The sequence below is a fragment of the Rhodococcoides trifolii genome (genome assembly GCF_014635345.1).
Lineage (GTDB): Bacteria > Actinomycetota > Actinomycetes > Mycobacteriales > Mycobacteriaceae > Rhodococcoides > Rhodococcoides trifolii.
This window is the reverse complement of the sequence record NZ_BMCU01000002.1, coordinates 171,684-400,447: the sequence shown is the minus strand read 5'-3', so window position 1 is coordinate 400,447 and position 228,764 is coordinate 171,684. Positions and strand designations below refer to the sequence as shown.

The window sequence follows — 228,764 nt, the reverse complement described above, 5'->3', positions numbered from 1 at the left end:
CGCCATCGCACGCATGTGGCCCACCACCGAACTGCCCACCGACGACGCCGCCGACTCCCTCGGCCTCGCCACCATCGCAGCCCAACACACCAAGATCCCCCTCCCCTTCCCCATCCTCGAACGACACAAGCTCGCCCTCACCAAAATCGACTGGCCGCCGCAGCTCCGAACTGACGCGGATACAGTGATCAGTACCCCCACCACGAACCAGCAAGACCGGATGAGCGGAGACACACCATGACCACTCTGGACCTCGACGCCATTCAAGATCGAGCAGACCGCGAACATCTGACCGCCTGCCCCGAATTCTGCGGGTGCATCTACCTGGATGATGCCGACAGGAACGACTGCGCCTGCGACGGTCCTTGCTGCCAACCCGAGTGGGAGGTTGACACAGCGGTTCTGTGGCGACCTGAACGGGGTGAGCGCCGCGAAGACGTGGAGACGCTCATCGCTCGCATACGCGAGCTCGAAGGTCACAACACGCGGCTGCACACCGCGTACGTCAACGCGATGACTGACGGTGAGGGACCGCGATGACGAACACGACCAGCCCGAACCGGCTGAGTGACCGTGAGAAGGCGCTCGAAGCTTTGCGGATGCGTCGTGACAGTTCCGCGCAGTGGCAGGAAATCGCGGACGCCCTTGGCTACTCGAGCATGCAGGCTGCCCAGCGCGCCGTGGCACGCCTGGCGAACCGGATCGAGACGAAGGACGTCGACTCGTACCGGGCGAAGCTCGACGAGCAGCTCGCGTGGCTGTGGGACCAGGTGGAGGACCGCATCGTCAACGGCGATCGCAACGCCATGGGGTTCGCGCAGACGGTGCAGGCGGGTCGGGCGATCATCGACCGGCGGGCGAAGCTGCACGGTGTCGACGCTGCGGTGAAGGTGGAAGCCTCCGTGGTGGTGTCGTCGCAGTTCGATGCGGAGATTCAGGCGATGGCCGATGCGATCGCGGCGAAGGCTGGTGGGGAACCTGTGTTGCCGGAGCCGGCCGGTGTGGACCTGGTGAAGCACGAGGTACAGGCATGAGCGATGTCCTCGGCAATGTCACGTGCACCACGTGCGGCCACCCTGCGCACCCGCACCCGTTCCGCCACCCGATCACCGTCGCGGGCCCGAACAGCGCGATCGACGCCATCGGTCGAACAGATCCCAAGTCCGCGTTGCACCCGGCCACGCAGCACCTGATCGATCTCTTCGAGTACCAGCACCTGCCGCCGCATCTGCAGGAAGTGTCGAAGCAGCTGGCAGAGGTCGCAGCGTACATGTCGGGTGCATTGGGTTCCGGCCCCGAGCTGACCACGGGCCTCCGCAAGCTGTTGGAGGCGAAGGACTGCTTCGTCCGGCAGGCCGTCATCGACGCCAGGACACGCCCATGAAGGCGTGGGCGGGGATGCACCGCGTGATGATCGAGCTGACACCCATCGAAGCGCGCTCGCTCGCTGCGTCGCGGCCCGAGTCGCTGTGGTCGGCAGACCGTGACCGTCTCGCGTACCTCGCCGACGTGGCCGACGGGATCGTCATCCCAACCGATGCCGCTGACCGTCCCGCGATGGGCGAAGGGTTCGTGCAACCCACCGGCAACGTGACGTTCGGAGCGGAAGTGCTTGAGGACGGACGAGACGATGTTGCCGAGTTCATGTCGCAGCGTCAGGCCCGCAAGTGGGCCGAGGCCGCGTCGCCGCCTGTTGAACTCGAAGGCACCCCATCAAGTGGCCCAGCCGAGATCGTTGTGCGGGACAACAGCGGGCAGGTGGTCCGCGAGGTGCTCTGTGCATGCAGTGAGTGCGTCGCGGCGTACATAGCGAAGTTCGGGCGCTGATGACCGACACCGTGATGGGCGACGGGCCCGGCGTCATCGCTGACGGGCCGCCGCTGTTCTTCCCCACCGACCTGTACGTGGGGAAAGTGCGCTATCCGACGCGGTTGGTGCTGCGCTCCACTCCCGGACTGAAGCGGCCCGCGCCCATCGAGCCACGCCCGCTGTTCCTCACCGCACCCGGTGGCTGGTGCGCACCCGCCGACACCACATGGTCCATCGAAGGTGACCCCGACCCGTGGCTACGCCCCGACCCCATCGACCGCCGCCCCTGGTGGGTCAAGATCCTCAACCAAATCGGAGTCACGATATGACCGCGAAGACATACCGCAAGAAGCCCGTCGAGATACAGGCAGTGTTCTGGGATGGAACCGCTTCAGGTGCCACTCCAATCATCGACTGGGTTCTCTCTCATGGCGGCTCAGCTCGCTACCTGGATCCGCAACCCGAGCACCGCTTCGAAACTGGCGCGGTCCTCGAAGCCGAGGATGAACCCTCTCTGAGCGTTAAAACCCTCGAAGGATGGATCAAGTATCCGCCCGACTACGTGTTCATCCGTGGCGTGCAGGGCGAGTTCTACGCCTGCGAGGGCGGGATCTTCGCCGCCACCTACGAGCCCGTCTGATGGGAATGCGCACCGAGTTCTTCTTCCGAGCCGAACTCGAAGAATTCGACGGCCCGCTCGTCGACTGGTTCGACCGATACGCCAACCACGAACACGTCAACCCCGGCCCATTCGACAACCACGACTTCTTCAAGACCGACCGGTGGCGCTCCGTCATTTGGGGAGGAGAAGCGGCGTACATCCAGACGCGCGGACTCGGCTTCAACCGCGGTAACAAGCAGCACCACGAACGGCCCGAGTTGTTCATCCACTCATCGCTGAAGAACTACGGATCCGAGATCGACAGCTTCGTCGAGTGGATCGTGCCGTTCATCCACGGCTTCCCGGGTGACTTCCTCGGCTACTCACTGTACGAAGACAGCCGCCCCTCAGGTTGGTACGGCGACGACGGGCCGGATCAGGACCGACCCGGCCTCATCTTCTACCCACCGCGCACGTGAAGGCACTCCCCCTCGGCCGTACCGAACGCTTCCGCCGCGCCGTCGAGAAAGCAGGCGGCACCAGGTGGGTGCCGCTGTCCGAACTGCTCGTGTACCTCAACGATCGCTCCCTCACCATCTGCTTCTGCGGTCACCCCGACTGCATGGAAGGGGCAGCACGATGACGGACCTACCCAACTTCATCTGCGGACGGATCCAGCTGAGGCGAGCTATCACTCCCGTGGGCGACCTGGTTGACTCGTTCGCTGGTTCGCGCCTTCTGTCGCATCCGAGAAATGCGTCCCGCGATGAAACCGCCACCCACCCCGATAACGCAGGCGACGGCAATCCCTCCAACGACCTGCCAAGTCGACGTTGCGGGAAACGGGCCGCGTTCGCTCGTCAGAGCGGCGATCAGAGCCACCAACACGAAAGACACTGGCGCAGCACCGTACTGAATTCGCCGAAGCCACGGATGCAGTTTGTCGAACGAGCGCATCTCACGGAGCGCCCGGAGTTCCTCACCAATCGCGGCTTTGAGAACACCCTCGCTGTCGGCGCGAGCCGGCATCTTCTCGGCAATCTCCACCAGCAGCTTCAGCCGCTCGTACGGGTGTTTCTGCGCGTTGCGCCGTGCAACAGACCCGGCGATCAGGGCGGCGGTAACAGCGCCAACTGCGCCAGCCGCCCACGCGAAATCAGAGATAGCCACGGCGTGATCGTCGCAGACCGTTCGCTCCTGCGCACTGCTGTTGGGACGCCCGCATGAGCCTCCTCGAATCGGGTGAGTGGCGGAAACTCCCCGACCGTGAGAAACGCGCTCTCCGCGACAAACTCGCCGAAACATCAATCAAACTGGGTATCCCCATCAACAACGCAATCGAAGGGCCACTCCAACTGGCCCAGAAATGCGACCCCCGCCAAGTGCCGCGCGAGCACCTCATCGCCATCGACAAAGCCCTCGTGCAACTCTCCGCCACACCCGGCGCCGGCCTCATGGTCTTCGCCCCACCCCAATCCGGAAAATCCACCATCATCAGCCGGTGGTTCCCGTTCTGGCTCCTCACCCGCAACCCCACCGACCGCATCGTCCTCTGCTCCTACGCCGCATCCCTCGCCCAAGGACACGGCGCAGCATGCCGAGACTTCGTCGAGGACTACGGCGCCCCCTACGGCCTCCAACTCAAACGCGACGAAAACACCCGCGCCGAATGGACCACCACCGCAGGCGGCGGAATGCTCTCCAAAGGTGTGCGCGGCGGCATCACCGGCAAGCAGATGAACCTCGGAATCATCGACGACCCCTACGCCGACCGCGCTCAAGCCGACTCCCCCGTCATCCGCAAAGCCGTATCCGAGTGGTACTCCTCCGCATTCACCACCCGTAAGCACCCCGAAGCCCGCGAAATCATGACCATGACCCGCTGGCACAAAGACGACCTCGCCGGAGAACGCCTCGAACTGGACGGCACCATCGACGAAGGCGGCAAGTGGATTGTCCTGTACCTCCCCGCCGTGGCAGTTCAGCCGGACCCTGACCGCAACATCCACCCCGATAGCCTGGGCCGCCCCATCGGAACACCGCTGTCGCACCCCCAGATCCCCGAGAACGACCACGATGCGCTGAACCGCCACTGGTCCGGACGCAAAGCATCCGTGTCCACCCGCGACTGGAACAGCCTGTTCCAGTGCTCCCCGTTCGGCACCCAAGGCGTGCTGCTGTCGAAGGACATGATCCGAGACCGCACTGGCATCCCCGGCCCCGCCCGCCGCACCGGCGTGGGCATCGACCCGTCGGGTGGTGGCAGGGACACCGCGGGCATCATCGGCGGCCACCTCGACACGTCGGGCCGGTTCTGGTGGACCCACTCACGCACCGCCCGCATGTCGTCGGACAAGTGGTCGAGGGAAGCGTGCCTACTCGCCCACGAGATCGACGCCGACCGCATCGTGTACGAGAACAACTACGGCGGCGACCAGGCCGGCACCCTCATCAAGCAGGCGTGGCTCGCGCTGCAACACGAAACGAACCCTGACACCGGGGAGTCCTACATCCCGCGTGGCGCGTTGTGCCCGATGGTCACCGGCGTCGCGTCCCGCAAGTCGAAGTTCCTGCGGGCGGAGCCGATCGCGCAGGCGGTGAACACGGGGCGTGCGTGGTTCGGCCCGGCGTTGGAATTGAACGAGCTGAAGTCGGAGTTCGAGATGTGGGAGCCGGGGTCGGAGTGGTCACCGGGTGCGTTGGATGCGGGTGTGCACTTGGCGTACGAGCTGCTGCCCGCGGTGGCGTCGGGGGCGAAGGTGGTGAGTGTGGCGGGGAAGCGGAAGGACGAGGTGCAGCGCGCTACTGGTGTGGCTGCTCGGCGCATCACCCGCTGATCTGTATGCGGTAACAGTGGACACTGTTTCCCCGCGACGGTAGCGTCTCCCACATGACGACACCGACCACTGTTCCCACGCGCAGAATCGAACCCGGCGACCGCCTCGACGTCGAGAAGCAACTGAACGCGTTGCCCATCGGCGCGGTGATCCGCTGCGACGACGGCACCAAGATCGGGCTGGTGTACCAGAAGCTGCACGCCCACCTGCTGCCCTGGTACGAGGCGGGGATGCCGCGGCCGTGCAGCTCGGAGAACATCGCCCGCCACGAGGCGCCCATCGAGGTGCTGCGGTGACCATGAAGGTGGAGCGCCGGCACTACATCACGCGCACAGTCACGTCGACGTCGTTCCACGGCACGTTGCCGCCGCTGGGGATCATGCGGGAATTCCTGATGGAATGCGCCGAGCTTTCGCTGCCCGACGACGCCACCGTCACAACCGAGGGCAAGGGCGGTGGGTGGTGGGCACTGTGCGCCACAGTCGAGAACAACGACGTCACCGACACCCTGTACGACTTGCAGGAGGGCATCGACCCGCTCGAGCCGGGCCGGGTGGAAGCGGTTGTTGCCGAGCTGATGCCGCCCGCGCCCAAGCCGAATCTAGCTACGCCGCCGCCGCGGTTTCAGACGATGGAAGACGTGCCGATTGGGATTGTGGTGCGCGACGGTAACGGTGATGTGCTCTGGCGGAAGGGCGGCACAGGAGAGCGGAAGCCCGGCACAGGAGCGTTGGAATCGGTGCTGCAGTACTCGTACACCTCAATCGACGGGGGACCGTACGTCGGCCGGGACTGGCGCGGTATCGAGGCCGGCCACCCCGAGATGGTCGCCCCGTTCGTGACGTACGCCGAGCTCACCTGATGCGCATCTATTTCGAGGTGGATGTGCCGGACACCGTCGGGTCGTTCGACGCCGAGCAGAAAACGGACGGGCAGTGGCTGGTGCATCTGCGCCGCTTCGGCACCGACGAGCACGCGGGGTGCCTGATCCGCGTGAACAGTGCTGACCCGTTCGAAGTGATCCGCCAGTCCCTCAACCACATTCACCAGCAAGGACCCACATGAACGCACAGCAGCACTACGCCACAGCCGAACGTCTGCTCATCACCTCGGACGAGGTGGACATCGAGGACGGGCACGCACAGCTCGTCGCGACGCAGGCGCTCGTGCACGCCACGCTCGCCATGGCCGCACGACCGGTTGTGGTCATCGCGGCCGATGCGGACCCCGAGATCCTGCGGGCGCTGTCCGAGGCCATGAACATCGACCCGTCCAAAGAGGTCAGCCACGATGAGTGAAGCGCAGGCACTCATCGCGAAAGCGTTGTCAGCACACGAGAACGACGGATGGGGTAAGTGCCGCGACTGCGGATGGAGCATCGACGAGCAGGGTGATGACGACTGGGGCCTGCAGTTCAACCTTCACCAGGCCGCTGTGATCGCAGCCCTCCCCGGCATCGCCATCATCGATTCCCAGCCTGAACCCGAACGGCACGTACTTGCTGTCGAATCCGATATCGAGGATCAGTACGGCGAACCAATCCGCTTTGGGCGCACCACAGACGGCCACTGGTGGAAGGGCTACGTCAACGGCGGCAAAGTTTATTTGACCTGGCCTGAACTCGTACGCAGATACGGGGCCCTCCAGGTCGCTGGGGGTGAGTCATGACCGCCGCCGAGCCTGTTCGTCTGCCGACTGTGCGGGTGTACCGCGACTCCATCGGCGAATGGCGGTGGCAACGCCGCGCCACCAACGGACGCATCCTCTCCGACTCCGGCGAGGGCTACAAGAACCGCGCCGACTGCATCAACGGCATGCGAGCAGCCAACGGCTACAACGGATACCAACTCACGACGGGGGAACAATGACCAACAACAACGACCAAAGCCCGTGGCTGCCGATTGATCTGGTGACCAAGTGGCGGGACAACGCACGGCAGCTGCGCCGACGGTGGGGCACTGACCACATACCGACGAACAACGTGGCCCAAGTTCTGGATCAGTGCGCCGATGATCTGCAGCGGGCCATCGTGTACGACGACGTGAAGATGGCCCACTACCACGCCAACCCGATACTGCCAGGCGTAGGCGGTGGTGGCGGTGGTGGTGGCCTCGGCACGGTCACGTTCGCCGGCGGGGGTTCAGGCGGCGCCGGCGGCGGGTCGTCACGGTTCGGCCAGCCGGTACGCCGACCCTACGACGAGGCGCGCATGGCGTTGGAGGCCCAGCACGTCTATCAAGGGCGCGTCCCCACACCCGAACGGCAGACGGCTGAGCAACTGCAGCGGTCGGTGGCCAAGGTGCTTGACCTGATGCGCCAGTTTGGTGCGCTGGCTGACGTTTTGGATGACGCCCCCTACCCCGGTTACACGTACGGCGCGGTGTGCAGCGGCGGGTCGACGTGCCGAGCCTCGACGCACAGATCGTTCTGCCGCATCGTCAACCGGCCGCAGCTGTGACCGCGTCGTTCACGTTCTACGGCCTCATCGCCCTCGGAGTGGTCGGCGCTGTCCTGACCGGGGTCGGCGTCCTCATCTGGCGCGACATCACAGGAGACGACGAATGACCGCGGCAGGGGTCGCCTCCACCGCATTCATTGGAGTCCTGGTGGTGCTGTACGGAGGATGGACCTACGCCGCGTGGATCGGCTGGCGATGCCGCTACGACTACGCAGAAACCCGATACTTGGTAACTCTCGCGATGGCGTTCTGGATCATCGCGCACGGATTGTTCATCATTATCGTGCTCATCACCGCGATGGTGTGGCTCGGAACAGTCGCGGGGTGGTGGTGATGATCCGTCGCACCGCCGTTGCCACCACCACCCTCATCGGGGCGCTCGCGTTCTTCCTGTCGTTCTCCCAGGTGTCCAACCTCGCAGCACGCGGCGGGTACGGGCACTGGCAATCCCTCGCATGGCCCGTCATCGTGGACGGCCTGGTCGTCGTGGCGGAGCTGGCCGTGTTCACCACCGTCTCGGGTCGCGTGTACGCGTGGGTGGTGCTCATCGGGGCGACCGGGGTATCCGGCGCGGCGAACATCGCGCACGCGTACGTCACACCAACAGAGCTGCCGTTCGCAGTGACCGGACCGATGGCCGCCGTGCCGTCCATCGTGCTGCTCGTGGCCACACACCTGACGGTGAAACTTACCCGCACCCAACCGCCGGCACCCGCCCCGACCGCGGGTGGCCTACTGACCGCCGCACTCACCCGGCCACGCGCAGGCGCCGACTGGGCCATCACAGGAGCACAACCATGACCGACGACATTGGGCCACCGCAGACTCGGACAAGCCACCAAGGCATGATCTGCCAATGACGACGAAGGTCAAGCTGACGTTGCTCGCCCTCTCGGTACCGGCCACTGTTATCGTCCTCGGTTCTCTATGGCAACACCTGATGGACTGGGATTTCACACAACCACAGGCAACGATCATTGCCGGTCTAATTGGTGGCCCGTTCCTCCTCGCTGCCGCAGCAATAGCATTCCAGGGCCAGAAAGAAACCCGGCAGGACGAACGCGACAAGTTCGAGAAGCAACTCAAATTCGAGCGTGACAACTTCGACCGCCAGATGAAGGAACAGCGACGCCAATCCAAAGAACAACTTGAAATGCAGGCGAATGTCGCAGACGCCAACAACGCGACGCTGCTCCGATCGGAGGAGAAGAAACACCGCCGACAAGTCACTTTCGAGACGGTCGGCAAAGCCACCGAATCTTTGATCGCACTACGAACCGCTTACGTCGCGATCGACAAAGCCGTCGATCTCGACGAGCAAACAGCACGCGACCGAAAAGAGTGGCTCGAACTGGAAGGGGCGTTCACGGAGAATGTCGATGCAGCGATTGCTGCGTGTGAAGTAGCGCGCGCCGATTTGACCGCGGTTGCCGCGACGCTGCTGATACTCGAATACGAAGACTCATACCTGGCGCTCATGCAGGCGTCCGAGTACGTCGCCAGGCAGTACCAGGGCGGGACGGCTCGCAGCGCTACATTCGCGAATATTCACGAGTTCGGCATCCTGTTCACCGCCGCGGTTGACTCACTGCGAGGGAAGTACGAATCCGCTTAGGCTTCGCGTGCGCTGAGTGCGGATACTCTTGTCTGTATCCACCTACAGACAACGGAGGCCCTGTGACCGTCACGGTGTTCCTGCTCGCACTCGGCGCCACCGCCAGACTCACCAGGCTCATCTCAGATGACTACGTGACCCGCTACCTCCGAGCACTCGTCATCCGCCGCCGCGGCGCCGACTCCGACAGCGCCTACCTCGTCACCTGCCCCTGGTGCCTCTCCCCCTACATCGGCGCAGCCATCTTCACCACAGCCTGGTTCTACGGCGAACACCCCGGATTCCTCATCCCCGCCATGGTCGCCACCGCCTCCTACATCATCGGCATCGCCGCCTCCTGGCTCGACGGTGACGCATGACCACCCCCGCCCGCCGCCGCGGCCGCCGCCCCGAATCCACCGCCGCCCAAGAAGCCGAAGCCCTCACCCCCTCACGAAGCACCGTCGCCAACACACGCATCCGCAACGTCCCCGGCGCCATCATCGGCCACTACAACCTCCCCAACAGCACCGACGACACCGAAGCACTCACCGCCGCCGCCCAAGTCGTACACGGCCCCAACGTCGCCCAAACCAGCAAAGCCCAGTGGAAGAAAATGCCCTGGCAACAAGAGTCATGGGAACTGCGGAAAGAAATCGGCGAATTCCGCTTCGCAGGTGACCGCGTCGCCCGCGGAGTGTCCCGCGTCGTGTTCTTCGGCGCCAAAGTCGAGAACCCCATGAACGCCCCCACCCCAGTCGAAGACGGCCCCGCCCTCGACCTCGCGCAAGGCATGTTCGGGTCCCGCGCCCGCACGCAGCAAGTCACCAAACGAGCCGCCCAACACCTGTCGTTCGCCGGTGAATCACTGTTCGTGATCAGCGAAGACGAACACGGCAACCACACCCTCGAACCACGCTCCACCAACGAAGTCACCGGATCCGGCACCAACTGGAAACTCAACGACGGCATCGAGAACCGCAACCTCCGCGACGACGAGCTCGTCGTCCGCTGCTGGATCCCCGACCCCGAATACTCCGCCCTCCCTGATTGCCCCGCCCGCGCGGTGCTGTCCAACGCCCGCACACTCCGCGAACTGTCCAAACACACCAGCGCACAAGTCGAATCACGATTGGCCGGCGCCGGGATGCTGCTGGTGCCGCAGGAAATCGAAGCGCTCGCCGGGCAAGGTGCATCAGGGTTCGACGACGAAGACGACATCGACCCGTTCGTCCGCGACCTGATGGTTTCCATGGTCACCCCCGTCAAAGACCGCGACAGTGCGTCCGCCCTGGTGCCGTTCGTGGCGAAGCTGCCCGCCGAACTGATCGACAAGATCAAGCACATCACCTTCACCACCCCCCTCGACCCGCAGGCGAAGGACCTCCGCTCCGAAGAGATCCGCCGCATCGCCCTCGGCATGGACGCACCACCCGAAGTGCTGCTGGGCATGGGATCCGGAGGGGCGAACCACTGGTCCGCCTGGCAGATCAGCGAAGACGAAGTCACCCTGTCCATCTCCCCTGTGGCGGCGACGATCTGCCACGCCCTCACCGTCGGCTGGTATCAGCCGGCGCTCGAGCAGCTCGGTGTGCCCGACTGGGACAAGTACCAAATCTGGTTCGACACATCACCGTTGGCGCTGCGCCCCGACCGGTCGAAGGACGCGCAGTCCCTGTTCGACAAGGACGAGCTGTCCGCCGAGGCGCTGCTGCGGGAGTCCGGTTTCGACGACGACGACGTTCCGGACGACACGGAGCGGACCCGCCGACTGATGATCCGGCTGCTGGATGCGAACCCGAACTTCGCGTACGCGTTGCTTCCCGCGATCGTGCCGAACATCGACCGGTCGGTGATCGACGCGCTGACCGGTGTGACGGCGGCGCCAGCGAACAACCCGGGCGACGAGAACCCGACGCCCAGCCGTGGGGCCGGTACAGCGGACCGCACTGACACCGCGATACCAGACCCACCCGACAGCACCATCACCCCCGACGACGGGGCGACGCCGTGACCGCAACCGTCACCATCGACGAATTCCTCGCCTGCGAAGTGGCGGTGCTTCGCGCGCTCGAGCTCGCGGGGAAACGGTGCCGCGGCCGCCAGAACGGCAACCCCCGTCAGAACCGTGCCCACGCCAACGGCGTACCCGACTACTTGCTGTACACCCGCTTGTTCAACGCTGACACCCCTGACGGGTGCGACCGCTTGCTCGACGGGGCGTGGGACCACCTCGCGTTGGTGTTGCCCGGTCGACACGCGATGTACGAGGCGTGCGACATCTACGTGCGGGGACTGCTGGTGCGGAGGGAGCCGCACACCCGCGATCGGTTGGTGGCGGCGCTGGTGGGTCACGGTGAGTGACCTCGCGGCGGACGCCACACCAGCAGTGGCTGCGCAGTGGATGGTGGACAACGTGCCGTTCACCATCGCCGCTGAGCTGTTGGTGGGTGGGATGTTCTCCGACGACACCAGCGGCACCCAGATGATCGGGTCGGCGATGGCACTGTGGCTCGCGTACAACTCCGAGCAGGTGCGGCAGTTCGAGGATTGGTGCATCGCCCGCCGCATGACGGTGTGGACCGGATGATCGACTGCGTGTTCTGCGACCGCATCGCAAACGAGGAGTACGACGGTACCGACTCCATCGACTCGTTCGGAGTGGTGTGGTTCGCTCCGCTGAACCCCGTCACCCCTGGCCACACACTGTTCGTGCCGACAGCGCACGTCGAGTCCGCTGCCGAGTTCCCGACAATCGCAGGTGTCGTCATGCAGGCCGCATCGCGGTTCGTGCGTGATGATGTCGGACCAGCCAACATCATCACGTCGGTGGGTGCGGCCGCCACTCAGACTGTGATGCACCTGCACATTCACGTAGTGCCGCGTTGCGCAGACGACGGCCTCACGCTGCCGTGGACCGGACAGCGGCGATGATCAGCCTGTGGTGGTCGTTCACCCTCATCGTGATCGGCGTGGCCGGCATCGCCCTGGCGTACCGGTCGCAGTCGAAGCTCGGCCCGACGATCGGGATCGCCGCGCAGTTCCTGTGGGTCGCGTATGCCGTAGCGACGCAGCAGTGGTGGTTCCTCGTATCCGCGTTCCTGTACGGCGGCACCCACGCGTACGGGCTCGTGAAGCGACACAGAGCGGCGCCTGATGAGACGTGACCCGCACCTCCCGCTGCGCCTGCGCAATGAACGGATGATGCGGGCGCAGGAACGACGGGTGCACGCCGCTGTGGTCACCGCGATGACCGAATGGTTGGACGCGGCCCGAGCGCTGGTGTTGCACCAACCGCTACCCGACACGCTCACCGCATCGACGGGTGACATTGGCGGTAAATTTTTTACAGCAAATGTCACCAACCGCCACCCACCTGCGGATGGTGCACGAAAAGGTCAAATTATGACCTCCGATGTAAGGGACACCCTCACCGCCTCATCCGGTGAACCACCCGACGTCGACGCCGCCCAAGCCTCCTTCCACGTCTGGGCGCGCGCACTCACCGAACACATCGAACCCGCCATCACCGAAGCGTTCGGCGAAGCATTCCGCGCCAACGCACGCACCGCCGACCTCACCCCCGTGCACTACCAAGAAGCGCACATGGCCACCGTCCACGACCGCCTCGTCATCTGGCCCGAAGGCGCATTCGAAGAACTCCGACCCGAACTCCTCGAAGCCATCGCCGAAGGCGAAAGCATGGAACAGATCGAAGAACGCATCGGCCGCGTCCTCAACATCGACGCACCAGCACGCCGCATCCGCGCCGACATCGGCGTCATCGACAAGCAACTCGCAGACCCCGACACACCCCGCTCCGAACTGCCCGGATTACGCGGCCGCCGCCGCCAACTGTGGCAGCAGCACGACGAACGCAACGAAGAGTGGCAATGGAAAGCACGCCGCATCGCCCGCACCGAAGTGCAAGGCGCGATGAACGCCGGCACCCTCGCCGCCGCGCAAGCTGCAGAGGACATCACCGGCGACCGCATGTTCAAGGCGTGGCTCGCCACGTCCGACGAACGCACCCGGCACACCCACGCAGTGGCGGACGGGCAGATGGTGCGCCTCGCCGAACCGTTCACCGTCGGTGGCTTCCCGCTGCAGCATCCTGCTGACCCGTTCGGCCCCGCCCACGAAACGATCAACTGCCGGTGCACAATGCGGATCCTCACCGACACCGAGACGCAGTCGGAGCTGCAGGGGCAGTGGGGCGGCCGCGGTGTCGGACCGATGAATGCGCGCCTCGGGCCCGACGACGACGCCGAAGTGGCGGACGCGGTGGACCGGGTGAAGCGGGAGATGGCCGACGAAGTTGTCGACCTGGACGACGTTCCGGAAACGCGGGCGACGCCGGAACCGCCAGTGCCCGATGCGGCAGAACCTGAACCGGAGGACGATCCCACACCCGAGCCTGCTCCGCTTTCAGTGGAGGAGGTCGCCGAGCAGCTCGACGAGACGTTCGCAGACGCGGCGGAGGACGCGTCACCAGAGCAGCAGCAGGCGGTGCAACGGTGGCTCCGCGCACCCGCCGCTGTACAGGGCGAAGCTATCGAATGGGGAACGGACAGCCCCGAACAGTCGGACGAGCCGTCGGATGTTGAGCTGCTCGAGGAACTGATGACGCCGCTGCCCGCCACGGTGGACACAGCGGTTGCGGTGCCCGACGTTCTCCCCGTCCTCGGTGTCCCCACCGCCGACCTTCCCGCCCTGACCGACTCCCAGGTCACCGTGCCGGGGTTCCTCCCCACCAACCTGACGGCCGCACCGCCGATCCGCGTGCCCACCACATCCGGCGGCGGCGCCATCCATCTGCGGGTCCACGCGCCCACCGGAACACCCGCACTGTGGCTCCCCACGTTCGGCGGTGACGACAATGACCTGCTCCTACCCGTCGGCACCGTCCTCGCCATCGGCGCCGTCACCTACGCCCAAGGGCAGGTGCCAGTCGTCGAAGCGACTGTCATGCCACCCGAGGAATCCCCAGAACCATCTATGTAGCTGGATACTCTGGTCTGTGTCCACACACAGGAGGAACCGGCGATGACCGCACCCACGATCGACACCCCGACCGAGGCTGATCGGACGGGCCTGCCCACGGGCTTCAGGGGCCCGATCATGCCGATGAACACCCGCTCCGGTGACCGGCGAGAGTTCGTCCTGGCCGACGGTGCCGAACCGCTGATCCGCCCGCTGCCGCTGCCACTGTCCGCGCAGAAGTCCCTCGCCGAAGGACACGACGGCAGCATCGTCGTCGGTCTCATCACCCGCGCGTGGGTGCAGGACGGGCATCTATGGGCCGAAGGACCGTTCGACCTCGACGACCCCGAAGCCCGCGACTGGGCCGGGCGCGTCGGCCGCGGCACCGCCGGATGGGTCAGTGCCGACATGTCCGACATCACCGTCGAACAGGTTCCCCTCGACGCCGACGACGTCGAGATGCCGGAGGAGATGTTCACCGCCTACGAAACGGCGATGACCGACTGGGAAGCCGCAGGCGGCGAAGGCCCCGCACCCGAACCGCCGCTTGTGGCGAACGTGCTGTTCCGCGTGCCCGGGTGGAAGCTGATGGGCACCACCCTCGTGGCGGGGCCGGCGTTCGAATCCGCTCGCATCGAGCCGGTGTGGGGTGAGGAGTTCGCCCCCGTCCGCGCTCGCGAAGCTCTGGTGGCCGCGGCGGCGGTGCACACCGGGGCGATGGTGGCTCTGATCCCATCGCAGGCGGACTGCGAGCGCCTCGCCGTCGAAGGGTACGAAGCACCGGAGGTGCTGCACACCACGATGGTTTTCCTTGGCGAAGCCGCCGACTGGTCACCCGAAGCGCGGGACCAGCTCGAGGCGGCCGTCCGCGAGCTCGACTTCACGGTGCCGCTGAACGGCACTGTCATGGGGCACGCCCAGTTCAACCCCGACGGCGACAACCCGTGCGCGGTGTACCTCGTGCAGGCGATGGGCCTGTCGGGGATGCAATCGATGATGTACGGCGCGATCGCGGACACCCCAGGGTTGGCGCCGATTCCCGAACCGTACGACAACTTCCTGCCCCACATCACCGCCGGGTACGGCCTCGACGTGTCCGAGCTGAAGGAGACCGGCGCCATCCGCTTCGACCGGATCCGCCTGTCGTGGGCCGACGAGGACGTCCGCGACATTCACCTCGAGCCGCTCACCGAGGGCCTCGTTGCCGCTGGGATCGTGTACGACGCCAAAGACTTCGAGCAGCCCGAACCCGACGAGTACACGATGCTCACTGTGACCGACGACGGCCGAGTCTTCGGTCACGTTGCGCCGTGGGATTCATGCCATGCAGCGTTCCCTGACAACTGCACCACCCCGCCGTACGTCGAGAACGACGACTACAACGCGTTTCACCAGGGTGGGCCCATCGCCACGACCAACGGGATGACCCGCGTCGGGAAGATCACGTTCGGCACCGGCCATGCGGGTGACAAGCTCGGCGCGCAGGGCGCGTTGTCGCACTACGACAACACCGGCACCGTCGGCGCGCTGGTTCGGTGCCGCAACGGTGAGTTCGGCCCGTTCGTGTCCGGGCGCCTCGTGCCTGGCCTCAGCGACGAACAGATCACCATGATCCAGGCATCAGCAGTATCTGGCGACTGGCGCCGTCTCCGCGCAAATGCCAGCTCACCAAGACGCCTGCAACTCATCGCGGTGTTGTCCGTGAACTCGCCAGGGTTTATGGCCCCACCGACCCGCTCGTACACAGCACCTGGGGTGCACACCCTGGTCGCATCGGCCGCACCGATGATTCAAGGCCGCCCGGTGGAGCCGAAACGAGTGGACCTCGCCGCGCTCGCTGCAACACGGGACCGCGAAAGCCGCATCGCCCGTGCAGCGCAGCGAGTGCGAGCTCACCGCGTACAAGCCGCAGCGCACCGCGTAGTGCAGGTGACGATCGGACACACCAGCCTGACCCCCAGTTTCTCCGAGAGTGAATCGGCGTCCGAGCCGGAACCCGAACGAGCCGCCGCCAAGACCGACGACCAGAAGGCGAAGCCGCTGGAGCGGTACTGGACCGAAGGCAAGGGCCTCGCGAAGTGGGCGCGCGGCGCACACCCGTACACCCAGCTCGTGAAGGAACTGACGAAGGTCGCCGGCGACGACATGACCATCGAGCAGATCCACGGCCTCGCCGCGAAGTACTACCACCGGGTGTTCGGCCGGTGGCCCGGGAAGCAGAAGGGTGAGAAGAACGCACTCGCCCGCGCCGCCGTCCGCCGCGTCGAAACCCCTGAAGGTGCACGGTATTACGGGCAGCCGATGGGATCGGTCATCAACACCGATGCACGCCCACCCGGCCCCGCCGGAGGTACACCGTTTCCGGAGTACACCACCAACTACCGGGCCACCGACCTCGCCTCCGCGAAACCCAACACCGGGCTGATGCTCGCCGAAGCGGTTCGCCTCAGCATCTACAACGACCGCCACGAATACGGCAAGAATCGCCCCGACACAGCAGGAATGGAAGACGTCGACGTGAAAGCAGTGGCGGACGACGTCATAGCCGCCGGGCTCAACGTCGAGTTGTTCAGCGATTGGATCGCCGGCGGTGACCTACCCGAAAGCCTGGACGATGACGCCGCAATCGCTGAGGCGCAGATCGACCGCATCGGGGACGACTTCAGCGCGATTATCGACGCACACCGCGGATACGTCGACCCGAGGCCGCTGTCACCGGACCTGTTCGGCGAGAAGCTGACCCGCGCCGGTATGTCCACACCCGAACTGGTCGAGGTGTACAGCGACTTCGGCGCCGCCCTCGACGTGTTCGACCCGGACAGCGGCAACTACGACGACGAGAGCCGAAAGTACCTGTTCAACCGTGTGCTGCGGTCGGGGCTCAATGTGCGCCTCGTGACTCACCCCGACGCAACTCCGGAGCAACGCCAGCGAGCGCTCTACGAGATGGAACGGTTCTACGCCTGACCGAACACCCACCCGCACAACACAAGGAGCACACACCATGGGATGCAACTGCGGCCGCAACCGGTCCGTCACACACCAAGTCCGATTCCCCGACAACACCGTCCGCACCTACCCCTCCGAAATCGAAGCGAAAACCGCCGCCACCTCCTCCGGCGGTTCCTACGAACGCATAGACCGGTAGCTTCACCACCAACACCACCACCACGGGATACAGTGGTGGGCGAATCGCCGCTGGCTCCGGGCCGGGCACTAGTTGCCCGCAACACCCGCAGGAGGCCCACGGTGGACCCCATCACTCTTCAGGACCTGGTCAACAAGGCGCAGGAAGCCGACGGCGGCAAGGCCGTCGAAGCCCTCACCGCGTTCCTCAAGGACAACCCCACGCTCGACGTGTCCGCCCTCACCAAGGAAGCGGTCGCCCAGTTCAACGAAATCCTCGACGGCGCATCGGAATCCGACGACGCCACCCTCGCCGCAGAGCTGCTGGTGGAGGTCATCGACGGGCTGCGCGCCGAGCAGACCCGCCGCGACGAAGTGGTCACCGACCGCGCGTCCCGCCTCGAAGCACTCAAGGCGAAGGTCAACGCCGACCCCGCACCGGCTGACGACGCGCCGGTGGACGACGCGCCCGCAGACACCGCCACCGACGCCCCCGCAGACGCTGCCGGTGCGGAAGGGGATGCCGCACCGGCAGCCACCGTCACCGACATCACCCCCGCCGCAACGGAACCCGCCGCCCCCGCAGCGGACGCACCTACCGGCGACGCCCTCGCAGCGTCCGGACGGCCCGCACCCCGCCGCCGCGTCGACATCGCCTCCCTGCCCCGCCGCCAAGCTCCCGTCTCCACCCACGACGACAACCGCATGACCATCGTCGCCGCAGCAGAGGTGCCCGGCGTGCCCATGGGCACCAAGCTCGACGGAATCAGCGAACTGTCCCTCGCCGCCGTCTCCCGCTTCGGTGCGCTGCCCCTCGGCCCGATGGCCGGCGGTGACGTACCCCCGGAAGGATCGACCGGCACCAAGATCAAGGCCGGAATCGCCTCCATCCGCAACATCTTCCCCGCCGACATGACGCAGTCCCCCAACGCAGGGGACGACGACCAGCTCCTCGACCGCATCAGCAACGAACGCCGCCTCGAAGGCGAGTCGCTCGTCGCGTCCGGCGGCTGGTGCTCCCCATCGGAAACGCTGTACGAACTCGCCGGTGAGCTCGAGGCGACGACCAACCTCATCGACCTCCCCGAGATCGCCGTCACCCGCGGCGGTATCCGCACCACCGAGGGCCCCGACTTCTCCGCCATCTACTCCGGCGCAGGCATCGGTGTGTACAAGACGGAGGCCGAGGCCATCGCCGGGTACACCAAGGCCGTGTACCGGGTGCCGTGCACCAACTGGACGGACACCCGCGCAGGAGTCGTGCACACCGCCATCGAGGCGGGCATCCTGCAGAACGACGCGTACCCCGAGATGACGCAGCGCGTCACCCGCGGCGCCCTCGTCGCGCACGCCCACAAGGTCAACGCACTGTCCATCGCCCAGGTGGAAGCGCAGTCCACCAGCGGCGGCACCGTCACCATGGGGCCGTCGGCAACGACCGCCATCCTCAACGGCCTGAACTTCCAGATGACGCACTACCGGTACCTCTACCGGGCCGCGGACACCATGTCGCTGGAAGTGAAGCTGCCGCTGTTCGCGAAGGAACTGTTCAAGGCCGACCTCGCCGTCGCCTCCGGCATGGACCGCACGCAGGCCCTGAACATCACCGACGAGCAGATCAACGCGTGGTTCACCGTCCGCCACGCCAAGGTGCAGTGGCTCTACGACTGGCAGGACGCCTTCACCGGCGCCACCGGCGCCACCGCCCTCGGCTCCGCCACACTGCCGACGGCATGGCCCACCAGCATCAAGGCGATCATCTACGCAGCCGGAGCGTTCGTCCGAGGCCGCGGCGAAATCGTGTCGCTGAACGCGGTGTACGACTCCACCAACATCAAGGTGAACGACTTCCTGCACCTGTTCGTGGAGGAGAAGCTGCTCGTGCTTCGCCGCCAGTACAAGGCGTACGTCACCACGTTCCCGGTGGATCTGTCCGGCACCACTTCGGCGCCGCAGAAGCTCGACGCCACCGGCAAGATCGTCGCCGCTTAGGCCGCTGCCTCGGGTCACCTGCCCCCCAACTCGGTGACCCGAGGCAGTTCCACCTTCCACTGCTGTTCAGGAGGAACTTGTGGCGACCGCAGCGCCCCCCGTTTACGTACCGGCACCGCCCGTCACACCGTCCCGCTACGGTCTGCTGTCCGCCGCCGACATCATCCCCATCACCGACCCCCACACCCGCAACGGTGTCCAGTACCAGACGGCCCCCGACGGGCCGGCGCATCTGTCGTTCGCCGAGTGCGTCAACGGCAAAGGTGACGACCGATCCGACGACGTCACCGACGGTCTGCCGTGGACCGAAGCGGGACCGATCGTTGTGTACAACGGGTTCGTATGCCGCGCAGTCGGACTCAGCGACGACGAGCGGCAGCAGTACGCCCGCGACGCCCTCGCCGGTGGCGAAGCTGCCGCCGTGGAGAAAGCCATCTGGGCGACCGCGGACCCGCTGCGGCTGATGGAAACGGGACTGACCGACATCCTGTCCGCCACCCCGGTGTCCGTCGTCGCCGGTATCGCGATGCTCGAGCGGCAGCTGGGCAACGCCGGTGTCGGTGTCGGTGTCATCCACGCCCCCCGCGAGGTGGCGCCGCACGCCGCCGCGAAAGCTCAGATCGAATCCGACGGTGCACGCAAGGTCACTGTCCTCGGTACTCGGTGGGCGTTCGGTGCGTACCCGACCACCGACCCTGACGGCGTGCAGGCCGCGTCGAACGTGGCGTGGATGGTCGCCACCGGCCCCGTCGTCGCTCGGCGCACCGAGGTGGTCATTCGCCCCACCACCTACCAGCAGGCGTTCGACCAGCGGAACAACGACGTGTTCTCCGTCGCCGAACGCACGTGGGTCATCGGCTGGGACGACCGTGTCCGCGCCGCCGTCCCTGTCACCCTCCCCACCACTTAGGAGCACATCGATCATGGTTCGTATTCAGCCCGCACCAGACAAGTTGCAGGACATGGCGCAGCGTCTTCTCGACGCCGCTGACAGCCCGTCGGAGGTGGCGACGTGCACCAATGGTTCCGGCGTCGGGTTCGAGGTGTCGGAGGAACTGGCGCGCAAAGCTGGCGTCCTCGACGAAGCGTCCGACGATGAGGTCGAGGACTACGCCGGTCTAGACGACGTCGATGTGACCGCCGATCTGGAGAAGGCCGCCGATGAGGCACCGGACGCGCAGACCGAAGAGCAGACGGAGACGGGTCTCGAGGAGCTGGTGCCCGAGACGGAGCAGACGAACATCGTCGAGGAGCAGGCCGACGACACCGAGACGGAGCAGGAGCCGCCCCGCACCGGCCGCGGATCCAGCGAAGCCGCATGGCGCGAATTCCTCAGCAAGCAGGACGGCTTCACCGTCCCCGACGACGCGGACCGCGGTGACCTCATCGCCGCATGGGATGCGCACCGCTCCACGAACGACTAAGGGGCACCGTGAATGTCGGAGTTCTTAGGGTCGCTGGCCATCGGGGAAGTTGGAGCGGGAACCCTCGTAGTCATAGCGGTTCTCATGCTCTACTTCGGCAAGTTGGTCACCAAGGCGCAACACGATCGGGAACTGGCCGACAGGGACAAACAGATCGCCGCGCACATCGAGGCGGGAGCAGCCAAGGACGCCACGATCGCGGAGCAGGCAACCCAGATCACCAAGCTGGTCGAGTCCGTGTCCACTTCGACGCACGCCATCGAGGCGATGCAGCAGCTCGCCGTGACCCGAAGGGACTCGTGATGCGGTGGCCGTGGAGCAGAAACCCGCAGCCCGATTCTCCCAACGTCCGCGCGGCGGAACGAACAGCTGAACACGCCAAGACGGTGCTCCTCGCTGCGCAGCAACGCGGCCTGGTCGTCGACCGCGTCTCGACCCGATCGAACGAACTTCGCAAACGCAATCACTTCGGTGAGGCAATCGATGCGTGCATGGAAAGGAAATAGGACCCGTGATACGCACCCTCACCTCGGTCGCCGCCACCCTCACCACCGGCGGCGCCTTGGCGTTGGTCACCGACGCCAACCGCACCGCTGACTACTTCCTCGTCGCGTCCGCCCTGACGGCGTGGGCGTTCGTCGGTTTGTACGGCACCCGCTCGAGGTGGCGTCTGCTGAACGCCGGCCGGTCGCTGCTGTACGTGTTCGTCGCGTTGGCGTTGGTGCTGACGCAGAACGCCGCTTCGGTGTTCCTCGGAGCTGATTACTTCGGGCGCGGTGTACTTCGCCAGATCGAGTACTGGTCGCTGTGGGTGGCGCTGCTCGGGATGTTGCACACGCTGTGGGGAATTCAGCGGTCGGAACGCCGCACGTCATGCCCGAACGACTCGAAGTGGAAAGGCAAGCTATGAGCGTCGTTTTCAGCGCCAACTTCAAGGACATCGGGCTCGGTCCGGTGCAGGGGAAGGTGAAGTTCGCGGTGCGGACGATGCGCATGGCATCCGACGGGTCACAAACCGCGATCGTTGGCCCCGTGGTGCGGGCAAACGTCGTCAACGGGGTGATGGAACCGAAGACGCTCGACGGCGGTCTGATGCGGGTGTGGATCGAAATCATCGGTTACACCGAGGGTCCGCTGGACATCGAGGCGCCGACCACGGGAACTGCGCCGCTGCTGCCGCTGCTCCTAGCCGCCAGGGTCAATCCCGCGACGGGGCAGTCGGTCATCTTGGCGGCCATTGCTTCGTATTTCCAGACGAACCCGCCGACCGGGGGCAGCACCAGCAACTCCACGGTCGCGAACTTCGTGACGTCGAACGGCGCAACCAAAACGGCACTAGACGCCTCTTATGCACCGGCCCTGGCACCCGCCACTGACTACACCTGGGACTCCGCGACCGGCTCGATCAAGACCATCACCGAGCACTACCCCGCACCGATCGGTGACCGCGTGACGACCTACGCCGCATACAACTCGGTGGGTGACCCCACAACCGAGACCGACCCGAGCGGCCAGGTGTGGAACCTCGGCTACGACAGCAACGGCAATCTCTCGACTCGAACGAAGGTGGCCTGATGCCCACACCTCCCGGTGTCTCACGCACGCAGGTCAACAAGACCGTCGTCGCCAACTCTCAGGTCAGCTCGAAGCTGGCCTCGCTGCACCGGCTCATGAAGCTCAAGGTGCGCGACACGAACATCCTCGTCACCTCCGACTCGACCGGCGACGGCCTCAACCGCTGGGTGCGACGCCTCGCGACCAGGTATGCCGAGCAATACCCCACCTGGACGATCATCTACGCCCCGTGGGACGACGCCACCAAGACGTACCCGGTGGGCAACCGCGTCACAGTGCAGACCGGATCGGGCTCGACCATCCGCACTCTGATCATCTGGAACGCCGCCGTCACCGGCCAGGTCATCGCCTACTGCCTTAGCAACATGGGCTCGATCACCTCGCCGATCCTCGCCATCAACGGCAACGGACCCGACCTGATCGTCTTCAACTACGGGCACAACTCCCCGCAGCTCGCGGACAACTACCGCCCCGTCGCGATGGAGCCGATCAACGCGTACGCGAACACCTTCGACAAGGCCATGATCGTGGTCTGCACGCAGAACCCACGCGACCAGACGCTGTGGGCGAGCGGTTCCGCCGGCACCACCTACGCCGACGATCAGGGTAAGCAGCAGGTGAACTACGAGGTCGCAGCGGCGAACGGGTTCCTCTGTGTCGACGTCAATGCGGCGTACCTGGACTACGGCAATTACGCCGATCTGCACAACTCGGACGGTCTGCACCCGAACGACGCCGGCTCGATCCTGTGGTGCGACCTGATGTGGGCCGCGCTCAAGCCGGGTCGTGTGATCGCGCAGACTGCGCAGGCGGTGAACGCCACCAGGGACACCAGACTGTGGGTCCCCGCAACGCAGTTCGTGAAGGGCGACGGCAGCCCCGAACTGGTGCAGGTCGACGGCGTCCCCGCGTGGGCGCTCGACCCCGCGTCTCTCGAATCGGTTGTCGCGGTGATCGACTGGAAGTCGCACTGGCGCGTCATGAACATCTGGTTGCAGTTCATCACCGCCACCACCGTGGGAGGTGACGTCCGGTGGCAGGGTCAGCACAAGTACCTCGGCACCCGCAACGGCGTCACCCAGTCGGCGGGCAACGCCCTGTCGGCGTGGAGCACGACCGGTGGCCCGTCGACACTGTCTGTTCAGGGCACCGCGGGCATCCCCTCGGTCAAGCAGCTCTGGACCCGCACGCAGCTCTCGGGCATGCCGGTGGCACTGAAGATCGCCCGCCTCGGTGCGGATGCAGCCGACACCCTCGCGACCGACGTCCTGCTCACCGGAATTCAGATCGACGGACTCTGGTAGCTACGTCGGGATACCGAGCGCCTGCTGCACCGTGTTCGCCCAGATGATCTCGCCCGCATCGGACGGGTGGAACCGGTCGTCGTTGAGCAGTGGGGCGATGTCGCCCTGCTGCTCGAACGCGGCCCACACGTCCACCTCGGCGGCGTCCGACGTGGCGAACTGCGCACGGGTGGCGGCAACGATGTCGGCCTGCCGTTGGGCGTTCTCGTCGAGGCGCGGGTTCTGCAACACGATCGCGGTCGGCTCGGGCAGGGTACGAGCAAGAATGCGCCCGATCCCGCCGACAGCCTGGTCCCCGGTCAGCTCGTTGTGCCCGTGGCTGATCATGAAGAAGTCGGTCGGCTCCGGGACCATCGCGTCCCAGTTGTCGAGGCTGTACTGCGTGGGCTTGCCTGACGCCGAACCGTTCCAGATCACCATCGGCGGACCGTCCGCAGGGCCGAACGACTGCTGCGAGACGTACTGGTTCGTGTCGATCGACCAGTCGTGCACGGTGACGTTTCGGCCGAGGTCCGCGAGATGACGCCCGAGGAGGTACACCCACTCGGCGTACTGGTTGCCGGTGGAGTCTCCTATCACGGTCATGGTGAACGGCTGATCGCCGAGCATCTGCTGCCCGATCGCGGCCAGGTCCGTCTTCGCTCCGACGATGTTGGCCGGCGCGGCCGAGGGCGGGTTGGCGATGACGGTCTCCGGTGTCTCGCGTGTGAGCGAGACGAACAGGGCTCCGACGAGAGCGATGACGCACACGGCGACTGCCGCTGTACCGACGAGTGCCCAGCCGGTGATGCGTCTCGGCGGTCCCGCCTTCGGTCGGTTGGACTGCTTGCTGCGTCTGCGTCGTTCGGCCACGGCGACATCATGCCGTACCGGTTGGTTCGTTCGCACCTGCAACCGGTTCATAACACCGAGTTATGCATCGGCCTGCCGGGAGCTGAGGTCGAAATTCCCTCGCGCTGGTTGCGGCGTCGGATCACGCGCAAGAGTGTCGGCGGCGAGCTTCTCCAACTTGGGGCGCTGCACCGACGGGGAGTAACTCGCGGTCTCGCACCTCACCGCGATCTGCACCACGCCGGGGTCCACGTAATGCGGCACACCGGTCTCGTCCCTAAGTCGGTCCGCGTGAGCCTTCGCATGCTCGCGAAGGCGACTGCCGATGTCCATCCACCCTGCCGCATCCATTCACCGAGTAGAACACCCGTTCGAATCGTGGGCAATACTGAGACCATGGACGAACCGACACTCGACCCGCCGCTCGACGCCGGCCAACCCGGCTGGGTCCGCCTCCCCGACGGCCGCCGCGCCTACCGGTACACCGGCACCGACGAACTGATCTACGAGAAGCCCACCGGAACCGAACAGCCGCCAGCCGCGTCAAACAAGTAGTCGGCCCCACCTAGCCGACAACACGAAGTGCCCCACCTCCGCAGCTCTCCTGAGGTGGGGCACTTCTCACGAACCAACAGATACCGAACAACAACCAGACCACCGACTATCCTCGACCGTGAACATGCTGCTGGCTGCGGGCCGGGCGAACACCGCCCCCGCCCACCGGAGGACACCATGCCCAGCAAGCCCTGGCCCAGCATCCGCGCCGAAGTCATGCGCATCACCAAAGAAGACATCTGCGGCGCCCCCGTCGTCGGCCCCGCCACCACCATCGTCACCGACGGCTTCGTCTCCATCTCCCCCTCTCCCCAGTACGAGGAGGGCACCGAGACTGTCGAGAAGAACGCCAACGGCAAGATCGCGTGGGTCGACAAGCCGAAGGACGAACTCAAATACATCTCCACGTCCATCGCCTTCAACCTGGTGAACCCCGACGTGTTCAACATGATCATGGGATCGCCCATCGTCCTCGACGGCGACGGCAACGCGGTCGGTATCCGCCTCGGCGAAACCGTCAAGACAAGCTTCGGCCTCGAAGGGTGGTCCGACGTGCCGGGTGTGCCGTGCGTCGGCGCCGTCCCGTACGGCTACTTCCTGTGGCCGTGGCTGCAGGGCGGGCGCCTCGCGGACTTCTCGCTGCAGAACGAGAAGGCGTCGTTCACCATCGAGAACTGCCTCACTCAGGCCGGCGCTCCGTGGGCGAAGGGCCCGTACAACGTGGTCATCAACGGCACCGGCGGTACCGCAGCACCGGGCAAGCTGCTCACCGCGATCGGCCCGAAGGAGCACCTGCACATGCAGCAGACGCTGGTGCCGCCTCCGGCTGTCACCGCTGGGCCCGTCGCGCTGGCCGCGTAACGGTGGCCGGGCCTGACGGCTGGGTGATCGCCCCCACCGCAGAGGAGTGGGAGACGGCGTCGGACGTCGACAAGGAGTACGCCACGACGATGGCGGTGCATCTGCTTTGGACGCTGACCGGGAGGGTGCTCGGCACCTTCCCGGCGGCGGTCCGCCCGTGCTTCGGGACGCAGGAGCACACCACCGCATGGCGCGGTAACGGTGTCCGCGACGGGTATTGGTGGCCCGGCCTCGTCGCGGGCACCGGCACGTCCGGTGCGTGCGGGTGCGCCGATGGGTGCGATTGCTTCGGTGTGAACCAGTTGATGCTGCCGGGTCCGGTGGCGTCGGTGACCCGCGTCCTCATCGACGGGGTGGTGGTCCCGTCGTCGGCGTACAAGGTGAAGGACCGCCGCTGGTTGTTCCGCACCGACGGTCAGGGGTGGCCGCAGGCTCAGGACCTCACCGCCGCCGATACCGCGGTGGGGGCGTTCCTGGTGGAATACCAGCGCGGTGTGCCCGTCCCTGCTGCCGGGTTGGTGGCGGCGGCGGACCTCGCGGTGGACCTGCTTCGGGCTCGCCTGAACAAGCCGTGCAAGATCCCATCGCGCGCGCAGAACGTGTCCCGGCAGGGCATCGAGGTACAACTGATCGACCCCTACACACTGTTCGAGTCGGGGCTGACGGGTCTGCCGTCGGTCGATCAGTGGATCAGCGCGGTGAACCCGTCACGGTTGCGGTCCCGGTCACGGGTGTATTCGCCTGACGCACAGCGCGTGTCGAGGTTCCGGTGAGCGATGTCTACGTGGCGGCAGCTCGGTTGCTGGACAGGTTGGTGATCGAACTGGCGTCGTCGCGCGCGGGGGAACCAGCCGTCGCGACGCTGCACACGGGCGCGTCGGTTCCGGACTACGGGTGCTGCATCGATGGCGACCTCGAGGGATTGGCAGTGGTGCGCATCGGCCCCGTCTCCCCGTCGAAGTCGTGGCCCCGCCCGCTGAACGAGCAGGTGCGGCAATCGGATGCGGTGGAGTACTCCGTGCTGCTGGAGATGATCGTGACGCGCTGTTACAGCACCCCCGAAGATAACGGCCTGCCCACGATGGGTGTGCTGGATTCGTCGGTCCGCGACGCGCAGGACGACGCCGCAGCGATGCGCCGCGCCGCCCGATACACATTCAAGGAAGCGATCCCTGGGCCGTGGGCGCCGCGCGGCCCGATGGGTGGTCTGCATGGCGGCACCATGACGGTGACAACGCTGGTGCACCTGGACTGCGGACCCGATGTGATTCCCCCGCCGATCGACGAGGTGGTCATGCCCCTCGACGGCGACCCGCGGTTCTGATCGGGGAAACAGTTTGCACAGTATCCTCGCGGTATGACCATCACCGTGAGAGCTGAGTGCACCACCACCGAGTTCGACGAGGGCGTCGTGTTCGACATCGAACGCGATGAGCGGGTCGACAACCTCATTCGAGACGGCCGCCTGTCGCTCGTGGAGGACGTCGAGGCGAAGGTCGACGCCGCACGAGAGCGCGCCGACTCCACCGAAGTCGAATCCACGCAGGCGCAGGAAGCGTTGGACCAGGCGCGTGAGAAGGCGGAGGGTGAGCTCGCGGAGATGCAGGACGCCCTCGACGAACCCGGTGGGCCGGAGAAGAAGCCGGGCCGCGTCCCCAAGCCGAAGGACTGACACCGGTGGCCGGTCGAGTCGAAATGCACCGGGCGACAATGGAACGCGCTCTGCAGCAGGCCGCCGTGCGGTGGGGTGACCGTGCCGGCCAAGCCGTCGTGAACGCCGCCCGCGCCAACTGCCCCACCGATGAAGGCCGTCTCCGCTCCTCCATCACCCACACTGTCACCGCCTCCCCCGGCCGTGTACGTCTGCGCGTCGGGTCCGGCCTCGAGTACGCCCGGTACGTCCACGAAGGAACCGGCATCTACGGGCCGAAGGGCAAACCCATAGTCCCCGTCACCGCGAAGGCACTGAAGTTTCGGCAACCGAAGATGATGGGCCCGCTGCCCGCCGGGGTGCGCAACCTGCCCCGCAACCGGCGACCTTTCGTGTTCGCGAAGTCCGTGAAGGGTTCTCCCCCATCGCCGTTCCTGTCCGACGCGTTGAAAGACGTGTTCGGCACCGTCATCGTCCGCGACAACCCCCGCACCTAGAACAGGATCCGTTCATGCCACCCACACCTCCCAAGGCCACCGCTTCCCGCACGCCGAAACCCTCCCCTGTGGAGGACGTCGACGCGTCTTCGATCCCCGACGATCTGCAGTTCACCAGCAGCGTCCCCGACGCCGAAGCGCTCGCTGCTCGCACCGTCAGCTTCAAAATCGACAATCAGGTGCTGAAAGCGGTTCAGCCGACCAAGGGCGCACTGACCTTGCTCAGGTCGTCGCTCTCGTCGAACGCCACGGAGTCCGACCGCATCTGGTCCGTCATCAACTTCTTCAACGTCGTGCTGACTCCGGAGTCGAAGGAGTGGCTGAACCGCTACATCAATAGCCCCAGGTTCGACGACGACGTGCTCGGTGACGTCATGACCGGCCTCGCTACCCATTGGGGCGCGGAAGACCTGCTGGGCGCACCGGACGCCGACGCCAGCAAGGGATCGGGACCGAACCGCGCTCAGCGTCGCGCGGCCGCCAAAGACGACTGATCGGTGCCGCAGCCAGCGTGGCGCCGAGAGGTACGCGGGTGGTCGCTGAACGGCGTGCTGATCCGACTTGGTGAGCACCCGCTGGACACGTTGGTGGGGATGCTGCTGATGGACCACCCGATGGGCTGGGTGGTTGGCACCCCCGCCGACCCAGCGGACTCGGACCGCCTTGCGGGCATGATCCTGAATCCGCAGGAGGGCATCACCGACGTGATGCTCGAGGACATTGCTGACCACATCGCTGACGCGTACTTCGCGCGGCCGCGGTGGCAAGCACGCCGGCTGTGGGAGAAGGCTTTCGGGCTGTGGCCAGAGCTGGACGGCGAGCTGTACGGGAACGGGGTCGACATACTGTCGGCCCCGGCGGACCGCGCCACCAACATGGTGTACCGCTTTCTGGTGCACCGGATGCGGCACGACAAGTCGGCGTCCGAGTCGTTCTTCGAGGAGATGTCCCGCCCGCCTGTCGGCGTTGCCGCGCGCGCAGCCCAGCGACCGAAATCGAAAGACGCGGCTGCGGCGGACTGGAACGCCACCGCAGCGTTGGTGGCGCAAGCGCAAGGTTAGGGACGTTTCGGCTGGTAGCCGATACCCTCATGGGTAGATGTCGCTGGCTCCGGGCCGGACAACCAAGTGTTCTGGTTGTTCGAGGAGGCCGTGGCGGTGACGGAGCCCTTCTCAACTGCCGTTGTCGACGCCGAACTGAACTGGGGCAACCTCGACACCGCGCTTGAAGAGAAGGTTCGCCGCGCGGCGCGCAAAGCATCGCAGGTGGCGCAACGCGAGTTCGACCGCGGGCGCCTGACCGCTGAAGTCAAGATCGAACCCATCCTCGGATCGTCGTTCGAGGAGCGCGTCCGCGCCATGGCGAACAGCCGCATCACCCGCGGCATCTCGGTGGAAATCGACCCCGAGTTCGGTTCCGACTTCCAGGCGCGTCTGCGGGCCATCGCCATTGCGCGGAACTTCCGCATCCCAGTCGAGCTCGAGATCGAGAACCTGTCCGAGGTCACCGCCCAACTCGAAGCGATCACCCGCGATCGGACACAACGCATCCGCATCGAAACCACCGGCGGCGGAAACGGCGGAGCCGGAGCCGGAGGTGGTGGCGCAGGGGGAGGTTCGGGCGGGGGCCGGAGCACGATCGATAGCCTCACCGCCGCCACCGAGCGGCTCACACGCGCGCAGATGGCGCAGGAAACTGCAGCCGGCCGCGTGCGCGTGGAAGAAGCGCGCCTCAACGAGCTGCGCAACCAATCGAACGTATCCGCTTCACGGTTGATCGCAGCCGAGGAGTCTGTAGCCCGAGCTCGCAGGGCGAACGAGGACTCACTTCGGTCGGTGCAGCGTGCGCAGCAGAACGTGCGCGAAACCCGAGACCGGACCAACGGTGACGACGATACAACGTCGCGGATCAGTCGGTTGTTGTCGCGATTCGCGCAGAACGGCGCCGTCAGCATCAGCGCTATTGCGTCGGCCGCACGACTCGCCACCGTCCCCCTTCTCGCGATGGGCGCGATCACGTTCGTCCCGCTCATTGCGTCCGCCACGCAGGCGTTGGGCGTTATCGCGCTACTACCCGGAGCGGCTGCTGTCGCCGGCGCCGGGCTGGCGTCGTTGGTCATCGGGTTCAACGGCATCGGGTCCGCGTTCTCAGCCCTCTCCGACGACACCGCGTCCGCAGCGAGCAACGGCGCATCCCAGGCGCGGGCAGTCGAGTCCGCTCTGCGGCAAGTCGAGGACGCCGAGAAGGGTGTCATCAAGGCCAAGAAGGACGCCCGCGACGCGGAGAAGGACGTCACCCGCGCGCGCAAGGACGCTCAGGAGCAACTCGAAGACCTCAACCTCGCGCTCCGAGGGGCGTCGCTGTCGGAGAAGGACGCGGTCCTTTCCTTGAAAGAGGCTCGGCGCGACCTGTTGGAGCTGGGCAAAGATGGGCCCGTCGACCCACTGGACCGGGAACGCGCACAGCTGCGGGTAGCGGACGCGGAGCAACGACTACTCGAGGTGCAGGAGAAGAACAAGGACCTCGCCGAAGAGACCCGCGACGCCAACATCAAGGGTGTCGAAGGGTCGGATCAGGTCACCGAGGCGAAAGAGCGTCTGGCCGAGGCGAACGACCGTGTGCGCGAATCGGAGCAGCGGGTCATTGACGCGCAGAGGGCCGTCTCGGATGCCCAGTCGCAGACGGCCGGCGGGGTCGACAAGGTGGCGGCGGCGCTCGCGAAGCTGTCACCGAACGCGAAAGAGTTCGTGCTGGCCATGCAGGCTCTCGGACCGTCGTGGACCGATCTTCGTAAGACCGTGCAGGACAGGTTGTTCGAAAACCTCGGTACGTCCGTCACCGCGCTGGCCAATGCGCAGCTCCCCGGCCTGAAGGTCGGGCTGTCGGGCATCGCTGACGTCATAAACAAGAACCTCATCGGCGCGCTCGCGTTCCTCTCGACGGAATCAGCGAAGTCCGACTTCTCCCGCATCTTCGAGAACGCCCGCGTCGCCATCGACAACCTCCTTGGCGCGTTTGGCAACCTCGGTGGCGCGTTCCTCGACATCGCCGCCGTCGGCTCCGACTTCCTCCCCGGCCTCACCGGACCGGACGGCTTCCTCGGGTGGACACAACGGTTCGCCGACAAGATCAAAGAAATGCGGGAGAACGGCGACCTGCAGAAATTTATCCAGGGGGCGATCGACAAGTTCGGTGAACTCTGGACCATCGGCGGCCAGATCATCGAGCTGATACGCAACATCTTCGGCGGGTCGAAAGAGACCGGCGACAGCATGCTCGTGTCCATCTCCGACACCCTCACGAAGTGGAACGAGTTCCTCGGTTCCGAAGAGGGACAACAGAAGATGAAGGACTTCTTCGAGGACGTCCGCCAAACGTGCTCTGAAATCGCAGGAATCATCGGCGGCATCGTGTCCGGCATCTCCGAAATCTCGAAGATCAACGACACACTCGGCCTCGGGCAGGGCGGCAACAGCAATTCGCTGCCCGACAACATCGGCTCCAACGGGCAAGAGGTCGTTGGCAAGAACAGCTTCTTCCCCGGTTTCGAGAAGGGCGGTGTGGGCGACAAGATCGGCCAGTTCGGAGGCGACGTCGCGGACTTCTTCAGCGGAGACGCCTGGTCATTCCTTAACGCCAGAGATGGCGAGTCCCCGTTCCAGGCATCGATGCGCTTGGCCGGTGATTCGTTCTCCGAATTCGGCACCAAGATCAGCGACGTAGTCACCGCTGCGCCGGCGCTGTTCGGCCTGCTGAAGGACCAACTGACCGGTCTTGCCAACAACGCCTACGACAACGTCACCACCCGCGTCGGCTCCGTGTTCGACGGAATGGGCACGAAGATCACCGACACCGTCAACAGCATCACCGGCACCGCCATCCCCGCCTTGCAAGTCGGCGTGACCGCCGTCGGTGACTTCTTCGGCGGACTTGGCACTCGCGTCGCGAGTGTCTGGGACGCCATCGTCGCCACCATCAAATCTGCTGTCGGCCGCATCGGGCGGTTCTTGGTTTCGTTGCCCTCGGTGAAAATTCCCGACATCCCTGGCGTTCCCGGCCGAGGCACCAGCATCGGTTTTCAGGACATCGGTCAATCGATGGTGAACTTCGCGGCGATGCGCAGCGGCGGTCTCGCGCGCGGACCCGGCGGCCCGACCGACGACCTCATCCCCACGATGCTGTCGAACGGCGAGTACGTGAACAGGGCGTCGTCAGTGACACCGAAGACGTTGCCGCTCCTCGAAGCAATCAACGGCGGCTGGGTGCCCAGCGCGGACTTCCTGCAGGCAATGGTCTACGGCAACGTACTGCGCCGCGCGGGCGGCGGCCTGGTGTCCGCGCAGCAGGTCAACGACTTCCCCCGCAGCGGCGGGTTAGAGGGTGCACCGTACGTGTGGGGTGGCGTCAACTGGGGTGACTGCTCCGGTGCCGTGTCGGGTGTCGTGAACTACGCCGTCGGTGACGACCCGTTCGGATCCCGCGGCGCGACCGGCAACTTCGACACGTGGCTAGCAAAGAAGGGCCTGCTGCCGGGGCTGGGACCCGCGGGGTCACTGAACGTCGGCTGGTTCAACGGCGGCCCGTACGGCGGTCATACCGCGGCGACACTGCCGGACGGCACGAACATCGAGATGGGCGGCGGCCGCGGCGACGGCCAGGTCGGCGGCGGTGCTGCGGGTGCAGACGATTCACAATTCACTGACCACGCGCATCTGCCACCCGAATTCTTCGCGGGTGGCGACAGGCTGCCGGGGGAAGGTGATCCCTCGTTCGGGTCCGGTGGCGGCACCTACTCGGGCGGCGGCGGCTATGTCGGCGGCGGTGGTACTTCCGCTGCGTACGACCCCGCAGCAGTCCGCATCGGCACCTCCGGTTACTCCCTCCCCGATACCGGACCCTCCATCAGCGGCGCCGGCGGCGCAATGGCCGACCCGTACAGCATCGGCACCGGCTCCTGGGCCGAACGCATCGATGCCGGAAACCGGTGGGCCGCTGACCAGAACTTCGGCACCCAGGCGGAGAAGTGGGGATACGACGCCCTCGGCTCCATCGCGTCGGACTTCCTCGACCCCATCGGCTTGGGCGGCCTCGCCAAGGACCAGATCGGCACCGCGTACGAGGCGATGATGGCCGCCCGCTCCGCCGCCAACTCGCAGGGAACGGGAGACGGAAAGTTGGCCGACACCATCATCTTCGAGGGCATGGACCCGCAGAAGACCGCGCAGGAAAACGAACGGATGATGCGGTCCCGCACCACACCCGCCACCGTCACCACCAGGAACGGGGGCTGACCCAGTGACCACCAGCTTGTGCGCGGATCCCAGCGAAAACCTCGCCACCCCGATGAAACTGATCCTGCGGGACGACGCGGGCAACGATGTCGACACCCTCGACATCCACGGCATCGAGTTCGGCGGCCAGGGCGTCACTCTTCTCGAAGGGTACGAGAACTTCCACCACCCCGACTTCACGTTGCCCCGCGAATCCGGTGCGTACCAGATGGGTTCGACACCAGGCATCCCCCGAATCAACGAGCGGTTGCCGACGTTCATCCTCGGCACACAGGCGGCAACCGCAGCACAGCTGGAAGCGGTGGAGACGCGGCTGTGGAAGTTCCTGTCGATCTTCCACGAGTGCGTGTTGCAGTACCACTCGCACCTGTCGGAGCCCCGCGAGATCCGCATCCGCCTCGAGCGGAAACCGAAGGACCAATTGAAGCAAGGTCCCGGCCTCCGCCGCTTCGGGGTGTGGGAAATCATCTCCCTCGCATGCGATCCGGCGTGGGTGTCGCAAGAAATCAAATTCGCGATCAAGCGGTCCGAGATGACCAACGTCGGCGGCGGGGTGTACGAGGCGACGTTCCCGATGCAGAACCCCGCCGACTTCGGCTGCTACCCCATTTTCGCGTCCAACAGCCTCGAGACGACCACCACGGTGACGCTCCCCGACCGCGATACCGGGCGGGTGGTGAAGCTGCCAGCGCTGACCACCGGCCGCGAGTTCCTGTGCCGCACCGACCCGATGCTCCGCACCCTCCTGGTTCGGGACAACACGTTGGCCCCGTGGGTGGCAATGAACGCCCGCGCATTCGACGACGACCCCATCGAACCCGGCCTGGTCGACCCGGTGAACGTGCCGGTGCGTATCGAGGGCGGAACCGCGAACACAACTGTCACTTTGTATCTCGCGCAGCGGTGGCAACGCTGCGCCGGCGGAGAGGTCTGACCCATGGCACTGAAGGACGACGTCGCCGCGCTACCCACGACGATCACCGGCGGCACGACAATCGGCATCAACAACAACGCGGTGGTGATCCACCGGGCGCTGCAGGACCTCGCGAAGCTGCTGGGGTCCAGCACCATCGGCGCTTCTCTGGTGACCGCCGCCAGCGCCAGCGCGGCACGCGACGTGCTCGACCTCGCCGAATACATCCAGGACACCGTCGCCGGGTTGCTGAAGGCGGGTGCAGGTGTCACCACGACGTACGACGACGCGGCGAACACGTTCACCATCAACGCCACCACCGGTGGTGGATCGACGGACCCGGAGGTGGTGCGAGACACCATCGGCGGGGCTCTCGTCGCCGGGTCCGGTGTGTCCATCACCGTCAACGACGCAGGCGACACCATCACCATCGCGGCGGCCGGTGTCCCCGCGTCGGCACTGACCTCCGCAGTGCAGGCGTCGCTCGCCAAGGCGGACAGCGCGGTGCAAGGAACGGGAACGAACGCGACGGTCGTCCTCACCCAGGCCGCGTACACCGCTCTCGCGACGAAGCTGTCCACGACTACATACCTGATCGTCGGCTGATGCCGCTCGCCGTCGGCTCCGCCACCCCATCCGCGGTGTACCAAGGGGCGCAGCCAGTCACCGCGATCTATCAAGGGTCAGCGCTGGTGTGGTCCGCCGCCTCGGCCGACCCGTGGGCCAACACACCCTTGGGTGTCACGGCGGTGACACTGTCCACCGCACCGACGGATGGCAACACCATCGCCCAGAACCGGGCCGCGGACTTCCAGCAACTGTCCGACCTCGGGATCAAGCACCTACGAGTGCTGGTTCAGTGGCCCGACACCGAGTACAACCAGGGCTCCTACGACTGGACGACCACCGACACGTACGTCAACGGTGCGTACGCGAAGGGCATCAACATCCTCGCGTGCGTCACCTATGCGCCCGGATGGGCCCAAGGCACCCAAGGGCAAGGTGGGGCGCACGGCGCCCCCAACAACCTCACCGCCTGGACCAACTTCGTCACCGCAGCAGCAGACCGCTACGCCGACAAAATCTCTCACTGGGAAATCTGGAACGAAGAAAACATCCAGCCCAGTTGGTACCCCACACCGTCCGCCGCGGCGTACAAGCCGTACCTGCAGGCCGCGTTCACCGCGCTCAAAGCCGAGAACCCGAACAACGTCGTCATCACCGGAGGCACCGCACCCACCCTCACCTCCGGCCCGCAGATCAGTCCACCGAAGTTCATGACCGACTTATACGCGGCCGGCGGGAAGCCGTACTTCGACGCGGTGGCGTTCCATCCCTACGACGTGCCCTATCAGCTGTCCGCGCCGTCATCGGATCAGTGGCGTTCCCAGCAGCACATCACCGGCATCCGCGACGCGATGGTCGCCAACGGCGATTCGGCCAAGAAGATGTGGTTCACCGAGTTCGGCGCGTCGACACCGACACCGCCGGGCGATTACGGCGTGTCCGAGTCCCAGCAGTCGGTGCTCCTCGCGGACGGCATCGACTACATGCGGTCCCTCTCCTACTGCGGGCCGATCTTCATCTTCGACTTCCGTGACACCCACACCGGAACGTCAAACGACCAGGAGAACTACGGCATCTACCGCACCAACCGCACCGCGAAACCCGCTGCCGCGCAGGTACTGCAGAGGACCACCTGATGACCTACCCCGCGAACAACACGTACCCGGCCATCAACACCTACCCCGCCGGCGGAACCACCACCCCCGTCGACCCCGGCACGCCCACACCCGGCGGCCTGACGTGCGACCAGGTGCGCGCCGAGATCGAAGCGATGGAACGGCAGTTCCAGAAGAAGATGCGCTCGAAGGTCACCATCGACGTCTACGACGGCAACTGGTCCGAGGACTCGCACCAACACGTCGTCGGTGAAATCGAAGGCGACTGCGAAGAAATCCTCAACGACACCGGCGAATCCACCATCAAGATGTTCGCCGAGCACAAGCTGGCCGACTGGATCGACGACGAGCTCGACGACGACGAAGACGTCCACATCATCATCACCATCGAAGGTGTCCGGTGGTCCGGACTGGCCGCCGACATCATCGAGCAGGGAACGGAAGACGGCAAAGAATACTTCACTCTGCAGTGCATCTCCGAGTACGAACACATGAAACGCGTTGTGTGCTACTGCAATCCATTCTTCGCCGCAGAATTTCAGTACCCGAAGCTGTACGCGTACGCCGGTCCCTCCGTCACAGGCGTGAAAACGCTGCTGTTCCTGAATCTGCTGCGACGATTCGCGCCGCTGTGGGCTCTTCCAGAGAACCTGTTCGACCCGTCGTCATGGCAGGACAACCTCAACCCGAACAACTGGCCGATCGTCGTTATGCCGGGCAATGTCCTCACCGACACCAGCATGTGGACAGTGCTGTCGACGCGCATGGGCATGTTCCACGACGTCGTGGCCCCCACGCTCTCCGACGCGAAGCTGCGGATCAAGCTGACCCGTTGGATGCCGGGCGACGTCCAACCCGCCCCCAGCCACTTCACCCTGACGAAGCCGACGCTGTTGGTCGACGTCATAGACCAGTCGGGGTACGTCGGACCATCCGGAACTCTGCTGGACGGACTGCTGCACTTCGGATCGTCCGTGGCCGCGGACCTCATCAACGAGGTCAACACCGCGTTCAACTACAACGCGGACGAGCCGGAATACCAGATCCCTGGATTCCTCGGGACGGTGTCCGAACCGCGGTGCGTGTTCCGCAAAGCGCACCGCACCGGAGCGACGGGCATCAGTTCGTGGGAGCGGCACCGCATCAAATCCAATGCGTCCATCGTGATCACCGGCGGTCACAGCCCCGACTGGGTGAACACTGGCCTCAAGCTCTTGGTGAATGGAATTCTCGGCTACATCGGGGCGATGTTCGGCAACCCCGGACTGACCCTGGGCATCTTCGATTCGCAGATCGAAGACGTCGTCCTTGCGTTCCACCGCGTGGGCAATCCGATCAAACAGGCGAAGATGGGCTTGCGTGGCCCGCCTCTCGGCGAGGTGTTCGAGTCGTCCGGCGGGACCGGGTTCAGTCTCACTGCGCTGCAGGCCATCCGCGTGGGAATGTGGCGGTCGCGGCCGATGCAGACGTTCAAGTTCACGGTCCGCAACGGCGCTCCGTACTGGATCGGGTTGGACATTGATCTCGGTGACCGCGGTCTGTTCGAGCACGGACGCCGGCGGAAGTTGCACTCGGAGCGGGTGCATTCGCGGAAGGCTGCTTGGGGTCGCGACCGAGATGCAAAGTGGACGATGTCGATTGGTGACGACAAGCCGATCGATCAGCCGGGTGCAGTGTTGGCCCGATCGGTGGAGCAGGTGCGCGGAATCATTCAGAGTGTCGGCGTATCGAGCTGAGCATCCCAACGCGGATACAGTGTGAACGTATCCAGCGACAGGAGACAGTGAATGCCACGAGGTAGCAACGGACAGGAGTACGTCGAGAAGGACGGCGTGCTCCGTGATCCGAAGACAAATATCGTGCTCGCGCGGCGGCACCCACATCCGTACAAGGACGTGTTCAACGCGATCCCCACGGAAGCCGGAATCGGGTTCGACATCCCAGACGGAATCAAGCAACTGCTCGCGATCCACTGCTTCGACAACCTCGGTATGTCCCCGCCGCAGAACCCGCGGTACGAGTACGTGCCGCCGGCTGGCACTCACACGGTGAACGGCCAGAATGCGGTTGGGTCGTGGGAGCCGCCGGTGCAGGGCCGCAAGACAGCGAAAGAAGCGGACCCGGAGCGGGCAGTGGTAATTCCTGATCCTGCCGGGTGGTCGCAGAACAAACTCGCGGCGATGGAAGCGGCGGTCAAGCGCGAAAAGATGCGGCAGGCCGCGATTCTCGGCGCGGATGCCGGCGTCGCCGCTGAGCTCGCGGCATCCGAAGGGTTGGACGACTACCAGTGACGTCACCCGACAAGCCGACGCCCGCGCGGTCACGGAACTTCAACAACCTGCACACCCTGCAGGATTACGACCAGTCGTCGGCTGCATCGGCGGCGAACCAGGACATGTTCGGCCTGGCGGAAGGCGCTCGCGGGAACCTGCTGTCGAACATTCTCGGTGGGTTCGTCAACGGCATTGGCGGGTTCATCGCCCAGTTCTTCGCCGGGGTCTTCGGTTTGACCGGTGGGTTTCTCGACCTAGTCGGTGGGTTCATCGGAGTTCGCAACGACGCAGAAGATGCGGTGGCTCAGGCCGGCGCAGTCACGGCCGACATCACGGAACTCACCAACCGAGTCGAAGCGCTCGAAGGCGGAACCACCACAATCCGCACATACGCCTTCAACTCCACCTGGAGCAGACCCCCAAATCTCATCGAACTAGGAGTAGCCGTCGAGGGCGGCGGACACTCAGGACGAACTGGAAGTACCACCCGAACTGGCTACGGCGGAGACGGCGGCCTCTCCGGCGGGTACCGGTTCCAATGGTTCAAGGGAGACACACTCACCGTCGTCGGCGCGACGGAAGACGTCGTCATCGGAGCTGGTGGTGCCACCCCGTCGCAGGCCGGCGGACAGAGCAGGTTCGGCAATCACATTGTCTCCATCCCCGGCATCGGGGCGGTGTTGTCGATCGAGGGATCCACCGTCTCAAACTCCGCAGCAGAGCGTGGAGGCTCCGGCGGAAACGGTGCCGACGGCAACACCGGCATCCAGCTCACGGGCGGGCAACCCGGTGGCTCATCAGCATTCGGCCAAGGCGGAACCGGCGGCACCACGTCCGGCGGGACCGGCGGCAATGGAGTCAACGCGACCATCAGCCCACTCACCCGAGGTAACGGCGGGTCGGGCGGCGGAGGCGGCGGAACGGGAGTGTTCGGCATCAATGGAGGACGCGGCGGAAACGGCGCATATCCCAGCGGCGGAGGCGGCGGAGGCGGCGGACGCAGCGCGTTCGGAACAAGCGACGGGCCGGGCGGAATCGCGTCGGACGGACGAGTCACCATCATCGAAATTACGAGCGGAGCGGCGTGATGCCAGTTGCATCGAAGTTGACGGGGCCACTCGAAGGGAAGGCAGGAGAAGCGTTCGGCTACAGGCTGTCCGAACCGTTCAACGGTGTCGACTACCTCATAGTCACGAGGATCGACTGGCCGCAGTGGGGCTGCCAGGAGACCCGCGTAGTCCCAGCCAGTCGGCTCGTAGATGAGGACGGCACCGAGCATGTCGTGCAGCTCGTCGACGGCGAGCACACGATGTCCATCAGTATCGAACTCGCACTGTGTACGCACGAGGAGGCGTTGCAGTCGATCGGTTACACGGTCACCGATGGCTGAGCGTCACCTGCTGACTGTGGAGCAGTTGCAGGACATCCTCAAACACGATGGACCGACGGACATTTGGTTGGTCGAAGACACCGGCGACATCACCGTGGTGCCGGACCAGTCGATCGCACCGTTCATGCGCGTTGGGCACTGGCCCCGCTACCTAGCCCGATCCCTCACCATCGACAAGATCGTGCTTCAGCACATCAACGACCCCAACCCTCAGCGCGGCTACCTCACTGCGCTCACGTTCATCAACCGCGAAATAACGCGCATGACACCGGACAACACCGCCGCCGCACGCATGGGTGAAGCGCTCGGCAAGCTGGTCACGCAACTCTTCACCGCAGGCCAGTAACCCGAATTCGGTCTGTTACCCGTCTATCCTGGACCTACTGCTGCTGGCTGCGGGCCGAGCAACCCGGCTACCCGCTGAGGTGACCCCGCCCGAATGCAGCAACTTCTCGACTTCGCCTCCACCCAAATCGACCCCGCCGCCATCAAGGCCGCCGGGTACGGAGGCGTCATCTCCTACGTCTCCACCTCCCGGCCGGGATCGAACTTCGGCGCGAAACCTTTGACCCGCGACTACGCCGACCGGTTGCGCGCTGCGGGACTTCACGTGGTGTCGAACTTCCAGTACGGCAAACCGGGAGGCACCGCGCCGTCGGACTACACCCGCGGATTTGACGGCGGCGTCGCCGACGCAAAGACGGCGATGCGCATTCACGCCGAGGCCGGAGGTCCGGCGAACGCGCCGATCTTCTTTTCCGTCGACGAGGGCATCACCCTGCTCACCTGGAACGAGGTCGCGTCTCACTGGTTCGAGGGCATCAACTCCGTACTCGGCAAAAACCGCACCGGCATCTACGGCTCATCGCTGGTGTGCGCGTGGGCGATCGAGGACGACCTCGTCGGCCACTCCACCACCGAGGGGAAACGGTGGGCGTGGCAGACACGCGCCTGGTCCAAGGACCAGCGCGAGGACGCGGCGGTGCTGTTCCAGACCGTCGTGGACACCGCATCGAAGCCCGGCCCGCTGGTCGGCGGTACCCGCGTCGACGTGAACGACGTCCTCGCCGACGACTTCGGCCAATGGGATCTGCAGCCCGCGGTCTCACCGACGCCCACCCCCGCACCGCAACCAGCTCCTGGAGGAATCGTGGTCTCACGTACGGGCGACCCGATCTGGATTCCGGACGTGCTCCGCGCCGAGGGTCTGATCTGCCACATCTTCGATGGAGCACTCAACAACGGGCACGGTGACTTCGGCCTGATCTGGGGCATCGTCGGCCACCACATGGGCTCAGCAGGAACCTCTGGACCCGGCTCCATTGCCAGGCATCCGTCCCTCGGTCTTGCTTCTCAGCTCTACCTCGGACGCAACGGCGAGTACACCCTCTGCGGCGTAGGCATTGCCTGGCACGCGGGCGAAGGTTCATGGAACGGACTCCCGAAGAACGACGCCAACTCCCGAACCATTGGCATTGAAGCCGAGAACAGCGGCACCGAGGGTTGGACCCCGGTGCAGTACGACGCATACATGCGCGGCGTGGGCGCCATCCTGCGCGCTCTCGAGTACGGCTCGGACCGCTTCATCGGCCACAAGGAGTGGGGCGCGATCCAGGGCAAGTGGGACCCCGGTGGCATGGACATGAACAAGGCCCGCCGCGACTCCCAGGCCGTCATCGACAGGAGACCCACCGTGGCCATCGTGAACGAGATCGACGAGTCCGCCAAGCGCAACCCGTGGGTCGGCGACCGGGTGCGCCCCGAAGAGATCACCATCGGCGCCGACCAGCTCGGCCGCCTCGGCGTGTTCACCAACGCGCACATCTACTTCCACCCCACCACCGGCGCGTACCCGATCCCGCACAAGGACCCGGCGATCGAGAAGTCCGGACTGTTCGAGGCATACGGAGCGCTCGGCTACGAGCGCGGCATCCTCGGCTACCCGGTCCGCGAGTTCTCGCCACTCGACACCCCCACCGGCAAAGGTGCGGTGCAGGCCTTCCAGGGCGGTGTGCTCTACCGCAAGGACGGTGCCGACGGCTACGTCGTGCACGGCGAAATCGGCAAGCGCTGGGCGGCAGAGGGTTACGAGAAGGGCGACCTCGGGTGGCCCATCTCGAACGAGACCGTCGACGCCAACGGCAACCGCGTCCAGCTCTTCGAGAACGGCTCCCTGTACTGGCACTCGACGTCGGTCGTGAAGCTCACCCGCCGCTGAACCCAACACATCTCGGCGCAGACAGCGCAGAGAGTCTCCACCAACCAGAAAGCGAAAACTGATGTCCGCACCAATCACTTCTCTCGGCTCCCGCGTATTTCTCCTCGACGTACTCGACCGCACCATCAAGACGTTCATTCAGAACGTGCTGCTGTTCCTCGGCGCCGGCGCAGTCGTCACCACCGTGTCGTGGCAGGCAGCGTTCGGATCCGCCGGACTCGCCGCCCTCGTGTCGTTCCTCATCGCTCTCGCCTCCGCGACAGCGATCACCTCCGGCAACCCACTCGTCGACATCCTCGACCGAGCAGCGCGCACGTTCTTCGGATCCCTCGTCGGCGCCATCCCGGTGACCGGTGGCCTGCTCGACGTGCACTGGGGTGACGCGCTCACTATCGCCGGAACCGCCGTCCTCGTGTCCGTGCTGACATCGCTTCTGTCTCTGAACCTTGGTGCCACCAAGGGCATCCCGACGCTCGCACCTGTCGCACCCGCGGTGCCGCAGACGATCAACCCGACGGGCAGCATCACCGAATTCCGCAGCTGATGCAGCCCTACGTGTTCCGCGTCATCCGCGAGAAGGTCGGGGGACAAACGGTCCGCGTGCTGCTCGAGCCGTACACGGACACCCAGCGCGTCAACCTCAGCGACGGCGACGAGTTCATCGCCGGCGCATTGAAAACCGATCCGTGGGACGAGTCGTGATCGACTTCTTCATGGTCGGGGGAACGTTCAACCCGGGCGGTGACGGCGTCACACGCGCTTTCACCGACCGGCTCGACAGGAGACGCATCAACGTCCGCTACGTCGCGTACCCCGGCACCGCTCAGTTCGGTGACAGCGTCCCCGCCGGGGAACGCGCCTTGGCCAACGCGATCGACCGGTCCAACGCAGCCTCCCAGATGGTCGGCGGTTTCTCGCAAGGCGCGATCATCGCCGGGAACGTCGCCGCGAAACGCCCGCTCGCCGGGTGCGCACTCATCGCTGATCCGCTGCGAGCTGAGGGGACCGAACCGCTGAACCGTGGCGTCGGCGGGTACGGCATCCTCGGCTCCCGACGCGTCCTCCCCACCTGGCTGTGGCAGGTCGCAGCAGCCGGTGACCCCATCTCCGCGCTGGTGAAGGGGTCACCACTTCGGGGCCTGGGGGACGTCGCGGAGTTCGCGTCACAGAACCCTGACGTGTGGGTGCGCGGAATGCTGGACAAGGCGCAGCACAACGGGTTTCAGCCGTGGTGGAACCCCGCGTACTGGCGTGACTGGGGCACCGCAGCCGGGTGGCTGAACAACTACCTCACCCAAGGCCGGCACACAGCGGCGTACGTCGACGAAGGGCTTTGCGCCCAGCTGGCCACCAAGGTCAATCAGGCTGCCGCCCGCCGCCCATGAACCAACCGTCCATCGTCGTCGGGGAAGGAGGTGAACCCGCCATGTTCTTCACGTACCTGCAGCTGCTTCTCAACAGTTTCCTGTCGCTGATCCAGCTCGGCTTCTGAGGTCGCGAACTGTCGCACTGTCTCCCCTCCGTCTGTACTGTATGTGGATACAGACCCGAGGGGAGACAGTTGTGTCAAGGCCGTACGGCTACGCCGACAACCGCACAGACATCGTCGAGCAAGAAGCCGCAGTGATCCGCCGCATGGCCGAACACCTCACCACCGGTGGCCACCTCCGAGCCCTCGCCACACAACTCAACGACGAGCACATCCCCACCGCCTCCAACTCCTCCTGGCACCCCATCACCATCAAGCGGGCGCTCACAAACCCTCGCATCATCGGCATGGCCGACCAGGACGGCGAACTCGTCCCCTCCGCCACGAAGCCGATCCTCGACCGCGACACCTACGACAAACTCGTCGCGCTGTTCACCGACCCGGCCCGCTCCAAGTTCACCCGCACCAACGGGCGCGTCCACCTCCTCTCAGGAGGTATCGCCCGCTGCGGTATGTGCGGCTCCCAGCTGTACGCCAATGTCTCCGGTGACCGACCAGACCAGTACCGCTGCTCGAAACGAGCACAGGGAGGGTGCGGACGCATCGGCATCAAAGCGGCGGACCTCGAAGCCGAGGTAGTGGAACGGGTATTGGCCCGGCTGTCCGACGCCGTGATGCGCCGCGAACTGACGAAAGCGATGAACGAGCTGCACGCACCGAACGCAGCGGAGAAGGAACTGGGCGAGTTGGAGTCGCGGCTGGTGGCGTTGGGTGAGGACTACGCCGACGGCATCATCGAACGCGCCACCCTCAAGGCGTCTACGGAGCGGATCCGGCAGCGCATCGAGAACGTGAAGTTGCAGGCCGCTCGCCGCGAGGTGCTCACCGACATTCCCGAACCGAGCGCGGAGCAGGTGGTGCAGTGGTGGGAGCAGGCGTCGAAGCGCCGGCAGCGTGACGTTGTCGCCGCTCTTCTCGATCACGTCACTGTCATGCCGTCGCAGAAGCGGCCGCTGCGCGGGTTGAACCCCGACCGGCTCCGCTGGGAATGGAAGTCCGCGTGAGCTACACGTTCGATCTGCACGACGAGCTGCAGAACGCTGGCAAGTCGGCGCCCGGGCACGAAGACCTGTTCATGGAGCCCGACGACGATTACAACGCCTGGTGCACATGCGGCAAGTGGATCGAGCTCGGCACGTACGACCTTTGGGACCACATCGACGCCATCATTACCGATGACCTATCGAAGCACTCAGCCGAGTTCAACGACTGGGTGACGTGGCTCCGCGCCGAGCACCCAGAGGCATTCGCGGACTAGCCCTCCTCGCAGACCGATCCGTACCGGTCTACGACGACGTTGGCGACATCCTGCGTGATGGCCAGGCCGTAGTTCTTTTCAAACTCGACTGGCGTGGTCTCCCGAAGCGACTCAACCACACCAGCTCCCGCGTTCTCCTCGACAGCGCACAATCCGATCGCGTAACCGACGAAGCTCTGCGCTTGGTCTTCCGTCGTGAAGGGGAACACCTCGGAGACCGCTTGCACGAATGTCGTCGCACCCGGGTAGAGGTACTGCAGAAATTCCATGCTGGCTATATCAATGGTCGGCGCAGCGACCGAGGTGGACGTCGCGGCCACCGATGTGGCGGGCACGACCGTCGTGGTTGCTGTTGTTGCTTCGGCGTCGGTGTCGCCGCTGCGTTCCGAACAACCAACTACTAACGCGCACAACGTCCCGACCCCCAGTGCCACCCGGAAGGCTTTGCTGCACTTCTGCTGCATGATCCGAATTCGACCTTCCAACTTTGAGGACAATTCCCCTGGTCAAACTATGTGGGGCGGGCGGGGCTCGAACCCGCGACCAATGGATTATGAGTCCACGGCTCTAACCGACTGAGCTACCGCCCCATCTCGCGCCCGACTGCGCGCGCGCCACATGCTACCGGCACGGCCCCGCGCAAGCGCATTCGCGGAGGGCCGCCATTCGGGTGTCCATCTGCTACCTTGATTCTGTACCAGAAGTTTGTTTTAGGCTGTAAAACAGGCACTGAAGATCAACAGCGTCGCGAGAAAGGATGCCTGCCGGTTTCGCGGGAGGCCGGTGCTATGACTTACTCGACCAGCGTGGCGGATGTGTTCGCACCCATGTTCCGGCACGCGCCCGATTTCGTGTCGGTGTCCGACGTCGAGGGTCGAGTCCACTACGTCAACCCAGCCGGATCGGCACTGATCGGTCTTCGCTGGGACGCCACGCAGAACCTTTCCATCGACGACGTGTTCACCGCCGTCGGTGCGGATCACGGCACGGACCTTGCCAGCTCCGTCCGCGACGCCGCTACATGGACCGGTGACGCAACCCTCCTCCATCTCGTGACACAGGAAAGGATCCCGGTGTCGACTTCAGCTTTCGTGATCAACGGCACCGGTGACGATCGGCCCATGATCGCCTCGATCCACCGGGATCTCCGCGACCGTCGATCACACGATCAGCAGCTGCAGAATGCTCTGGACTCGTCCAGCTTCCGCGTCTCCGAGCAGCGTGTGGTGGCCGAGTTGAGTCAGCTCGCGCTGCGCGGACGCCTCGACGAACTTCTCGCGTCCGCCGCCGACGCCGCCGTCGAACTGATGGGCGCCCGCTGCGCGTTCGTCACCCGCCTGCACACCGCCCCGGCCACGCTCGAGACCGTCGCGCAGAGCGGGTCCTTCCTTCCCTTCGGCAATCTCCCGCCCGCGCTGGACTCGCTTCCCGGGTACGCAATCGACGTCAACCGCGCCGTGGTGTGCACCGACCCCGCTTCCGAAACCAGATTCTCGGCCGACATTCTCGGTGCACACGGCCTGCCCAACGGGGTGGCGGTGCCGATCGCCGGAACAGGACGCGCCTGGGGTGCACTCACTGTCCTCGGCACGACGAACAACTCGGTGGCCGCCGGTGATCTCTCCGTCCTCGACACGGTGGCCGACATCCTGTCCGCAGCGATCAGGCGCGTCGACCTCGAGGCGGAACTGCGCTACCGCAGCCTCCGAGACCCGCTGACCGGTCTCCCCAACCGGGCGCTCGCCTACGACCGCATCGACAGCGCTCTCGAACGACACGCCGGCCGGAACACGCACACGGCCGTCATGCTGATCGATCTGGACGACTTCAAGTCGATCAACGACTCGCTGGGACACGAAGCCGGAGACGCCGCCCTGATCGGTCTCGCGCAGCGCCTCGCCCGTGCCGCACGAGCCGGTGACACCGTCGCGCGCCTCGGCGGTGACGAGTTCGTCGCCGTCTGCGAGAACATCGAGGATCCGCAGGAGTGCTACGCGATGGCCGAAGCCTTCGCGGAAGCCGTCCGGGCACCGATCGTGTTGGACGGCAACGAGCTTCAGATCACGGCGAGCATCGGTATGGCCCTGGCCGAATCGGCGATGGTGGGTGCAGAACTGATCCGCCGCGCCGACGTCGCCATGTACCGGGCAAAGGACAGCGGACCGGACAACACCGCGATGTTCGACACCGACGACCGTGATCAGGCGCGACGGCAACTCGCCCTGTCGACCGATCTGCGCGGAGCGCTGGATCACGACGACCTCACCCTCGAGTATCAGCCGATCTTCGACATCGCGTCCGGCCGAATCACGGCGGTCGAGGCGCTCGCTCGCTGGAATCACCCCACACTCGGTGTGGTCAGCCCGGCCACGTTCGTACCGGTCGCCGAGCGCACCGGGTTGATCAACTCGCTCGGGCTCTGGGCACTGCGCACCGCGTGCGAGCAGGCGGCCGAATGGCAGGCCATCTCCGACATCGGCATGCGTGTCAACGTCAGTGCGCTGCAACTGCGTCAGCCCAACTTCGTCGCCGAGGTCACCGCGGTCCTGCTGAACACGAAACTTCCCGTCGGCAAGCTTGGGCTGGAAATCACCGAGACGGTGTGGCTGGCCGACACCGTCCAGGTGCGCGACGCGTTGACCGCGCTGCACGCACTGGGCGTGTCGATCCTGCTGGACGACCTCGGCAGCGGTCACAACTCGGTGACCTACCTGAACCGCTATCCCGTCATCGAGGCCTTCAAGATCGACCAGGCGTACATCCAGGCGATGCCCGGGCGACGTCCCGAAGCGATCGTCTCGGCCATCGTCTCCCTCGCCCACGCCTTCGACGTGTCCGTGGTCGGTGAGGGCGTCGAGACGCAGACCCAACTGGACCGCCTGCGCGAGAGCGGATGCGATCTGGCACAAGGGTTTCTGCTCGCCGGTCCGGCCTCTGCCAGCGAGGTCACATCGATGCTCCTCGAGCGTTCCGCGGGCTGAAGTCCACACCGCGACACCCGTCGAATCGACACCGAGGCGCAGCCGTCCGCTTCACTCCGTAGGGTGGGTCTTCGACACCAGAGTCCGGGCAGTGTTTTACACCCGCACGCCCTCGGGTAAGTACGGAGGATCATGGACCCCGAAGTGCAGCACGAGCCCAGCGAAATCACCTACGACGAAAAGTTCTACCCCGCGCGGCCTCGCCCGCTGAAGCCGTCCGTTCGTCGAGCCCACCGAGGTGCTACGTCGATTCCCGCCGGCGATGCGGACGCATCGAATCCGGAGTACGTCGCCTGGCTCACCGCGCAGTCGATGTTGCAGGACGCCAAGCTCATCGCGGAGCAGCTGTCCGGTAAGGGCAGCATGTGGCAGAACCCCTACGCCGACCCGAATCCGCGCGGCGCTGTCGAACGCGCCGCAGTGTGGTTCACCGCCTACCCCATTTCGCTGATCGCAGCTCCGGGCAAGAGCTTCCTCGGCACCCTCGGTGACGAAGAGTTGTGGCAGGCGTTCTCCGAGATCGGTGTCACCGCAGTGCATACCGGCCCGGTGAAGGAAGCCGGCGGCATCCACGGTTGGCGGCCCACCCCATCGGTCGACGGCCACTTCGACCGGGTCAGCATGCAGATCGACCCCGCGTTCGGAACCGAGGAGGAGTTCCGGCGGCTGTGCACGGTGGCCGCAGCGTACGAGGGAACCGTCATCGACGACATCGTCCCCGGCCACACCGGCAAGGGCGCCGACTTCCGGCTCGCCGAGATGGCCGTGTCCGACTACCCCGGCATCTATCACATGGTGGAGATCGAGCCCGAAGACTGGCACCTTCTCCCCCGCGTCCGAGCGGGAGCGGACTCGGTCAACATCGACGCCGAATCCGAAGCCAACCTCGCCCGCGCCGGCTACATCGTCGGGCAGCTCCAACGCGTCATCTTCTACGAGATGGGCGTCAAGGAAACCAACTGGAGTGCCACTCCGGTCATCACCGGCGTCGACGGCAAGGACCGCCGCTGGGTCTACCTGCACTACTTCAAGGCCGGTCAGCCGTCCATCAACTGGCTCGACCCTTCCTTCGCGGGAATGCGTCTGGTGATCGGCGACGCGTGTCACTCGATCGCCGACCTCGGCGCCGGCGCACTTCGGTTGGACGCCAACGGATTCCTCGGCGTCGAGCGGCGAACCGAGGGACCCGGCTGGTCCGAGGGCCACCCTCTGTCCGAAGCGGCGAACCACCTCATCGCCAGTGTGGTGCGCAAGATGGGCGGCTTCACCTTCCAGGAGCTGAACCTGACCATCGACGACATCAAGGCGATGGGCACGTCGGGCGCAGATCTGTCGTACGACTTCATCAACCGTCCCGCGTACCAGCACGCTCTGGTCATGGGTAACACCGAGTTCCTGCGGTTGACGATGAATCTCTCGCGCGATCACGGCGTCGACCCGGCGTCCTTGGTGCACGCGCTGCAGAACCACGACGAGATGACCTTCGAACTGATTCACTTTGCGACACTGCACCGAGAGGACGAGTTCTCCTACTGCGGAGACGTTCTCAAGGGTGGGGACTTGGGCGATCAGATTCGAGCCGAGCTGACCGACCGGCTGACCGGTCGGTGGGCGCCGTACAACCGGACGTTCACCACCAACGGAATCGCCTGCACCACAGCCAGTGTCATCACGGCCTCGCTCGGTATCCGCGATCTCGATCGCATGGACGAGTCCGACGTCGAGACCGTCAAACGTGCTCACCTCATGCTTGCGGCCTACAACGCATTGCAGCCCGGAGTGTTCGCACTGTCGGGATGGGACCTGCTGGGTGTGCTCCCCATCCCGGCCGACGAGGTGTCGGAGCTGATTCGCGAGGGCGACACTCGCTGGATCAACCGTGGGGCACACGACCTGATGGGCGCGTCGCCCGACGCAACCCGGTCCGAGTCCGGCATCCCGCGTGGGCGAAGCCTTTACGGAACGTTGCCGGATCAATTGAGCGACCCCTCGTCGTTCGCGCGTCAACTGGGACGCATCATCGACATCCGGAGCCGGTTCGGCATCGCCACCGCGCAGCAGCTCGACGTTCCCAGCGTCTCGCACAAGGCGCTGCTGGTGCTCGTCCACCAGTTGGGCGACGGGTCGATCCAGTCGACGGTCATCAACTTCTCGCCGGACGAGGTGCAGGCGACGGTCATCTCGAAGCACCTCACCGTCGGCGCGTCCGTGATCAATCTGTTCACGGACGACGAGATCGCGGTGGTCGACGAACTCGGCGGCTTCCCGATGACCTTGCAGCCGTACGAGGCCGTACCGGTCATTCTGCGCGGCTGAGACGTTCGAGTCCCGAAGTTCGACACGCCCCGAAGTTCGAGCTTCAGCGGCTCATAGCTCGATACCGGTCGCCGCCCGGACCGTCTTCCACAGATGGTCGCGGGCGGCGTCGGTGTCCGTGCGCCACGGCGGGTAGTGCGTGGTCCGCGGGCTGCGGTCGTGCCAGAACAGCCCACTGCTCGCGAGGGCCTCGTCGGCCGCAGCGAGCCACACGATGGTGTCCGCGCCGTCCTTCGGGCTGCGCAGGAGTCGCCCGATGACGCGGTCGAAGCCCGGTAGCGAGTCGGTGACGCCGGGGGTGTTGGCCCAACCGGGATGCATGCTGTGCACAACGGGGTCGTCCTCGCCGGTGAACGCCGCGGCGAGTTGTTCTGCGACAACGATTTGCATGCGCTTCGTGCGCGCGTACGCGGTGATACCCCGGTACTTGCCCTTCTCGAACTCGAGGTCGTCGAACGCCATCGGCACGGCGTACATTCCGCCGCTGCTGACGAACACCACCCGCGACGAGTCGTCGAACAGCGTCCGTAGTCCGGCCGTCAGCGCCACAGGGCCGAGAACGTGTGTCGCGAAAGCGGATTCGTGACCCTGCGGTGTGGTGATGCGTTCGGGCGGCATGACGCCGGCGCAGTGGATCAATGCGTGGATGTCGGTGAGCTCGCCGAGCAGAGTGGAGGTGAGGGACGCGACGGCGTCGAGGTCGCTGATGTCGCATTCGCGGACGACGAGATCGGCGCCGGGCACCGCCGCGCGCACCGACGCGGCCGAGTCCTCGAGGCGCTGCGCCGATCGGCCGACCATGTGCACTCGGGCACCCAATCGTGCGAGACCTACCGTGGTAGCCGCACCCAGACCTGAACTGGCTCCGGTGACGACGACGTCGAGTGGCGCCGGAAACGCCGGCGCGTCCGAGGCCCAGAAGCGGCGCCGGACCGCGGGACCGATCTTGCTGTATCCGGGCACCACGGCCGCGTCGAGCAGGGTGTCGACCGTACGCGTCAGAAAGCTCATGTCACCACTGTGCCCGATCGTCGGTGTGACTAATCGACTCGCAGACCGTGAGCTGCCGCATACGCCAAAGCCTGGAACGAATCGACCGTTGCTCCTGTGAGCCGCGCCGAAGTCCACGCGTCGGCGTCCAGGACGGCGCCGCGCAGATCGGCTTCCTCCAATCGCAACCCGGCGGTTCGAGCTCCGGCGAGGTCTGCGCTGGACAGAACGGCCTTGCGCAGATCCGCGCCGACCAGGTTGGCCTCGCGCAGCCGGCACCCCGTCATGTTCACCGAGCGCAGATCGACGCCCCCGAGCGAACAGAGAGTGAAGTCCACCTCGTCGAACGTCACCGGACGCAACCGCGACTCGCCGAACGTCGATCCGAGGAACGTCGAATGCCGGAACGTCGCGTTCCACAGCGTGACCTTGCGGAAGGTGCACGTGCGGAAGGCCGACGCCTCGTGCACCGATTCGCTCAGATCGGCCCCGGTGAAATCGCAGTCCGTGAACACGACTCCGCGGGTGGTCAGTCCCGACAGGTCCGCGTCGATGAAGGAGCAGTCGGTGTACGTTCGCCCGTCCCACGATTCGCCGGAAAAGCGTTCCTCGGTGAACGCCTTTCCGACGAAGTTCGTGCTGTCGTCAGTCATTCGACGAGCATCTCACGTGCCCTTGACGTTCAGAATCTGCCTGAGCTCGTGCTCGATGCTCACCAGATCCCGTGCATCCTCCATCACCTGCTCCACCGGCTTGTAGGCGTCGGGAATCTCGTCGATGAAGTCCGCACTGTCGCGGTACTCGATACCGGCCATTCGCTGACGCAAATCGTCCTGTGTGAAGCGCCGCTTCGCCTCCGTCCTGGAGAAGCGCCGGCCGGCTCCGTGGGGCGCCGAGCACAGACCCGACGCACTGCCGAGCCCGACGACCACGTAGCTGCGCGTACCCATGGACCCCGGGATGATTCCCTTCACGCCCTCGTGCGCGTCGACCGCACCCTTACGAGTGAGCCACACGTCCTTGCCCGCGTGTTGTTCCTTGCGGGTGTAGTTGTGATGAGTGTTTATCCTTTTGACCTCGCGGTGGTTCTCGGTGCCCATCCACTGGGCGAAGACCGTGCCGAAGCGATCCATCATCTCGGCCCTGTTCAGGAACGCGAAACGCTGCGCCCAGTTCAGGTCTCGGATGTACCGCCAGAACTCGTCGGTCCCCTCGGGGAGGTACGCGAGGTCTCTGTTGGGCAACGTGATCCACCACTTCTCGCACAGCTTCTGCGCAATGGCGATGTGCTTCTGCGCGATCTTGTTGCCGACACCCCTCGATCCGGAATGCAGAAACAGCCACACGTGATCGGTCTCGTCCAGGCACAGCTCGATGAAGTGGTTGCCGCCGCCCAGCGATCCGAGCTGCTCGCGCCACTTCGGGGAGTGCGCAAGGTTCACCTGGTCCGACGCCGCCTTCGCTTCCAGCTCCGCTATCTTGCCGGCGGTGAAGTCGAACCGCTCGAGGTGGCCGTTGTAGTTTCCGGGCGAGAGCGGCACGGCAACTTCGATGGCCGCGCGCAGGTCCGACAACGACGCGGAGTTGCCCGCAACGTCGTCTGCGGTGAATCCCGTTCGCACACCGATCATTCCGCATCCGATGTCGACACCCACCGCGGCAGGTATCACCGCACCGAGGGTCGGTATGACCGTTCCGACAGCGCTTCCCTTCCCGCTGTGGGCGTCGGGCATCAGCGCGACGTGGGGATGGATGAACGGCATCGACGCGGTCTCCCGAGCCTGGTCGAGTGTGTTGTCGTCGAGCATGGAAGCCCAGTTGAGAAGCCTCTTACCCGCCCGTGTTGGCGGCACTGCCTTGTCTCCCTTCGTTAACGGCCTTCCCGCAGCGCGAATATGGTTGGTGCGGAACGAAAATTATGTCCGCCACCACCGTCGGGTGTCATCTGGTTTTAGAATCGGTGCATCGAGTCGAAGGAGACACAGTGTCCGATTTCAACACCGCCATCATCGAAGAGTTCCGTGCCAACGGGGGCAAGGTCGGTGGACCGTTCGACGGCGCGTCGATGCTGATTCTGCACACCATCGGGGCGAAGTCCGGCGAAGAGCGTGTGTCCCCGCTCGTGTATCTGCCGCGCGGCGACGAGTACGTGATCTTCGCGTCCAAGGCCGGCGCCGACACCAATCCCGACTGGTACCACAACGTCAAGGCGAACCCCGAGATCTCGATCGAGGTGGGCGAGAAGAAGATCGACGTCGTGGCCACCGAGGTGACCGGGGCGCAGCGGGACGAGTTGTTCGCAGAGCAGGTGAAGGCGATGCCCGGCTTCGCCGACTACGAGGCCAAGACGACGCGTGTGATTCCGGTGATCTCGTTGTCGGCGCGGTAGGAGGGACTCGCAAAGCTTAGGCTACCCTGAACGTCGACTACAGCCGTCGACGACAAGGATCCACGCTCATGCGGGTAGCGCTCTTCGGGTACCAGACCTGGGGTCACAAGACACTCGACACGTTGATCGGGTCCCGGCACGACGTCGTGCTGACGGTGACTCATCCCCCGAGCGAGCATGCGTACGAGTCGATCTGGTCCGATTCCGTCGAGGAGTTGGCCCGCGCACACGAGATTCCGGTGCACCTGGCTCAGCGGCCCGATGCCGAACTCGTCGATCGTGTGAAGTTGGCCGAGCCCGACATCATCGTGGCCAACAACTGGCGCACGTGGCTGCCCCGCGAGATTTTCGACCTCCCGCCGCACGGCACCCTGAACCTGCATGATTCGCTGCTGCCCAAGTTCACCGGTTTCTCTCCGGTGATCTGGTCGCTGATCAGCGGCGCGTCCGAGACCGGCCTCACCGCGCATCGGATGGACGACGAACTCGACACCGGCGACATCATCACCCAGCGAGCCGTTCCGATCGGTCCACGCGACACGGCAACCGAACTCGTGCAGGCAACCATCGACCTCATTCCCGAGGTCCTTCTCGACGCTCTCGATCGCATCGAAGCCGGGACTGCCGAGTGGACGCCGCAGAACCTCGCCGATCGCACCTTCTTCCACAAGCGCGTCGACACGGACAGCCGGATCGACTGGACGTGGCCGGCGGAGGACATCGACCGGCTCGTCAGGGCGCAGTCCGACCCGTATCCCAACGCGTACACGTACTTTCGTGGCCAGCGCATCAGAATCACGCGCGCCCACGTCTCGCGCGGGATCTACGGCGGCACCCCGGGCCGGGTCTTCATCACCGAAGACGACGGCATGGTGATCGTGGCCGGTCCCGCTGCGTACCGCGGCGAAAATCATGGGCTGGTCATCGACAGCGTCCGAACCGACGACGGCGTCGACCATTCCCGGTTCTTCCGAACCGGTGGCGGATACCTGACCGACGCGCCCTAGGCCTGGTCGATGCGCGAATGCGCAGACAGCAGCAGGTCTTCGAAGGATTCCTTGATAGGCGCGGCCAGCGATGCATTGTCGGTGACATCGGCGATTATTCGGCACGCGAGGTGCCGCAACTTCACGTTCTTCGTCTGCGACTGCCACGCCAGCACGGCGAAAGCCTTGTCCGCATCGATGCCGAAGGCGAGCATCAGGATCCCCTTGGCCTGCTCGATGACCGCCCGCGCGTCGACGATACCGTCGAGCTCCTGGCCGAGTCGGTTGGTGACCACTCGGTCGGTGTGCTCGGTGACGTCGAGTACGTACCCGGCCACGTCGACGAACGCCCCGTCGGCGTCGTATTCGGCGTCGCCGAGGATCACGACGTCGCGCAGAGTTCCGTTCTTCGTGACGATTCGGTGTGCGTACAGGCAGCGGTCACCGGTCTCGATGGTGTTCGCGACAACCTCCTGGGCCCGTTGCCGCTCGTCCGGGTGGCAGTGCTCGACGACTGCTTCCAGAGTGAGCGCGAGTTCACCGGGCTTGTAACCGTAGATCTCGTAGAGGTCGTCGGACCAATTCAACTCTCCGGTGCCGACCGTGTACCGGTAGCGACCGACCCGCGGGGTTGCCAGCGGTCCGATGGTCATGTCACGTGTGCGGCGCGGTTGCGGCTGCCGCTGTTGCGTCCTCACTGCTGCCGACCTTTCCGATACGCCGCCGAGTACGAGAGATGAGGCTCGGGTCGGTCGGAAGAAAAATATCAGATCGGTTCGGACAACGGCGCGAAGAAGCTATTTCGCGAGCGTGAACTGATCGACGTCGATGGTTCCCCGGCGGAACTGGCTCGCGCAGCCGCTCAGGTATTTGACATACCGCTCGTAGACCACGTCACCGGCTATCGCGATCGCGTCGTCCTTCCGCGCTTCGAGGTTCGCCGTCCACATCTCGAGTGTCTGCGCGTAGTGCTGTTGCAGCGACTGCACCCGAGTTACCGTGAATCCCACCGATTCTGCGCGCTCGGCCACCACCTGCGGCCGATCCAGTTCGCCGCCGGGGAAGATCTCCCGGATGATGAACCGAAGAAACAGAGCGTCCCGTTTGTCGACCGGAATGTTCATGTCCTTCAGATCGTCCAGACCGAAAGCGACGATGGTGTGCAGCAACATCACACCGTCCGGCGGAAGAATGCTGTAGGCCATTTCGAAGAACGGAATGTGGCGCGCCCTCCGGAAATGCTCGAATGCCCCGATGCTGACAATTCGGTCGACCGGCTGGTCGAACTCTTCCCACCCCTGAAGTCGGACCTCGGCACGTCGCGTACCGGGCAGATCACGCAATCGTTGCGCCACCCGTGCGTGCTGGTGCTCGCTGAGCGTCAGTCCGATGACGTCGACGTCGAAGCGCTCCCGCGCGCGAATCATCGCGGTGCCCCACCCGCACCCCACGTCCAGCAGCGTCATGCCCGGCTGCAGTCCCAACTTGTCCAGCGCCAGGTCGATCTTGGCGAGCTGAGCCTGTTCGAGGGTCATCTCGGGCCGCTCGAAGTAGGCACAGCTGTACGTCCAGGTCGGATCGAGAAACAGTGCGTAGAACTCGTCGGACAGGTCGTAGTGCGACTGCACGTTGCGGAAGAAGGGCTTCAGCTCGGGCTTTTTCAGGTCGGACATGGAGGCACACCTCGTGAACGTAGACGGTCACGGGTCCTGCGCTCTCAACACCCATCACAAGAAAAACCCGAAATACCGGTTTATCTCACAATGCGTAGCGTACGACCTTGTGATGCACACCGCACGCTGTACCGAAGCTCAGTCTTCGGGGAGGGCCTCGACCTCGTCGAGCACACTCACGGTCACGCCGTACGGCAGGAATCGCACGCGCCGTGACGTGTCGACGTTGTCCTTGTGGGCACGCAGCGCGTCCAGTTCCGTCGCGTAGAGCTGATCGATGCGCGCCGAACCGTCGTCGTCGAGCGTGTAGATGGCCCACACGCCGTCACCGGTGTCACCGGTCGTCTCCGGTTCGGGGACGCGCCGCGCGGCGGGTGCCGACCCGCCGAACATGCCGGCGAGGGGCGACTCCGAACCGGACTGGCCGACCACCTTCATGATCTGACCGAACACGTCCCGCAGACCTTCACTCGCCTCGCGAGCGACGCGATCGAAATCTTCGGGATCGAAATTGAACGGGTTGTTGCTGCTCATGACGTACCTCCTGGAGTGCTCGACCGGCCCGCGGCCCGCAGAGCGTGTCACTCCAGTGTGCCCTCTATTGCGGTGGGGAAGCCGTCCACGACGTCACCAAGTGCTCGACAATGGGCCGAAGCTCGGTCAACGGGGTGGCGCCGAAGACCACCTGCCGGGAGATGATGCCGTCGACGAAGATCACGGTGGTCTCGGCGGTCATCTCGGCGTTCGGTAGATCGAGCGCCAGAATTATCTGGGTGGTGAAGTCCACGAAGGCCTGGCGCTGAGCGTCGAACACCGCCCGAATCTCCGGATCTGTCTGGGCCTCACCGAGAAGGAGGTGGCGGGCAACCACGCGCTCGCGAGCGGTGGTCATCTCGTCGACGAACGAGAGGAAATGATCGATGACCAGGTCCATCGTGATGTCGCCGGTGAGCAGAGGCCCGAAATTCTTCGCGGCGACGGCCAGGTCGCGGTTGAACAGTTCTTCGACGGCCAACCCGATGAGCTTGGCCCTGGTAGGTGCGTGATAATTGACCGCGCCCGAACCCAGACCGGCCGCGGAGTCGACGGCGCGGTGCGTCAAACCCCGAAGGCCCTGTGTCGCAAGCACTTCGATCGCGGCGGATGCAATCTGATCTCGCCGCCGCACGCGCGCTTCCGCCGTCGACCCCTGACCCTCCATGCGGAGAGCCTAACGAGTTGGGCGACGAGGCGGACAACGGGACGAACCTGGCCACCGGTTGCTCGATGGCCAGGCTCTCCAGGATCCCAGCGTCCGGACACTGCGATCACTGTCCATCTTTGATACCCAGTCCTGCCCCGGCCTCACACCTTCCGCGCCGCCGATCAGCTGGCCCGGCGTGACCCGGCATCGGTGTCGGCCGCCACGGCGCCACGAGCAACGATCGTCTGCGCCACGTACGCGGCATCGGCGTCGATGCCCAGGAAGCGCCCCGAACCCCAGGTGTGCATCCAGGGAAGGCCGATGAACGACAGCCCCGGAACGGCGGTGATGCCGCGAGACTGCATGGGGCGGCCACCGCCGTCGAACGCGCTGGCTTCGATCCACCGGTAGTCCGGCCGGTACCCGATCGCCCACACGATCGAGGTGATGCCCTCGGCTGCGACATCGAGCGACTGCGGCTCGTGGTCCGGGCTCCATACGGGCTCGTACCGCGCCGGTGGGGGCGCGTCGATTCCCTCTCGGTCGATGTAGCGGTCGATGTCGGCGCAGATCGAGTTGTAGACGGCGTCCGCCTTGTCCAGGGATTTCTGCAAGGTCGGTTCGAACACGAGCTCGCTCCCCTGGCCGCCCGCCAGCGCCCCGTACAGCCGCATGCCCTCGGTCGCGAATCCGCGCAGGTCGATGTCACGGCCGCCGTCACGGCCTGTGACGTAGTGGTTCGTCTTTTCCTGCGCCGCTCGCCCGCCCGGGTAGTCGGCGACTCCGATGTCGTAGATCCCCATGTCCGACAGCCACGTCATGCAGTCACGCCCCCGATAGGTTCGCGCGACACGAGGTGCGCCGCCCACCGCGAGATGGACCTTTCGGCCCTCGAGGTGGAGGTCCTCGGCGATCTGTGCACCCGATTGCCCGGTGCCCACGACCAGCACGGCGCCCTCGGGAAGTTGTGCGGCATTGCGGTATTCCTCGGAGTGCACCTGAGTCACCGAGGGATCGAGAGTCGACGCGAACGCCGGGACGATGGGAATGGGGTATCCGCCGGTGGCGATGACGACCTCGTCGCAGGTCAGCGTCTCGTCGCCGGTGGGAGTCGACACGGTGATCTCGAATCCGCCTGCCGCGCCGTGCCGTAGGGCTGTCGCTCGGGTGCGGGTGCGTACGGGCGGATCGAACGTCTCGAGCCATCCGGTCAACCAGTCGACGACCTGATCCCGGGTCATGAACCCGTCGGGGTCGTCTCCCGCGTAGGCGTACCCGGGTAATTTGCAGTGCCAGTTCGGGGTGACGAGCGTGAAATTGTCCCACCGCGTGTCGGCCCAGTTGTGCACCACCTCGGCGGCTTCGAGGACGACGTGGTCGATGCCCTCGCTGCCGAGATACCAACTCACGGACAGCCCGGCTTGGCCACCGCCGACGATGACGACGGGAACATGGTGTGCGGCAACACTGTGTGCATCAACACTGTGCGCAGCAACACTGTGTGCGGGTGACGAAGTCGAGCCGATCATGAGTGCTCCATGGGTGAGGTGGGTGTCGCCGTGGTCAGGACCGTGCGTGGACGAGACCGCGCCACTTGGCTGTTTCCGCGTCGTCGGGGGCACCGACCGGGCCGTACACGTCCGGCCGACGGTCTCGCAGGTGGAACATCCCTGCACGCATCTGCCGGAAGGTGCCCTCGATGTCGACCTCGGCCGAGGCAATTCCGCTGCCCAGCAACGTGGTTGCCAGAATGTTGCCACCGGGATCGACCACCTTGGCGTTGCCGACGTAGCGCAGCGACCCGAAGGTGCCCGATTGATTGGCCGCTACCCAGAACACTTGGTTGTCCAACGCACGGGCGATGTCGAACTGATTGAACCGATATGTCCAACGGTCGTCCTGGAGGTTCTCGGCCGTCTGGGTGCGCGCCGCCGGCCACGCCGACAGGCTCGCGATGATCTCGGCGCCGTCGAGCGCCATGATGCGCGCCGCCTCGGGAAACGCTTTGTCGTAACAGATCTGGAGTCCGATGCGGCCGACCGGGGTGTCCGACACCGGGTAGGTCGACCCCGCCGAGTAGGACATGTTCTCGCCCAACGGCTGGTGCACTTTGCGGTAGCTACCGTAGATCTGACCGCCGTCGAGCAAAGCCGCTGCGTTGTAGCGTGTTTCACCGTCCTCGGCCAGCTCGCAGAAACCGATCGCGACCACCAGGTCGCCCACGATGGCCTGGACCTTCTTCAGTTCCGGTCCGTCCAGTGAAATGGCCGGTGGCAACGAGCGCGTGGTGTTCTTGACGGTGTCACCGTGGTCACCGAGCGACGAGAGGTACCCGCCGATCGCCGCCTCCGGAAGCGCCAGGAAGTCCACGCCGATCGAGCGCGCCTCGTCGGCGAGTGCGCTGATGAGTGCGTAGTTCTGGTCGAGATCCCGCGTGAAATTCGCGGATGCCCCTGCGATCGTTGTCATGCGGGTAATTCCACTCGCCGGCCATTTCCGAATGGTCAAATCCGGAACAACACCACGTTTCGGAACCCTCACACCCCGGCAGGGTGTCTACCGCACCTTGATTCTCAGTCCACCCGGCTTGATCGACACCGACTCCTCGACCACCAGCTCGTATCCCGGTTCGGGCTCGAGTTCGAACGTCCGCAGCACCGTCGCCAACGTGAGCACTATCTCGTGGTACGCGAACTGGCGGCCGATGCATGCTCGCATCCCGGTGCCGAAGGGCTTGTAGACCGCCGCCAGGTTCTTCGGAACACGGTCGCGGTTCCACCGGTCGGGATCGAAGGTCTCGGCGTCGGGCCCCCACGACGGGTCACGGTGCAGCTTGAGCAGCACCACGAACACCCACTCGCCCGCGTCGAACGGGTACTGTCCGCCGATCATCGTGTCGTGCTTCGCTTTTCGGAAATAGCCGGGTGCCACCGGCCACAGTCGCAGCGTCTCGTCGACCACTTTGCGCAGATAGCGCAGCTTGCCCACCTGCTCGAACTCGATGGGGCCCGACCCGCACACCTCGGCGATCTCGTCACGCACCCGATCTGCGACCTCCGGCCGAGTGGAGAGGTAGTGGAGGGCGAACGCCAGGACGCCGGCGGACGTTTCCTGTCCGGCCAGCAGGAACGTCAGAATTTGATCGCGGATGTTCTGATCGGACAGCCGCTGTCCGGTCGCCGGGTCCGTCGTGTCCAGCATCAGGTCCAGCAGGTCGCGGCGGTCGCTGTCGTGGACCGCCGACTTACGTGTGGCGACGATGTCGTCGATGAACCGATGAATGGTCGCCACGTCACGACGGTGCTGTTCTCGCTGTTTGCGAAACACCGTGGCCTCGGCGGCCGGAAAGGAGTACGCAGCCCTGTTCACGTACTTCATCGACCGCAGCAGGCTCGCCACCATCACATGCGGCTCGGCGCGCGCGAAGGAATCGAAGTCGTACCCGAATGCCACTCGTCCGATCACCTCGAGTGCCATGTTGTTCATGTCGGGCGCGACGTTCAACCAGGTGTCGGGCCCCTGTTCGCGCCAGTACTGCACCAATCGATCGACGGTGTCGGTGATGACCCCGTGGTATGTACGCATGGCCGACTGCGTGAACGCCGGAGCCAGAACGGCATGTGCAGCAGCCCAGTTGGGTTCGGTGGTCTCCGCGGTGAACAATCCGTCTCCCGCGATCGACCGCAGGTCCTGCAGCGGTACCCCAAGGAACTTGTCCCAGGACGTGTCGTCGTTGACCTCCGCTACCAGATCGGGTCCCGACACATAGGTGACCCGCAGGTTCACGTACTTGCGCTCGTAGATGGGACCGAAGGTGTCCGCGTCCTTCCACCCCCACTCGGCGGTGTCCGGAACGTGCATCGTGAGCAGATCACCCAGAACGGGAATTCGACGCGGCGGGTGGGGTACGACTCTGCTCTTGCCTGTCACAGCCGAATACTACGTCGGTGCGACCAGGGCCGACCGCGGGTCCATTCTGCTTGTGACACATCCACAACGGTCGATCCACCGCACTGTCACGTCTGACATCGAACGCGAGAAAGGTGCAAAACGGACTGGCGCACCGCTACTTTGAGCCTTCACCACGTGCGACGGGGGCAGCACAGCCATGAGCGGGACCAGAACGACCGACATCACCGATCCACGCGCCCGAACGACGCAGCTGACCGCGTTCGGGGTGATCTGCGTCGTGGAACTGTTGATCTGTCTCGACATGACCGTGGTCGGAGTTGCGTTGCCGCAGATCGGCATCGAACTCGAAGCGGGCCTGTCCGGACTCCAGTGGGTCGTCGACGCCTACACGCTCACGTTCGCCGGCCTGCTCCTCGCGTTCGGCAACCTCGGCGACCGTTACGGTCGCCGACGGTTCCTCCTCATCGGACTCGCCGGACTCGGCCCGATGTCGATCATCGGCGCACTCGCCGATTCGTTGTCTCAGGTGATCCTCTCGCGGGCACTGATGGGTGTATTCGCAGCAGCTCTGCTCCCCGCGACCCTCGCGGTCATCACCAATCTGTTCCCGAAGCCGACCGAACGAGCGGCGGCCATCGGGGTCTGGTCGTCCATCGCCGGCGTCGGGGTGGCCATCGGGCCGGTGTCGGGTGGATGGCTCCTCGAACATTTCTCGTGGCACTCGGTGTTCTGGCTGAACGTGCCCGTCGCCGTGCTCGCATTCGTGGCCGTCGCGGTCTTCGTGCCCGAGTCTCGGGCCCGAGCCGTGGGCGCCCTGGACGTGCCGGGGGTGGTGCTGTCGATCGCAGGCGTGTCCCTTTTGGTGTTCGTGCTCATCGAGGCGCCCCGATTCGGCTGGCTGTCGGCCGTGACGATCGGCGGTGCCGTGGTATCCGCACTCCTGCTGGTGGCCTTCGTCTTTCGGCAGCTGAGGACCGAATCACCGATTCTGAATGTCCGCCTGTTTCGAATGAAGCCCTTTGCGTGGCCCGCGCTGTCGATTGCGGTCGCATACTTCTCGCTGTTCGGTTTTCTGTTCCTCATCACCCAGTACTTCCAGGGTGTGCGGGAGTATTCGCCGCTGGCCTTCGGCATCGCCACACTCCCGTTCGCCGCGGCGCTGGCCGTCAGCTCGCCGACGGCCACGCTCGTGGCCCAGCGAATCGGAACGATGCCGGTGATCGTCACCGGACTGATACTGATCGGCGGCGGGCTCCTCGTGTCGGCGCGCGTCGAGATCGACAGTTCGTACCTCACGGTCATTCTCCCTGCCATGATCCTGCTGGCCGTAGGCATCGCCGTCATTCAGGGCCCCGCCACGGAATCCATCATGGCGTCGCTCCCGCTGGACGAAGCGGGCGCCGGAGCCGCCGTCAACGACACCACTCGGGAGATCGGGGGAACATTGGGAATCGCCGTCCTCGGCTCCGTCGTGGCGTCGTACTACGCCGCCACCGTGCGCCCCATCGTGGACGCGATCCCGTCGGCGATCATGACCGACACCGAGAAGGACTACGCCAATTCGAGCGTCCTCAGCGTGATCGAACTGCAGAAGGCCGAGTTGCCGTCGATCTTCGAGCCACAGCGGCAACAGTTGGTTCTCGACATGAAGGAAGCTGCGCTCCGCGGTGCGGAGGTAGCGGCCTACATCGCATCGGGAGCAGTATTCCTCTGTGCGGCAGTGGTATTGGTGATGTTCCCGCGCAGCTACCGAACCGCCAAGTCCGCCGAATAGACCCGGTACCGCCGGTTGGGTTCGACCGGGTAGGACTTACGGAAGGCGCTAACCCAGCCGCCGTCCTCGAGCACCGGCGCCGCCTCCGCCGACGAGTAGCCGCCCTTCTCGATCCGCTCGAAGAGCTCGTAGATCAGCAGCGACGACACGCCCATGTCCGGGCAATCCGGATGCACCGCCATCATGTCGATTCGCACGTGGGTACGCAGTTTCCGTCCGCCCGGACCCTTCCACCGCACGATCGTGTGCAGATCGCGCACGAGCCCGCTCCGCCACCGCCGAGCCGTGACCGCCGCCTTGTTCACGTCGGGTATTCCCATCAGGAACGCGACCGGTCGGCCCTCGATCTCGGCGATGAGGACCAGCTCGGGATCGAGAATGGGCTTCATCGAATTCGCGAGGTCGAGCATCTCGTCCGGCTCGACGGGGGTGAATCCCCAGAACTGTCCAAACGCGGCGTTGTAGAGCTCGCGCACGATTTCGATGTCCTGCTCGAACGTGCGCGGATCCATGGACCTGAAGGTTGCCTTGGACCGTTCTCGCCAGCGGCGGGCCAGTGCCGTCTTCCGCTCGAACGCCGGTGTCTGCACCAGCGTGTTCGGCTCGTCGACGTAGAAGGTGTGAAAGTCCTTGACCTTGCGCAGACCCCACGCTTCGACCTGATCGGCGTAGTACCGCGGGTTGTGCGGCATTCCCACGAGCGGTGGCGCGTCGACCCCGCCGATGAGAAACCCTGCGCTGTAGAGCATGTTCGGGCTCATCGGACCCACCAACGTCGTCAACGATCGGCCGCGAGCCCACGACGCGACGGCGTCGAGAAGCGCCGACGACACCGCTGAGTCGTCGACTGCCTCGTAGAACCCGAAGAATGCCGTCTGCTCACCGGTATGGCCGATGAACACGAGATCGGCGATGGCCACGACACGTCCCACCGGTACGGTGCCGTCGTAGGCGAGGAAGGCGCGAGTTGCGATGCGCGCGTTCATCTCCGGAGTGGGGTTGATCAGCACCGTGTCGATGTCGGCGATGTCGCCCGCCACCCAGTGCGGATCGTCGCGGTAGACGAGGCGCGGTACCTGTCGAAACGTTCGCCAGTCGCGGCGGCCGGACACGGGGCGGACGGTGATCACAGCGACATCTCCTCTGCCGCAACGGCCAGCACCGTCTCACCGGCGTAGACGTACTGCCCCGCCTTCACCAGAACTCGGTCCACTAATGCGTCGGGCAGGAACACGTCGCACTGCGATCCGAACCGGATGAGGCCGTACTGCTCACCCCGTCCGACCTTGTCGCCGATCGCAACTCGCGCAACGATGCGATTGACCCACAGGTCCGCGATCTGAGTGACGAAGACGGTGACCCCGCTGCGGTGTTCGATGCCGATGGTCAACCGCTCGTTGGTGAGCAGGTACTCGCACTCGTTGTCGTACGGCTGTCGATCGAAGACCACGTTGGCCGTCATCCGGGCCATGGACCGATTGAACGGGGCGGCACTGCGATGCTCGCGAAGGACGACCGAACCCTCGATCGGGGCTCGGTTACGGTGCACGGAGTACTCCGTCATGTATGTGCCGACGAGGTAGCCGCTTGTATCCGTGACCGCGCCGGCGTACTCCGCCAACGGAATTGCCTTCCGGTTCTTGATCGCGATCGGTACGACACCGGCCTCGACACGTTTGACGTAGGTGACGACGCCGTCGGCGGCACACACGATGTTGCGGTCACCGTCGGGAACGGAACGGGGAGGGTCCCGTAGGAACCAGGACACCCGCCAGTACGCGTAACCGCCGACCAGACCCGCGGCCGCAGCAAGCGCGGGGACGAGACCCCTCACGATTCGACACTCACGTATCCACCCTGTCGATCACGGACTCCTTACCGTGATCGAAGCGCTCCACCGCCGACACGAAACGGTCGAAAAGGCGTGTGCGGAAAGCATTGTCACTGACGTGAGCCGCGACTCCGACCGTCGCGAGAAGTGGGTAGTAGGCCACCGTGGAGGTGAAGTTCACGAAGTCGCCGACGAACGTTCGCAGACGGTAGACCGCGTCGTCGGAGAGGAACACGGGCTCGTGCGGAACCAGAACGCCGTCCGCCGACAAGGAACCGGGTTCGGCGAGCGTCACGAGACCTCGGCCGGAACGCGGACCCCGGGGGCGACGACGGGCGCAGCCACGGCGCCTCGGAAGTCGATGTTGTCGAGGTACAGCGTGAACAACTCCTTGTGGTTCCACCACGACGTGTCGTAGGAGGCGGGGAGGCGAGACGGAGCATTCGAGCGGTAGATCAGATCGTTGACGTCCGACGACAGTAGCGACGACACCTTGCGGTACGGAATCTTGGAGGTCACGACCTCGATGAACTGCTCCCACGGCACGACGTCGATTCCGAGCAGCTCGGCGAGCAACGAGTTGTCGTACGGCGTGGGGTTGGACGGCACGAGGTGATCCATCGGCTCGTCCGCCGTCGCGTTGTGCACCAAGACGTCCGCGAGAACGTCGACGGGCGCGTAGTTCATTCCCGGGCCGTCCCAGATGGCGCCGACGTTGACGGCCACTTCGATCGCGCGCCACCAGCTGTAGACCCGGCCGGGGTCCTTGCCCACGACGGTGCCGCCGAGCACGTACGGCGATTCGCACAGGGTGACTGAGGCGATGCCGTCGCGGCTGAGCCACCGCAGCAACTGACCGTTGATCCACTTCATCTGGCAGTACCCGGAGTACCACCAGGAGTCGGGACGCAGGAAATCCTCCGGACTGGTGTAGATGAATGCCCCGATGCTTCCCATGTAGGTGAGGTGCTTTCGGCGGTCCTCCAGCGTGAACTGCACGACCCGCAGGAGGGAGGCGAACCAGTCCTCGCGGAGTTCGAGGTACGACGAGTCGTAGTCGGTCGAGCTGGCGGAGTTGAAGACCAGGTCGACGCTGCGTCGCAGGAAACGGTACGAATCGGGGTCGAGACCGAACCGAGTACGGGTGGGTACCGCCTCGATCACCTGAACCTTCGACCGGTCGATGACGGAGATCGAGTATTGCAGGAGAGTGAGCTCGAATCGTTCCTGCGCCGACACCCCGTCGGCTCCGCGCACTCCCGCGTACACCGTGGTGATCGTCGGGTCCGCGGACAGCCGAGCCACGAGGTGCGCTCCCACGAAACCGTTGGCCCCGAACACCAACGCGACCTCGTTGGACTGCGGGGGCAGACCCGCGAGGTTCTCGCGAGCGTCGTCCGTGAGCCGCGGGCGCAGCAGCGACGGGTCACCGGCACTCAGAGCTGCGATGTCGGCGTACTTCCGGGAGAATTCCAGACTGGGACTGTCGGACGTCAGAGGCGAGAACGGTCGAACGTCGTCGGCATCGTTGGCGCGGGTGGTGAACGAGTACTCGGCGGTCAATTCGGTTTCCCCCAGAAAGCTGCTGACGTATCGCCGTCCGGCGACGACTGTTCGAGCCCGGTCACCCCTGCGAGACCGGACGTCCGCAACACATGTTGCGGGAATGGCGCATGTAGAAGAGTAAAACAATCGCATCACCGGTTTGCCCGGACTGCGCTGTAGGACACACGGAACCGGGCTCCCAAACTTGTGACCTGTACACAAACCGACCCGTCTTTGCCAAAGGCGATCCGCTTGGAGACCGCGCGGCACGGGTACACGCGGGAATGGAAGAAGAGCGTCCCGATGGGGCAGAGGGTGTCGTCGAGCCGGACGTCGCCGCCGAGGACACCGAGGAGACGTTCGATCGTCTCGTCGATGAGGGGCGTCAGCGGCTGGGTCGCTCGTGGCTCGCCCTGATCGCCACCGGACTGCTGGGTGGACTCGATATTGGAGTCGGCGTCCTCGCCCTGCTGATCGTCGAGGAGGCAACCGGAAACATCGTCCTGTCCTCGCTGGCGTTCGGCATCGGCTTCGTGTCGCTGTCCCTGGCCAGGAGCGAGCTGTTCACCGAGGATTTCTTGATCCCGGTTGCGACCGTGGTTGCCAAGGAAGCCAATCCCCTGTCGCTTCTGCGGCTCTGGATCAGCACGCTGTTCACCAACCTCGTCGGCGGTTGGGTCATCGTGGCGATCGTCATGGCCGCTTTCCCGTCACTGCGGGAAACCGCAATCCACACCGCCACCGGCTACATCGACCTCGGAACCAATTGGCGCGCATTCGCACTCGCCGTGATCGGCGGCATGCTGATCACACTGATGACCCATCTGCAACACGCGACCGACTCAGACGGTGTTCGTTTGGTCCCGGCCGTCGCGTTCGGCTTCGTCCTCAGTGCCGGCCACATCAACCACGCCATCGTGGCGTCGCTGATCAGCTTTGCCGCATTGGTCGCCGGAGCGCCGTTCGGGTACGCCGATTGGCTGGGCATGTTCGCACTCGCCGCAGTCGGCAACATGGTGGGCGGTCTGGGGCTCGTGACCACCCTGCGCCTCATACAGGTGCCGCACAAAGTCGCGACGGAACGTCGCTGACCAGCTGCGTCTCGATTACTCGGTCTTGCCCGATGCTGTGGCCACGAAATCCGCCGCGACGTCGCGCAATTTGCGGTTCGTTCGTTGGGACTGGTCGGCCAGGACCTCGAACGCCGTGTCGGCGTCGATGCCGCGCAAGGCCATGAGAATGCCCTTGGCCTGCTCTATCGGTGCGCGGTGTGCCATCGCTTCCCGCAACCCGTCCGCGATGTCGGCGACAGTCCGGTAGCGCGCGAAATCGCCGATCGCACGCCCGACGGCCGAGGTGACCACGGACAGCAACTCCGCATCCACGTCGTCGAACGCGCTGGGGTCCTCCCCGTAGATGTTGACTGCGCCGAAGCGGTCGGTGTCCGCAAGCACCGGGGCAGCGAGAAAGGAATGCACGCCCTCGGATCGAGCGGCCGGTCCGAATTCCGGCCACCGATCGTCGGTCTCGTCGCAGTCCACGACGACGGTCTCGCCTGTCCGCGCCGCGTGCAGGCACGGACCCTGATCCGTTCGATACTGCTGCTTATCGATCTCGAGAGTTTTGCTGTCGGTGTAGACGGCGGTGTACGTCCGCTTGTCGAAGTCGACCGTCACACTGCAGTACTGCGCGCTCGGGATGACCGTGCGCACCGAATCTGCCGCCCGCTGAAGCAATTCGAGCAAGTCGTCGTCGTTCTCGATTCTCGGTCCGAGCGACAGAACGATCCGGCCGAACTCGGCTGCTGCCATCACACGTGGCGCCAGAGCCGCCTCCGCATGTCCATTGTCCATACGCTATTCGACCACACGCACCCGATCCGACTGCTCCCGTCGGTCGCCGCTGTGTCGCTTTGCTCGAACAGCCGTCCAGGACAGACTGTCCCCGTATCGTTCGAGACCCGGGTGTCCCGGAAAGTCGTACCAACCCGGACGTAGAGGCGCGGGACGCTGCGGACTTGCGGCGGCGAGCAACAACAGGCTCATTCTCTCGAACACGTACCCGAATCTCACAGTCATGGCAGCCACCCTTTCTCGGGCAGTCGTCTGCCTGTCGCAATAGTGACCGACGGATCTCTCGAACCTGCAATTTCCGGATCACGGACCGATAACGGTAGAGCCACTGCTGTATCACGAAGAATGGCTGGTCAACGGTCGACCCTGTGATCGGCGCCATGAAATTCGACTCCGTGTGACGTCCACCCGCAGCGGAACGATTCTGGCCCACAGTGGGTTCGAATGATGTACCCACAATCGGGGCTAGGAGGAATTGATGTTGACAATTGTCGTCGGAACTCTGATCGGCGTGGCCGTTCTGTCGTGGCCCGCACTGTCCGCGGGTGATGGACTCGACTTCAACGGCCGGCAGGTCGCTCAGACGTACCGGGGCCGCTGAGCAGTCGATCTCGACCGCCGGTGTGACGCGGGGCACCGGCGCGGGTGAGTACGCGGGAATCCAGGCGCGGAGACGGCGCCGATTCCTCGCATGCCCGAAACCTTGCCCACGAAGCGGATGTATGCCCATAATGTGAGTGACGGTGTTCGCCGTCACACCGAACGTCACTCACACCGTTGGGATCAAGACCTCATGTCCGACCTCTGGATCGTGATCAATACCGCGGTTGCCGTGCTCGCCGTGGTCGTCTTCATAGTTCGCTTCCACCTCAACCCGGTCGTATCCCTGGTCCTCGGGGCGGCGTACCTGGGCTTGGCCACCAAGCTGGGTGTCTCGACAACCGTCGACACGATCACGGGCGGCTTCGGCGAGATCATGGCCGAGGTGGGACTGCTGATTGCGTTCGGCGTGCTGATGGGGGCCGTTCTGCAGGAGATGAACGCCATCCAACGTTTGGTGGGGACGCTGTTGCGGACCTTCGGACCCAAGCGACTCCCCTACGCGCTGTCCCTGACCATCGCCACCGTGTTGCAGTCGATCTTCCTCGACGTCCTCCTCGTGATCTCGGCACCGCTCGCCCGCAACCTGGCTCCGAAGATCGGCAAGGCCGGAACCGCCCGCATGGCAACAGCTCTGGCGATATCGCTGGAGTGCGGAATCGTGTTCATGGTTCCGGGTGTCGCGACCCTGGCCCTCGCCGGACTGCTCGGAGTACCACTCGGCAAGATGATGATCTACGGCTTCGTACTCATCGTTCCCGTCGTGGTGCTCTCCGTCGCCATCATGTCGTTCGTATTCCGGCACGGGTGGTGGAACGAGAGCAAGGACGAGCAGCAGATTCGCCCGTCCGTGACGGTCGACGAACCCACCGAACCCACCGACCCCACCGACCCCACCGACCCCGAGGAGTACGACGCATCGGGGACAGGCGGCGTCGCGCAGAAGGTTCGCGTCGAGAAGCAGACGCGGCTCGTGGTCCTGTTGTCGCCGCTGCTCACCGCACTCGTGCTGATTGCCGTGGGTGCAGTGCTCGACGTAGCAGAGGTCGAACAGCCCATTGTCTCGTTCCTGTCCAGTCCGGTCATCGCGCTGCTCATCGGATTGATCGGCACCTGCCTGATCGCGCGCTACGCCGTCGGCCAGGAGCGTGTGGAGAAAGCATTGGCACGTGGCTTCTCGGAGAGCGGGCAGATACTCATCCTGACCGGAGTCGGTGGGTCGCTCGCTGCCGTGATCGGCGAAGCCGGCCTCGGCGACATCCTCGGCGGATATTTCACGGCAAGCACCGCCGCGCCACTCCTCATGGTGTGGGCGATCGCCGCAGCCCTCCACGTTGCCGTCGGGTCCGTCACCATCTCGGCCATCACGTCCGCCGGCATCCTCGCCCCCGTCGCGCCGCTCATCGGACTCGATCCGGTGTTCGTCGCGCTGGCCGCCGGCGCTGGTTCGTTGTTCGCGGTACATGTCACCAGCAACACGTTCTGGCTTCTGCAATCCCTCATGGGTCAGACGACACGCGGCACCCTCAAAACGTGCTCGGTGGGCGTCTCGCTCGCCTCCGTCATCGCCATACTGATCATCGTGCCGATGAGCTACGTCCTGTGACCGCGCCCGATAATTCGTCCGAGAAAGGGCCACCCGTGTCAGAAGATGCACTGCCGCTGAGCGGAATTCGAGTTCTCGAACTCGGCAATTACATCGCCGCACCGACCGCCGCCCGCATGCTAGCCGATTTCGGGGCCGAGGTGATCAAGGTCGAACGTCCCGGAACCGGTGACGAGCTGCGGAACTGGAGACTCTATTCCGGCACGACGTCCATGCTGTTCCGCACCATCAACCGGAACAAGAAGTCGATCGTGCTCGATCTTCGTACCGAGCAGGGACGCAAGGACGTAGTGGATCTCGCTGCGACGTGCGACATCGTCCTCGAGAACTTCCGTCCGGGAACCCTGGAGAAATGGGGTATCTCGCCCGAGGTGCTCAGCGCCGCGAATCCCGACCTGATCGTCACCAGAATCTCCGCTTTCGGTCAGACCGGGCCGATGTCGGAACGGCCCGGATTTGCCGCTGTCGCAGAAGCATACGGCGGATTTCGCAACCTGGTCGGTGACCCGGACCGCCCGCCGGTCCGAGTCGGAGTGTCGATCGGCGATTCGATCGCCGGACTCTACGCCGCGTTCGGATGCGTCATGGCGCTGTTCCAACGCCAGACGACGTCGTCGACACTGTCGTTGTCCCAGCGCACCATCGACGTCGCCCTGAACGAATCGATTCTGTCGATGATGGAGTCGCTGATCCCGGACTATCTCGCCTACGGCATCGAACGCGAACGCGTCGGAGGGCGTATGGAAGGTATTGCGCCCTCGAACGCCTACGTCTGCAACGACGGCCACTCGATCATCATCGCGGGCAATGGCGACGCGATCTTCCAGCGCTACATGGAGACAATCGAGCGTCCCGACCTCGGCGCGGACCCCGGTCTGAAGTCCAACGCCGGCCGGTGGACACGACGCGACGAACTCGACGCCGCCATCAGCGCCTGGACCGGATTACGTTCTCGCGAACAGGCTTTGGCCATTCTCGACGACGCAGGCGTGCCCTCCGGCCCCATCTACACCGCAGCCGACATCGTGGTCGACGAACAGTACGCGGCGCGAAACATGATTCAGAACTTCCGCGTCGACACCGGGGCAGACGAGCTCACCGACGTCGGTTTCGTCGGCGTGGTTCCCGTGATCGGCGACAAATCGATCCCGATTCGCTCTGTCGGACCCGACCTGGGCGAACACACACGAGAAGTGCTGTCGAGCTTGCTCGGCAGGACCGACGAGGAACTGGACGGCTGATGTACGAGTTCACCCCCACTGCCGGCCTGCGTGACGTCACCCTCAGAGACGGCCTGCAGCTCACCGGAAAGATGCTCCCGACCGATCGCAAACTCGAGATCGTGCGCGAGCTGCAGGCCCTCGGTGTGCCCGCGCTCGAGATCGGTTCGCTGGCCCGAGCCGACAAGGTCCCTCCGATGGCCAATACGCTCGAGGTGATCGCCGAGCTGACAGCCGAGGAGCTGGCGACGTGTTGGGTGTGGGTCGCGACACCGCGACACGTGGAGAAGGCGGCCGCGGCGGGCGCCCGCAACTTCCAGTACTGCTTCTCGGCATCGGATGCTCACAACGAAGCCAACATCGGGCGCAGTACCGAGGCCAGTATCGCCGCCATGCCCGACGCGGTCGACATCGCTCGATCCGTCGGCGGCGCAATCGAACTCTGTATCGCAACGTCCTTCACGTGCCCGTTCGACGGGCCGGTTGCGGAAGAGCGCGTACTGGCCATCGCGAACGACGACAGAACGGACGGAGCCACCGACATCGTCGTCTGCGACACACTCGGACAGGCGGTTCCGGCGCAGGTCTCGTCGCTGATCACTCGCGTCGGATCCGAAACCCCTCGGCGCCGCATCGTCTTTCACGGCCACGACACGTGGGGCCTCGGTGTCGCGAACACCCTTGCGGCCATCTCTGCCGGCGCGACGATGGTCGACGGCGCCCTCGGCGGTCTCGGCGGATGCCCCTTCGCACCGGGCGCCAGCGGCAACACCGCCAGCGAGGACGTCCTGTTCGCCACTCGCCCCGACTGGTTCACACCAGCCACCCTCGCCTCGCTGGTCGACATCTCGGAGAAGCTGCTGGCCGAACTCCGAGAACCGTTGCGCTCCAAGGCCGTACAGGGTGCGCGGTCCAACGCCTCCGCGTTCGAGTGGGTCGTGTGAGCAGAATACTGGTCACGACGCCGATACCGGACCCCGGACCGTCGATCCTCGAGGCCGCAGGCGAGGTGGAGGTCCGGGCACTGGGAGCCGCGGAACTCGCCGACGCCTGCGCGTCCGGTCGCTACGCTGTCGTCGTGTCGCAGCTCGGTGACCGATTCGACGGAGCCCTACTCTCGCGCGCGCAGATCGTCGGAATCTCCAACTACGCGGTGGGATACGACAACATCGATGTCGCCGCCGCGACCGAACACGGCATCACGGTGACCAACACACCCGGCGTACTCACCGATTCGACAGCAGACGTCGCCCTCCTCCTGATGCTGGCGACTGCGCGACGGGCGATCGAAGCCGATGCGTTCGTGCGCGCCGGGCTCTTCGACGGGTGGAAGCCGGAGCTGATGCTGGGCACCGACGTATCGGGTCGGGTGCTCGGCCTCGCCGGTTTCGGGCGCATCGCGCGCGCAACGGCGCGGCGCGCGTTGGCGTTCGGGATGACGGTGAACTTCTGCCCACGCCCGCCCGGTGATCGACCCGTCTCCGATTCCGAACTCGGCGAATTCGCGGGGCGCGTGAATCACGTGTCGTGGGACGACATCGTCACCGGAAGCGACTTTCTGTCACTGCACATTCCGCTCTCCGACGCCACGCACCATCTGGTCGATTCCGCGGCCCTGTCGGCCATGAAGCCGTCGGCCGTTCTGATCAACACCGCACGTGGACCCGTCGTCGACGAGACTGCGTTGGTGACGGCTCTGCACGACGGCGTCATCGCCGCGGCCGGGTTGGACGTGTACGAACACGAGCCACGACTGGCACCCGGTCTCGCCGACCTACCCAACGTGGTACTGCTCCCCCATGTCGGCAGCGCGACCGTCTCCGTCCGGTCGGAGATGGCACGGTTGTGCGCCACCAACGCGGCGGCAATGGCCACCGGCTCGAAGCCACCGCACTGTGTCAATCCCGAAGCGTGGTGAATCCCGGAGCGTGGGTTCACGCCGGGTAGCGGCCGCCGAGCGTGCGCGTGATGCGTTCCGCATGCGAGATCAGCAGATCCACCCACTCCTCGCATTGCTCCTGCGGCATCCGCAGTGTCGGTCCACTGATCGTGACGGCGCCGATGATGTCGGCCGCGGAATCGAAGACGGGCGCCGACAGACCGGACGCTCCGCTCTCCCGCTCCCCCGTGGTGATCGCGTACCCGTCGGCGCGCGTCCTGGCCAGCAGCGACCGGGCCTGATCGGCCTCCGTCACCGTCGCGTCCGTCATGGGCTCGAGTTGCTGCGACAGAATGCGGTTCGCGAGAACGTCGTCGTACGCCAGCAGCACGCGGCTGGCCGAGCCTGCACTCAGCGGAATCACTTTGCCCACGTACATGTCTCGCCGCAGCGCGTGGCGCGTCTCCGCGATCGCGACACACACCCGATAGTTCTGCTCGGGCCGAAAGAAACACGCCGTCTCGGTCGTCTCGTCACGCAGGTCCCGGAGGACGGGGTTGACCACGGAGAGAACGTCCAGATCCTTCACCGCCGTTGCAGCCCAGTAGGCCATCCGGATACCGATCCGGATCCCGTCACCGTTTCGGTCCAGAAAGCCCTGCTGCACAAGGTTGGTCACCAGACGCTGCACCGTCGACGTGGGTAGTCCCGTCGTCTGCTGGATCTCACCGAGCGACATCGACGGCCGGTCGAAGGAGAAGGCGTCGAGAATCTCGGTGATCTTGCCCAGCACCAACAACGGTTGCTGCCGCGACGTCGCCCCACCCTCACTGGTCATCAGACCAATCTACGGGGTCGACCTATCGCATCAGCGCAGATCCGACGCCTGCACGCGTGTGGGAGGTGGGCCCACGAACTGCACGTCGAGATCAGCAAGATCACCGAGTTTGCTCATCAGGAAACCCGGGTCGACCAGCCCTTCCGTGTAGACCGCATTCTCGGTCGCGACGCCGGTGATGTCGAAGAACGGTTCGAAGACGTCCGAGGTGAGCATGCCCAGCATGCGCGTGTTGTGGGCGTCGAACGCAAAGCTGTGCACGGTTCCTGCGGGTGCGTGAACGAAGTCACCTTCGGTGAGGAGTCGTTCGGTTCCGTTGGCGTACAACCACACACGTCCCGACAGGCAGAAGAAGTTCTCGGTGTGCAAGCGGTGAAAGTGTTGCGGGATGTACGGCGCCTTCGCTCCGGCAGTCAGCACCGAGAAATACCTGCCGCCGGTGTTGCGGCCGCGGGCGCCGATGGAATTCATCGAATCCGGCCACTCCCGATTGTCGCCGGTATGGGCGCGCAGGAAGTACCCCTCGACCCCGTCCGGCAGTACGTCGTCCCACGCGTCCGACGCTGCGATCATCGGAAGATCCTGCAGCAAAGCAGGTCCGGGCACCAGCACCTGTCCCGTCGTCACCACGACGCCGGCTTTGCCGTCGGCAGAGTAGACGCGGCTGTCGACGGCGCCGCCGGAGGTATGGAGGGCGTCCAGTGCGCCACCCGGCGCGCACCACATCAACAGCTTGGTCTGGTGGCCCAACATCCGATACGCCACCGGCGTTCCCGGCGGAACGTGCACCGAGTCACCGACACCGAGAATTCTGCTCTCGCCCGGTAACCAAAATTGCGCGAGTCCGGCGAAGACGTAATAGGAGCGCTGATGGTCGGCGAGGCTGTGGAAACCGGACCCTGCGCCGCGGGGTCCGAGCACGAACGCCGCGTCGAACAGTCCACCCGTGTCGGATGCACGGGCGATGACGGTCCACAACTGATTGTCGATTTCGTACCTGAGACCTTCACCGCTCGCCACCGCATACGGAACCTGTTCGCCGGGAAGCGCATCGATCACAGGAGCCAGCCCGTGGATTGCATCGAGGTCGGGCGCGGTGTTCATGATGCTCCTAGGTGTCGGGTGAAGAAGTCTCCGATGACGTCGAATCCGAAATCGGCGGGCTCATCCGTGCGGGTGGACCCGTGGCCGGTGAGGCGTCGTGCACGGGCGGTGCCCTCGGCGGCGAGCCTGCCGCTGTCGAACACGGGTGCGTCCGGTCGTCCCGGCGGATTCAGAAACCCATGCTGGTAGCCGTCGAGCAGGTAGAGCTCGGCGTCGACACCGGCTGCCGTCAGCGCATCGAGCAGTCGGATGCTGTGATCGTCGCCGACCAGCACGTCGGCTGTGCCGTGCGAGATCTGAAAAGGAGGAGCGTCCGCTGTCACCTGGTGGATCGGACTCGCGGCGTGCGCGAGTTCCGGGTGATCGACGGGATCGCCACCGAGGAGGCGGCCCTCGGGTGTCGAGGCGGGCGTATCCATCCCGGGCAGTGACGCCGGCGCCGTAACCTCACCTCCGACGAGCGTTGCCGGACCATAGGATTCGGCCACGGCGCTCACCGACGCGTCACCGTCGGTGGCCACCTCCCCCGGCAGCGCCGTCGTTGCGGACGTCAGTCCGGTGAGCGCGGCGAGATGACCACCGGCGGACGATCCCCATATCGCGAAACGATCGGGATCGAGACCGAACTCCTCGGCGCTCGCGCGCAGAAAGCGAACGGCGGACCGGACGTCGTGCAGTTGAGCCGGGAACAACGCGTCGGCGCTGAATCGATACGAGACGCTCGCCATGGCAAGGCCGCGAGCACAGAAGTACTGGTCGAAACTCGGAGCGAGAGTGCGGTCACCCGACATCCATCCGCCGCCGTGAACGAACACGACCAGCGGCCATGGTCCGCCGCCGTCGGGAGTGACCAGGTCCAGCGCCAACGGTCCGCTGTCGCGCTCGATGTAGACGAGGCCTTCGTAAGTCGTCACCGTCACAGTCTCCGGGAGTTCCGGCCGGTGGACCAGGACCGTTTCCGCAACCATCATGTGTCTGAGCCTTATGATCGACCGGTGGACATCACCGCGACGCATCTGCGGTACTTCCTCGCAGTGGCCACCGAACTACATTTCGGCCGGGCTGCGGCGGGCCTCCACATCTCGGCGCCCTCGCTCAGTCAGCAGATCAGCACCTTGGAGAAGAGGCTGGGACGACCATTGTTCGTGCGTACGTCGAGGCGGGTCGAACCGACCGCGGACGGCGTGGCCCTCATTCCCCTCGCTCGGCGGACGATCGATGCACTCGACGCTGTGATCGATTGGGCTTCAGGTGAAGTCACTTCGTTGGTACGTATCGGCGTCATGGCCCCGAACCTTCACACCGATGCCGCATTGTCCACTGCCGTACACCGATTCCCCGAAGTGTCGTGGGAGGTCCACAGCATCGGATTCGCCGACGCGATCGACGCCCTCCGTCGAGACGACATCGACGTGGCACTCGTGGTCTCGACCGATCGGCCCGCAGTCGACGGAATTGCCTCGACTGTGCTGTGGGTCGAACGCCGCGTTCTGCTCGTTCACGATCGGCACCACCTCGCGGGCGCCTCCGGGGTTCGGATGTCGGACATCGCCGACGAGTCGTTCATCGGAATACGGGACACGCTCGGCAGCCGGAATTGGTTTCCCGACACCGTCACAGCGCGGGTTCGGCCCATAGCCAACAACTTCGACGAAGTGTTGCAACTGTGCGCTGCGGGGGTCGGGGTGAACATCGCAGGCTCGGGTTCCGCCGGCGCCTACGCCCGGCCGGGCATCAGCTACGTTCCGATCATCGACGCCGCCGACGTGACGACCTACCTCTGCCGTCGATCGTCGAGCACGGGAGATTCCGTCCATGAGTTCGAGTCGATCGCACTCGAGATCGCGAGCGCCGCGCCGCGGTCCCGGTTGGACGCCGAACCGAACGGGCACACCTGAGCGGTGAACTCCGCCCGCACGACGCTCTCGCACCTCACGAGGTTCGCCACCCGCGTGCGTGGCCGCATGTTCTCGACCGATCTCGCGCTGCTGTCCGCCGGTCTCACCTTCTATTCTGCGATCGCCGTGGTTCCGCTTCTCCTGCTCGGCTTCTGGGCGTGCGCGCTCGTGACGTCGAAGGAGCACGTGATCACGCTGGCAACCGATGTGTCGCAGTTGATTCCCAACGGCATGGGTGCACAACCGCTGGTGGTCGACGTTGCCGAGGCGGGCGCGAACCTGGGATTGCTGGGTGCGCTCGTGTGCATCTTTCCCGCCACGTACTACGGCGAGGGGTTCCGGCGCGTTCTGCTCCGGTACACCCGAGTGACGGAGACGCGCATCGGCTATCGCGGGCGAATTGCCTCTCTTCCCGTTCTCGTCCTGTCACCGGTGTTCCTGTACGTCCTTCTCGAAGCCGGGGCATGGATGTGGTCGACGACCGGGAGTGGTTCCGTGCCCGCGGTCGCGTTCCGGGTGTGGTTCGGCCTCGTCGTTCTCTGGTTGGTTCTCGCGATTCCGATCGGCTGGGTGTACCGCGTGGTCTCGCCGGTGCAGCCGTCGTGGAGATCGGTGGTGATCGGCGCCCTGACGACGTCGTCGATGGTCGCCGGCTTTCTGCAGGGGTTTGTGCTGTTTCTCTGGATTCCTTACGACCTCGGCCGGCCGTTCGGCGGATTGACCGTGGTCGGTGCGGTCATCGCCGTCGGATTCTGGTTGTGGTTGCTGCACGCGGTGGTACTGGCCGGGTGGGCTTTCACCCTGCAGCTGTCGACGACGCGGGCCGGTGGTCCTGCGTCACCAGATCCCGATGGGCGACAACCAGAAACTGCGTGAGCCCGACAACGGCCAGCAAGGCTCCGACGACAGCTCCGATAATGGCCGACAGCTGAGCGTGTATCGGCACGAGCCACACCGCGCACAGCGTGACGATGGTGGTGATCACCCGAGAAGGACGCTCCCACACCGTGATCACCGCGATGTCCGTCAGACCGGCAGCGGTCGCCCGTGCTCGCGCCGTCTCCTGCAGCATGGTCAGCACCGACACTGCGATGACGAGCGGAAGCGGGGCACCCACGACAGCGAGGCACGCGAAAAACATGAGGTCGCAACACCTGTCGGCAACGGAGTCGATCACGTAACCGAAGGACGATTCCTTACGCTGCATCACCGCGACGGCGCCGTCCAACCCGTCGAAAACGGAGGCGAGCAGGACGGCAACTGCGGCGAGTAGCACCCAGGAGCCTCCCGATGCGGTCATCGCCACTGCGGAGACAGCCACGGCCACACCGAATGCCGTCACGACGCTGGGCGACACCTTGAGCCGCACCAACGGGAACGCAATCCGGAACATCACGGTGAGCCACCCGCGCAGGAGCGGTGAGCCGACGTCCGCGTCGCCATGCAGCGCGGACCACCGCGCCAGATACTCGGCTCTTTTCATCACACTCGTCGAACCCGTCCGCGTCGCTGCCGAAGAGCGCGCTCGAGGTCCGTTTGCCCGTTCCGTTCGATTCCGAAACGGCGACGGAAACTTTCTAGACCACGAGACTGAGCAGCAGGACGACGCCCAGTCCGCTGACCGACAGCACCGTCTCCATGATGGACCACGTCTTGATGGTCTGGCCGACGGTCAGCCGGAAGTACTGATTCACCAGCCAGAAGCCGGCGTCGTTGACGTGGGAGAAGAACAGCGACCCCGCACCGACGGCGAGCACCACCAACGACACCTGACCGGAGGGCATGTCGGCAACCAGCGGAACGATCAGCGACGATGCAGTGATCGTCGCGACGGTGGCAGATCCGGTGGCGAGTCGGATCAGGACGGCGATGACCCAGGCGAGAACCAATACCGACACGTTGGCTCCGTCGGCCCAGCGGGCGAGGAGCGTGCCGATACCGGTGTCCACCAGCACCTGTTTGAATCCGCCTCCCGCTGCGACGATCAGGATGATTCCCGCGATCGGCGGCAGACCCGACTCGATGCACTTGGTGACCTCGTCGCGGCCCATCCCCGCGCCCTTACCGAGGGTGAACAAACCGACGATGACGGCGATGAGAAGGGCGATCAGCGGCGTGCCGAGGGTGTCGAAGACTTGCCGAACCGCGTTCGACTTGTCGTCGATGAAGATGTCCACCAACGCTTTGCCGAGCATCAGCACCACCGGCAGCAGAACGCTGAACAGGGTGATGCCGAACGACGGCCGACGCTTGTTCGCCCGGTCGGCGAATCCGTCCGCCTCGAAGGTGTCGGGTGCGTCCACCACGACCCATCTACCGGCCAGCTTTCCGAACAGCGGTCCCGCCAGGATGATCGTCGGTACCGCGACGACAACACCCAGGGCCAGCGTGACGCCCAGGTCGGCCCCGAGCAGTCCGATGGCCGTCAAGGGTCCGGGGTGGGGCGGGACGAAGCCGTGCATGGCGGAAAGCCCCGCCAGAGCGGGGATTCCGACAGTGATCAGGGAGAGCTGCGAGCGGCGAGACACCAGGTAGATGACCGGGATCAGCAGAACGAGACCGATCTCGAAGAACATGGGCAGCCCGATGATCGCGCCCACCAGAGCCATGGCCCACGGCAACATTCGCGGTGAGGCGTGTCCGACGATGGTGTCGACGATCTCGTCGGCGCCTCCGGAGTCGGCGAGCAGTTTGGCGAACATCGCACCCAGGGCGATCAGGATGCCGACGCTGGCCGTGGTGTCACCGAATCCCTTCGAGAACGAGGTCAGAACAGTCTGGACGTTCTCGCCCGCAATGATTCCCACGGTCAGTGCCCCGAAAAGCAACGACAGGAACGGGTGGAGTTTGAGCAGCGTGATCAGCACGACGATCACGGCGATTCCCACCACGAACGCCAGCACCAGCTGCAACCCGGACGCCACCGGTTCCGTCAATGTCGGCGCGTCCTGGGCCAGAAGGGAGATTCCAGTGGTCATTCGACGCTCCTGTCGAGTCCGCTTCGGCCGTCACCGAAAACGTGTAGGAGCCATTCTGCTCACGCGGCGTCCTTCGTGGCCAGCAATTCGATCCTCGGTAGGGCCACGGCCATCACGGGCAAATACGCCGGAGCCCATATCGGCACGCCGAAGCTGAGAGTGCATCCCTCACGCGTGGGGATCACCTCGTGGCGGGTGGCCGGTACTCCGGCAACGCGCCACGCCCATGCCCGGCCGTCGTCGAATTCGGTGATCACGAAGGGAAGAGGCACCCCGACCGGAGTCCACACCTTGCCGCGCGACCCCGATCTCAGGGGCCCGTCGTCGTCGAGGTCGGCCGCCGACACAGTCGGACCCCACACGGGCCAGTCCCGCAGATCGACGATCACCTTCCACACCGCTTCGGGCGGCGCAGCGATATCGAGGTCGACTGTCGGCATTCGGTGACGGAAACCCAGGCGCATTCCTCCGACGATAGCCAAGGGACGCACCGGGACGGACGTCGTCCGGGTCATCCAGCGACGATGGCCTCGTCGGCACGATAAGTCGCCCAGGGTGTTTCACGCAGTGCAGGGCAGTGCTCCGGGGTGGGGTTGTGCGCGATCTCGATCATCTCGTCGAGTGCGTCGCGCGCGGCGGCCAGATCAGCCATCGCGGCGGTGATGCGTTCGCGTTCGGTTGCCATGAGTGCAAAGATCTCGGGGGACGACTCGCCTTTGTCGACGCACGGAAGTAGCTGCAGGACAATACGACTCGACAGTCCGGCAGCAAAGAACTGCTGGATCAGTTTCACCCGCTCGACAGCAGCCTCCGTGTATGTCCGTTGGCCGCTCGGGGTGCGTTCGGACTCGAGCAGTCCCTGCTCTTCGTAGTAGCGCAACGCGCGGGCGCTTACTCCTGCGCGGTCGGCAACATCACCGATTCGCATGCCGGCACCTCCCTGTGAGTCCGTTTACGTCGACTGGACTTGCCCTTGACGTCAACGTCAGGTTCTACGGTAGCGGATGTCGAGGCAAGGAGCCCCGTCTACCGAAAGAAGGCACCATGATCGTGTCCGACCACATCGCCTTCGTCACCGGCGCCAACCGCGGCATCGGCCGCCAGTTCGTCCTCGAACTGCTCGACCGCGGCGTGAGCAAGGTGTATGCGGCGGCCCGCCGCCCGGAGACCCTGAACTTCGACGACGACCGGGTGTATCCCGTGCGGCTCGACCTGTTGGACCACGATTCGGTCGTTGCCGCGGCTTCCACGGCAACAGACGTCACCCTCCTGGTCAACAACGCCGGAGTCTCCACGGGCGCGTCGCTCGTCACCGGCGACCTGAGCGAGATCCACCGCGAGATGGACACGCACTTCTGGGGCACGTTGGACGTCATCCGCCAATTCGCTCCCGTCCTGGCGTCCCGGAACGGAGGCGCGATCGTCAACGTTCTCTCCGCGCTGTCATGGTTCGCAGCTCCCGGCAGCGGTGCGTATTCGTCGGCCAAAGCCGCCGAATGGAACATGACGAACGGTGTGCGTCTGGAACTCGCGTCCCAGGAGACGTTCGTCCAGGGCGTTCTGCTCGGCGCAGCGGACACCGACATCGCCGCAGGATACGACGGGCCGAAGATCGATCCCCGCGACGTGCCGCGCCGCTCCCTCGACGGTCTGGCCGACGGTTCGATCGAAGTGATCGTCGACGATTGGACCGCGATGGTGAAGGCCTCTCTCGCCGGCGACCCGGCTCCGTTCTACGCGCAGATGACAGAGCTTCTGGGTGCCGGCTGAGCGGTGCGACGGGGGTCTCGCTGCGCACACAACATCCGCCGAGCCGGCAGCACCGAATCAAAGCTCGACAGGTTTCGTCGAACGTTTCGAGGGAATCCCCGGATTCGAGTAGCGAGACCGCTGCGCAGACGAGCAGAAGGCACCACCATGACGCAGCCATTGCGCCCGCGAGGCAAGAGCACCCGAATCGGTCGAAAGCCTGTCGACGACATGGTCGAGACTCCGGTGGCCACGGCGTCGTTACTGACCGCACTCCCGAGCGCACGGTTCATTCGACAGGAACAGCGACCCTCGAGCTTCGGGCAGTACGTCGTGCAACCGAAGCAGTAAGGACCGTGGGCGGACCGGGTCGATCCGAGAAGATGGGCCCCCGGCTCGACCCGTGACAGACTTCCACCTGATGACCACCGACCCTCCGTCACTGTTCGCAGCGGCCGACGACGACTCGCGCCCGTTGGCCGACCGGCTGCGCCCGACCCGTCTCGAAGACGTTGTAGGACAGGATCATCTGCTGTCCGACGATGCTCCGCTGGGGCGAATGATCTCGCAGCAGCGTCTGTCGTCCATCATTCTGTGGGGACCCCCGGGGTGCGGTAAGACGACCATCGCTCGGTTGCTGGCCGAACGGACCGAATTGATCTTCGAGCCGTTGTCTGCGACGTTCGCCGGTGTCGCAGACTTACGCAAGGTGTTCTCGACCGCGCAGAAACGGCGGGAAGTCGGGCAGGGCACGTTGCTCTTCGTCGACGAGATCCACCGGTTCAATCGAGCACAGCAAGACAGCTTTCTGCCTTACGTCGAAGACGGCACGATCGTGCTGGTCGGTGCGACCACCGAGAATCCCAGCTTCGAGCTGAACGGCGCCTTGCTGTCCCGATGCCAGGTCATGATTCTGCGGCGCCTCGACGCGCCTGCCCTCGATGCTCTCGTGCGACGGGCCGAACACGCCGCAGGTCGGCCGCTCCCGGTCGATGCCGATGCGCGAGCAGCGTTGTCTGCCATGGCCGATGGCGACGGCCGATACCTTCTCAACATGGTCGAGCAGCTTTACTCGCTGCCTCCGAGCGATGCGCAGTTGCAGGTCTCCGGGCTCGCAGAAGTGATTCAGAAGCGGGCCCCGATCTACGACAAAACGCAGGAGAGCCACTACAACCTCATCTCGGTTCTGCACAAATCGATGCGTGGCTCCGACCCCGACGCCGCCTTGTACTGGTTGGCCCGGATGCTCGACGGCGGCGAGGACCCGCTCTACGTCGTACGCCGGCTGGTCCGATTCGCGAACGAGGACATCGGACTCGCCGACCCACAGGCGGTTCATCAGGCGTTGGCCGCATGGGACGTCTACGAGCGACTCGGATCGCCTGAAGGCGAGCTCGCGATTGCACAAGCGGTGGTCTACCTCGCGACGTCACCGAAATCGATTGCTGTGTATCGGGGCATGAACGCTGCGACCAAAGCCGCACGAGCTACGGGGTCGCTGGCGCCACCGTTGCACAGCCTGAACGCACCGACCCGACTGATGAAAGACATCGGTTACGGGAAGGACTATCGATACGACCCCGATACCCTTGATGGCTTCTCCGGTGCGAACTATTTCCCGGACGACGTGGAGCGGGAAATCTTCTATCGACCCACCGACTTCGGGCACGAGCAGAACGTGAAGAAGCGCCTCGAGTACTGGGCGGAGCTACGCCTACGGTCGACGTCGGACCGGCGCTCGGACGATTGACGACGAATCTCTTGGTTGTGTGCCATCGGACACAGAACGACGTCCCGGTCGGACGCCCTTCTCTCGAATCAGGCAAGCTTAGCGTTACCTAACCACTCATGCCTGAAAGCGATCGACGTGAAACGCACCCTTCTCGCTACAATCGTCGCCGTACTCGCTGCGCTATCGGTTTCTGCCTGCTCGAGCGCAGCCGACAACTCGTCTGCGCCGTCGTCCGCCGCGTCTGCGCCTTCCGAAACCGTCGGCGACTCACCCGGCCCGACCGCCGTTCCGGACGGAATGGGATCCGGTGTCGCAGACGCCGTATTTCCGCGCACGGTCACCCATTTCGCTGGTTCGACCGACATTGCTTCCGAACCCAGAAAAATCGTCGTCATCGCCACCGGCCAACTCGATGCTGTCCTCACCCTCGGTGTCGTACCCACCGGTGTCGCATACGGCGACGGCGCATCGCTGGTTCCCGACTACGTCGCCCGGTCGTTCCCGCAGTACGACGATGAGATGGCGTCCTTCGTCGACGTCGGCAATCGCCAGGACGTGAACCTCGAAGCCATCGCCACGATCCAGCCCGATCTCATCCTCGCGAACAAGGCCGCGTCGGAAGAGAACTACCCGTTGCTGTCCGCGATTGCACCCACCGTTCTCACCGAGGGGACCGGCGTGAACTGGAAGCAGGACTTCCTTCTGCTCGCCGATGCACTGGGCCGGACGGATCAAGCCCAGCAGTTCGTCGACGATTTCGTCGACAGAGCCCACGACCTCGGCGCTTCGGTCGCATCCGCCACTCCCACAGTGTCTTTCGTGCGCTTCACCGCCGACCGCGCACGGGTGTTCGGAGTGCCGTCGTTCGCAGGGTTCATCGCCTGGGACGCCGGTCTGGCTCGTCCGGAAAGCCAGCAGTTCGACAAGACGTCGCAGGACTTCAGCGAAGAACAGATGCACTTGGCCAACGCGGACTGGGTATTCGCGTCCAGCCAGGCCTCCGAATCAGGTTCGACCAGCGACACCTCCACGACCAATCCGCTGTGGACGGGGATGAGCGCGGCACTCGAGAACCACGTCGTGACCGTGGAGGACGATCCGTGGTACCTCAACGCCGGACCCACCGCCGCAACCATCGTGCTCGACGGACTCACCGAATCCCTGACCTGATCTCGATAGTCGAGACGTTTCTCGCCCTCGAGAGAACAATGAACTCATGGTGGACTCGGGTGTCGATCGGTACACGATCGGCGTGGACTTCGGAACCCTGTCGGGCCGAGCCGTTGTCGTGCGCGTCTCGGACGGCACGGAGGTGGCCCATGCTGTTCACGAGTACGCCCACGGCGTTCTCGAGCAGACACTGCCCGGTACCTCCGCACCGCTTCCCGATTCCTGGGCGCTCCAGGTCCCTCAGGACTACCGCGACGTCCTGCGCATCGCCGTTCCGGCGGCACTGAACGCGTCCGGCGTAGCACCGGAACACGTCGTCGGCATCGGGACCGATTTCACCGCCTGCACGATGGTGCCCACCTATGCGGACGGAACTCCCCTCAATGAGGATCCGCGTTTCGCCGACCGGCCGCACGCCTACGTCAAGCTGTGGAAACACCATGCCGCGCAACCGCAAGCGGATCGGATCACGCAACTGGCCGCGCTCAGGGACGAGTCGTGGCTACCCCGCTACGGCGGGCTGATCTCCTCCGAATGGGAGTTCGCAAAAGCGCTCCAGATCTACGAGGAAGACCGCGAGATCTACGACGCGATCGACCGTTGGGTCGAGGCGTCGGACTGGATCGTCTGGCAGCTGTGCGGAACGTACGTACGGAACGCCTGCGCGGCAGGATACAAGGGAAACCTGCAAGACGGGCACTACCCGTCCGAAGAGTTCCTCGCCGAACTGTCCCCCGGTTTCGGCCCGTTCGTAGTCGACAAGCTCGACCAGCCGCTGGGTGAGTTGGGCTCGTGCGCAGGCCGATTGACCGCCGAGGCGGCGGCGTGGACCGGACTTCCGGAGGGCATCGCAGTGGCGGTCGGCAACGTCGACGCGCATGTGACCGCACCGGCCGCCGGCGCGGTGAAGCACGGTCGCATGGTGGCCATCATGGGCACCTCGACGTGCCACATGATGAGTTCTGATCGACTGCAGAACGTTCCGGGTATGTGCGGTGTGGTCGACGGTGGAATCGTCGCCGGCTCCTACGGGTACGAAGCCGGACAGAGCGGCGTCGGCGACATCTTCGAATGATTCACACGTACCGGTGTTCCCGCGTCGTACAGCGAATCCGCCACTGCTGCGGGACAATCGGTGCACGAATACCTCACCGAACTGGCCGGCAACCAGCGCGTCGGCGAGCACGGACTCGTCGCACTCGACTGGCACAACGGCAATCGCTCCGTTCTCGTCGATCACGAGCTTTCGGGACTCGTCGTCGGAACCACACTCGCGACCACACCCGAGGACACCTACCGCGCTCTGCTCGAGGCCACCGCCTTCGGTACCCGTGTCATCGTCGAGGCCTTCCGAGGCAGCGGGGTTCCGGTGGAGGATCTCGTGATCGCAGGTGGGCTCACGCGTAACGCTCTCCTGATGCAAATTTACGCGGACGTGCTGCGAATGCCACTGTCCGTCATCGACTCCGAGCAAGGGGCGGCGCTGGGATCGGCCATCCACGCAGCCGTCGCGGCCGGGTCTTATCCCGACGTGCCCGCCGCTGCTGCGTCGATGGGGAAAGTGCGGCGCCATGCATACTTACCCGACGAATCCCGTTCGCGGGCATACGACGCACTGTTCGAGATCTACCGAGAACTGCACGATCACTTCGGCCGGGACGTCGGCACCATGCGGCGACTCAGGTCGATTCGGCGTGGCGCTGAGAGATAATTTGGCCGGCTCCATTCCGACGTGACCACCAGCTACATCGCTCGTCGCTTACCGCCGACTCCCGGCGAAGCAGCGATGTCCTTCATCCATTTTCGGACTTGGCCTTCGTCGAGATCGGCGAGCGTTCGGATCTCCACACCCCGCGTGGCCTTACCCATTCCGATCGGGGTGACAGGGGGTACCGGATCGAGGAGAGTCGCTCCGTTGATGAACATGAGCTTGACGTGCCCGGCGAAACCGCCGCAGCTGAAGCACCAACCATCACCGACGCCGTAGTACGCCATGCCCCATTTGACCGACCGCGTGAGATTCGGCAGGACGCTGGCCGCGAGTGCATCGACGGCTTCGGCAATGTCCCTTTGCGGCTGCGGGAGGCTGTGGATGTAGTCGAACACCGGTCGATCACCGAGCGCCGCTTTGGCGGCGCTTGCCTTACCGGTCATGGCGGTCGGCAGTGCCGCGGCGTCGTCCGAGGTCGTCTCCGCCCTTCGCTCGACGCGAGGATCGGCAGGCGGTTCGTTCACGGACGTCCCGGCCTCCTCGGTGCGGTCGGTGTTCGCGTCGCGGGACGACCCTCGACGCCGAGCGCTGCTGGCGGTGCGTTCGGTTTCCATGATGCTGTAGACACGATGTCGCCGCGAAACTCATCGCACACACCGTCGGTCGAACAACGGCTGCCCAGTCTCCTTACGAGGCGTGGCCGAAGAGAAACTCGTCGCGCGCACGAATGTGATCCGCGGTTTCCGGGAAGAAGGTGGGAATGCCGAAATCCACGGCCTGCGCCTGAACGTCTTCGACGAACGGCCGTAGGTTCCTCTCGTACGCGTCGAACGCGGCCTGGAAGTTCGGTCCATGCTGTTCGAGCGCGTCTGCAAATGCGGTGGCGCCGATGATCGCCAGTGATCCGCCCATTCCGGCGGCGGGTGAGGCACAGTAGGCGGCGTCTCCGACGAGGACGATGTTTCCATCGGACCATCGGGGCATCTTGATCTGGCACAGCTTGTCGAAGTAGAAGTTGTCGGCCTTCGCCAGTTCGTCGAGCAGAACGGCCGATCGCCCTCCATGGTTCTCGAACTGCTCGGCGACGATGCGACGCATCTGCTCCTGATTGCGGTAGTCGTAGGGTATTTCGGTGTCGGAGTGGAAAGCGAAGCAAACGTCGGTCTTGTCGGTGTAGGAGTTCAACATGACCGTTTTGCCCGGGACGCTGAAGATTTCGGTCACATTCTTGTCGATGATCAACTTGTCCACGATCGAGATCGCGAAGTAGTTGCCGAGAAAGTGACTGAACTGCGACTCGTCCCCGAATTGGAGCTTCCTGACTCTCGAATGGTTTCCGTCGCAGCCGATCACCATCGCGAACTCACGTTCCGCGCCACTGCGGAATTGCGCCCGCACACCACTTGCAGCATCCGACAGGGCGGTAACGGAATCTCCGAAGATTACTTCTACCTCGTCCTCGATCAGCTCGAAAAGTATGCGGAGCAGGTCGTCTCGCGGTACCTCGTAGCGCATCTCCTCGGTGTCGTCGTCCGCCGATGCCGGGGCCATCTGGGCCCCGACCACGTCCTCAGCCGTCGTGAACTCGGTGGACCTGGGCGGCAGGCTGTGTGCGAGTACCAGATCGAATACTCCCATCCTCCTGACGATTTCGACCGTCTGGTCGACGATATCGACAGGGGTGCCACCCTTCTTCAGTCCGTCGGACACCTCCACGAGTGTCACGTGGTAGCCCTGCTTGTTCAACCAGTAGGCCGTTGTCAGGCCGGCGAAACCGGCTCCGGAGACAAGTACGTCCAGGTTTTTCATAGTCGAGTTCCTTGGATCTATTTCGAGGTTTCGGTGGTGGAGAGAACATCCGAGAACGTGCGGTCGAGGCTCGAGAAGGCAACGTCGAGGGTCCGGAGCATGTCGTCGGCAGACGCATTCTGGGGGGAACGGTCCAGCACACTCGACCCGATCTGGTCGTAAATCGCTTGTATGACAGCGACTATGGCCGCGCAGTGCGAGAGTGCAACGACCTTCGCCAGCTCTGGCGTTGTGGCGACGACGGCTTCGGTCATGACCTCGACCTGGCGCTCCCGCTCCTCCAGCGTGAATCGTCGCAAAACACCACTTTCGACGCTCTGCGCCGGGAACTGGCCGCGAGCGAGATCGAGGTCGGTGTGTCGGTATCGCTCGATATCGGCCTCGACGAGCGGCCCTAGAGCAGCGGCCGGAGAGCAGCCCGGACGCCGTTGCCGCACGGCGTCGCGATACATCTCGCGAAATTGCTCGGCCCGATCGAGAACCAGGTCCTGTTTAGCCGAGAAGTAGTTGTACACAGTCTGATCGGAGACATCCGAAGCCATTGCGACGTCGAACATGGTGACGGCGTCGTATCCCCGCTCGGCGAACAGCGCAGCGGCCGCATCGGCGATGCGTTCGCGGGTCTGCGCCTTCTTGCGATCGCGAAGGCCTCCGCTCTTGGTCATGAAGTTAGAGTAACACCAACTTTTGGCACTACCAACGTTTATGCTTTCATGCGGGGCCGGAGCGCCTACTCCCGTAGCGGTTGGACGGGAATCTGGCACAAGGGCCGCACAGCTGTGCGGGACATCCCGCTTGAGACCGGGGCTCTGAAATCGCCGCCAGGTCCCGAACAGCACGAAAGCCCCCCACCTGGACAGGTGAGAGGCTTTTGGTGCTCCCCCATCTGGACTTGAACCAGAAACCTTCGATTAACAGACAGTCCCGACGTGTTCGAGGGGGATCGGGATGAGTCGTAGAAGTACGCCTGAACGGGGCGTTTCGGTCGCGGCCGGCCGTGCCCATTCACGAGCGTTCGTACCTGTCTGTGACACCGCGGTGACACCCGTGATCCGCTGAACGATCACGAACGATGGCCGACGGCGTTTGCCTGAGCACGAGTACAGGGCATGACATTCGTCATGGCCCGCAGATGATGTTGTAACTGGTTCCGATGTCTGCCTGCACTGTTGTTCACCTCTCGCCGAGACGACAGTAAGAACTGCACGAGCCAACCACAGCATCGACGAGGAGGGCACCATGATAATGCCGGAATCGACATCAGCCGACGGGCACGAGCAGCAGACAGTCCAAGATGACAAGGCCATCGAGAAGGTAGATGCCACACAGCTTCTGCTCGACAACCTAGGCGGAACCAGTGGGATGATCTATACCGCGATTCCGGTCGTGGCATTCGTCACCGCCAGCGCTCTGGTGGCCCTTCCGATCGCCGTCGGCGTCGCGATCGCCATCGCTCTGGTAGTCACTGTTCTTCGTCTCAAGCGAGGCGAGCCGATCGCTCAGGCCAGTGGCGGACTATTGGGCGTTGTCGTTGCAGGCGGTGTCGCCGCCTGGACCGGGTCGGCAGGTGGCTATTTCCTCATTGGGATCTGGCTGAGCTTGGGCGGCGCGGCTCTGATGCTGATCTCCATACTTGCCCGACGACCGTTGACCGGACTGCTGTGGAATGCGCTGCACGGCAACGAGTACGCCTGGCGATCTTCTCGCTCGGTTGTCCGCGCCCACTACACCGCGACGACGACCTTCGTCGTATTGTTCGGCGCTCGCTACGTCGTCCAAGACTGGCTGTACGACACTGACGCCACCGGGTGGCTCGCGTTCGCCCGGATCGCGATGGGCACCCCGTTGCTCGCACTGGCAATACTCGTCACTGTCTGGGCCTTCCGCCGCTCCACAGCGCAGTTGGTTCACTCGAACCCCGCGTAGACGCTGCTGGACGAGTTGACTCTTGACTATGCCGTTGGGTCACAGTCGACACTGGTTCTGACCTGATCGAAACCGGAGGAGAGAGATGGGCTGGAGCACACGACAGATCGCCGATCTCGCCGGCACCACCCTCAAGTCGGTGCGGCACTACCACGATGTCGGACTACTCGATGAGCCCGAGCGTGCATCCAACGGCTACAAGCAGTACGGCGTCACGCATCTCGTACGGCTGATGCAGATCAAACGCCTGACCGAACTGGGATTCTCGTTGGCCGACATAGCCGCTCAGGGTGACGGACGCGATCATCCCGAACAGGCATTGCGCACCCTGGATGCTGAACTCGGCGCGACGATCGAGCGCCTTCAGCGAGCACGGTTGGAGATCGCGATACTTCTTCACGAGTCCCTTCCGACCGATCTGCCACCCGAACTCGGAGCCGCTGCAGCCCATCTGACGACAGCAGACCGGCAGTTCATCACCTTCGCCAGCACGGTACTGAGTCCGACGGCCCTCGACGCCTACTGCAACCTACTTCGGTCCACTCCGCAGCTACCTACCGATGCGGAATTCGACAACCTCCCAGCCGATTCCGACAGCGAGTCCACGCGGGATCTTGCCGAACGGATGGCCCCGCACGTTCGCCGGCTTGCGGCTCGTTTCCCGGCCCTGTTCACCGACACCGAAACCGACGGCGACAGACAACGGGTGACTCGTGCACTCGCAGTCGCCGTGGAAGACCTGTACAACCCCGCCCAACGCGACGTGCTGCGACAGGTTGCGGCACTCAACGCCACCGATCCCGAGTAAAACATCAGCACCGAATCAAAGACCAGCACAGTGCAATTCGACAGGAGTCGACCAATCATGCCCATATTCGACAACAAGAGAGCGAGGCTTTTCGCTGTAGCGTCAGCGTCGATGCTGCTGCTCGGTGCCTGCAGCCAGTCGCCGCCGGAACCAGCCGGCGACTCCGAGTCTTCGGCACAGTTGCAGCAGTTCTACGACCAAGTCGTGGCATTCGAGCCGTGTGCGGGGTACGGCACCACGACGTCCGACGAGCAGCTGTTCGCCAGTGACCCCGGATTCGAGTGCGCTCGCGTGGACGTGCCACTGGACTACAACGATCCGGGCGGGCGCACGGCTCAGATCGCGCTGCTCAAGGCCCCCGCACGTGGAGAGAAGGTGGGCTCGCTCCTGCTCAACTCCGGCGGACCGGGTGGACCGGGAATGAGCATGGCCGCGTCAGGCGCGACGTCCACCTGGGCGCAGAGCCCGCTCACCGAACGATTCGACCTGATCGGATTCGATCCGCGCGGAGTCGGTGCGTCCACACCGGCCATCGATTGCTTCACCGACGAGGAATACGAGGCAGGGCAGGCCTACACCACGGTCCTCACCGGCTCGAGAACACTCACCGAGGACGGTGCGCGTCAGCTGGTGAGCAAATGCTCCGAACGATCAGGAGGCGACGATGTCCTCGAACACGTCGGCACTCGGGACGCTGCCCGCGACATGGACATTCTCCGCGCCGTGCTCGGCGACGACACCCTGAGCTACTTCGGCCAGAGCTACGGAACACGACTCGGTGCGGTCTACGCCGAGATGTTCCCCCAGAACGTGCGCGCGATGGTCCTCGACGGCGGAATCGATCCGGGGCAGGGCACCGCAGAACGCAGGGTCTACCAATACAGCAACTTCCAGAAAGCGTTCGACGACATGGCGGCGGCATGCGCGAACGCACCTGACTGCCCGCTGGGCACCGATCCGAGCAAGGCTGTCGACAACTTCCAACAGATCGTCAGACCGTTGATCGACAACCCGATCGTCACCCCCGATGGCCGCGTCATGGACTTCGACGCAGCCTACGGTGCCGTCGTTGCTGGGCTTTACGACTCCTCGGCATGGCCGGTCATAACGAAAGGCATCGCCGAAATCCAAGCAGGACAGGCCGATACGCTTCTCAAGATCAACGATATCTTCGGCGGACGCGACGCCGACGGCACCGTCCCGAACTTCTCCGAAGCGCTGTATGCCATCAACTGCATGGACGAACAGCGCAACACCCCGGAGCAAGAAGTTGATCTCAAGCGGCAGATCCAGGAGATAGCACCGTTCACGGACGCGGGCCTCGGACCGGACGGCGCGCGAGACCCCTGCGAATTCTGGCCTGCGGAGCCAACTCTCGATATCCCGTACGCCACCGACATCGAGGGACTCCCCGACACTCTGACCATCTCCGTCACCGGCGACCCGTCCACACCGTACGAGGGGGGCGTCAATTTGGCGAACACACTGGGCGGTTCTCTACTTCCCGTCGACGGCGAACAACACACAGTGGCGTTCGGTGCAACGAGCACCTGCGTCAACGACATTGTCGCGAACTACCTGGTCAACCTCAAATCCCCACCGACCGACGCGCGCTGCGCCCTGTAATAGCCGAACGAGAAGGACGAATCATGACTGCACCCCCATTGATTTCGATCGAGGACTTCTTCGGCCCACCCGTTCGCTCCGGTGCCACGATCTCACCGGACGGCAACACGATGGCGTTCCTCGCGCCGTGGAAGAACCGCCTGAACGTGTGGATCGAGGACCTCTCGCCCGGTAGTGAACCACGTTGCGTCACCGCGGACGAGACCCGCAGTGTGCACGATTTTCAATGGACGGACGACCCCCGCTGGCTGCTGTATCTGCAGGACACCGGCGGTGACGAGAACAACCACGTGTTCCGCGTCGACCTGGAGGATCCAGATTGCGCGGCAGTCGATCTGACGCCGTTCCCCGGTTCCCGCGCAGTGGCCCTCGAACCCGTGCGCGGTCGGGTAGGTGTCTACACCGTCCTGATCAACTCGCGGAACATCGCCGAGTTCGATCTGTACGAGATCGAGATTGCCACAGGTGAACTGACAATGATCCGGCAAAGCCCGGGTGTGGGCCGTTATCCGATGCTCGGCGCCGAAGGCACGGTGTTCGCTTACGCGATGACCACGGACGGCACCATCGACATCACGCGTGTGGACGAGTCCGGCGCAGAAACCACGGTGGCGTCCTTCGACGGCACCGATTACCCGCTGGGCATCAGTCCGATGCAGATTACCGCGGACGGTACCGGAATGTGGCTCGGTTCCAACAGAATGCGCCACTTGACATGTCTGATCCGCCTCGACCTCGAGACCGGTGAGGAGACCGTCGTCGACAGTCACCCGACGCTCGAACTCGATGGGGTGCGACGAGCCGTCCAGCAAACCTCGTCACCGCTGATCTGCAACCGTGCGACCGGAGAGCTCATCGGTGTGCGGTACTTGGGCGAACGCCAAGTGATCCATGCACTGGAATCGGGTTTCGAAGAAATCCTGAAGAATCTCGAGCAACTGTTCGACGGTGACATCGGAGCACTGTCCTCCGACGAGAGCGGAGAGAAATGGATCGTCAGCTTCGTCCACGACCGCGATCCGTCCGTGACCTACTACTACGATCACGCCACCGGATCGAGTCGCCTACTTTTCCGCCCCTACCCACATCTGGATCCACAGGACATGGCCCCAATGGTGCCGGTGAGCATTGCGGCGCGTGACGGTCTGACTCTGCCGTCGTATCTGACGCTTCCGGTGGGTGTGGAACCCGAGAATCTGCCGATGGTTATGGTGGTGCACGGCGGTCCCTGGTATAGAGATTCGTGGACCTTCGATCCCATCGCGCAAATGCTGTCGAATCGCGGATATGCCGTGTTGCAGGTCAACTTTCGCGGGTCGGTCGGATACGGCACCGCGCACATGAACGCCGGGGTGGGTGAATTCGCGGGCGCGATGCACGACGATCTCATCGATGCAGTGAATTGGGCGGTCGAGGCGGGGTACGCCGATCGCGAGCGGGTGGCCATCATGGGTGGTTCCTACGGCGGCTATGCGGCGCTGGTGGGCGCATCGTTCACCCCCGACACCTTCGCCGCGGCGATCGATTGCGTCGGCATCTCGGACCTGTCGAACTTCATGCGCAGCCAGCCGGCCTTCATCGGTCCGGGAATCATCAACAGCTGGTACCGCTTCGTCGGCGACCCCGCTGATCCCGATCAGCTGGCCGACATGCTCGCGCGATCACCCATCTCCAAGCTCGATGCGATACGCGCACCGCTCCTGATTGCGCAGGGCGCCAACGACCCTCGGGTCGTCAAGGCAGAATCGGACAACGTCGTCGAGCGCCTACGGTCACGTGGCGTCGATGTCGACTACCTCGTGTTCGAGGACGAGGGTCACGGATTCGTCAACCCGGAGAACAGTATTCGCTACTACCTAGAGGTGGAAAAGTTTCTCGCCCAGCACCTCGGCGGCCGCAGTCTGCAATGAACGGGAGCACCGTGGATGTCGATGCGACGTCAGGCCGAGTCGCCCTTCGGCACAGGTACAGCGGTGTGGAAAAGCATCGCAATGGCGTGTTGTAGAACTTCTGTCTCCGAGCGCAATCGAGCAGCGTCGGTCGGGAGGGCTCGTGCCACGGACAACCCGTCGAGTACCACGTTGAGGTAGGCGGCGCGCTGGGTGTTGTCGCCCGGCGGGAGGGCACCTTCCGTTTCGAGAACGTCCAGCCAGTGTTCGATGTGCCGAAGTCCGGCCGCGCTGAAAGCGAGGTAGGTGTCGATGGCATCAGCGTTGAGCTCCGAGTCGAGGTACGTGCCGAACGTCCGCCGCCACGTATCTCGGGCTTGCTCACCGGTCCCGGTGGCCGACAACACCTGCTGCATACACGCCAATAATCGCTCGTCGGCAGGAACGGTGGAGTCTTCGATGACATTCTTGTTCGCCACCAGGCCGGTGATTCCCGCGGCGACTTCGTCCATCAACGCTCGCTGCGTGGGAAAGAAATGACGCAGTGATCCGGTACTGACCCCTGCTCGGGCGGCGACCGCTCGGACGCTGAGCCGGGTTCCCGGATCCTCGGACACCATCGTCGCGGCCGCGATCAGAATCCGGTCCCTGGTGCTGGGTTCGCTCTCGCGATTCTCCGTATTGTCCGACATCTTAACAATTCTAATACAGCGTGATACCTTCGATTACTATCACACTGTACTAATGAGATCGAGGATGGACCAGATGGGAATCACGCAGTGGCGCTACCGCCGCATTCGCGCCGGATCGGGTGAGCCGCTCCGCCGCTACCGCTGGTGGCAGATGTTCGGCAGATCGCTCCGGTCGATCACGCTGTCCGCACCCGACCGCACGACGTCGGTCTACGCAGTCGATGTTCGGCACATGGGTGACGCAAGTGACGGTGAGGTTCGCGCTCGCCTCTACGTCGACGGCGCACAGCAGTCCTACGCGAAGTTGCCGACGCGCTTCCCCGTCCCCGGTGGACATATCGAGGTCGCGGCCACGGGGTTCGGACTGAAGCGCTGCCACTACGTCCGCGACGACGGCACCGAACAGCAGTTGTCTCCCGATCCCGCATCCGCAGAGGGACGCCGCGCTCGGCTGCACCACCGGCACCCCGGTCCGAGTCGCGTCATCGGTCTCATCTCGATCCTGCTCGTCATCGGCGGCCTCTGTGTGGAGGTGCCGCAGATAATCGCATCCCTCTCTCTCATTCCCCCCATCGCCGACTCGATCGGCACCTTCACCTCACCCATCCGACTGCCGCTCCACGTCAACCTGCTCATCGGATTCGCCGCTGTCATCGGCAGCACTGAACGAGCTCTGCGGATGCGATCGAGCTGGATCGACGAACTCGCCAGCTGAACCCACGAAGGGAAAACCACCATGCCACAGATGATTCCGGCCCTGATCCGTCGAAAGAACGATCGACGACGATGGCCGAAGCCGGCAATGACGGCGGCCTTCTCCGCCTCGTTGCTTCTGCTCGCCGGATGCTCCGGTGCAGCTCCGAACGACGACGACATTGCTGACGAGGTGGGCCTCGAACGATTCATGGAGCAGGAACTCGAGTTCGGGGCGTGCGACGCCAGCATCGTGGACTCCCAGCCGCCCGTTCCTCAAGTAGTCGAGGCGGCACGGAAGACAGAATGCGCGATGCTCACGGTGCCAATGGATTACAAGGACGTCGACGGCACGACCATCGAGATCGCCGTCTCGCGCATTTCCGCTACCGGCGACAACCCGATCGGCTCTGTCCTGCTGAACCCTGGCGGTCCCGGAGCGGCGGGAACGACGCTCGCCCCACTCGTGAATGCCTTGTGGACGGGAGGCCCCATCCCCGAGCGCTTCGACATCGTCGGCTTCGATCCGCGCGGAGTCGGTCTCAGCACACCGGCAATCGACTGCTACTCCGACGAGGAGCGCGACGCCGACGCACCCCTGTCGGCTCTCGGTAAGTGGACCGAAGAATCCGCACGCGCCATCGTCGACAAATGCGCCGACGGCTCCGGAAGCAAAGAGATACTTGCCCACCTCGGGACACGGGACGTCGCTCGCGACATGGATGTGCTCCGCTCCGCGCTCGGCGACGACAAGCTCACCTATGCGGGAGTCAGCTACGGCACTCGACTCGGCTCTGTATACGCCGAGATGTTTCCCGAGAATGTCCGTGCACTCGTTCTCGACGGCGCAGTGGATCCGCTCATGGACACCGCGGATCGGAGGATCCAGCTCAGTGAAGGACTGCAGGCCTCGTTCCAGCGCTTCGCCGACTTCTGTACGACGCAGGCCGCATGCCCGCTCGGAACAGACCCGGCGCGGGCAACCGCTGCGGCACAAGAACTACTCCAACCGCTCGAGGACAGACCGCTGGTGGCCGAAGATGGACGAGAGGTCGGCTTCCTCGCCGCCGGCGAAGGAATCGTGTCCGGCCTATATTCCGAAGCCACCGATATCGATGGGCTACCCGAGGTGCTCGTGATCTCGGCTACCGGGGACCCCGTGACACCCCACGAAGGAGGCAACAGCCTGGCCGACACCCTCGGGGCGCGATTGCTCACGGTCGAGGCCAACCAGCACGGGACGATCATCTCAGCAAACGCCTGTGTCGACGGAGCGGTCGCCGACTACCTGATCGACCTCGAACTGCCGGATAAAGGTACGCGCTGCACAATCTGACCCTGCTGATCCATCGGGCGGGCCGTGTTCCGCCCGATGCTCGGTAGTCCCGGCACTCAATCACGAACTACCGCAATCACATCGGTGCGCAGCGCTTCAGATAACAGCCCAGAATCCGGTTGCACCCGAGCCCTCGGACTCGATGGTTGTCGACATTGCTGCAGCGTCGACCTCCAGCGCGCAATCCGTCAAGAGTGCGCGCATATTGTTCGCGACGGTAACGATTACCTTCACGTCAGCGAGAACCGAAGGCGTAGGTTCTCCGACTGCCGATGCAATTCTCGCAGCACCTTCTTGTGCTCCTGCATCTTCTCCCTGTGGCGTATCTCGGAGGTGTCGTTACCCTGCTCGCTGCTGATGGCGACGAATCGGCGGACCTGCTCGAGTTCCAGCGACACCGCGTCGATCTCGCGGTCCAGCGCTGCCAGGAAGACCCTCGCTTGCGCGACGTCGGAGTCATCGGTCACGTTCCTGCGCCTCTCCCTCAACAACGAGCACCGTCCGGGCGCATTGGGACACCTTCAACGCCACTGCACCTGTCGCTAGCGAGATTTGGCGGACACGACGCACTCGAACGTCGCGACTCCTCAGTTCTCGTCTGCCATGGTTGCCAAGGAACGAAGGTGACCAGAAGCATCGGAAGAACGAGCGACAACGCCATATCCACCTTCACGGTCGGTCGATGCCGAGGGTGGCGATGACCGTCAGGACGACGATGACAATCACAATTGTCATCGAGCTGCTTCGCTTCCCCAACATGACCCACCCCAGCCTAGTATCCTGGATCCACTCTGCAACGGAAGGTAGCACCACGATGATCGTTGGGCTCAGTAATTCGCGTAACCCTGTGATCGCGGACAGTGCGTGGGTGGCCCCGAACGCCACGATTGTCGGCTCGGTCTACATCGGCGAGAACGCGGGCGTCTGGTACTCGGCGGTGATCAGGGCGGACAGTGAGTCCGTCTCGATTGGAGACGACACCAACATCCAGGACGGATGTGTGGTGCACGCCGATCCCGGGAGTCCCGCTGTGATCGGTTCCAACGTTTCGGTGGGTCACAACGCCACATTGCATGGCTGCACGATCGGAGACAACGTCCTCGTGGGCATGGGTGCGATCATCATGAATGGGGCCACAGTCGGCCGCGACTGCCTGATCGCGGCGGGCGCCCTGCTCACCGAGAACGTCGACGTGCCGGACGGGTCGTTGGTAGCCGGTGTTCCGGCAAAAATCCGCCGAGATCTGACTGCCGAAGAGATCGCGTCGGTACGCGCAAACGGCGAGGGTTATGTCCTCAAGCGCCTTGAGCATGGTACGGCGTTGTCGCAGAAGCAGTCTGGAAAAGTCGGCTAGTCGGATCATTGAGGTGAACGCCTGCCTCAACCCCAGCGCAACCAGCCACCGAAAGTCGATGTGGACCCTGCAGGGGCCACTCCACTACCGGTCCAATTCCAACATCCGCAGGGCCGCGTGTAGCAGCAGGCGGTTCTCGCCATCGTCCAGATCCATCTCGATCGCTTCTCGTATGCGGTCCATCCGGTAGTACAGCGTCGTGCGATGAATGTGTAGCGCATCCGCGGCCCGCGGTCCGGACCCGCTGCTGTCAAGGAATGCGAGAAGCGTTTCCCTCATCCATGAAGGTTGACCGGGGTCCTCCAGTGCAGCCAACGTCGACGGAAGAATAAACGCTTCACCAGGTTTCGGGTTCTGCAGCAACACCGAGTAGGCGCCCAGCTCGCTCCACTCGACCACGGAGCCGAACCTGCTTGTTCGGGCAGCCGCATCCGCGGCGATGCTGGCTTGCCGATACGACCGCCAAGCGGCAGACAGTCCTAGGACCGGGTCCCCTACACCGACGACGCACATTCCGTCGCCGCCCAAAAGGGCATTCGCCACACTCAACATCGCGTCGACACTGTGTTGGGCGGGACCAGACCGTCCCGCGGGCGCCACCTTCTCGATGAGTCGTGCACCCTCGTCGGTCGCCGAGAAGACGTAGTGCTGCGGTGCAACACCCTGCCGCGTCCCCAAAGCTGCGCGGAGGGCACGGTGAGGGGCGATGAACCCGCCACCCACTGCCGAAGCCACGACACGGATTGCGAAGCAACGCATCTCACTGTCAGTGGTCAACCAAGTTCCGCCCGGCATGTTTCCGACAGCGGTACGCCGGACGTCCTCGTCGGAATCCAGAACCCCATCGAGATCTACCTCGAACGAGGAGTCAGGGCGGTCGTCGTCCGTGTCTGCGTACAGCGCCGCCCCTATCTGGGCTGCGGCGGCTTCGATGCGGGTCTTCTCAGCTTTGGTCAGCGACTGGGAGGCGTCGATGACCAACATGAGCCCGATCAGATGGTGAGCGTGACGAACGGGAACACACCACCTCGATTCCATACCCATCTCGTGTTTGGGGGGAAGCCGGGTGGGCCCGGTCCACAAACGAGCTCCTTGACTGAGGATGTGCTGCATCGCTTCGGAACCGACCTGGCGCTGAAGAACGGCTCGGACGCGTTGCCCGTCCTCATCACCGTAGTGACGGCTGGCGTAAAGCAGTCTGAGCTGGGTGTCGTCGACTACCACCGCTCGACTCAATGTCTCTGCAAGGCCGTCGACGAGCGATTGGACATGGTCTTGCGGCATGATTGAGGTCCGCCTCCGATCGAGTCGAGAGCTATCTGCGTCGGACGAGCCAGGTCCCGAGGACCGATCAGAGGCGACGTAGTCGCCCCTGCGTGCTGCAGTCACATCCGCACTGTACGTCCTAACTGCGACGGCGTATCGATTATGGATACTGGATCCATAGAGTGATACAGTCGACACCCGAACGTCCCCGGCTCTATTCACGTCGGCCCTGTGGCCGCTCTATCCGATCGCGGTCATTCACTTGCGAGGTAGGTTCATGTTTTCCAAGGTGTTGGTGGCCAACCGCGGCGAGATCGCAATTCGAGCGTTCCGCGCGGCGTACGAACTGGGCGTCGAGACGGTCGCCGTGTACCCCGTTGAAGACCGTAATTCGTTGCACCGCACCAAGGCTGACGAAGCCTACGAAATCGGCGAGCCAGGTCACCCAGTCCGGAACTACCTGTCGGTCCCCACCATCATCGAGACCGCGGTTCGCGCCGGGGCCGACGCCATTTACCCGGGTTACGGATTCCTCGCGGAAAATCCGGAGCTCGCAGCTGCATGCGCGGAGTACGGCATCACCTTCATCGGCCCGTCCCCCGAAGTACTCGAGTTGGCCGGCAACAAGGCCCGTGCCGTCGCGGCGGCACGGGCCGCGGGTTTGCCGGTGTTGTCCTCGAGTGCCCCCTCCGACGATGTCGACGTACTGATCGCTGCGTCGAAGGACATGACGTTCCCGCTGTTCGTAAAGGCTGTGGCCGGCGGAGGCGGCCGCGGGATGCGCCGCGTTGCAGAGCCTTCCGAACTCAAAGATGCAATCGAGGCGGCCGCTCGGGAAGCGGAGTCGGCGTTCGGTGACGCGACGGTGTTCCTGGAGCAGGCGGTCATCGAACCGCGCCATATCGAGGTACAGATCCTCGCGGACACCTACGGCAACGTGATGCATCTGTTCGAGCGTGACTGCAGCGTCCAACGCCGACACCAGAAGGTTGCCGAGATCGCCCCGGCCCCGAACCTCGATCCGGTTCTGAGACAGAGGATTTGCGACGACGCCGTCGCCTTCGCGAAACAGATCGGCTACTCGTGCGTCGGGACCGTCGAATTCCTCGTCGACCAAGACGGTCGGCACGTCTTCATCGAGATGAACCCCCGCGTGCAGGTCGAACACACCGTCACGGAAGAAGTAACAGACGTCGACATCGTGCGATCGCAACTACAGATCGCATCAGGGGCGTCGTTGAGCGAGCTCGGTCTTCACCAGGACACCGTCGCGACACGCGGTTTCGCGATCCAGTGCCGCATCACCACCGAGGATCCTTCGAACGGATTTCGTCCGGACACGGGCAGAATCACCGCTTACCGCACTCCCGGCGGTGCAGGAATCCGACTCGACGGTGGCACCTCGCTGGGCGCTGAGATATCGGCTTACTTCGACTCGTTGCTGGTCAAGGTGACCTGTCGGGGGGGTGATTATGCCAGTGCGGTGGCGCGCACACGGCGTGCGTTGGCCGAGTTCCGTATCCGCGGAGTTTCGACCAACCTCCCGTTCTTGCAAGGACTGCTCGACGACCCGGACTTCGCCGCCGGTGACGTGACGACGTCGTTCATCGAGAAGCACCCGCACCTGTTGACCGCGCGCGCCTCGAACGACCGCGGCACGAAGATCCTGCGGTACCTCGCCGACGTCACGGTCAACAAACCGCACGGAGAACGGCCGGTCACCATCTACCCGATCGACAAGCTCCCCCGCGTCGACCTCGGCGCGACGCCACCTGCCGGCAGCAAGCAACGCCTCGACGCGCTGGGGCCAGTCAAGTTCGCTGCCGCTCTACGTGAACAAGACGCACTGGCGGTCACCGACACAACATTTCGAGACGCGCATCAGTCGTTGTTGGCCACCAGAGTTCGGACCACGAGCCTGATGGGCGTGGCCGGCCATGTCGCCCACACGACGCCGAATCTGCTCTCCGTCGAAGTGTGGGGCGGCGCGACGTACGACGTCGCGTTGCGGTTTCTTCACGAGGATCCGTGGGAACGGCTGGCGCTGCTGCGCGAGAAGATTCCAAACATCTGCCTTCAGATGCTCCTGCGCGGGCGAAACACCGTGGGCTACACGCCTTATCCCGACAGTGTCACACGGGCATTCGTGGCAGAGGCCGCCGCCACCGGGATAGACATTTTCCGCATCTTCGACGCGCTGAACAACATCGACCAGATGCGGCCGGCAATCGATGCGGTACTCGACACGGGCACCACGGTCGCCGAGGTGGCGATGTCCTACACCGGCAACCTTTCCGATCCGACCGAGAAGCTGTACACCCTCGACTACTACCTGCGGCTGGCCGAACAGATCGTCGACGCCGGCGCGCACGTGCTGGCAATCAAGGACATGGCAGGTCTGCTGCGGCCACCCGCCGCGACGACCCTGGTGACTGCGCTGCGACGCAACTTCGATCTTCCCGTTCACATCCACACCCACGACACCCCCGGCGGCCAGCTGGCCACCTACCTCGCCGCCTGGTCGGCCGGGGCGGACGCGGTCGACGGGGCCAGCGCACCGATGGCAGGGACCACTTCACAACCACCGCTGTCGTCGATCGTCGCCGCCGCCGCGCACACTGCGCGCGACACCGGACTGTCCTTGCAGTCGGTCTGCGACCTCGAGCCATACTGGGAAGCGCTGCGAAAGGTGTACGCACCCTTCGAGTCCGGTCTCCCCTCCCCTACTGGACGCGTCTACACGCACGAGATCCCCGGTGGCCAGTTGTCGAACCTCCGCCAGCAAGCAATCTCCCTGGGTCTGGCGGACAGATTCGAAGACGTCGAGCAGGCGTACTCCGATGCCGACCGACTCTTGGGCCGTCTGACCAAAGTGACCCCGTCGTCGAAGGTGGTCGGAGACCTCGCATTACATCTCGTGGGTTCAGGGGTAGGCCTCGACGAGTTCGCCGAAACGCCTGAACGCTACGACATTCCCGATTCGGTCATCGGATTCCTTCGGGGCGATCTCGGCACACCCGCCGGCGGGTGGCCCGAACCGTTCCGTACGAGAGCACTGTCGGGGCGCGAACCTGCACGTGGAGATCGCGCCCTGACAGAAGAGGACGAAAGCATGCTCGAAGCCGGCTCGACTGCGCGCCGGCAGCGGCTGAACGAGCTGCTCTTCCCCGGCCCCGCCCGAGAACTCGCCGAGCACCGTAAGAAGTTCGGCGACACCACGGCGCTGTCGGCCAATCAATTCTTCTATGGACTCAGACAAGGTGAAGAACACAGGGTCCGGCTCGACGAGGGCGTCGAATTGCTCATCGGTCTCGAGGCGATCTCCGATCCCGACGAGGCCGGGATGCGCACGGTCATGTGCATCCTCAACGGACAGCTTCGTCCTGTGTCCGTCAAGGATCGCTCGATCGCTACTGACAGCCCCACCGCGGAAAAAGCAGACCGTACCGACCCGGGACACGTGATGGTCCCGTTCTCCGGCGTGGTGACGGTAACCAAGTCGGTCGGCAATGTCGTCCAGGCTGGGGACGCGATCGCGACAATCGAAGCGATGAAGATGGAAGCCACTATCACGGCCCACCGCTCGGGCGTCATCTCGCGAATCGCCATCGCGGGGGTAGCCCAAGTCGACGGCGGCGATCTGCTCTGCGTGATCACGGTCGGAGACACCACCGACCCGGCCTGACCGTTGCTGCGCAATTCACGCGACCGACCCACCTGGCAAACGCGCATCACCCATCGGGACCGGTCACGTGAACCCACCGCCACAGAATCGCGGATCGTGGATCCACGGGCGTAAGATTGCCGTCGAATCGTGTTTTCACACGCGGCGTGAGCGATCGAGGGGAATCACGTAGTGGCACAGGCAGCAAACACAGGCGAGACGGCCCCAATGCTGGGTAACGATCTCCGCGAGAACGGAACGGCGCCCGCTCAATCCGTGCTCGGCCAGCTTCCACCCCGCGACACGACCTTGCTGGTGCGCAACGTGCGCGACCGATTGCGTCTGGCTATCACGCTCGGAGAAATACCGGCCGGCTCCCGACTGAACCAGGTCAAGCTCGCCAAGCAACTCGGCGTGTCTCGCATGCCCGTGCGGTCTGCGATCACCGAACTGGTCGCCGAGGGCCTGCTGGAGCTGGTCGCCGGGGGCGGCGTGGACGTGCGCATCCTCACCGCCAAAGACGTCAAGGACGCCTACGAGATCCGCCTCGCCCTCGAAACGCGCGCCGTACGCCACATTGCCGAGAACCAGCCCACCTGGGGTCTGGGAAAAATCGAGCAACTGGTGGCTACACATCAACCACTGGTCGCGACCTACGGTGAAGCAGAACTACTCGCCGCCGACCGCGACTTCCATATGACCATTCTCGACTCGACCGACAATCCTTACATGCGCCGAGCGATTCTTCCCGTCTGGTCCACAGTGGAACGCGCGATGGTCCAGGTGCTTCACTTCGACGGGGTGTTTCGCGATGCCTGGGACGAGCACTTCGGTATCACCGAGGCGATGCGCGCAGGCAATGCGGACCTTGCGGAAAAGAGGATGCGCAAGCATCTCGGGACCGCCATGGAGGAGCTCAGCTCCAGGTTGAGCTGAGTTCTTACCCACCTACGCGATCGGGCCGCCGCCCGACGGCCGGCACGAGGACCGGCTAAATAAGCAGCCCCACTCGAGGACCCGGTCGCCACATCGCCCACGAAAACCTGACACAGCCGACCGCTAGAGAGTTCGTAGCCAAGATCGGGCCGCATGTGTATCCTGGACCCTGGATCCACAGTGTGACTGTGAACACTATGCGCAGGGACTCAACGTCGTCGACCGGCTGTTCGGTTGAGCCCGACAATCCTGCCGCAACCTTCGATCAGGACGGCGAACCAGTGAACACTAAACTCTCAGACAGCGACGTCGTCGAGCTCGAAGTCGTGGTCGTCGCTACACACGACGCTGCCGATGGCATCCGCGCCTTCGATTTCGCCCGCGTGGACGGAGAACCCATGCCGCCCTGGAACCCGGGGGCGCACATCGATCTCCTGCTGACACCGGGACTCGAGAGGCAGTACTCACTGTGCGGTGACCCCAACCAGCTCGAGACCTGGCGCGTTGCGGTGCTACGCGAGCCGGAGAGTCGAGGCGGATCGGAGTGGGTCCACGAGCGTCTCGCCGAAGGCGACAAACTCCGAATTCGCGGGCCGCGCAACAACTTCCCGTTGGTCGAGGCGTCCGAGTACATCTTCATCGCAGGCGGAATCGGAATCACTCCCCTGTTGCCGATGATCGCGGAATGCGAGGCCAAGGGTCGCCCGTGGACTTTGACGTACGGCGGACGGTCCCCCTCGTCGATGGGTTTCACCCACATCGAGTCCGAATACGACGGCAAGGTCACACTGTGGCCTCAGGACAGTCGGGGCTTGATCGACCTCGCGGCGCTGCTGAACACTCCCCGCGACGGCGCTGCCGTGTACTGCTGCGGCCCCGGCGTTCTCCTCGACGCCGTCGAGAAGTCGTGCGAGCACTGGCCCGACGGCTCGCTGCACTTGGAACGCTTCAGGCCGAAGGCAGGCGCGCTGGACGGGGTATCGCGGAGTTTCGAGATCGAACTCGACCAGACCGGACTCGTGCTGACGGTCGGCGAGAACGAATCCATCGTCGATGTGCTCGACAAAGCCGGCGTCGAAGTACCGACGTCATGCAGAGAAGGGACCTGCGGAACGTGCGAGACCGTCGTGCTCGACGGTATCCCGGACCACCGCGACTCCTTCCTCAACGACTTCGAAAGAGATTCCAACGAGGTCATGATGGTGTGTTGTTCGCGCGCCAAGTGCGACAGGCTCGTACTCGACCTCTGACACCTCTATAAGCGAAACACGCCCCTCGACGGAGAACTGAGCGCAACATCGTCCGGCATTCCTGGTTGCGGACACCGATCCGTGCCGGGTGTGCGTCACCGCGGCTGCGACCTCGGCGCTCGGCTGCCCGCGCACTCCGCCCCCTAGGGTGTGACCGTGCGAGCACACGAAGTGGTTCTTCACCGGATCGAGCAGGGTCTGACGACCGGTCGGATTCGCGTCGGTGATCGCCTGCCCGCCGAGCGCGCTCTAGCCGAGGAGCTGGGCGTGAGCAGATCCTCGGTCCGCGAAGCGGTTCGGGTCCTCGAAGCGATGGGTGTGGTCCGCACCGCCGTAGGGTCCGGACCGGACTCGGGAGCCACGGTCATCGCCGATCCCGCGACGTCTATCGGATCTGCGCTGCGACTGCACATGGCAACGCAGTTTCTTCCCATCCCCGACGTGGTCCAGACACGTGTGCTTCTCGAATCGTGGGCCGCCTCGGCCGCGGCCGACACCCGACCCGATGTCACCCACCTGCATGCGCAGCTCGACGCCATGGACGCGCCCAACCTCTCACCCGAGGCCTTCCACATGCTCGACGAGCGATTTCATCTGACTCTGTCGTCGATGGCCGGAAACGTCCTGGTGGAAGCGATGATGGCCTCACTCGGCGACTCCATCCGGGGATACATACTCGACGCGGTTCCCCGACTCGACGACTGGGCTGCAGTGACCGTAGGTCTGAGGTCCGAGCATCGTGCCATCGTCCAAGCCATCGGAAGCGGCCGAGGCACTCGCGCTGCACGATTGGTGCGCGAACACATCGAAGGTTTCCACGCGCTCGCCCGAACCAATAGGTGACCCGGCCGGCTCCAGCAGCACCACGAACACGACCTGGTCACGACTATTACGGCCGGTTGATTGACCCCGACGACACAACGAGTATCCTGGATCCACACTCTCCGCGGGTTGCCACCTCCACAAGACGTCCTAAGCCACCCGTCACCATTTTCCTTCACGCATGCACCGTTCGTACGGCCCGCTCACGGAACATCCGGTCCAGCCGCAACGAACCGCACGCGCTCGATTTTGCCACTCCATCAAGGGAACGATCATGCCTGCAAAAGTTTATTACGAAGATGACGCCGACCTGTCGGCACTGAGCGGCCGCAAGGTCGCTGTCATCGGCTACGGCAGCCAGGGGCACGCGCACGCCCTCAACCTCCGCGATTCCGGTATCGACGTGCGCGTCGGACTGCCCGAGGGGTCGAAGTCGCGCGCCAAAGCCGAAGAACAGGGACTCCGCGTGCTGACTCCCGCCGAGGCTGCGGCAGAAGCCGACGTCATCTCCATCCAGGCTCCGGATACGGTGCAGCGTTCGCTGTACGCGCACGACATCGAGCCCAACCTCGATAGCGGCGACATGCTGCTTTTCAGCCACGGGTTCAACATTCGTTTCGGATACATCACCGCCAAGGACGGCATCGACGTCGCCCTGGTGGCACCCAAGGGTCCGGGACACCTCGTGCGACGCCAATTCAACGACGGCCACGGCGTGCCGTGTCTGGTTGCCGTGGAGAAGAACTCGTCCGGCCGTGCACTCGAGGTGGCACTGGCCTACGCCAAGGGCATCGGCGGGACCCGCGCCGGCGTCATCAGCACGACCTTCGCAGAGGAGACCGAAACCGACTTGTTCGGTGAGCAGGCGGTGCTCTGCGGCGGGGCGTCCTCGTTGATTCAAGCCGGCTTCGACACTCTCGTCGACGCCGGTTACCAGCCGGAGATCGCCTATTTCGAGGTGTTGCACGAGCTGAAACTCATCGTCGACCTGATGTACGAAGGCGGCATTGCCCGGCAGCGATATTCGTGCAGTGACACCTGCGAATACGGCGACCTCACGCGCGGACCGCGAATCGTCAACGACGCCACCCGTGCCGAGATGAAGAACATCCTCGGCGAAATCCAGGACGGGACCTTCGCTGCGGAGTGGATCGCTGAGGACGACAACGGGCGCCCGAACTTTCTGCGGTTACGTGAGCAGGGAAAGCAGCATGGCATCGAAGAGGTTGGAGCGGGCCTCCGCGGTTTGATGTCGTGGGTCGACCGGCCGATCACCGAAACCGTCTGACAGTACGACCGGGGGCGTGAGAGAGTTCGCGCCCCCGCGTCAGCCGGCGTTCGGTGGCGGCAACAGCCGACCACCGAACATCAGTGCGGTCGCGTTCAGGTGAGCGCACACCGCAGTCACCCGCTCGGTATTGAGCAGACGAGCCGGTACGACGAGCCAGAAGCTGCGGACTGCCCGCACCGTCTCGTGCATCACCGGACGCAGACGCCCATCGTGATGGGCTAGAAAGCTCGGGACCAATGCCAACCCCACTCCGCTCGCCGCTGCCTCGAGTTGCCCGAACAGGCTGGTAGTGCGGAAAACGATCCGGGCCCGCGCAGCAATGGCTTCGGCGCTGCGCAGCTCAGGCAGATCGAGCATCGATTCCACGAACCAGATCATGTCGTGGTCTCGAAGGTCGTCGATGTTGCCCAGCTGCGGGTGTGATTCCAGGTAGCCGGGACTGGCGTAGAGCCGCAGGTCGTAATCGCAGAGGTGCGTGATCACGAAGCCTGGTGTCTCGGGTTTGTGCACGGTCACCGCGATGTCGAACTCCCCCACGTTGAACGTCAGAAGGTGGCTGCTCGTCACCAGCTCGACTTCGATGTGAGGGTGCTCGTCGCGCAGACGCGCCAGACCGGGCGCGACGACGGAGGCACCGAAGCCGTCCGTGGCCACGATGCGCACCGTTCCACTCAGGCTCACGGTTCGGTTGGCGATCGCAGCCTCGGCGGCGTCGGACTCGCTCTCGATGCGCTGGGCATACGGCAACAGCCGTTGACCGGCCGTGGTGAGGGTCCATCCGCGGGTGGTCTTGTCGAAGAGCCGCTTTCCGAGCACCTTCTCCAACGCAGTGACACGTCGGCGAATTGTCGTGTGCTCCACCCCGAGTCGGTCCGCGGCCACGGACAGCGTTCCGTATCGAGTCAGGGCGAGGAAGAACCGTAAATCTTCCAAATTCACCTGTGCATTCTTGCACACAGCCGCTGCGCAGATCCCTCTTGTTGTGCATCAATTGTCGCTCAATAGTGAGTAGGACCACTTGAATCTGCAGAAAGCGGGCAACATGAGCACGATCGGTTTTATCGGCCTGGGAACGATGGGTCGACCGATGGCCGCCAATCTCGTCAAGGCCGGCCACGAAGTACGCGGCTTCGACGTCACCGCGCAGGCGCGCGACGCCGCCGCTGCGGACGGCGTCCAGGTCGTGACCTCCGCTGTCGAAGCTGCGATTGGCGCCGACACGCTAATCACCATGCTCCCCAAGGGTGACCACGTCAGGTCGGTTCTGCTGGCCGACGACGGTCCCTTGTCGGCCCTTCCCGCCGGCGCGGTCGTGATCGACTCGTCGTCGATCGACGTCCCCACCTCACTCGACGTTCACGCCGCGGGCGAAAAGCTGGGCCTCGAAGTACTCGATGCTCCCGTCTCTGGCGGCCTCGCCGGCGCGGTGAACGGCACCTTGACCTTCATGATTGGCGGCAACGAAACCACGATCGACAAGGCCCGCTCCCTCTTCGAGATCATGGGCGCCCGCATCGTCGTCTGCGGCGGCGCAGGAGCAGGACAGGTGGCCAAAGCCTGCAACCAGATGGTCTTCGGAAGTGCACTCGTCGCCACCGCCGAGGCGTTCGTCATCGCAGAGAACCTGGGCTTGTCTGCGCAAAAACTGTTCGACGTATTGAGCACCTCCTCGGGCGACAGCTGGGCACTGCACAACTTCTGCCCGGCCCCGGGCTTGGTCGACGGGTCGGCCGCCGACAACGACTACGCACCGAAATTCGCTGCAGCCCTGCTCGCGAAGGACCTCGGACTAGCGGCCACCGCCGCCGAGAGCGCCGGCGTAGAGCTGGTCGTCGGTGCGGGCGCACGCACGAAGCTCGACGAACTGTCCGCCGACAACGGGCATCTCGATGCCTCTGCAGTCATAACAACGGTGAAAGTGCAGTCCTGAGCACTGCTCGCACCCTCTATCAACATCTGCGAAAGGAACCGAACATGGCTGCAGTGACAGTCGACTACGCCGATCAATACCTCAACCTGATCGACGGCGAGTGGGTCGCGGGACGAGACGACCAATGGATCGACGTCGAAAGTCCGCGCGACCGTTCGACGATCGCCCGCGTACCGCGCGGCGGGGAAAAAGACATCGCCGACGCCGTCGACGCGGCCTCCCGCGCGTTTCCGGGGTGGCGCGACATCTCACCGCGAGCCCGGGGGCGACTCCTCCAGCAAATCGCGGACGCCATCGAACCCCACGTCGAGCGCATTGCCCGCATCATTTCCGCCGAGAACGGCAACGCTCTGCGCACCCAGTCCCGCGGTGAGGTCAACTTCGCAATCGACGTCTTCCGCTACTTCGGATCGGTCGCGAGCGAAGTCAAGGGCGAGACTTTGCCACTGAACTCGCACGTCTTGGACTACTCGCGCCGCGAACCGATCGGCGTCGTCGGTGCCATCACGCCTTGGAACGCCCCCGTCCAGCTCGCCGCCATGAAGATGGCGTCGGCACTGGCAGCGGGCAATACTTTAGTCCTCAAGGCACCGGAGGATGCGCCGCTGGCGGTGCTCGAGATCGCCACCATTGCCAACGAGCACCTTCCGCGCGGAGTCCTGAACGTCGTCGTCGGCTACGGCACCGAAGCCGGCGAAGCGCTGATCACAAACCCGGACGTCGGCAAGCTGTCCTTCACCGGTTCCACCGCGGTCGGCTCGCGCATCATGCAGGCCGCCTCGGAACGCATCGTGCCGGTCTCGCTCGAACTCGGCGGCAAGAACCCCCAAATCGTCTACCCGGACGCCAACGAGGACTGGGTCGCGCAGGGAACAGTCACCGGAATGCGGTTCGTCCGCCAGGGCCAGTCCTGCACGGCCGGCTCTCGCCTGTTCGTACACCGCTCCATAGTCGATTCGTTCGTCGACAAAGTCACGGCGAACCTGTCCACCCTGACCGTCGGCGATCCACTCGACGAGACGTCGGATATCGGAGCCATCGTCAACAAGAAGCAGTTCGACCGCGTCTGCGGATACATCGACGAGGGGCTCCACGGACAGGGCAGCAGCGCTGCGGTGGGAGGTCTACCGCCCACCGCAGGGCCACTCGCCGGCGGCTACTACGTCGAGCCGACCGTCATCGTCGGCGTCGAGAACAATTGGCGCGTGGCGCAGGAAGAGATTTTCGGTCCCGTCATGTGCGTAATCCCGTGGGACGACGAAGACGAAGTCATCCGCATGGCAAACGACACTCACTACGGCCTGTCCGCTTTCATCTGGACCCACGACATCGGTCGTGCGTTGCGAGCCGCGCACTCCATCGAGGCCGGTTGGATCCAGGTCAATCAAGGCGGCGGTCAGGTACTCGGCCAGTCCTACGGCGGCGTCAAGAGCAGCGGCATCGGTCGCGAGTTCTCGCTCGAAGGGATGATCGAAAGCTTCACCCAGCGCAAGCACGTCTCGATCGACACCTCTCGCTGACCATCGCGCCGAACGGGGACGAGCAAGGCGTGCGCTCGTCCCCGTTCGGCGTTGACGCCCGCCCGCACATCAACTGCACCGTGACCACGCTCCCCGATCCGGCGCACACGGCTCATCGATTCGAGGAAGCAGCAGAGCCATGACCACCGAAACAGAACAGCTCACCCAAACCGGTCGGACGAGCGAGCTGACCGACCTTATGACCACCGAGCCGCCGCCCGACGCAGTCATCGACCGCATCGGAGTGCAGCGCTGCGGGCCGGTCGTGATCGTCACCCTCAGCCACCCCTCCGCGCTCAACTCCCTTGCACTGGAGAGCTGGCGCCGACTCAGAACCACCTTTGAACAACTCGCACACGAGGGCGATCTGCGCGCCGTGATCGTCCGAGGATCCGGCACCCGGGCATTCGCCGCAGGCGCCGACATCAAACAGTTCCCCGAGACACGCATGACCTCCCGTGACGCGATGCACTACAACGAGTTCGTCTCCGGAACATTGCGCGCCGTCGCTGCGCTTCCCGTTCCCGTCATCGCGGCCGTGCGCGGTCTGGCAGTCGGGGGCGGCTGCGAACTCGCCACCGCATGCGATGTGCGGTTGGTGGCAGACGATGCCCGAATCGGAATACCGGTCGGCAAGCTCGGAGTAATCCTCGGATACACCGAATCGCGGGCCGCATCGGCCGTGATCGGATCCGCGGCGTTGAAGTACCTGCTCTTCAGTGGCGAGTTGATGAGCGCGGCAGACGCAGAACGTGTCGGATTCGCCCAGAAAGTAGTTGCGCCGAACGATCTCGCGGGTGAGACGGTCTCTCTGGTCACTTCGATCTGCCGCCAGTCCGCAGTCACGATCCGTGCAGCCAAGGTCATCGCCGACATGCACGGTCGAGCGCTTACCGCAGAGGACACCGAGCTCGTTCACCGACTGACCGTCGAAGCATACGAAGGCGACGACCTCAAAGAGGGCGTCGCCGCATTCACCCAAGGTCGCCAAGCCGTCTTCGGCGGCAGAGAAGGAGTCTGACATGGCTGCATTGGACGGAATTCGAGTAGTCGACCTGACCAGGTACCTCTCCGGGCCCACCCTGACGATGCAACTCGCCGATCTCGGCGCCGACGTCGTCAAGATCGAATCGCTTCCCATCGGCGACCCGGCGCGAGAATCAGGCCCGTTCCAGGACGACGAGAGCGTCTACTACATGTCCATCAATCGCAACAAGCGCAGCGTAGCCTTGGACCTACGCACCGACGAGGGCATGCAAGCTTGCCTAGATCTCATCCGATCGGCCGATGTCTTCGTGCAAAATTTCAAACCGGGAACTGCAGACGCGATGGGACTGAGTCCTGCAGTGCTGCACGAGACGAACCCACGCTTGGTCTACGTCTCGCTCAGTGGTTTCGGTCAGCGCGGACCGGGCGCATCGCTTCCGGGTTTCGATCAGACGGCACAAGCGATGTCGGGTCTGATGAGCATCACCGGCACGCCCGAGACCGGCCCGTTGAGGGTGGGTATCGCGGTCGCGGACTCCGCAACGGGGGTGTTCGGAGCGGTGGGAGTCCTTGCAGCGCTGTACGAACGCGAACGTACCGGTGTGGGTTGCGTGGTCGAAGGGTCGTTGATGCAATCCATGCTCACGATGTTGTCCTATCAGGCGCAGAAGTATCTCAGCACTGGACTGGTTCCCGGCCAGGACGGTAACGACCACCCGATCATGTTCCCGCAGGGCACCTTCAAGACCGGTGACGGTGCGATGACCCTCGCCTGCGGCAACGAGAAAATGTGGCACCGGTTGTGCGACGTTCTCGATCTTGTCGATCTGAAGCGCGACGAGCGGTTCGCGGACAACGCCGCGCGGATGACACACCGCGTCGAGTTGCGGCAGCTCATCGAGGAGGTGCTGAGCCGGCGCACCACCGAGCAATGGCTCGACACCGTGGGCGCCTCCGGCGTTCCGTGCGGGCCCGTGCTGACCGTCGATCAGGCGCTGGAGCATCCCGTGACGGCGGGGCTCGACATGATCGCCTCGATCGAGCACACCACGATCGGGCCGATGAAAGTGCTCGGCCAGGCCGTGACGGTGACCGGAAGCGAGAAAGGGTGGTTGCGCTACCCGGCGCCCCTGTTGGGCGAACACACCTGCGAGGTCCTTTCCGAAATTGGATACGACAAGGCAAGGTTGGCGGGGCTGCTCGACGCGAACACGATCGTGCAATGGACTGATTGAGGCCACTCCACCATGAACAGGCCCCGGCACTTCTGTGCCGGGGCCATTCGCGTAGTTGTAGTTGGGCAACAGCGACTGCGCCGGACCCGGCACGGTTGTGGTGCACCGTGCCGGGTCCGGTCGTCGAATCCGGTTCAGCTCACACGGGTTCGGCCGCGGGCTCAGGCGTCTTCGAACGACGCTCGTAGAACCGTCCCTTGGTCAGGACAGTGAGAGGGACGTGCACTAGCGGGCCGACGATCATCGCGGCGAACGAGGCGTAGTACGACGGGTACAGCTCGAAGATGCCGGCGGCCCCCACCAGTAGACCGACGATCATCGAAGTGATGCCGCACGGATTCCAGTCCACGAGGAAACCGTCTCGGTACTCGATATTCTGGCTGGGTGCCAGCTTGAGTAATTTGCGGCAGATGAAGTAGTCGGCGAGAACAATGAAGATCCAGGTGTTGGTCATGATGCCGGTGACCGCCAGCGCCTTGTCCAGATATTGCAGGACGTTAAGCGGATAACACGCAATTCCTGCGATGATAAGACCCACCATCCACCATTGTCGGCCGACTTTTCGTGGTGACACCGCGTCGTTGGCGTTCGCCAGCGCAAGGGAACCCGAATACAGGTTCATCACGTTGATTCGAACCTGAGTGATGACGGCGAACACGACGCCGAGCAGCCCCATGACGACCGCGAAGTACAAACCCGGGTCGATCGAATCGAGCACCGCGGTGGGGCGCCCTTCGTCGGTGAACACTCTCAGCATCGTCTCGGTGAAGAGCACACCGATCAATAGAATCGGAACGATTGCAATCAGTTCGACGAACATGACACCCGCGGTTCCTGCGTACGAGACCTTTCGTTTGACGAAGCGACCATAATCGGTAGCGATCAACGCTTGAAACACGACCTGACCGTTCACAAGACTGAAGGCTTGCCACATCGCGGTCCCCGAGGTGCTGTCGGTCTGCTTCCACTCACCAGGGCCCACGAGTTCATAGCCGTTAGCGAGCATGTAGATCCCGATTGCGAAGAGCACCAGAAATATCGGCGCACCGAAACGCTGGAGAACATTCATCGAATGCATACCGCGCCAGGCGAAATACAAGGTCACCAGAGCAACTGCCGCGAAAACTACTGTCGCCCAGAATGAGTCGATTGCTATCCCTGCGTACTCGCTGATCGCGTGCGAGACGATGCTGCCTTCGAAGATGAAATAGAAAACGAAGTTCACACCGTAGATGAGAGAGGCGATTGCCGAGCCCTTGACTCCGAACCCGAGCCCGCGGGTCAGCAACGGGAGCGAGAGCCCTTCCTGACTGGCCATCCGCATCACCACGGACCCCACAAGTGTTGCGCCGATGACCAGGTATGAGATCGGCAGCAGGAGGCCGGGCCACCCGACCAAACTCCCGATCTGACCCCCGAGGATGAACCAGAACATGGCTGTGATGTTGCCCGTCAACACCAGGAGTATTGCTGGCCGACGCCAACGCTGACTGTCCGGTACGCGAGTGGTGGCAAAGCTTTCGATCTGGTCGTCGAGACTCGTCGACGGACCTACGAAATAGTCTCTGAAAGGCATGGCTTTTCCCGTTCGGATGAAGTGTTGGAGGCGGGGCCACGATCAGGTGGCAGGAGAAAGTGCGACTTCAAGAATGCTGGATCAGTTCGGAACGGACGACTCGACCATGTGCCGGTATCGGATCATCCACAGCAGACCGGCGACCAGCCAAGACAAGGCAAAGAATGCCGCAATGCAATAGCCGAGCAGTTCGAAATGCGAACTGATGTCCCCGTACGAGGACAGCGCACGACCGACAGCATTGTCCAAGTCGATGTGGCCGGAGACGAATGCTGCGAGATACACCGACGCGACCAGAATGCCGACCAGTACAGTGCCGGCGGTCGTAGCCACGTTGAAAAACAGTCTGCGTCCGGGCTGATCAGCCGCCCACGAATAGGCGCGCGACATCACCAGGCTGTCGATGGTGTCCATCATGGTCATGCCGGCAGCGAAAAGGATGGGCAGAGATAGGACGGCCAGAAAGGGGATCTGGCCGGCTGCGGCGGCAGATGCGGAAAGGGTGAGCAAGGTGATCTCGCTCGCGGTCTCCAGTCCCAGTCCGAACAGAAAACCGACCGGGGCCATATGCCACGACGAAGTGATCAGGGTGCGGGTACGTGTGCCCAGAACTCTGTTCATGAGCCCGCGATCGGCTGTGATGGCATCCAGCGCACCATTTTCGAGGGTTCCGTGCCGGTAGTTTCCCCACAGCTTGACCAGACCACGAAGAACGACGGAGTTCAGAATGGACACCAGCAGAAGGAAGCCGATAGCGACAAGGATCGAAACGTTTCCTCCGATGGTGCGGAAGAGGCCGAGGTCGCTATTCGTAAATTGTGCGGCACCGAGAGCGACGATGACAGCGAGGATGAGAACGACCGCGCTGTGACCGAGAGCGAAGAAGAACCCGACTCCGGTAGGGCGGCGTCCCCGCAACATCATCAACCGTGTGGTGTCATCGATCGCGGCTATGTGATCGGCGTCGAATGCGTGCCTGATCCCGAGCATGTAGGCGAGTAAACCGGCGCCGGCGAACGTCGTGGCGGTCATCGTCGACGACTGCCAGACGTAGAGTGACCAGCCGATCACATGCAGCACGACGATGGCCCCGAGCACACCCGCCAAGCGGAGCCGTTCCGACGATGCCGTCGCGGGCTGAACGAAACCTGTATGGATCACGTGCCGCTCCTGTGTCGGGTGCGTGGGTCGGGTGTAGGTCGGGGGTGCTGTAAGACCGAGGTGGTCGTTCCGTGCCGGACGCGTGAGGGGCCCGGCACGGAACGAACTGTGATGCGGTGTCAGTGAGCGTGATCGACGGCAGCCGGGCCGTCGTGTGCGTGCTGGTGTGTCGCATCTCGCGGCGTAGCCAGAATTTCCGCCGTTCGACGATCGAGGTCATCGATGTCGACACCGTCGGTCTCGCTCACCTGGGCGAGTAGGGCTTCGACCCAGCGCTCGTAATACTGCTCGGGTGCATTGGTGACTTCTGATTCGGCGATCGCTGCCACGAGTCGATGCTGGAAGTCCGTCCACGGGAACCCTCGCGACTCGAAGTAGGCGACCGCGAGCGCGAAACTGCGCAGTTCCCAGGGCAATCGAAACGGTTCGTCACCGTCAGGGGCCGGCCGAGCACTTCGCTCGCGGATGTCGGCGAGCTCGTCGCTGCTGAGCTGGGAGCATTCGGTCATGAGGAGGCTACTTCGGCTACGTCGGCGATGGTGCCCACTCCGATGATCGAGTCCCGTGTGACGACCGATTCGAGCTGTTCCGCTGTCCAGCCGTCGGTGCCGACGGGCCGCTGGGGCAGCACCCAGTAACGCATCTCGGCGCTCGAATCCCACACGACGATCTCTTTGTCACCGACGTCGGTTCCGAATTCGGCGAGCACGGATCGGGGATCGCGCACGACGCGCGCCCGGTACGGCATCGCTTTGTACCAGTTCGGTGGCAAGCCCAGGACCGGCCACGGGTAGCACGAGCACAGGGTGCACACGATCACGTTGTGGGTCGTGTCCGTGTTCTCCACCGCGATCATCGCTTCTCCTTGCAGACCGCTGACGCCCATCTCGGCACATGCCGCCGTTGCGTCCGCCAGCAGCCGGCTCTTGAAGCTCGGGTCCGTCCACGCGCGGGCAACCACCTTCGCGCCGATCTGGGGACCCACCTCGTGTTCGTAGATGTTGGTGATGCGGTCGACGGCGTCGGTGGACACGACTCCGCGTTCGATCAGGATCGATTCCATCGCCTTCACGCGCGCAGTCATGTATTCGTCGAACTTCGCGGTGTCGAGCGGAACGATGGGACCGCTGAAAGCGTGTGTGTACTCGGTCATTTCAATCCTTCGGAAGTAGCGTGGGACAGGTAGGGCTCCCACAGATCGATGGTGTTCCATGTCTTGGCGTCGCCGATGCCGTCGCCGAACAGGTCGCTGGCGCGGAATCGGACGCCGTACACGTGGTGCGGTTCTTCGCCTCGACCCTCCGCGTTGGCGTCCGGAAAGACGTGCCCGCCGTGATGAAGAACGACTTCGCCAACCTTGCCCTGGACGTAGCCGGCTTTACGGGTGTGATGAAAAGGAACCGTCGAGGAGACCAGGACGCGGTCGCCGACCGCGAACAGCGGCTCCGTGTCCACATCGCGGTGTGTGGGTGCCCCCGCGTAGGCGAGTTCGCCGATCAGATCCGCGAGTTCGTGATTGACGTTCGGCGGAAGTGGTTTGTCACGGTCGGCGAGATACTCCTGTGTCCGACGGTCCATCTCCGCCTCGAAGGAATCGTCACTGCGGGCGATGTAGTGCTCAATCGAATGAAACCAGTGAGCGTAGTAGGGCGTCAGAAGGTAATCGGCGGGACTCATTCGTTCGATCTCCGAGCGGAACTCGTCGAGGTTGAAGAATCCCGCCACCGCGCCCTGGGTGAAGAACGAAAAGACCGCTTTCTCCCATTCCGCATGCCAGATCTGCTCGTCGGTTTCGATCACGACGGGGCCGTAACCGTCGGACCCTCCGACGTCGTGAATTCCCTTCATTGCGCGACTCCTTCTAGACGAGCGTTCGTCACCGGCTGCGGGTGCGACCGATGAAAGGCGGTTACCTGCTGGAACGCATGGGCGGCTTGCAGCATCAGCTGCTCCTCGAATGGCCTTGCCACGAACTGAAATCCGAGGGGCGTACCGCGGTCGGTGAAGCCCCCCGGCAGCGTGACGGTGGGAACACCGGCCATGTCGAACGGTGCGGTAGGGGTCAGCAGTGCGGCCAGAAGGTCGGCGTTGGTGCCCAACGTCTCCAGCGTCTCCACAGTCGGGGACGCGAAGCCGACCGCGGGCATGAGCAAGAGGTCGATACCTTCGAAAACGCGGCCAAGCCGACCGGTGAACGCTCGCCGGTTCGTCTGCAGACGGACGAGGTCCGTTGCAGTCATCGACCTGCCGGAATCGAGGGCGTCGCGCAGGCTTTGACCGTATTCGTCAGCGCGGGAGGGATAGGTGTCCGCGTGCGCGGTCGCGGCCTCCGCGGCGCACAGAGCAGCGAAGTCCGCAGCGATCCCCGGCAGATCCGGAGTGTCGACGTCGAGTAACTGCCATCCCAGGTCGCGCACCACTTCCAGAACGTTTCGCAGCATCTGCCGGGTGGTCTCGTCGAAGCTGGACAGCAGGCTGCGATCGATACCGAGGCGTGGACGAGTCGTTCGGGTGAGTCCGTGCAAGTAGTCCGGCACGGGTTGCGTCGAACTGGTGGGATCGTTGTGATCGGATCCGGCGATGACGCCCAGCATCGCTGCGCAATCCTTGGCGCTACGGCACATCGGTCCGATGTGGTCCATGCTGCCGGCTAGTTCCACGACGCCGTATCGGCTCACGCGTCCCCATGTCGGCATCACACCGGTCACGCCGTTCGCGCTCGACGGCAGTCGAATGGAACCACCGGTATCCGAGCCCAGCGATCCGAAACACAGACCTGCAGCGGTCGCGACACCGGATCCGCTTGACGACACGCCACTCCAGGTGTCCGAATGCCACGGGTTGACCGGAACAGGAAGGGCTGGATGGTGATTGGTGTACGCGCCTTCGGTCATTCGCAGCTTGCCGGTGATCACAGCACCGGCACGACGAAGCCGGGTCACGACCGTGGCGTCGTACAGCGAGCGATACTCGGCGTGCATGGTTCCGCCCGACCCGGTGGGAGCATCCGTGGTGTAACACAGGTCCTTCACCCCGATGGGCACACCGTGCAGGGGCCCTTTGTGACGACCGTGGGCCAGGTCGTCGTCCGCCGCGTCGGCCGCGGCGAGGGCGACGTCCGGCATCGGATGAACGTAGCTCTGCAACGTCGGGTCGAGGGCGTCCATGCGGGCCAGGATCGCTTCGGTCACCTCTCTGGAGGTGAACTGGCGCGCCCGAATCAACTCCGACACTTCGGTCAACTCCAGGTACGCGACTTCGCTGTGGTCGATCACATGCACTCCTTGTACGTGGACATCCTTGGGAAACAGAAACTGTTTTCAAGTGAAAATAGTATGAGGCGGGTGTTTCCGGGTCGTTTCGCGATCGAGTCGAGTCTGTTTCCGATCACGACATCCAAACCTGCACTCGCGCAGGTTTATTGGCCCGATCTCGTGTTTCGAGGATGGGCGATTGATCCTGCACCATCGAGGCCGAGCCGGGTGATCGAACGTTTTGAGCGCGAGCATGTCGTCGTCGGCCGCGGGCTGACCCTCGAGGCTCGGCCGACGTGATGCCTCCGGAGGTGCGTCACCACCCGGGCGAGGCGGCGGTCGGTGCTGGCTGTATCGACTACATCTGCCCGGTGGTCACACGCTAGCGCTTATTTGCAACTGAAAACAGTTTTTCGGCAAAAAACTCTCGAGGAATCGCGCCTTCCGAACGAACGGACTCGGCGTGCAAAGCGTCGCCTCGGCATGATCGAGGAACCGCGCCGACCTTGATCTAGAGGACCTCGAACCTTGTTCCGGCTGCCACCGCGAGATGCATGTCGTACGTCGGTTGCAGCGTCTGCGCCGCACCATGGTTCGGGCGATCGCGACCCGGGAGCAGATCACGGGAATCGAGGTTCGCCAGGAAGTGGACCCCGTCATAACAGTGCTCGGCCCAGGAGTTCAGGACTGGACTGTCGTCACCGTAGGCGGACCGATATCGGTCGTTGAGAGCACGGCGTCGGGGCGAATCGAGCGACTCGAACGAGTGCAAAGCCGAGTACAGGTTTCCGCTGCGGTCCCCGTTGATTGCATAGAGCACGTTTTCTTCGAGTCCACCCGAGTAGCGAACGAGACTTCGGTCGAGACTTGCGGCGGACAGGGACGACAACGCATCCGCCAGGTCTCGCCCCGGCATGTTCAACACGACTCCCTGAATACCGAGCCGCCGCAACGACTTCACCACGTCCGCCATGCCGGGACCCACGGCGCCCACGGGCAGGAGGGTGTCCAGGAGTACCACGCCGCCGTTCCTGTTGATCTCGGCACGCGTCGCCCCGCGCATGACCTGCGGCCAGAGGTAATCTGTTCCCAGAACGGCCCAGACCAGGGCTCCTCGTTCACGCATCACCCAGCTCAGACCCGATGTCGACTGCACAGGCGACTCCCCCGAGCAGAACACCCCACCTGCATGGTCGACGCCCTCGTGGCTGGGAGTGCAGATGTAGGGCATGGTCGACGACCCGAGGGCCGATTCGATGGCAGACATCCTGTCGCTGGTGTGGAGCCCGACGAACGCATCCACCAAGCCACCGTGGGCGAGTTGGGACACCTCGCGGGCAACGTTCGACGCGGTGTCGCCGGAATCGACGAGCACCAACTGCAGCGAACGTTCGGAACGACCGCGGTAGGCGCGAATCTCGTCGGCTGCCAGAAGCACTGCGTCCAACGCAGACGGGCCGACCTGACCGAGCACCCCCGTCATGGGCAGCGCAACGCCGATCCGCAGCGCGCGCGAATCTGTGCCGACGACTTTGGCCTCGAGACTGTCGATCATCGCGACATGCAACGACATACGGATATGCTACGGACAATCCGTGGTGTTGCACGGTGGAAAGCTCGAACCGCGACGGTCAGCGAGGTGTCATCGTGTACACGGACAGCGACTTCCGAGCGCTCGACACGATGCTCAACAACGCGCGCCGCGTCAGCCGAGAACTCAACAGCGTCCTCGCCGAGATCGGACTTCGTGAGGACTCGTGGCGTGCGATGCACACGCTCACTGCGCGCCCCGGGATGCTGATGAGCGAAATTGCCGAGGCCCTGACCGTTTCCAACGCCACAGTCACCAGGCTCGTCAACGATCTGGCGGACCAAGGATCGGTGTTCCGTAAACCAGGACCCGACGACGGACGCAGCGTCGTCGTCCACTTGTCTCGGCAGGGAAAACTACGACTCGCCAGGGCGAATGATCTGATTCAGAGCCGTCTGAGTTTCGTCCCCACCGCGCCGTCGGCACACGCGATGTCGAAACAGTAGCTTCACGCCAAGGCAACTCGGTGATCCACCGGAGCACCGCAAGCGCGGCGAATTGAAATTCGCGTGAATTAGTCGGTGCGGCAGCGTGATCGAGCTTCACAGAAATCAGACGTGCGACAAAGGCCCCGGCAGTCGTCCGTCGACTGCCGGGACCTTCTATGCGCTCCCGCTACTTGGCGACCGCTGCCGTTTCGCGTGCGCGTTGCGTTCCGGCCCGACGGCGACTGGTGTCGACGACGAGCACGTCACCTTCGAGAGAGATTGCGTAACCCTCCATGACATGCGGACCCTTCTGCAAGCCGCCGTCGGGATCGGTCACGTCCTCCGGGGAGCCGGGCATGACGTCGACGTCGTACTTACGGACCTTCGTTTTGCGCGGGTCGTACCAGGACTCTCCCGTGCGGATGTTGAACTCCCACTGGTGCCACGGGCACCGGAGTGATTGTCCGCGTTGGTATTCGATGTCCGTGTCCGGTCCCTCGGCGGTGGAGACGCCAAAGATCGTCCCGTGTTCGCACAAGGCTGCGCCGGCGTGAGGGCACTGGTTCAGCAGCGCGAAGTATTCGCCGTCTACATTGAATACGCCGATCGAGCGGCCTTCGAGTTCGACGATCTTGCGCTCGCCGGGTGCGATCTCGGTCGAGTTGGCAACGATGTACTTCGCCATCATGCACTCACTTCGAGCCCGAAGAACCTCTGACCGTTCGTGCGGAGCACCTTCTCGCGTAGGTCGGACGGGAAGCTCCGCGGGAACACGGTCTCTGGCGAGTCGAAGTCGAAGTGCGGGTAATCCGAGGCGTACAGCACGTTCTCGGGGCAGAACTCCTCGATCATTTCTGCCAGGTGCGCCGGGTTCTCGGGCTCATCGATCGGCTGGGTGGACGCCCAGATGTGATCGCGCACGTATTCGGACGGCTTGCGTTGCAGGTCGACCTCGGAACGCAGTGTCTCCCAGTGGTAGTCCAAACGCTCGATCAGCGGCGCGAAGTGCACGACGTTGCCCTCGACGAACATGATTTTCAGGTCTGGGTATCGATCGAAGGTGCCGGTGAGGATGAGACTGAGAATCTGCGATTGGAAGCTCTGGACATGTCCGACGTGGTATTCGGTGTGATACGAGGTCCACCCGGTGCCAGTGTTGGCGTGGCCACCACCGGTCGAGAGGTGGAACTGAAACGGCAGGCCACGTTCGACAGCTGCTTCGTAGAGAGGCCAGTATCGGCGGCTGCCCAGCGGTTCGAGGGTCTTACTGAGCCCCAAGATCGACACCACACCCGGATCGTCCCCGACGCGTTCGATCTCCTTGATGGCGAATTCGGGGCAGTCGAGGGTCACCGGCATCGCGGCGCGCAACCGCGGGTCCGGGTACACCAGGTGTTCGAGCTGCCAATCGTTGATGGCGCTGCACAGCGCCGCGCCGAGCTCCGGGTTCAGTGCCTGCGATGCCGGGTTGAGGGTTTGGCCGCCGGGCGCGAGGCACTGCAGGACTCCGAGCTGAACGTCGTGCAGGTCCAGTAGCTGCTTCTGGATCAGACCCAAGTCCGAACCGGGATAGCCGGAATCCGGCCAGGCGTCGGCACGCATCGCTCCTCCGTACATCTGCGGGTACTCACCGATCGACTGCAGGCCGTTGGTGGTGCGGACGCCGTACTCGTCGATGTGATCGCGCCACTTCTTCGGTAGGTAGGTGCGAATGAGTCCCTCGCGCGGAACGGGATGGATGTCGACGTCGATGATTCCGGTGTCAACCTTGGGTGCACCCAACTTGCCGGATGTCGAGGCTTCGATTGTCGTCATGATTTTTTACGCCTTTCCCTTGCTCTGGGGTGCTTCGAGGTTGTACAACCCGAAAGCGTTTTCGCGATAAATCCGGTTGAGCAGCGCGTTGTCGTTCGTGCCGCTCTCGATCTGGCGGGGTCCTGACGCGTGGTTGTGCGGGTAATCGCTGGAGTAGACCAACATCTGGTCCGATCCCATGCGATCGACGATGCTGTCGAGCCCGCCGGATCGCTCGGCGCCGTCGGACGGTGCGGTGGTGAACCGGACGTGTTTGCGGATCAGCTCCGACGGTGCCCGGTCGACCCACGGCAGATCGGGTCGGTAGCTCTTCCACAGCTTGTCGAACTTCCAGATGAAGGGCGGCAACCACTTGAAGCCGACCTCGGTGACCACGATCTTCGTGGCGGGGAACTTCTGCAGGATTCCCTCGGAGACGATCGAGGCGAGCTGGGCTTCCAGATTTGCCTGCTGACCGACGTACCACTCGAGGTACGTCGTCGGCCACCCCACTGAGGTGGGGGCTTGACGGAACACTCCGCCGATGTGGATCGCGACGGGGAGCCCGGCGGCTTCGGCTGCCTCCCAGATCGGCCAGTTCGCCTCGCGGCCGAGCAGAAGTTCCGACTGACCGAGAAGGAGGACTTGAACGAAGCGCTTGTCGTGGGCCCAGTGGGCGATCTCCTCGGCGGCAGCACGGGCGGTTCCCATGGGGACGACGATGGAGGCTCGCAGGCGAGGATCGGCGTCGAGCCATTCACGGGCGATCCAGGTGTTCAGTGCGCGTGCGTGCGCCGCCTCACGGCGCGGCTGGTGAATCTGCTGCACGGCGTAGAGGGGGTTGAGGATCGCAAAGTCGGTGAAACCGTCTCGAAAGACATCGGAAACGAGGTTGTGTACCTGTGTTCCCGCACGCCCTTGTTTGTCCTGCAACGCTTCTGGTCGCTGCGCGATGGCAGACCCTCGGGGGTGGTAGTTCGGTTCGTAGGTCGGCGAGAGCGCCGCTACCAGCTGATCACCCCAGTACTGGTCCAGGTAAGGCAGAAGTTGCGTCGAATCGGTGAGAACCGGATGGACGTCGCAGTCCACCACGGCCGGCCGAACGGCCTGCAGCGATTGCGCGGGACTGTCGGCAAGAGCGTTTGCAACCATGAGTGTGGTGCCACCTAACTTGGTCGTTACCTCGCAACTGCGGGGGGTTGAGGCTGAAGATCTTCGGTTGTGACGTCGGAGCCGGCGACGTCACAGGAGGGGACCGTGGATCCCGTCCGTACCGGCCAGAGACCGGATCGAACCACTGTAAGTAATTCTAGTCACACTGTGGATCCAGTGTCCAGGATTCATTCGCGGTCCAAAAAAATTTGTCCGATCCGGCCGACGGATCAGTTCTGTCGCACCACGGGCGTAGACGGGGCAGCTGCGGGTGCGGCGGATGCGACCTCGTCGTCGTCCATGTTCTTGCCCTTGGTCTCCTTGATCAGAATCGAGCAGCCGACACTGAGTAGTGCGAGCACTGCCAGCATGACGCCAACCCAGATGCTGTCGTTGTCGGCCACGATCTGTGCGGCGACCAATGGTGCAATCGCACCTCCGAGGATGCCGGCCAGGTTGTAGCTCAAACCGGCTCCCGTGTAACGGAACCGAGCTCGGAACATCTCCGGAAGGAGCGCTCCGGTGGGACCGTTTGACGCGCCGTACAGAGAGAGAGTCACGGTCGTTGCGATGAAAAATGCCCACGGTGAACCGGTATCAAGCAGTGGAAACAACACCAGTGCCCACGGGACCGAGACGATCATGACGGCGCGGATGATGGTCTTGCGCCCGATCTTGTCCGACAGTGTCGCCGACACCGCGGTGGCGATGCCGAAGACGACGGCAGAGCCCATACCCATGGCCAGGATCGTGGTGCGGCTCATCGCAAGGGTGCCGGTGCCGTAGCTGGTGAGGAATGCGGTGCCGATGTAGAAGAGCGAGAACAGTGTCGTCGAGGCACCGGCGGCGATGAGGATCTCACGCCACTGCACCTTGATGACCTCCATGAACGGAAGCTTGCGGGATTCCACGGAAGACTTTGCTTCCAGGTCCATCGCCGCTTTGCGCTCGGTGAACACCGGCGTCTCTTCGACGGAGAGGCGGATCCAGAAACCGACGGCGATGAGTACGGACGAGGCGATGAACGGGATGCGCCATCCGTAATTGAGGAATGCCTCGCTCGTCGCGCCGACGGTCACCGACGCCAAGAGGAATGTGCCGCTGGCGAGGAAGAACGCGAATGCCGGTCCAAGTTGGGGGAACATCGCCATACGTCCGCGTTGTCCGGGTGGGGCGTACTCGGCGGTCAGCAGCGTTGCGCCGGCCCATTCGCCGCCTACGGCGAAGCCCTGGAAGAAGCGCATGAGCACCAGCAGGATGGGTGCCCAGATGCCGATTCCGCCGTCGAAGAAGCCGAAGACTCCGGTTTCGTACCCGGGCATGAACCCGATTCCGACGGTGGCGATGCCCATGATGAGCAGTGTCCACACCAGCGTGCGCTTGCGGCCGATGCTGTCACCGAAGTGGCCGAACAGGATCGAGCCCACGGGTCGGGCGAAGAACGCCACTGCGAACGTGGCGAACGAAGCGATCGTCCCGACTGCGGGGTCGGAGTTGGGGAAGAAGACGGTCGGAAAGACCAGTGCGGCAGCCGTTCCGTAGATGAAGAAGTCGTAGTACTCGATCGTCGTTCCGATCGAGCTCGCGGCGGCGACTCGTTTGAGGCTGGTCGTATTCGGAACGCCGCCTGCCGGTGGGACGTGTCGCCCTGGTTGGGGTCGATCGGCCTCGCTGTGAAGACTGGTCACTCGGGTCATCTCCTTGTGGGCTGAAGCGCGCCGGGATTGCCGGATTGATTTGACGAATCCAGGACTCTGGATCCAGGATGTGACGACGGTAACAACGACTTCCCTGTTCCGTCAATCAAAATCTCGGAGCAGTTCTGACGTACGCCTCCGGCCTGGCCGTGCGGGTCTGCATTCTGGACGTAGACGTCTGAAGGCCCGAATACAATTGCGTCGCAACAGGAGTGCACCTTGTTGATAAGTGAATATTTCCGAAAAGGGTGTGGTCGGACCACACTCGGTTACAGTGGTCGGACCACACATTCACGGTCGGACCACCCATTGCAGCTCACGGAGGACTGATGAGGATTGCGCTGTTCGCGACCTGTTTGGCCGACGCCCTGTTCCCCGAGTCGGCCAAATCTACCGTCTCTTTATTGGAGCGACTCGGCCACACTGTCGTCTTTCCTCGCGAGCAGACCTGTTGCGGGCAGATGCACGTCAACACCGGCTACCTGGCGGAGGCGACCCCCCTCGTGCGTCATCATGTCGAGTCGTTCGAAAAGGTGAGCTGGGACGTCGCCGTCGCCCCGTCCGGGTCGTGCGTGGGATCGGTGCGACATCAGCATGCGATGGTCGCCCGGCGTGCAGGAGACGACGACCTCGCTTCGCGCGCAACCACTATCGCCGAACGAACCTACGAGCTGTCGGAGTTGCTGATCGACGTTCTCGAGGTCACCGACGTCGGCGCGTACTACCCCCACACAGTCACATATCACCCCACGTGCCATTCCCTGCGCATGCTCCGTGTCGGGGACAAACCGTTGCAGCTGCTCAAAGAGGTCCGCGGCATGACGCTCATCGACCTACCCGCGGGCGACTCCTGCTGTGGATTCGGGGGGACGTTCGCCCTGAAGAACTCCGAGACCTCCACGGCAATGCTCTCGGACAAGATGTCGAACGTCCTCGCCACCGGCGCCGAGGTCTGCAGCGCCGGCGATTCCTCGTGCCTGATGCACATCGGCGGCGGTCTAAGTCGGCTGCGGTCGGGCGTGAAAACCGTTCACCTCGCCGAGATTCTGGCCTCCACGGAAGGTGCCTCACGATGACCGACACGTACGCGAGATCGACGACGATCGACTCCACCCCGCACCCGTCCCCGCCCGTCTTCCTGGGCACACCGGGACTGGGAAACATCCGCGGAACAGAAAGCTTCCCGAAAGCAGCGCACAGGACGCTGCAGGACACTCAGATGCGCCGTAACGTCGGCGCCGCAACTCGCACGATCCGCGAAAAGCGCCTTCAGGCAATCGGAGAATGCGACGACTGGGAAGACCTGCGGCTCGCCGGCAGCGCGATCAAGACCGACGTGATGTCGCGGCTCCCCGAGTTGCTTGACGAACTCGAAGCGAATATCGTCGCCCGCGGAGGCGTGGTCCACTGGGCACGAGACGCCGACGAGGCCAACCGCATCATCACCGACCTCGTCAGAGCCACAGGCAGCGACGAAGTGGTCAAGGTCAAGTCCATGGCGACGCAAGAAACAGGGCTCAACGAGTACCTCGAAGCCGAAGGCATCGCCGCGATCGAGACCGACCTCGCCGAACTCATCGTCCAGCTCGGCGAGGACAAACCCAGCCATATCCTCGTCCCGGCCATCCACCGCAACCGGGCCGAGATACGCGAGATCTTCCTGCGCCGTATGCCTGGCATCGATCCCGACGTCACCGACGAGCCGCGCGCGCTGGCCATGGCCGCCAGGGAGCATCTGCGGAAGAAGTTTCTGTCCGCAAAGGTGGCGATCAGCGGCGCCAACTTCGGTGTCGCCGAGACCGGAACGCTCGCCGTCGTCGAATCCGAAGGCAACGGACGAATGTGTCTGACGCTCCCCGACACACTCATCACCCTGATGGGTATCGAGAAACTGGTTCCGACCTTCGCCGACCTCGAAGTGTTCATGCAGCTACTCCCCCGATCCTCGACCGCGGAGCGCATGAACCCGTACACCTCGATGTGGACCGGGGTGCACGACGGTGACGGACCTCAGCACTTCCACCTCGTTCTCCTCGACAACGGCCGAACGAACGTCCTTGCCGACGAGGTCGGCCGCGCAGCGCTGAACTGCATCCGGTGCAGCGCGTGCCTGAACGTGTGCCCGGTGTACGAACGCACGGGCGGCCACGCCTACGGGTCCGTCTATCCCGGACCGATCGGTGCCATCCTGAGTCCACAACTGACGGGCACCACCGGCCACGACGACCCCAATGCGTCACTGCCGTACGCCTCGTCACTGTGCGGCGCATGTTTCGACGCGTGCCCCGTGCGCATCAACATCCCCGATATCCTGGTTCACCTGCGGGCAAAACAGGTCGACTCCGAGCGCGGCGGGATACCAGGCGCACAAGAGCTCGCGATGAAGGCGGCCGGATGGGCCATGGGTTCACCGACACGCTTCGGCATGGCCGAAAAGGCGGCCGGTGTCGGGCGCCTCCTGGCCGGTAAGAGCGGCAAGATCACCTCTTTGCCCTTCCCCGGTTCGTTGTGGACCTCAGCACGTGACCTTCCCGCACCACCGAAAGAGACTTTCAGGCAGTGGTGGGCACGAACACACGAGGACAACACATGACTGCGAAAAGCGTTATCTACGAGCGTATCCGAGCAGCCACCGCCGACGCCGCTCAGCCCGGTGAAACAGCGAGGACCTACGAGCGAGCGCCGTCGCTCGGCCCCGGCGACGCCGCCCGATTCGCCGAGACTGTCGACGAGTACCGCGCGCAGGTCTCCCGCGTCCTACTCGGCGACGTTGCAACCACGGTGCGACAACTCACCGCGTCGAGCACCACGATTCTCGTCCCCCCCGGCCTCCCATCCGAGTGGACGACGGGACTAGAGACCGTCGAGGACTCCGACACGAGTGTCGACGCCCTCGATCGTGTCGACGTGGTCGTCACCGGCTGCCGCCTCGGTATCGCAGCGACGGGCACCATCGTCCTCGACGGCGGACCGGGGCAGGGACGGCGCGCACTGACCTTGGTGCCCGACCATCACATATGCATCGTGCGCGCCGATCAAGTGGTCGACACCGTTCCACAGGCCTTCGCATCGCTCGATGCCACGCGGCCGTTGACCTTCATCAGCGGCCCCAGCGCAACCAGTGACATCGAACTCGACAGGGTCGAAGGGGTTCACGGACCCAGAACTCTCGACGTCATCATCGTCGACTGACCCACCGACCGCGGTCGAAACCAATCGTGCTGTGCTACACAGTATCCGGCTACTCACCCTGCCGGGGTCATCGACCTCGGCATCGTGAGTCAGCCGAGATGCGACCCTCCGTTGATGTTCAAGGTGGTGCCCGTCAGGTACGAGCCCGCCGGCGACCACAGGTACAGCACACCGTTCGCGATGTCGTCGGGGCTGGCGAGACGCCCCAGCAAGGTACCCGAAGTGAGACGGTCCACCACCGCAGGATCGTCACCGACCATCCCGGTGTATGTCGCGCCCGGTGCGACACAGTTCACTCGTACTCCGCGCGGCGCGAGTTCGCGGGCCGCCCCGCGGGTCAGACCGACGACGCCCGCTTTCGAGGCTCCGTACACCGAGCCGCCGACAAAACCGCCTCCCGTATGCGCCGCAACGGAGGCCGTGAGCACAACCGAGGCGTCAGAACTCAGGTGGGGAAGCAACGCGCTGAGGGTGTTGATCGAACCCATGAGGTTGATCATCAAGCAACGTTGCGCATCACTCGCGGACACCTCAGCGATCGTCTTCGGCAATGTGATTCCTGCGCTGACGAACACGCGGTCGATCGGTCCTCGTTCGGCGATCGTGGCAAAGCAGTCGGCGAGGCGTCGATCATCGAGAACATCGGCCGACGAATAAGACGCATCGGGAAGCGACGCCAGGGACTCCGGTCGCTCCTCGTGCAGGTCGAGGATGGAGACCGTCTTCGCCGTGTGCGCGGCGAGATGTGCGACGGCGAGACCGATCCCGCTGGCGCCGCCCACGATGACGACGTTGCCGTCTACATCGAACTGTGTCTGTCGGGTCATCGTGGTACCGCCTCGTCGAATGAATGTCGCTCTGAGAGCTGGACTCTGGGATGCTCACCCGCGAACGCGGGCGAGATGACGCAACTATCTTCTGGTCCAAGTATCCGGTCGCGAAGTGCCCCGTGCGACCGTCGTGCAGAGGAAAATCTCGTGCGATGTTCCGTCGGTTGTCTTATCCGCGACCGTCGACCTTCGTTTTGTAGATCTCGCGGATACGCGAATCGTCCGCTCGACCGAGCCCCAGGTCCGACGCCTGCGAGAAGGCTTGGGCAGCGACACCGAGCAGCGGGGCGTCGAAGCCCACCTGTGCGGCCGCGGCGTGAACCAGTGCACTGTCCTTGGCGAAGATGTCCAGAGCCGTGAACGGCACTTCGCTGCCGCTGGCAGCGAGCATCCGCGGACCGCGATCGCTCAGCATGAACGACGCCCCTGCCCCCGAACTCACGGCACGGTGGACGTCCTCCGGATCGAGTTCGAGCGCCTCGGCGAACGCCAGCGCTTCGGCCGCAGCGACCAGATGGATGCTGCACAGCAGCTGATTCACCAACTTCAGGCTCTGCCCGCGGCCGGGCTCGTGCCCGCACGGATGAATTGTTCCCATCGCCTGAAGAACGTCCCCCACTCGATGCACCGCGTAGGCGTTCCCCGCAGCGAAGATCGTGAGTTCTCCCGCTTCTGCGCGTTCCACTCCGCCGGTGACCGGTGCATCGACAACATCGACACCGTGGGCTGCGAACTTGTCGGCGATCGAGCGCACGGCGTCGGGACCGACCGTCGACATCACGATGCACACGGACCCGCGGGGAAGTACCTGCAACAGCCCGCCGTCGTCCTCGACGACCGACGCGAGCTGAGCGCCGGAGGCGACCATCACTACAGCAACATCTGCGGCCGTCGGCGCCTCCGCTGTGCCGAGCCCGGCTCGGTCGGCGTCGCGCCGCCTGTCCTGGGATCGGTCCACCGCGGTGACACGGTGCCCGGCCTGTTTGATACGCGAGGCCATGGGAAGCCCGATCGCTCCGATACCGATGAACAGAACGTCGACTGTCGGTGAGTGCATAACTGTTGAGCATCACTGGTCGGCGACGACAACATAACCGACGCAGAGAGAGTATGTACCGCCGCCGGTACTCCCTACGGAGGATGAATACAGCGATCGCGTTGATCTCCTCTCCTCTCTGGAGAGGAGGCAACCGCATGGTTACCCGACACCAGACGGTCGCGGCCGCCCTCGTCGCTGCTCGATACTCGAATAAAGGAGTGACAGCCACCACGACGGTCACCCCACCATCACGCACTCAACGCGAAGGTCTTCCCATGACTGACACACCCGCGATCATCGGCTGGTCCCACGGCCAGTTCGGCAAATCCGCACACCCCGATGTCGAGGCCCTCATGGCCGACGTCGCACTCGCCGCCCTCGAAGACGCCGAGGTCACTGCAGCAGACGTGGACGCGATCTACGTCGGCGTATTCAACAACGGCTTCTCCCCTCAGAGCTTCGAAGGCGCCCTGGTCGGTGTCGGGCACCCCGATCTCGCGCGAGTGCCGGCCACGCGCGTAGAAAACGCCTGCGCTTCGGGCAGCGCGGCGGTCTTCGCAGGCCTCGACCATGTCCAGGCCGGTCGCGGCCGCGTCGTACTCGTCATCGGTGCAGAAAAGATGACCGGACTTGCCGGCATCGACGTCGGAGACGTACTCCTCGGTGCCTCCCATCGCCGAACCGAGTCGAGCGCAGGCAGTTTTGCCGGAATATTCGGCAACATCGCCTCCGATTATGCCGAGCGTTTCGGAGATCAACGGCTCGCCCTGGCCCGCATCTCGGCGAAGAACCATCTGAACGGTGTCCGCAACCCGTTCGCGCACATGCGTAAGGATTTGGGGGTCGAATTTTGCTCGACCGAATCCGATCGCAACCCCGTCGTCGCTGGACCTCTGCTCCGAAGCGATTGTTCGCTCGTCTCGGACGGCGCCGCGGCGCTGGTGATCTCGAACGACACCATCGCGCGCCGCGCTCGACGCGCCGTGACCTTCCGCGGCCGCAAGCAAGCCAACGAACCGCTTCCCCTGGCCGCCCGCCGTGATCCCCTGTTCTTCGACGGTGCCCGTACGGCATTCCTTGGCGCACTCGACGAAGCAGGCATGACTCTGTACGACCTGGATCTACTCGAGACCCACGACTGCTTCACCCAAGCCGAACTAATGCAGTACGAAGCGTTCGGACTGGCCGAGCAGGGCAAGGGCTCGACTGTGTTGGAGGAAGGCCTCACGCACCGTGACGGCAAACTCCCTACCAACGTCTCCGGCGGTCTCAAGGCGAAAGGACACCCCGTCGGAGCGACGGGAGTCTCACAGCACGTCGTAACCGCGATGCAACTCACCGGTGAGGCCGGGGACATGCAGCTCGATCACGTCGACCGCGCGGCGGTCTTCAACATGGGCGGCGCCGCGGTCGCCAACTACGCCTCGATCCTGGAGCGTGCGAAATGAGAGAACTTCCCTACCGCGCGGTCAACCTCGCGAACTTCCTGACCAAGTCGGCGACCCGGATACCCGAGGAACCAGCGCTCATCCACGGAGACACGCGTTGGTCGTGGAGGCAGCTCGACGACGCCGTCAGCACTCTGGCGCACACATTGCGCGCACGCGGCGTCGGATCCGGCGACTGCGTTCTGATCCACAGCACCAATCACGTCGAGTACGTCCAGGCCATGTTCGCGGTGTGGCGTGTCGGCGCGGTGATAGCCCCGACCAACGTCCGTCTCACACCCGCCGACGTCGTCGTCATCGCCACCACGTGCAAGCCATCGTTGGTCATCTGCCACAAAGACTTTCCCGATCACGCGCGCGCAGTGACCGACGCGGTGGACGTAGCCGGCGGAGTGTTGTGGATCGACGCCGACCCCGCGACGTCGGACTCGGTGGCGGGTTCGACGCCCCGCGGTCCATTCGCCGATGCACCGGTGATCGTCGGTGACCACGCGTGGTACTTCTTCACCTCGGGAACCAGCGGTGCCCCCAAGTGCGCCATCCTGACCCACGACCAGATGGGCTTCGTCACCACCAACCATCTGTGCGATCTGATGCCGGGCACTACACAGAACGACCGATCGCTCGTCGTCGCTCCGCTGTCGCACGGGGCAGGGATTCACTTGCTCCCACAAGTGGCCGCCGGTGCAGCCACCGTTCTCACTGTGTCCGGAAAGCTCGATGGCAGTGAAGTGTGGGACCTCGTCGAGCGTGAGCGCGTGACGAACATGTTCACCGTCCCCACCATTCTCAAAGTCATGGCCGAGCATCCCGACGCAGCCGCGCGAGACCACTCTTCCCTGCGTTACGTGATCTACGCGGGCGCACCGATGGGCTCTGCAGATCAGCAGCATGCTCGGCGCACCCTCGGCGATGTGCTGGTCCAGTACTACGGGCTCGGCGAAGTCACCGGGAACATCACCGTTCTCCCGCCCTCGCTCCACGATCACCCTCGGCCGGACGGCGTCGACATCGGTACCTGCGGCTATCCGAGGACCGGAATGCAGGTCAGCATTCAGGACGACTCGGGTGCAGAACTCGCGCCCGGTGACACCGGCGAGATCTGCGTTGCCGGACCGGGCGTCTTCGAGGGGTACCTCAACAACGACGCCGCCAACGAGTCCGCGTTTCGCAATGGATGGTTCCGCACCGGCGACTTGGGTCTGACCGACGACCATGGGTTCCTGTACGTGACCGGCCGCGCGTCGGACATGTACATCTCGGGCGGCTCCAATATCTACCCTCGTGATATCGAGGAAAAGTTGCTGTTGCACCCGGCAGTCTCAGAAGTCGCAGTGCTCGGAATGCCGGATCCGAAATGGGGCGAGATCGGAGTAGCCATCTGTGTTCCCGCCCCCGGAGCCGACTGCACCATCACAGAGCTCCAGGAGTGGCTCGGCGATAGGGTGGCCCGCTACAAGATGCCCCGCCACTTCCTCATCTGGGACGACCTGCCCAAATCCGCTTACGGAAAAATCGTCAAACGTACCGTCCGCGAACAGCTGGAGGCCTCGACATGGCCGCCGGCCGACCAGCCTGCGCGGGCGGAAACGGTGTCGTCGTGACACTCGCGACCAGTCACGGCACCGACCTGTTCCTGGCAGAACTCGCGCAAAATCTAGGAACGGACGTCGTGGTCACCGACCGCGACGTCGTTGCCTCGTACCGCCACGATCAATCACGGTTCACCGACAGCACGGATCCCGTCGCAGTATTGATGCCGCGCGACACCGGTCAGGTCTCGTCCATGCTGGCCCTTGCTGCCCGTTTCGGAGTCACCATCGTCCCCCGCGGAGCTGGCAGCGGACTGAGCGGCGCTGCGAACGCATCGGAGGGCTCGGTCTTGCTGAGCCTGCACCGGATGAACAGCATCGTCGAGATCGATGCCGGAAACCGTACCGTGGTCGTTCAACCCGGCGTCATCACCGCGGATCTGCGCGCCGCGGTGTCGAAGGTCGGCCTGCACTATCCGCCCGATCCCGGCAGCGTGGATTTCTGCAGTATCGGCGGCAACATTGCCACCAACGCCGGCGGTATGTGCTGCGTAAAATACGGTGTCACAGGCGATTTCGTGCTCGCACTGTGCGTGGTCATGGCCGACGGGCAGGTGCTTCGAACCGGACACACGACGGTCAAAGGGGTCGCCGGGTACGACCTGACCAGCCTGTTCGTCGGGTCGGAAGGGACGTTGGGAATCATCACCGAAGCCACCCTGCGTCTCGTCCCGACACCCCGCGCTGCGCACACTCTGGTGGCGTCGTTCCCCACTCTTGAATCAGCGGGACGAGCCGTGGCCAGTATCGTGCATGCCGGACTCACGCCGTCGATGCTGGAAATCCTGGACCGCACCACGATCAAAGCAGTCGACGCCATGACACGTATGGGGCTGGGCGATGGAGTCGAGGCGATGCTGCTGGTGCAGAGCGATGAGCCGGACGCACGTGACGTGCTCGGGCGTATCGAGCAGTTGAGTACCGAGGCCGGCGCAAGCGACACCGTCATTTCCGACGACGCAGCCGAGGGCGAGATGCTGCTCGAAGCCCGCCGGATGGCGCTACCTGCTCTCGAGCAGCTGGGCGACTGGCTCCTCGACGATGTGTGCGTACCACGCACACGCATCGTCGAACTGATCGCCTTCATCGAGGAAGTAGCGCAACGACATTCACTGACGATCGGAGTGTTCGGACACGCCGGCGACGGCAACCTGCACCCGACCATCATTTACGACAGCAACGACGCACAAAGCAGCGCGTCCGCCGTAGCTGCTTTCAATCACATCACTGAGAAAGCCCTCGAACTCGGCGGCACGGTCACCGGCGAACACGGGATCGGTCAACTCAAGAAGTCCTGGCTAGGACGAGAGCTGGGATCGGTGGGTGTTCAGGTGCACCATGCCGTGAAGGAGGCGCTCGACCCGGCCGGCATTCTCAATCCGCTCGGCGTGCTACCTCCACGCGACTCCGTTTGAGTCCGACAAGTCCGGAAGCCGCTTGCTTCTAAGCGCTTCGACCGATAGTGTCCTCGATCACAGACTTCATCAGGATTGTTACTCGGTCACGAGGCAAGACCTGAGCTACACGCATTCGTGCGTGCGGCTCAGGTCTTTTTTTGTGCCCGGGTACAGGACAACGACAAGGAACACCATGGCAATCGTCGACCACAGGTCGCTCGCATCCGACATTCTCGAGGGGGTGGGCGGGCAGGGCAACATCGACTCGGTCGTGCACTGCGCCACCCGACTTCGCTTCAAACTGCGCGACAGCGCGAAGGCGAACACCGACGCGATCAAGGCACTCCCCGGCGTCCTGGCGGTGATGAAAGCCGGCGGCCAGTACCAGGTGGTGATCGGTGACGAAGTACCGACAGTCCATGCCGAGATCACCCGCCTGACCGGTGGCAGCTCGGACGTCGAGCGCACAGAATCAATGACGGATGGCTCCACCTGGTCACCGAAGCGCCTTCTCAACGGGTTCATCGAGGTCGTGTCCTCGATCTTTCAGCCCATCGTGTGGCCGCTTGCCGGTGCGGGACTGCTTAAAGCGCTGCTGAGCCTCGTTCTGCAGTTCGGCTGGCTCGACGCCACCAGTCAGACGTACGTCATTCTCGCCGCCGCGGCCGACTCGGTCTTCTACTTCCTTCCCATCTTCCTGGGATACACCGCGGCGAATCGGTTCGGCGCCAACAAGTTCACCTCGATGGTGATAGCCGGCGCTCTGGTCTACCCGTCGATCGTGGAACTGAACGCGTCCGGTGAATCGGTGAGCTTCTTCTCCATTCCGGTCACGATGTTCAACTACACCAGCTCGGTGATCCCTATCATCGTCGCCGTGTTGATTCAGTCGCGGCTCGAACGAGTGTGCATGCGATTCATCCCGAAGATGTTGCGCAACTTCGCGACACCGATGATCTCCATCATCGTCATGGTGCCCCTGATCCTGCTGACGGTCGGACCGATCACCTCGTTCCTGGCCAATGCGCTCTCCACCGGAATCGGCAACATCTTCGACTTCGCTCCGTGGCTCGCCGGCGGCGTCATGGGCGGCCTGTGGCAGGTGTTCGTCCTCTTCGGGCTGCACTGGGGCCTCGTACCGACCATGCTCAACGACATCGCTGTGACCGGAAGCTCGATCCTGCTCGGCCCCCTGCTCAGCGCCGTCCTCGCTCAGGCCGCCGCCACACTGGCCGTGTTCTTTCGCACCCGCAACACCGTTCGCCGCGCCGTCGCCGGACCCGCCGCTGCATCGGGATTCATTGCAGGAGTAACGGAACCGGCCATCTACGGCGTCAACCTTCCATTGAAGAAGCCCTTCTTCTTCGGTATCGTCGGCGGCGCGATCGGCGGCGCGATCGCGTCCTCCGGAGGCAGTGCTGCGACAGCGTTCGTCTTTCCCTCCGTCCTGGCTCTCTCCGCCTACACAACCGTCGGCAGTTTCGCCCTCCAGATCATCGGCATCGTCATCGCAGTCAGCGTCTCGTTCGCTCTGACCTTCGCCTTCGTGGACCGGGAACAGTCGGCGGACGCGGACGAACCCGCCGACGCAACAGTCCGAGTGGGCACAGTCGAGATCACGTCACCGGTCGACGGAACCATCGTGGCCCTCGCCGACGTCCCCGACCGCGTGTTCTCCTCGGGCATCCTCGGACAGGGTTTCGGTGTCATCCCCGCCGAAGGTGTGGTGCGGGCCCCGATTTCGGGCACCGTCGTCACCGTCATGAAGACGGGCCACGCGTACGGCATCAAATCGGACGACGGCGTCGAAGTTCTCGTGCACATCGGTATCGACACGGTCCGCATGAACGGAGAAGGCTTCACACCTTCGGTAGCCCGCGGCGACAAGGTGACCGCCGGCGACGTCATCGCCGACTTCGACATCGCGGCCGTACAAGAAGCCGGATTCGATCCGATGACCCTCGTCGTGGTCACCAACTCGAAACAACTGGCATCGATCGAACCCATCGGATCGGGAGCCGTCACGCACGGAGCACCCGCCATCGCAGTGACTGTCTGAAAAGGAAACACCATGACCACCAGCAGCTTTCCCGACAAATTCCTCTGGGGCGGCGCCACCGCAGCCAACCAGATCGAAGGCGCATACGACGAGGGCGGTAAAGGCCTGTCCATCCAAGACGTGATGCCCCGCGGTATCACCACCGCGCCGTCCGACGCACCCACCGACGACAATCTGAAGTTGGGCGCCATCGACTTCTACAACCGCTACATCGACGACATCGCACTGTTCGCCGAGATGGGGTTCACCGTCTTCCGATTCTCGATCGCGTGGAGCCGCATCTTCCCGATGGGCGACGAGGACAAGCCCAACGAGGAAGGCCTCGCATTCTACGATCGCCTCCTCGACGAACTCGAGAAGCACGGAATCGAACCGCTGGTCACGATCAGTCACTACGAGACCCCGCTGCACCTCGCCCGCACCTACGACGGCTGGAGCAGCCGCGAGCTCATCGGCTTCTACGAGCGCTACTGCCGCACCCTTTTCGAACGGTACGGCGCACGCGTGAAGTACTGGCTCACCTTCAACGAGATCAACTCCGTTCTGCACGAGCCGTTCATGTCCGGCGGCATCGCCACCCCGAAAACCGAACTGACGCAGCAGAACTTGTACCAAGCAATACATCACGAGCTGGTCGCGTCGGCGCGGGTGACGCGCCTGGCCCGCGACATCATGCCCGGCGCACTGGTGGGCTGCATGATCCTCGCGCTCCCGGCATACCCGTTGACGCCGGATCCGGCGGACGTCGTCGCCGCGATGAAGACACAACACGACAGCTACGCGTTCGGTGACATCCATTGTCGGGGTGAGTATCCGGGGTACCTCCTGCGGTATTTCCGCGATCACGGAATCGAGCTCGACATCACCGATCAGGACCGGGATGATCTGCGCAACACCGTCGACTTCGTCTCGTTCAGCTACTACATGAGCATGTGCGAGACTGCCGACACCTCCGCACGGGTGACCGGTGCGGGAAACATCTTCGGCGGCGTCGCCAATCCGACACTTCAGGCGTCGGAATGGGGCTGGCAGATCGACCCACAAGGCCTGCGCGTGGTCATGAACGACTACTGGGACCGCTGGCAGAAGCCACTGTTCATCGTAGAGAACGGCCTGGGCGCAAAGGACGTCCTCGTCGAGATCGACGGTGTCCCGTCGGTCGAGGACGACTACCGCATCGACTATCTGAACCAACATCTCGTTCAGGTCGGCGAAGCATTGGCCGACGGCGTCGACGTCCTCGGGTACACCACCTGGGGGTGCATCGATCTGGTCAGTGCGTCGACGGCACAGATGAGCAAACGGTACGGCTTCGTCTATGTCGACCGAGACGACGACGGTTCCGGTTCGCTCGAACGCTACCGAAAGAAGTCGTTCTTCTGGTATCGAAATGTAATCAGCAGCAACGGCGCATCGCTCAGCTAGAAGGGGGCGTCATGGAGATCCTGCGGATCTTCAACAACAACGTCGTCCTCGCGCGCGCCGAGCACGGCGGCGAAGTCATCGTGACCGGGCGAGGTCTGGGGTTCCAGGCCAAGCCCGGTCAGCGGGTCGATCAGGAAAAGGTCGCGAAGGTCTTCGTTCCCGAAGACGGCCGAGACCCCGACAACTTCGGCTCGCTCGTCGCCGCCGTTCCACCCGAATACCTCGTCCTGGCCGACCGCGCCCTCGACACCGCGCGCGCAGAACTGGGCATCGCGCTCGGCTCCACGACGGTGATCGCCCTGGCCGACCACCTCAGCTTCGCAATCGTCCGCACCGAGAAGAACATGCCGATGAGCTACCCGCTCCGAGGCGAAGTCGTCCACCTCTACCCACGCGAATACGCGGCTGCAACCAAGGTTCTGAACTACGTCAACGACCGACTCGACAAACCACTGGCCGCAGACGAAGCCGTCGCGATCACGCTGCACCTGGTGAACGCCGGCTTCGCCAGCGGCGACCTCTCCTACACATATCAGATGACCGGGGTCTTCACCCAGCTCTTCGACATCATGGGCGCCGCGAACAACCGCGTCTTCGACCGCGATTCAGTGAACGCAGCGCGGTTCATCACCCACCTTCGCTACTTCTTCGTCCGCGCCACCACTGGCCGGCAACTGGACGAGCGGTCGGGGAAACTCCGCGACGCCATTCGCGATGTGTACCCGGACGCGCACGCCACCGCCATCAAACTTCAAGCAGTACTGGAACTTCGGCTCGGCGTTCCCCTGACCGACGACGAGGTCACTTACCTGACTCTGCACGTAGCGCGCATGGTCGACGAGGATCGCGCCCCCGAGGCCACTGCACCCTGAGGCCATCACACGAAGTGGCGCCGGCGGTTGGCGGCTGCGTGTGGGGGTCGTATCGCGATCGAGCCGCAGGGGAGGACGCCGAGGCCGCGTCGTGCGTAGCGTCCTCACGCCGGCCGATCGAGTCTCATAGCGCCAGTGGTCGATACCAGCCGGCGCCGACGGCTGTGTGTCGGTGTCGACTGCGTTCACGGTTCCGGTGTCCAGGGCTTAGATGGCATGTGTTCGGTGACTGCCCGTCCCCATTCTCCGCATGCTGCCAATTGTGCGATCGCGCGGCGGAGGCGGTGGACCACGGTGATCGGTCGCAGTGTTCGCAGCTCGACCACCGTGTTAACTCTTACCCCTGCTGTTTCAACTCGTTCGGACACGGCGATTTGATGGCTAGACAGAACTCCGGTTTCCGGGTGCCGGCCGGATATCGAGTGGCGCATTCGCCGTTCCCAGGGAGTTCGCGGCTCGCGTACAGGCTCCTCCCCGAAACCTCGCAGAGTATAGGACGTACCGAATCACTCACCGCGACAACAGAGGAGCCCAGGAATGAGCACCGGTCCCGAACCCATGAGCACGCCCGACGGCCCCACCTACGACGGGCGCCCACTCCCCCGACCGACCGAGGACGTGGTCGATCAAGGAGTCGGATTCGACGTCACGACCCTCGTCACCCGCCGACGAGTCCTCAGCATCGTCGGCGCCGGAGCCGGATCTCTGGCCCTGGCAGCGTGCTCGGGTTCCTCCGGCACCATGTCCGCATCGACCACATCGTCCACATCCACCGCGTCGGTGGCCGCGGCCGCCGCGACAAGCGAGATCCCCAACGAGACGAACGGTCCCTACCCAGCCGACGGCACCAACGGCGTCAACGTCCTCGAGGAATCGGGAATCGTCCGTTCCGACGTCACCTCGAGCCTCGACGGCGGCACGACCGCTCCCGGAGTGCCGCTGTCGATGACCTTCACCGTCACCGACCTGACGAACAACAACAGCCCCTTTGCCGGCGCCGCTGTGTACATGTGGCACTGCAACGCGTCCGGCGAATACTCGATGTACTCCGAGGGCATCGAGGACGAGACCTACCTGCGCGGAGTCCAGGTCGTCGACTCGACCGGCACCGTCACCTTCCAGACCATCGTCCCCGCTTGCTATTCCGGCCGCTGGACCCACATTCACTTCGAGGTCTACCCCGATGCATCGTCCGCGACCACCGCCGACAACGCGATCGCCACCTCACAGGTCGCCTTCCCCCAGGACATGCTCGACACCGTGTTCCAGGTCGACACCTACGCGGGATCAGCCGAAAACCTGGCCCAGATAGGAAGTCTCGACAACGACAACGTGTTCGGCGACGGGTACGACCTGGAGATGGGTACCTTCACCGGAGACCCCACTTCCGGCTACGTCGGATCCCTGGCCGTCGCCGTCGACACCACCACCGAACCCACCGCCGGCGCAGCACCCAGCGGCGGCGGAGCCGGCGGTGGGCAGGCCCCCATGGGCGGCGGAACTCCCCCCGCCGCCCCCTCGAACTAACCACCCACGCACGCCCCCAAGCCCACCATCACAAAGGAATCATCATGTTGCACAACCTGACCGGCTGGCACGCCCTCATCGTTCTCGCGATCATCCTGCTCGTCTTCGGCTCCACCAAACTCCCCTCCCTCGCCAAGGGTGTCGGACAGTCCATGCGCATCCTCAAGGACGAGGTGCGCAGTGACACGGCCGCGCCGTCGACCGAGCGCGCTTCCACCATCGACACCACGACCACCGCAGACGGTGCCGCGGTGCCGTACCGACACGCCTCATGACCACGATCACCGCCGCGCGAGGCACCATGCCACTCGCCGGACATGTCAGCGAGGCACGCCGCCGCGCGACCCGCGCGGCGGTGTCGCTCCTCGTCGCGCTTGTTCTCGGCTTCGTACTGTCCGACCAGATCCTCGACGTCCTCCGCACACCGGTCGAAGAGCTCGCGCAGACTCGCCAGGCCAGCCTCAACTACACCACCATCACCGGCGCATTCGACCTTCAGATGAGAATTGCCCTGTTCGCCGGCGTCATTCTCTCCAGCCCGGTCTGGCTGGGCGAACTATTCGCCTACCTCACCCCCGGCTTCACCGTCCGGGAGAAGGAGTACGTCATCGGCTTCACCGCGGCGGCGATACCGCTGTTCGCCGCGGGATGCGCCTTCGGGTTCCTCATCTTCCCCCGCATGGTCACCGTCCTCGCCGGATTCTCCTCCGACAAGGACAGCACCATCCTCGACGCCTCCTACTACGTCGACTTCGTTATGAAAATCGTCCTCGCCACCGGAATTGCGTTCGTCCTCCCGGTACTGCTGGTCATGCTGAACTGCCTCGGGGTGCTGTCCGCACGTCGACTACGCAGCAGCTGGCGCATCATCGTCATCGTCATCGCCCTCTTCAGCGCACTCGTCACGCCGGCAGCCGACGTGCTGTCGATGTTCTTTGTCGCACTTCCGATGTCCGCCCTCTTCGGTACCGCCGTCGCCATCACCACCGTGCATGACAGGCGAATGGCACGACGGGCACTCACCTCCACTCACGCCGACCCGACCACGAACTGGAGTCCCCCATGTTCGGACTGACGATCGAGAAGCTCTTCATCGTCGCGATCATCGGCGGCCTCGTCCTCGGACCCAGCCGCCTTCCCGACTACGCGCACCAGCTCACCCGCGCGATCCGCGCACTGAAAAACTTCGTCGAGACGACTCACACCGCGGCGGAGCACGAGATGGGCATGCCCCTTCGACGCTCTCAATGGCAATCGCTCGACCTACAGCAATACGACCCGCGGCGGATCGTCCGCGACGCACTGCAGGACACCACCGCGAAGACCGACGTGACCGACGTGACCGAGCAGGCGGCACGGGTGCGCCCGGGCCAGAAGTACATCATCACCGGAACCACCTCCCACCCGGTTCGCACACTCATCGCGTCGTTACCCGCCGACGACCCCAGAAGGATCGCAGCGGACGTGGGCCAATCGACGTCCTCGATCGGCGACGACGCACCGCACACCGTGGAACTGCAGAGCGTGGAACTGCAGAGCGTGGGACTGCAGAGCAAGGTACAACCGAGCGAGAAAGTCGCCTGAGGACGACGAGCGTGCTGCGACCGATGCGGCGCCCTCGTGTTCGCGAGGTCGGTCGCATGACGTCGGTCACACGAGGTCGGCGAGGGCGTTCACAGCGTCGCGCACGTGTGCGCGGACATCGGCAGGTAGTCCTGTCACGGGGTGCGGCAGATTAGAGGTCTGCACCAGACCGAGGTCCTCGGCGATAGCGGACGCCACCCGCAGACTTCCGTATCCCGTGAACGACCGCCAAATCGGATCGAGACGGTCCATCAGAACGGCGACACGTTCACGATCGTTCGTTTGCGCTGCGCTTGTCAGTGCCACGCTCACCCGGGGAAGTACGCCGGCTATCACGCTGAACCAGAGGTCGCATCCGCCGAGAAGGCCGGCGGGGGCGAGGTGGTCTCCGCTGACACCGATGGCGACGTCATCCGGTAAGCGAGTCCGGAGCGCCTGCACACGCACGGCCGTGACGTCGGGATCCGCAGAGACGCCCGGGATCTTGATCGACTTCACACTCGGCAGCGCGGACACCCGTTCGTAGAGGTCGTCGGTGAAGGTGAAGTGGGTCGTCGCGGGATTGTCGTACACGCACATCGGAACCGACAAGTTTCTGTCCACCCTCTCGTAGAGATCGTGGACCTCGTCGACCGTCAGATGCTGGTAGGTCATGGGCGCCAGGAGGACAGCCGCCGCACCGACCTGCTGGGCGTCTTCTGCGAGTCGAAGTACCTCTCGAGTACGGAGCGCGCCGATTCCCACCATCACGGGGATTCCAGCCGCATTCTGCACGGCAAGGTCCGCAATGCGACGACGTTCCTCCCGATCGAGGTAGGCGTAACTTCCGGTGGAGCCGAGGGCGCCGATGGAGTCGACGCCCGCCTCCACCATGTTCGTGATCAGGCCGACGAACGCGCGCTCGTCGACCGCTTCATCAGCGATCGGGGTCAACGGAAAGGCAGACAAACCCGAGAACATACATGCTCCGAACTGTGAGGCGAGGCCCAAGACACCCGTCCAGTACCGGATGTGCCACCCGACAGTAGATCAGTGATCAGCTGCGGCACACCGCCGAAAAGGCGAACCCTGCCCTCGTGCGTTCGAGGGTTGGACGCGCGGTCAAGGGCGGATGGGACCCGACCCATATCTCCCCCACCGGGCCAGGTTTGACGCAACGCTTACCTCGAAGTGCTCATCGGTATTCCGCCTGAAACCATTCGGAAACGACACCGGCCTACGTTTTCTTCACCCGGGAGCTTCGCGCCGTGGTAGCTCGGTTCGTGAACGACACCTCAGGAGGCCACATGACACAGCCGACCAACACGGTCACACTCGACGTTGCCGACACCAGTCGAATCCCATGGGACACACTGGCAGTCGCGCAGATCGGCGCGGAAATCCCGTTCAAATCGCTGTTGGCAGACCCCGACACAGGTATGCAGGTGATGCTCCTCCGCTACGCCGCCGGGTTCACCAACACCTGGCACACCCATCCCTGCGCCCACGGGATGTACGTTCTGGACGGCGTCCTGAAAACCCATGAGGGCGAGTACGGGCCAGGCAATTTCGTCTGGTTCCCCGAAGGAGGATGGATGGAACACGGGGCCACCGTCGAGAACGACGTAACATTCCTGTTCATCACCAACAAGCCGTTCGGGATCTGCTACGAGTCCGATTCCGACCATCCGTACCCGATCAATGTGGACACCAACGGATCTCAGACGTAACTGCATACGCGAGGCCCAACGAGTTGCGAAGGCGGAACGCGCCCGATGCGCTTCCCCTGTGACAGCACCCCGATCAGCTCCGTCCAAGACATCGGAAAGTGTGCAGTCGGCTGACGCGACAGGCCTCTTCACGCCCTTTACGCCGTGGGCAACAACCCTTTACAGTCCTCCGGCGATTCTGATGTTGGCACCGGTGACGTAACTCGCGTCCGGGGACAGCAGCCACGCCACGGCGCCGGCAATCTCGTCCGCGTCGCCTGCTCGGCCCAGAGGAACGGTCTCGGCAACGCGTGCCGGTCGGTCCGGGTCGCGATGAAACTGCGTCCAGATCGTGCCGGGAGAGACCGCATTCACGCGGATGGCGGGCGCCAATTCCTTCGCCAGTCCCACAGTCAACGCGTCCACTCCCGCTTTGGCCGCCGCGTAGTGCACATACGTCGACGCGCTACCGAGTGTCGCTGCGGCAGAAGAGATGTTCACGATCGATCCGCCTCCCGCTCGCGTCAACACCGCCTGGGCGTACTTGCAGCACGCGATGACTCCGACCAGGTTCACATCGACATCTCGACGTATCGCGGTCAGGTCGTTGTCCTGGAGCCGGCCCACCGCGGTCACTGCTCCCGCGTTGTTGACCACACCCCGCACCGCACCGAAGCCTTCGGACGCGTCGAACAACGCCGCCACCGACTCCTCGTCGACCGTGTCGACCTGCACGCAGAGCGCCCGGACACCCAGGGCACGGATGTCGTCGGCAACAGATTCGGCAGCATGAACGTCGGAGCGATATCCGATCACGACGTCCCAACCAGCCCGTGCAATTCGGAGGCTGATCGCTCGACCTATGCCTCGTCCACCACCGGTCACCACCGCGACACCAGGAACGTCCACCTCGCCGAGGCTAGCGGAAATGCGACCTGAGACGTCGTTACCCGGGCGAAGCCCCGAGGGTTCACGCCACCGCAGTGTGAACTGGTCGCGGGCACAACACCACTTATTCCGAAGTCCAGCCGATCTTCGGCGAACCCACCAGTAGTCGACGGATGGGTCAGCGACTGCCGCGGGTCGGACACGGCGCCCCGTCGACGGTCACCGAGGCCTACGAGGAGGATCGGTGCGCACTTGTGTTGCGGGGGCACACCTGCAGTCGAGTGCTGTGGCAGACATGAGTCGTTTCCGCGTCGGACGCGAACTCAGATGAACGAGCAGAGCATGCGACGACAATCGAACGGTCGCAGGCGACTTCGCCCCATGGTCACCACGCACCTCGGCCAGAGAATCGCCAGGCCAGGGACCCACACCGGTCGGACGAGGCCCGTGCTTTCCAACTCCGAATAAGCCCTGAATCCGAAAATGTCACACCCGGTGTCACTACAGACGTGACATTCTGTGACACCAAAGGCCTATGGAACGCAAGAAAGCCCCCGACCGACACCAGACAGTGCAGGTCAGGGGCTTAACAGACGCTCCCCCATCTGGACTTGAACCAGAAACCCTTCGATTAACAGTCGAATGCTCTGCCAATTGAGCTATGGGGGATTGCGGTGAACCGAGATCAGACTCTAGCGCATGGCACCTGTCGACTACCAAATCGCCATGTCGTCTCGCTGTCAGGCAGGATGGTGGGACACGATCGGGAGGACCGAAACACGATGATGCGGATGCTGGTGGGAATCGCCGCCGGGTACGTGCTCGGAACCAAGGCCGGTCGCGGCCGGTACGAGCAGATCAGCCGCGGCGCGAAGGCGGTGGCGTCGAGCCCTGCCACGAAGAAGGTGCTCAAGACCGGCCGGCAGAAGCTGTCCGAGTCGCTCAGTACGGAACCGAAGATGGAGCAGCTGCGGCCGATCGACGAGCAGACGGTGTTCGTCCCTCGTGATCACTTAAAACGCGGGTAACTCCGCGTCGGCAGTGCTGCCCACGGCCTGCTCCAGCAGGCTGCGACGGTACTGCTCGAGGGCGATGAGATCGCCGAACAGGGCGTTGTACTCGTCGGGTTTGTCGACGGGCGACATGCGCTGCAGCTTGGACTTCAGCTCGGCAACCTGTCGCCCCACCCACACTTCCTGCAGTCTGGCCAGGACTCCCGAGATGTAGCGCGGGACAGACTCTTCCGCGACGGGCATCGACTCGACGGCAAGCTCGGTGACGAGCGAGCGGAGGCCGCGCGTCTCGGCCCGGTTCCCGACGGCTTCGAGCCAGTCGCTTCCCCCGAGCCCGGCTGCAGTGCCGCCGGCTTCGCGCACCGAATCGGCGACGGCCGAGTACGCCGGGTGCCCGAACGTCTCGGGCGGAAGCGAGTCGAACACGGACCCGGCGATCTCCGGGTGCTGCATGACGGCCTTCAACGCCTCGCGCTGTGGCCAGAGCGTCGGGTCGGTCCGGTTGGGGTGGGGCATGGTGACCGGCGCGGCAGGCTCCGGTTCCTCGGTGCGCCCGGCTGGGCGTCGCAGTTGCTGCTTGGCAGCCGACCCGCCGCCCTTGGCGATCCTTGCCGCCTCGTCGCGGACACGATTGACGACCATCTTCTCGTCGATCCAGCCGACCCAGCCGGACAATCTGGTGGCGTAGTTGTCGCGCAGTGCACGGTCTTTCATCTGCGCAACCATCGGGACGGCCCGTCGAAGCGCTTCGACCTGGCCCTCTGCGGTGTCGAGGTTGCACTCGGCCAGGGCGCCCTTGATGGCGAACTCGAACAGCGGCGTGCGGCGCGCCACGAGGTCACGGACGGCGGCGTCGCCCTTCTTCTGGCGCAGATCGCACGGGTCCATGCCGTCGGGGGCCACCGCGATGAACGTCTGCCCCGCCAGCTTCTGATCACCGGAGAACGCCTTCATGGCCGCGGCCTGACCGGCGGCGTCACCGTCGAAGGTGTAGATGATCTCCCCGCGCCAGAACTTGTCGTCCATCAGCAACCGGCGCAGGAGCGAGAGGTGTTCGTCGCCGAATGCGGTGCCACAGGCCGCAACGGCGGTCTTGACGCCGGCCTGATGCATCGCCATGACGTCGGTGTAACCCTCGACGACGACGGCCTGGTGACCCTTCGCGATGTCACGCTTGGCCAGGTCGAGACCGAAGAGAACCTGAGACTTCTTGTACAGCAACGTTTCCGGCGTATTGACGTACTTGCCGGGCATCGTGTCGTCGTCGAACAATTTGCGCGCGCCGAAGCCGATCACGTCACCGGCCAGGTTGCGGATGGGCCAGAGCAATCGGCGATGGAAGCGGTCGATCGGCCCTCGCTTGCCCTGCCGCGACAGACCGGCCGCTTCGAGCTCCTTGAACTCGAAACCCTTCTGCTGCAAGTGTTTCGTGAGAGTATCCCACCCGTCGGGGGCATACCCGCAGCCGAATTCGAGTGCCGCAGCGCCGTCGAAGTTGCGCTCGGTGAGGTAGTCACGAGCGGCTTGAGCGTCGGGACCTTTGAGCCGCTCCGCGTAGAACGCTTGGGCTGCGGCATTGGCCGCGACGAGGCGCGACCGGGTCCCGCGGTCGCGCTGAACGGACGTTCCGCCACCCTCGTAGGAGATCTGGTAGCCGAGCCGATCGGCCATCTGTTCCACGGACTCGACGAAGCTGATGTGCTCGATCTTTTGCAGGAACGTGTAGACGTCCCCGCCCTCACCGCACCCGAAGCAATGGAACGTGCCGTGGTTGGGCCGCACGTGGAACGACGGGGACTTCTCGTCGTGGAACGGGCACAACCCCATCATCGAATCGCCACGCGGTGCCTTCAGCGCCACGTACTCACCCACGATGTCCTCGATGCGAGCGCGGTCGCGAATGGCGGCTACATCGCGTTCGGGAATTCGGCCTGCCACTCCCCCAGTCTAGAGCTCACCACAGACAGCCTCAGCCCCAGCTCGCTTGTGCTCCCAGGCTCGCTTTGTCGACGCGTTCGAGTCGCGTCTCGGTGTACGACGCAATCTGATCGACCACCACACGGGTGCGCCCGGCGTCGTCGTCGGCCGCGTTCCACGCGGGCGTGAAGATCGGGTCCAACCCGACGGGCGCCGAGTGCAACAACCACTGCGCGACGCGATGAATTCGGTCCCGTTGGCGATCCTGCCGAGTCCGATGCCCCTCGTCCGACATCACGTAGCGCAACGCCATCGTCTTGAGGAGCGCCACTTCGGCGCGGACGAGCGGCGGGACCACCAGGTTCGCGTCGTAGCGGCGAAGAGGCACGTCCCGCCGGGTGCTGCTGACGGCGGCCGTGGTGAAGCGCCCGACCAGTTCGCTCGTGAGCCGCTTGAGCGCGACCGAGCTGGTCAGGGTGCCGTCGTAGCCGGTCGCGTCGGCGACGACGGGCATCTCGGACAGCCGTCCGGCGGCCTCGGCCAGATCGTCCGCGACCAGACCGCGGAATTCGAGGGTGCCCAAATCGGCCAAGGCGCGCTGTTCGGCGGGATCGGCCAGCGAGCGCAGGTCGATGCGACCGGCGATGATGCCGTCCTCGACGTCGTGCACCGAGTAGGCGACGTCGTCGGCCCAGTCCATGGCCTGCGCCTCGAGGCACTGCGAGCGTTCGGGAGCGCCGTCGCGAACCCAGGCCAAAATGTCTGCGTCGTCGTCGTAGGCGCCGAACTTCGCGCCGGGCTCGGGGCGCGTCCAGGGGTACTTGATCGCCGAGTCCAGCGCGGCACGGGTCAAGTTGAGACCCGCGCTCGCGCCGTCTGGCGCCAGCACCTTCGGCTCCAGCGACGTGAGGATGCGTAGGTTCTGCGCGTTGCCTTCGAAGCCGCCGCAGTTCGCCGCGACCTCGTCGAGGGCCCGCTCTCCGTTGTGGCCGTACGGCGGATGCCCGATGTCGTGCGCCAGACCCGCGAGGTCGACGAGGTCAGGATCGCAGCCCAGACCGTCGGCGATGCTACGGCCGATCTGCGCCACCTCGAGCGAGTGCGTCAACCGCGTGCGCGGTGTGTCCCCGTCGCGCGGTCCGGTGACCTGAGTCTTGTCGGCGAGCCGGCGCAGCGCAGCCGAATGCAGCACCCGTGCGCGGTCGCGGGCAAGGTCGCTGCGATGGGCGGCGCGCTCGTTCGAGTCGGGCAGGCCTGCGGTCTTCGGGTGTTCGGCGACGACGCGTTCGAGATCGTGTTCGGAGTAGCTCACTGGCTGGCCGTGTACTGGAAATCGGCCGAGAAATGGGTGAGCTGGTACCACAGCAACGCTGCTGTCTCCCTTGTGATTCCGTGGATCTGCGACTCGCGGGTGAAGACGGCCGGTCCCTGCCGGGTCGGGGCGGTCCACGCCTCGAGACCCGCATCGCGTGCCATCGTCCGAGTGCGCAGCGAATGCCAGGGGTCGCTCACCAGCGTCACCCGGTTGACGCCGCGGGCACCGAGCTCGGCAGCCACCGCCTCGATGCTGCGCAGAGTGTCCGATCCTTCTTCGACGGCGACGACCGCGTCCGACGGAACACCCTGCGCCTCCAGATACGTCTTGCCGGACGCCGCCTCGGTGTAGTTGTCGCCGATCTGCTTGCCACCGACGGTGACGATGGTCGGAGCCACTCCGGCCTGATACAGCTTGAGGGCCTGCTCGAGCCGCGCTTCGAAGACCGACGACGGTGTTCCGTCGTACTGCGCGGCGCCGAGCACAACGATGGCGTCGGACGGGGTGTAGTCGTCGCCGCGGGCCACCTGCCACACCCGAGCCGCGGTACCGGCCACGAGGACCACCGCGATCAGCACCACACCCACGATCAACCGACCGGTCCAGCGCGCCAGGGTGCCGCCGAACCCGAGACGTTCGGGCCGGGGCGATCTCCCGTAGTCGGGATCGGTGGCGGTGTTCACGCGGTCGATTGTGCCAGCTTCGTCAGAGCCACCCGTTGAGGTCGGCTGTGCGCGCCGCCTCGGTCCGCGTCGTCGCCCCGGTCTTGCCGATGGCGGACGAGAGGTGGTTGCGGACGGTTCCTTCCGACAGGTGCAGTTCCTTCGCGATGGCCGATGCCGTCGCACCGGTTGCCGCCGCGGTCAGTACCTGACGCTCGCGGCTGGTCAACGGCGACGTTCCGGACGTCAAGGTCTCGGTGGCAAGCGTCGGGTCGATGACACGCAGACCCATGTGCACGCGCCGCACCGCGTCGGCGAGCTGGCGCGCCGGGGTGTCCTTGACCACGAATCCCGACGCTCCCGCGTCGAGCGCCCGGCGGACGTATCCAGGGCGTCCGAACGTGGTGACGATGAGTACTCGGCAGGACGGAAGAGCATGTCGCAACACCGAAGTCGCTTCGATGCCGTCCATTCCGGGCATCTCCACGTCGAGCAGCGCCACATCCGGTGCGGATCGTTGTGCCGCGGCCAGCACCTCGTCGCCGCGCCCCACCTCGGCCACCACCTCGAGATCGTCTTCGAGTCCGAGAAGCGCTGCGAGTGCACCCCGCACCAACCCCTGGTCGTCGGCGAGCAGCAATCTGATCACGGCGCCTCCACAATGACGCGAAACCCGCCGCCCGCCGCCCCGGCGGTGAGGACGGTGCCCGCCCGGTCGGCTCGGTGCCTCAACCCGCGCAGTCCGTTGCCCGTGTCGTCACCCGGATCGGAACCCTTTCCGTCGTCGACGATCTCGATCCGTGACGGTTCGACAGTGATGCAGCAGCGGGACGCTCCGCTGTGCCGGACGACGTTGGTGACCGACTCCCGCACCGTCCAGGCGAACACCTCACGAAAGTTGCTCTCGGCGTCCGTCGCCGCTCCGATCAGCACCAAGTCGATACCCGCCGCATCGAGAGCCGTTCTGGCGTGGATCAATTCGACGTCCAGAGTGACCGTGCGCAACCCACCCACCGTGGCCCTGACGTCGCTCAAGGCGGTCCGCGCCAGGGCCTCGACCTCGGCGATCTCCCGCGTCGCCCGCAGCGGATCGAGGTCCACGAGCCGGCCCGCGAGTTCTGCCTTGACCGTGATGACGGTCAAGGTGTGGCCGAGGATGTCGTGCACGTCGCGGCCCAACCGTTCGCGCTCCTCGACCACCGCGAGGTCTGCGATGCGCTGACGCGCACGCTGCAGTTCGATGTTGCGCACGATCAATTGTCCGACACCCCACGCGGCGAGGCTGGCCACCAACAACGACAACACCGTTCCGTCGTCCGCGCTCCATCCCGGCACGATGCGCGGAAGAACGACGAAAGCCGCTGCGGACGCGGCGATCACGACGGCAGCCTGCGCCAGTGGCAGCGTGAACACGGCCATCACCGCGATGTAGACGCCACCGGCCAGGATCGATTCGCGCGCAACGGGAGCCGCGGGGACCAGCAGTATCACCAAGGCACCCAGCAGCATCCACTGACGCGAGGGGGATGCAATCGGACCTTTGGCGATGCGAGACCGGAATTCGGCGAAGCTGAGCAGGTATGTCGCCGCGAACAGCACCAGCGACAGCAGTGCCGTGGCCCGACGCGCAACCGAGACGTCCGATTCGACGATCGTGCGAACCGGATCGAACAGGTATACGAGCCAGATCGCGCTGAAGAACCAGCCCCGCCGCAGCCCCCGACGGAGGCGGTCCGCGTCCGTCTCCGGATCGCCTCCCGCCTCCGCCATCGCTTCGGTGATGCGCTCGCTCAGCGGCGCACCTGCTGCGGATTTCGACCGGCCTCCGGCCTGCCCGGTGGATTTCGACCGGCCTCCGGCCTGCCCGGTAGATTTCGACCGGCCTCCGGCCTGCCCGGTGGCACTCACACCCGCGCCGTGTCCCGCCGAAACAGTTCGCGTGCACCCAGGGCGAAGACGACGGACCAGAACACGAGGTTGATCACCGCGGCGACGAGGGAACTCGTGGTGTTCTCCCCCAGCGGTGCGCGCGCGAGCGTGGCCACACCGTAGGTGGGGAAGAACTTCGACGCCGTTTCGAACCATCCGGTGGGCGGAACGAACAGTCCACCGGCGAAGGACAGCACTGCGAGGCCCGGACCGAGTATCTGCATCACGTTCTCCGACGGGAGCAGGTATCCCATGAACAACCCGAACGCGGCGAACACGATGGAAGTGAGCCACGCGATCAGGAAACACGCCACCCAAGCCGCTGCGGGAAGCTTCGCCCCGAAGAACGCGCCGACTGCGAAAACGACTGCGACGGCCATGATTCCGAGCACCATGGCGATCACGATCTTCGTCGCGATGTACGCGGCGGGTTTGAGCGGCGTCAGGCGCAGTTGCCTGCTCCAGCCGAGGCCTCGCTCGATGGCCACGGTCGCACCACCGCTGGTGGTGGCCAGCATCCCGCCGTAGACAGCCATGCTGACCATGATGTAGCCGGTGACGTTCGCTTGGCCGTAGGGCTGCGTCTTGTAATCCGACTGCAGTCCGAAGATGAGAAAGAACATGGGCGGCAACAACAGTGTGAAGACCAGGGTCCTCTTGTTGCGCATCATGCGTTTGAGCTCGAGCATCAGGAACGGGAGCGAGAACCCACCGCGAGGCGGCAACGATCGGTCGACGGACTGGATGCTCATGCGGGACTCCCTGCTTTCTCGGCTGCGGAGGTCTCGGATGCGGTCAGTGTGAGGAACGCATCCTCGAGGTTGTGGGCGACGATCTCCACGTCGTGTGCGCCGGTGCGCGTGAGGAGGAACCGCGCCACGTCGTCGGAGCTGTTGGTGTGCACGAAGATTCGATCACCTCGCACCTCGACGGTGTCGGCGCCGGGCACGTCTCGGATCTCGTGGTGCCGATCCTGTGGCAACACGGCACTGACCGTTCTTCCGGACGCCAGGTTCTTGACCTCCGCCGCGGAACCGTCGGCGACGATCTTGCCCTGGCGCACCAACACGATTCGGTCGGCGTACGCATCCGCTTCGTCCAGGTAGTGCGTCGCGAACAGGACGGTGCGCCCCCGCGCCGAGTCCTCGCGCATGGCCCGCCAGAAGTCGCGTCGGCCTTCCACGTCCATGCCCGTGGTGGGTTCGTCGAGCACGATCAGGTCCGGGTTGGGCAGCAAGGCCAGCGCGAATCGCAGCCGCTGCTGCTGACCGCCGGAACACTTGCCCACCATCCGGCCGGCGATGTCTGCGATCCCGGCGCGTTCGAGTACCTCCGAGACCGGCCTGGTGCTGACGAACAGTGCACCGACCAGCTGCACCGTCTCCTCCACGGTGAGGTCCTTGAGCAGACCGCCGCTCTGCATCACCGCCGAGACCCGGCCGGTCGCGACGGCCTCTTCGGGCGGACGACCGAAGAGCCGCACGGCCCCCGAATCGGGCGTGGCGAGGCCCAACAGCATGTCGATCGTGGTCGTCTTGCCGGCGCCGTTCGGCCCCAGGAACGCCACGATCTCACCGGGTTGGATCGTGAGGTCGATGCCGTCCACGGCCTGGACGGGGTCACCGCCCTTCACCGAGAAGCGCTTGTGGAGATCGACGAGTTCGATCGCTGGTGTGGTCATGGGTACCACTGTGACCTGTCGGCGGCTTCGACGCCTCGTCCGGCCGTCACGATCGCGCCGTGACAACTGTCATGGGCGGTAGATTCACGATCATGAGTTCTCCGGTTCCGCGTCGGCGCGGTCGCTGTTCGGTTCGGCTGTTCGCGCTGACCTTCCTCACGATGCTGCTCGGACTGGTCGGCGCCCCTTCGGCATGGGCCGATGCACCCGTGCGTCTTCCCAACCAGATCACCGACGTCGTCGGCGCTCTGGACGGCAGCACGGCCGACGTCCAGTCCGCGATCGACGATCTGTACGACGCGCACCGCGTGCGGTTGTGGGTGGTGTTCGTCGCCGATTTCGACAACCTGGACAATGAGGAATGGGCGCAGCAGACGTCCGCTCTGAGCGACCTCGGTGTGAACGACGTCTTGATGACCGTCGCCACCGTCGACCGTTCCTACGCGATCGACGTTCCGCAGCAGCTGACGTCGGTGACCGATCAGGAGCTGACGGATCTTCGCACCGACGCCATCGAACCTGCTCTCGGACAAGATGATTGGGCCGGGGCAGCGATTGCCGCCGCGGGCGGACTCTCGGACGACATCGCCACCGACACGACGTCGACCAGTTCGACCGGGCTGTGGATCACGGTCGGCGTGGTCGTGGTGATCGCCGTCCTGGTCTTCCTGTTTCTGCGCCGCAGACGCAAGGCCAAGCTGCTCGCCGCCGTCGAGTCCGCCAAGTCCATCGACGAAACCGATCCCGCCGCACTCGCGACCCTCCCGATGGAAGTACTCGACGAGCGCGCCAAGGCAATTCTCGTCGAAACCGACAACGCCATCCGGACCAGCGCCGACGAGCTCGAGACGGCGCGCGGTGAACTGGGTGACGCCGCGGCGAAACCGTTTCTGCAGGCGCTCGACGGGGCCAAATCGGCTCTCGCCAGCGCCTTCACGATCAGGCAGCGGCTCGACGATGCGATTCCGGAGACGCCGCAGCAGCGCCGCGACATGCTCACCGAGCTGGTGCGATCCTGCGCCGAGGCGGACCGCCGGCTCGACGAGCAGGTCGACGCGTTCGACAATGTCCGCGACCTGCTCATCGACGCCCCGAATCGACTGGACGCGCTGACGCGAGATCAGGTCGCGCTGAGGGTGCGCATTCCCGAGTCGCAGACTGTGCTCGACGCACTGAACGCACGATTCCCGGCGAGCACGGTGGCGCCGGTTGCCCACAACGTCGAGCTGGCGTCCGGACAGATCGCCTTCGCCGAGGAGAACATCGACGCAGGTCGCACCGCCGCCGCCCTGCCCGTCGGTCAGCAGGGTCCGGTGGTCGCGGCCGTGCGTACGGCCGAGAGCGCCCTGACGCAGGCGCGCACTCTCCTCGATGCGGTCGACCACGCGGAGAGCGACATTGCGAACGCAATTGCCTCTCTGCCTGCGGCGATGAAGGACGTGCAAGCCGACATCCGGACCGCCGAACAACTTGCCGCGCACGGCGGCGCACCTCTGGCCGCAGCCAAGGATGCAGCGGCAGCGGCACTGGCACGTGCCGAGACGTCCAAGGACAGCGATCCTCTCGGGAGCATGAACGCCATCGTGGCCGCCGACTCGCAACTCGATTCCCTGCTCGCCGCGGCGGCCGAGTCCAAAACGCAACGCGAGCACGCCGCCCAACGCCTCGCGCACGACATCGACGCCGCCGCCGCCCAGGTGCGCGCCGCCGGTGACTTCATCTCGACGCGGCGCGGTGCCATCGGCGCCGAAGCACGCACGAGACTGTCGGAAGCGGAGCGCAACCTGGCCGCGGCGCGGCAACTCGCGACGACGGACCCGTCTCGCGCTCTTCAACATGCCGGAGCAGCAACGCAATACGCGTCGTCGGCGTCGCAGGTCGCTCAATCCGAAGTCGAGCAATGGGACACCCGCCAGCGGGTGCAGGGCGGGTATCAGGGCCGGTCGATGGGGTCTCAGGCCGGTGGGATCCTCGCGGGCGTCCTCATCGACAGTGTGTTGCGCGGCGGACTCGGAGGCGGACGGTCCTACGGCAACCGGGGAAGCGGTGGCTTCGGTGGTTTCGGCGGCGGACCCGGCTCGTTCGGTGGTTCCTCCAGCTCGGGTCGCATCGGGCGGACCTCCGGTGGCCGCTTCTAGGATCGCCGCCGTAGGGGCGGTTCTCGTGCTGGTGCTGACCGGCTGCGGGGGCGCACCTGCCCCTGCACCCCCATCCGAGATATCGGCGTCGGCGTATCGCTCACGTGTGGACGACGCGACCGGCGGACAGTTTCAGATCACCGTCACCAACACGGGTGAGCGGCCCGTCGACGTGCATTCCATCGCCCTCGACTCCCCCGGTTTCGACTCGGTGCCCCCGTCGGTGCGGGACGTGCAGTTGCAGCAGGGAAGCCGCATCGACATCCCCACGCTCTACGGCGCAGCGGTGTGCGATTCCAGCGTCGAACCCCTCTCGGCCCGCCTGTCCGTCACCCGCGAGGGCGAGCCGCAACGGGACGTCGACGTTCCGCTGGACCAGCCTTACGACATCATCGACCGCATTCACTCCGAGGAATGCACCGCCGAGCGCGTCGAGTCGGAAGTGACTCTGACGCTGTCGATCTCGGCACCGCCCGCGGTCTCCACCGATCCGCTGAACGCGAGTCTCGAGGTGACGCGAGGGAAGTTCGACGGGCCCATCCGCGTCGACGAACTGGCCGGAAGCCTCCTCTACGGCCTGAAGGCCGATCTCCCCGAGACCCTCGATGCGAACACCGACTCGGTGACGGTTCCGCTGACGATCACCACCGCATCGTGCGAGGCACACGTCATCGCAGATTCGAAGAAGCCCTTCGTCTTTCCGATCTACCTCGCGTTCGGTGACGACAAGCCGGTGTATGCGCGCATCCCCGTGCCGACCGAGCTGCAGCGTCAGCTGGTGGCGTATCAGGGGATGGCGTGCCGACGTTGAATCAGGCCCCGATCAACCTCGACGCAAGATATCCCTCGACCTGATCGAGCGCGACTCGTTCTTGCGCCATGCTGTCCCGCTCGCGAATGGTGACGGCCTGGTCGTCGAGCGTGTCGAAGTCGACCGTGATGCAGAACGGCGTACCGATCTCGTCCTGGCGACGGTATCGGCGGCCGATGGCGCCGGCGTCGTCGAATTCGACGTTCCAGTGCTGACGCAGCGCTGCCGCAAGGTCTTTCGCCTTCGGAGTCAGATCCGCGTTTCGACTGAGCGGCAGCACCGCTGCCTTCACGGGCGACAGACGACGGTCCAGACGCAGCACGGTGCGCTTGTCCACACCGCCCTTCGAGTTGGGCGCCTCGTCCTCGTGATACGCGTCGACCAAGAACGCCATGAGCGAACGGGTCAGTCCCGCAGCAGGTTCGATGACGTACGGCGTGTAGCGCTCGTCGCCCGCCTGGTCGTAGAAACTGAGATCGGTGCCCGAATGCTTCGAGTGCGTCGAGAGGTCGAAATCGGTGCGGTTGGCGACGCCTTCGAGTTCGCCCCATGCGCTGCCCTGGAACTCGAAGCGGTACTCGATGTCCACGGTGCGCTTGGAGTAGTGCGACAGCTTTTCCTTCGCATGCTCGTAGAGCCGCAGGTTTTCCGGGTCGATGCCGAGATCGGTGTACCACTTCATGCGGTAGTCGATCCAATACTGGTGCCACTCTTCGTCTTCGCCGGGCTTGACGAAGAATTCCATCTCCATCTGCTCGAACTCACGGGTGCGGAAGATGAAGTTGCCGGGCGTGATCTCGTTGCGGAAACTCTTACCGATCTGGCCGATGCCGAACGGCGGCTTCTTGCGCGACGTGGTCAGCACGTTCGCGAAGTTGACGAAGATGCCCTGCGCCGTCTCCGGGCGGAGGTAGTGCAGGCCCTTCTCGTCGTCGACCGGGCCGAGGAAGGTCTTGAGCAAGCCGGAGAACGCGCGCGGCTCGGTCCAGCTTCCGGGCTCACCGGTTTCCGGGTCACGGATGTCCGCGAGGCCGTTCTCGGGCGGGTGGCCGTGCTTCTCCTCGTACGCCTCGATGAGGTGGTCGGCGCGGTAGCGCTTGTGCGTGTGCAGCGACTCGACGAGAGGATCCGAGAACGTCTCGACGTGACCCGACGCCTCCCACACCTCGCGCGGAAGGATGACGGACGAGTCGAGGCCGACGACGTCGTCGCGACTGGTGACCATGTTCCGCCACCATTGCCGCTTGATGTTCTCCTTGAGTTCGACGCCGAGCGGGCCGTAGTCCCATGCCGATTTGGTTCCGCCATAGATCTCGCCGCACGGGAACACGAGTCCCCTGCGCTTCGCGAGGTTGGCAACGGTATCGATCTTGGACTTCGGTGCCACGGGGCTAGCTCTCCATCGTCTGTGTCTCAAAGGTCTGGGGACTTGATGTCCGCTCACACTATCGGGCCGAGTTGACATGCACGAACCTGCATATCAAAATGGTTATGGTTTGCAATAAGGAAGCGGGGTCATATGCAGGACGAGACGATCATCGAACTGGAGACACACGAGGTCAATCCCTTCGTACCCGCTCCACCTGCGCCGCTACCGCCCAAGGAGACCCTCGCCGCAGCCGGCGACATCCTGCGAGCACTCGCCGCGCCCGTGCGCATCGCGATCGTGCTGCAACTACGCGAGTCCGAGCGGTGCGTGCACGAGTTGGTGGGTGCCCTCGGAGTCACGCAACCCCTCATCAGCCAGCACCTGCGCGTTCTGAAGTCCGCCGGGGTGGTGCACGGGGAACGCAACGGGCGCGAGGTCATGTACCGGCTCGTCGACGACCACCTTTCGCACATCGTCGTCGACGCCGTTGCGCACGCCGAGGAAGGGTGACGGCGATGACCCCCGACAGATCCGACACCGAGGTCACCACCGTGCGCCGCCCCATCGGAGTACGGACCACCAAACAACGCAACGCCATCTCGGACCTCCTCGACACCATCGACGAGTTCAAGTCCGCCCAGGATCTGCACGACGAACTGCGCAAACGTGGAGCCGGCATCGGTCTGACCACCGTCTACCGAACCTTGCAGACCCTGGCCGACGCGGGCACGGTCGACGTTCTGCGCACCGATTCCGGCGAGTCCGTGTACCGACGGTGTTCCACCGGTCACCACCATCACCTGGTGTGCCGCCAGTGCGGCTTCACCGTCGAGGTCGAGGGCGCGGCCGTCGAAGCCTGGACCCACAAGATCGCCGACGACAACGGTTTCACCGACGTCCAGCACACCGCAGAAATCTTCGGCACCTGCACGGAGTGCGCGCAGAACTGACCTACAGCGCGTCGCGAAACTCCGTCAGGAACGGAGACGGCGACCGCTGACGTGCTCGCCACGACCGCACCAGCCACATCTCGATCAACTCGGCGCGCACTCCCGCCTGGCGGGACCACCCCGACAGCACCTCGCAGTACTTCAGATACCGCTTCACGGTGATTCCGGTCGCCGCAGGTTTCTCTACCCACCCGAGGTGCACCAGCTCGCACAACGCCTGTTCGTCCACGAGCTGCGGCCGGTCGATCATGGCGTCGGAGCCGGCTGCCCACGCGAACAACGACAGGGTGACTGGTCCGAATCCGGGTGCCTTCGGCCAGCCGGACCACTGCCGCTGCGGACCTAGGTCGAACAATGCGGGCGGGCAACGACACTGATCCAGAGCCGACTCGATGCGCTCGAACGGTGCGTCCTTGCCCTCGTCGGAGAAGTCGCGAGCGTCGGCGAACCGTTTGGCTTTGGTGCGTGCACGGTTTCCGATGAGCCAGGCGGCGCACAGGTACAGAGTCGTCAAATCCATTCGCGGAGAGAGACGCTGGGTCGCGAGATCACCGCGTCGGATGTACGCGATGCCCGTGTCGGTATCGAAACCGGCGTACGACCCGGCGTGCAGTTCTGCCGGGATCGAGGCCGCCCGTAACCGCGTGTTCCACCAGTCCAGGTCGACCTCGGACTGGTCCCCGAGAACGTCGTATTCGTACGAACGCGCGCGACACCATTCGATGCATGCTTCCGGTAGTGCAGGTTCCCCAACCCATGCTGTCATGAGCGAGATGATGACAGACGGCACCGACACTGCCGCCGATCGAAATTCGGGGAGTGCGACCATGTGCCCATGCTGATGACGCTTCGCTGGCTCGTACGACTGATCGGGACTCGGCACGGCAATGCCGCGATCGGGAAGCCGTACACGACGACCTTCCGCGTCATGCCCTCGGACTTGGACATCCTGATGCACATGAACAACGGCCGGTATCTGTCCGTGCTCGACGCGGGGCGCACCTCGTACCTCGTGAAGACCGGTCTGTGGCGACAGTTGCGCGCTCGCACGTGGCACCCCGTGGTCGCGGCCCAGACCATCGTCTACCGGCGGTCGCTCACCTTCGGCACCAAGTACGACGTCCGAACCACCTTCGTCGGGTTCGACACGAAGAACGGCTACTTCGATCAGGCGTTCGTCGTCGACGGGCGCGAGTACGCATCCGCCGTCGTCGCCATCAGGTACCTCGACGGGTCCGGAGCATCGGTTCCGCCATCGGAAGTGCTTGCGCTGAACGGTGACTGGGCCCTTCCCGAAGTATTACCCGAGTGGGCGACGGCGCTGTCGGATGCGGTGCGACCGACGTCGGCGTGACCTGTCGATCTTCCCGATCGCAATCCTCGATCCGCACACGACGTAGACGAACGCGCACGGCTCGACGTGAGCCTATGTCCACACGGTGGTATCGCGAGCCGTCGTGATCTACCGCACCGGCCGATCACAACGGCCGTAGCCCCTCCCGCGCCTTCTCCACTCCCGAGAGCACCAGCACCAGCATCGTCATCAGCGGTTCGTCGTCCAACCCGGTCGCAGGGAACGCGTACCGCATCACGATGTCGCCGAGTTTCCCTGTCGACGTGATCGCAATGGAACCGAACTGCGACTCGGCATTTCGCTCCGCCACCTTCTTGTGCAATGCCGGCTTGATCGGCCGATCCCACGCCAACACCGCGGTCAGCGAGAGCACCTCCAAACCGGGCGAGAGAGCCAAGGCCCGCAGGGAGCACAGAGCTCCTGCGTACCCGAAACCCAGGGAACCGTCCTCGTTCACCGTGACGTCGGCGAAGTTCGTCAACGCCAACCGTGCCCGATCCTGCAGGGCCGCAACAGCTTCGTCCTCGCTCATTTCACACCACCGAATCGTCGATCACGTTGGGCGTACTCGAGGCACGCCGCCCACAGGTCCCGACGGTCGAAATCGGGGAACAGCTTCTCCTGAAACACCATCTCCGCGTACGCGGACTGCCACAGGAGAAAGTTCGACGTCCGCTGCTCGCCGGACGGCCGGAGGAACAGGTCGACATCGGGCATGTCCGCCTCGTCGAGATACTTCGCGACCGTCGCCTCGGTGATCTTGTCCGGGTTCAGTTCGCCCGCCACCGCTCGACGCGCGATTTCCTTCGCGGCGTCGGCAATCTCGGCTCGTCCGCCGTAGTTGACGCACATGGTCAGCGTCATCACGGTGTTGTCCTCGGTGAGCTCCTCGGCAACCTCGAGTTCCTTGATCACGCTGGCCCACAACCGAGGTCGACGTCCGGCCCATCGGACGCGTACACCCATCTCGTGCATCTCGTCGCGTCGGCGCCTGATCACGTCCCGGTTGAACCCCATCAAAAAGCGCACTTCGTCGGGACTGCGTCGCCAGTTCTCCGTCGAGAACGCGTAGGCGGACAGCCACGTCACGCCGATGTCGATGCACCCGCAGACGGTGTCCATGAGTACCGCTTCGCCACGTTCGTGACCCGCTGTACGGGGAAGCCCGCGATCCTGGGCCCAACGCCCGTTGCCGTCCATGACCAGCGCGACGTGGCGGGGAACGAACTGCGCGTCGATCTTCGGCGGAGTCGCGCCCGACGGGTGCGGGTCCGGTGGGCGGACGACCCTGTCAGGCCGAGCTTGCTCGCGTCGTCGAATCACGATCTTCATCCTGCACCAAGTCCCGCGTCAACAAACCGGGTACCTCGCCCTCCGACCGGCCTCCGGCCTGCCCGCCGCCCTCCGACCGGCCTCCGGCCTGCCCGCCGGTCCGATGCGCCCGATCCGTACTGCGCTCGATCAACGGCAGCGTCCGCAGCTTCCGCTCCAGGTGCCACTGCAGGTGCGCGGCCACCAGACCACTGGCCTGGCTGCGCACCGACTCCGAACTCGCGACTGCGCTGTCCCAGTCGCCCACCTGAAGCGCGTTCATCAAGTCCAGCACTCCGAGCGCGGGTGTCGATGCGCCCGGTGGGCGGCAGTGGATGCATACCGAGCCACCGGCCGCGACATGGAACGCGCGGTGCGGTCCGGGCGCGGCGCATTTCGCACACTCGTCGAGCGACGGCGCCCACCCGGCAAAATTCATCGAACGCAACAGGTAGGCGTCGAGAATCAACTCGCTCGGATGAACGTGAGTGCTCACCGCACGCAGCGCGCCGACCGTCAGGTGATGCAGGCGCGGCGCCGGTGCGTGCTCCTCGCCCGCGAGCCGTTCCGCAGTTTCCAAGATGGCGCACGCGGTGGTGTATCGGCCGTAGTCGGCGACGATGTCCCCGGCGAACGCGTCGATGGTCTGTACCTGCGTCACGATGTCGAGGTTGCGGCCCGGATAGAGCTGCACGTCGATGTGCGCGAACGGCTCGAGGCGCGCACCGAACTTCGACTTGGTGCGGCGAACACCCTTCGCCACCGCGCGCACCAGACCGGTGCGGCGAGTGAGCAGGGTGACGATGCGGTCGGCCTCGCCCAGCTTGTGCTGGCGCAACACCACAGCGTTGTCGCGGTACGGCCTCATGAGACCAGTATCCACCTACGCAGGGAAAGCAGCCTTCAGATTCTTCAGCGTCGTCGCGATGTTGCGACGCTGAAAGTCTGCGAACAACGACCCACGCGTGACGATCTTGTCGAACACGGTGGCGGCGAAGTCCGGCCACGGACGGTCGTCCGTCCACGTCTCGGTGACGCGGGTTCCGCCCTCGGCCTGCTCGAAGCGGTACTCCCAGGACGCGTTGCGTGCCTTCAGCCGCGGGCTCTTCACGCCGATGCCGTGGACGCGGAACGCGAACCGGCTGCCCGGATCCGCCGCGGTCACGGTGCACAAGGTCACCCACTGCGCGCCGCCGCGCTTGTTGCGGCCGACGAAGGTCATGCCCACGTAGGCCGCACCGCGGGCGTCGGTCACGGTGGCACCGCGGTTCTCCGGGCTCCACTCCCCCATGCGCGTCGGGTCGGAGACGGCGGCATACACGGACTGGGGATCAGCGGCGACGACGACACTGTCGCTGACGGTCTTGGAACGGCTCATGAACCACGACCCTACGCACCGAACAGCAGGCCCAGGACATACGTCGCCGCGGCAGCGCCGTAGCCGATCGCCAACTGCCGAAGCGCTCTCTTCAGCGGCGGTCCACCGCTGAGAAGTCCCACCACGACACCGGTTCCCAACAACGCGATGCCCACCAGAACCGCGGCGACGGCCAATGCCACGTACCCCTCGAGGCCGAACAGATAAGGCAGGACGGGGATGATGGCACCCGAGGCGAAGAAGCTGAAACTTGCTGCGGCAGCTCCCAACCCGGTTCCGACCGATTCGTGGTCGTCGGGCGCCGTGGTCTCGTCGTCACCGAAGGTATGGCCCCGGAGGACTTCTGCTGCTCGTGCATCGGCGTCCGCTGCCGACATTCCGCGGGCGCGGTACACCAGGCCCAGTTCGTTCGCGTCGACGTCGAGTTTCGGTACCGCATCTCGCGCCGACTCGGCGGGGTTCGACGCTTCGAGCAACTCGCGCTGCGACCGTACCGAGACGTACTCCCCTGCTCCCATCGACAGGGCCCCAGCCAGCAGGCCGGCGAGTCCGGTCAGGAGGACGAACTGATTCGACGCCCCGGATCCGCTGATACCGAGGACCAGCGCGAGGTTGCTGACCAACCCGTCGTTCGCTCCGAACACTGCCGCGCGAAACGTTCCCGACAGTCGACTGCGTCCACGCGCCGCGAGAGCACGGACCACCTCTTCGTGGATCTGTTCGTCGGCGGCCATAGCGGACGTGGCATCGGCGTCGGACGAGTACGGTGACCGCGTCTCGGCTCGTTGTGCGAGCGCCAGGACGAACACCGACCCGAACCGTCGGGCGAGAACCCGTAACATCCGCGCCTGGAGACCGCCGCGCCCCGGCTTGCCGACGTTGTCTCCCAGCAGCTTTCGCCAGTGCTCCTCGTGCCGTCCCTCCGCCTCGGCCAGCGCGAGAAGAATGTCGCGCTCCTCACCAGTACGCCGGCCGGCGAGGTCCCGGTACACAGCCGCTTCGGCACGTTCGTCGGCCAGGTACTGGCGCCAACGCCGGATGTCACGAGCGGACGGTGCTGTGTTCATGCCCAGATGATTCCCCGGCGTGGACGGTGAAGACCATTCGGGATACTGTTCGTTCGAACGAACAGGAGACCTGGTGACCACCACTGCCCCGTCCGGACTGACCGATCACCTCGACGCTCTCGCCGCCGGCACTCGGTCCGTCGACCTCGTCCAGCGCACCCTCGACCGGATCGACGACAGTCAACGCAGCCTCAACGCGTTCCGAGTGGTGCGACGCGACGCCGCGCTCGCCGACGCAGCCGACGCCGACCGCAGACGTGCCGCCGGCGACGACGCTCCCCTGCTCGGTGTACCCGTCGCGATCAAGGACGACACGGACATCATCGGCGAGACAACGGAATTCGGCTGTCCCGGTCTCTTCCGTCCCGCGACGGCCGATTCCGCTGTCGTCAGCAGACTCCGCGCTGCGGGCGCCGTGATCGTGGGTAAGACGACGACGCCGGAGATCGGTCAATGGCCGCTCACCGGTGGACATTTCGGGCAAACCCGCAACCCGTGGGGCCGCGAGCACACCCCCGGTGGGTCGTCCGGCGGCAGCGCGGCTGCAGTCGCGGCCGGTCTCGTGCCCGTCGCGCTCGGCTCCGACGGAGCCGGTTCCGTCCGGATTCCGGCGGCGTGGTGCAACCTCGTGGGCATCAAGCCCCAGCGCGGTCGCATCTCCTCCTACCCGGACCCCGAGTCGTTTCACGGCCTCACCGTCGTGGGACCGCTGGCCCGCACGGTCGCCGACGCAGCGCTGCTGTTGGACGTGCTCCAAGGATCGGTCGACGGCGACCTCCACCGGCCCGCCCCCACCACCGTGTCCGACGCGGTGGGCCGTGACCCCGGGTCGCTGCGCATTGCACTGTCGCTGCGATCGGCGTACGCCCCGTTCACCATCACCCTGGATCCCGACGTGCGGGCAGGCGTCTACCGCATCGCCGACGCGTTGCGCAGCCTCGGCCACCGCGTGTCCGTCGACGACCCCCACTACGGCGTCGTGGCCGGACTCGGGTTTCTGCCTCGATCGATGGCCGGAATCGCCGATTGGGTGGACCGATTGCCCGATACGACGGTCATCGACCCGCGAACCCGCGCCAACGCGCGGAACGGCAAGCTCGCCCGCGGCCGCGTTCTCCGCGTGGCACGGGCAGCAGAGCGGTTGGCGCAGAAGCAGATCGGTCGGATCTTCGATGCCTACGACATCGTGCTCGCACCCACCACCGCATCGTCTCCTCTGCCACTCGACGCCATCGACGGTCTGTCGAACTCGGCCACCGATCGCGTCGTCACCAGCGCCTGCCCGTACACCTGGCCGTGGAACGTCCTCGGGTGGCCCAGCGTCAACATCCCGGCCGGCTTCACCGGAGACCGGCTGCCGGTGGGCGTGCAATTGATGGGGCCGGACAGTTCCGAGCGGCTTCTCGTTTCCGTTGCCGCCCAACTCGAGTCAATTCTGCGCTGGGACGTGATCCGACCGGAGAAATGGTGGTGAGCGTCCGCGATCGCATTCTTGCGGCGACCCTCGACATCGTCGGCCGCGACGGCGTCGCCGCGGTCAGCAACCGGCGCATCGCTGCCGAGGCCGGCGTCGCGCTGGGCTCGGTCACCTACCATTTCGCAACCCAGACCGATCTGCTTCGGGCGGCGTTGCTGGGGTTCGTCGACGCCGAAACCTCGCGACTGGTGGAACTCGCCGAGCGATACCGGGATGCGGACCTGGACCTGGCCGGGGCCGCGGCGATGACCGAGCAGATCGCACTGGATCTGTCCGGGACCACCTACCAACTGGCCTCGTTCGAGATGTACATCCACGCCGGCCGAGATCCCGAATTGCGCTCCGCCGCAGCGGAATGTTTCGCCGCCTACGACCGTCTGGCCGTGACGATCCTCAACGGGCTCGGAGCAGCGGACCCGCACCGGCTGGCCCCCACGATGGTGGCAACCGTGACCGGCATCCAACTGCGGCGATTGGCGACGGGCGCGGTCCCCGTCGACATCACCGACGCCGTCGTCGCGCTGCTGCAGAGCGCAACCCGAGACGGGTCCGTCGACCACCCGATCTGAGTCGCGTCAGCAGTGCATACCCGCAATTCGTGCCCCTGGAAATCGAGAACGGTCGGGTTCGACTCGGCCACCGCGGGGCACACTGGAGACATGACGACGACGCACGACTCGCAGGATTACGACGAGGCCGACCTGTCCATCGAGAAGCCGAAGACGCACGCCGCGGGAATCACGGCCGTCGCGGTCTCGATGAAGCGGTCACTCGAGCGAATGGGCCCGACGCGCACGGCCAAGAGCCTGCTGAAGCTCAATCAGGCAGAGGGCTTCGACTGCATGAGCTGCGCGTGGCCCGACCCGGACCCCGGTCACCGCCACGCAGCCGAATTCTGCGAGAACGGCGCCAAGGCCGTGGCCGAGGAAGCGACGAAGAGGCGCGCAACTCCCGAGTTCTTCGCGCAGCATTCCATCGCGGACCTCGATTCCCACAGCGAACACTGGCTCGGTCAGCAGGGACGCATCACGCATCCGATGGTCAAACGGTCGGGCGGAACCCACTACGAGGCCATCGACTGGGACGAGGCCTTCACGCTGATCGGCGACCAGTTGAAGTCGCTCACCCCCGACGAGGCCACGTTCTACACCTCGGGTCGTGCATCCAACGAGTCCGCGTTCGTCTACCAACTCTTCGTCCGTGCGTACGGCACGAACAACCTTCCCGACTGTTCCAACATGTGTCACGAGTCCACCTCGTTCGCGCTGCAGGAGGCCATCGGTATCGGTAAGGCGAGCGTCACGTTGGACGATGTCTACGGCGCCGACCTGATCATCCTCGCCGGTCAGAACCCCGGCACTAACCACCCGCGCATGTTGTCCGCGCTCGAGAAGGCGAAACAGAACGGCGCGAAGATCATTGCGATCAACCCGTTGCGCGAAGCCGGGCTGATCAACTTCAAGAACCCGCAGACACCTCGCGGAATGGTCGGACCCGGAACGGATCTCGAGGATCTGCACCTTCCGATCCGCATCAACGGCGATTTGGCTCTGTTCCAGGCCATGGGCAAACTCCTGGTCGAGTGGGACGCACTCGATCACGAATTCATCGACAAGTACACCAACAACTTTCACCTGTGGAAGCAGCACGTCTCCGAGGTCGACTGGGCCGAGGTCGAGACCGTCACCGGCCTGACGCGGGCGCAGATCACCGAGGCCACGCAGATGCTGCGCGAGTCCAAAGGAACGGTGTTCTGCTGGGCAATGGGCATCACCCAGCATCAGAACGCGGTGAACACCATCAAGGAGATCACCAACCTCGCGTTCGCCCAGGGCAACATCGGTAAGCCCAATGCGGGCCTGTTCCCCGTCCGCGGACACTCGAACGTGCAGGGTGACCGCACCATGGGCATCTGGGAGCGTGCACCGAAGCACTTCCTCGACGCACTGGAGAAGGAATTCGGCTTCGACCCGCCCCGCGAGAACGGTCTCGACACGATCGACTCCATCCGCGCGATGCGTGACGGCAAGGTGCACTTCTTCCTCGGACTGGGTGGCAACTTCGCCCAGGCCGCGCCGGACACGAACATCACGTTCGACGCCATGCGCAACACGAAGATGACAGTGCACATCTCGACCAAGATCAACCGCTCGCATCTCGTGACCGGTGACGTGGCACTGATACTTCCGACGAAGGGCCGCACGGAGAAGGACATCCAAGCCGGCGGTCCGCAGTGGATCTCCGTGGAGGATTCGACGTGTTCCGTGCATTCCTCGCGCGGCCCGCTCGATCCGCCCAGCGCTCACGTCAAATCCGAGGTCGACATCCTCACCCGCATCGCGGAAGCCACCATCGGCGACCGATACGGGATCGAATGGAAGTCGTTCCGCGACGACTACCGCACCATCCGCGAGCACATCTCACGCGTCGTGCCGGGCTGTGAAGGCTACGAGGTCAACGTCCGTCGTCCGGGGGGATTCATTCTCCCGCACCCGCCGCGCGACTCGCGCACATTCCCGACCACGTCGGGCCTGGGCGAATTCTTCGTCTCACCCATCGATGCCCTGCAGGTGCCGCCGAAACATCTGCTTCTGCAGACCTTCCGGAGCCACGATCAGTTCAACACCACGATCTACGGTTTGAGCGATCGGTACCGCGGGATCGAGGGCGGACGGCGAGTCATCTTCGTCAACCGCGACGACGTCGCCGAACTGGGCTTTCGCGACGGCGACTTCGTCGACATCACCACCAAGTGGGACGACGACGACGTCGTCCGCGTGGCGGAGAACTTCCGAATCGTCGAGTACAAGACACCGAAGGGTTCCGCGGCGGCGTACTACCCGGAGACCAATCCGCTGGTGCCGCTCGATTCCAGTGCGACGGACAGCAATTGCCCGACGTCCAAGTCGATCATCGTGTCGTTGAGCCCTGCGAAGGCCGGATCCTCGACGACGTCTCAGGGTGGTCAGGACCGCGTCGGGTCGGACGAGGGACACAAGTCGCAGACCGAGCCCGAGCACCTGTCCTGACCCGCATAATCCGGACCAGCTGGGGCGCTAGAAGCCCAAGCGCCCCAGCTGTTTCGGATCGCGCTGCCAGTCCTTCGCCACTTTGACGTGGATGTCGAGATAGATGCGGGTGCCGAGCAGTTTCTCGATCTGAATGCGCGCGGCGGTACCGACATCACGCAGACGCGACCCCGCTTTGCCGATCACGATTGCCTTCTGACTCTGCCGTTCCACGTACAGGGTGGCGCGAACGTCGAGCATGTTCTCGTGACCTTCCCGCGGCTCGATCTCCTCGATCACCACGGCAAGGGAGTGCGGCAGTTCGTCGTGCACGCCTTCGAGTGCCGCCTCACGAATGAGCTCGGCCATCAACGTCTCTTCGGGCTCGTCGGTGAGGTCACCGTCCGGATAGAACGCCGGCCCGAGGGGAAGAGCCTTGGCGAAGACGTCGACCACCACTTCGACCTGCTCGCCGGACGCCGCCGACACCGGAACCACTTCGGTCTCCGGTCCGAGCAGCTTCGACAGCGCCAGAAGTTGCTCCATCACACGCTGTTTCGACACCTTGTCGATCTTGGTGACGAGACCCACGATGGTGGTACCGCGCGCGTTGTGCTTCACCTGTTCGAGGATCCAGCGGTCACCGGGACCGATCTTCTCGTCGGCAGGGATGCACAGGCCGATTGCGTCCACCTCGGAGTAGGTGTCGCGCACCAGATCGTTCAGCCTCTGCCCCAGTAACGTTCGCGGACGGTGCAGTCCGGGAGTGTCCACCAGAATCAGCTGCGCATGGTCGCGATGGACGATGCCGCGAATGGTGTGGCGGGTGGTCTGCGGACGCGAGGACGTGATGGCGATCTTCGACCCCACCAACGCGTTCGTCAGCGTCGACTTACCGGTGTTCGGCCTGCCCACGAAACAAACGAAGCCCGAACGGAATTCAGCACGATCGGATTCGAGATCAGTCATTGTCGCCCTCTTCGCTATCGTCCTCGGGCACCGGCACACGTTCGACGAGAACCGTCGACACACGTACACGACCGCGCGCGTCGGCCCCACCCTCGCCGACGAGGATCAACCCGTGCGTCTCCACCCGCGCTCCGGGCAACGGAACGCGCCCGATCTCGTAGGACAGTAGTCCGCCCACCGTGTCGACTTCTTCGTTGTCGATCTCGACGTCGTACAGCTCGCCGAGGTCCTCGAGAGGAAGTCGCGACGACACCCGAAAGCGGTCGTCGCCCAGCTCTTCGATCGGCGCTACCTCGTCGGTGTCGTACTCGTCGGCGATCTCTCCGACGATTTCCTCGAGCACGTCCTCGATGGTGACCAGACCCGCGACACCGCCGTATTCGTCGACCAGCACGGCCATGTGTTTGCGGTCGCGCTGCATCTCGGCGAGCAGGCTGTCGAGCGGTTTGGAGTCGGGAACGAACACGGCCGGCCGCATCACCTCGTCGACTCGCACGCTGTGACCGCCGTCGGCGGAGGTGTACGTGCGCTGCACCAGATCCTTGAGATACACGACGCCGAGGATGTCGTCCACGTTCTCCCCGATGACCGGGATACGCGAATGTCCGCTCAGCACAGCGAGAGACGTGGCCTGCCCGGCGGACTTGTCGCGCTCGATCCACACCATCTCGGTGCGCGGCACCATCACTTCTCGTGCCGAGGTGTCCCCGAGCTCGAAAACGGACTGGATCATGCGGCGTTCGTCGTCGGCCACCACGCCGCGCTCCTGCGCCATGTCCACCAGCTCGCGCAGTTCGATCTCGGAAGCGAAGGGGCCGTTGCGAAATCCCTTGCCGGGCGTGATCGCGTTGCCCACGAGGATCAGCAGTCGGCTGACGGGCACGAGCAGAATACCGATGGCGCGCAACGGATATGCGGATGCGAGCGCGATGGAATACGCGTGCTGGCGTCCCAGCGTTCGCGGTCCGACGCCGATCACGACGTAGTCGACGATCACCATCACCAGGGCCGTGATCGACAGGGCGAGAGCGGTGTCGATCCACGCGACCAGCGCACCCGCGAGCAGCACCGTGGCACCGATCTCGCACAGGATGCGCAGCAGCACCATCAAGTTCACGTACCGCGGGCGGTCGGACAGAATCCTCAGGAGTTCGACGGCCCCGGGTCGCCCGTCCTTGACCATCTCCTCGACGCGAGCGGCGGAGACGGTGTTGAGAGCTGCGTCGATGGCAGCGAACGTCCCACCGATGGGCACCGCGGCTACCGCGAGCACCATCAGTGCAGGCGCGCTGCTCACTGAGTCGAACTGGGGCGATCGAACCCGGGCGACGTGAAACCTGTACGTCCGAGCAGGGTCGAGTCGCGCTGAGCGGAACGAGCCTCGTTCTCGGCCCGGCGCAGGTCCTCGTACCACTCGTCGAGCAGGCTGTTCTGGAGCCCGAACATCTCCTTCTCCTCGTCGGGTTCGGCGTGGTCGTACCCGAGTAGGTGCAACACGCCGTGCACGGTGAGGAGTGCGAGTTCGTGGGCCAACGGATGACCGGCCTTCTCCGCCTGCTCGGCGGCGAAGCTCGGGCACAGCACGATATCCCCGAGCATCGACGGACCCGGGTCGGGCGAGTCGGGACGTCCCCCTGGCTCGAGTTCGTCCATCGGGAAGGACATCACGTCGGTCGGGCCCGGCAGGTCCATCCAGCGCATGTGAAGATCCGCCATGGCCGCCGAGTCGACGAGCACCATCGACAGCTCGGCCGCTGGATGCACGTCCATGCGCGCGATGGCGAAACGGGCGACGCTGACCAGGTCGGTCTCGGAGATGTCCATCCCCGACTCGTTGGAGACCTCGATGCTCATCGTGCGCTCGCCGTGGGAGTGGTGGTGAACACCGGTAGAGCTCCTTCGATGTGGTTCGTGGTCAGCGCTGCGCCGACCGAGGTCCGCTCCGGCGCTGCGCGCGGTTGCCCATTTTCGCATCCCCCGCTTCGAAGCGGTCGTACGCGTCCACGATGTCGGACACCAACCGGTGCCGCACCACGTCGGAGCTGTCGAGGAACGCGAAGTGGATGTCGTCGATGTCGACGAGAACCTCCGTGGCCGCGCGCAGACCCGATCGCGACCCGCCGGGCAGGTCGACCTGCGTGACGTCGCCCGTGACCACGATCTTCGATCCGAAGCCCAGTCGGGTCAGGAACATCTTCATCTGCTCGGCCGTGGTGTTCTGGGCCTCGTCGAGAATGATGAAGGCATCGTTCAGCGTCCGGCCTCGCATGTACGCCAGCGGAGCGACCTCGATGACCCCGGCCGCCATGAGCTTCGGAATCGCTTCGACGTCCATCATGTCGTGCAGGGCGTCGTGCAGTGGGCGCAGGTACGGGTCGATCTTGTCGTGCAGGGTGCCCGGCAGGAAGCCCAGACGCTCGCCGGCCTCGACCGCCGGACGCGTGAGGATGATGCGACTGACCTGCTTGGCCTGCAGAGCCTGCACGGCCTTGGCCATCGCGAGGTACGTCTTGCCGGTACCGGCCGGACCCACCCCGAACACGATGGTGTTCTCGTCGATCGAGTCGACGTAGCGCTTCTGGTTCAGGGTCTTGGGCCTGATGACCTTGCCGCGGCGGGAGAGGATGTCCAAGCTCAACACCTCGGCCGGCGATTCGGACACCCCCTGAGTGAGCATGGCGATGGTGCGGCGCACGGCGTCGGGACCGATCGTCCGGCCGCCGGCCACGATGCCGCTCAGTTCTCCGATGACCCGCTCGGCCAGGGCCACGTCGGCCGGGGAGCCGGACAAGGTGACCACGTTGCCGCGTACGTGCACATCCGCGCGCAGTTCCTGCTCGAGGGCCCGCAGGTTCTCGTCCGCGGAACCCAGCAACGGAAACATCGTCTCCGGTGCCAACTCGATGCTCGACGTCCCCGTGCGAGCCGGGATCACGTTCCGCTTGCTGGAACGGGAGAGATCGTTGTGTTCACTCACGTGGTGGCTATGGCCTGCTCTCTGGGGTAAATGGTCTGATCCAAGTTTAACGCCGTCTGCGAAACCTGCATTCCCTTTGTTGTTCGGCGCCAACCAGCAACACGGTGCTCAGCGCGGAGGTGCGGCGTCCCACCGATCGGTCAACACACCGAGCGCGCCGAGCGCAACGGCGGCCGCGGTGGACGTACGCAGCACGGTCGGACCCAGCAGAACGGGTTCGGCCCCGGCGTCGACGAGCGCGTCGATTTCCCTGTCGTCGAGACCGCCTTCGGGCCCGACGATCAGAAGTACTTCGGTGGTTTCGCGAAAACCCATCGCGACCAACGGCTTTCGCGCGGATTCGTGCAGGGCCGCAGCAATCCCCCCGCGCGCCACCGTGTCCCGAACCAGAGCAAGCACCGCGCGGGTGTCGTGCAAATCGCGGACGTCCGGAACGTAGGCGCGACGCGATTGCTTGGCGGCCGCGAGGGCGGCAGCGCGCCACTTGGTGACGCCCTTCGCGGCTTTCGGACCCTCCCACCGGGCGACGCAGCGCAGCGATTGCCAGGGCACGATGGTGTCGACACCCGCCTCGGTGGCCGTCTCGACGGCCAACTCGGATCGCTCCGACTTCGGAAGTGCCTGCACCAGGGTGACTTCGGGGCGAGGACGGTTCGCCGTGGTCCGAGTCTCGACCGAGAGTTCGAGGCGATCACGACCCGCGGACGTCACCACTGCGTCGGCCATGCCACCGTGTCCGTCGGACAGGACGACCCGTTCCCCGACGCCGGTCCGCCGCACCGTCGCGGCGTGCCGACCTTCGGGACCGTCGAGAACGGCCGTGCTCCCGACGTCGGGCAGTGGGTCGAGGTAGTAGACGGTAGCCGCCATGAGTCGGGTTCCGCTTTCTCTAGCGGCTGAACGCCTCTCGCAACCGTGAGAACAGGCCACCGGTGTTCTGGGACGACGTGGTGACCACTTCGGCCTTGTCCCGGTCACGTCGTGCGCGCAGGTCTTTCAGCAGACGCATTTCTTCGTGATCGAGCCGCGACGGCACCACCACTTCGAGGTGCGCGTGCAGATCCCCGCGAACACCGCTGCGCAGCTTCGGCATGCCGTGGCCGCGCAGAACGGACACCGCACCCGGTTGCGTCCCCGCGTCGATGTTGATCTTCGTGGGGCCGTCGAGAATGGCGTCGACGGTCACCGACGTGCCGAGGGCAGCGTCGACCATCGGGACTCGGATGGTGCAGTGCAGGTCGTCGCCGTCCCGGACGAACGTTTCGTGCGTCTTCTCGACCACCTCTGCGTACACGTCGCCGGCGGGGCCGCCGCCAGGGCCCACCTCACCCTGCGCGGCAAGACGAATGCGCATCCCGCTGCCGACTCCGGCCGGAACCTTCACCGCGAGGTCGCGGCGAGCGCGAACGCGGCCGTCACCGCCGCATTTGTGGCACGGGTCCGGGATGACCTCACCGGCACCACGACAGGTGGGGCACGGGCGCGCGGTCATGACCTGACCGAGGAACGAACGCTGGACGGACTGCACTTCTCCGGCGCCGCCGCACGTCTCGCACCGCGCGGGCTTGGAGTCGCCGTTGGTACCGGCTCCGGCACACACGTCGCACAGGATGGCGGTCTCGACCGCGATGTGCTTCGTCACCCCGGTCGCGCACTCGTCCAGCGTCAACGTCGTACGCAGAAGTGAATCGGATCCGGGCTGCACGCGTCCGCGTGGGCCGCGGGTGCTGCCGCCTCCGCCACCACCGAAGAACGCCTCGAAGACGTCGCCCAGTCCCCCACCGAACCCGGCGCCACCGAAGCCTCCTCCGCCGCCGCCACCGCTCTCGAGCGGATCGCCGCCGAGGTCGACGATGCGCCGCTTCTCCGGATCGGACAGCACCTCGTACGCCGTCGAGATCTCCTTGAAGCGGGCCTGGGCCGATTCGTCCGGGTTGACGTCCGGATGGAATTCACGCGCCAGTTTGCGGTAGGCGCGCTTGATCTCCTGATCCGTCGCCTTGTTCCCGACGTTCAGGGTTCCGTAATAGTCCCGTGCCACGTATCTCTCTCGTTCTCGGTTTCGTATGTCGTGATTCGTGCGCGTTCAGCGCTCGGCCAGAACTTCGCCTATGTATCGCGCAACAGCCGCGACCGACGCAATTGTTCCTGGATAGTCCATTCGCGTCGGACCCAGGACCCCCAAACCGCCCAGGATGTTGCCGCCGCTGCCGTAGGCCGTGGACACGACGGAGGCTCCACGCATCTCGGGAGCCATCGTCTCCTCGCCGATCCGCACCGTCACCCGGCCGGTCTCCTGCGTCGCGGCGATGAGCTTGAGCACCACCACCTGCTCCTCGAGCGCCTCGAGGACCGACCGCAGTGACCCGGGGAAGCCGGCGAGGGCCGCGAAGTCCGCCGCGTTCGCCGTGAGGTTCGACGTTCCGCCCAGCACGAGACGCTCCTCGGGGTGTTCCACCAACGTCTCGATCAGGGTGGTCGACGTCCGGACCACCACGTCGCGAAGGTCGTCGGGTGCGTCGTCCGCCAATTCCGCGACAGCCACCGACGCCGCCGCCAGCCGTTTGCCTTCCAGGGCGCCACCGAGCAGTGTGCGCAGCCTCGACAGGCTGTCGTCGTCGATGACATCACCGAGTTCGACGATGCGCTGATCGACGCGGCCCGAGTCGGTGATCAGCACCAGCAACAACCGCGCGGGGGTCAGCGCGACGACCTCGATGTGGCGCACGGACGACGCCGACAGCGTGGGGTACTGGACGACGGCAACCTGCCGGGTCAGTTGAGCGAGCAGTCGCACGCCGCGCCGGAGCACGTCGTCCAGGTCGACCCCCGTCTCGAGGAAGCTCATGATCGCGCGACGCTCGGCCGCCGACAACGGTTTGACGTCGGCAATGCGGTCGACGAACAACCGGTAACCCTTGTCCGTCGGGATACGGCCCGAGCTGGTGTGGGGCTGCGTGATGTAACCCTCGGCCTCGAGAACGGCCATGTCGTTACGCACGGTGGCGCTGGAGACACCGAGGTTGTGGCGCTCGACGATGGCCTTCGAACCGATCGGTTCCTGCGTGGCGACGTAGTCGGCGACCAGCGCGCGAAGTACCTCGAAACGACGATCTTCGGTAGTGGACACGGTCACCTCCATCTGCGCAGTTGTGTAGGTCGAGTCTAGTGGTTGACTGGAGGCCATGATCTTCCGAGGAGTGCGAGACGGGAAGCCGTATCCCGAGCACGGTCTGTCGCTGCGCGACTGGTCGAAGATCCCGCCGCGGCAGCTGCGGCTCGACGAAATCGTGACGATCACCAAAGTGCTCGAACTCGACCGTCTGTTGGCAGAGGACAGCACGTTCTACGGCGACCTCTTCCCCCACGCGGTGCACTACCACGGGGTGGTCTATCTAGAAGACGGGTTGCATCGAGCAGTGCGGGCGGCGCTTCGCAACCGTGTCGTGCTGCATGCGCGGGTGTTCGATTACGACGCGATCGGGGCCTGAGTCACTTTCGACTGCAGGTGCGGGGTTTTTTGGAGCACTCCCAACGGCCGGCGCGCGGCACGATCCGAGGTGCGCCGACCTGACCGCGCACGGTTTTGCCCGACCGCGCACACAATCGTTCGCGCGGACAAGCCAGACGGCGCGCGGTTACCACGAGAGCGGGCTGGTCCCAGGCCGCCCGCGTCCGCGCGCTCCCAATTGCGACGCGCACTCCCGATCGGAGGTGCGCAGCACGATCCGAGGTGCGGTCCACTCCCAACCGCCGTTACTCGCGGCACGATCCGAGGTGCGCCGACCTGACCGCGCACGGTTTTGCCCGACCGCGCACACAATCGTTCGCGCGGACATACCAAGTGGCGCGCGATCACCACGAGAGCGGACCTATCCCGAACCGCTCGGCGCGAAACTCGTAGCTACTCCAGCACGTCCCGCACAACCCCGTCGGCCAAGAGTCGGCCACGATCGGTTAGCACGAACCGGTCGTCGTCGCGAACCAGCAAGCCGGAGGCGACCTGGGACTCCGCCCGCGCCACCTCGTCCGCCGACAGATCCCCCGCCGCCAACCCCGACCGCAGTCGCGCCGTCAGCATCACTCGTTCCATGTGCATCTCGTCGTCCGTCAGCACTTCGGAGTCCGCGATCGGCAGCTCGCCGGCCTGAAGCCGGTCCGCGTACCGAGCCGGATGCTTGACGTTCCACCACCTCGTCCCGCCGAGATGGCCGTGCGCACCGGGACCGGCGCCCCACCAGTCCCCGCCGTTCCAGTAGCCGATGTTGTGGCGGCATTCGGCACCGTCTCCGCGCGACCAGTTGGACACCTCGTACCAGCCGAAACCGGCTGACGACAGTGCCGCGTCGATGCGCTCGTAGCGCGACGCCAGCACGTCGTCGTCCGGGCGTGGCAACTCACCGCGCTTGACCTTGCGCGCCAGCGCCGTCCCGTCCTCGACGATCAATGCGTACGCCGAGACGTGATCCACGTCGGCGTCCAGCACCGCTGCCAACGAGGCGTCCAGGTCGCTGTCGCGTTCACCGGGTGTGCCGTAGATGAGGTCGAGGTTAACGTGGTCGAATCCGGCCGCGCGGGCTTCGCGTGCCGCCTCGACCGCTCGTCCCGGAGTGTGCGTCCGGTCGAGCACCGCGAGGACGTGCGGCGCTGCCGACTGCATGCCGAGCGAGACACGCGTGTAGCCCGCCGAGCGGATCTCGTCGAAGAACCGGGGTGAGGTGGACTCCGGATTGGACTCCGTGGTCACTTCGGCGCCGTCGGCCAATCCGAACGCGGACTTCACGGCGCCGAGCAACGTACTCAAGCCGTCTCCGCCGAGCAGCGACGGCGTTCCACCGCCGACGAACACCGTCTCCGCGCGGGGCGCGGACCCGGTGGAGGACGAGATCAACCCAGCCGCGCTGTCGAGCTCGGCGGTGATTGCCTCCAGCCAGGACTGCGGCGACGCGGATGTTCCCAGCTCGCCTGCGGTGTACGTGTTGAAGTCGCAATATCCGCAGCGAGTCGCGCAGAACGGGACGTGGAGGTACACGCCGAACGGTCGAGAGCCGAGCCCGTCGAAGGCAGCGGGTCGGAAAACGGATGTACTCACTCGCCTCAGTGTCCTCGCCGGGTGGTGGCACGGAGCCTCCGGCCTATTTCCCGACTTTCTGCGGGGAATAGCCGTCCCCGATCGGTTCGGGTCGCACGACGTGGCAGAATGACGCTCATGACCGCACTCGATTTCCGCCTCGTGGCACGTCGCCACGTGGATCTCGGCCGCGTCAGCAGCTGTCTGGGGCCCGTTCTCTAACTGCCCACCAGCCCGCACACCCCGGCCGGTCGCAGGCGAGGTCCGCGGGAACAGCCCTTCCCCTCTTCGCCAGAGATCGGCGCCCAACTTTTTGGAGCGCCTTCTTCCATGACGCAAGACACGTCCGACGCAGCCCCCCGCACCCGCACGCCCCGGCCGACGAAGCGCAAGGCCGAGGGACAGTGGAAGCTCGGCTACCGCGAGCCGCTGAACCCGAACGAGCAGTCCAAGAAGGACGACAACCCGCTCAACGTTCGGGCGCGCATCGAGAACATCTACTCGAAGGGCGGCTTCGACAGCATCGACAAGGCCGACCTTCGCGGCCGCTTCCGGTGGTGGGGCCTCTACACCCAGCGCGAGCAGGGTTTCGACGGAACCTTCACGCACGACGACAACATCGACATGCTCGAGGCGAAGTACTTCATGATGCGTATCCGCTGCGACGCGGGTGCGCTGAACGTGGAGCAGTTGCGCACCCTCGGTCAGATCTCGACCGAGTTCGGACGCGACACCGCCGATCTGTCCGACCGCGAGAACGTGCAGTACCACTGGATCGAGGTCGAGAACGTCCCCGAGATCTGGCGCCGCATCGAGAGCGTCGGGCTGAAGACCACCGAAGCGTGCGGCGACTGCCCGCGCGTCGTGCTCGGATCGCCGCTGGCCGGCGAATCCCTCGACGAGATCCTCGACCCGACGCCCGCGATCGATCAGATCGTCGAGCGCTACATCGGTAAGCCCGAGTACTCGAACCTCCCGCGCAAGTTCAAGACCGCGATCTCGGGCCAGCAAGACGTGGTTCACGAGGTCAACGACATCGCCTTCATCGGTGTCGACCATCCCGAGCACGGCCCCGGTCTGGATCTGTGGGTCGGCGGCGGACTCTCGACCAATCCGATGCTCGCACAGCGCGTCGGCGTCTGGGTGCCGCTCGACGAGGTGGCGGACGTCTGGGAGGGCGTCGTGTCGATCTTCCGTGATTACGGCTACCGACGTCTGCGTGCCAAGGCCCGGCTGAAGTTCCTGATCAAGGACTGGGGCATCGAGAAGTTCCGGGAAGTTCTCGAGACGGAATACCTGCACCGCAAGCTGATCGACGGTCCCGCCCCGGAGAAGCCGACGCGTCCCATCGACCACGTCGGCGTGCAGAAGCTGAAGAACGGCAAGAACGCAGTGGGGCTGGCCCCGATCGCCGGCCGTGTCTCGGGCACGATCTTGTCGAAGGTTGCCGACGCCGCCGAGCGGGCCGGTTCCGATCGGATCCGCTTCACTCCGTATCAGAAGCTCATCGTCCTCGACATCGCGGACGAGAACCTCGAGTCCTTCATCTCCGAGATGGATGCGTTGGGTCTCCCCGCCCGGCCCAGCATGTGGCGCAAGAACTTGATGGCGTGCAGCGGCATCGAGTTCTGCAAGCTCTCGTTCGCCGAAACCCGCAAGCGCTCACAGGCTTTGGTGCCCGAGATCGAACAGCGCCTCGAAGATCTGAATGCCGAGCTCGACGTTCCGATCACGATCAACATCAACGGATGCCCCAACTCCTGTGCGCGGTCGCAGATCGCGGACATCGGATTCAAGGGCCAACTGGTCGACGACGGCGACGGCGGTCAGGTCGAGGGTTTCCAGGTCCACCTCGGCGGCAGCCTCGGATTCGACAGCGCGTTCGGCCGAAAGCTGCGCCAGCACAAGGTGACCAGCGACGAGCTCGGTGACTACATCGAACGCGTCGTCCGCAACTTCACGAAGCACCGCACCGACGGCGAGCGCTTCGCGCAGTGGGCCGTACGTGCAGACGATGCGGATCTGCAGTGAGTGGGAACAGCCCGGTCGCCGGCGGTGTTGCCACCACCAACGCATTCGGTACACGAAAGGTCACAGCATGAGCGTCACGACACATCGGCACCTGTCCGAGTCCGAGCTGCGCAGCATCGCCGAACGTGGTGCCCGCGACATGGACGGAGCGTCGGCGCAAGAGCTGATCCGATGGACCGAGGACACGTTCGGTGACGACTACATCGTGGCGTCGAACATGGAAGACGGCGTTCTCGTTCACCTGGCCGCCGATGTCCATCCGGGCGTCGACGTGCTGTTCCTGGAGACGGGGTACCACTTCGCGGAGACACTCGGCACCCGCGACGCCGTCGAATCCGTCTACGGGGTCAACGTCATCAATGCCAAAGCGGATCATTCGGTGGCCGAACAGGATTCGATCGAGGGCAAGGACCTCTTCGCTCGCGATCCGGGTCGCTGCTGCGCGCTGCGCAAGGTCGCGCCGCTGAAGAAGGAACTGAAGAACTACAGCGCGTGGATCACCGGTATCCGCCGCGTCGAGGCGCCGACGCGCGCGAACGCACCCTTGATCTCGTTCGACGAGGGCTTCGGCTTGGTCAAGATCAATCCCATCGCCGCGTGGTCGGACGAGGACAAGCAGAGCTACATCGACGCTCACGGCATTCTCGTCAACCCACTCATCGACGAGGGGTACCCGTCGATCGGGTGCTTTCCGTGCACCGCCAAGCCCGCCCCCGGCGCCGACCCGCGCAGCGGCCGCTGGGCCGGCAGCACCAAAACGGAATGCGGGCTGCACGGTTCGTGAACATGACCCGTCCTGCCCTGGTTGCCGTCGCGCACGGTAGCCGCGACCCCCGCGCCGAAGCCACTCTGCGTGAGCTGGTCGATGCTCTAGCGGTTGCACTTCCGAACGTGGATGTGCGACTCGGCTTTCTGAGTCTGAATTCGCCGTCCGTCGACACCGTGTTGGACGAACTGGTCGCCTCTGGACACACGCACGCCGTAGTCGTGCCGATGCTCCTCGGGGACGCGTTCCATGCCCGAGTAGACCTGCCCGAGATTCTGAGGGCGGCCACCAACCGACACCCGCGTCTCGTGACCACCCAGACACCGGTCCTGGGTGCCGACAGCAGCATTATCGATGCGATGCGGGCCCGAATCATCGGCACAGGAACGAGTGTCGACGATTCCGGCGTAGGAATTCTCATGCCCGCGGTCGGCTCCTCGGACCCACGCGCCAACGTTCTCACCCGACGTATAGCTCCTCGACTGACCGAGGGCACCTCGTGGACCGCGTCGGTCGCGTGCTTTGCGACGTCGGCGGAACCCGACGCCGCGCGTGCCGTGACAGCGCTCCTCGACTCGGGGGTCGAGCGCATCGTCGTCGCCCCGTGGTTCCTGGCACCGGGACGCCTTCTCGACAAGGTCACCGACATCGTCGATCGGTTGACGCCCAACGCTGTTCACGCCGATCCGCTGGGAGCACATCCCGGTGTGGTCGATGTTATCGCCGCACGGTACGGCTCGGTCGTGGCCGCACTGAACAACACCGGAGGAATTGCCGCATGACCCCCGCCACTGTCACCCAGGCAGCTGTCACCCAGCCAGCCGTCACCCATGTGGACGAACTACGCGCTCTCGAAGCCGAATCCGTCCACATCATCCGCGAAGTCGTCGCCGAACTCGAACGACCCGTCCTGCTCTTCTCGGCGGGCAAGGACTCCATCGTCCTACTCCGCTTGGCAGAGAAAGCGTTCCGGCCCTCCCCCATCCCCTTCCCAGTCATGCACGTCGACACCGGACACAACTTCCCCGAAGTCATCGAATTCCGCGACCGCCGCCTCGCCGACGGCGGACACCGCCTCATCGTCGCCTCCGTCCAAGACGCCATCGATACCGGACGCGTCACCGAAATCGGCGGACCCAGCGGATCACGCAACCGACAACAAACCCGCACCCTCCTCGACGCCCTCGAAGCCGGGAAATTCGACGCCGCATTCGGCGGCGCCCGCCGCGACGAAGAACGCGCCCGCGCCAAAGAACGCGTCCTGTCCTTCCGCGACGAATTCGGCCAATGGGACCCCAGAGCCCAACGCCCCGAACCCTGGTCCCTCTACAACGGACGCATCAAACGCGGCGAACAAGTGCGCGTGTTCCCCCTCAGCAACTGGACCGAACTCGACATCTGGCGCTACATCGAACTCGAACACCTCGAACTACCCTCCATCTACTACGCGCACGAACGCGAAGTCTTCGAACGCGACGGCATCCTGCTCGCCACCTCCGAGTTCACCGAAGCCACCGACTCCGAACAGGCCCGCGTGGAAATGGTCCGCTACCGCACCGTCGGCGACCTCACCATCACCGGAGCGGTGCGCTCCACCGCAACCGAAATCAGCGGCGTCATCGACGAAATCAGCGCCGCCACCGTCTCCGAACGCGGCGAAACCCGCGCCGACGACCGCACATCCACAGCCGCCATGGAAGACCGCAAACGCGAGGGATACTTCTGATGACCGTGATCGACCTCCCCCACACGGAAACGCGCACACGGCAATTGCTGCGTATCGCGACCGCCGGATCGGTGGACGACGGCAAGAGCACCCTCATCGGCCGGCTCCTGCACGACACCGACAGCCTGCCGCTCGACCACCTGGATTCGGTGACCGACGAACACGGCGTGGCCGACCTCGCCGCTCTCTCCGACGGCCTCCGCGCCGAGCGCGAGCAGGGCATCACCATCGACGTCGCCTATCGCTTCTTCTCCACTCCTACACGCAATTACATCCTGGCGGACACACCGGGCCACGAGCGCTACACCCGCAACATGTTCACCGGTGCGTCCAACGCGAACGTCGCCATTCTTCTCGTCGACGCACGCGCCGGCGTTCTGCGTCAGACGCGCCGCCACGCGCGTATCGCGACCCTCGTGGGCGTGAACCGTCTCGTGGCCGCCGTCAACAAGATCGACCTCGTGGACTTCGACGAGTCTCGCTTCCGCGAGGTCGAGAACGAGCTCGTCGAGCTCGGCGAGCGGCTCGGTGCCGAGATCCTGGTAATTCCGATTGCCGCAAAACTCGGCGACAACGTCGTTCACCGTTCCTCGAACACACCGTGGTACTCCGGGCCGACGCTGCTCGAGTACCTCGAGTCCATCGAATTGACCGCTCCTGCACCGGTATCGACCCAGCTCCGTCTTCCCGTGCAGTGGGTGTCACGACCGACCTCGGGTGAACGTCGCCGCTACACCGGTCGGTTGTCGGCCGGCACACTCGCGGTCGGCGACGAAGTCATGGCCTTGCCGTCGGGTTCACGCAGTGTGGTCACCGCACTGGACACGCTCGACGACGCTCGTTCGATTGCCGTTGCGCCGCTGTCGGTGTCGGTCGAACTCGCCGACGACATCGACGTCGCCCGCGGCGACGTACTGGTCAGCGCAGCCGACGACGCAGCGCTCCCGACCGCCGCCCGCGAGATCGACGCCACCGTGTGCTGGCTCGCCGAGGCACCGCTACGGCCGGGCGACCGAGTTGCACTCAAGCACACCACGCGCACTGTTCGAGCAACCGTCCATCGCATTCACTCGCGACTGGATCCCGAGACTCTCGACGAGCACGGTGCGCCGACCGAGTTGTCTCTGAACGACATTGCCCGAGTGACACTGCGCACGAGCTCGTTGATCGTGGCCGACGATTACGCGAGCAATCGCGACGCGGGCGCGTTCGTTCTGATCGACGAGCACACCAACGACACTGTCGGCGCCGGCATCGTTCTCGACGCCCACGAAGCGGCCGACCGGTCCGGTGCGGAGAATCTGGAATGGCACCGGCCGACTCTGGACCGAGCCGCCCGCAGTGAACGCATCGGCCAGCGAGGAGCGACGGTCTGGTTGACCGGGGACGCGTCGGACACCACCCATGCGGTCGCCCTTGCCGTCGAAGATCTGCTGACCTCCACCGGCCGTAGCGCTTACGTCTTGAGCGGTGAGAATGTCGATCACACCCTGTTCGACGATCTCGATGCTTCCGCCGGGCAGCGCAGTGAGCACGCGGACCGACTCGGACGTCTTGCGCGACTGTTCGCCGACGCCGGCACCGTGACCATCACGGCGCTGTCGACGTCCACCGCTCCGGCACGCGCCGTGGTGGAGGCCGCGGACCTGCCGTTCGTCGAGGTCGAGGTCATCGCGGGTTCCGATGTCGACAATGTCGCTCAGCAGATCGTGGCGGGTCTGCGGTCGTAGCGGATCCGCTCAGCGGCCAAACCTACGCAAGCACTGGGGCTTCCGCTGCCGCTATGTGCGGCACGCGCGTGGCGCGGACGAAGACCGTCTCGCCGCCCTGCAGGCCGAGCGCTTCGTTGTCGCCGCGGGTGATCTGCGCGAAGAACAGCTCACCCGTTGCGGCATTGAGCAATTCGATACGCACCTCGAAGCCGAGATGGACGACGCGTTCCACGCGGGCGCGCAGTACACCGGCCGACTCTGCCGTGCCCTCGTGTTCGGCCAGGGCGAGATCGGGGGTGCGCCCGACGCGAATGTCGTGGGGGCGCACCAACTGTCCGTTCAACTTGGACACCTCGCCCAGGAACGACATGACGAAGTTGTTGGCCGGCCGGTCGTAGAGATCGCGCGGCTCGCCGATCTGCTCGATGCGGCCCTTGTTGAGCACCGCGATGCGGTCGGCGACGTCGAGCGCCTCCTGCTGGTCGTGCGTCACCAGCACGGTGGTGACGTGGACGTCGTCGTGGAGACGACGCAACCACGTGCGCAGGTCGGCGCGAACCCGCGCGTCGAGGGCACCGAACGGTTCGTCGAGAAGCAGGACCTGCGGGTCGACGGCCAACGCCCGCGCCAACGCCATTCGTTGACGCTGGCCGCCCGAGAGCTGCGAGGGGTACCGCGACTGAAAGCCGCTGAGCCCCACGATCTCGAGCAACTCGTCGACTTTGTCGTCGATCTCCTTCTTCGACTTCTTGCGAATCTCCAGTCCGAATGCAACGTTCTTGCGCACGGTGAGGTGCTTGAACGCGGCGTAATGCTGGAACACGAAGCCGATGTCGCGCTTCTGCGGGGTGACGGTGGTGACGTCCTTGCCCGCGATCACCACGCTGCCGGAGTCGAGTTGCTCGAGCCCGGCGATCGACCGCAGCAGCGTCGACTTGCCCGACCCGCTCGGACCCAGAAGCGCGGTGAGCGACCCCTTGGGGATGTCGATCGACACGTCGTCGAGGGCCGCGAAGTCTCCGAACCGCTTGTTGGCGCCCGAGACCGAGATTTCGATGGAGTCGCTGCTGGTCACTGTGTTCTCCTCTTGCGATCGAGCAGGGTCATAAGCAGAAGCACGATGACCGCCACGACCATGAGCAGGGTCGACGCCGCATAGGCGCCGGCCTCGTTGAAGTCTTCGTAGCGAGAGTTGACGAGCAGGGTCAACGTCTGCGAGATGCCGGGCAGGTTGGTCGACACGACGATCACGGCGCCGAACTCTCCCAGTGAGCGCGCCACCGTGAGCACGACGCCGTAGGTCAGTCCCCAGCGAATCGCGGGCAAAGTGATGCGCCAGAACGTCTGCCAGGACGTCGCGCCGAGAGTCGACGCCGCCTCCTCCTGCTCCTCACCGATCTCCCAGAGCACCGGTTCCACCTCGCGCACCACGAACGGAAGGGTCACGAAGATCGTTGCCAGGACCATGCCGGGCAGAGCGAAGATGATGGTGACACCCCAGTCGGACAGGAACCCGAACCAGCCGTTCACACCCCAGAGCAGAACCAGAGAGACGCCGACGATGACCGGAGACACCGCGAACGGCAGATCGACTATTGCCTCGACCACTCCCTTGCCGCGAAACTTCCCACGCACCAACGCAAGTGCGGTGACGACGCCGAAGACCACGTTGACCGGTACCACGATTGCCACGATCAGAAGCGACAGCTGCAACGCCGAAATGGCGGCCGGCGTGGTAATCAGCTGGAAGAAGGACACCACACCGCCGGAGAAGGTTCTGTAGAAGATGGCGACCAGTGGAAACAGGACCAGCACAGCGAGATACACGAGGGCCAGCGTGCGGAGCCCGAGCTTGGTCGGTGTTCCGAGCTTCATCGCTTCTGCTCCTCACGGCGACCGAGGCGAGCGCCGACGATCCGAAGCACGAACAGCACCACGAAAGCCATGAGCAACAGCACGACCGACACTGCGGCCGCGTCTACCGGTCTGTCCGTCTCGATCTGTTCACGGATGAGCTGAGAGGCGACCTGCGTCTCACCGGGGATGTTTCCGCCGATGAGAACGACCGACCCGAACTCACCGATGGCCCGCGAAAACGCCAGACCCGCACCGCTCAGGATCGACGGAAGCAACACCGGGAGGACAACCCGACGGAAGATGACGGCGTTGCTCGCACCGAGTGACGCTGCCGCCTCCTCGACCTCGGAGTCGAGTTCGATCAACACCGGCTGCACCGCTCGCACCACGAAGGGAAGGGTGACGAACGCGAGCGCCAGAATCACGCCGATCTTGGTGCCGTTCAACGTCAGCGACACCGGACTCATCGGTCCGTACAGCGAAAGCAGCACCAAGGACGCCACGATGGTCGGCAACGCGAACGGAAGGTCGATCAACGAGTTCACGATCGACTTACCGGGGAATTCGTCACGTACGAGAACCCAGGCGCTGACGGTGCCCATGACCACGTTGACCAACGCGGCGACCACCGAGACCTGAAGCGTCACACGGAACGTCGCGAGAGCGCGTGGGTCGGTGATCGCGTCCCAGAAGGCGGCGGGGCCCTCGGACACCGATTTGCTCAGTACCGCGGCCAGCGGAAGCAGCACCATGAGACTGAGCCAGAGCACCACGGTGCCCAGGCTGAGACCTCTGAGACTGCGCCGCCGCCGAACGACGGTCGGCGCAGCAACATCGGAAGCGACCATTGCTAGCTGCCCGACCCCTTGTAGATTGCGGTGATCGCGCCGTTGTCACCGAACAGGTCGGCGTCGACGGTCGTCCATCCACCCAGGTCGTCGATCGTGTAAAGCTTGTCCGGGGTCGGGAACTTGTCGGTGTACTGCGAGGCGATCTCGGGGTTGACCGGGCGGAATCCTGCTTCGGCCCAGATCTTCTGGCCCTCGTCGGTGTAGATGTAGTCGTTGAGCGCGTTCGCCTTCTCCAGGTTGGCACTCGAATTGATCACTGCGACAGGGTTGTCGATGCGGAAGGTGTCCGACGGGTTGATGTGCTGAACCGGCTGATCCTGTCCTTCGAGCAGCAGCGCCTCGTTCTCATAGCTGAGCAGCACGTCGCCCTGACCCTGCAGGAACGCCTCGCTGGCTGCGCGGCCCGAATCGGGTTGCACCGGGAAGTGCGTGACGAGCTGCGAGATGTAGTCGAGTCCCGCCTGCTTGTTCTGGCCGCCGTTGCTCTTGGCTGCGTAGGGCGCCAACAGGTTCCACTTGGCGGAGCCGGAACTGAGCGGGCTGGGGCTGATGACCGACACGTCCGGCTTCAGCAGGTCGTCCCAGGTCTGAATGTTCTTCGGGTTCCCCTCGCGGACGACGATGGACACGACCGAGCCGAACGGAACTCCGTTGTACGCGTTCTTGTTCCAGTTCTCGTCGACCTTGCCGGCCTTCACGAGTCGTGTGACGTCCGGCTCGACGGAGAAATTGACGATGTCGGCTGGGGCACCGTCGGCGACCTTGCGGGACTGGTTACCGGACGCGCCGTAGTCGGCGTTGATGGTGGAGCCTTCGCCTGCTTCGGTCTGGGCGAATGCCGGACCGATTGCATCCCAACCGTTCTTCGGAACGGCGTAACCGATCAGTGTCAGGGCGGGGCCGCCGGCGGACGAACCGGAATCGCCGACGGTGTCGCTGGAGCCACCGCCGCAGGCAGTCAGGGCAAGGGCGGCTGTCGTCACGACAGCAGTCAGCGCAAAGTTCAGGCGGGATTTCATCGAAGGGCCTCTCTGGGCATCGAACGTCGGGGCTCTGGGATTTCGACATGCGGGCGTCCGACTCGGTTCAACCGAGTGCGTACGTACAGAGTTGCGAGCACGAAGAGGCTCGCCGGAGCGGGAGTCAGCGACAGTCGACGTCGGCGACGGCGAGCATGCCGACTGCGATCAACGCCAATTCATGGCGGACCGGAGGCAGTACTGGTGCGTGCACGGCGAGAAATCTAGCAGAGAAAGGGGGTGGACCTGCAATCGAGTCAGCGAGTGAACAGCCACGCGACGAGGACGAGAAGCAGCAGCGCGAACAGTGCCACGGTGACGCGCGAGCGTGGCATCAGCGTTCCACCGCCGTGCCGTCGGACACGATCGCTTCCCGGCGAGCGCTCTTTCCGCGCGGATTGAGCTTGGTGAGCTCGGAGACGGCCCGGTCCAACACGAGCGCAATGGCGGCAGCGATCGGCAGCACCACGACGACCACGAGGGCGACCTGCGGAATGAACGGCAGACCGACGACCCAGAGTTCGATGCCGTCCCACCAACTCGTCGCGTCGTTCACACATCGACCCTAACGTCTCGCGCGTGTGCAGTGGACGGGGGCGACCGCGAAGATGATGATTGGCGGCATGAGCCCGTTCGACGACAAGTCCGTGGTCCCACGAGTCGCCAGCGCCGAGGAAGCAGTCTTCGGTGCGAGTGCCGACTCCGCCCTCGCGCACACTGCACTCGACGCCGTGCCGGCCAACAACCAGACGTGGCTCCCCCGACGTTCCGCATTCCCGCCGATCGACGACTATGCGTTCCTCTCCGACTGCGAGACGACCTGCCTGATCGCCCGCAACGGTGCGGTCGAGTGGATGTGTGTTCCCCGCCCCGATTCTCCCAGCGTGTTCGGCTCCATCCTCGACCGCAGTGCCGGGCATTTCCGCGTCGGCCCGTACGGCCAGAACGTCCCGGCTGCGCGGCGGTACCTGCCCGGCGGACTCATCGTGGAGACGACCTGGCAGACGGAAACCGGGTGGCTCATCGTGCGCGACGCCCTGGTGATGGGACCGTGGCACAACACCGACGAACGATCGAAGACGCACCGGCGCGCACCGTCGGATTGGGACGCCGAGCACTGCCTGTTGCGGACCGTCAAATGTGTCAGCGGCACAGTCGAACTGGAGATGAGCTGCGAGCCTGCGTTCGACTATCACCGCGCGGGTGCGGAGTGGGAGTACACCGGCAAGGTCTACGAAGAAGCCACGGCAACCGCACGCGCGGCCGACGGATCGGACCAACCCGCGCTCAAGCTCACCACCAACCTCCGCATCGGCATCGAGGGCCGTGAAGCTCGGGCACGCACTCGAATGAGCGAGGGGGACAACATCTTCGTCGCACTGTCGTGGTCGACTCTCGAGCCGCCGCACACGTTCGACGAGGCAGCCGAACGGATGTGGCGTACGTCCGAGTGTTGGCGCCAGTGGATCACGATCGGCCGCTTCCCGGATCACCCGTGGCGGGGGTACCTGCAGCGCAGCGCGTTGGCGTTGAAGGGCTTGACCTACGCACCCACCGGGGCGCTGTTGGCGGCGTCGACGACCTCGTTGCCGGAAACCCCCAAGGGAGAGCGGAACTGGGACTACCGCTTTGCCTGGGTGCGTGATTCCACCTTTGCTCTGTGGGGTCTGTACACGCTCGGGCTCGACCGCGAGGCCAACGATTTCTTCTCCTTCATTTCCGACGTGTCCAACGGACCCGGCGACAGCTTGATCCCGCTGCAGGTGATGTACGGAATCGGTGGTGAGCACACGCTCGAGGAGACCGAACTCGACCACCTGTCGGGGTACGACGGCGCGAAGCCCGTCCGCATCGGCAACGGTGCGTACAACCAGAGCCAACACGACATCTGGGGCACCATGCTCGACTCGGTGTATCTGCATGTGCGCTCCCGTGAGCAGGTCCCGGAGTCGTTGTGGCCGCTGCTGAAGGAGCAGGTCGAACAAGCCATCGAGCACTGGCGCGAACCCGACCGAGGAATCTGGGAGGTGCGCGGCGAACCACAGCACTTCACTTCGTCGAAGGTGATGTGCTGGGTGGCTCTCGACCGCGGTGCGAAACTCGCCGTGATGCACGGAGAGGATGCCTACGCCGAGCAGTGGAACGAGATCGCCGACGAGATCAAGGAAGACATCCTCGAGCACGGCGTCGATTCGCGCGGGGTGTTCACGCAGCGGTACGGCGACGACTCGCTCGACGCGTCGTTGTTGCTCGCTCCCCTGCTGCGTTTCCTGCCCGCCGACGACGAGCGCATCCGTGCGACGGTGCTGGCGATCGCCGACGAGCTCACCGAGGACGGGCTGGTTCTGCGCTATCGCGTCGACACCACGGACGACGGACTGAGCGGTGAAGAAGGCACGTTCACCATCTGCTCGTTCTGGCTGGTGTCGGCCCTCGTCGAGATCGGCGAGTTGGACCGCGCCAAGCACCTCTGCGAGCGACTGCTCGGTTACGCCAGCCCCCTCAAGCTCTACGCGGAGGAAATCGACGCGAAGACCGGACGCCACCTGGGCAACTTCCCGCAGGCCTTCACGCACCTGGCCCTGATCAATGCGGTCGTTCACGTGATCCGTGCCGAGGAGGCGGCGGAGTCCGGTCACTTCCAGCCGGCGCACAACGCGAACTGAGGGCATCTTCTACAGTTAGTTAGGTGAACGATACGACCGTGTCCGTCGCCGCCCGCCTCGACCGACTCCCCATCGGCCGAATGCACCGCGTCGCGACGGCCGTCATCGGCCTCGGGTTGTTCTTCGACCTGTACGAGAACTTCCTCGCCGCCACGATCTCGGGCGTCCTGAAGACCGACCTCGACCTGAGCCGCACCGAACTCAACCTGCTGCTCGGGTCCGCGTTCCTCGGCCAGTTCATCGGCGCTCTCACCATGGGGCGCCTCGCCGACCGCATCGGGCGCCGACCGGCGTTCATGATCAACCTGGCGGTCTACTCCCTGTTCTCGCTTCTCGGCGCCTTCAGCCCGAACGCCGTGTTCCTCGTCGTCACCCGGTTCATCGCGGGCATCGGTATCGGCGCGGAATTCTCGCTCGCCGACTCGTACCTTTCGGACCTGCTCCCGAAGAACATGCGCGGCAAATTCATCTCCATCGCGTACACCGTTGCTTTCTTCGGAGTGCCGACCGTGGGACTGCTGGCGCGATGGCTGGTCCCACAGCAGCCGTTCGGCGTCGACGGGTGGCGGTGGCTATTCGTCCTGGGCGGCGTCGGATCGTTCGCGGTATGGCTGGTTCGACGCGGTCTCCCGGAATCCCCTCGCTGGCTGGAACTGCAGGGTCGACATGCGGAAGCCGACGCCATCACGACCGCTTTCGAGGACGAGGCCCGAGCCGCGGGACATGTTCTCACCGAACCGGATCCCTCCATCGACGTGACCAAGGCACCGAAGTCGTCCCTGCGGTCACTGTTCCGGCCACCCCTGACGCGGCGGACCGTGATGCTGTGGATCCTGTCGGTACTGGAGGTGTTCGGGTACTACGGCTTCGGCACCCTCGCCCCGATCGTGTTGATGGGCAAGGGTTTCGACTTGGTGACCTCACTTGGCTTCGTCGCACTGACGTATTTCGGCTACCCGCTCGGATCGCTGTTGGCCGTGCCGATCGTCGAACGCATCGAGCGCAAATACCTCGTGATGGCCTCGGCCGGCGGGATGGCCGCCTTCGGATTGTGGTTCGGATTCTCGACGTCCGCGTGGTCGATTCTGCTCGCCGGCACCCTCTACACGATGACGAGCAACCTGTTCTCCAACGCGTATCACGTCTACCTCGCCGACTCCTACCCGACGTCGATCCGCGGAACCGCCACGGGCGCAGCGTATTCGCTGTCGAAGCTGATGACGGGAGTCCTGCCGTTCCTGTTGCTGCCGTTCCTCGACAGTCACGGATCGGGCCCGGTCTTCGGACTCGTCGCCGTGGCGATGGGACTGCTGATCGTCGACGTCGCAGTTCTCGGACACCGGACCACCGGCCTGTCCGCGGACCGGTTTCCGCCGGTCTCGGCCCGAGGTCGTTAGCGGGGTAGGAACGCGTCCCGATGGGTATGAGTCAGTCGAACTCGTTACGAAAGGGGCATCATGAACGCGATCGACGAATGGTCCCGTGCGCAGGAGCGCGTGCTCGACCTGGTGCAATCCGTTCCGGGAGACCGGTGGGAAGCGACGGTGCCGGCGTGCCCGGACTGGACCGCGCGCAACCTGCTCTCGCACATGATCGGGTTGAACGCCGATGTACTGGCCGGCGAAGAGGCCGACGACCACAACGCGGACTGGACGCAGAAGCAGGTGGACGACCGGCAGAACGCCACGGTCGAGGACCTCGCGGCCGAATGGCGGTCACTGACGGACCCCATGCGCACCTGGATGGCGGAGAACAACACTCGCCCGCTCGGCGACGCGATCATTCACGAGCAGGACCTGCGTGGTGCGCTCGGTGTGACCGGTGCCCAGGACTCCGAGGGCCTGCAGGCGATGCGAGACAAGCTGGCCGACGGTCTCGGTGATGCGGTGAAAGACCTTCCACCACTGGAACTACGGGGAGCCCGCTGGACGTGGCTCTCGCAGCCCGAGGCCGGAACGCCCGAGGTGGTCCTGTCCGCGCCCGACTTCGAACTGATTCGCGCATTGATGACGCGACGGTCGGAGGCACAGCTCCGATCGTGGACCGTCGAGGGTGACATCGGCCCCTACCTCGACCACTTCGGAACCATGGGCTCTCTCCCCGACACCGACCTGAGTGAGACGTTCGAATGACCCATTACGACATCGCCCTGATCGGCACCGGCTCGGGCAACATGGTGATCGACTCCCGCTTCGACGACAAGTCCATCGTGATCGTCGAGAAGGGACAATTCGGTGGCACCTGCCTGAACCGAGGTTGCATTCCGTCGAAGATGCTGGCCTACACCACCGAGGTCGCGGACACCGTCGCCGGGTCCGAGCGTTTCGACGTGAGTGCGTCGGACCCGGACGTGCACTGGAAAGCGTTGCGCGAGAGGGTCTTCGGCCGTCTGGACGAGAACGAGGCGTCGGGCCGCGAGGGGCGCGAGAAGAGCGACAACATCACCGTCCTGGCCGGAACCGGAACCTTCACCGGTCCCCGAGCACTGCGCGTACGGGTGGGTGACGACGACATCGAGATTACCGCGGACAAGGTGGTGGTCGCCGTGGGCGGACATCCCGTCGTCCCGCCGCCGATCGCGAAATCCGGTGTCCGGTACCATACTTCGGACGACATCATGCGTCTCGACGAGGCGCCCCGTCGCCTCCTCGTACTCGGCGGCGGATACATCGCGGCCGAACTCGCCCACGTGTTCGCCGCCACGGGCGCCCACATCACGGTGGTCGAGTCCTCGGACAATCTTCTCGGTCCCCACGACGAGAGTGTCACCGAGGCCTTCACCTCGATTGCCCAGCAGCGCTACGACGTTCGACTGGGTACCTCCGTGACGGGCGCACACATGTCCGGCGACGACATCGTCCTCGAACTCGACGACGGCAGCGAGGTCACCGGCGACACCCTGCTGGTCGCCGCTGGCCGTAAGCCCAACACCGACGACCTCGGGTGCGAGCACGCGGGTATCGACGTCGACGAGGACTCCGGTCGCATCGTGGTCGACGATCAGCAACGCACGTCCGCCGACGGTGTCTACGCGCTCGGCGACGTGAGTTCGCCGATTCCGCTCAAGCACGTCGCCAACCGGGAAGCGAAGACGGTCGCGCACAATCTCGCGAACCCGTCGTCACCGATCGCCACCGACCACGATCTGGTGCCGTCCGCGGTGTTCACCGAGCCCCAGATCGGCAGCATCGGCAAGACGGAACAGCAACTGCGCGACGCCGGAACACGATATACCGCAGGCCGAAAGGACTACAGCGACGTCGCCTACGGCTGGGCGATGGAGGACACCACCGGGTTCTGCAAGATCCTGGCGGACCCGGCGAGCGGAAAGATCCTGGGCGCGCACGTCTTCGGACCGCAGGCCGCATCCCTGGTCCACGTCCTCGTCGTCGCCATGCAGTTCGACATCGATGCTCGGCGCCTCGCGTCCGATACCTACTGGGCGCACCCGGCATTGACGGAGATCATCGAGAACACCCTGAACGAGCTCGAGCTGGACTGACGAGGAGCGCTACTTCTTCTTGCTGTCCGCCGACGAATCGGTCGACAGCGCTGCCACGAACGCTTCCTGCGGCACGTCGACACGACCGATGGTCTTCATGCGCTTCTTACCCGCCTTCTGCTTCTCGAGCAGCTTGCGCTTACGGCTGATGTCGCCGCCGTAACACTTGGCCAAGACGTCCTTGCGGATGGCTCGAATGTTCTCGCGCGCAATGATCTTGGCGCCGATAGCCGCCTGGATCGGAATCTCGTACTGCTGACGCGGAATGAGATCCTTCAGGCGCGTGGTCATCTTGTTGCCGTACGCGCCCGCAGCGGCACGGTGGACGATGGCCGAGAACGCGTCGACAGCTTCGCCCTGCAACAGGATGTCGACCTTCACCAGATCGGCAGCCTGCTCGCCGATCTCCTCGTAGTCCAAGCTGGCGTAGCCACGTGTACGCGACTTCAGAATGTCGAAGAAGTCGAAGATGATCTCCGCCATCGGAATCGTGTACCGAAGTTCGACACGTGTTTCCGACAGGTAGTCCATCCCGCCGAGCTCGCCGCGACGGCTCTGGCACAGCTCCATGATCGAACCGATGAATTCGCTCGGCGAGATGATGGTGCACTTGACCATCGGCTCGAACACGTCGCGCGCCTTGCCTTCCGGCCAGTAGGACGGGTTGGTGACGATGTGCTCGGCGCCGTCGTCCATCTCGACTCGGTAGACCACGTTGGGCGACGTGGAGATCAGATCGAGGTCGAACTCGCGCTCGAGCCGTTCGCGAGTGATCTCCATGTGCAGCAGTCCGAGGAAGCCGCAGCGGAACCCGAAGCCCAGGGCGACGGACGTCTCCGGCTCGTAGGTCAAGGCGGCGTCGTTCAGCTGCAGCTTCTCCAGCGCGTCGCGCAGGACCGGGTAGTCGGAGCCGTCCACCGGGTAGAGACCGGAGTAGACCATCGGTCGCGGTTCGCGGTAGCCGGTCAACGGCTCGGTGGCACCCTTGCGGGCCGAGGTGACGGTGTCACCGACTTTCGACTGACGGACGTCCTTGACGCCGGTGATGAGGTAACCCACCTCGCCGACGCCGAGTCCCTGCGTCGGCTTCGGGTCCGGGGAGACGATGCCCACCTCGACCAGCTCATGAGTCGAGCCGGTGGACATCATGGTGACCTTCTCGCGCGGGGTGATGCGCCCGTCGACCACTCGCACGTAGGTCACGACGCCGCGATACGCGTCGTAGACGGAGTCGAAGATCATGGCCCGCGCCGGGCCGTCCGCGTCGCCGACGGGCGCCGGAACCAGCTTGACGACCTCGTCGAGCAGTTCCTTCACGCCCGCGCCGGTCTTGCCCGACACACGGAGCACGTCGTCGGCCTCGCATCCGATGATGTGCGCGATCTCGGCGGCGTAGCGATCCGGATCGGCCGCCGGTAGGTCGATCTTGTTCAGGACCGGAATGATCGTCAGGTCCTTCTCGAGCGCCAGGTACAGGTTAGCGAGCGTCTGCGCCTCGATGCCCTGAGCTGCGTCGACGAGGAGAACCGCACCCTCACACGCCTCGAGTGCGCGGGAGACCTCGTAGGTGAAGTCGACGTGGCCGGGCGTGTCGATGAGGTGCAGCACGTGCTCCTGCTCGCCCATCTTCCACGGCAACCGCACGTTCTGCGCCTTGATGGTGATGCCGCGCTCACGCTCGATGTCCATGCGGTCGAGGTACTGGGCCCGCATCGAGCGGTCGTCGATCACACCCGTGAGCTGCAACATGCGGTCGGCCAGCGTGGACTTGCCGTGGTCGATGTGCGCGATGATGCAGAAGTTACGGATCAGGGCGGGATCCGTGAACGTGGTGTCGGCGAAGCTGCTGCTGATGGGGTTCTCCTCGGTGTCGAACCACCAGAATATCGGCTCACCGCGGCATCGGGCGTACGGGGAGGACGATCCGTATTGTTCGGAGCTATGGCAAGCATGTGGCAGACCCTCGGCAAACTGGCCGTTCGCGAAGGTCCGCGGATCTTTCGGCAGCTTCAACGTTCGGGCGCTCTCGACAAAGTGACCGAGGCGATCGGCTCCCGAACCGGCGCGGCGAAGACCACCGAGCCGGCGAATCCGGGCCGTCCCGTCTCGTCCACGGCGGTTCCGACGGCCCACCGCGCGCGGGCGGTCGAATACTCCCCCGACCTCGATGGCAAGGCCGATCCCGGCGAGGTCGTATGGACCTGGGTGACGTTCGAGGAAGACGCGAACCAGGGCAAGGACCGACCCGTGCTCGTGGTCGGGCGTGACGGCAGCACTCTGCTCGGGCTGATGCTGTCGTCGCAGGCCAAGCGAGACGGAGAGCGCGACTGGCTGGCTCTCGGATCCGGCAGTTGGGATCCGGAACGTCGGCCGAGTTGGGTGCGGCTGGACCGAGTACTCGACGTTCCGGAGAGCGGCATTCGCCGTGAAGGTTCCATTCTGCCGAAGGACAAGTTCGATCTGGTCGCGGCTCAGCTCCGGGGCCAGTTCAGCTGGAGGTAGCAGCTTCATCACCGAGGGAGCATTCGTCGCTCACAGATGGATGCTTTCCTCGGGATTGTGTGTTAACTTCGCTGGGCGCTCTTCCGCGCACCCCTCGAGCCTTTCGCACTGGTACGTGCGCTCACATTGACTGAATTGCTTTCTGCATCCCGTCCATCTCTCGATTCTCTCGACATTCGCGCCGTGTTCGAGGCGATCTCGTACCTCGCACACCACGCCCGATCCGAGATCGACGCATCACCCACTTCTCCTGCGGCAGAGGTGTTCTCGCACCTCGGCTGTGCGCCGGACGACATCGTCACCGTCCAGTCGTCGTTGCCCGGCTGGCACCACGTCACCGCAGTGCGCGCTATCGACGCGTACGTCGAAACCCACCCCTCTGCCTCACCCTGGTGGTCCGTGTCCGGCGACATGCGCGCACACCAGGACATCGTGACGGTCCTGACCAAATGCCATGCGCGAGGGCCTTATTCGGCAGCAGCGGTCCAGTACCGATCTGTCGATACAGGCCCCGACACCACGGAGAGCCTGCCCGTCTTCGGCCTTCGCACCACGACCTCGCCCGACGGGCATCCTGTGGCTGTGCTGCTTCGCGGGCCTGGCGAAAGCGGATCCGACAAGGTGACCGTGACCGTACTTGCCGCCGACAGTGACTGCGCTACAACAACATCGCAAGCAATCACGGAGTCGCTACCCGAACACGACGTACTGCGAGGAAAGATTCTCACTCTCGGACAGAAGCAGAATCGCGGCAACGAGCTCGTCGGGTTCCTCCCGAAACCGAACGTCGACGCCTCGGATCTGATTCTCCCGGACGGTACCGCCGAGCGACTGTACCGACACATCGTGGCCGTCGGTGCTCACGCCGCCGAACTGCGCGCCGCCGGCCAGCACGTCAAACGTGGTGTGCTGCTGTACGGCCCACCCGGCACGGGCAAGACCCACACGGTGCGGTACCTGCTCGGATCGCTGACCGGCACCACCGCGGTGGTGTTGTCGGGGTCGTCCTTGCAATACATCGGAACGGCCGCCGCCTTGGCCCGCGAGCTCCAACCGGCCGTCGTGGTCGTGGAGGACGTGGATCTGATCGCCGGCGAGCGATCGTCCCACAGTTCGTCGCCGCTGTTGTTCACCCTGCTCGACGCGATGGACGGGATCTCTGCGGACGCCGACATCACGTTCGTGCTCACCACGAATCGGCCGGAGGTCATCGAGCGGGCGGTGCGTGATCGGCCGGGACGCATCGACCTGGCCGTCGAAGTGCCGCTGCCGGATGCCGAGGGGCGCCGTCGGCTCGTCGAGCTCTATACGGCGGACGTCACGGTCACGGCCGACATCGGACCCATCGTCGACGCCACCGAAGGAGCCACCGCGTCCTACGTTCGGGAACTGGTTCGGCGAGCGGTGTTGGCGTCGTTGACATCCGGAGCCGAGGATGTGGGTGAGGAACACGTGCGCGCGGCCGTGGACGGGCTGTCCGAGGAGCGGGGCGAACTCACCCGGTCGTTGCTGGGGGCGTGAGGGCGACGGGGGTGCGTGAACGCACCCCCGTCGGCCGATCCCGGCCCCACTACGCCAGCCGCGTGATCTCCACGACCACATCGAGTTCGGTCGATCCACCACCGGAGAAGATGCCCTTGAGCGGCGGCACATCGGCGTAGTCGCGGCCGATACCCACCGACACGTGCTGCTCGCTGATGTGCACGCCGTTGGTCGGGTCGTACCCCCACCACGATCCGGTCCACGCTTCGATCCACGCGTGCGACTGACCCTCCACGGCGTCCCCGATTGCCGCTTCCTTGGTCGGGTGGAGGTATCCGGAGACGTACCGGCACGGAATCTCGATGCTGCGCAACATGAGTAGCGTCAGATGGGCGTAGTCCTGGCACACGCCCTTCTTCTCGGTCCACGCCTCGACGGCAGAGGTGTGCACGTCGGTGGTGCCGGGAACGTACGAGATCTCCTCGTTGACCCACTTCGCCACGGCGATGACGGACTCGTACGGATCGAGGTCCTTCGTCAATCTTTTTGCCACGGCCGCCAATTGACGATTGCGAGGCACGTAGTCACTGTGTTCGAGCAACTCGTCGAAGCGGTCCTTGACGGCCGAGGTGGTCAGCTCGTCGAAGTCGAGCGTCTCCTCCGGCGGAACGAACGGATCGGTCTCGACGACGGACGATCCCGCCACCTCGAGCGCTGTGTGCGGCGCGTGTAGGTCGAATGCCGTGACGGCCGTGCCCCAGTAGTCGGTGTACCGGTACGACCGAGTGGCCGGATCGGTCTCGACGCGGTTCAGGATCACGTTCTGCCGGTTGTCACTTCGCGGGGTGAGTCGAGCTTCGTTGTAGGACGACGTCACCGGGGAGTCGTAGTTGTAGCCGGTCGTGTGGACCACGCGCATACGCCAGCTCACAGTTCACCTTCCAATTGTGCTTCGTCGCTGCTGGATCCGGCATCGGTCCACGCCACCCAGGGGGCGGCATGGAAGTACTGGGTCGAGATTGCTTCGCCGATTTCGCGGCAGATTTCCTGCAGGTCCATCAAGCGTTCCTGCAGGTCTTCCAAGAGCACACCCGGCTGGAGGAACTCGAGCTCGCTTCGCGCACGCCCGAGCAGGCGCTGCGCTTCCGCGCGAGCGCCGACACGGGAGTTCGGATGCTGATCCAGGCGGTCCAGCGAGTGCTCCGCTTGCGTGAGCGCATAGAACACCGAGCGCGGGAAAAGCCGGTCCAGCAGCATGAATTCGAGTACGCGCTGCGCGTCGAGGGCGCCTCGGTACGTACGCAGGTACGTATCGTGTGCACCGGCCGAGCGCAACACCGTCACCCACGCGGGAGACGACGGGCGGTCACCGGCGCGGGCGAGGAGCAGTCGCACGGTCATGTCGACACGCTCGACGGAGCGCCCGAGAATGAGGAAGCGGTAACCGTCGTCGCGGCTCAGCGTCGAGTCCGACAGCCCCGCGAACATCGCGGCCCGCTCCTCGATGAACGTGAGGAACTCGTGCGGCCCCAACCTTTTCGCGGCCCGCACACGTTCGTTGAGGGCGTTGTAGGTCGTGTTGAGGCATTCCCACATCTCACTGGACGTGACTTCGCGTGCGCCACGGGCGTTCTCGCGCGCACTGGCCAACGAGTCGATGATCGACCCGCTCCCCTCACGAGAGAACGCGACGAGTTCGGTCAGCGACCACACGTCCAGACGTTCGTCCGGCTCCTCGAATCCCAACACACGCAACAGGATTCGTGAGGTGTGGTCCGGATCGACCGTCGCGTCCTCGAGGAGCTGGTGCACGGTGATGTCGAGAATGCGGGCGGTGTCGTCCGCACGCTCGACGTATCGCCCGATCCAGTAGAGAGATTCGGCGTTACGAGCCAGCATCAGCGGTCACCGTCCTTGCCGTACAAATCCCACCCCTGTTGTTGTTGCTGCTGTTGCTGCTGGATCTGCTGCATCGTCAACTCGGGACCCTGCTCGGCCATCGGCGACGCCGGTGGCTCGCTGACGATCTCGTCGCCACCGAGCTCGCGCTCCTCCTCGGGAGCGGCACGGCCCGCGAGAACCCAGGTGTCCTTGCTGCCGCCGCCCTGACTCGAGTTCACCACCAGCGAGCCCTCGGGCAAGGCAACACGGGTGAGGCCACCCGGAAGCACCCAGACGTCGTCTCCGTCGTTCACCGCGAACGGGCGCAGATCGACGTGCCGCGGGGAGAGCTGATCGCCGATCTTCGTCGGCACCGTCGAGAGCTGCACCACCGGCTGTGCGATCCACCCACGCGGATCGGCGCGGATCTTCTTGCTGATGGTCGCGAGTTCCTTGGGCGACGCGTCGGGACCGAACACGATCCCGTAACCACCGGACCCTTCGACGGGCTTGATGACCAGCTCGTCGACTCGATCGAGCACCTCTTCGCACTCTTCGGGTAGCCAGCACCGGAACGTGTCGACGTTCGCGAGCAGCGGCTTCTCGTTCAGGTAGTAGTCGATGATCGTGGGCACGTAGGTGTAGGTGAGCTTGTCGTCGCCCACCCCGTTGCCGACGGCACTCGAGATGACGACGTTGCCGGCGCGTGCCGCGTTGACCAGGCCGGCGACACCGAGCACGGAGTCGGGGCGGAACTGCATGGGATCGAGGTAGTCGTCGTCGATGCGCCGGTAGATCACGTCGACCTGACGCTCCCCTTCCGTCGTGCGCATGTAGACGACGTTGTCGCGGCAGAACAGGTCACGGCCCTCGACCAACTCGACACCCATCAGGCGCGCGAGCAACGAGTGTTCGAAGTACGCGGAGTTCGCGACACCCGGAGTCAGCACGACCACGGTGGGGTCTGCCTCGTTGATGGCCGCCGCGGCACGCAGTGCACGGAGCAGGTGTGTGGCGTAATCGCCCACGGCCCGCACGCGGTGGCTGGCGAACAGGTCCGGGAACACGCGTGCCATCGTGCGGCGGTTCTCCATGACGTACGAGACGCCGGACGGCGACCGAAGGTTGTCCTCCAGGACACGGAAGGTGCCCTCCGCGTCGCGAATCAAGTCGATGCCGGCGACGTGAATGCGGACGCCGTTCGGTGGGGTGATGCCGTACGCCTCGCGATGAAAATGCTCGCAGGAGGTGATCAGACGCTTCGGTACGACGCCGTCGCGCAAGATTTCCTGCTCGCCGTAGATGTCGGCGAGAAACATCTCGAGCGCCTTGACGCGCTGCTTGATGCCCTTCTCCAGGCGAGTCCACTCGGCCGCAGCGATGACGCGCGGCACCGGGTCCAGAGGAAACGGCCGTTCCTGACCCGACAGGGAGAAGGTGATGCCCTGGTCGATGAACGCACGCCCGAGGGCCTCGGATCGGGCTTCGAGCTCGGCAGCGTCGGACGGTGCGAAGGCCTTGTGGATTCCCTTGTACGGACCTCGGAGTCCTCCACCGGAATCGAACATCTCGTCGTAGGCGAGGTCGTACTTGCCGATGTCCTCGTAGCCGTCGAACACACCCGACTGCGATTGCGATTGCGATTGTCGATTTCCCGACTTGCGCTGGGATTGCTTGGACTTGTTCCGGGGCACCGTTGAAGATCGCGGACTCATGGTCGCCATGCTGCCTCAGGTGGGCGTGTTAGGCGCGACGGACATGTAAATTTCCCGAAATCACCCAGTGCGTGGGCGGGAGAATTGGACGAGAGCGCTGCCGCTGGTATTCTCGACTGTCGGCGCTCGGAGCGGTTGGTTTCATCACCGCCTGCGCCGCGAAGCTTACGAGTATCAACCGAGCAAACAGAAGGAAATTACGCGTGGCCAACATCAAGTCCCAGGTTAAGCGGATCGGCACCAACGAGCGTCAGCGTCTGCGCAACCAGTCGGTGAAGTCCTCGCTGCGCACCGTCATCCGCTCGTTCCGCGAGGCCACGGCAGAGGGCGACAAGGACAAGGCGCAGACACTGCTGCTGACCGCGAGCAAGAAGCTCGACAAGGCAGCCAGCAAGGGCGTCATCCACAAGAACCAGGCAGCCAACAAGAAGTCGGCTCTCTCGCAGGCCCTGAACAAGCTCTGATCCGAAGTTCGACAACACGGCTCCACGCTCGACGCACCGCCCCGGCACCTCGGCCGGGGCGGCTTTTGTTGTAGACCTCAGCGCTGTGAGCTGAGTTCCGCCACGATTCCCACGGCGCGTTCGACGGCGTAGTCCGCGTCCGCTGCCTGACCCTTCACGTCCGCGTTCAGTGCGGCAACCACCTGCAGCGCGTCGCCGATCCGAGCCGCGTCCCAGTTGCGGGCCTGCGCCTGCGCCTTCTTGATCTTCCACGGCGGCATGCCGAGCTGCGACGCCATCCCGAAGGGATCTCCGCGCCCGGCAGAGCCGACACGGGCGATGGTGTGGACCGCGTCCGCGAGCGCGTCCGCCAGCAGAACGTGGGGCGTTCCTCGCAGCATCGCCCACCGCAGCGACTCCAGCGCGCCGGCGCGGTCACCGCTGACTGCCTTGTCCGCGATGTCGAAACCGGAAATTTCCGCCTTGCCCGAGTAGTAGCGGCGCACCGCGGCGACGTCGACCTTGCCGCCCGTGTCCGAGACCAGTTGCGAGCACGCCGCGGCGAGCTCCCGTAGGTCGGATCCGACGGATTCGACGAGGGTGGTGATGACGTCCGGTGACACCCTGGTCCCGTCGAGGGCCCGAAACTCGGCGCGTACGAAGTCCATTCGCTCACCGGCCTTGGTGACCTTGGCGCACTCGTGCACCACCGCACCCGATTTCTGGAGTGCCCCGACCATGGCTTTCGCGCGGCCACCACCCGAGTGCACGACTACGAGAACGACGCCCTCGGGCGGCGATGCGGCGGTGTCCTGAATCAAGCCGACCGCGTCCTTACCCGCTTCCGCCGCGGCCTCCAGGATCACGACGCGATCTTCGGCGAACAAGGACGGGCTGAGCAGCTCCGAGAGCTCGGACGCGCTGGTGTCGCCTGCGCGCAGCCGATCCACGGGTACGTCGCCGCCCGCGCCGGGCGTCGCGGCCCGCATCGCCGAGACGATTCCCGACACCGCGCGCTCCACGAGAAGCTCCTCGTCGCCCAGAACGAGGTGAAGCGGTTCGGGACGGGCTTGCTGCGAAGTCACGGACCGATCGTGCCACGACGGTCCGACAGAGCAGGACCAGACCGGCAGCCCCGAGCACCCCGACGCCCACCACGACGGCGCCCGTCATGCCGGAGGGCACGGTGATCGACGCGAACGGCATCGACGCCGACACGTCCGCCACCGTCAGCAGCCACCGCAGCGGCGGGCCGGCCGCCCTCGCCAGCACCTCGGCCGCGGGTAGGTAGAGCACCGCGAGGAGGGCGACGGCCGCTCCGATGACCGTGACCGGCCCGACCACCGGAGCCACGAGGACGTTCGCGACCACCGCCACCACACTGAACGATCCGGCCAGCGCGGCCACGATGGGGGCCGTCACCGCGTGCGCCGCACATGCCACCGCCACGGCTGCGGCCACGGGACCGGGAAGTACCCGTTCGAACCGACGCGTCAACATCGGTGCAACGAGAACCAAAGCGGCCGTGGCGGTTACGGACAGTGCAAACCCGAACCCGACGGCCAGGGCCGGGTCCACCGCCAACAGCACGATCACTGCCGCAGCGAGGGCCGGCAGCGCGTGTTTACGCCGTCCGGTCACGAACGCGAGCAGCCCGATCGATCCCATCACCGCCGCGCGCAGCACACTCGGCGAGGGCCTCGCGATCACGACGAAGGCAACGAGGACGACGCCGGCAACGACGGTGGTAGCGCGCGGACCGACCGTGGCCACCCGAGCGGCGATCAGGACGGCCCCGATCAGATACGTGAAATTTGCGCCGGACACGGCCGTCAGATGCGTCAACCCGGCCACAGTGAACGCATCGATGACATCCTGCGGCAGGGCCGACGTGTCCCCCACCACGATGCCTGGCAGCAACCCACCGGCGTCCTCGGCAAGCGCATCGTGCGACGCCGCGGCCAGTCGCTCTCGCACGGTGTGCGCCCACCCCTGAAACCAGACGGGCTGCTCGGTCACCGTCGGAGGACCTGTCGAGCGCACCACCGCCACCGTGAGATCGCGCCGCCGAGGCAGCGCGGCCCGTCCCCGAATTGTGATGTCCTGACCGACGACTGTCGACGCCCAGGACTGCGCCGGCCCGAACACCACGACTCTCCCACCGACGTCGACGGTCTCGGCGCCGATGCGGGCGCTCGTCAGGTCGACTCCGACGACGACCGTGGGTGCGAATGCCGACTGCAGCACTCGCGGGTCGTCGGCGATCGTGCCCGTGAGCGTCACGAACAACCCGTCCGCGGCGGCGGCGCGAAGAGGGTGGGTTTCGACCGCCAAAGCCCGAATCCCCACGCCCACAGCCATACACGCTCCCAGTGCGCCGGCCGCCACGATCACCGTGGCGACGCTCGACCACGTGCGCCGACGGGCCACCACCACGGTCACGACGCACGCGGCGGCAGCGATCCCTGCGCACGCCGCCGCCCACGACGCGCCGAGGACGAACGCGACGAGGCACACAAACCAACACAGAACAGCGGACGGGACCAGACGAGCGTCGAGTGGCGCCGCCTGGACCGGTTCCGTCACGGCGCAACCAGATCCCGGAGCTTCTCGAGTCGCGCCGGTCCGATTCCGTCGACCTCACCGAGCTGGTCCACGCTCGTGAACGGTCCGTTGGCGTCGCGCCACGCCACGATGGACGACGCGGTCACGGGCCCGACACCGGGTAACGCATCGAGGTCGGATTCCGTTGCGTCATTGAGGGACAACGTTTTCCCGGTGCTGTCGTCGGCGTCCCCGCCGCCCGATCCCCCTCCACCCGACGTCCCAGCATTCGACGCCCCGGCACTCGACATCGGTGGTGCCGGCGCCCCGACCACGATCTGGTCCCCGTCCGACACCTTCTGCGCCAGATTGAGGCCGAGCAGGTCGGTCCCCGGAAGTGCGCCACCCCCGGCCAGCAGAACGTCGGCGATTCGGCTGCCCGGCGGCACCGTGACCAGACCCGGCCGCGCGATCGCACCCACCACGCTCACCACCAGGTCCGCGGCCACCGCCGGTTCCGCAGCCTCGGAGGTGGTGACGACAACGGGTAGTGCCGGAACCGGCTGCGACACAGGGTGATCGCGCCAGACGAACCACCCCGCGAGAACGACCGCGGCGACACCGACGCCCACCAGTGCCACCATTCCGCGTCGCCCCGGATCGAGCCTGACCCTTCCGTCGAACCCGTCGTCGGGGTACTCCTCGATGTCCTCGGCGTCCTCCGGTTCCGGCTCGTGCGCGTCGAGCCGACGTCGGACGGGTCGGAGTTCGGACGGTGCCATGGCCACGACTCTAGAAACCGCGGAGTCACACGTGGCGGCGAAAACCGGGCTGCGAGAAAAGCTGTGGATGGACGCCGGGCTGTGGATAGGGAACGGGAACCCGGGCCACCCAGTCCGTCAGGGTGGGCCGATCGTGATGATTCCTGTCGGGTCAGCGCTTCCGATGGGCGATTGGCACAGATAGAACGGTGCGTCCGGAATGGGGCTGCGTTCGTCCGCGAAGTCGCAGGTGAATCCCTCCAACTCGATGTAGCTGTTGCTGTGACCCTGTGAGGCCAGAGTTTGTTGGAAGTACATGGTGGCCACCTCGACTGCGCGCCTGCAGTCGATGGCGCCGACCGAGATACCGACGGGCATGTCCAGGCTGTAGCGCTCGTAACGCACAGTTCCACACTGTCGTGCCGGCCTTTTCACGGTGGGTAAGGGGGTGACTGTTGGGATTGGTGTATCAGTGCTCGTCGACGACGCCGTATCCGGTTGGGCGGGTCGGTCGGCGGATGCGCAGCCGGCGATCACACCGAAGCCGACAGCAACCACGACCAGGGCAACATACCTCCTGACGTGTTCAGCCCCACGATTGACATCGCATCGCCGCGCTGTTCGCACGGCGCCGTTTCCACGAGTTCCGGACACCTGCCGATCGTATCGGCGCGAGCGAGGCCCGACGACGGATCTCCCTACGAGAACCGTGTAGCCGATTACGCCCGCGGCAGGGTCGCCAGCATCGCCTCCGCCACCCGCACGTGCGCGTCCCAACCCCAGTGAATACCGTCGGGGTTGGCGTTACCCGACAGAATGTTTTCCTGCACAGCATCTTTCAGGTCCACCAGCGGAACCCCGTTCGCCGACGCCCACGCCGTGGTCGCTGCCACCGCCGCGGGCCGACCGGCGTGCACCCGACCGTACGCGTCGCATCGATGAATCGACGGCAACGTTCCGATGATCGGGATACCGGGCCGGAGGTTGGTCATCGCAGCCCGGATCTGTTCGAGGTACTCGACGCTCAGTCTCGGCGGCAACGCCACCGGCCGACCCAGATGCGCCAGACGTGGTTGCGCCCAGCCGTACCCGGCTCGTACCACCCGCCGCAGAGCAGGCGGCCGGACGTAGCGGATCTGCTCACGGAACGCCGTCGGCAAGGGAGAGGGAAGCGAATCCATGCCTCCCACACCGAGTATCAGCGCGCCGGCCCGTGGGACCGTCGCCCAGATGCGCGGGTCCTGAGTCACCGCCCACCACGCATCGCGCGCTGTCCACCCGATACGCGCCACCAGCTCGACGTCCCAGTTCAGTTCACGCGCAACGATGTTGGGCCAGATGTCTGGATGGTCGGCCGGTAACCCGCCCTTCGGCCCGTAGTACGCAAGGGAGTCCGCGACGACGAGAAGAACGGGTCGGTCCATTACAGAACGTCGCCCGCCACACGCGCTGCCGCGTTCCATACGTCCAGCCGCCACTGAGCTGCGGACGAGTCGTGCTGCGTCACCTGAACCCAGCTGGCGTTGCCGAGACCGCCCAGGACGGGCCACCGATCGACGGGGAGGTCGAGGAGGGCGGCGGTGAGTGCGGCGATGGTGCCGCCGTGCGCGACGAGGACGACAGGCCGGCTCCCCCAGTCCCCTCGGTCCACCAACTCCTGCACCAACGGCATGGCTCGTCGGGCAACGTCGACGCGGGATTCTCCACCGGGCGGGGCCAGGGACGCGTCGGCACGCCATTCCTCACGCGCACCGGACGCGATGGCGTCGACCTCGAGGTGCGTCATGCCCTGCCAGTCGCCGAGGTGCGTCTCGCGGAGCCGTTCGTCGGTCGTGACCGGCAGCCCGGCGGCGTCGCCGAGTGAGACGGCCGTGTCGAGCGCACGGCTGAGGTCGGACGAGACGATCTGCTGCGGATCGAGTTCGGCAAGATCTCGTGCCGCCTGCTTGGCCTGGCTGCGTCCCAGCTCGGTCAGTTCCGTGTCGAGATGGCCCTGCATGCGATTGGACGCGTTGTATTCGGTCTGCCCGTGGCGCAGGAGGATGAGCCGTCTCAAGCCGGGTCCCCGGCGGCCTCGGTGGGGCGCTCGCCGAGACCGGGAACCTCGATGGTCGGGCAGTCCTTCCACAGTCGTTCGAGTGCGTAGAAGTTGCGCTCGTCGTTGTGCTGGACATGGACCACGACGTCGACGTAGTCGAGCAGCGCCCACCGGCCTTCGCGGGTGCCCTCACGGCGCACCGGCTGGTGGCCGGCCTCGCGAAGCTTCTCCTCGATGTTCTCCACGATGGCGTTGACTTGACGCTCGTTGGGAGCCGACGCGATGACGAAGCAGTCGGTGATCACCAACTGATCGGACACGTCGAGGACCACCACGTCGGCGGCGAGTTTGTCGTCGGCGGCGAGCGCGGCGATTCGCGCGATCTCGGTGGCGTCGGCTGTTGCAGTCACTTAGTTCTTCTCCTGTATCGGTGGGGACATCGTGATGTGCCCGTCGGGGCGGGGCTCGCCGTCGCGGCGATAGAGGTCCCGTTTCGAGATGTACTGCACCACTCCGTCGGGTACGAGGTACCAGACGGGACGATTCTCCCTTGCCCGCAGCCGGCATTCTGTCGACGAGATGGCGAGTGCGGGTATTTCGACCAGCGTCAGGACGTCCTTCGGCAGCCGGGCGAGGTGTTCGGCGAGGTGTTCGGCCCCGAGTTCGAACCCCGGTCGGCTCACGCCGACGAACCGCGCGAGTTCGAACAGTTCCTGCCAGTCCTGCCATCCCAGAATGCTGCTCAGAGCGTCCGCTCCGGTGATGAAGTACAGCTCGGCGTCGGGGTGCTGACTTTTGAGGTCACGCAAGGTGTCGACGGTGTACGTGCTCTTGTCTCGGTCGAGGTCGACTCGGCTGACCGCGAAACGGGGGTTGGATGCCGTCGCGATGACGGTCATGAGGTAGCGATCCTCGGCTGGGCTGACGGTGCGATCGGCCTTCTGCCACGGCCGTCCGGTGGGGACGAAGATCACTTCGTCGAGACCGAACCGGTCGGCCACCTCACTGGCGGCGACGAGGTGTCCGTGGTGGATGGGGTCGAAGGTGCCGCCCATGACCCCGACGCGTCGCGACGGCGCTCCCGGTGGTTCGTTCACAGATAGGCAGCTTACGGCTCACACCGGGAGCAGCCGGGCGACGACCGTCGCAAGCTGCTGGGCGGAGCGGCACTCGTGCATGGTGATGACCTCGCGGTAGACGTCGGCTGCCGAGTCTCCCGAGCCCCACTGCGCCCGTGGTTCCGGGTTGAGCCAGTGCGCGTGCTTGGACACCGCCACCATCTGCGCCAGCGCCGGGAGTTTCGGATCGCGGTAATTCGTTCGGCCGTCGCCGAGCACCAGCAGAGACGAGCGCGGCGTGACCACGTGCAAGTACCGTTCGGCGAACACGGCGAACGAGTTGCCGTAGTCGGAATGCCCGTCGTAGGTGATCAGTTCCGACTCGGCGATCATGCGCGACATCGACGACCCCAGGTCGCCGTCGGAGTCGAAGAATCGCGTCACCTCGTCGGTGGTGTCGATGAACGCGAACACGCGCACGCGGGAGAACTGTTCTCGCAACGTGTGGACCAGCAGCAACGTGAACTGGCTGAAGCCGGCGACAGATCCGGACACGTCGCAGAGCACTACCAGCTCGGGCCGGGCCGGGCGAGGTTTGCGCAGAACGAGATCGATCGGAACGCCGCCCGTGGCCAAGGACTTGCGCAGTGTGCGCCGCATGTCGATGGCGCCCGATCTCGCCCGGGCGCGGCGCGCTGCCAGTCTGCTGGCAAGCAGCCGTGCCAAGGGCGCGACGTTACGTCGCAATGCGGTGAGTTCGGCGTCGGATGCTCGTAGGAAGTCGACCTCTTCGGCCAGGCGCGGCACGCCGTAGGACGCGACGCGCTCACGGCCCAACACTTCGGCGGATCGGCGTCGGGTCTCCTTGCCGATCATCTTCTTGAAGTCGGCGATGCGTACGGCTGCGGTGCGTTTGGCCACCTCCGACTCGTAATCCCCCGACGTCGTGTGGCGCGGTCGATCCGCGCGCCCGAGCAACCCGTCGAGGAGCTTGGAGAGGATCGCGCTGGGCTCGACCTCGCGCAGGGCCTGATACTCGGAGAACGATTCGCCACTGGCCGTCGTGTACTTGCCCAGTTCGTCGACGATGCCGCTCACGAGCCGTTCGGTCAGCGCCATCGCCTCCGCCGATCCTTCCGCGAGGAGTTCGGCGACGATGTCTCGCAGCGCGTCGAGGTCGACGGTTCCGTCGGCCTTCTTGGGCACGGTGACGTCGGGATCGTCGTCCGGTCCCCCGATGCCCGACGGGAACCACAGGTCGAACAGCGCATCGAACGTCGCCCGGTGCGTGGGTTTGCGTAGCAACGAGCAGGCGAGTCCTTCGCGAACCACCTCACGATCGAGCAGGTCGAGCACGGACAGAACCCGACCGGCGTCGACGGTCTCCGACGGACCCACGTCGATTCCGCGCCGACGCAGTGCCTCGACGAAGTCGACGAGGTGCGCGGGCATTCCGTACGCGACCGGCTGCATCAGTTCAACCGAAGTTCGGCGGCGGCGCGCACCTGGTCCGACCGATGCTTGAGCACCACGCCGAGGGTCGAGCGGACGGCATCGTCGTTCAACGTGTCCATGCCGAGCGCGAGCAGGGTGCGGCCCCAGTCGATGGTCTCCGCCACCGAGGGCACCTTCTTGAGTTGCATCTCACGCAGCACGCCGACCGTGCGGACCATCTGCTCGGCGATGGCCTCGGGCAGTTCCGGAACTCGGCTGGCGAGGATGCGCCGTTCGAGATCTGCGTCCGGAAAGTCGAGGTGCAGGAACAGGCAGCGACGCTTCAGCGCCTCCGACAGCTCTCTGGTCGCATTGGACGTCAGCACCGTGAAGGGTCGACGGGTGGCGACGATGGTGCCCAGCTCGGGCACCGTCACCGCGAAGTCGCTCAGCACCTCGAGCAACAGGCCCTCGATCTCGATGTCGGCCTTGTCGGTCTCGTCGATCAGCAGTACCGTCGGTTCGCTGCGCCGGATGGCGGTGAGGAGCGGACGCGTGAGCAGGAACTCCTCGGAGAACACGTCGTGCTTGGTCTCGTCCCACCCCTGACCGGAGCTGGACTGGATGCGCAGGATCTGCTTGGCGTGATTCCACTCGTACAGTGCGCGGGACTCGTCGACGCCCTCGTAACACTGCAAGCGGACCAGCTCGGCATCCGCGCACTGGGCCACCGCGCGCGCCAGTTCCGTCTTGCCGACACCTGCCGGACCTTCGACGAGCAGCGGCTTACCGAGCCGGTCGGCCAGGAAAATCGCTGTTGCCGTTGCCTTGTCGGCCAGATACCCCGTGGTGGCGAGCCGCGAGATGACGTCGTCCACTCCGGAGAAGAACGGAACTGCTTCGGGTGCTACGTGATCCACGATGTCTGCATCTCTCTTGTCGTTGTCTTCGGTGCTCAGACGGGCCGGACGTGGCCGTCGCCCCAGACGATCCACTTGGTGGACGTCAACTCGCGCAGCCCCATCGGGCCGCGGGCGTGCAACTTCTGGGTGGAGATTCCGATCTCGGCGCCGAACCCGAACTGCTCGCCGTCGGTGAAGGCGGTCGACGCGTTGACCATCACGGCGGCCGCGTCCACGCGGGCCGTGAACTCCCGTGCCGCAGCGAGATCGGCGGTGACGATGGCCTCGGTGTGGCCGGTACCGTAGGTGTCGATGTGCGTCACGGCCCCGTCGATACCGGCGACCACGGCGAGCGCGATGTCGTCGGAGAGGTATTCGTCGGACCAGTCGGACTCGGTCGCGGGCACCAAACCCGGAAGCGAACCATGCACCGTCACACCGTGATCGGTCAGCGCCGCGACGAGTCGAGGCACGGCGACGTCGGCAATCGTCTCGTCGATCAGCACGGTTTCCGCGGCGTTGCACACGCTCACCCGACGCGTCTTCGAGTTCAGAAGAATGCGCTCCGCCATGTCCAGATCGGCTGCGGAGTGCACGTAGACGTGGCAGTTTCCGACGCCGGTCTCGATGGTCGGCACCGTCGCGTCGCGCACCACCGCGGAGATCAGTCCGGCTCCCCCGCGGGGAATAGCGACATCGACCAACCCGCGAGCCTGAATCAGGTGTGTGACCGTCGACCGGTCGACACTCGACAGCAGTTGCACTGCATCCGGATTCAGACCCTGTCCGACGAGGGCGGTGCGTAGCACCGCGACGAGCGACTCGTTCGACCTCGCTGCCGACGACGAACCTCGAAGCAGCGCAGCGTTTCCCGACTTGAGCGTCAGCCCGAACGCGTCGACCGTCACGTTGGGCCGCGCCTCGTAGACCATGCCGACCACGCCCAGCGGCACCGCGATCTGACGTGCTTCGAGTCCGTTGGGAAGAGTACTGCCCCGCACCACGTCGCCCACGGGATCGGGCAGGGACGCAACCTGACGTAGACCCGCGGCGATGCCGTCGATCCGATCGGACGTCAGCCGCAACCGGTCGAGCTGCGAGGGCGGCGTCCCGGCCGCGGCGGCGGCATCGATGTCGTCGGCGTTCGAGGCGAGGATCGACGCCGAAGACGCCAGGATCGCGTCGGCCGCCGCGTGGAGAGCTGCATCCTTGGCTGCGCGGGTGAGCAGGGCGAGTTCGCGGGACGCGACACGAGCGCGGCGGGCGGCCGTGTGGACGGCGTCGCGAAGCCCGTTCTCGGTCTCGACCAGCACGTTCTCGTCGGCAGAGGTGGAAGTCACACTCACACAGTAGGCGACTTCCGGTACCTGGACGGAATGCCTCCGGGCTGCGAGCGGTTGGCCCAGAAGGACATGTACCGATTTATGTCGAGGAGCTGATGTGAGCACGTTGTTCGAGCCGCTGACCCTACGCGAGGTCACCTTTCCCAACCGCGTCTGGATGTCGCCGATGTGCCAGTACTCGGCCGACGTCGCTGGACCGAGTGTCGGAACGGTGAACGGCTGGCATCGCACCCACCTGATCAGTCGCGCCATCGGAGGCGCCGGACTGGTGATCACCGAGGCCACCGCGGTCAGCCCCGAAGGGCGAATCACCCCGGCCGACCTCGGGATCTGGAACGACACGCAGGCTCGCGCCCTGGCGGAGATCGTCGCGGAGATCGAGTACTTCGGCAGCGTCCCCGGCATTCAATTGGCGCACGCGGGACGCAAGGCATCCACCGCAGCGCCGTGGCGGGGCGGCACGTCGCTGTCGGCCGACGATTCACTGTCGTGGGAGACCGTCGCGCCGTCCGCAGTGGCGTTCGGCGAGTACGCGACTCCCCGCGAGATGAGCCACGACGACATCGCGAAGGTGATCGACGACTTCCGCGCCGCCACCGAACGCGCGGTCAAGGCCGGGTTCAAGGTCGTGGAGATTCACGGGGCGCACGGGTACCTTCTGCACCAGTTCCTCTCCCCCGCGAGCAACACCCGCACCGACGAGTACGGCGGGTCCTTCGAGGGCCGTACGCGACTCGTGCGCGAGGTGGCCGACGCGGTGCGAGAAACACTTCCGGCAGAACTCGCTCTGTTCGTGCGTGTGTCGGCCACGGATTGGGTCGGCGAAGACAAGGGCGTCGAATCGGAGGCGTGGACCGCCGATCAGACCGTGCTGCTGACCCAGCAGCTCGGTGACCTCGGCGTCGACCTGATCGACGTGTCCACCGGCGGTAACGAGCCACACGCGAAGATCACCACCGGCCCCGGCTACCAGGTCCCGTTCGCACGCCGCATCCAGAACGAGACCGACGTTCCTGCCGCCGCGGTGGGCATGATCACCGAACCGAAGCAGGCCCAGGAGATCGTCGACACCGGCGACGCCGTGGCCGTGTTCCTCGGACGCGAACTGCTGCGCGATCCGTACTGGCCGCGTCGTGCGGCGCGCGAACTCGGTGTGGACATCACCCCGGCGGCTCCCAAGCAGTACGGGCGGGCCTAGCGCCTCAGGACGTCTTGATCGGCCCCGGGCTCCAGAACCCGGACCTCGTCACTTGCGTCACGTCGAGTTGCGCGGGCACTGCCTCGGGGCCGATCGAGGTGTACGCCTCGATGTCGCCCCAGTCGCGGGCCCAGTCGTCCTTCAGGTAGGACGGCATCGATTGCGCCACTTGCAGTCTGTCGATCCATCCCAGCGGTCCGCCGCCGAAATGGTCCTGCCATGCGTTGGTGGACACCGCTCCGGTGCGATCGGGTTTGATGCGGTACTGCGGGATTTCGGCGACACCGTCGTGGTGGGTGATCATGTTCTGGCACGGGAAGTTCATGCCGACCGCCCAGTCCAGCAGTACCGGTGCGGTGGACCCCACCAGATCGTTCAGCGTCTCGGTCTTCGGCACCCTGGGCGGCGTAACCGCCAGCCACTGGTCCGGGTCCAGACTCGGATCGGATGCGACGAGCCGGACGGTGTCGGCGTCGGATGGCAACTGCGACATCGGAACTCGCAGGTTTCGCCAGGACGGTTGCGGTCCGATGTCGATGGGCGTCACCCGACCGAGCGCTGTGACGGTCCCGTCCGGCGCGGTGCGCCCGTATTCGACCTCGAGGTTCTGCCCCGGTGTCACGATGCCGTCCTTGTCGACGCTCCGGATGCGGCCCGCGGCTGCGATGGAGATGATGTCACCGCGTTCGTTCGGCAGGACGTACCAATCCGAAGTCAGCGACGCCGGTGTCGTGGTGCCGAAACTGCCCAGCACCGGAGTGCGCGCCGGATCCAAGCCGAAGGGCAGCGCCACCGAACTGCCGTTCACGCCAGCAACTCCTGCGCCGCCGCCTGTTCCGGCTGATGTGCTGGTGTCCTGATCGGATTGCGACGGATCGTTGGTGACCGAGTTCGCCGTGCCCGCAGCGTCTTCGGACTCGTCCGACGTCAGGTCACCGGCCACGCCGTTCGGGGTGAAGCCGGTCGAGTCGGTGCCCGCCAATCCACCGGCGACGTCACCCGAGATCGGAGTCAGCATCGACGCGTTCGCATCGGTCTCGACCAGAACGTCGTTGGCCAAGCCGCACGAATTGCCCATCAGCGCATCGACATTCGACCGACCCACCGAATATGCCGGGTATTGGGTGACCGCGCCCTTCGCCAGTGAGAGCACCTCGAAGAGCACCACGGCCGCTGCTGCGACCGTGAGCGGCGGGATCTTCCACAGCGTGGCTGTCGGCGTCGCGGGATGCGTGTAGGGCTCGCGCACATGGAAGTACAGCGCTGCGAGCAACGCCAGAACCGTGAGGCCGAGGAAGCCGGTCGACAGACCGTGACCCGAGATGGACGGGGGCTTGTCGAACCACGGCACCCCGTAGCTCGAGACGTACCAGAACCCGTTGGGGCCGCGAAAGTCCAGCGCGAGAAGGAAGAGAATTCCCGACGCGAACAGCAACCGGTTGCGACGCGACCGAACCACCGACGGACCGACCGCGACAGCCAGCAGGACCGCCATCGACCCGGCCAGGCCCGCGTACACCCCGAAGTGGTGTGTCCACTTGGTCGGCGTCCACATCATGAGCAACATGGCGCCGATGGTGATGCCGATCAGGCGCCGCGCGGGGCCGCCGGCGGTTCCGGGGATTCGCCCGTGCTTGCGCAGCATGACGGCAATGGTCAGGACGATCGCGGTCACCAGCACGAACACGCCGAAGCGGCGGGCCACCGATCCGTCCGGGGTGGGGTTCATCAAGTACTGGTAGCGAAGATATTCGTCGAACCAGGCCACGTTGGGCCCGGCTGCTTCGTGCGACGCCTGCATCACCGGGACCGTCGCGAACGGTTGATCGGCGAAGACTGCGACCAGAACCGCGGTACCCGACGCAATCAGAGGCAGCACCACCGCGAGAAGGCCCGAGTCACGGGCCCGGTCGGTGACGATCCGCACGATCGGGCGAAGTCCGGCGATCAGCGGTGCGAGACAGATCAGTCCCGACGGACCCGCCGTCAAGGTGAAAGCAGCGGTCAGGATGGCGGTCGCAGCGGGCAGCAGTCTGTGGGTCGCAATGGCCCGTTCGACCGAACACCACGTGAGCAGAACACCCATCGCGACCACGGGTTCGGGACGTAGTCCGTTGTTGTACGGCAGCCAGAAGGCGAGGAACACCAGCGCGCCGGTCCATAGCGGTATGCGTGCGGTCCGGGAAGCTCGTCCCAGTCTCGGAACCACTTCGCGGCTGATCACGAGCCAGGTCACGATCCCCGCGATCAGAGCCGGGATGCGCATCCAGACACTGGCCGCCGTCACCTTGGTCATCAACGCGAGAAGGTCGTAGTAGGGCGTGCCGAACGGGGTCTCGGGCACACCGAAGTAGCGGAAGAAGTTCGACATGTAGCCGGCGCCCTCCGACACGCGAGCCATGCCGAGGAGGTAGCCGTCGTCGGCGGTGTTGGCGCCGATGACGTGCCATACCAGCAAGGTGCCGACGACGACTGCGTCGGCGACACCGAACTTCCACCATCCGGAGGGAAGGAATCGGCGTGCACGCCGACCGTCGAGCGAATCGATTCGGTGCAGAGCGATGAGCGCAACCAGTGTCGCCAGGACCCCGACGATCATCGCCAGCAGTTTCAGTACCGTGGGCGTGGACGTGAACCGGCTGTCGATGTTCGCTGTGGCCTGCATCCCCGCGGGGACTGTCTGCAGATCGGTGAAGATTCCGGACAGCTGCGGCCGCTCGTCGCCAGCACGAACGACGGGCTCCTGCCCGGTCAGCGTCACCGTGGTGGCCGAGGACGTCGACTCGATCGTCAGCGAGCACCCGGCTGGGAGCTCGCTGACAGGAACCGACAGGAGCGCGGTGTTGCGCTGAACGACATTCAGCGTCGACTCCGACACCGACACGATCAGTCCGTACCGCTCGGCATCCGGTGAGTTCTGGGGATTGGTCGACAGCACCAGCCCGTCCTGCGTCGCTGCCGCGCAGGGAATCGTCGCGTCGAACGACGTCGGCGTGTACTCGATGAGGGGTGCGGTGACGCTGGCGGCCGAATCGTTCTGCGGCCAGTTCAGCGTGGTCTCGTCGGTGGAAACGGGGAGGAACGGCACTGCGACGGTGAGAACGATCCCGACGATCGCCGCCACTATGGCGACAAGCCGAGGTGTAATTCGTTCCCGCACGCTGCCTCCCGGCTCCGATTCCGATTGCCCGAGGCAACGTACCAGCAGGGACGAGAGTGGTTCCTGAGACAAGGGGGGTCCGGCTGGGCTGTTGGGCCGGGGCCGGGGCTGGGGCTGGGGCTGGGCGTGCACAAGTCGGCCGAGACGCCGGGATCGAATTACGACCACCTCACCCCGGTACGAACCCCAGACCCTTGTCCACCACGTTCACCAGCTCATCCCCCGCCCGATACCGCGTGAGGTTGGCGAGAAACACCTCCGCCATCCGGTCCTGCCACCCGCGTACGTCACCGCTCATGTGTGGGGTGAGGAGGACGTTCGGCAACTCCCACAACGGGTGATCGCTCGGCAGTGGCTCGGTCTCGAACACGTCGAGCGCCGCCGCAGCGATGTGGCCTCTTCGAAGCCCGTCCACCAGGGCAGAGGTATCGAGTAGTTCACCGCGCCCGACGTTCACGATTCGCACTCCGGGTCGCGTCGCAGCAAGCACCTCGGCTCCAACCAGTCCGCGAGTGCCCGCGGTCAGGGGCGCCACCAGGATCAGGTAGTCGAACGCCCCGACGACGTCGACCAGCGACGAACTGGCGTGGACAGTTCCGAAATCGGGATCCGTGCGTTCGGACCGGCCCACACCGGCGACGTTCATCCCCACGGCGGACAACATCTTGGCTATCGCACGGCCGATGCTCCCCGTTCCGACCACGAGCGCGGACGACCCGTCGATGCGATCGGTCTCGCGGTGACGCCACTCGCGACGACGGGTCAGGGCAACCGACGTCAGGGTGTCCTTGGCCATCGAAAGAACTGATCCGAGCACGAACTCCGCGATCGGTCGGTCGAAGACTCCGCGCGAATTGGTCACCGTCACATCGGAATCGCGTAGTTCGCGGAAGAGCACTGCGTCCACACCGGCCGCCGCGACGTGAACCCAGCGCAAGGCGTCGCAGCGGTCGAACACCGTCTCGAGAACCCCGTGGTACGAGTCCCAGAGCAGGAGCGCGTCGGATCCCTCCACCACCTCGGCGAGGTTCGCCGACGTGGCGTGCCGAGCCTCGACGGATCGGAGCCTCGGCGGCAACTCCCCCTCCTGCAGAACCGTCAGAATCATCGGTCCAGGTTGTCAGACGCAGCCGATACTGTTCCCCACATGACCACCGAGCGATCCGGCCGGCCTCCGGCCTTCCCGCAATTGCGTGACCGCGCGGAAGAGCTGCTGCGTGATCTCGCCGGACCGTCCGCCGTCCTCCGAGACGATCAGTGGACGGCCATCGAGGCTCTGGTCGTGCACCACCGCCGCGCGCTGGTCGTCCAACGCACCGGATGGGGAAAATCCGCGGTCTACTTCATCTCTGCGCGTCTGCTGCGCGAACAGGGACTGGGCCCGACGGTCATCGTGTCCCCACTTCTCGCACTGATGCGCAACCAGGTCGCCGCGGCGGAGCGAGCCGGCGTCAAAGCCGCAACCATCAACTCGGGAAACGTGACCGAGTGGGACGAAGTGCACGCCAAGGTCAACGCTGGTGAGCTCGATGTTCTGCTCGTGAGCCCCGAGCGACTCAACAACCCCGACTTTCGAGACCAGGTTCTGCCGTCCCTGAGTGCGGACGCCGGACTCGTCGTCGTGGACGAGGCCCACTGCGTCTCGGACTGGGGCCACGACTTCCGCCCCGATTACCGAAGAATCCGTACCCTGGTGGCCGAATTGCGTGACGGCATACCGGTTCTCGCGACCACGGCCACGGCCAACGACCGGGTGGTCGACGACGTGGCCGCACAGCTCGGGGTCGGTGGCGCCGACACCACCATCCTGCGCGGCGGGCTCGAGCGGGAATCGCTGCACCTGTCCGTCGTGCGCATTCCGGACCCCACCGCGCGCATGGCGTGGCTTGCCGAGCACCTCGAGTCGCTTCCGGGATCGGGCATCGTCTACACGCTCACCGTCGCCGCAGCCAACGATCTGGCGGCACTGTTGCGTGACCGCGGGCTGACCGTCGCCGCCTACACCGGGCAGACCGATCCCGCGGAACGCGAAGTGGCAGAGCAGGATCTGCAGGAGAACCGCGTCAAGGCCCTCGTCGCGACGTCGGCACTCGGGATGGGTTTCGACAAACCCGACCTCGGCTTCGTGGTTCACGTCGGGGCACCGTCGTCACCCATCTCCTACTACCAGCAGGTCGGTCGCGCCGGTCGCGCCACCGATCGCGCGGAGGTCGTACTGCTCCCCGGTCCGGAGGATCGACAGATCTGGAGTTACTTCGCCTCGGTCGCGTTCCCACGCGAGCACGTGGTGCGGCGTGTGTTGGAGGTACTCGATTCGGAGAAGCCGCAGTCCACGCAGGCGCTGGAACCGATGGTCGAGCTCAATCGCACGCGGCTCGAGATGGTGCTGAAGGTTCTCGACGTGGACGGCGCCGTTCACCGCGTGAAAGGCGGCTGGCTCGGAACCGGACAGCCGTGGACGTACGACCAGGAGCGCTACGAACGCCTGGACGAGGCGCGTCTGTCCGAGCAGCGCGCCATGATCGAGTACGAGAACACCTCGGAGTGCCGTATGGCGTTTCTACGACGTCAACTCGACGATCCGGGGCTGACCGGCGACCCGGAGCAGGACAAGTGCGGTCGCTGCGACAACTGCACCGGCGCAACGTATTCCGTCGATGTCGACGACGCTGCACTGGAGTCGACGCGCAAGCGACTCGACCGACCCGGCCTCGACCTGCCGTTCCGCAAGCAGTGGCCCACGGGCCTGAAGAAGGTCGGCGTTCAGCTCTCGGGCAAGATCACCGACGGCCCCGAGACCGGTCGGGTTCTGGGTCGCATGTCCGACCCCGTGTGGGGGCCCCGACTTCGAGCGTTGGTCGACGGGCCGGACGAACCGGCACCCGACGCGCTCGAGAAAGCGTGCATCACCGTCCTCGCCAACTGGACGTGGGACGAACGACCCACGAGCGTCATGGTGATGGACACCCCGGGTCACCAGGTTCTGCTGCGCGACCTCGGTGAGCGTCTGAGCTCGGTGGGTCGGCTGACGAATCTCGGTGTCCTGCACGTGCGCCCGGATCTACCGCCGGTGTCTGCCGCGAATTCCGCGTTCAAGGTTGCGGGACTGGTCGACGCATTCGATCCACCCGACCTGACCGGTGTCGAGGGCCCGATCCTGTTGCTGGATCTGCTGTCCGACACCGGGTGGACTCTCACCATGGCAGCGCGGGCTCTCCGGCACGCCGGAGCGGACGCAGTGCTGCCCTTCGCACTCGCAACCCCGAAGTGAATTACCCGACAGCCCTGGTCCGGTAGGTCGGTCGAGGCCGGTCCTGGGCGACACCGAGCGACGTGCCCGTCATGGAACGCGCCAGATCCGAGGCCGCGAACGCCGCGACGGTACCGACGTCGTCGAGCGGAACCGTCTCTCCCACCCCGGCGCTGTCGATGGTCAGCACCCGAATCCCCTTCGGCGCCAACTCGTCCGAGAGTTGGCACCGCATCACGTCGAGGGCACCGAGGGCCACCTGGAAACCCCCGAGATGGGACTGCTCGCCGCTGGACGAATGACCGAACATCAGAATGACACCGGACTCCTGACACTTCATGTGGCGAGCCGCGGCGCGAGTGGTGATGAACTGCGACCGGATGGCGTTCAGGATGGGGCGCTCGAAATCGCGAAGCTCCATGTCGGCGAGTGGGATTCCTCGTACGTCGTCCAGCGCCATCAGGTTGAACGAGATGTCGACGCTTCCCGAGCAGGCGGCCATGATGTCGACGTGCTCGTCCACGTCCACCTCGTCGAGAGCGTCGACGAGTGCAGCTTCCGCCTTGCCACCGAACGCCTGGATCTTCTCGACGACGGTGGTCATGGTGGACAACGTGCGCCCGGCCAGGTGAACCTTCGCGCCCTCACGGGCGAACGCCATGGCAACCGCGGTGCCGATCCTGCCTGCACCGCCGTAGATGACGGCGTTCTTGCCCTCGAGAAGCACTCGGCCTCCTGCTGCTGTGTGCCCCTACGGTACGGAGGAAGCCAGCTCCTCGTCCCGGGTTTCGGGTACCGATTCCTCGGCGGACACCTTCGACGTGTGCGCCGACCGGACGGCTTGCGCCACAGCGATCGTCGCCCCGGCCACCACCGCGCACACCAGAGTCCGCACGCCCGCTCCCGACTGGGCAATCTCACCGAGCGCCGTGACCACCTGCCCCAGCGGGAGGAACGAGGCGAGGTGGGCTCCCGTCTGCCAGAACGCCGCACCGGCCACACCACACACCACAAGCTGAACCCCGGCCGCGACGAGCAGGACGATTCGTCCGGTCCACTGGCCTGCCACCGCGATCACCGCGCGGCCCGCCGCCACGAGAGCCGCCGCCCACACGGCCAACACCACAACGGCGGCGGCGAGCGCCCCGCCGGTCAGATCGTCCTGGGCGAACCACAACACCACCGCGGCCGACACGGCGATCCCCGCCGTCACCAGAACCGGGAACCGTTCGCGAACCACCCGCAGCGAGACCGCGACGGCCGCACCGACCAGGAGCAACGCGCTCACCATGTACGGCCAGTCCGGCAGCGCAGGCCGCACCACGAACGTAGACGGAGCAGTTGGGTCCGCGGCGATCCGATTGGCCGGCGGCAGCGACGCCGACGCATCGGAGATGTCCGACTGCACTCCGCTGATGACCCCGGCCATCGGCCCGGTTCCGTCGACCAGCTGACCGGTTCCGTCGACCAGGCGATTGCCTCCGTCGTCGAGCTTCACGAGGCCGTCGCGCAACGCGGCCGACCCTTCGGTTGCGCGCACGATCCCGTCGACGAACTCCGACTTGGGGTCGCTCAGCTGGTACGCCAGGGTCCGCGCCCCGGTCTTGAGTTCCTGGAGCTGGTTCATCACATCGCCGCCCAACCCCTGCGTGCGCAACATCGTCTGCACGGTCGTGAGCTGGTCGATCGCACCCTTCGCGGCCGGATCGGTGCTGGCGGCCAGTGTCTCGATGGACTGTTGCACGATCAGATCGACCTGGCCCTGCACGGCGCCGAGACCGGTCAGTGAGTCGACGACCTTGTCGACACCGCCGCTGACTTTCGTCGAACCGTCGCCGAGCGCCCATACGCCTTCGCGAAGCTGGGTCATGCCGTCGGCGAGCTCGCCCGAGCCGTCCTTCGCTTGGTGCAGACCGTCGGACAGTTGGTGGGCACCGTCGTCGAGTTGCTTGCCGCCGTCGGTCAGTTTCGCGAGACCACCGCTGAGAAGGCCGAGCGGCAGGGTCGTCGAGGCCAACGACTTTCGGGTGTCGGCGAGGGGGTCTCCGGACGAGGACGCCGGTGCAGCCGTCACCGTGGCCGCGGGTACCGGATTCGAGGCGAACCACACGCCCGCCGCGAGCGCTGGAACGACGATCGCGAGCACGAGGGCAACCGGGGAGAGCAAGACGGCGACGACTCGGGCCACCACGTTCGAGTTCCTCATAATGGCTTCGGACGTTAGTTGCTGCTCACAGCCGTTTCGGGGTGCCTCGCCGTGACGAATGGCAACGATTTACGACCGTTCTTGTCGGCGGCGGGTGGTGAACAGCTTCACACACCCCAGTCGTACTGGCGGTATGGCGGGTATTCGGGTGTCCGTTTTCGGGTGAACCTGACATTGCGCGTCCACCTCGTTACGTTCGAATGGATTATGACGCCCGTGTTACCGAGAGCGACCCCGACCACATCCCCTTCCATCGATTTTCGCGAACCGACCAAAGCCGACGGAATTCGGCTCTGGGAGATCGCACGAGATTCCTCCGTCCTCGACGTCAATTCCAGTTACGCCTATGTGCTGTGGTGTCGCGATTTCGCTCGAACGTCCATCGTTGCCGTTGCCGACGATCGGGTGACGAGCTTCGTCACCGGATACATCCGCCCCGAGTCCCCGACGACCCTGTTCGTGTGGCAGGTTGCCGTCGATGCCGATCAGCGCGGTAAAGGGTTGGCGGGCAGCATGCTCGGCCAGCTGGTGTCCACAGCGAGGTCTCGAGGGGTGACACACCTCGAGACGACGATCAGCCCGGACAACGGGGCTTCCATTGCGTTGTTCACAGCGCTGGCCCGCCGAACCGGTACCGGAATCGAGCGGCGAGACCTGTTCGACACCAACGACTTTCCCGACGCACACGAGCCCGAGCACCTGTACACGATCGGCCCGTTCAGCGTGGCCCCATGATCGATACGACCCCGACCGAGAGGAACGCACCCGTGACAGTCACCACCGAGGCACCGTCGATATTCTCCACCCGCGAGTCGCAGGTCCGCAGCTACAGCGAGCAGTGGCCGGCCGTCTTCGACACCGCACAGGGGTCGTGGATCACCGACGAGGGCGGCCGTAGGTACCTCGACTTCTTCGCCGGCGCAGGAGCTTTGAACTACGGCCACAACAATCCCGTTCTCAAGTCCGCGCTGGTCGACTACATCATGCGGGACGGCATCACCCATGGGCTCGACATGTCGACCGTCGCCAAGCGCGAATTTCTCGAGATCTTCGAGAAGAACATCCTGACCCCCCGCGGACTCGACTACAAGGTTCAGTTCCCTGGCCCGACTGGTACCAACACCGTCGAAGCAGCGCTGAAACTCGCTCGCAAGGTGACCGGCCGTGAATCGATCATCAACTTCACGAACGCATTCCACGGAATGACGCTCGGCGCCTTGTCGGTGACGGGTAATTCGATGAAGCGTGCCGGCGCGGGAATCCCCCTCGTGCACGCCACTCCGATGCCGTTCGACAACTATTTCGGTGGCGCCACGGACGACTTCCAATGGATGGAGCGCGTTCTCGACGATTCGGGAAGCGGCATGAACCGTCCGGCCGCGGTGATCGTCGAGACCGTCCAAGGCGAGGGCGGCGTGAACGTCGCGCGAGTGGAATGGCTGAAGGCGCTGGCGGAGCTGTGCTCGTCGCGGGGGATCCTGCTGATCGTCGACGACGTTCAAATGGGCTGCGGCCGCACCGGGCCTTTCTTCTCGTTCGAGGTCGCGGGCATCACCCCCGACATCGTGACGCTCTCGAAGTCGATCGGCGGCTACGGAATGCCGATGGCCCTCACCCTGTTCAAGCCCGAACTCGACGTCTGGGGCTCCGGCGAGCACAACGGCACCTTCCGCGGCAACAATCCTGCATTCGTCACCTCGGCCGCGGCCATCGATCACTACTGGTCGGACGACTCTTTCGAGAAGGCGACACTGGCGAAGGGTGAGCGTATCCACGACTCGTTCATCGACCTGTCCACCCGCTTCGACGGCGTCAGCGCCCGCGGCCGAGGAATGGTGCAGGGCCTTGTCTTCGCCGATTCCGAGAAGGCCGGAAAGGTTGCGTCGCTCGCGTACGAGAACGGCTTGCTGGCCGAGACGTCCGGCCCCAGTGACGAGGTCGTCAAATTGCTACCCCCGTTGACCATCAGCGAGGAGGATCTGCTGCACGGCCTGGACATCCTTGCCGATGCCACCGCCGTCGTCTGCTCCTGAAAGGACATCACATGATCGTTCGCACCACGAAAGAAATCACCGGCACCGATCGCGACATCGCCAGCGACGACGGTCAGTGGGTCAGTAAGCGCATCGTTCTCGGCGGAGACAAAGTCGGGTTCTCGTTTCACGAGACCACGATTGCGGCCGGCACGGTGAACAACTTTCACTACGCCAACCACGTCGAGGCCGTGTGGCTCGTCGAGGGTGAGGGAACGCTGACCGATCGCGAGACCGGCGAGACGTACGAACTCGGGCCCGGTTCGATGTATCTGCTCGACGGCCACGAACGCCATACCGTCGAGCCGCGCACCGAGATGCGAATGCTGTGCGTGTTCAACCCGCCGGTAGTAGGCAACGAGCGCCACGACGAGAACGGGGTCTACCCACTCGTCGAAGTTCCCGCGTAGGCAATAGGCTCGAACGGTGTCCGCTCCCCTGATTGCCCTGCAAGAGAACATCGGTGCAGAACTCACCGATGCAGTGACCAGTGGAGGCGGCACCGTCGTCCCACTGGACGACGCCGATGCCCTCGTCTGGAAGACGGGGCCGCAGGACTTTCCGACGCTCCCCGCGAACGTCCGCTGGGTCCAGCTCGGGTCGGCGGGCGTCGAGCAATGGGGCGACGAGATCGCGAAGCATCCCGACGTCACCTTCACCTCGGCCGCCGGGGCCTACTCCGACATCATCGCCGAGCACGCGCTCATGATGCTGCTGGCCGGCGTGCGCACCCTTCCGGCGCACCTCGCCGCAACGTCCTGGCAGAACGCCGAGCTCGCCGACGGTGTCGGCACCCTGCGCGGATCGACGGTCACGATCGTCGGAGCAGGAGGCATCGGCCGCTCTCTCATCTCGATGCTGGCTCCGCTCGGCGTCACGTCGATCGCCGTCAACCGGTCGGGCCGCGACGTCCCCGGCGCTACGCGTACGGTCACGGCGGACGAACTCGACGAGGTGTGGGACGACACCGATCACGTCGTGATCGCTGCACCCGCCACCGCCGAGACGGCCCACATCGTCGGGGCGGATCGTCTGCACCGTCTGAAGGCGCACTCGTGGGTCGTCAACATCGCCCGCGGATCACTCGTCGACACCGACGCGCTCGTCGAGGCCCTGCGCACCGGAACGATCGCCGGGGCCGGTCTGGACGTGACCGACCCCGAACCGCTGCCGGACGGGCACCCGTTGTGGACGATGCGCAGCGCCATGATCACGCCCCACGACTCCAACCCGACCGGCCCGCGCACCGCCGCCCTGGCTCGCCACGTGGAGGCCAACGTGGCACGGTTCGCGGCGGGTGAGCCCCTTGCCGCGGTGGTCGATCGCGACGCCGGTTACTGACCGCGCCTACTCTGGAGTACGTGACGTCGTCCACCACCAGTAGGGTTCCCGACCGGCCCCGGGCCGACTCGCAGGTTTCCACGTTGGCCGACGCGTTCGCCCACGGCGGTGTCGTCGCCCTGACCGGTGCCGGCATGTCCACGGACTCCGGTATCCCCGATTACCGCGGGCCCGATTCGCCACCGCGCAACCCGATGACGATCCAGCAGTTCATGTCCAGCCCCGAGTTCCGACGCCATTACTGGGCACGCAACCATGTCGGGTGGCGCCACATGGACGCCGCGATGCCCAACGCCGGTCACCGCATGCTGGCCGAGCTCGAAGCGCGCGGGGTGGTCCACGGAGTCATCACGCAGAACGTGGACATGCTGCACACGAAGGCGGGCAGCCGCACGGTGATCGACCTGCACGGCGTCTACGGCCGCGTTCGCTGTCTCGGGTGCGAGCGCTTGGTCTCACGGATCGAACTCGACGAGCGCCTCACCCGGGCCAATCCCGGATTCGCCGAGACGGTCACACCGGCGGACGGTGTCGAAATCGCCCCCGACGCCGACGCGATCATCTCCAGTACCGAGCACTTTCGGATGGTCGACTGCGAGGTGTGCGGCGGAATCCTGAAGCCGGACATCGTCTATTTCGGCGACAGCGTGCCGAAGCCGCGTGTACGGGCTGCGTTCGACCTCGTCGATTCCGGGTCGTCGTTGGTGGTGCTGGGTTCCTCGCTCACCGTCATGTCCGGTTTACGCTTCGTCCGTCATGCGCGGAAGACCGGCAAACCCGTCTTCATCGTCAATCGAGGTGCGACCCGCGGCGACGATATCGCGACACTCAAGATCGAGGCCGGTTGCGCGGAGGTCCTTGCCTCCGTCATGTGACTAGAGTGACCGAACATGACGCGAGTCGACGCCAAGGACGCGGCCTTCTTCTACGAATCGGTGCCCGGAGCCAGCACCGACCACTACTTCACCGTCGGCCTCCGCCATCCGAGCGACGACGAACTCGACCCCCAGCGCCTCGCCGACGAGGTCGGCGCTCGGCTCGAAAGCATTCCGCAGGTACGGGTTCGGCTTGCCCGCGTTCGGTTCGACCTCGACTATCCCTCGTGGACAACGAATTCGACGGACCCCACCGACACAGTGGGTATCCGCCCGTCCGCTTCCGGTGAATGGTCCGACGCCCTCGTCACTCTGGCCGACATCTTGTCGGTTCCCCTGAACGTCGAACACGGCGCCATTGCGGTGCACATCCTGCCGAATCTACGCGGTGTCCCCGGAATCGACGGGCTCGGATCCGTTGTCGTCGTGCAGCTCTCGCACGCCCTTGCCGACGGTCAGGGCGCGGTGGCTGTGACCCGCACTCTTCTGGGCGACGACTCCGCGCGTACTCACCTACCGTCGCCGACCCTGTCCGGTCGTCGCCCCGCCGTGTCTGCGGTGGTCGGCATTCTACGAATACCCGTGCAGGCGGCGGCGTTCACCGGATCGGCGGTCCGCGCCATCCGATCGAGCCGGGCATTCGCCCGTGAGATCGCCGACGGAACCATCGTGACCCGGCCGCCGACGAGGCAAGCCAGCGCGGTGAACGTCGATCCCGGAACCGACCGCGCCGCTGCCGTTCTCGTCCACGACCGCGCGGCTCTCACGGCGTCGGGCCTGTCGGTCACCTCCGCCGCGCTCACCGCGATTGCGCGTGCCCTGGCCGCGTACCTCGGTGACGACGCCCCTGCCGACCTCGGTGCCCACGTCACCGTGGCGCTGCCGCCGGACGCTCGGTGGTCCGGTGTCAACCGGTTGGCCTCGGCCAGTGTCGATCTCGTCCCCGGAGCGGACGATCAATCCGCACGTATCCGTGCGTCCCTCACCGGTGAACGCCGACGCGTCACCCATCAGGCAATGCTCGATTCGGTGCGCGTCGCGGAGCACATTCCGGCGCCGCTGCTACGCGCAGGTCTGCGTCGCCAACATCCATCGGGAGAGACGGTCCACGCGCACACCACCGTCTCCAGCGTGAACTGCGGGCCTGCGACACTCGAAGTGTGCGGCGCCCAAGCCGTGTTCATTGCTGCGTTCGCCGGTCTCTCGCCCGCGATGTCTCTCAATCACGCGGTCCTCGGACTCGGCGACACCATCAGCGTCGGAGTGGTCACATCACCGAGCGCCGTACCCGATCATTCCCGGTACATCGAAGAGCTGGACCGGGCGCTGGCCGAGGTCGGACGTCAGACGGACACGAGATCGTCGGCGTGAACGACGGGCCGCTGAAGTTCAGGGGCCAGGTTCCCCGTCGATTGCCCGAGCATCGCGCCGAGTTCGATCGCGTCGTACGCCACCACACCCCGACCGACGACGGCACCGCTCGGATCGCGTAGCGCGACAACGTCACCGGCGTCGAACCCGCCGTCGACCGCGGTGATTCCGGCCGACAGCAGCGAGTGACGACGACCGACGACGGCCCGGACCGCTCCCGCGTCCAGGTGCAGATCGCCGCGGGTGTCGGCGGCGTGTCGAACCCAGAAACGTCGGGCGGACAAGCGGTTCGGGCGGGCGGTGAAGGTTGTTCCGACCGCTCCGCCGGCCAACGCGGATGCGGCATCGGCGGCAGCCGCAAGCAGGACCGGCACACCCGCGTCCGCGGCCAGCCGGGCGGCGGAGAGCTTCGATGCCATACCGCCGGTCCCCAGTGCACCGCCGGATCCGGCGATCACGCCGTCGAGATCCTCCGGACTGTCGACCTGTGGAATGAACTGCGCTGCAGGGTCTTTGCGAGGATCGCCGCTGTAGAGCCCGTCGACGTCGGACAGCAGAACCAACGCGTCCGCTCCAACGAGATGCGCAACCAGCGCGGCGAGCCGATCGTTGTCACCGAAGCGGAGCTCAGCGGTCGCGACGGTGTCGTTCTCGTTCACCACGGCGACCGCGCCGAGCGCACGCAGGCGGTCCAGGGTGCGTTGCGCATTGCGATGATTGGATCGCCGTGCCATATCCTCGGCGGTCAGCAGCACTTGCCCGACCGTCCGCTGGTACCGACCGAACGACGTGCCCCACGCATGCGCGAGGGCGAGCTGGCCGACACTGGCGGCAGCCTGTTTGGTGGCGAGGTCCTGTGGGCGCCTGCGCAATCCGAGAGGTGCAAGCCCGGCCCCGACCGCACCCGAGGACACCACCACCACGTCGGACCCGGCCTGCATC

The 228,764-nt window shown here is 64.9% G+C and carries 232 protein-coding genes, 2 tRNA genes and 3 pseudogenes (2 of these 237 cut by a window edge); 139 read left to right on the top strand and 98 right to left on the bottom strand.

Translation table 11 applies throughout. The annotated features are described in order from the left end of the window. The 8 genes from IEW02_RS09015 to IEW02_RS08980 form a co-directional block, all read left to right on the top strand. Nucleotides 1–241, top strand: partial view of a hypothetical protein gene (locus IEW02_RS09015; protein ID WP_188544471.1) — the 3' portion only. 377 nt of this gene lie to the left of the window's left edge; 241 of the gene's 618 nt are visible here — the last part of the coding sequence; its start codon lies beyond the left edge, outside the window; its stop codon occupies nt 239–241. 295 nt (nt 242–536) lie between these two features. After that, on the top strand, nt 537–1,034 hold the full coding sequence (locus tag IEW02_RS09010; protein ID WP_188544470.1) for a hypothetical protein: 498 nt from the start codon (nt 537–539) through the stop codon (nt 1,032–1,034). Further along, nucleotides 1,031–1,384, top strand: coding sequence for a hypothetical protein (locus IEW02_RS25115; RefSeq protein ID WP_229745907.1), 354 nt, complete (start codon nt 1,031–1,033; stop codon nt 1,382–1,384). Before IEW02_RS09010 ends, IEW02_RS25115 begins: the two co-directional genes overlap by 4 nt. After that, complete coding sequence (locus tag IEW02_RS09000; RefSeq protein ID WP_188544469.1) at nt 1,381–1,827, top strand: hypothetical protein; 447 nt, start codon at nt 1,381–1,383, stop codon at nt 1,825–1,827. Before IEW02_RS25115 ends, IEW02_RS09000 begins: the two co-directional genes overlap by 4 nt. Continuing rightward, nucleotides 1,827–2,138 carry a hypothetical protein gene (locus IEW02_RS08995; protein WP_188544468.1) on the top strand — a complete coding sequence of 104 codons (312 nt, stop codon included), beginning with the start codon at nt 1,827–1,829 and terminating at the stop codon, nt 2,136–2,138. Before IEW02_RS09000 ends, IEW02_RS08995 begins: the two co-directional genes overlap by 1 nt. After that, entirely contained in the window at nt 2,135–2,449 is a 315-nt protein-coding gene (locus IEW02_RS08990; protein ID WP_188544467.1) for a hypothetical protein, read from the top strand. The genes IEW02_RS08995 and IEW02_RS08990 overlap by 4 nt, the downstream gene beginning before the upstream one ends. After that, a complete protein-coding gene (locus tag IEW02_RS08985; protein ID WP_188544466.1) occupies nt 2,449–2,889 on the top strand; it encodes a hypothetical protein in 441 nt (146 codons plus the stop codon). Before IEW02_RS08990 ends, IEW02_RS08985 begins: the two co-directional genes overlap by 1 nt. Continuing rightward, on the top strand, nt 2,886–3,053 hold the full coding sequence (locus tag IEW02_RS08980; protein ID WP_188544465.1) for a hypothetical protein: 168 nt from the start codon (nt 2,886–2,888) through the stop codon (nt 3,051–3,053). Before IEW02_RS08985 ends, IEW02_RS08980 begins: the two co-directional genes overlap by 4 nt. Nucleotides 3,054–3,058: 5 nt before the next feature. Here IEW02_RS08980 and IEW02_RS08975 read toward each other — a convergent pair whose 3' ends face one another. Then, nucleotides 3,059–3,580: a hypothetical protein gene (locus tag IEW02_RS08975; RefSeq protein WP_188544464.1), complete on the bottom strand. Its 522-nt coding sequence runs from the start codon at nt 3,578–3,580 to the stop codon at nt 3,059–3,061. A 53-nt stretch (nt 3,581–3,633) separates the two neighbouring features. Between IEW02_RS08975 and IEW02_RS08970 the strand changes: the two genes are divergently transcribed. The 27 genes from IEW02_RS08970 to IEW02_RS08845 all read left to right on the top strand — a co-directional run bounded on the left by IEW02_RS08970 (nt 3,634) and on the right by IEW02_RS08845 (nt 23,703). Then, the gene (locus tag IEW02_RS08970) at nt 3,634–5,247 is read left to right on the top strand and encodes a terminase large subunit domain-containing protein (protein ID WP_188544463.1); all 1,614 of its coding nucleotides are present in this window, start codon (nt 3,634–3,636) and stop codon (nt 5,245–5,247) included. Between the two features lie 53 nt (nt 5,248–5,300). After that, complete coding sequence (locus IEW02_RS08965; protein WP_188544462.1) at nt 5,301–5,543, top strand: hypothetical protein; 243 nt, start codon at nt 5,301–5,303, stop codon at nt 5,541–5,543. After that, a complete protein-coding gene (locus IEW02_RS08960) occupies nt 5,540–6,109 on the top strand; it encodes a hypothetical protein (RefSeq protein ID WP_188544461.1) in 570 nt (189 codons plus the stop codon). Before IEW02_RS08965 ends, IEW02_RS08960 begins: the two co-directional genes overlap by 4 nt. Beyond that, a complete protein-coding gene (locus IEW02_RS08955; RefSeq protein ID WP_188544460.1) occupies nt 6,109–6,312 on the top strand; it encodes a hypothetical protein in 204 nt (67 codons plus the stop codon). Before IEW02_RS08960 ends, IEW02_RS08955 begins: the two co-directional genes overlap by 1 nt. Next, complete coding sequence (locus IEW02_RS08950) at nt 6,309–6,545, top strand: hypothetical protein (protein WP_188544459.1); 237 nt, start codon at nt 6,309–6,311, stop codon at nt 6,543–6,545. The genes IEW02_RS08955 and IEW02_RS08950 overlap by 4 nt, the downstream gene beginning before the upstream one ends. Then, a complete protein-coding gene (locus IEW02_RS08945) occupies nt 6,538–6,915 on the top strand; it encodes a hypothetical protein (protein ID WP_188544458.1) in 378 nt (125 codons plus the stop codon). Before IEW02_RS08950 ends, IEW02_RS08945 begins: the two co-directional genes overlap by 8 nt. Beyond that, nucleotides 6,912–7,115: a YegP family protein gene (locus IEW02_RS08940; RefSeq protein ID WP_188544457.1), complete on the top strand. Its 204-nt coding sequence runs from the start codon at nt 6,912–6,914 to the stop codon at nt 7,113–7,115. The genes IEW02_RS08945 and IEW02_RS08940 overlap by 4 nt, the downstream gene beginning before the upstream one ends. Continuing rightward, on the top strand, nt 7,112–7,705 hold the full coding sequence (locus tag IEW02_RS08935; protein WP_188544456.1) for a hypothetical protein: 594 nt from the start codon (nt 7,112–7,114) through the stop codon (nt 7,703–7,705). Before IEW02_RS08940 ends, IEW02_RS08935 begins: the two co-directional genes overlap by 4 nt. A 103-nt stretch (nt 7,706–7,808) precedes the next feature. Then, nucleotides 7,809–8,039 (top strand): hypothetical protein, encoded by a 231-nt coding sequence (locus IEW02_RS08930; RefSeq protein WP_188544455.1) that lies wholly within the window; start codon nt 7,809–7,811, stop codon nt 8,037–8,039. Continuing rightward, the gene (locus tag IEW02_RS08925; protein ID WP_188544454.1) at nt 8,039–8,506 is read left to right on the top strand and encodes a DUF2637 domain-containing protein; all 468 of its coding nucleotides are present in this window, start codon (nt 8,039–8,041) and stop codon (nt 8,504–8,506) included. The genes IEW02_RS08930 and IEW02_RS08925 overlap by 1 nt, the downstream gene beginning before the upstream one ends. A gap of 55 nt (nt 8,507–8,561) precedes the next feature. Then, nucleotides 8,562–9,320, top strand: coding sequence for a hypothetical protein (locus IEW02_RS08920; RefSeq protein ID WP_188544453.1), 759 nt, complete (start codon nt 8,562–8,564; stop codon nt 9,318–9,320). 62 nt (nt 9,321–9,382) lie between these two features. Further along, a complete protein-coding gene (locus tag IEW02_RS08915) occupies nt 9,383–9,679 on the top strand; it encodes a hypothetical protein (RefSeq protein ID WP_188544452.1) in 297 nt (98 codons plus the stop codon). Further along, entirely contained in the window at nt 9,676–11,313 is a 1,638-nt protein-coding gene (locus IEW02_RS08910) for a hypothetical protein (protein ID WP_188544451.1), read from the top strand. The genes IEW02_RS08915 and IEW02_RS08910 overlap by 4 nt, the downstream gene beginning before the upstream one ends. Beyond that, complete coding sequence (locus IEW02_RS08905; RefSeq protein ID WP_188544450.1) at nt 11,310–11,663, top strand: hypothetical protein; 354 nt, start codon at nt 11,310–11,312, stop codon at nt 11,661–11,663. Before IEW02_RS08910 ends, IEW02_RS08905 begins: the two co-directional genes overlap by 4 nt. Continuing rightward, nucleotides 11,656–11,889 (top strand): hypothetical protein, encoded by a 234-nt coding sequence (locus tag IEW02_RS08900; RefSeq protein ID WP_188544449.1) that lies wholly within the window; start codon nt 11,656–11,658, stop codon nt 11,887–11,889. Before IEW02_RS08905 ends, IEW02_RS08900 begins: the two co-directional genes overlap by 8 nt. Further along, the gene (locus IEW02_RS08895) at nt 11,886–12,233 is read left to right on the top strand and encodes an HIT family protein (RefSeq protein WP_188544448.1); all 348 of its coding nucleotides are present in this window, start codon (nt 11,886–11,888) and stop codon (nt 12,231–12,233) included. Before IEW02_RS08900 ends, IEW02_RS08895 begins: the two co-directional genes overlap by 4 nt. Further along, nucleotides 12,230–12,466 carry a hypothetical protein gene (locus IEW02_RS08890; protein ID WP_188544447.1) on the top strand — a complete coding sequence of 79 codons (237 nt, stop codon included), beginning with the start codon at nt 12,230–12,232 and terminating at the stop codon, nt 12,464–12,466. The genes IEW02_RS08895 and IEW02_RS08890 overlap by 4 nt, the downstream gene beginning before the upstream one ends. 238 nt (nt 12,467–12,704) lie before the next feature. After that, nucleotides 12,705–14,303: a phage minor head protein gene (locus IEW02_RS08885; RefSeq protein ID WP_188544446.1), complete on the top strand. Its 1,599-nt coding sequence runs from the start codon at nt 12,705–12,707 to the stop codon at nt 14,301–14,303. 42 nt (nt 14,304–14,345) lie between these two features. After that, complete coding sequence (locus IEW02_RS08880; RefSeq protein WP_188544445.1) at nt 14,346–17,249, top strand: 2'-5' RNA ligase family protein; 2,904 nt, start codon at nt 14,346–14,348, stop codon at nt 17,247–17,249. A gap of 282 nt (nt 17,250–17,531) precedes the next feature. Further along, on the top strand, nt 17,532–19,400 hold the full coding sequence (locus IEW02_RS08875) for a major capsid protein (RefSeq protein ID WP_188544444.1): 1,869 nt from the start codon (nt 17,532–17,534) through the stop codon (nt 19,398–19,400). A gap of 79 nt (nt 19,401–19,479) precedes the next feature. Further along, on the top strand, nt 19,480–20,310 hold the full coding sequence (locus IEW02_RS08870) for a hypothetical protein (protein WP_188544443.1): 831 nt from the start codon (nt 19,480–19,482) through the stop codon (nt 20,308–20,310). Between the two features lie 13 nt (nt 20,311–20,323). Then, on the top strand, nt 20,324–20,824 hold the full coding sequence (locus tag IEW02_RS08865; RefSeq protein WP_188544442.1) for a hypothetical protein: 501 nt from the start codon (nt 20,324–20,326) through the stop codon (nt 20,822–20,824). 12 nt (nt 20,825–20,836) lie between these two features. Further along, entirely contained in the window at nt 20,837–21,127 is a 291-nt protein-coding gene (locus tag IEW02_RS08860) for a hypothetical protein (protein WP_188544441.1), read from the top strand. Continuing rightward, complete coding sequence (locus IEW02_RS25530; RefSeq protein ID WP_442978694.1) at nt 21,127–21,330, top strand: DUF7620 family protein; 204 nt, start codon at nt 21,127–21,129, stop codon at nt 21,328–21,330. Before IEW02_RS08860 ends, IEW02_RS25530 begins: the two co-directional genes overlap by 1 nt. Before the next feature lie 5 nt (nt 21,331–21,335). Continuing rightward, nucleotides 21,336–21,734 carry a putative phage holin gene (locus IEW02_RS08855; RefSeq protein WP_188544440.1) on the top strand — a complete coding sequence of 133 codons (399 nt, stop codon included), beginning with the start codon at nt 21,336–21,338 and terminating at the stop codon, nt 21,732–21,734. After that, nucleotides 21,731–22,399 carry an RHS repeat domain-containing protein gene (locus IEW02_RS08850; RefSeq protein WP_188544439.1) on the top strand — a complete coding sequence of 223 codons (669 nt, stop codon included), beginning with the start codon at nt 21,731–21,733 and terminating at the stop codon, nt 22,397–22,399. Before IEW02_RS08855 ends, IEW02_RS08850 begins: the two co-directional genes overlap by 4 nt. Beyond that, entirely contained in the window at nt 22,399–23,703 is a 1,305-nt protein-coding gene (locus IEW02_RS08845) for an SGNH/GDSL hydrolase family protein (RefSeq protein ID WP_188544438.1), read from the top strand. Before IEW02_RS08850 ends, IEW02_RS08845 begins: the two co-directional genes overlap by 1 nt. Here IEW02_RS08845 and IEW02_RS08840 read toward each other — a convergent pair whose 3' ends face one another. After that, nucleotides 23,704–24,555, bottom strand: coding sequence for an SGNH/GDSL hydrolase family protein (locus IEW02_RS08840; protein ID WP_188544437.1), 852 nt, complete (start codon nt 24,553–24,555; stop codon nt 23,704–23,706). It lies immediately after the preceding gene. Nucleotides 24,556–24,615: 60 nt separating this feature from the next. Beyond that, entirely contained in the window at nt 24,616–24,885 is a 270-nt protein-coding gene (locus IEW02_RS08835) for a hypothetical protein (protein ID WP_188544436.1), read from the bottom strand. 45 nt (nt 24,886–24,930) lie between these two features. Between IEW02_RS08835 and IEW02_RS08830 the strand changes: the two genes are divergently transcribed. The 24 genes and pseudogenes from IEW02_RS08830 to IEW02_RS08715 all read left to right on the top strand — a co-directional run bounded on the left by IEW02_RS08830 (nt 24,931) and on the right by IEW02_RS08715 (nt 44,612). Beyond that, entirely contained in the window at nt 24,931–25,089 is a 159-nt protein-coding gene (locus IEW02_RS08830; RefSeq protein ID WP_188544435.1) for a hypothetical protein, read from the top strand. A gap of 177 nt (nt 25,090–25,266) precedes the next feature. Further along, nucleotides 25,267–25,950 carry a hypothetical protein gene (locus tag IEW02_RS08825; protein ID WP_188544434.1) on the top strand — a complete coding sequence of 228 codons (684 nt, stop codon included), beginning with the start codon at nt 25,267–25,269 and terminating at the stop codon, nt 25,948–25,950. Between the two features lie 23 nt (nt 25,951–25,973). Then, a complete protein-coding gene (locus IEW02_RS08820) occupies nt 25,974–26,723 on the top strand; it encodes a hypothetical protein (protein WP_188544433.1) in 750 nt (249 codons plus the stop codon). After that, on the top strand, nt 26,720–27,274 hold the full coding sequence (locus tag IEW02_RS08815) for a hypothetical protein (RefSeq protein ID WP_188544432.1): 555 nt from the start codon (nt 26,720–26,722) through the stop codon (nt 27,272–27,274). The genes IEW02_RS08820 and IEW02_RS08815 overlap by 4 nt, the downstream gene beginning before the upstream one ends. Nucleotides 27,275–27,307: 33 nt before the next feature. Next, nucleotides 27,308–27,622 (top strand): hypothetical protein, encoded by a 315-nt coding sequence (locus IEW02_RS08810; RefSeq protein ID WP_188544431.1) that lies wholly within the window; start codon nt 27,308–27,310, stop codon nt 27,620–27,622. Nucleotides 27,623–27,660: 38 nt separating this feature from the next. Then, entirely contained in the window at nt 27,661–28,098 is a 438-nt protein-coding gene (locus IEW02_RS08805; RefSeq protein WP_188544430.1) for an HK97 gp10 family phage protein, read from the top strand. A gap of 14 nt (nt 28,099–28,112) precedes the next feature. Further along, on the top strand, nt 28,113–28,592 hold the full coding sequence (locus IEW02_RS08800) for a hypothetical protein (protein WP_188544429.1): 480 nt from the start codon (nt 28,113–28,115) through the stop codon (nt 28,590–28,592). Between the two features lie 3 nt (nt 28,593–28,595). Continuing rightward, complete coding sequence (locus IEW02_RS08795) at nt 28,596–29,159, top strand: hypothetical protein (protein WP_188544428.1); 564 nt, start codon at nt 28,596–28,598, stop codon at nt 29,157–29,159. Between the two features lie 96 nt (nt 29,160–29,255). Beyond that, the gene (locus IEW02_RS08790; RefSeq protein ID WP_188544427.1) at nt 29,256–33,389 is read left to right on the top strand and encodes a hypothetical protein; all 4,134 of its coding nucleotides are present in this window, start codon (nt 29,256–29,258) and stop codon (nt 33,387–33,389) included. 4 nt (nt 33,390–33,393) lie between these two features. Continuing rightward, nucleotides 33,394–34,323, top strand: coding sequence for a hypothetical protein (locus IEW02_RS08785; protein ID WP_188544426.1), 930 nt, complete (start codon nt 33,394–33,396; stop codon nt 34,321–34,323). A gap of 3 nt (nt 34,324–34,326) precedes the next feature. Continuing rightward, a complete protein-coding gene (locus IEW02_RS08780; protein ID WP_188544425.1) occupies nt 34,327–34,908 on the top strand; it encodes a hypothetical protein in 582 nt (193 codons plus the stop codon). Beyond that, a complete protein-coding gene (locus tag IEW02_RS08775) occupies nt 34,908–36,005 on the top strand; it encodes a cellulase family glycosylhydrolase (protein ID WP_188544424.1) in 1,098 nt (365 codons plus the stop codon). Before IEW02_RS08780 ends, IEW02_RS08775 begins: the two co-directional genes overlap by 1 nt. Next, the gene (locus IEW02_RS08770) at nt 36,005–37,720 is read left to right on the top strand and encodes a Gp37-like protein (protein WP_188544423.1); all 1,716 of its coding nucleotides are present in this window, start codon (nt 36,005–36,007) and stop codon (nt 37,718–37,720) included. Before IEW02_RS08775 ends, IEW02_RS08770 begins: the two co-directional genes overlap by 1 nt. Nucleotides 37,721–37,771: 51 nt before the next feature. After that, the gene (locus IEW02_RS08765; protein WP_188544422.1) at nt 37,772–38,275 is read left to right on the top strand and encodes a hypothetical protein; all 504 of its coding nucleotides are present in this window, start codon (nt 37,772–37,774) and stop codon (nt 38,273–38,275) included. Continuing rightward, a complete protein-coding gene (locus IEW02_RS25340) occupies nt 38,272–39,345 on the top strand; it encodes a glycine-rich domain-containing protein (protein ID WP_188544421.1) in 1,074 nt (357 codons plus the stop codon). The genes IEW02_RS08765 and IEW02_RS25340 overlap by 4 nt, the downstream gene beginning before the upstream one ends. Continuing rightward, entirely contained in the window at nt 39,345–39,647 is a 303-nt protein-coding gene (locus IEW02_RS08755; protein ID WP_188544420.1) for a hypothetical protein, read from the top strand. Before IEW02_RS25340 ends, IEW02_RS08755 begins: the two co-directional genes overlap by 1 nt. Next, nucleotides 39,640–39,993 carry a hypothetical protein gene (locus IEW02_RS08750; RefSeq protein WP_188544419.1) on the top strand — a complete coding sequence of 118 codons (354 nt, stop codon included), beginning with the start codon at nt 39,640–39,642 and terminating at the stop codon, nt 39,991–39,993. The genes IEW02_RS08755 and IEW02_RS08750 overlap by 8 nt, the downstream gene beginning before the upstream one ends. Nucleotides 39,994–40,086: 93 nt before the next feature. Further along, nucleotides 40,087–40,740: pseudogene (locus IEW02_RS08745) on the top strand (DUF1906 domain-containing protein); the annotation flags it as partial. A gap of 57 nt (nt 40,741–40,797) precedes the next feature. After that, entirely contained in the window at nt 40,798–41,865 is a 1,068-nt protein-coding gene (locus IEW02_RS08740; protein WP_188545245.1) for an N-acetylmuramoyl-L-alanine amidase, read from the top strand. A 61-nt stretch (nt 41,866–41,926) separates the two neighbouring features. Then, complete coding sequence (locus tag IEW02_RS08735) at nt 41,927–42,409, top strand: holin (RefSeq protein ID WP_188544418.1); 483 nt, start codon at nt 41,927–41,929, stop codon at nt 42,407–42,409. After that, the gene (locus IEW02_RS08730; protein WP_188544417.1) at nt 42,409–42,567 is read left to right on the top strand and encodes a hypothetical protein; all 159 of its coding nucleotides are present in this window, start codon (nt 42,409–42,411) and stop codon (nt 42,565–42,567) included. The genes IEW02_RS08735 and IEW02_RS08730 overlap by 1 nt, the downstream gene beginning before the upstream one ends. Further along, complete coding sequence (locus tag IEW02_RS08725; RefSeq protein ID WP_188544416.1) at nt 42,564–43,250, top strand: alpha/beta hydrolase family protein; 687 nt, start codon at nt 42,564–42,566, stop codon at nt 43,248–43,250. Before IEW02_RS08730 ends, IEW02_RS08725 begins: the two co-directional genes overlap by 4 nt. A gap of 178 nt (nt 43,251–43,428) precedes the next feature. Beyond that, on the top strand, nt 43,429–44,358 hold the full coding sequence (locus tag IEW02_RS08720; protein ID WP_188544415.1) for a recombinase family protein: 930 nt from the start codon (nt 43,429–43,431) through the stop codon (nt 44,356–44,358). Further along, nucleotides 44,355–44,612 carry a hypothetical protein gene (locus IEW02_RS08715; protein WP_188544414.1) on the top strand — a complete coding sequence of 86 codons (258 nt, stop codon included), beginning with the start codon at nt 44,355–44,357 and terminating at the stop codon, nt 44,610–44,612. The genes IEW02_RS08720 and IEW02_RS08715 overlap by 4 nt, the downstream gene beginning before the upstream one ends. On the opposite strand, the gene IEW02_RS08710 is transcribed toward IEW02_RS08715, so the two are convergent. Together IEW02_RS08710 and IEW02_RS08705 are read right to left on the bottom strand one after the other, a co-directional pair. Continuing rightward, entirely contained in the window at nt 44,609–45,076 is a 468-nt protein-coding gene (locus IEW02_RS08710) for a hypothetical protein (protein ID WP_188544413.1), read from the bottom strand. The genes IEW02_RS08715 and IEW02_RS08710 overlap by 4 nt on opposite strands. A gap of 52 nt (nt 45,077–45,128) precedes the next feature. Then, nucleotides 45,129–45,202, bottom strand: a tRNA-Ile gene (locus tag IEW02_RS08705). Nucleotides 45,203–45,400: 198 nt separating this feature from the next. Here IEW02_RS08705 and IEW02_RS08700 point away from each other — a divergent pair. Both IEW02_RS08700 and treS read left to right on the top strand, forming a co-directional pair. Then, nucleotides 45,401–47,593 (top strand): sensor domain-containing protein, encoded by a 2,193-nt coding sequence (locus IEW02_RS08700; protein WP_188544412.1) that lies wholly within the window; start codon nt 45,401–45,403, stop codon nt 47,591–47,593. 132 nt (nt 47,594–47,725) lie between these two features. Continuing rightward, nucleotides 47,726–49,909 carry a maltose alpha-D-glucosyltransferase gene (gene treS, locus IEW02_RS08695; protein ID WP_188544411.1) on the top strand — a complete coding sequence of 728 codons (2,184 nt, stop codon included), beginning with the start codon at nt 47,726–47,728 and terminating at the stop codon, nt 49,907–49,909. 51 nt (nt 49,910–49,960) lie between these two features. On the opposite strand, the gene IEW02_RS08690 is transcribed toward treS, so the two are convergent. From IEW02_RS08690 to IEW02_RS08680, 3 genes are read right to left on the bottom strand one after another with little or no spacing between them, the layout of a single operon-like run. Continuing rightward, nucleotides 49,961–50,920: an SDR family NAD(P)-dependent oxidoreductase gene (locus tag IEW02_RS08690; protein ID WP_188544410.1), complete on the bottom strand. Its 960-nt coding sequence runs from the start codon at nt 50,918–50,920 to the stop codon at nt 49,961–49,963. Between the two features lie 29 nt (nt 50,921–50,949). Further along, nucleotides 50,950–51,552, bottom strand: coding sequence for a pentapeptide repeat-containing protein (locus IEW02_RS08685; RefSeq protein ID WP_188544409.1), 603 nt, complete (start codon nt 51,550–51,552; stop codon nt 50,950–50,952). Between the two features lie 12 nt (nt 51,553–51,564). Beyond that, nucleotides 51,565–52,707: an RtcB family protein gene (locus IEW02_RS08680; RefSeq protein WP_188545244.1), complete on the bottom strand. Its 1,143-nt coding sequence runs from the start codon at nt 52,705–52,707 to the stop codon at nt 51,565–51,567. Nucleotides 52,708–52,883: 176 nt separating this feature from the next. Between IEW02_RS08680 and IEW02_RS08675 the strand changes: the two genes are divergently transcribed. Further along, nucleotides 52,884–53,288: a nitroreductase family deazaflavin-dependent oxidoreductase gene (locus tag IEW02_RS08675; protein WP_229745906.1), complete on the top strand. Its 405-nt coding sequence runs from the start codon at nt 52,884–52,886 to the stop codon at nt 53,286–53,288. Nucleotides 53,289–53,356: 68 nt separating this feature from the next. Next, entirely contained in the window at nt 53,357–54,295 is a 939-nt protein-coding gene (locus IEW02_RS08670; RefSeq protein WP_188544407.1) for a methionyl-tRNA formyltransferase, read from the top strand. Here the strand turns inward: IEW02_RS08670 and IEW02_RS08665 are convergent. The 7 genes from IEW02_RS08665 to IEW02_RS08635 form a co-directional block, all read right to left on the bottom strand. Then, on the bottom strand, nt 54,292–54,927 hold the full coding sequence (locus tag IEW02_RS08665; RefSeq protein ID WP_188544406.1) for a PAS and ANTAR domain-containing protein: 636 nt from the start codon (nt 54,925–54,927) through the stop codon (nt 54,292–54,294). The two genes, IEW02_RS08670 and IEW02_RS08665, sit on opposite strands and share 4 nt — an antisense overlap. 144 nt (nt 54,928–55,071) lie before the next feature. Beyond that, nucleotides 55,072–55,947, bottom strand: a complete 876-nt coding sequence (locus IEW02_RS08660) for a cyclopropane mycolic acid synthase family methyltransferase (protein WP_188544405.1) — start codon at nt 55,945–55,947, stop codon at nt 55,072–55,074. Nucleotides 55,948–56,085: 138 nt separating this feature from the next. Further along, nucleotides 56,086–56,481 carry an Rv0313 family protein gene (locus tag IEW02_RS08655; protein WP_188544404.1) on the bottom strand — a complete coding sequence of 132 codons (396 nt, stop codon included), beginning with the start codon at nt 56,479–56,481 and terminating at the stop codon, nt 56,086–56,088. A 64-nt stretch (nt 56,482–56,545) separates the two neighbouring features. Continuing rightward, complete coding sequence (locus tag IEW02_RS08650; RefSeq protein WP_188544403.1) at nt 56,546–57,148, bottom strand: TetR/AcrR family transcriptional regulator; 603 nt, start codon at nt 57,146–57,148, stop codon at nt 56,546–56,548. A 164-nt stretch (nt 57,149–57,312) separates the two neighbouring features. After that, nucleotides 57,313–58,659 (bottom strand): MSMEG_0569 family flavin-dependent oxidoreductase, encoded by a 1,347-nt coding sequence (locus IEW02_RS08645; protein ID WP_188544402.1) that lies wholly within the window; start codon nt 58,657–58,659, stop codon nt 57,313–57,315. Nucleotides 58,660–58,693: 34 nt separating this feature from the next. Then, nucleotides 58,694–59,599 (bottom strand): carbon-nitrogen hydrolase family protein, encoded by a 906-nt coding sequence (locus tag IEW02_RS08640; RefSeq protein WP_188544401.1) that lies wholly within the window; start codon nt 59,597–59,599, stop codon nt 58,694–58,696. A gap of 87 nt (nt 59,600–59,686) precedes the next feature. Next, on the bottom strand, nt 59,687–61,060 hold the full coding sequence (locus IEW02_RS08635; RefSeq protein WP_229745905.1) for a cytochrome P450: 1,374 nt from the start codon (nt 61,058–61,060) through the stop codon (nt 59,687–59,689). Nucleotides 61,061–61,238: 178 nt separating this feature from the next. Here IEW02_RS08635 and IEW02_RS08630 point away from each other — a divergent pair, with 178 nt between their 5' ends. Continuing rightward, the gene (locus IEW02_RS08630) at nt 61,239–62,816 is read left to right on the top strand and encodes an MFS transporter (protein WP_188544400.1); all 1,578 of its coding nucleotides are present in this window, start codon (nt 61,239–61,241) and stop codon (nt 62,814–62,816) included. On the opposite strand, the gene IEW02_RS08625 is transcribed toward IEW02_RS08630, so the two are convergent. Genes IEW02_RS08625 through IEW02_RS08610 form a run of 4 tightly spaced genes read right to left on the bottom strand, consistent with a single transcriptional unit; the run spans nt 62,789 to nt 66,210 of the window. Continuing rightward, nucleotides 62,789–63,946: a GNAT family N-acetyltransferase gene (locus IEW02_RS08625; protein WP_188544399.1), complete on the bottom strand. Its 1,158-nt coding sequence runs from the start codon at nt 63,944–63,946 to the stop codon at nt 62,789–62,791. The two genes, IEW02_RS08630 and IEW02_RS08625, sit on opposite strands and share 28 nt — an antisense overlap. Continuing rightward, nucleotides 63,943–64,650, bottom strand: coding sequence for a phosphatidylserine decarboxylase (locus tag IEW02_RS08620; protein ID WP_229745904.1), 708 nt, complete (start codon nt 64,648–64,650; stop codon nt 63,943–63,945). The genes IEW02_RS08625 and IEW02_RS08620 overlap by 4 nt, the downstream gene beginning before the upstream one ends. 10 nt (nt 64,651–64,660) lie before the next feature. After that, nucleotides 64,661–64,942: a hypothetical protein gene (locus IEW02_RS08615; protein ID WP_188544398.1), complete on the bottom strand. Its 282-nt coding sequence runs from the start codon at nt 64,940–64,942 to the stop codon at nt 64,661–64,663. Then, a complete protein-coding gene (locus IEW02_RS08610) occupies nt 64,939–66,210 on the bottom strand; it encodes an SDR family oxidoreductase (protein ID WP_229745903.1) in 1,272 nt (423 codons plus the stop codon). Before IEW02_RS08610 ends, IEW02_RS08615 begins: the two co-directional genes overlap by 4 nt. Before the next feature lie 266 nt (nt 66,211–66,476). On the opposite strand from IEW02_RS08610, the gene IEW02_RS08605 reads away from it, so the two are divergent. Beyond that, entirely contained in the window at nt 66,477–67,283 is an 807-nt protein-coding gene (locus IEW02_RS08605) for a formate/nitrite transporter family protein (RefSeq protein WP_188544396.1), read from the top strand. 15 nt (nt 67,284–67,298) lie between these two features. Here IEW02_RS08605 and IEW02_RS08600 read toward each other — a convergent pair whose 3' ends face one another. After that, nucleotides 67,299–68,045, bottom strand: coding sequence for a GAF and ANTAR domain-containing protein (locus tag IEW02_RS08600; RefSeq protein WP_188544395.1), 747 nt, complete (start codon nt 68,043–68,045; stop codon nt 67,299–67,301). Between the two features lie 478 nt (nt 68,046–68,523). Here IEW02_RS08600 and IEW02_RS25335 point away from each other — a divergent pair, with 478 nt between their 5' ends. From IEW02_RS25335 to IEW02_RS08585, 5 genes are all read left to right on the top strand, one after another. Next, nucleotides 68,524–68,646 (top strand): hypothetical protein, encoded by a 123-nt coding sequence (locus IEW02_RS25335; protein ID WP_268236716.1) that lies wholly within the window; start codon nt 68,524–68,526, stop codon nt 68,644–68,646. A gap of 192 nt (nt 68,647–68,838) precedes the next feature. Further along, nucleotides 68,839–70,251, top strand: coding sequence for a GntP family permease (locus IEW02_RS08595; RefSeq protein WP_188544394.1), 1,413 nt, complete (start codon nt 68,839–68,841; stop codon nt 70,249–70,251). Nucleotides 70,252–70,286: 35 nt separating this feature from the next. Further along, nucleotides 70,287–71,492, top strand: a complete 1,206-nt coding sequence (locus tag IEW02_RS08590; protein WP_188544393.1) for a CaiB/BaiF CoA transferase family protein — start codon at nt 70,287–70,289, stop codon at nt 71,490–71,492. Further along, nucleotides 71,492–72,415, top strand: a complete 924-nt coding sequence (locus tag IEW02_RS25105) for a hydroxymethylglutaryl-CoA lyase-like TIM-barrel protein (protein WP_229745902.1) — start codon at nt 71,492–71,494, stop codon at nt 72,413–72,415. Before IEW02_RS08590 ends, IEW02_RS25105 begins: the two co-directional genes overlap by 1 nt. Continuing rightward, nucleotides 72,412–73,389: a 2-hydroxyacid dehydrogenase gene (locus IEW02_RS08585; RefSeq protein ID WP_229745901.1), complete on the top strand. Its 978-nt coding sequence runs from the start codon at nt 72,412–72,414 to the stop codon at nt 73,387–73,389. Before IEW02_RS25105 ends, IEW02_RS08585 begins: the two co-directional genes overlap by 4 nt. A 16-nt stretch (nt 73,390–73,405) precedes the next feature. On the opposite strand, the gene IEW02_RS08580 is transcribed toward IEW02_RS08585, so the two are convergent. Genes IEW02_RS08580 through IEW02_RS08570 form a run of 3 tightly spaced genes read right to left on the bottom strand, consistent with a single transcriptional unit; the run spans nt 73,406 to nt 76,206 of the window. Continuing rightward, the gene (locus IEW02_RS08580) at nt 73,406–74,188 is read right to left on the bottom strand and encodes an IclR family transcriptional regulator (RefSeq protein WP_188544391.1); all 783 of its coding nucleotides are present in this window, start codon (nt 74,186–74,188) and stop codon (nt 73,406–73,408) included. Nucleotides 74,189–74,218: 30 nt separating this feature from the next. Continuing rightward, nucleotides 74,219–75,292, bottom strand: a complete 1,074-nt coding sequence (locus IEW02_RS08575) for a quercetin 2,3-dioxygenase (RefSeq protein ID WP_188544390.1) — start codon at nt 75,290–75,292, stop codon at nt 74,219–74,221. Further along, entirely contained in the window at nt 75,289–76,206 is a 918-nt protein-coding gene (locus tag IEW02_RS08570) for an alpha/beta hydrolase (protein WP_229745900.1), read from the bottom strand. The genes IEW02_RS08575 and IEW02_RS08570 overlap by 4 nt, the downstream gene beginning before the upstream one ends. Nucleotides 76,207–76,287: 81 nt before the next feature. Between IEW02_RS08570 and IEW02_RS08565 the strand changes: the two genes are divergently transcribed. Both IEW02_RS08565 and IEW02_RS08560 read left to right on the top strand, forming a co-directional pair. Next, nucleotides 76,288–77,190, top strand: a complete 903-nt coding sequence (locus tag IEW02_RS08565) for a LysR family transcriptional regulator (protein ID WP_188544389.1) — start codon at nt 76,288–76,290, stop codon at nt 77,188–77,190. Nucleotides 77,191–77,193: 3 nt separating this feature from the next. After that, complete coding sequence (locus IEW02_RS08560) at nt 77,194–78,066, top strand: YihY/virulence factor BrkB family protein (RefSeq protein ID WP_188544388.1); 873 nt, start codon at nt 77,194–77,196, stop codon at nt 78,064–78,066. Here IEW02_RS08560 and IEW02_RS08555 read toward each other — a convergent pair. From IEW02_RS08555 to IEW02_RS08540, 4 genes are all read right to left on the bottom strand, one after another. Beyond that, entirely contained in the window at nt 77,987–78,673 is a 687-nt protein-coding gene (locus IEW02_RS08555; protein ID WP_188544387.1) for a CDP-alcohol phosphatidyltransferase family protein, read from the bottom strand. The two genes, IEW02_RS08560 and IEW02_RS08555, sit on opposite strands and share 80 nt — an antisense overlap. A 94-nt stretch (nt 78,674–78,767) precedes the next feature. Continuing rightward, nucleotides 78,768–80,168, bottom strand: a complete 1,401-nt coding sequence (locus IEW02_RS08550) for a GntP family permease (protein ID WP_188544386.1) — start codon at nt 80,166–80,168, stop codon at nt 78,768–78,770. A 59-nt stretch (nt 80,169–80,227) separates the two neighbouring features. After that, on the bottom strand, nt 80,228–80,608 hold the full coding sequence (locus tag IEW02_RS08545; RefSeq protein ID WP_229745899.1) for an SRPBCC family protein: 381 nt from the start codon (nt 80,606–80,608) through the stop codon (nt 80,228–80,230). A gap of 71 nt (nt 80,609–80,679) precedes the next feature. Continuing rightward, nucleotides 80,680–81,096 carry a MerR family transcriptional regulator gene (locus IEW02_RS08540; RefSeq protein WP_188544385.1) on the bottom strand — a complete coding sequence of 139 codons (417 nt, stop codon included), beginning with the start codon at nt 81,094–81,096 and terminating at the stop codon, nt 80,680–80,682. 116 nt (nt 81,097–81,212) lie between these two features. Between IEW02_RS08540 and IEW02_RS08535 the strand changes: the two genes are divergently transcribed. The 5 genes and pseudogenes from IEW02_RS08535 to araB all read left to right on the top strand — a co-directional run bounded on the left by IEW02_RS08535 (nt 81,213) and on the right by araB (nt 86,530). Continuing rightward, entirely contained in the window at nt 81,213–81,938 is a 726-nt protein-coding gene (locus IEW02_RS08535; RefSeq protein ID WP_188544384.1) for an SDR family oxidoreductase, read from the top strand. A gap of 147 nt (nt 81,939–82,085) precedes the next feature. After that, nucleotides 82,086–82,268: a hypothetical protein gene (locus IEW02_RS08530; protein ID WP_188544383.1), complete on the top strand. Its 183-nt coding sequence runs from the start codon at nt 82,086–82,088 to the stop codon at nt 82,266–82,268. A gap of 70 nt (nt 82,269–82,338) precedes the next feature. Beyond that, nucleotides 82,339–83,667, top strand: a complete 1,329-nt coding sequence (locus IEW02_RS08525) for a replication-associated recombination protein A (protein ID WP_188544382.1) — start codon at nt 82,339–82,341, stop codon at nt 83,665–83,667. A gap of 117 nt (nt 83,668–83,784) precedes the next feature. Then, nucleotides 83,785–84,819, top strand: coding sequence for an ABC transporter substrate-binding protein (locus IEW02_RS08520; protein WP_229745898.1), 1,035 nt, complete (start codon nt 83,785–83,787; stop codon nt 84,817–84,819). A 46-nt stretch (nt 84,820–84,865) separates the two neighbouring features. Then, a pseudogene (gene araB / locus IEW02_RS08515) lies at nt 84,866–86,530 on the top strand (ribulokinase). Between the two features lie 32 nt (nt 86,531–86,562). Here araB and IEW02_RS08510 read toward each other — a convergent pair. The 3 genes from IEW02_RS08510 to IEW02_RS08500 form a co-directional block, all read right to left on the bottom strand. Next, on the bottom strand, nt 86,563–87,144 hold the full coding sequence (locus tag IEW02_RS08510) for a DUF1801 domain-containing protein (protein WP_188544381.1): 582 nt from the start codon (nt 87,142–87,144) through the stop codon (nt 86,563–86,565). 73 nt (nt 87,145–87,217) lie between these two features. Beyond that, entirely contained in the window at nt 87,218–88,339 is a 1,122-nt protein-coding gene (locus IEW02_RS08505) for an FAD-dependent monooxygenase (protein WP_188544380.1), read from the bottom strand. Nucleotides 88,340–88,356: 17 nt separating this feature from the next. Further along, the gene (locus tag IEW02_RS08500; RefSeq protein WP_188544379.1) at nt 88,357–89,004 is read right to left on the bottom strand and encodes a TetR/AcrR family transcriptional regulator; all 648 of its coding nucleotides are present in this window, start codon (nt 89,002–89,004) and stop codon (nt 88,357–88,359) included. Between the two features lie 574 nt (nt 89,005–89,578). On the opposite strand from IEW02_RS08500, the gene IEW02_RS08495 reads away from it, so the two are divergent. From IEW02_RS08495 to IEW02_RS08480, 4 genes are all read left to right on the top strand, one after another. After that, complete coding sequence (locus IEW02_RS08495) at nt 89,579–90,265, top strand: DUF3159 domain-containing protein (protein WP_188544378.1); 687 nt, start codon at nt 89,579–89,581, stop codon at nt 90,263–90,265. Nucleotides 90,266–90,350: 85 nt separating this feature from the next. Then, nucleotides 90,351–91,073 (top strand): MerR family transcriptional regulator, encoded by a 723-nt coding sequence (locus IEW02_RS08490; RefSeq protein ID WP_188544377.1) that lies wholly within the window; start codon nt 90,351–90,353, stop codon nt 91,071–91,073. Nucleotides 91,074–91,130: 57 nt separating this feature from the next. Then, nucleotides 91,131–92,699 (top strand): alpha/beta fold hydrolase, encoded by a 1,569-nt coding sequence (locus tag IEW02_RS08485; RefSeq protein WP_229745897.1) that lies wholly within the window; start codon nt 91,131–91,133, stop codon nt 92,697–92,699. 23 nt (nt 92,700–92,722) lie between these two features. Beyond that, complete coding sequence (locus IEW02_RS08480) at nt 92,723–94,609, top strand: S9 family peptidase (protein ID WP_188544376.1); 1,887 nt, start codon at nt 92,723–92,725, stop codon at nt 94,607–94,609. A gap of 29 nt (nt 94,610–94,638) precedes the next feature. Here the strand turns inward: IEW02_RS08480 and IEW02_RS08475 are convergent, their stop codons facing one another. Next, a complete protein-coding gene (locus IEW02_RS08475; RefSeq protein WP_188544375.1) occupies nt 94,639–95,280 on the bottom strand; it encodes a TetR/AcrR family transcriptional regulator in 642 nt (213 codons plus the stop codon). A 64-nt stretch (nt 95,281–95,344) separates the two neighbouring features. On the opposite strand from IEW02_RS08475, the gene IEW02_RS08470 reads away from it, so the two are divergent. Together IEW02_RS08470 and IEW02_RS08465 are read left to right on the top strand one after the other, a co-directional pair. Continuing rightward, nucleotides 95,345–95,995: a hypothetical protein gene (locus tag IEW02_RS08470; protein WP_229745896.1), complete on the top strand. Its 651-nt coding sequence runs from the start codon at nt 95,345–95,347 to the stop codon at nt 95,993–95,995. A 21-nt stretch (nt 95,996–96,016) separates the two neighbouring features. Further along, a complete protein-coding gene (locus IEW02_RS08465) occupies nt 96,017–97,309 on the top strand; it encodes an alpha/beta hydrolase (protein WP_229745895.1) in 1,293 nt (430 codons plus the stop codon). A 230-nt stretch (nt 97,310–97,539) separates the two neighbouring features. On the opposite strand, the gene IEW02_RS08460 is transcribed toward IEW02_RS08465, so the two are convergent. Beyond that, nucleotides 97,540–97,776: a hypothetical protein gene (locus tag IEW02_RS08460; protein WP_188544374.1), complete on the bottom strand. Its 237-nt coding sequence runs from the start codon at nt 97,774–97,776 to the stop codon at nt 97,540–97,542. Nucleotides 97,777–98,123: 347 nt separating this feature from the next. Here IEW02_RS08460 and IEW02_RS08455 point away from each other — a divergent pair, with 347 nt between their 5' ends. Next, nucleotides 98,124–98,663, top strand: a complete 540-nt coding sequence (locus IEW02_RS08455) for a gamma carbonic anhydrase family protein (RefSeq protein ID WP_188545235.1) — start codon at nt 98,124–98,126, stop codon at nt 98,661–98,663. Nucleotides 98,664–98,747: 84 nt separating this feature from the next. Here IEW02_RS08455 and IEW02_RS08450 read toward each other — a convergent pair whose 3' ends face one another. Beyond that, nucleotides 98,748–99,776, bottom strand: coding sequence for a PucR family transcriptional regulator (locus IEW02_RS08450; RefSeq protein ID WP_371829925.1), 1,029 nt, complete (start codon nt 99,774–99,776; stop codon nt 98,748–98,750). Between IEW02_RS08450 and IEW02_RS08445 the strand changes: the two genes are divergently transcribed. The 6 genes from IEW02_RS08445 to ilvC all read left to right on the top strand — a co-directional run bounded on the left by IEW02_RS08445 (nt 99,756) and on the right by ilvC (nt 107,889). After that, a complete protein-coding gene (locus IEW02_RS08445) occupies nt 99,756–99,953 on the top strand; it encodes a hypothetical protein (protein WP_188544372.1) in 198 nt (65 codons plus the stop codon). The two genes, IEW02_RS08450 and IEW02_RS08445, sit on opposite strands and share 21 nt — an antisense overlap. Before the next feature lie 253 nt (nt 99,954–100,206). Then, nucleotides 100,207–103,614: a pyruvate carboxylase gene (locus IEW02_RS08440; RefSeq protein WP_188544371.1), complete on the top strand. Its 3,408-nt coding sequence runs from the start codon at nt 100,207–100,209 to the stop codon at nt 103,612–103,614. A 171-nt stretch (nt 103,615–103,785) separates the two neighbouring features. After that, nucleotides 103,786–104,529, top strand: a complete 744-nt coding sequence (locus IEW02_RS08435; RefSeq protein WP_229745894.1) for a GntR family transcriptional regulator — start codon at nt 103,786–103,788, stop codon at nt 104,527–104,529. Between the two features lie 281 nt (nt 104,530–104,810). After that, a complete protein-coding gene (locus tag IEW02_RS08430; protein ID WP_229745893.1) occupies nt 104,811–105,779 on the top strand; it encodes a PDR/VanB family oxidoreductase in 969 nt (322 codons plus the stop codon). A gap of 156 nt (nt 105,780–105,935) precedes the next feature. Continuing rightward, nucleotides 105,936–106,622 carry a FadR/GntR family transcriptional regulator gene (locus tag IEW02_RS08425; RefSeq protein WP_188544369.1) on the top strand — a complete coding sequence of 229 codons (687 nt, stop codon included), beginning with the start codon at nt 105,936–105,938 and terminating at the stop codon, nt 106,620–106,622. Nucleotides 106,623–106,875: 253 nt separating this feature from the next. Further along, entirely contained in the window at nt 106,876–107,889 is a 1,014-nt protein-coding gene (gene ilvC, locus IEW02_RS08420; RefSeq protein ID WP_188544368.1) for a ketol-acid reductoisomerase, read from the top strand. Nucleotides 107,890–107,928: 39 nt separating this feature from the next. Here the strand turns inward: ilvC and IEW02_RS08415 are convergent, their stop codons facing one another. Further along, nucleotides 107,929–108,831, bottom strand: a complete 903-nt coding sequence (locus tag IEW02_RS08415) for a LysR family transcriptional regulator (RefSeq protein ID WP_188544367.1) — start codon at nt 108,829–108,831, stop codon at nt 107,929–107,931. Nucleotides 108,832–108,934: 103 nt separating this feature from the next. On the opposite strand from IEW02_RS08415, the gene mmsB reads away from it, so the two are divergent. The 4 genes from mmsB (at nt 108,935) to IEW02_RS08395 (ending at nt 113,564) form a co-directional block, all read left to right on the top strand. Continuing rightward, on the top strand, nt 108,935–109,822 hold the full coding sequence (gene mmsB, locus IEW02_RS08410; protein WP_188544366.1) for a 3-hydroxyisobutyrate dehydrogenase: 888 nt from the start codon (nt 108,935–108,937) through the stop codon (nt 109,820–109,822). 44 nt (nt 109,823–109,866) lie between these two features. Further along, nucleotides 109,867–111,342, top strand: coding sequence for an aldehyde dehydrogenase family protein (locus tag IEW02_RS08405; protein ID WP_188544365.1), 1,476 nt, complete (start codon nt 109,867–109,869; stop codon nt 111,340–111,342). Nucleotides 111,343–111,481: 139 nt separating this feature from the next. Beyond that, a complete protein-coding gene (locus IEW02_RS08400) occupies nt 111,482–112,363 on the top strand; it encodes an enoyl-CoA hydratase/isomerase family protein (protein ID WP_188544364.1) in 882 nt (293 codons plus the stop codon). 1 nt (nt 112,364) lies between these two features. Continuing rightward, complete coding sequence (locus IEW02_RS08395; protein WP_188544363.1) at nt 112,365–113,564, top strand: CaiB/BaiF CoA transferase family protein; 1,200 nt, start codon at nt 112,365–112,367, stop codon at nt 113,562–113,564. Between the two features lie 139 nt (nt 113,565–113,703). Here the strand turns inward: IEW02_RS08395 and IEW02_RS08390 are convergent, their stop codons facing one another. The 7 genes from IEW02_RS08390 to IEW02_RS08360 form a co-directional block, all read right to left on the bottom strand. Continuing rightward, a complete protein-coding gene (locus tag IEW02_RS08390) occupies nt 113,704–115,140 on the bottom strand; it encodes a purine-cytosine permease family protein (RefSeq protein WP_188544362.1) in 1,437 nt (478 codons plus the stop codon). A gap of 81 nt (nt 115,141–115,221) precedes the next feature. Further along, nucleotides 115,222–116,301 (bottom strand): HoxN/HupN/NixA family nickel/cobalt transporter, encoded by a 1,080-nt coding sequence (locus tag IEW02_RS08385; RefSeq protein WP_188544361.1) that lies wholly within the window; start codon nt 116,299–116,301, stop codon nt 115,222–115,224. A gap of 119 nt (nt 116,302–116,420) precedes the next feature. Beyond that, nucleotides 116,421–116,810, bottom strand: a complete 390-nt coding sequence (locus IEW02_RS08380; protein WP_188544360.1) for a nitrile hydratase accessory protein — start codon at nt 116,808–116,810, stop codon at nt 116,421–116,423. After that, nucleotides 116,807–117,454 carry a nitrile hydratase subunit alpha gene (nthA, locus tag IEW02_RS08375; protein ID WP_188544359.1) on the bottom strand — a complete coding sequence of 216 codons (648 nt, stop codon included), beginning with the start codon at nt 117,452–117,454 and terminating at the stop codon, nt 116,807–116,809. Before nthA ends, IEW02_RS08380 begins: the two co-directional genes overlap by 4 nt. Further along, nucleotides 117,451–118,149 carry a nitrile hydratase subunit beta gene (gene nthB / locus IEW02_RS08370; RefSeq protein ID WP_188544358.1) on the bottom strand — a complete coding sequence of 233 codons (699 nt, stop codon included), beginning with the start codon at nt 118,147–118,149 and terminating at the stop codon, nt 117,451–117,453. Before nthB ends, nthA begins: the two co-directional genes overlap by 4 nt. After that, nucleotides 118,146–119,576 (bottom strand): amidase, encoded by a 1,431-nt coding sequence (locus tag IEW02_RS08365; protein WP_229745892.1) that lies wholly within the window; start codon nt 119,574–119,576, stop codon nt 118,146–118,148. The genes nthB and IEW02_RS08365 overlap by 4 nt, the downstream gene beginning before the upstream one ends. Nucleotides 119,577–120,066: 490 nt before the next feature. After that, nucleotides 120,067–121,128 carry an ABC transporter substrate-binding protein gene (locus tag IEW02_RS08360; protein WP_188544357.1) on the bottom strand — a complete coding sequence of 354 codons (1,062 nt, stop codon included), beginning with the start codon at nt 121,126–121,128 and terminating at the stop codon, nt 120,067–120,069. A gap of 74 nt (nt 121,129–121,202) precedes the next feature. Between IEW02_RS08360 and IEW02_RS08355 the strand changes: the two genes are divergently transcribed. Beyond that, the gene (locus IEW02_RS08355) at nt 121,203–121,592 is read left to right on the top strand and encodes a MarR family winged helix-turn-helix transcriptional regulator (protein WP_188544356.1); all 390 of its coding nucleotides are present in this window, start codon (nt 121,203–121,205) and stop codon (nt 121,590–121,592) included. Between the two features lie 169 nt (nt 121,593–121,761). Here IEW02_RS08355 and IEW02_RS08350 read toward each other — a convergent pair whose 3' ends face one another. From IEW02_RS08350 to IEW02_RS08335, 4 genes are all read right to left on the bottom strand, one after another. Then, entirely contained in the window at nt 121,762–122,262 is a 501-nt protein-coding gene (locus IEW02_RS08350; RefSeq protein ID WP_229745891.1) for a Rieske (2Fe-2S) protein, read from the bottom strand. Then, nucleotides 122,259–123,389: an amidohydrolase family protein gene (locus IEW02_RS08345; protein WP_188544355.1), complete on the bottom strand. Its 1,131-nt coding sequence runs from the start codon at nt 123,387–123,389 to the stop codon at nt 122,259–122,261. The genes IEW02_RS08350 and IEW02_RS08345 overlap by 4 nt, the downstream gene beginning before the upstream one ends. 6 nt (nt 123,390–123,395) lie before the next feature. Then, entirely contained in the window at nt 123,396–124,520 is a 1,125-nt protein-coding gene (locus tag IEW02_RS08340; protein ID WP_188544354.1) for an amidohydrolase family protein, read from the bottom strand. A gap of 230 nt (nt 124,521–124,750) precedes the next feature. Further along, the gene (locus IEW02_RS08335) at nt 124,751–126,217 is read right to left on the bottom strand and encodes an MFS transporter (protein WP_188544353.1); all 1,467 of its coding nucleotides are present in this window, start codon (nt 126,215–126,217) and stop codon (nt 124,751–124,753) included. A gap of 329 nt (nt 126,218–126,546) precedes the next feature. Between IEW02_RS08335 and IEW02_RS08330 the strand changes: the two genes are divergently transcribed. From IEW02_RS08330 to IEW02_RS08320, 3 genes are read left to right on the top strand one after another with little or no spacing between them, the layout of a single operon-like run. Next, a complete protein-coding gene (locus IEW02_RS08330; protein WP_188544352.1) occupies nt 126,547–127,293 on the top strand; it encodes a (Fe-S)-binding protein in 747 nt (248 codons plus the stop codon). Continuing rightward, a complete protein-coding gene (locus tag IEW02_RS08325; protein WP_188544351.1) occupies nt 127,290–128,810 on the top strand; it encodes a LutB/LldF family L-lactate oxidation iron-sulfur protein in 1,521 nt (506 codons plus the stop codon). The genes IEW02_RS08330 and IEW02_RS08325 overlap by 4 nt, the downstream gene beginning before the upstream one ends. Further along, nucleotides 128,807–129,409, top strand: coding sequence for a LutC/YkgG family protein (locus IEW02_RS08320; RefSeq protein ID WP_188544350.1), 603 nt, complete (start codon nt 128,807–128,809; stop codon nt 129,407–129,409). The genes IEW02_RS08325 and IEW02_RS08320 overlap by 4 nt, the downstream gene beginning before the upstream one ends. Nucleotides 129,410–129,498: 89 nt before the next feature. On the opposite strand, the gene IEW02_RS08315 is transcribed toward IEW02_RS08320, so the two are convergent. Both IEW02_RS08315 and IEW02_RS08310 read right to left on the bottom strand, forming a co-directional pair. After that, nucleotides 129,499–130,236, bottom strand: coding sequence for an SDR family NAD(P)-dependent oxidoreductase (locus IEW02_RS08315; RefSeq protein ID WP_188544349.1), 738 nt, complete (start codon nt 130,234–130,236; stop codon nt 129,499–129,501). A 172-nt stretch (nt 130,237–130,408) separates the two neighbouring features. After that, nucleotides 130,409–131,296, bottom strand: coding sequence for an NAD(P)-dependent oxidoreductase (locus IEW02_RS08310; protein WP_188544348.1), 888 nt, complete (start codon nt 131,294–131,296; stop codon nt 130,409–130,411). A gap of 257 nt (nt 131,297–131,553) precedes the next feature. Here IEW02_RS08310 and IEW02_RS08305 point away from each other — a divergent pair, with 257 nt between their 5' ends. The 10 genes from IEW02_RS08305 to IEW02_RS08260 all read left to right on the top strand — a co-directional run bounded on the left by IEW02_RS08305 (nt 131,554) and on the right by IEW02_RS08260 (nt 143,182). Then, nucleotides 131,554–132,726: a thiolase domain-containing protein gene (locus IEW02_RS08305; protein WP_188544347.1), complete on the top strand. Its 1,173-nt coding sequence runs from the start codon at nt 131,554–131,556 to the stop codon at nt 132,724–132,726. Beyond that, nucleotides 132,723–134,330 (top strand): acyl-CoA synthetase, encoded by a 1,608-nt coding sequence (locus IEW02_RS08300; protein WP_188544346.1) that lies wholly within the window; start codon nt 132,723–132,725, stop codon nt 134,328–134,330. The genes IEW02_RS08305 and IEW02_RS08300 overlap by 4 nt, the downstream gene beginning before the upstream one ends. Next, the gene (locus IEW02_RS08295) at nt 134,327–135,733 is read left to right on the top strand and encodes an FAD-binding oxidoreductase (protein ID WP_371829924.1); all 1,407 of its coding nucleotides are present in this window, start codon (nt 134,327–134,329) and stop codon (nt 135,731–135,733) included. The genes IEW02_RS08300 and IEW02_RS08295 overlap by 4 nt, the downstream gene beginning before the upstream one ends. Before the next feature lie 175 nt (nt 135,734–135,908). Continuing rightward, on the top strand, nt 135,909–137,774 hold the full coding sequence (locus IEW02_RS08290) for a beta-glucoside-specific PTS transporter subunit IIABC (protein WP_188544344.1): 1,866 nt from the start codon (nt 135,909–135,911) through the stop codon (nt 137,772–137,774). A gap of 12 nt (nt 137,775–137,786) precedes the next feature. After that, on the top strand, nt 137,787–139,199 hold the full coding sequence (locus IEW02_RS08285) for a glycoside hydrolase family 1 protein (protein ID WP_188544343.1): 1,413 nt from the start codon (nt 137,787–137,789) through the stop codon (nt 139,197–139,199). 11 nt (nt 139,200–139,210) lie between these two features. Then, the gene (locus IEW02_RS08280; protein WP_188544342.1) at nt 139,211–140,071 is read left to right on the top strand and encodes a PRD domain-containing protein; all 861 of its coding nucleotides are present in this window, start codon (nt 139,211–139,213) and stop codon (nt 140,069–140,071) included. Between the two features lie 537 nt (nt 140,072–140,608). Further along, a complete protein-coding gene (locus tag IEW02_RS08275) occupies nt 140,609–141,598 on the top strand; it encodes an intradiol ring-cleavage dioxygenase (protein ID WP_188544341.1) in 990 nt (329 codons plus the stop codon). A 44-nt stretch (nt 141,599–141,642) separates the two neighbouring features. Further along, nucleotides 141,643–141,873: a twin-arginine translocase TatA/TatE family subunit gene (locus tag IEW02_RS08270; RefSeq protein WP_188544340.1), complete on the top strand. Its 231-nt coding sequence runs from the start codon at nt 141,643–141,645 to the stop codon at nt 141,871–141,873. Then, the gene (gene tatC / locus IEW02_RS08265; RefSeq protein WP_188544339.1) at nt 141,870–142,673 is read left to right on the top strand and encodes a twin-arginine translocase subunit TatC; all 804 of its coding nucleotides are present in this window, start codon (nt 141,870–141,872) and stop codon (nt 142,671–142,673) included. Before IEW02_RS08270 ends, tatC begins: the two co-directional genes overlap by 4 nt. Further along, on the top strand, nt 142,661–143,182 hold the full coding sequence (locus IEW02_RS08260) for a twin-arginine translocase TatA/TatE family subunit (protein WP_188544338.1): 522 nt from the start codon (nt 142,661–142,663) through the stop codon (nt 143,180–143,182). Before tatC ends, IEW02_RS08260 begins: the two co-directional genes overlap by 13 nt. Nucleotides 143,183–143,248: 66 nt before the next feature. Here IEW02_RS08260 and IEW02_RS08255 read toward each other — a convergent pair whose 3' ends face one another. Further along, the gene (locus IEW02_RS08255; protein WP_229745890.1) at nt 143,249–144,130 is read right to left on the bottom strand and encodes a dihydrodipicolinate synthase family protein; all 882 of its coding nucleotides are present in this window, start codon (nt 144,128–144,130) and stop codon (nt 143,249–143,251) included. Between the two features lie 338 nt (nt 144,131–144,468). Here IEW02_RS08255 and IEW02_RS08250 point away from each other — a divergent pair, with 338 nt between their 5' ends. Then, the gene (locus IEW02_RS08250; RefSeq protein WP_188544336.1) at nt 144,469–144,891 is read left to right on the top strand and encodes a cupin domain-containing protein; all 423 of its coding nucleotides are present in this window, start codon (nt 144,469–144,471) and stop codon (nt 144,889–144,891) included. Nucleotides 144,892–145,050: 159 nt separating this feature from the next. Here IEW02_RS08250 and IEW02_RS08245 read toward each other — a convergent pair whose 3' ends face one another. Together IEW02_RS08245 and IEW02_RS08240 are read right to left on the bottom strand one after the other, a co-directional pair. Next, the gene (locus IEW02_RS08245; RefSeq protein WP_229745889.1) at nt 145,051–145,779 is read right to left on the bottom strand and encodes an SDR family NAD(P)-dependent oxidoreductase; all 729 of its coding nucleotides are present in this window, start codon (nt 145,777–145,779) and stop codon (nt 145,051–145,053) included. 575 nt (nt 145,780–146,354) lie between these two features. After that, nucleotides 146,355–146,427, bottom strand: a tRNA-Asn gene (locus IEW02_RS08240). Between the two features lie 113 nt (nt 146,428–146,540). Here IEW02_RS08240 and IEW02_RS08235 point away from each other — a divergent pair. Continuing rightward, on the top strand, nt 146,541–146,786 hold the full coding sequence (locus tag IEW02_RS08235; protein WP_188544335.1) for a hypothetical protein: 246 nt from the start codon (nt 146,541–146,543) through the stop codon (nt 146,784–146,786). Here the strand turns inward: IEW02_RS08235 and dnaG are convergent. Genes dnaG through IEW02_RS08200 form a run of 7 tightly spaced genes read right to left on the bottom strand, consistent with a single transcriptional unit; the run spans nt 146,772 to nt 154,275 of the window. Continuing rightward, nucleotides 146,772–148,709, bottom strand: a complete 1,938-nt coding sequence (dnaG, locus tag IEW02_RS08230) for a DNA primase (protein WP_188544334.1) — start codon at nt 148,707–148,709, stop codon at nt 146,772–146,774. The two genes, IEW02_RS08235 and dnaG, sit on opposite strands and share 15 nt — an antisense overlap. A 31-nt stretch (nt 148,710–148,740) precedes the next feature. After that, the gene (locus IEW02_RS08225) at nt 148,741–150,000 is read right to left on the bottom strand and encodes a deoxyguanosinetriphosphate triphosphohydrolase (protein ID WP_188544333.1); all 1,260 of its coding nucleotides are present in this window, start codon (nt 149,998–150,000) and stop codon (nt 148,741–148,743) included. Next, nucleotides 149,997–150,686, bottom strand: a complete 690-nt coding sequence (locus IEW02_RS08220) for a YdcF family protein (protein ID WP_188544332.1) — start codon at nt 150,684–150,686, stop codon at nt 149,997–149,999. The genes IEW02_RS08225 and IEW02_RS08220 overlap by 4 nt, the downstream gene beginning before the upstream one ends. A gap of 22 nt (nt 150,687–150,708) precedes the next feature. Next, on the bottom strand, nt 150,709–151,314 hold the full coding sequence (locus IEW02_RS08215) for a response regulator transcription factor (RefSeq protein ID WP_188544331.1): 606 nt from the start codon (nt 151,312–151,314) through the stop codon (nt 150,709–150,711). Then, a complete protein-coding gene (locus tag IEW02_RS08210) occupies nt 151,311–152,573 on the bottom strand; it encodes a sensor histidine kinase (RefSeq protein WP_188544330.1) in 1,263 nt (420 codons plus the stop codon). Before IEW02_RS08210 ends, IEW02_RS08215 begins: the two co-directional genes overlap by 4 nt. Further along, on the bottom strand, nt 152,570–153,346 hold the full coding sequence (locus tag IEW02_RS08205) for an ABC transporter permease (RefSeq protein ID WP_188544329.1): 777 nt from the start codon (nt 153,344–153,346) through the stop codon (nt 152,570–152,572). Before IEW02_RS08205 ends, IEW02_RS08210 begins: the two co-directional genes overlap by 4 nt. Continuing rightward, the gene (locus IEW02_RS08200) at nt 153,343–154,275 is read right to left on the bottom strand and encodes an ABC transporter ATP-binding protein (RefSeq protein WP_188544328.1); all 933 of its coding nucleotides are present in this window, start codon (nt 154,273–154,275) and stop codon (nt 153,343–153,345) included. The genes IEW02_RS08205 and IEW02_RS08200 overlap by 4 nt, the downstream gene beginning before the upstream one ends. A gap of 92 nt (nt 154,276–154,367) precedes the next feature. Here IEW02_RS08200 and IEW02_RS08195 point away from each other — a divergent pair, with 92 nt between their 5' ends. Together IEW02_RS08195 and IEW02_RS08190 are read left to right on the top strand one after the other, a co-directional pair. After that, on the top strand, nt 154,368–156,413 hold the full coding sequence (locus tag IEW02_RS08195; protein WP_229745888.1) for a TPM domain-containing protein: 2,046 nt from the start codon (nt 154,368–154,370) through the stop codon (nt 156,411–156,413). Next, nucleotides 156,400–157,224, top strand: a complete 825-nt coding sequence (locus IEW02_RS08190) for a hypothetical protein (RefSeq protein ID WP_188544327.1) — start codon at nt 156,400–156,402, stop codon at nt 157,222–157,224. The genes IEW02_RS08195 and IEW02_RS08190 overlap by 14 nt, the downstream gene beginning before the upstream one ends. A gap of 1 nt (nt 157,225) precedes the next feature. Here the strand turns inward: IEW02_RS08190 and IEW02_RS08185 are convergent, their stop codons facing one another. Next, the gene (locus IEW02_RS08185) at nt 157,226–158,611 is read right to left on the bottom strand and encodes a glycine--tRNA ligase (RefSeq protein ID WP_188544326.1); all 1,386 of its coding nucleotides are present in this window, start codon (nt 158,609–158,611) and stop codon (nt 157,226–157,228) included. Between the two features lie 132 nt (nt 158,612–158,743). Here IEW02_RS08185 and IEW02_RS08180 point away from each other — a divergent pair, with 132 nt between their 5' ends. Then, nucleotides 158,744–159,103, top strand: a complete 360-nt coding sequence (locus IEW02_RS08180) for an ArsR/SmtB family transcription factor (protein WP_188544325.1) — start codon at nt 158,744–158,746, stop codon at nt 159,101–159,103. A gap of 5 nt (nt 159,104–159,108) precedes the next feature. Continuing rightward, entirely contained in the window at nt 159,109–159,543 is a 435-nt protein-coding gene (locus tag IEW02_RS08175; protein WP_188544324.1) for a Fur family transcriptional regulator, read from the top strand. 1 nt (nt 159,544) lies between these two features. Here IEW02_RS08175 and IEW02_RS08170 read toward each other — a convergent pair whose 3' ends face one another. Further along, a complete protein-coding gene (locus IEW02_RS08170) occupies nt 159,545–160,309 on the bottom strand; it encodes an 8-oxoguanine DNA glycosylase OGG fold protein (RefSeq protein ID WP_188544323.1) in 765 nt (254 codons plus the stop codon). Nucleotides 160,310–160,378: 69 nt separating this feature from the next. On the opposite strand from IEW02_RS08170, the gene IEW02_RS08165 reads away from it, so the two are divergent. Beyond that, a complete protein-coding gene (locus tag IEW02_RS08165) occupies nt 160,379–160,897 on the top strand; it encodes an acyl-CoA thioesterase (protein WP_188544322.1) in 519 nt (172 codons plus the stop codon). A gap of 124 nt (nt 160,898–161,021) precedes the next feature. Here IEW02_RS08165 and IEW02_RS08160 read toward each other — a convergent pair whose 3' ends face one another. From IEW02_RS08160 to IEW02_RS08140, 5 genes are read right to left on the bottom strand one after another with little or no spacing between them, the layout of a single operon-like run. Beyond that, entirely contained in the window at nt 161,022–161,429 is a 408-nt protein-coding gene (locus tag IEW02_RS08160) for a YbjN domain-containing protein (RefSeq protein WP_188544321.1), read from the bottom strand. After that, on the bottom strand, nt 161,426–162,229 hold the full coding sequence (locus tag IEW02_RS08155) for an isoprenyl transferase (RefSeq protein ID WP_188544320.1): 804 nt from the start codon (nt 162,227–162,229) through the stop codon (nt 161,426–161,428). The genes IEW02_RS08160 and IEW02_RS08155 overlap by 4 nt, the downstream gene beginning before the upstream one ends. Beyond that, nucleotides 162,189–163,076, bottom strand: a complete 888-nt coding sequence (gene recO / locus IEW02_RS08150; RefSeq protein WP_188544319.1) for a DNA repair protein RecO — start codon at nt 163,074–163,076, stop codon at nt 162,189–162,191. Before recO ends, IEW02_RS08155 begins: the two co-directional genes overlap by 41 nt. Before the next feature lie 15 nt (nt 163,077–163,091). Beyond that, complete coding sequence (locus tag IEW02_RS08145; protein WP_188544318.1) at nt 163,092–163,586, bottom strand: SRPBCC family protein; 495 nt, start codon at nt 163,584–163,586, stop codon at nt 163,092–163,094. Nucleotides 163,587–163,597: 11 nt separating this feature from the next. Beyond that, complete coding sequence (locus tag IEW02_RS08140; protein WP_188544317.1) at nt 163,598–164,653, bottom strand: VIT1/CCC1 transporter family protein; 1,056 nt, start codon at nt 164,651–164,653, stop codon at nt 163,598–163,600. Between the two features lie 73 nt (nt 164,654–164,726). On the opposite strand from IEW02_RS08140, the gene IEW02_RS08135 reads away from it, so the two are divergent. The 3 genes from IEW02_RS08135 (at nt 164,727) to IEW02_RS08125 (ending at nt 169,159) form a co-directional block, all read left to right on the top strand. Continuing rightward, the gene (locus tag IEW02_RS08135) at nt 164,727–166,127 is read left to right on the top strand and encodes an amidase (RefSeq protein ID WP_308933166.1); all 1,401 of its coding nucleotides are present in this window, start codon (nt 164,727–164,729) and stop codon (nt 166,125–166,127) included. Then, on the top strand, nt 166,118–166,699 hold the full coding sequence (locus tag IEW02_RS08130; protein WP_188544316.1) for a TetR/AcrR family transcriptional regulator: 582 nt from the start codon (nt 166,118–166,120) through the stop codon (nt 166,697–166,699). Before IEW02_RS08135 ends, IEW02_RS08130 begins: the two co-directional genes overlap by 10 nt. 90 nt (nt 166,700–166,789) lie before the next feature. Further along, nucleotides 166,790–169,159, top strand: coding sequence for an FdhF/YdeP family oxidoreductase (locus tag IEW02_RS08125; protein WP_188544315.1), 2,370 nt, complete (start codon nt 166,790–166,792; stop codon nt 169,157–169,159). Between the two features lie 27 nt (nt 169,160–169,186). Here the strand turns inward: IEW02_RS08125 and era are convergent, their stop codons facing one another. From era to hrcA, 7 genes are all read right to left on the bottom strand, one after another. Beyond that, nucleotides 169,187–170,107: a GTPase Era gene (gene era, locus IEW02_RS08120; protein ID WP_188544314.1), complete on the bottom strand. Its 921-nt coding sequence runs from the start codon at nt 170,105–170,107 to the stop codon at nt 169,187–169,189. Then, entirely contained in the window at nt 170,100–171,404 is a 1,305-nt protein-coding gene (locus IEW02_RS08115; RefSeq protein WP_188544313.1) for a hemolysin family protein, read from the bottom strand. The genes era and IEW02_RS08115 overlap by 8 nt, the downstream gene beginning before the upstream one ends. Further along, nucleotides 171,401–171,961, bottom strand: a complete 561-nt coding sequence (gene ybeY / locus IEW02_RS08110) for an rRNA maturation RNase YbeY (RefSeq protein ID WP_188544312.1) — start codon at nt 171,959–171,961, stop codon at nt 171,401–171,403. The genes IEW02_RS08115 and ybeY overlap by 4 nt, the downstream gene beginning before the upstream one ends. A 61-nt stretch (nt 171,962–172,022) precedes the next feature. After that, nucleotides 172,023–173,042, bottom strand: a complete 1,020-nt coding sequence (locus IEW02_RS08105; protein ID WP_229745994.1) for a PhoH family protein — start codon at nt 173,040–173,042, stop codon at nt 172,023–172,025. A gap of 150 nt (nt 173,043–173,192) precedes the next feature. Beyond that, nucleotides 173,193–173,954 (bottom strand): 16S rRNA (uracil(1498)-N(3))-methyltransferase, encoded by a 762-nt coding sequence (locus tag IEW02_RS08100; RefSeq protein WP_188544311.1) that lies wholly within the window; start codon nt 173,952–173,954, stop codon nt 173,193–173,195. A gap of 19 nt (nt 173,955–173,973) precedes the next feature. Then, a complete protein-coding gene (gene dnaJ / locus IEW02_RS08095; protein ID WP_188544310.1) occupies nt 173,974–175,125 on the bottom strand; it encodes a molecular chaperone DnaJ in 1,152 nt (383 codons plus the stop codon). Between the two features lie 45 nt (nt 175,126–175,170). Then, nucleotides 175,171–176,214, bottom strand: a complete 1,044-nt coding sequence (gene hrcA / locus IEW02_RS08090) for a heat-inducible transcriptional repressor HrcA (RefSeq protein ID WP_188544309.1) — start codon at nt 176,212–176,214, stop codon at nt 175,171–175,173. Between the two features lie 55 nt (nt 176,215–176,269). On the opposite strand from hrcA, the gene IEW02_RS08085 reads away from it, so the two are divergent. Continuing rightward, complete coding sequence (locus IEW02_RS08085; RefSeq protein ID WP_188544308.1) at nt 176,270–176,575, top strand: type II toxin-antitoxin system VapB family antitoxin; 306 nt, start codon at nt 176,270–176,272, stop codon at nt 176,573–176,575. A 413-nt stretch (nt 176,576–176,988) separates the two neighbouring features. Here the strand turns inward: IEW02_RS08085 and hemW are convergent, their stop codons facing one another. Further along, nucleotides 176,989–178,176 (bottom strand): radical SAM family heme chaperone HemW, encoded by a 1,188-nt coding sequence (hemW, locus tag IEW02_RS08080; RefSeq protein ID WP_229745887.1) that lies wholly within the window; start codon nt 178,174–178,176, stop codon nt 176,989–176,991. 309 nt (nt 178,177–178,485) lie between these two features. On the opposite strand from hemW, the gene IEW02_RS08075 reads away from it, so the two are divergent. The 5 genes from IEW02_RS08075 (at nt 178,486) to IEW02_RS08055 (ending at nt 184,408) form a co-directional block, all read left to right on the top strand. Further along, nucleotides 178,486–180,186: a nitrite/sulfite reductase gene (locus IEW02_RS08075; RefSeq protein ID WP_188544307.1), complete on the top strand. Its 1,701-nt coding sequence runs from the start codon at nt 178,486–178,488 to the stop codon at nt 180,184–180,186. A 67-nt stretch (nt 180,187–180,253) separates the two neighbouring features. Next, on the top strand, nt 180,254–180,970 hold the full coding sequence (locus tag IEW02_RS08070; protein WP_188544306.1) for a phosphoadenylyl-sulfate reductase: 717 nt from the start codon (nt 180,254–180,256) through the stop codon (nt 180,968–180,970). Nucleotides 180,971–180,972: 2 nt separating this feature from the next. Next, nucleotides 180,973–181,734: a sirohydrochlorin chelatase gene (locus tag IEW02_RS08065; RefSeq protein WP_188544305.1), complete on the top strand. Its 762-nt coding sequence runs from the start codon at nt 180,973–180,975 to the stop codon at nt 181,732–181,734. After that, on the top strand, nt 181,731–182,678 hold the full coding sequence (gene cysD / locus IEW02_RS08060; RefSeq protein ID WP_188544304.1) for a sulfate adenylyltransferase subunit CysD: 948 nt from the start codon (nt 181,731–181,733) through the stop codon (nt 182,676–182,678). Before IEW02_RS08065 ends, cysD begins: the two co-directional genes overlap by 4 nt. Next, nucleotides 182,678–184,408 carry a GTP-binding protein gene (locus tag IEW02_RS08055; protein ID WP_188544303.1) on the top strand — a complete coding sequence of 577 codons (1,731 nt, stop codon included), beginning with the start codon at nt 182,678–182,680 and terminating at the stop codon, nt 184,406–184,408. The genes cysD and IEW02_RS08055 overlap by 1 nt, the downstream gene beginning before the upstream one ends. A gap of 22 nt (nt 184,409–184,430) precedes the next feature. Here IEW02_RS08055 and IEW02_RS08050 read toward each other — a convergent pair whose 3' ends face one another. The 6 genes from IEW02_RS08050 to IEW02_RS08030 form a co-directional block, all read right to left on the bottom strand. After that, nucleotides 184,431–185,465: a sulfate/molybdate ABC transporter ATP-binding protein gene (locus IEW02_RS08050; protein ID WP_229745886.1), complete on the bottom strand. Its 1,035-nt coding sequence runs from the start codon at nt 185,463–185,465 to the stop codon at nt 184,431–184,433. Continuing rightward, the gene (cysW, locus tag IEW02_RS08045) at nt 185,462–186,265 is read right to left on the bottom strand and encodes a sulfate ABC transporter permease subunit CysW (RefSeq protein WP_188544302.1); all 804 of its coding nucleotides are present in this window, start codon (nt 186,263–186,265) and stop codon (nt 185,462–185,464) included. The genes IEW02_RS08050 and cysW overlap by 4 nt, the downstream gene beginning before the upstream one ends. Continuing rightward, entirely contained in the window at nt 186,262–187,095 is an 834-nt protein-coding gene (cysT, locus tag IEW02_RS08040) for a sulfate ABC transporter permease subunit CysT (protein WP_188544301.1), read from the bottom strand. Before cysT ends, cysW begins: the two co-directional genes overlap by 4 nt. Nucleotides 187,096–187,097: 2 nt before the next feature. Next, entirely contained in the window at nt 187,098–188,117 is a 1,020-nt protein-coding gene (locus IEW02_RS08035; RefSeq protein ID WP_188544300.1) for a sulfate ABC transporter substrate-binding protein, read from the bottom strand. Between the two features lie 124 nt (nt 188,118–188,241). Beyond that, nucleotides 188,242–188,331, bottom strand: coding sequence for an Ms4533A family Cys-rich leader peptide (locus IEW02_RS25470; RefSeq protein ID WP_371829923.1), 90 nt, complete (start codon nt 188,329–188,331; stop codon nt 188,242–188,244). A gap of 120 nt (nt 188,332–188,451) precedes the next feature. Next, the gene (locus IEW02_RS08030; RefSeq protein WP_188544299.1) at nt 188,452–188,673 is read right to left on the bottom strand and encodes a hypothetical protein; all 222 of its coding nucleotides are present in this window, start codon (nt 188,671–188,673) and stop codon (nt 188,452–188,454) included. A gap of 67 nt (nt 188,674–188,740) precedes the next feature. Between IEW02_RS08030 and IEW02_RS08025 the strand changes: the two genes are divergently transcribed. The 4 genes from IEW02_RS08025 to IEW02_RS08010 are packed head-to-tail and all read left to right on the top strand — an operon-like array spanning nt 188,741 to nt 194,285. Continuing rightward, entirely contained in the window at nt 188,741–190,783 is a 2,043-nt protein-coding gene (locus IEW02_RS08025) for a glycoside hydrolase family 15 protein (RefSeq protein ID WP_188544298.1), read from the top strand. A 23-nt stretch (nt 190,784–190,806) separates the two neighbouring features. Beyond that, a complete protein-coding gene (locus IEW02_RS08020; protein WP_229745885.1) occupies nt 190,807–192,180 on the top strand; it encodes an MFS transporter in 1,374 nt (457 codons plus the stop codon). Nucleotides 192,181–192,240: 60 nt separating this feature from the next. Beyond that, nucleotides 192,241–192,915 carry a maleylpyruvate isomerase family mycothiol-dependent enzyme gene (locus tag IEW02_RS08015; RefSeq protein ID WP_188544297.1) on the top strand — a complete coding sequence of 225 codons (675 nt, stop codon included), beginning with the start codon at nt 192,241–192,243 and terminating at the stop codon, nt 192,913–192,915. Further along, entirely contained in the window at nt 192,912–194,285 is a 1,374-nt protein-coding gene (locus tag IEW02_RS08010; protein ID WP_188544296.1) for a mycothione reductase, read from the top strand. The genes IEW02_RS08015 and IEW02_RS08010 overlap by 4 nt, the downstream gene beginning before the upstream one ends. Before the next feature lie 9 nt (nt 194,286–194,294). Here IEW02_RS08010 and lepA read toward each other — a convergent pair whose 3' ends face one another. Further along, the gene (lepA, locus tag IEW02_RS08005; RefSeq protein WP_308933178.1) at nt 194,295–196,172 is read right to left on the bottom strand and encodes a translation elongation factor 4; all 1,878 of its coding nucleotides are present in this window, start codon (nt 196,170–196,172) and stop codon (nt 194,295–194,297) included. Between the two features lie 54 nt (nt 196,173–196,226). Here lepA and IEW02_RS08000 point away from each other — a divergent pair, with 54 nt between their 5' ends. After that, nucleotides 196,227–196,787, top strand: a complete 561-nt coding sequence (locus tag IEW02_RS08000; RefSeq protein ID WP_188544295.1) for a type II toxin-antitoxin system PemK/MazF family toxin — start codon at nt 196,227–196,229, stop codon at nt 196,785–196,787. A 135-nt stretch (nt 196,788–196,922) separates the two neighbouring features. Further along, the gene (locus IEW02_RS07995) at nt 196,923–198,308 is read left to right on the top strand and encodes an AAA family ATPase (RefSeq protein WP_188544294.1); all 1,386 of its coding nucleotides are present in this window, start codon (nt 196,923–196,925) and stop codon (nt 198,306–198,308) included. 49 nt (nt 198,309–198,357) lie between these two features. On the opposite strand, the gene IEW02_RS07990 is transcribed toward IEW02_RS07995, so the two are convergent. Genes IEW02_RS07990 through IEW02_RS07980 form a run of 3 tightly spaced genes read right to left on the bottom strand, consistent with a single transcriptional unit; the run spans nt 198,358 to nt 201,718 of the window. After that, nucleotides 198,358–199,200 carry a transglutaminase family protein gene (locus IEW02_RS07990; protein WP_229745884.1) on the bottom strand — a complete coding sequence of 281 codons (843 nt, stop codon included), beginning with the start codon at nt 199,198–199,200 and terminating at the stop codon, nt 198,358–198,360. Further along, nucleotides 199,197–200,168: an alpha-E domain-containing protein gene (locus IEW02_RS07985; protein ID WP_188544293.1), complete on the bottom strand. Its 972-nt coding sequence runs from the start codon at nt 200,166–200,168 to the stop codon at nt 199,197–199,199. The genes IEW02_RS07990 and IEW02_RS07985 overlap by 4 nt, the downstream gene beginning before the upstream one ends. Next, on the bottom strand, nt 200,168–201,718 hold the full coding sequence (locus tag IEW02_RS07980; protein ID WP_229745992.1) for a circularly permuted type 2 ATP-grasp protein: 1,551 nt from the start codon (nt 201,716–201,718) through the stop codon (nt 200,168–200,170). The genes IEW02_RS07985 and IEW02_RS07980 overlap by 1 nt, the downstream gene beginning before the upstream one ends. A gap of 350 nt (nt 201,719–202,068) precedes the next feature. Here IEW02_RS07980 and rpsT point away from each other — a divergent pair, with 350 nt between their 5' ends. Further along, nucleotides 202,069–202,329, top strand: coding sequence for a 30S ribosomal protein S20 (rpsT, locus tag IEW02_RS07975; RefSeq protein WP_188544291.1), 261 nt, complete (start codon nt 202,069–202,071; stop codon nt 202,327–202,329). Between the two features lie 77 nt (nt 202,330–202,406). Here the strand turns inward: rpsT and holA are convergent, their stop codons facing one another. From holA to IEW02_RS07920, 11 genes and pseudogenes are all read right to left on the bottom strand, one after another. Then, nucleotides 202,407–203,393, bottom strand: a complete 987-nt coding sequence (gene holA / locus IEW02_RS07970; protein ID WP_229745883.1) for a DNA polymerase III subunit delta — start codon at nt 203,391–203,393, stop codon at nt 202,407–202,409. Between the two features lie 43 nt (nt 203,394–203,436). After that, nucleotides 203,437–204,825, bottom strand: a pseudogene (locus IEW02_RS07965) (ComEC/Rec2 family competence protein); the annotation flags it as partial. A 65-nt stretch (nt 204,826–204,890) separates the two neighbouring features. Beyond that, a complete protein-coding gene (locus IEW02_RS07960; protein WP_188544289.1) occupies nt 204,891–205,634 on the bottom strand; it encodes a ComEA family DNA-binding protein in 744 nt (247 codons plus the stop codon). Nucleotides 205,635–205,751: 117 nt separating this feature from the next. Beyond that, nucleotides 205,752–206,018 (bottom strand): hypothetical protein, encoded by a 267-nt coding sequence (locus IEW02_RS07955; protein WP_188544288.1) that lies wholly within the window; start codon nt 206,016–206,018, stop codon nt 205,752–205,754. Between the two features lie 314 nt (nt 206,019–206,332). Continuing rightward, the gene (octT, locus tag IEW02_RS07950; RefSeq protein ID WP_188544287.1) at nt 206,333–207,037 is read right to left on the bottom strand and encodes a diglucosylglycerate octanoyltransferase; all 705 of its coding nucleotides are present in this window, start codon (nt 207,035–207,037) and stop codon (nt 206,333–206,335) included. Then, nucleotides 207,037–207,612, bottom strand: coding sequence for a histidine phosphatase family protein (locus IEW02_RS07945; RefSeq protein WP_229745991.1), 576 nt, complete (start codon nt 207,610–207,612; stop codon nt 207,037–207,039). The genes octT and IEW02_RS07945 overlap by 1 nt, the downstream gene beginning before the upstream one ends. 53 nt (nt 207,613–207,665) lie before the next feature. Beyond that, the gene (gene rsfS / locus IEW02_RS07940; protein ID WP_188544285.1) at nt 207,666–208,061 is read right to left on the bottom strand and encodes a ribosome silencing factor; all 396 of its coding nucleotides are present in this window, start codon (nt 208,059–208,061) and stop codon (nt 207,666–207,668) included. Then, nucleotides 208,062–208,748, bottom strand: a complete 687-nt coding sequence (gene nadD / locus IEW02_RS07935) for a nicotinate-nucleotide adenylyltransferase (RefSeq protein ID WP_268236715.1) — start codon at nt 208,746–208,748, stop codon at nt 208,062–208,064. 18 nt (nt 208,749–208,766) lie between these two features. After that, nucleotides 208,767–210,182 carry a vWA domain-containing protein gene (locus IEW02_RS07930; protein ID WP_188544284.1) on the bottom strand — a complete coding sequence of 472 codons (1,416 nt, stop codon included), beginning with the start codon at nt 210,180–210,182 and terminating at the stop codon, nt 208,767–208,769. Continuing rightward, nucleotides 210,182–211,063: an AAA family ATPase gene (locus IEW02_RS07925; protein ID WP_188544283.1), complete on the bottom strand. Its 882-nt coding sequence runs from the start codon at nt 211,061–211,063 to the stop codon at nt 210,182–210,184. Before IEW02_RS07925 ends, IEW02_RS07930 begins: the two co-directional genes overlap by 1 nt. 35 nt (nt 211,064–211,098) lie before the next feature. Further along, nucleotides 211,099–212,358 carry a glutamate-5-semialdehyde dehydrogenase gene (locus IEW02_RS07920; RefSeq protein WP_188545221.1) on the bottom strand — a complete coding sequence of 420 codons (1,260 nt, stop codon included), beginning with the start codon at nt 212,356–212,358 and terminating at the stop codon, nt 211,099–211,101. A 127-nt stretch (nt 212,359–212,485) separates the two neighbouring features. On the opposite strand from IEW02_RS07920, the gene IEW02_RS07915 reads away from it, so the two are divergent. Then, on the top strand, nt 212,486–213,586 hold the full coding sequence (locus IEW02_RS07915) for an NADH:flavin oxidoreductase/NADH oxidase (protein WP_188544282.1): 1,101 nt from the start codon (nt 212,486–212,488) through the stop codon (nt 213,584–213,586). 4 nt (nt 213,587–213,590) lie between these two features. On the opposite strand, the gene IEW02_RS07910 is transcribed toward IEW02_RS07915, so the two are convergent. Next, the gene (locus IEW02_RS07910) at nt 213,591–216,746 is read right to left on the bottom strand and encodes an arabinosyltransferase domain-containing protein (RefSeq protein WP_229745882.1); all 3,156 of its coding nucleotides are present in this window, start codon (nt 216,744–216,746) and stop codon (nt 213,591–213,593) included. A gap of 169 nt (nt 216,747–216,915) precedes the next feature. Next, nucleotides 216,916–217,854, bottom strand: coding sequence for a D-2-hydroxyacid dehydrogenase (locus IEW02_RS07905; RefSeq protein WP_188544281.1), 939 nt, complete (start codon nt 217,852–217,854; stop codon nt 216,916–216,918). Between the two features lie 39 nt (nt 217,855–217,893). Between IEW02_RS07905 and IEW02_RS07900 the strand changes: the two genes are divergently transcribed. After that, on the top strand, nt 217,894–220,017 hold the full coding sequence (locus IEW02_RS07900) for a RecQ family ATP-dependent DNA helicase (RefSeq protein WP_188544280.1): 2,124 nt from the start codon (nt 217,894–217,896) through the stop codon (nt 220,015–220,017). A 1-nt stretch (nt 220,018) separates the two neighbouring features. Here the strand turns inward: IEW02_RS07900 and IEW02_RS07895 are convergent, their stop codons facing one another. Next, on the bottom strand, nt 220,019–220,723 hold the full coding sequence (locus IEW02_RS07895; RefSeq protein WP_188544279.1) for an SDR family NAD(P)-dependent oxidoreductase: 705 nt from the start codon (nt 220,721–220,723) through the stop codon (nt 220,019–220,021). A gap of 24 nt (nt 220,724–220,747) precedes the next feature. Then, entirely contained in the window at nt 220,748–222,202 is a 1,455-nt protein-coding gene (locus IEW02_RS07890) for a hypothetical protein (RefSeq protein ID WP_229745881.1), read from the bottom strand. A 207-nt stretch (nt 222,203–222,409) separates the two neighbouring features. On the opposite strand from IEW02_RS07890, the gene ectA reads away from it, so the two are divergent. The 6 genes from ectA (at nt 222,410) to IEW02_RS07860 (ending at nt 227,822) form a co-directional block, all read left to right on the top strand. Continuing rightward, on the top strand, nt 222,410–222,937 hold the full coding sequence (gene ectA, locus IEW02_RS07885) for a diaminobutyrate acetyltransferase (protein WP_188544278.1): 528 nt from the start codon (nt 222,410–222,412) through the stop codon (nt 222,935–222,937). After that, nucleotides 222,934–224,235: a diaminobutyrate--2-oxoglutarate transaminase gene (gene ectB, locus IEW02_RS07880; protein WP_188544277.1), complete on the top strand. Its 1,302-nt coding sequence runs from the start codon at nt 222,934–222,936 to the stop codon at nt 224,233–224,235. The genes ectA and ectB overlap by 4 nt, the downstream gene beginning before the upstream one ends. A gap of 11 nt (nt 224,236–224,246) precedes the next feature. Next, complete coding sequence (locus tag IEW02_RS07875) at nt 224,247–224,645, top strand: ectoine synthase (RefSeq protein ID WP_188544276.1); 399 nt, start codon at nt 224,247–224,249, stop codon at nt 224,643–224,645. Nucleotides 224,646–224,661: 16 nt separating this feature from the next. After that, entirely contained in the window at nt 224,662–225,576 is a 915-nt protein-coding gene (locus IEW02_RS07870; protein WP_188544275.1) for a D-isomer specific 2-hydroxyacid dehydrogenase family protein, read from the top strand. A gap of 83 nt (nt 225,577–225,659) precedes the next feature. Next, a complete protein-coding gene (locus tag IEW02_RS07865; RefSeq protein ID WP_229745989.1) occupies nt 225,660–226,451 on the top strand; it encodes a Sir2 family NAD-dependent protein deacetylase in 792 nt (263 codons plus the stop codon). 15 nt (nt 226,452–226,466) lie between these two features. Then, nucleotides 226,467–227,822: a WS/DGAT domain-containing protein gene (locus tag IEW02_RS07860; protein WP_188544274.1), complete on the top strand. Its 1,356-nt coding sequence runs from the start codon at nt 226,467–226,469 to the stop codon at nt 227,820–227,822. On the opposite strand, the gene proB is transcribed toward IEW02_RS07860, so the two are convergent. Next, nucleotides 227,795–228,764: the 3' portion of a glutamate 5-kinase gene (gene proB, locus IEW02_RS07855; protein WP_188544273.1), read on the bottom strand. 143 nt of this gene lie beyond the right edge of the window; the window shows 970 of its 1,113 coding nt (coding positions 144–1,113); its start codon lies off the right edge, out of view — the gene reads right to left on this strand; it ends in the stop codon at nt 227,795–227,797. The genes IEW02_RS07860 and proB overlap by 28 nt on opposite strands.

What these genes read in the sequence shown, in the direction of transcription:
- IEW02_RS09010 (WP_188544470.1), top strand. Translation starts at nt 537, where the DNA reads ATGACGAACACGACCAGCCCGAACCGGCTGAGTGACCGTGAGAAGGCG.
- IEW02_RS25115 (WP_229745907.1), top strand. Translation starts at nt 1,031, where the DNA reads ATGAGCGATGTCCTCGGCAATGTCACGTGCACCACGTGCGGCCACCCT.
- IEW02_RS09000 (WP_188544469.1), top strand. Translation starts at nt 1,381, where the DNA reads ATGAAGGCGTGGGCGGGGATGCACCGCGTGATGATCGAGCTGACACCC.
- IEW02_RS08995 (WP_188544468.1), top strand. Translation starts at nt 1,827, where the DNA reads ATGACCGACACCGTGATGGGCGACGGGCCCGGCGTCATCGCTGACGGG.
- IEW02_RS08990 (WP_188544467.1), top strand. Translation starts at nt 2,135, where the DNA reads ATGACCGCGAAGACATACCGCAAGAAGCCCGTCGAGATACAGGCAGTG.
- IEW02_RS08985 (WP_188544466.1), top strand. Translation starts at nt 2,449, where the DNA reads ATGGGAATGCGCACCGAGTTCTTCTTCCGAGCCGAACTCGAAGAATTC.
- IEW02_RS08970 (WP_188544463.1), top strand. Translation starts at nt 3,634, where the DNA reads ATGAGCCTCCTCGAATCGGGTGAGTGGCGGAAACTCCCCGACCGTGAG.
- IEW02_RS08965 (WP_188544462.1), top strand. Translation starts at nt 5,301, where the DNA reads ATGACGACACCGACCACTGTTCCCACGCGCAGAATCGAACCCGGCGAC.
- IEW02_RS08955 (WP_188544460.1), top strand. Translation starts at nt 6,109, where the DNA reads ATGCGCATCTATTTCGAGGTGGATGTGCCGGACACCGTCGGGTCGTTC.
- IEW02_RS08950 (WP_188544459.1), top strand. Translation starts at nt 6,309, where the DNA reads ATGAACGCACAGCAGCACTACGCCACAGCCGAACGTCTGCTCATCACC.
- IEW02_RS08945 (WP_188544458.1), top strand. Translation starts at nt 6,538, where the DNA reads ATGAGTGAAGCGCAGGCACTCATCGCGAAAGCGTTGTCAGCACACGAG.
- IEW02_RS08940 (WP_188544457.1), top strand. Translation starts at nt 6,912, where the DNA reads ATGACCGCCGCCGAGCCTGTTCGTCTGCCGACTGTGCGGGTGTACCGC.
- IEW02_RS08935 (WP_188544456.1), top strand. Translation starts at nt 7,112, where the DNA reads ATGACCAACAACAACGACCAAAGCCCGTGGCTGCCGATTGATCTGGTG.
- IEW02_RS08930 (WP_188544455.1), top strand. Translation starts at nt 7,809, where the DNA reads ATGACCGCGGCAGGGGTCGCCTCCACCGCATTCATTGGAGTCCTGGTG.
- IEW02_RS08925 (WP_188544454.1), top strand. Translation starts at nt 8,039, where the DNA reads ATGATCCGTCGCACCGCCGTTGCCACCACCACCCTCATCGGGGCGCTC.
- IEW02_RS08920 (WP_188544453.1), top strand. Translation starts at nt 8,562, where the DNA reads ATGACGACGAAGGTCAAGCTGACGTTGCTCGCCCTCTCGGTACCGGCC.
- IEW02_RS08910 (WP_188544451.1), top strand. Translation starts at nt 9,676, where the DNA reads ATGACCACCCCCGCCCGCCGCCGCGGCCGCCGCCCCGAATCCACCGCC.
- IEW02_RS08895 (WP_188544448.1), top strand. Translation starts at nt 11,886, where the DNA reads ATGATCGACTGCGTGTTCTGCGACCGCATCGCAAACGAGGAGTACGAC.
- IEW02_RS08890 (WP_188544447.1), top strand. Translation starts at nt 12,230, where the DNA reads ATGATCAGCCTGTGGTGGTCGTTCACCCTCATCGTGATCGGCGTGGCC.
- IEW02_RS08885 (WP_188544446.1), top strand. Translation starts at nt 12,705, where the DNA reads ATGACCTCCGATGTAAGGGACACCCTCACCGCCTCATCCGGTGAACCA.
- IEW02_RS08880 (WP_188544445.1), top strand. Translation starts at nt 14,346, where the DNA reads ATGACCGCACCCACGATCGACACCCCGACCGAGGCTGATCGGACGGGC.
- IEW02_RS08865 (WP_188544442.1), top strand. Translation starts at nt 20,324, where the DNA reads ATGGTTCGTATTCAGCCCGCACCAGACAAGTTGCAGGACATGGCGCAG.
- IEW02_RS08860 (WP_188544441.1), top strand. Translation starts at nt 20,837, where the DNA reads ATGTCGGAGTTCTTAGGGTCGCTGGCCATCGGGGAAGTTGGAGCGGGA.
- IEW02_RS25530 (WP_442978694.1), top strand. Translation starts at nt 21,127, where the DNA reads ATGCGGTGGCCGTGGAGCAGAAACCCGCAGCCCGATTCTCCCAACGTC.
- IEW02_RS08850 (WP_188544439.1), top strand. Translation starts at nt 21,731, where the DNA reads ATGAGCGTCGTTTTCAGCGCCAACTTCAAGGACATCGGGCTCGGTCCG.
- IEW02_RS08845 (WP_188544438.1), top strand. Translation starts at nt 22,399, where the DNA reads ATGCCCACACCTCCCGGTGTCTCACGCACGCAGGTCAACAAGACCGTC.
- IEW02_RS08835 (WP_188544436.1), bottom strand. Translation starts at nt 24,885, where the DNA reads ATGGATGCGGCAGGGTGGATGGACATCGGCAGTCGCCTTCGCGAGCAT.
- IEW02_RS08830 (WP_188544435.1), top strand. Translation starts at nt 24,931, where the DNA reads ATGGACGAACCGACACTCGACCCGCCGCTCGACGCCGGCCAACCCGGC.
- IEW02_RS08825 (WP_188544434.1), top strand. Translation starts at nt 25,267, where the DNA reads ATGCCCAGCAAGCCCTGGCCCAGCATCCGCGCCGAAGTCATGCGCATC.
- IEW02_RS08810 (WP_188544431.1), top strand. Translation starts at nt 27,308, where the DNA reads ATGACCATCACCGTGAGAGCTGAGTGCACCACCACCGAGTTCGACGAG.
- IEW02_RS08805 (WP_188544430.1), top strand. Translation starts at nt 27,661, where the DNA reads ATGGAACGCGCTCTGCAGCAGGCCGCCGTGCGGTGGGGTGACCGTGCC.
- IEW02_RS08800 (WP_188544429.1), top strand. Translation starts at nt 28,113, where the DNA reads ATGCCACCCACACCTCCCAAGGCCACCGCTTCCCGCACGCCGAAACCC.
- IEW02_RS08780 (WP_188544425.1), top strand. Translation starts at nt 34,327, where the DNA reads ATGGCACTGAAGGACGACGTCGCCGCGCTACCCACGACGATCACCGGC.
- IEW02_RS08775 (WP_188544424.1), top strand. Translation starts at nt 34,908, where the DNA reads ATGCCGCTCGCCGTCGGCTCCGCCACCCCATCCGCGGTGTACCAAGGG.
- IEW02_RS08770 (WP_188544423.1), top strand. Translation starts at nt 36,005, where the DNA reads ATGACCTACCCCGCGAACAACACGTACCCGGCCATCAACACCTACCCC.
- IEW02_RS08765 (WP_188544422.1), top strand. Translation starts at nt 37,772, where the DNA reads ATGCCACGAGGTAGCAACGGACAGGAGTACGTCGAGAAGGACGGCGTG.
- IEW02_RS08755 (WP_188544420.1), top strand. Translation starts at nt 39,345, where the DNA reads ATGCCAGTTGCATCGAAGTTGACGGGGCCACTCGAAGGGAAGGCAGGA.
- IEW02_RS08750 (WP_188544419.1), top strand. Translation starts at nt 39,640, where the DNA reads ATGGCTGAGCGTCACCTGCTGACTGTGGAGCAGTTGCAGGACATCCTC.
- IEW02_RS08735 (WP_188544418.1), top strand. Translation starts at nt 41,927, where the DNA reads ATGTCCGCACCAATCACTTCTCTCGGCTCCCGCGTATTTCTCCTCGAC.
- IEW02_RS08730 (WP_188544417.1), top strand. Translation starts at nt 42,409, where the DNA reads ATGCAGCCCTACGTGTTCCGCGTCATCCGCGAGAAGGTCGGGGGACAA.
- IEW02_RS08710 (WP_188544413.1), bottom strand. Translation starts at nt 45,076, where the DNA reads ATGCAGCAGAAGTGCAGCAAAGCCTTCCGGGTGGCACTGGGGGTCGGG.
- IEW02_RS08700 (WP_188544412.1), top strand. Translation starts at nt 45,401, where the DNA reads ATGACTTACTCGACCAGCGTGGCGGATGTGTTCGCACCCATGTTCCGG.
- treS (WP_188544411.1), top strand. Translation starts at nt 47,726, where the DNA reads ATGGACCCCGAAGTGCAGCACGAGCCCAGCGAAATCACCTACGACGAA.
- IEW02_RS08690 (WP_188544410.1), bottom strand. Translation starts at nt 50,920, where the DNA reads ATGAGCTTTCTGACGCGTACGGTCGACACCCTGCTCGACGCGGCCGTG.
- IEW02_RS08685 (WP_188544409.1), bottom strand. Translation starts at nt 51,552, where the DNA reads ATGACTGACGACAGCACGAACTTCGTCGGAAAGGCGTTCACCGAGGAA.
- IEW02_RS08680 (WP_188545244.1), bottom strand. Translation starts at nt 52,707, where the DNA reads ATGCTCGACGACAACACACTCGACCAGGCTCGGGAGACCGCGTCGATG.
- IEW02_RS08670 (WP_188544407.1), top strand. Translation starts at nt 53,357, where the DNA reads ATGCGGGTAGCGCTCTTCGGGTACCAGACCTGGGGTCACAAGACACTC.
- IEW02_RS08665 (WP_188544406.1), bottom strand. Translation starts at nt 54,927, where the DNA reads ATGACCATCGGACCGCTGGCAACCCCGCGGGTCGGTCGCTACCGGTAC.
- IEW02_RS08660 (WP_188544405.1), bottom strand. Translation starts at nt 55,947, where the DNA reads ATGTCCGACCTGAAAAAGCCCGAGCTGAAGCCCTTCTTCCGCAACGTG.
- IEW02_RS08655 (WP_188544404.1), bottom strand. Translation starts at nt 56,481, where the DNA reads ATGAGCAGCAACAACCCGTTCAATTTCGATCCCGAAGATTTCGATCGC.
- IEW02_RS08650 (WP_188544403.1), bottom strand. Translation starts at nt 57,148, where the DNA reads ATGGAGGGTCAGGGGTCGACGGCGGAAGCGCGCGTGCGGCGGCGAGAT.
- IEW02_RS08645 (WP_188544402.1), bottom strand. Translation starts at nt 58,659, where the DNA reads ATGATCGGCTCGACTTCGTCACCCGCACACAGTGTTGCTGCGCACAGT.
- IEW02_RS08640 (WP_188544401.1), bottom strand. Translation starts at nt 59,599, where the DNA reads ATGACAACGATCGCAGGGGCATCCGCGAATTTCACGCGGGATCTCGAC.
- IEW02_RS08630 (WP_188544400.1), top strand. Translation starts at nt 61,239, where the DNA reads ATGAGCGGGACCAGAACGACCGACATCACCGATCCACGCGCCCGAACG.
- IEW02_RS08605 (WP_188544396.1), top strand. Translation starts at nt 66,477, where the DNA reads ATGGAAGAAGAGCGTCCCGATGGGGCAGAGGGTGTCGTCGAGCCGGAC.
- IEW02_RS08600 (WP_188544395.1), bottom strand. Translation starts at nt 68,045, where the DNA reads ATGGACAATGGACATGCGGAGGCGGCTCTGGCGCCACGTGTGATGGCA.
- IEW02_RS25335 (WP_268236716.1), top strand. Translation starts at nt 68,524, where the DNA reads ATGTTGACAATTGTCGTCGGAACTCTGATCGGCGTGGCCGTTCTGTCG.
- IEW02_RS08595 (WP_188544394.1), top strand. Translation starts at nt 68,839, where the DNA reads ATGTCCGACCTCTGGATCGTGATCAATACCGCGGTTGCCGTGCTCGCC.
- IEW02_RS25105 (WP_229745902.1), top strand. Translation starts at nt 71,492, where the DNA reads ATGTACGAGTTCACCCCCACTGCCGGCCTGCGTGACGTCACCCTCAGA.
- IEW02_RS08580 (WP_188544391.1), bottom strand. Translation starts at nt 74,188, where the DNA reads ATGACCAGTGAGGGTGGGGCGACGTCGCGGCAGCAACCGTTGTTGGTG.
- IEW02_RS08575 (WP_188544390.1), bottom strand. Translation starts at nt 75,292, where the DNA reads ATGAACACCGCGCCCGACCTCGATGCAATCCACGGGCTGGCTCCTGTG.
- IEW02_RS08555 (WP_188544387.1), bottom strand. Translation starts at nt 78,673, where the DNA reads ATGAAAAGAGCCGAGTATCTGGCGCGGTGGTCCGCGCTGCATGGCGAC.
- IEW02_RS08550 (WP_188544386.1), bottom strand. Translation starts at nt 80,168, where the DNA reads ATGACCACTGGAATCTCCCTTCTGGCCCAGGACGCGCCGACATTGACG.
- IEW02_RS08545 (WP_229745899.1), bottom strand. Translation starts at nt 80,608, where the DNA reads ATGCCGACAGTCGACCTCGATATCGCTGCGCCGCCCGAAGCGGTGTGG.
- IEW02_RS08540 (WP_188544385.1), bottom strand. Translation starts at nt 81,096, where the DNA reads ATGCGAATCGGTGATGTTGCCGACCGCGCAGGAGTAAGCGCCCGCGCG.
- IEW02_RS08535 (WP_188544384.1), top strand. Translation starts at nt 81,213, where the DNA reads ATGATCGTGTCCGACCACATCGCCTTCGTCACCGGCGCCAACCGCGGC.
- IEW02_RS08530 (WP_188544383.1), top strand. Translation starts at nt 82,086, where the DNA reads ATGACGCAGCCATTGCGCCCGCGAGGCAAGAGCACCCGAATCGGTCGA.
- IEW02_RS08525 (WP_188544382.1), top strand. Translation starts at nt 82,339, where the DNA reads ATGACCACCGACCCTCCGTCACTGTTCGCAGCGGCCGACGACGACTCG.
- IEW02_RS08510 (WP_188544381.1), bottom strand. Translation starts at nt 87,144, where the DNA reads ATGGAAACCGAACGCACCGCCAGCAGCGCTCGGCGTCGAGGGTCGTCC.
- IEW02_RS08505 (WP_188544380.1), bottom strand. Translation starts at nt 88,339, where the DNA reads ATGAAAAACCTGGACGTACTTGTCTCCGGAGCCGGTTTCGCCGGCCTG.
- IEW02_RS08500 (WP_188544379.1), bottom strand. Translation starts at nt 89,004, where the DNA reads ATGACCAAGAGCGGAGGCCTTCGCGATCGCAAGAAGGCGCAGACCCGC.
- IEW02_RS08495 (WP_188544378.1), top strand. Translation starts at nt 89,579, where the DNA reads ATGATAATGCCGGAATCGACATCAGCCGACGGGCACGAGCAGCAGACA.
- IEW02_RS08490 (WP_188544377.1), top strand. Translation starts at nt 90,351, where the DNA reads ATGGGCTGGAGCACACGACAGATCGCCGATCTCGCCGGCACCACCCTC.
- IEW02_RS08485 (WP_229745897.1), top strand. Translation starts at nt 91,131, where the DNA reads ATGCCCATATTCGACAACAAGAGAGCGAGGCTTTTCGCTGTAGCGTCA.
- IEW02_RS08480 (WP_188544376.1), top strand. Translation starts at nt 92,723, where the DNA reads ATGACTGCACCCCCATTGATTTCGATCGAGGACTTCTTCGGCCCACCC.
- IEW02_RS08475 (WP_188544375.1), bottom strand. Translation starts at nt 95,280, where the DNA reads ATGTCGGACAATACGGAGAATCGCGAGAGCGAACCCAGCACCAGGGAC.
- IEW02_RS08470 (WP_229745896.1), top strand. Translation starts at nt 95,345, where the DNA reads ATGGACCAGATGGGAATCACGCAGTGGCGCTACCGCCGCATTCGCGCC.
- IEW02_RS08465 (WP_229745895.1), top strand. Translation starts at nt 96,017, where the DNA reads ATGCCACAGATGATTCCGGCCCTGATCCGTCGAAAGAACGATCGACGA.
- IEW02_RS08455 (WP_188545235.1), top strand. Translation starts at nt 98,124, where the DNA reads ATGATCGTTGGGCTCAGTAATTCGCGTAACCCTGTGATCGCGGACAGT.
- IEW02_RS08450 (WP_371829925.1), bottom strand. Translation starts at nt 99,776, where the DNA reads ATGCAGCACATCCTCAGTCAAGGAGCTCGTTTGTGGACCGGGCCCACC.
- IEW02_RS08440 (WP_188544371.1), top strand. Translation starts at nt 100,207, where the DNA reads ATGTTTTCCAAGGTGTTGGTGGCCAACCGCGGCGAGATCGCAATTCGA.
- ilvC (WP_188544368.1), top strand. Translation starts at nt 106,876, where the DNA reads ATGCCTGCAAAAGTTTATTACGAAGATGACGCCGACCTGTCGGCACTG.
- mmsB (WP_188544366.1), top strand. Translation starts at nt 108,935, where the DNA reads ATGAGCACGATCGGTTTTATCGGCCTGGGAACGATGGGTCGACCGATG.
- IEW02_RS08405 (WP_188544365.1), top strand. Translation starts at nt 109,867, where the DNA reads ATGGCTGCAGTGACAGTCGACTACGCCGATCAATACCTCAACCTGATC.
- IEW02_RS08400 (WP_188544364.1), top strand. Translation starts at nt 111,482, where the DNA reads ATGACCACCGAAACAGAACAGCTCACCCAAACCGGTCGGACGAGCGAG.
- IEW02_RS08395 (WP_188544363.1), top strand. Translation starts at nt 112,365, where the DNA reads ATGGCTGCATTGGACGGAATTCGAGTAGTCGACCTGACCAGGTACCTC.
- IEW02_RS08390 (WP_188544362.1), bottom strand. Translation starts at nt 115,140, where the DNA reads ATGCCTTTCAGAGACTATTTCGTAGGTCCGTCGACGAGTCTCGACGAC.
- IEW02_RS08380 (WP_188544360.1), bottom strand. Translation starts at nt 116,810, where the DNA reads ATGACCGAATGCTCCCAGCTCAGCAGCGACGAGCTCGCCGACATCCGC.
- nthA (WP_188544359.1), bottom strand. Translation starts at nt 117,454, where the DNA reads ATGACCGAGTACACACACGCTTTCAGCGGTCCCATCGTTCCGCTCGAC.
- nthB (WP_188544358.1), bottom strand. Translation starts at nt 118,149, where the DNA reads ATGAAGGGAATTCACGACGTCGGAGGGTCCGACGGTTACGGCCCCGTC.
- IEW02_RS08360 (WP_188544357.1), bottom strand. Translation starts at nt 121,128, where the DNA reads ATGTCGTTGCATGTCGCGATGATCGACAGTCTCGAGGCCAAAGTCGTC.
- IEW02_RS08350 (WP_229745891.1), bottom strand. Translation starts at nt 122,262, where the DNA reads ATGATGGCGAAGTACATCGTTGCCAACTCGACCGAGATCGCACCCGGC.
- IEW02_RS08345 (WP_188544355.1), bottom strand. Translation starts at nt 123,389, where the DNA reads ATGACGACAATCGAAGCCTCGACATCCGGCAAGTTGGGTGCACCCAAG.
- IEW02_RS08340 (WP_188544354.1), bottom strand. Translation starts at nt 124,520, where the DNA reads ATGGTTGCAAACGCTCTTGCCGACAGTCCCGCGCAATCGCTGCAGGCC.
- IEW02_RS08335 (WP_188544353.1), bottom strand. Translation starts at nt 126,217, where the DNA reads ATGACCCGAGTGACCAGTCTTCACAGCGAGGCCGATCGACCCCAACCA.
- IEW02_RS08330 (WP_188544352.1), top strand. Translation starts at nt 126,547, where the DNA reads ATGAGGATTGCGCTGTTCGCGACCTGTTTGGCCGACGCCCTGTTCCCC.
- IEW02_RS08325 (WP_188544351.1), top strand. Translation starts at nt 127,290, where the DNA reads ATGACCGACACGTACGCGAGATCGACGACGATCGACTCCACCCCGCAC.
- IEW02_RS08320 (WP_188544350.1), top strand. Translation starts at nt 128,807, where the DNA reads ATGACTGCGAAAAGCGTTATCTACGAGCGTATCCGAGCAGCCACCGCC.
- IEW02_RS08315 (WP_188544349.1), bottom strand. Translation starts at nt 130,236, where the DNA reads ATGACCCGACAGACACAGTTCGATGTAGACGGCAACGTCGTCATCGTG.
- IEW02_RS08310 (WP_188544348.1), bottom strand. Translation starts at nt 131,296, where the DNA reads ATGCACTCACCGACAGTCGACGTTCTGTTCATCGGTATCGGAGCGATC.
- IEW02_RS08305 (WP_188544347.1), top strand. Translation starts at nt 131,554, where the DNA reads ATGACTGACACACCCGCGATCATCGGCTGGTCCCACGGCCAGTTCGGC.
- IEW02_RS08300 (WP_188544346.1), top strand. Translation starts at nt 132,723, where the DNA reads ATGAGAGAACTTCCCTACCGCGCGGTCAACCTCGCGAACTTCCTGACC.
- IEW02_RS08290 (WP_188544344.1), top strand. Translation starts at nt 135,909, where the DNA reads ATGGCAATCGTCGACCACAGGTCGCTCGCATCCGACATTCTCGAGGGG.
- IEW02_RS08285 (WP_188544343.1), top strand. Translation starts at nt 137,787, where the DNA reads ATGACCACCAGCAGCTTTCCCGACAAATTCCTCTGGGGCGGCGCCACC.
- IEW02_RS08280 (WP_188544342.1), top strand. Translation starts at nt 139,211, where the DNA reads ATGGAGATCCTGCGGATCTTCAACAACAACGTCGTCCTCGCGCGCGCC.
- IEW02_RS08275 (WP_188544341.1), top strand. Translation starts at nt 140,609, where the DNA reads ATGAGCACCGGTCCCGAACCCATGAGCACGCCCGACGGCCCCACCTAC.
- IEW02_RS08270 (WP_188544340.1), top strand. Translation starts at nt 141,643, where the DNA reads ATGTTGCACAACCTGACCGGCTGGCACGCCCTCATCGTTCTCGCGATC.
- tatC (WP_188544339.1), top strand. Translation starts at nt 141,870, where the DNA reads ATGACCACGATCACCGCCGCGCGAGGCACCATGCCACTCGCCGGACAT.
- IEW02_RS08260 (WP_188544338.1), top strand. Translation starts at nt 142,661, where the DNA reads ATGTTCGGACTGACGATCGAGAAGCTCTTCATCGTCGCGATCATCGGC.
- IEW02_RS08250 (WP_188544336.1), top strand. Translation starts at nt 144,469, where the DNA reads ATGACACAGCCGACCAACACGGTCACACTCGACGTTGCCGACACCAGT.
- IEW02_RS08235 (WP_188544335.1), top strand. Translation starts at nt 146,541, where the DNA reads ATGATGCGGATGCTGGTGGGAATCGCCGCCGGGTACGTGCTCGGAACC.
- IEW02_RS08205 (WP_188544329.1), bottom strand. Translation starts at nt 153,346, where the DNA reads ATGAGCATCCAGTCCGTCGACCGATCGTTGCCGCCTCGCGGTGGGTTC.
- IEW02_RS08200 (WP_188544328.1), bottom strand. Translation starts at nt 154,275, where the DNA reads ATGACCACACCAGCGATCGAACTCGTCGATCTCCACAAGCGCTTCTCG.
- IEW02_RS08195 (WP_229745888.1), top strand. Translation starts at nt 154,368, where the DNA reads ATGAGTTCTCCGGTTCCGCGTCGGCGCGGTCGCTGTTCGGTTCGGCTG.
- IEW02_RS08180 (WP_188544325.1), top strand. Translation starts at nt 158,744, where the DNA reads ATGCAGGACGAGACGATCATCGAACTGGAGACACACGAGGTCAATCCC.
- IEW02_RS08175 (WP_188544324.1), top strand. Translation starts at nt 159,109, where the DNA reads ATGACCCCCGACAGATCCGACACCGAGGTCACCACCGTGCGCCGCCCC.
- IEW02_RS08170 (WP_188544323.1), bottom strand. Translation starts at nt 160,309, where the DNA reads ATGACAGCATGGGTTGGGGAACCTGCACTACCGGAAGCATGCATCGAA.
- IEW02_RS08165 (WP_188544322.1), top strand. Translation starts at nt 160,379, where the DNA reads ATGCTGATGACGCTTCGCTGGCTCGTACGACTGATCGGGACTCGGCAC.
- IEW02_RS08160 (WP_188544321.1), bottom strand. Translation starts at nt 161,429, where the DNA reads ATGAGCGAGGACGAAGCTGTTGCGGCCCTGCAGGATCGGGCACGGTTG.
- IEW02_RS08155 (WP_188544320.1), bottom strand. Translation starts at nt 162,229, where the DNA reads ATGAAGATCGTGATTCGACGACGCGAGCAAGCTCGGCCTGACAGGGTC.
- recO (WP_188544319.1), bottom strand. Translation starts at nt 163,076, where the DNA reads ATGAGGCCGTACCGCGACAACGCTGTGGTGTTGCGCCAGCACAAGCTG.
- IEW02_RS08145 (WP_188544318.1), bottom strand. Translation starts at nt 163,586, where the DNA reads ATGAGCCGTTCCAAGACCGTCAGCGACAGTGTCGTCGTCGCCGCTGAT.
- IEW02_RS08140 (WP_188544317.1), bottom strand. Translation starts at nt 164,653, where the DNA reads ATGAACACAGCACCGTCCGCTCGTGACATCCGGCGTTGGCGCCAGTAC.
- IEW02_RS08130 (WP_188544316.1), top strand. Translation starts at nt 166,118, where the DNA reads ATGGTGGTGAGCGTCCGCGATCGCATTCTTGCGGCGACCCTCGACATC.
- IEW02_RS08125 (WP_188544315.1), top strand. Translation starts at nt 166,790, where the DNA reads ATGACGACGACGCACGACTCGCAGGATTACGACGAGGCCGACCTGTCC.
- era (WP_188544314.1), bottom strand. Translation starts at nt 170,107, where the DNA reads ATGACTGATCTCGAATCCGATCGTGCTGAATTCCGTTCGGGCTTCGTT.
- ybeY (WP_188544312.1), bottom strand. Translation starts at nt 171,961, where the DNA reads ATGAGCATCGAGGTCTCCAACGAGTCGGGGATGGACATCTCCGAGACC.
- IEW02_RS08100 (WP_188544311.1), bottom strand. Translation starts at nt 173,954, where the DNA reads ATGGCGGCTACCGTCTACTACCTCGACCCACTGCCCGACGTCGGGAGC.
- IEW02_RS08085 (WP_188544308.1), top strand. Translation starts at nt 176,270, where the DNA reads ATGATCTTCCGAGGAGTGCGAGACGGGAAGCCGTATCCCGAGCACGGT.
- IEW02_RS08075 (WP_188544307.1), top strand. Translation starts at nt 178,486, where the DNA reads ATGACGCAAGACACGTCCGACGCAGCCCCCCGCACCCGCACGCCCCGG.
- IEW02_RS08070 (WP_188544306.1), top strand. Translation starts at nt 180,254, where the DNA reads ATGAGCGTCACGACACATCGGCACCTGTCCGAGTCCGAGCTGCGCAGC.
- IEW02_RS08065 (WP_188544305.1), top strand. Translation starts at nt 180,973, where the DNA reads ATGACCCGTCCTGCCCTGGTTGCCGTCGCGCACGGTAGCCGCGACCCC.
- cysD (WP_188544304.1), top strand. Translation starts at nt 181,731, where the DNA reads ATGACCCCCGCCACTGTCACCCAGGCAGCTGTCACCCAGCCAGCCGTC.
- IEW02_RS08055 (WP_188544303.1), top strand. Translation starts at nt 182,678, where the DNA reads ATGACCGTGATCGACCTCCCCCACACGGAAACGCGCACACGGCAATTG.
- cysW (WP_188544302.1), bottom strand. Translation starts at nt 186,265, where the DNA reads ATGAAGCTCGGAACACCGACCAAGCTCGGGCTCCGCACGCTGGCCCTC.
- cysT (WP_188544301.1), bottom strand. Translation starts at nt 187,095, where the DNA reads ATGGTCGCTTCCGATGTTGCTGCGCCGACCGTCGTTCGGCGGCGGCGC.
- IEW02_RS08035 (WP_188544300.1), bottom strand. Translation starts at nt 188,117, where the DNA reads ATGAAATCCCGCCTGAACTTTGCGCTGACTGCTGTCGTGACGACAGCC.
- IEW02_RS08025 (WP_188544298.1), top strand. Translation starts at nt 188,741, where the DNA reads ATGAGCCCGTTCGACGACAAGTCCGTGGTCCCACGAGTCGCCAGCGCC.
- IEW02_RS08015 (WP_188544297.1), top strand. Translation starts at nt 192,241, where the DNA reads ATGAACGCGATCGACGAATGGTCCCGTGCGCAGGAGCGCGTGCTCGAC.
- IEW02_RS08010 (WP_188544296.1), top strand. Translation starts at nt 192,912, where the DNA reads ATGACCCATTACGACATCGCCCTGATCGGCACCGGCTCGGGCAACATG.
- IEW02_RS08000 (WP_188544295.1), top strand. Translation starts at nt 196,227, where the DNA reads ATGGCAAGCATGTGGCAGACCCTCGGCAAACTGGCCGTTCGCGAAGGT.
- IEW02_RS07985 (WP_188544293.1), bottom strand. Translation starts at nt 200,168, where the DNA reads ATGCTGGCTCGTAACGCCGAATCTCTCTACTGGATCGGGCGATACGTC.
- IEW02_RS07980 (WP_229745992.1), bottom strand. Translation starts at nt 201,718, where the DNA reads ATGTTCGATTCCGGTGGAGGACTCCGAGGTCCGTACAAGGGAATCCAC.
- IEW02_RS07960 (WP_188544289.1), bottom strand. Translation starts at nt 205,634, where the DNA reads ATGGCACCGTCCGAACTCCGACCCGTCCGACGTCGGCTCGACGCGCAC.
- octT (WP_188544287.1), bottom strand. Translation starts at nt 207,037, where the DNA reads ATGGACCGACCCGTTCTTCTCGTCGTCGCGGACTCCCTTGCGTACTAC.
- IEW02_RS07945 (WP_229745991.1), bottom strand. Translation starts at nt 207,612, where the DNA reads ATGCAGGGCCATCTCGACACGGAACTGACCGAGCTGGGACGCAGCCAG.
- IEW02_RS07930 (WP_188544284.1), bottom strand. Translation starts at nt 210,182, where the DNA reads ATGCAGCCGGTCGCGTACGGAATGCCCGCGCACCTCGTCGACTTCGTC.
- IEW02_RS07905 (WP_188544281.1), bottom strand. Translation starts at nt 217,854, where the DNA reads ATGATTCTGACGGTTCTGCAGGAGGGGGAGTTGCCGCCGAGGCTCCGA.
- IEW02_RS07900 (WP_188544280.1), top strand. Translation starts at nt 217,894, where the DNA reads ATGACCACCGAGCGATCCGGCCGGCCTCCGGCCTTCCCGCAATTGCGT.
- IEW02_RS07890 (WP_229745881.1), bottom strand. Translation starts at nt 222,202, where the DNA reads ATGAGGAACTCGAACGTGGTGGCCCGAGTCGTCGCCGTCTTGCTCTCC.
- ectA (WP_188544278.1), top strand. Translation starts at nt 222,410, where the DNA reads ATGACGCCCGTGTTACCGAGAGCGACCCCGACCACATCCCCTTCCATC.
- ectB (WP_188544277.1), top strand. Translation starts at nt 222,934, where the DNA reads ATGATCGATACGACCCCGACCGAGAGGAACGCACCCGTGACAGTCACC.
- IEW02_RS07875 (WP_188544276.1), top strand. Translation starts at nt 224,247, where the DNA reads ATGATCGTTCGCACCACGAAAGAAATCACCGGCACCGATCGCGACATC.
- IEW02_RS07860 (WP_188544274.1), top strand. Translation starts at nt 226,467, where the DNA reads ATGACGCGAGTCGACGCCAAGGACGCGGCCTTCTTCTACGAATCGGTG.